The organism is Azonexus hydrophilus, assembly GCF_905120355.1.
Lineage (GTDB): Bacteria > Pseudomonadota > Gammaproteobacteria > Burkholderiales > Rhodocyclaceae > Azonexus.
In genome coordinates this window covers 56,938-230,282 of record NZ_CAJHOB010000003.1, presented here as the reverse complement: position 1 = coordinate 230,282, position 173,345 = coordinate 56,938, and the positions used below count along the sequence as shown (strand labels likewise).

General features: G+C 60.6%; 173 protein-coding genes, 1 tRNA gene and 1 riboswitch (1 of these 175 running past the window's edge). Of the genes, 94 read left to right on the top strand and 80 right to left on the bottom strand.

The annotated features are described in order from the left end of the window. Positions 1-216 precede the first annotated feature (216 nt). The 5 genes from folD to JYJ39_RS03785 all read left to right on the top strand — a co-directional run bounded on the left by folD (position 217) and on the right by JYJ39_RS03785 (position 3,853). A complete protein-coding gene (folD, locus tag JYJ39_RS03805) occupies positions 217-1,074 on the top strand; it encodes a bifunctional methylenetetrahydrofolate dehydrogenase/methenyltetrahydrofolate cyclohydrolase FolD (protein ID WP_205202178.1) in 858 nt (285 codons plus the stop codon). Beyond that, positions 1,074-1,571, top strand: a complete 498-nt coding sequence (gene purE, locus JYJ39_RS03800) for a 5-(carboxyamino)imidazole ribonucleotide mutase (RefSeq protein ID WP_205202177.1) — start codon at positions 1,074-1,076, stop codon at positions 1,569-1,571. Before folD ends, purE begins: the two co-directional genes overlap by 1 nt. A 5-nt stretch (positions 1,572-1,576) precedes the next feature. Then, entirely contained in the window at positions 1,577-2,725 is a 1,149-nt protein-coding gene (locus JYJ39_RS03795; RefSeq protein ID WP_205202200.1) for a 5-(carboxyamino)imidazole ribonucleotide synthase, read from the top strand. Then, on the top strand, positions 2,719-3,759 hold the full coding sequence (locus JYJ39_RS03790) for an L-threonylcarbamoyladenylate synthase (RefSeq protein WP_205202202.1): 1,041 nt from the start codon (positions 2,719-2,721) through the stop codon (positions 3,757-3,759). The genes JYJ39_RS03795 and JYJ39_RS03790 overlap by 7 nt, the downstream gene beginning before the upstream one ends. Before the next feature lie 18 nt (positions 3,760-3,777). Beyond that, positions 3,778-3,853: transfer RNA gene (locus JYJ39_RS03785), tRNA-Ala, on the top strand. 48 nt (positions 3,854-3,901) lie between these two features. On the opposite strand, the gene metG is transcribed toward JYJ39_RS03785, so the two are convergent. After that, complete coding sequence (gene metG, locus JYJ39_RS03780) at positions 3,902-5,980, bottom strand: methionine--tRNA ligase (RefSeq protein WP_205202176.1); 2,079 nt, start codon at positions 5,978-5,980, stop codon at positions 3,902-3,904. A gap of 228 nt (positions 5,981-6,208) precedes the next feature. Here metG and JYJ39_RS03775 point away from each other — a divergent pair, with 228 nt between their 5' ends. The 3 genes from JYJ39_RS03775 (at position 6,209) to JYJ39_RS03765 (ending at position 9,794) form a co-directional block, all read left to right on the top strand. Next, positions 6,209-6,892 (top strand): response regulator transcription factor, encoded by a 684-nt coding sequence (locus tag JYJ39_RS03775; RefSeq protein ID WP_205202170.1) that lies wholly within the window; start codon positions 6,209-6,211, stop codon positions 6,890-6,892. A 70-nt stretch (positions 6,893-6,962) separates the two neighbouring features. Further along, on the top strand, positions 6,963-8,054 hold the full coding sequence (apbC, locus tag JYJ39_RS03770) for an iron-sulfur cluster carrier protein ApbC (RefSeq protein ID WP_205202168.1): 1,092 nt from the start codon (positions 6,963-6,965) through the stop codon (positions 8,052-8,054). 84 nt (positions 8,055-8,138) lie between these two features. Continuing rightward, positions 8,139-9,794, top strand: a complete 1,656-nt coding sequence (locus JYJ39_RS03765; RefSeq protein WP_205202166.1) for a diguanylate cyclase — start codon at positions 8,139-8,141, stop codon at positions 9,792-9,794. Here the strand turns inward: JYJ39_RS03765 and hemA are convergent. Further along, positions 9,766-11,052 carry a glutamyl-tRNA reductase gene (gene hemA / locus JYJ39_RS03760; RefSeq protein WP_205202165.1) on the bottom strand — a complete coding sequence of 429 codons (1,287 nt, stop codon included), beginning with the start codon at positions 11,050-11,052 and terminating at the stop codon, positions 9,766-9,768. The two genes, JYJ39_RS03765 and hemA, sit on opposite strands and share 29 nt — an antisense overlap. A gap of 96 nt (positions 11,053-11,148) precedes the next feature. Further along, on the bottom strand, positions 11,149-12,273 hold the full coding sequence (locus tag JYJ39_RS03755) for an ISAs1 family transposase (RefSeq protein ID WP_205202164.1): 1,125 nt from the start codon (positions 12,271-12,273) through the stop codon (positions 11,149-11,151). A 184-nt stretch (positions 12,274-12,457) separates the two neighbouring features. Between JYJ39_RS03755 and JYJ39_RS03750 the strand changes: the two genes are divergently transcribed. Further along, the gene (locus JYJ39_RS03750; protein ID WP_205202162.1) at positions 12,458-13,021 is read left to right on the top strand and encodes an OmpA family protein; all 564 of its coding nucleotides are present in this window, start codon (positions 12,458-12,460) and stop codon (positions 13,019-13,021) included. Positions 13,022-13,111: 90 nt separating this feature from the next. Here the strand turns inward: JYJ39_RS03750 and thiC are convergent, their stop codons facing one another. Then, positions 13,112-15,028 (bottom strand): phosphomethylpyrimidine synthase ThiC, encoded by a 1,917-nt coding sequence (thiC, locus tag JYJ39_RS03745; RefSeq protein WP_205202160.1) that lies wholly within the window; start codon positions 15,026-15,028, stop codon positions 13,112-13,114. A gap of 53 nt (positions 15,029-15,081) precedes the next feature. Continuing rightward, a riboswitch (TPP riboswitch) is annotated at positions 15,082-15,174 on the bottom strand. A 120-nt stretch (positions 15,175-15,294) separates the two neighbouring features. Between thiC and JYJ39_RS03740 the strand changes: the two genes are divergently transcribed. The 3 genes from JYJ39_RS03740 to JYJ39_RS03730 all read left to right on the top strand — a co-directional run bounded on the left by JYJ39_RS03740 (position 15,295) and on the right by JYJ39_RS03730 (position 18,840). Next, positions 15,295-16,743 (top strand): carbonic anhydrase, encoded by a 1,449-nt coding sequence (locus tag JYJ39_RS03740; protein WP_205202158.1) that lies wholly within the window; start codon positions 15,295-15,297, stop codon positions 16,741-16,743. A 96-nt stretch (positions 16,744-16,839) separates the two neighbouring features. Beyond that, a complete protein-coding gene (locus JYJ39_RS03735; protein WP_205202157.1) occupies positions 16,840-17,493 on the top strand; it encodes a protein-L-isoaspartate O-methyltransferase family protein in 654 nt (217 codons plus the stop codon). Positions 17,494-17,511: 18 nt separating this feature from the next. Next, complete coding sequence (locus JYJ39_RS03730; protein ID WP_205202156.1) at positions 17,512-18,840, top strand: TolC family outer membrane protein; 1,329 nt, start codon at positions 17,512-17,514, stop codon at positions 18,838-18,840. Here JYJ39_RS03730 and waaA read toward each other — a convergent pair. From waaA to JYJ39_RS03710, 4 genes are read right to left on the bottom strand one after another with little or no spacing between them, the layout of a single operon-like run. Further along, on the bottom strand, positions 18,806-20,080 hold the full coding sequence (waaA, locus tag JYJ39_RS03725) for a lipid IV(A) 3-deoxy-D-manno-octulosonic acid transferase (protein ID WP_205202155.1): 1,275 nt from the start codon (positions 20,078-20,080) through the stop codon (positions 18,806-18,808). The genes JYJ39_RS03730 and waaA overlap by 35 nt on opposite strands. 9 nt (positions 20,081-20,089) lie before the next feature. Next, positions 20,090-20,566 carry a dihydrofolate reductase gene (locus JYJ39_RS03720; RefSeq protein WP_205202154.1) on the bottom strand — a complete coding sequence of 159 codons (477 nt, stop codon included), beginning with the start codon at positions 20,564-20,566 and terminating at the stop codon, positions 20,090-20,092. Positions 20,567-20,568: 2 nt separating this feature from the next. Continuing rightward, positions 20,569-22,158: a glucose-6-phosphate isomerase gene (pgi, locus tag JYJ39_RS03715; protein ID WP_205202153.1), complete on the bottom strand. Its 1,590-nt coding sequence runs from the start codon at positions 22,156-22,158 to the stop codon at positions 20,569-20,571. A 13-nt stretch (positions 22,159-22,171) separates the two neighbouring features. Then, on the bottom strand, positions 22,172-22,966 hold the full coding sequence (locus JYJ39_RS03710; protein WP_205202151.1) for a thymidylate synthase: 795 nt from the start codon (positions 22,964-22,966) through the stop codon (positions 22,172-22,174). A 123-nt stretch (positions 22,967-23,089) separates the two neighbouring features. Between JYJ39_RS03710 and JYJ39_RS03705 the strand changes: the two genes are divergently transcribed. Further along, entirely contained in the window at positions 23,090-24,613 is a 1,524-nt protein-coding gene (locus JYJ39_RS03705) for a hypothetical protein (RefSeq protein ID WP_240189527.1), read from the top strand. Positions 24,614-24,640: 27 nt separating this feature from the next. Here JYJ39_RS03705 and yjgA read toward each other — a convergent pair whose 3' ends face one another. Beyond that, positions 24,641-25,204 (bottom strand): ribosome biogenesis factor YjgA, encoded by a 564-nt coding sequence (gene yjgA / locus JYJ39_RS03700; protein ID WP_205202149.1) that lies wholly within the window; start codon positions 25,202-25,204, stop codon positions 24,641-24,643. Positions 25,205-25,278: 74 nt separating this feature from the next. Between yjgA and pmbA the strand changes: the two genes are divergently transcribed. Genes pmbA through ribD form a run of 5 tightly spaced genes read left to right on the top strand, consistent with a single transcriptional unit; the run spans position 25,279 to position 30,101 of the window. Continuing rightward, entirely contained in the window at positions 25,279-26,622 is a 1,344-nt protein-coding gene (gene pmbA, locus JYJ39_RS03695; RefSeq protein WP_205202148.1) for a metalloprotease PmbA, read from the top strand. Next, positions 26,619-27,254 (top strand): histidine phosphatase family protein, encoded by a 636-nt coding sequence (locus JYJ39_RS03690; protein WP_205202147.1) that lies wholly within the window; start codon positions 26,619-26,621, stop codon positions 27,252-27,254. Before pmbA ends, JYJ39_RS03690 begins: the two co-directional genes overlap by 4 nt. 40 nt (positions 27,255-27,294) lie before the next feature. Further along, positions 27,295-28,545 carry a serine hydroxymethyltransferase gene (glyA, locus tag JYJ39_RS03685; protein ID WP_205202146.1) on the top strand — a complete coding sequence of 417 codons (1,251 nt, stop codon included), beginning with the start codon at positions 27,295-27,297 and terminating at the stop codon, positions 28,543-28,545. A 9-nt stretch (positions 28,546-28,554) separates the two neighbouring features. Further along, on the top strand, positions 28,555-29,019 hold the full coding sequence (gene nrdR, locus JYJ39_RS03680) for a transcriptional regulator NrdR (protein ID WP_205202145.1): 465 nt from the start codon (positions 28,555-28,557) through the stop codon (positions 29,017-29,019). Further along, positions 29,016-30,101, top strand: a complete 1,086-nt coding sequence (ribD, locus tag JYJ39_RS03675; protein ID WP_205202144.1) for a bifunctional diaminohydroxyphosphoribosylaminopyrimidine deaminase/5-amino-6-(5-phosphoribosylamino)uracil reductase RibD — start codon at positions 29,016-29,018, stop codon at positions 30,099-30,101. Before nrdR ends, ribD begins: the two co-directional genes overlap by 4 nt. Here ribD and JYJ39_RS03670 read toward each other — a convergent pair. The 3 genes from JYJ39_RS03670 to JYJ39_RS03660 are packed head-to-tail and all read right to left on the bottom strand — an operon-like array spanning position 30,098 to position 33,594. Next, on the bottom strand, positions 30,098-30,850 hold the full coding sequence (locus JYJ39_RS03670; protein ID WP_205202143.1) for a HesA/MoeB/ThiF family protein: 753 nt from the start codon (positions 30,848-30,850) through the stop codon (positions 30,098-30,100). The two genes, ribD and JYJ39_RS03670, sit on opposite strands and share 4 nt — an antisense overlap. 6 nt (positions 30,851-30,856) lie before the next feature. Next, positions 30,857-32,278: a S41 family peptidase gene (locus JYJ39_RS03665; protein ID WP_205202142.1), complete on the bottom strand. Its 1,422-nt coding sequence runs from the start codon at positions 32,276-32,278 to the stop codon at positions 30,857-30,859. Further along, on the bottom strand, positions 32,275-33,594 hold the full coding sequence (locus JYJ39_RS03660; RefSeq protein WP_240189526.1) for a murein hydrolase activator EnvC family protein: 1,320 nt from the start codon (positions 33,592-33,594) through the stop codon (positions 32,275-32,277). The genes JYJ39_RS03665 and JYJ39_RS03660 overlap by 4 nt, the downstream gene beginning before the upstream one ends. A 76-nt stretch (positions 33,595-33,670) precedes the next feature. Between JYJ39_RS03660 and JYJ39_RS03655 the strand changes: the two genes are divergently transcribed. From JYJ39_RS03655 to JYJ39_RS03630, 6 genes are read left to right on the top strand one after another with little or no spacing between them, the layout of a single operon-like run. Further along, on the top strand, positions 33,671-33,991 hold the full coding sequence (locus JYJ39_RS03655) for an ArsR/SmtB family transcription factor (protein ID WP_205202140.1): 321 nt from the start codon (positions 33,671-33,673) through the stop codon (positions 33,989-33,991). 3 nt (positions 33,992-33,994) lie between these two features. After that, on the top strand, positions 33,995-34,420 hold the full coding sequence (locus JYJ39_RS03650) for a rhodanese-like domain-containing protein (protein ID WP_205202139.1): 426 nt from the start codon (positions 33,995-33,997) through the stop codon (positions 34,418-34,420). Further along, complete coding sequence (gene grxC / locus JYJ39_RS03645; RefSeq protein WP_205202138.1) at positions 34,417-34,686, top strand: glutaredoxin 3; 270 nt, start codon at positions 34,417-34,419, stop codon at positions 34,684-34,686. Before JYJ39_RS03650 ends, grxC begins: the two co-directional genes overlap by 4 nt. Before the next feature lie 30 nt (positions 34,687-34,716). Next, positions 34,717-35,196: a protein-export chaperone SecB gene (secB, locus tag JYJ39_RS03640; protein ID WP_205202137.1), complete on the top strand. Its 480-nt coding sequence runs from the start codon at positions 34,717-34,719 to the stop codon at positions 35,194-35,196. Further along, entirely contained in the window at positions 35,193-35,639 is a 447-nt protein-coding gene (locus tag JYJ39_RS03635; protein ID WP_205202136.1) for an SH3 domain-containing protein, read from the top strand. The genes secB and JYJ39_RS03635 overlap by 4 nt, the downstream gene beginning before the upstream one ends. Further along, a complete protein-coding gene (locus JYJ39_RS03630; protein WP_205202135.1) occupies positions 35,636-36,625 on the top strand; it encodes an NAD(P)H-dependent glycerol-3-phosphate dehydrogenase in 990 nt (329 codons plus the stop codon). The genes JYJ39_RS03635 and JYJ39_RS03630 overlap by 4 nt, the downstream gene beginning before the upstream one ends. 26 nt (positions 36,626-36,651) lie before the next feature. Here the strand turns inward: JYJ39_RS03630 and trmL are convergent, their stop codons facing one another. Then, entirely contained in the window at positions 36,652-37,125 is a 474-nt protein-coding gene (gene trmL / locus JYJ39_RS03625) for a tRNA (uridine(34)/cytosine(34)/5-carboxymethylaminomethyluridine(34)-2'-O)-methyltransferase TrmL (RefSeq protein WP_205202134.1), read from the bottom strand. Positions 37,126-37,154: 29 nt separating this feature from the next. Further along, positions 37,155-37,820 (bottom strand): ComF family protein, encoded by a 666-nt coding sequence (locus tag JYJ39_RS03620; RefSeq protein WP_205202133.1) that lies wholly within the window; start codon positions 37,818-37,820, stop codon positions 37,155-37,157. 202 nt (positions 37,821-38,022) lie between these two features. Between JYJ39_RS03620 and bioB the strand changes: the two genes are divergently transcribed. Both bioB and JYJ39_RS03610 read left to right on the top strand, forming a co-directional pair. After that, positions 38,023-39,006, top strand: a complete 984-nt coding sequence (gene bioB, locus JYJ39_RS03615; RefSeq protein WP_205202132.1) for a biotin synthase BioB — start codon at positions 38,023-38,025, stop codon at positions 39,004-39,006. Further along, entirely contained in the window at positions 39,003-39,908 is a 906-nt protein-coding gene (locus tag JYJ39_RS03610) for a methyltransferase domain-containing protein (RefSeq protein WP_205202130.1), read from the top strand. Before bioB ends, JYJ39_RS03610 begins: the two co-directional genes overlap by 4 nt. A gap of 10 nt (positions 39,909-39,918) precedes the next feature. Here the strand turns inward: JYJ39_RS03610 and pbpC are convergent, their stop codons facing one another. From pbpC to rplM, 9 genes are all read right to left on the bottom strand, one after another. After that, entirely contained in the window at positions 39,919-42,228 is a 2,310-nt protein-coding gene (pbpC, locus tag JYJ39_RS03605) for a penicillin-binding protein 1C (protein WP_240189525.1), read from the bottom strand. Between the two features lie 48 nt (positions 42,229-42,276). Continuing rightward, positions 42,277-47,355: an alpha-2-macroglobulin family protein gene (locus tag JYJ39_RS03600; RefSeq protein ID WP_205202128.1), complete on the bottom strand. Its 5,079-nt coding sequence runs from the start codon at positions 47,353-47,355 to the stop codon at positions 42,277-42,279. 95 nt (positions 47,356-47,450) lie between these two features. Beyond that, positions 47,451-48,110 carry a sulfite oxidase heme-binding subunit YedZ gene (locus JYJ39_RS03595; protein ID WP_205202126.1) on the bottom strand — a complete coding sequence of 220 codons (660 nt, stop codon included), beginning with the start codon at positions 48,108-48,110 and terminating at the stop codon, positions 47,451-47,453. Beyond that, a complete protein-coding gene (locus tag JYJ39_RS03590) occupies positions 48,107-48,958 on the bottom strand; it encodes an HDOD domain-containing protein (protein WP_205202124.1) in 852 nt (283 codons plus the stop codon). Before JYJ39_RS03590 ends, JYJ39_RS03595 begins: the two co-directional genes overlap by 4 nt. A gap of 89 nt (positions 48,959-49,047) precedes the next feature. After that, the gene (gene erpA / locus JYJ39_RS03585; RefSeq protein ID WP_205202123.1) at positions 49,048-49,395 is read right to left on the bottom strand and encodes an iron-sulfur cluster insertion protein ErpA; all 348 of its coding nucleotides are present in this window, start codon (positions 49,393-49,395) and stop codon (positions 49,048-49,050) included. 38 nt (positions 49,396-49,433) lie between these two features. Then, positions 49,434-49,835, bottom strand: coding sequence for a bactofilin family protein (locus JYJ39_RS03580; RefSeq protein ID WP_205202122.1), 402 nt, complete (start codon positions 49,833-49,835; stop codon positions 49,434-49,436). Positions 49,836-49,851: 16 nt separating this feature from the next. Then, on the bottom strand, positions 49,852-50,586 hold the full coding sequence (locus tag JYJ39_RS03575; protein ID WP_205202121.1) for a DUF6776 family protein: 735 nt from the start codon (positions 50,584-50,586) through the stop codon (positions 49,852-49,854). Between the two features lie 99 nt (positions 50,587-50,685). Then, complete coding sequence (rpsI, locus tag JYJ39_RS03570) at positions 50,686-51,078, bottom strand: 30S ribosomal protein S9 (protein ID WP_205202120.1); 393 nt, start codon at positions 51,076-51,078, stop codon at positions 50,686-50,688. Between the two features lie 12 nt (positions 51,079-51,090). Beyond that, entirely contained in the window at positions 51,091-51,519 is a 429-nt protein-coding gene (rplM, locus tag JYJ39_RS03565) for a 50S ribosomal protein L13 (RefSeq protein ID WP_205202118.1), read from the bottom strand. A 571-nt stretch (positions 51,520-52,090) separates the two neighbouring features. Between rplM and JYJ39_RS03560 the strand changes: the two genes are divergently transcribed. Beyond that, positions 52,091-52,525: an OsmC family protein gene (locus JYJ39_RS03560; protein WP_205202116.1), complete on the top strand. Its 435-nt coding sequence runs from the start codon at positions 52,091-52,093 to the stop codon at positions 52,523-52,525. A gap of 4 nt (positions 52,526-52,529) precedes the next feature. Here JYJ39_RS03560 and coq7 read toward each other — a convergent pair whose 3' ends face one another. Genes coq7 through JYJ39_RS03545 form a run of 3 tightly spaced genes read right to left on the bottom strand, consistent with a single transcriptional unit; the run spans position 52,530 to position 54,181 of the window. Then, the gene (gene coq7 / locus JYJ39_RS03555; RefSeq protein ID WP_205202197.1) at positions 52,530-53,150 is read right to left on the bottom strand and encodes a 2-polyprenyl-3-methyl-6-methoxy-1,4-benzoquinone monooxygenase; all 621 of its coding nucleotides are present in this window, start codon (positions 53,148-53,150) and stop codon (positions 52,530-52,532) included. A gap of 6 nt (positions 53,151-53,156) precedes the next feature. Continuing rightward, the gene (locus JYJ39_RS03550; RefSeq protein WP_205202114.1) at positions 53,157-53,675 is read right to left on the bottom strand and encodes a CNP1-like family protein; all 519 of its coding nucleotides are present in this window, start codon (positions 53,673-53,675) and stop codon (positions 53,157-53,159) included. After that, on the bottom strand, positions 53,672-54,181 hold the full coding sequence (locus tag JYJ39_RS03545) for an RNA pyrophosphohydrolase (protein ID WP_205202112.1): 510 nt from the start codon (positions 54,179-54,181) through the stop codon (positions 53,672-53,674). The genes JYJ39_RS03550 and JYJ39_RS03545 overlap by 4 nt, the downstream gene beginning before the upstream one ends. Positions 54,182-54,311: 130 nt before the next feature. Between JYJ39_RS03545 and JYJ39_RS03540 the strand changes: the two genes are divergently transcribed. Both JYJ39_RS03540 and JYJ39_RS03535 read left to right on the top strand, forming a co-directional pair. Beyond that, positions 54,312-56,042 (top strand): proline--tRNA ligase, encoded by a 1,731-nt coding sequence (locus JYJ39_RS03540; protein WP_205202111.1) that lies wholly within the window; start codon positions 54,312-54,314, stop codon positions 56,040-56,042. Beyond that, entirely contained in the window at positions 56,030-56,635 is a 606-nt protein-coding gene (locus JYJ39_RS03535; RefSeq protein WP_205202195.1) for a lytic transglycosylase domain-containing protein, read from the top strand. Before JYJ39_RS03540 ends, JYJ39_RS03535 begins: the two co-directional genes overlap by 13 nt. A 19-nt stretch (positions 56,636-56,654) precedes the next feature. Here JYJ39_RS03535 and ffh read toward each other — a convergent pair whose 3' ends face one another. Beyond that, positions 56,655-58,031, bottom strand: coding sequence for a signal recognition particle protein (gene ffh, locus JYJ39_RS03530; protein ID WP_205202109.1), 1,377 nt, complete (start codon positions 58,029-58,031; stop codon positions 56,655-56,657). A gap of 29 nt (positions 58,032-58,060) precedes the next feature. On the opposite strand from ffh, the gene JYJ39_RS03525 reads away from it, so the two are divergent. Next, entirely contained in the window at positions 58,061-58,900 is an 840-nt protein-coding gene (locus tag JYJ39_RS03525) for a cytochrome C assembly family protein (RefSeq protein ID WP_205202107.1), read from the top strand. 10 nt (positions 58,901-58,910) lie between these two features. Here JYJ39_RS03525 and slmA read toward each other — a convergent pair whose 3' ends face one another. The 3 genes from slmA to argB are packed head-to-tail and all read right to left on the bottom strand — an operon-like array spanning position 58,911 to position 61,097. Further along, positions 58,911-59,516: a nucleoid occlusion factor SlmA gene (gene slmA / locus JYJ39_RS03520; protein ID WP_205202099.1), complete on the bottom strand. Its 606-nt coding sequence runs from the start codon at positions 59,514-59,516 to the stop codon at positions 58,911-58,913. 47 nt (positions 59,517-59,563) lie between these two features. Next, positions 59,564-60,205: a pyrimidine 5'-nucleotidase gene (locus JYJ39_RS03515; RefSeq protein WP_205202097.1), complete on the bottom strand. Its 642-nt coding sequence runs from the start codon at positions 60,203-60,205 to the stop codon at positions 59,564-59,566. A 4-nt stretch (positions 60,206-60,209) separates the two neighbouring features. Then, positions 60,210-61,097, bottom strand: coding sequence for an acetylglutamate kinase (gene argB, locus JYJ39_RS03510; protein WP_205202095.1), 888 nt, complete (start codon positions 61,095-61,097; stop codon positions 60,210-60,212). 93 nt (positions 61,098-61,190) lie between these two features. Here argB and glmS point away from each other — a divergent pair, with 93 nt between their 5' ends. Both glmS and JYJ39_RS03500 read left to right on the top strand, forming a co-directional pair. Beyond that, the gene (gene glmS, locus JYJ39_RS03505; RefSeq protein WP_205202193.1) at positions 61,191-63,014 is read left to right on the top strand and encodes a glutamine--fructose-6-phosphate transaminase (isomerizing); all 1,824 of its coding nucleotides are present in this window, start codon (positions 61,191-61,193) and stop codon (positions 63,012-63,014) included. Further along, positions 63,015-63,851 (top strand): symmetrical bis(5'-nucleosyl)-tetraphosphatase, encoded by an 837-nt coding sequence (locus tag JYJ39_RS03500; protein ID WP_205202093.1) that lies wholly within the window; start codon positions 63,015-63,017, stop codon positions 63,849-63,851. Between the two features lie 18 nt (positions 63,852-63,869). Here JYJ39_RS03500 and waaC read toward each other — a convergent pair whose 3' ends face one another. Beyond that, complete coding sequence (gene waaC, locus JYJ39_RS03495; RefSeq protein WP_205202092.1) at positions 63,870-64,835, bottom strand: lipopolysaccharide heptosyltransferase I; 966 nt, start codon at positions 64,833-64,835, stop codon at positions 63,870-63,872. 128 nt (positions 64,836-64,963) lie between these two features. Here waaC and dcd point away from each other — a divergent pair, with 128 nt between their 5' ends. Beyond that, complete coding sequence (gene dcd / locus JYJ39_RS03490; RefSeq protein WP_205202091.1) at positions 64,964-65,530, top strand: dCTP deaminase; 567 nt, start codon at positions 64,964-64,966, stop codon at positions 65,528-65,530. A gap of 70 nt (positions 65,531-65,600) precedes the next feature. Next, a complete protein-coding gene (locus tag JYJ39_RS03485) occupies positions 65,601-67,826 on the top strand; it encodes an arginine/lysine/ornithine decarboxylase (protein WP_205202090.1) in 2,226 nt (741 codons plus the stop codon). On the opposite strand, the gene nudB is transcribed toward JYJ39_RS03485, so the two are convergent. The 12 genes from nudB to JYJ39_RS03425 form a co-directional block, all read right to left on the bottom strand. Next, positions 67,805-68,269 carry a dihydroneopterin triphosphate diphosphatase gene (gene nudB, locus JYJ39_RS03480; protein WP_205202089.1) on the bottom strand — a complete coding sequence of 155 codons (465 nt, stop codon included), beginning with the start codon at positions 68,267-68,269 and terminating at the stop codon, positions 67,805-67,807. The two genes, JYJ39_RS03485 and nudB, sit on opposite strands and share 22 nt — an antisense overlap. Further along, complete coding sequence (locus tag JYJ39_RS03475; protein WP_205202088.1) at positions 68,269-68,634, bottom strand: barstar family protein; 366 nt, start codon at positions 68,632-68,634, stop codon at positions 68,269-68,271. The genes nudB and JYJ39_RS03475 overlap by 1 nt, the downstream gene beginning before the upstream one ends. 21 nt (positions 68,635-68,655) lie before the next feature. Beyond that, on the bottom strand, positions 68,656-69,012 hold the full coding sequence (locus tag JYJ39_RS03470) for a ribonuclease domain-containing protein (RefSeq protein ID WP_205202087.1): 357 nt from the start codon (positions 69,010-69,012) through the stop codon (positions 68,656-68,658). A gap of 26 nt (positions 69,013-69,038) precedes the next feature. Continuing rightward, positions 69,039-70,835, bottom strand: a complete 1,797-nt coding sequence (gene aspS, locus JYJ39_RS03465) for an aspartate--tRNA ligase (protein ID WP_205202086.1) — start codon at positions 70,833-70,835, stop codon at positions 69,039-69,041. Between the two features lie 15 nt (positions 70,836-70,850). Then, positions 70,851-71,471 (bottom strand): DUF502 domain-containing protein, encoded by a 621-nt coding sequence (locus JYJ39_RS03460; protein ID WP_205202084.1) that lies wholly within the window; start codon positions 71,469-71,471, stop codon positions 70,851-70,853. A gap of 4 nt (positions 71,472-71,475) precedes the next feature. Beyond that, on the bottom strand, positions 71,476-71,727 hold the full coding sequence (locus JYJ39_RS03455; RefSeq protein ID WP_205202082.1) for an FmdB family zinc ribbon protein: 252 nt from the start codon (positions 71,725-71,727) through the stop codon (positions 71,476-71,478). A 118-nt stretch (positions 71,728-71,845) separates the two neighbouring features. After that, the gene (locus JYJ39_RS03450; protein ID WP_205202080.1) at positions 71,846-73,243 is read right to left on the bottom strand and encodes an aspartate ammonia-lyase; all 1,398 of its coding nucleotides are present in this window, start codon (positions 73,241-73,243) and stop codon (positions 71,846-71,848) included. Positions 73,244-73,405: 162 nt separating this feature from the next. Next, positions 73,406-74,434, bottom strand: coding sequence for a type I glyceraldehyde-3-phosphate dehydrogenase (gene gap, locus JYJ39_RS03445; RefSeq protein WP_205202078.1), 1,029 nt, complete (start codon positions 74,432-74,434; stop codon positions 73,406-73,408). A gap of 35 nt (positions 74,435-74,469) precedes the next feature. Then, positions 74,470-76,473, bottom strand: a complete 2,004-nt coding sequence (tkt, locus tag JYJ39_RS03440; protein WP_205202076.1) for a transketolase — start codon at positions 76,471-76,473, stop codon at positions 74,470-74,472. A 138-nt stretch (positions 76,474-76,611) separates the two neighbouring features. Next, positions 76,612-77,631 carry a class 1 fructose-bisphosphatase gene (locus JYJ39_RS03435; protein ID WP_205202075.1) on the bottom strand — a complete coding sequence of 340 codons (1,020 nt, stop codon included), beginning with the start codon at positions 77,629-77,631 and terminating at the stop codon, positions 76,612-76,614. Positions 77,632-77,661: 30 nt separating this feature from the next. Continuing rightward, positions 77,662-80,139, bottom strand: a complete 2,478-nt coding sequence (locus JYJ39_RS03430; RefSeq protein WP_205202074.1) for an EAL domain-containing protein — start codon at positions 80,137-80,139, stop codon at positions 77,662-77,664. A 77-nt stretch (positions 80,140-80,216) separates the two neighbouring features. Continuing rightward, positions 80,217-80,774, bottom strand: coding sequence for a thioredoxin family protein (locus JYJ39_RS03425; RefSeq protein WP_205202073.1), 558 nt, complete (start codon positions 80,772-80,774; stop codon positions 80,217-80,219). A 76-nt stretch (positions 80,775-80,850) separates the two neighbouring features. Here JYJ39_RS03425 and JYJ39_RS03420 point away from each other — a divergent pair, with 76 nt between their 5' ends. From JYJ39_RS03420 to argA, 3 genes are read left to right on the top strand one after another with little or no spacing between them, the layout of a single operon-like run. Further along, positions 80,851-81,594 (top strand): 16S rRNA (uracil(1498)-N(3))-methyltransferase, encoded by a 744-nt coding sequence (locus JYJ39_RS03420; protein WP_205202072.1) that lies wholly within the window; start codon positions 80,851-80,853, stop codon positions 81,592-81,594. After that, positions 81,587-83,086 carry a polyphosphate:AMP phosphotransferase gene (gene pap / locus JYJ39_RS03415; RefSeq protein ID WP_205202071.1) on the top strand — a complete coding sequence of 500 codons (1,500 nt, stop codon included), beginning with the start codon at positions 81,587-81,589 and terminating at the stop codon, positions 83,084-83,086. The genes JYJ39_RS03420 and pap overlap by 8 nt, the downstream gene beginning before the upstream one ends. A gap of 10 nt (positions 83,087-83,096) precedes the next feature. Continuing rightward, a complete protein-coding gene (gene argA / locus JYJ39_RS03410; RefSeq protein WP_205202070.1) occupies positions 83,097-84,416 on the top strand; it encodes an amino-acid N-acetyltransferase in 1,320 nt (439 codons plus the stop codon). A gap of 22 nt (positions 84,417-84,438) precedes the next feature. On the opposite strand, the gene JYJ39_RS03405 is transcribed toward argA, so the two are convergent. Beyond that, positions 84,439-85,263 (bottom strand): ferredoxin--NADP reductase, encoded by an 825-nt coding sequence (locus JYJ39_RS03405; protein WP_205202069.1) that lies wholly within the window; start codon positions 85,261-85,263, stop codon positions 84,439-84,441. Between the two features lie 292 nt (positions 85,264-85,555). Between JYJ39_RS03405 and icd the strand changes: the two genes are divergently transcribed. The 3 genes from icd to murI all read left to right on the top strand — a co-directional run bounded on the left by icd (position 85,556) and on the right by murI (position 87,979). After that, the gene (gene icd, locus JYJ39_RS03400) at positions 85,556-86,797 is read left to right on the top strand and encodes an NADP-dependent isocitrate dehydrogenase (protein WP_205202068.1); all 1,242 of its coding nucleotides are present in this window, start codon (positions 85,556-85,558) and stop codon (positions 86,795-86,797) included. A 73-nt stretch (positions 86,798-86,870) separates the two neighbouring features. Next, on the top strand, positions 86,871-87,116 hold the full coding sequence (locus JYJ39_RS03395) for a hypothetical protein (RefSeq protein WP_205202067.1): 246 nt from the start codon (positions 86,871-86,873) through the stop codon (positions 87,114-87,116). Positions 87,117-87,151: 35 nt separating this feature from the next. Then, a complete protein-coding gene (murI, locus tag JYJ39_RS03390; RefSeq protein ID WP_205202066.1) occupies positions 87,152-87,979 on the top strand; it encodes a glutamate racemase in 828 nt (275 codons plus the stop codon). On the opposite strand, the gene JYJ39_RS03385 is transcribed toward murI, so the two are convergent. Further along, entirely contained in the window at positions 87,971-88,516 is a 546-nt protein-coding gene (locus JYJ39_RS03385; RefSeq protein WP_205202064.1) for an energy transducer TonB, read from the bottom strand. The two genes, murI and JYJ39_RS03385, sit on opposite strands and share 9 nt — an antisense overlap. A 61-nt stretch (positions 88,517-88,577) precedes the next feature. On the opposite strand from JYJ39_RS03385, the gene JYJ39_RS03380 reads away from it, so the two are divergent. Further along, complete coding sequence (locus tag JYJ39_RS03380; protein WP_205202062.1) at positions 88,578-89,618, top strand: ankyrin repeat domain-containing protein; 1,041 nt, start codon at positions 88,578-88,580, stop codon at positions 89,616-89,618. 79 nt (positions 89,619-89,697) lie between these two features. Continuing rightward, positions 89,698-90,054, top strand: a complete 357-nt coding sequence (locus tag JYJ39_RS03375; RefSeq protein WP_205202060.1) for a hypothetical protein — start codon at positions 89,698-89,700, stop codon at positions 90,052-90,054. Between the two features lie 9 nt (positions 90,055-90,063). On the opposite strand, the gene JYJ39_RS03370 is transcribed toward JYJ39_RS03375, so the two are convergent. The 3 genes from JYJ39_RS03370 to aceB form a co-directional block, all read right to left on the bottom strand. Then, on the bottom strand, positions 90,064-90,786 hold the full coding sequence (locus JYJ39_RS03370) for an LrgB family protein (protein WP_205202058.1): 723 nt from the start codon (positions 90,784-90,786) through the stop codon (positions 90,064-90,066). Beyond that, complete coding sequence (locus JYJ39_RS03365) at positions 90,783-91,133, bottom strand: CidA/LrgA family protein (protein ID WP_205202192.1); 351 nt, start codon at positions 91,131-91,133, stop codon at positions 90,783-90,785. The genes JYJ39_RS03370 and JYJ39_RS03365 overlap by 4 nt, the downstream gene beginning before the upstream one ends. A gap of 113 nt (positions 91,134-91,246) precedes the next feature. After that, a complete protein-coding gene (gene aceB / locus JYJ39_RS03360; protein ID WP_205202056.1) occupies positions 91,247-92,845 on the bottom strand; it encodes a malate synthase A in 1,599 nt (532 codons plus the stop codon). Between the two features lie 170 nt (positions 92,846-93,015). On the opposite strand from aceB, the gene JYJ39_RS03355 reads away from it, so the two are divergent. Both JYJ39_RS03355 and JYJ39_RS03350 read left to right on the top strand, forming a co-directional pair. Next, positions 93,016-93,918 carry a LysR family transcriptional regulator gene (locus tag JYJ39_RS03355; protein WP_205202055.1) on the top strand — a complete coding sequence of 301 codons (903 nt, stop codon included), beginning with the start codon at positions 93,016-93,018 and terminating at the stop codon, positions 93,916-93,918. A gap of 100 nt (positions 93,919-94,018) precedes the next feature. Next, positions 94,019-94,375 (top strand): YbaN family protein, encoded by a 357-nt coding sequence (locus tag JYJ39_RS03350; protein WP_240189524.1) that lies wholly within the window; start codon positions 94,019-94,021, stop codon positions 94,373-94,375. A 7-nt stretch (positions 94,376-94,382) separates the two neighbouring features. Here JYJ39_RS03350 and JYJ39_RS03345 read toward each other — a convergent pair whose 3' ends face one another. The 4 genes from JYJ39_RS03345 to JYJ39_RS03330 are packed head-to-tail and all read right to left on the bottom strand — an operon-like array spanning position 94,383 to position 97,497. Continuing rightward, complete coding sequence (locus tag JYJ39_RS03345) at positions 94,383-95,078, bottom strand: DUF599 domain-containing protein (RefSeq protein WP_205202054.1); 696 nt, start codon at positions 95,076-95,078, stop codon at positions 94,383-94,385. A 34-nt stretch (positions 95,079-95,112) separates the two neighbouring features. Then, the gene (locus JYJ39_RS03340) at positions 95,113-95,982 is read right to left on the bottom strand and encodes an HDOD domain-containing protein (protein WP_205202053.1); all 870 of its coding nucleotides are present in this window, start codon (positions 95,980-95,982) and stop codon (positions 95,113-95,115) included. 12 nt (positions 95,983-95,994) lie between these two features. Beyond that, positions 95,995-96,816: a response regulator gene (locus tag JYJ39_RS03335; RefSeq protein WP_205202052.1), complete on the bottom strand. Its 822-nt coding sequence runs from the start codon at positions 96,814-96,816 to the stop codon at positions 95,995-95,997. Positions 96,817-96,861: 45 nt separating this feature from the next. Next, a complete protein-coding gene (locus JYJ39_RS03330) occupies positions 96,862-97,497 on the bottom strand; it encodes a hypothetical protein (protein WP_205202051.1) in 636 nt (211 codons plus the stop codon). 58 nt (positions 97,498-97,555) lie between these two features. On the opposite strand from JYJ39_RS03330, the gene mpl reads away from it, so the two are divergent. Further along, complete coding sequence (gene mpl / locus JYJ39_RS03325; RefSeq protein ID WP_205202190.1) at positions 97,556-98,902, top strand: UDP-N-acetylmuramate:L-alanyl-gamma-D-glutamyl-meso-diaminopimelate ligase; 1,347 nt, start codon at positions 97,556-97,558, stop codon at positions 98,900-98,902. A gap of 449 nt (positions 98,903-99,351) precedes the next feature. After that, positions 99,352-100,719 (top strand): group II intron reverse transcriptase/maturase, encoded by a 1,368-nt coding sequence (ltrA, locus tag JYJ39_RS03320; RefSeq protein WP_240189523.1) that lies wholly within the window; start codon positions 99,352-99,354, stop codon positions 100,717-100,719. A gap of 107 nt (positions 100,720-100,826) precedes the next feature. Here the strand turns inward: ltrA and JYJ39_RS03315 are convergent, their stop codons facing one another. After that, positions 100,827-103,103, bottom strand: a complete 2,277-nt coding sequence (locus JYJ39_RS03315; protein WP_205202050.1) for an NADP-dependent malic enzyme — start codon at positions 103,101-103,103, stop codon at positions 100,827-100,829. 279 nt (positions 103,104-103,382) lie between these two features. Between JYJ39_RS03315 and JYJ39_RS03310 the strand changes: the two genes are divergently transcribed. The 10 genes from JYJ39_RS03310 to JYJ39_RS03265 all read left to right on the top strand — a co-directional run bounded on the left by JYJ39_RS03310 (position 103,383) and on the right by JYJ39_RS03265 (position 112,534). Next, positions 103,383-104,150, top strand: a complete 768-nt coding sequence (locus JYJ39_RS03310; RefSeq protein WP_205202048.1) for a 3-hydroxyacyl-CoA dehydrogenase — start codon at positions 103,383-103,385, stop codon at positions 104,148-104,150. A 57-nt stretch (positions 104,151-104,207) separates the two neighbouring features. Next, the gene (locus JYJ39_RS03305; protein WP_205202046.1) at positions 104,208-106,664 is read left to right on the top strand and encodes a heavy metal translocating P-type ATPase; all 2,457 of its coding nucleotides are present in this window, start codon (positions 104,208-104,210) and stop codon (positions 106,662-106,664) included. After that, positions 106,664-106,885, top strand: a complete 222-nt coding sequence (gene ccoS, locus JYJ39_RS03300) for a cbb3-type cytochrome oxidase assembly protein CcoS (protein WP_205202044.1) — start codon at positions 106,664-106,666, stop codon at positions 106,883-106,885. The genes JYJ39_RS03305 and ccoS overlap by 1 nt, the downstream gene beginning before the upstream one ends. Before the next feature lie 281 nt (positions 106,886-107,166). Next, positions 107,167-108,594 carry a cytochrome-c oxidase, cbb3-type subunit I gene (ccoN, locus tag JYJ39_RS03295; protein WP_205202043.1) on the top strand — a complete coding sequence of 476 codons (1,428 nt, stop codon included), beginning with the start codon at positions 107,167-107,169 and terminating at the stop codon, positions 108,592-108,594. Positions 108,595-108,603: 9 nt separating this feature from the next. Continuing rightward, positions 108,604-109,245: a cytochrome-c oxidase, cbb3-type subunit II gene (ccoO, locus tag JYJ39_RS03290; protein WP_240189530.1), complete on the top strand. Its 642-nt coding sequence runs from the start codon at positions 108,604-108,606 to the stop codon at positions 109,243-109,245. Positions 109,246-109,254: 9 nt separating this feature from the next. Next, a complete protein-coding gene (locus JYJ39_RS03285) occupies positions 109,255-109,449 on the top strand; it encodes a cbb3-type cytochrome oxidase subunit 3 (protein WP_205202041.1) in 195 nt (64 codons plus the stop codon). Next, positions 109,446-110,339: a cytochrome-c oxidase, cbb3-type subunit III gene (ccoP, locus tag JYJ39_RS03280; protein ID WP_205202040.1), complete on the top strand. Its 894-nt coding sequence runs from the start codon at positions 109,446-109,448 to the stop codon at positions 110,337-110,339. The genes JYJ39_RS03285 and ccoP overlap by 4 nt, the downstream gene beginning before the upstream one ends. Before the next feature lie 115 nt (positions 110,340-110,454). Further along, positions 110,455-111,858, top strand: a complete 1,404-nt coding sequence (gene ccoG, locus JYJ39_RS03275; RefSeq protein ID WP_205202039.1) for a cytochrome c oxidase accessory protein CcoG — start codon at positions 110,455-110,457, stop codon at positions 111,856-111,858. A gap of 11 nt (positions 111,859-111,869) precedes the next feature. Further along, positions 111,870-112,376: a FixH family protein gene (locus JYJ39_RS03270; protein ID WP_240189522.1), complete on the top strand. Its 507-nt coding sequence runs from the start codon at positions 111,870-111,872 to the stop codon at positions 112,374-112,376. Positions 112,377-112,399: 23 nt separating this feature from the next. After that, entirely contained in the window at positions 112,400-112,534 is a 135-nt protein-coding gene (locus JYJ39_RS03265) for a DUF3149 domain-containing protein (RefSeq protein WP_205202037.1), read from the top strand. A gap of 83 nt (positions 112,535-112,617) precedes the next feature. Here the strand turns inward: JYJ39_RS03265 and JYJ39_RS03260 are convergent, their stop codons facing one another. Then, complete coding sequence (locus tag JYJ39_RS03260) at positions 112,618-113,154, bottom strand: NUDIX hydrolase (protein WP_205202035.1); 537 nt, start codon at positions 113,152-113,154, stop codon at positions 112,618-112,620. A 177-nt stretch (positions 113,155-113,331) separates the two neighbouring features. Between JYJ39_RS03260 and motA the strand changes: the two genes are divergently transcribed. From motA to motD, 23 genes are all read left to right on the top strand, one after another. Then, positions 113,332-114,189 carry a flagellar motor stator protein MotA gene (motA, locus tag JYJ39_RS03255; RefSeq protein WP_205202033.1) on the top strand — a complete coding sequence of 286 codons (858 nt, stop codon included), beginning with the start codon at positions 113,332-113,334 and terminating at the stop codon, positions 114,187-114,189. Between the two features lie 26 nt (positions 114,190-114,215). Beyond that, positions 114,216-115,154, top strand: a complete 939-nt coding sequence (motB, locus tag JYJ39_RS03250; RefSeq protein WP_205202031.1) for a flagellar motor protein MotB — start codon at positions 114,216-114,218, stop codon at positions 115,152-115,154. Positions 115,155-115,234: 80 nt separating this feature from the next. Then, positions 115,235-115,600 (top strand): response regulator, encoded by a 366-nt coding sequence (locus JYJ39_RS03245; RefSeq protein ID WP_205202029.1) that lies wholly within the window; start codon positions 115,235-115,237, stop codon positions 115,598-115,600. Between the two features lie 75 nt (positions 115,601-115,675). Next, complete coding sequence (locus JYJ39_RS03240; protein ID WP_205202027.1) at positions 115,676-117,811, top strand: chemotaxis protein CheW; 2,136 nt, start codon at positions 115,676-115,678, stop codon at positions 117,809-117,811. Between the two features lie 10 nt (positions 117,812-117,821). Further along, positions 117,822-118,334: a chemotaxis protein CheW gene (locus JYJ39_RS03235; protein ID WP_205202025.1), complete on the top strand. Its 513-nt coding sequence runs from the start codon at positions 117,822-117,824 to the stop codon at positions 118,332-118,334. Position 118,335: 1 nt separating this feature from the next. Next, on the top strand, positions 118,336-120,768 hold the full coding sequence (locus JYJ39_RS14100) for a methyl-accepting chemotaxis protein (protein WP_205202024.1): 2,433 nt from the start codon (positions 118,336-118,338) through the stop codon (positions 120,766-120,768). A gap of 24 nt (positions 120,769-120,792) precedes the next feature. After that, complete coding sequence (locus JYJ39_RS03225; RefSeq protein WP_205202023.1) at positions 120,793-123,630, top strand: methyl-accepting chemotaxis protein; 2,838 nt, start codon at positions 120,793-120,795, stop codon at positions 123,628-123,630. Between the two features lie 96 nt (positions 123,631-123,726). Further along, the gene (locus JYJ39_RS03220; RefSeq protein ID WP_205202188.1) at positions 123,727-124,620 is read left to right on the top strand and encodes a CheR family methyltransferase; all 894 of its coding nucleotides are present in this window, start codon (positions 123,727-123,729) and stop codon (positions 124,618-124,620) included. Further along, entirely contained in the window at positions 124,601-125,206 is a 606-nt protein-coding gene (cheD, locus tag JYJ39_RS03215; protein ID WP_205202203.1) for a chemoreceptor glutamine deamidase CheD, read from the top strand. The genes JYJ39_RS03220 and cheD overlap by 20 nt, the downstream gene beginning before the upstream one ends. A 19-nt stretch (positions 125,207-125,225) precedes the next feature. Further along, on the top strand, positions 125,226-126,281 hold the full coding sequence (locus JYJ39_RS03210; RefSeq protein ID WP_205202022.1) for a protein-glutamate methylesterase/protein-glutamine glutaminase: 1,056 nt from the start codon (positions 125,226-125,228) through the stop codon (positions 126,279-126,281). 71 nt (positions 126,282-126,352) lie between these two features. Beyond that, positions 126,353-126,658: an STAS domain-containing protein gene (locus JYJ39_RS03205; protein WP_205202021.1), complete on the top strand. Its 306-nt coding sequence runs from the start codon at positions 126,353-126,355 to the stop codon at positions 126,656-126,658. A 114-nt stretch (positions 126,659-126,772) separates the two neighbouring features. Beyond that, complete coding sequence (locus tag JYJ39_RS03200) at positions 126,773-127,741, top strand: chemotaxis protein (protein ID WP_205202020.1); 969 nt, start codon at positions 126,773-126,775, stop codon at positions 127,739-127,741. Between the two features lie 14 nt (positions 127,742-127,755). Next, entirely contained in the window at positions 127,756-128,694 is a 939-nt protein-coding gene (locus JYJ39_RS03195) for a chemotaxis protein (protein ID WP_205202019.1), read from the top strand. A 22-nt stretch (positions 128,695-128,716) separates the two neighbouring features. Beyond that, complete coding sequence (cheY, locus tag JYJ39_RS03190) at positions 128,717-129,112, top strand: chemotaxis response regulator CheY (protein ID WP_205202018.1); 396 nt, start codon at positions 128,717-128,719, stop codon at positions 129,110-129,112. 9 nt (positions 129,113-129,121) lie between these two features. After that, positions 129,122-129,952 carry a protein phosphatase CheZ gene (gene cheZ, locus JYJ39_RS03185; protein WP_205202016.1) on the top strand — a complete coding sequence of 277 codons (831 nt, stop codon included), beginning with the start codon at positions 129,122-129,124 and terminating at the stop codon, positions 129,950-129,952. A 13-nt stretch (positions 129,953-129,965) separates the two neighbouring features. Then, positions 129,966-131,840: a chemotaxis protein CheA gene (locus JYJ39_RS03180; protein ID WP_205202015.1), complete on the top strand. Its 1,875-nt coding sequence runs from the start codon at positions 129,966-129,968 to the stop codon at positions 131,838-131,840. Between the two features lie 197 nt (positions 131,841-132,037). Continuing rightward, entirely contained in the window at positions 132,038-133,171 is a 1,134-nt protein-coding gene (flhB, locus tag JYJ39_RS03175; RefSeq protein ID WP_205202014.1) for a flagellar biosynthesis protein FlhB, read from the top strand. Continuing rightward, complete coding sequence (flhA, locus tag JYJ39_RS03170) at positions 133,172-135,256, top strand: flagellar biosynthesis protein FlhA (protein WP_205202013.1); 2,085 nt, start codon at positions 133,172-133,174, stop codon at positions 135,254-135,256. Beyond that, positions 135,253-136,722 (top strand): flagellar biosynthesis protein FlhF, encoded by a 1,470-nt coding sequence (gene flhF, locus JYJ39_RS03165; RefSeq protein WP_205202012.1) that lies wholly within the window; start codon positions 135,253-135,255, stop codon positions 136,720-136,722. Before flhA ends, flhF begins: the two co-directional genes overlap by 4 nt. After that, positions 136,715-137,599 (top strand): MinD/ParA family ATP-binding protein, encoded by an 885-nt coding sequence (locus tag JYJ39_RS03160; RefSeq protein ID WP_205202011.1) that lies wholly within the window; start codon positions 136,715-136,717, stop codon positions 137,597-137,599. The genes flhF and JYJ39_RS03160 overlap by 8 nt, the downstream gene beginning before the upstream one ends. After that, entirely contained in the window at positions 137,599-138,354 is a 756-nt protein-coding gene (locus tag JYJ39_RS03155; protein WP_205202010.1) for an RNA polymerase sigma factor FliA, read from the top strand. Before JYJ39_RS03160 ends, JYJ39_RS03155 begins: the two co-directional genes overlap by 1 nt. Next, positions 138,347-139,087: a flagellar motor protein gene (locus tag JYJ39_RS03150; RefSeq protein WP_205202009.1), complete on the top strand. Its 741-nt coding sequence runs from the start codon at positions 138,347-138,349 to the stop codon at positions 139,085-139,087. The genes JYJ39_RS03155 and JYJ39_RS03150 overlap by 8 nt, the downstream gene beginning before the upstream one ends. Further along, the gene (motD, locus tag JYJ39_RS03145; RefSeq protein WP_205202007.1) at positions 139,087-139,896 is read left to right on the top strand and encodes a flagellar motor protein MotD; all 810 of its coding nucleotides are present in this window, start codon (positions 139,087-139,089) and stop codon (positions 139,894-139,896) included. The genes JYJ39_RS03150 and motD overlap by 1 nt, the downstream gene beginning before the upstream one ends. On the opposite strand, the gene JYJ39_RS03140 is transcribed toward motD, so the two are convergent. The 3 genes from JYJ39_RS03140 to flgA form a co-directional block, all read right to left on the bottom strand. Beyond that, positions 139,893-140,363, bottom strand: a complete 471-nt coding sequence (locus tag JYJ39_RS03140) for a flagella synthesis protein FlgN (RefSeq protein WP_205202005.1) — start codon at positions 140,361-140,363, stop codon at positions 139,893-139,895. The two genes, motD and JYJ39_RS03140, sit on opposite strands and share 4 nt — an antisense overlap. Then, positions 140,363-140,641 (bottom strand): flagellar biosynthesis anti-sigma factor FlgM, encoded by a 279-nt coding sequence (gene flgM, locus JYJ39_RS03135; protein WP_205202003.1) that lies wholly within the window; start codon positions 140,639-140,641, stop codon positions 140,363-140,365. The genes JYJ39_RS03140 and flgM overlap by 1 nt, the downstream gene beginning before the upstream one ends. A 78-nt stretch (positions 140,642-140,719) precedes the next feature. After that, complete coding sequence (gene flgA, locus JYJ39_RS03130; RefSeq protein WP_205202001.1) at positions 140,720-141,415, bottom strand: flagellar basal body P-ring formation chaperone FlgA; 696 nt, start codon at positions 141,413-141,415, stop codon at positions 140,720-140,722. A gap of 148 nt (positions 141,416-141,563) precedes the next feature. Between flgA and flgB the strand changes: the two genes are divergently transcribed. From flgB to JYJ39_RS03070, 12 genes are read left to right on the top strand one after another with little or no spacing between them, the layout of a single operon-like run. Continuing rightward, a complete protein-coding gene (flgB, locus tag JYJ39_RS03125) occupies positions 141,564-141,974 on the top strand; it encodes a flagellar basal body rod protein FlgB (RefSeq protein ID WP_205202000.1) in 411 nt (136 codons plus the stop codon). 23 nt (positions 141,975-141,997) lie between these two features. Next, the gene (flgC, locus tag JYJ39_RS03120) at positions 141,998-142,414 is read left to right on the top strand and encodes a flagellar basal body rod protein FlgC (protein ID WP_205201999.1); all 417 of its coding nucleotides are present in this window, start codon (positions 141,998-142,000) and stop codon (positions 142,412-142,414) included. Positions 142,415-142,470: 56 nt separating this feature from the next. After that, positions 142,471-143,184 (top strand): flagellar hook assembly protein FlgD, encoded by a 714-nt coding sequence (locus JYJ39_RS03115; protein WP_205201998.1) that lies wholly within the window; start codon positions 142,471-142,473, stop codon positions 143,182-143,184. 11 nt (positions 143,185-143,195) lie between these two features. After that, a complete protein-coding gene (locus tag JYJ39_RS03110) occupies positions 143,196-144,782 on the top strand; it encodes a flagellar hook protein FlgE (protein ID WP_205201997.1) in 1,587 nt (528 codons plus the stop codon). Between the two features lie 19 nt (positions 144,783-144,801). Further along, the gene (locus tag JYJ39_RS03105) at positions 144,802-145,545 is read left to right on the top strand and encodes a flagellar basal body rod protein FlgF (protein WP_205201996.1); all 744 of its coding nucleotides are present in this window, start codon (positions 144,802-144,804) and stop codon (positions 145,543-145,545) included. A 12-nt stretch (positions 145,546-145,557) separates the two neighbouring features. Continuing rightward, entirely contained in the window at positions 145,558-146,340 is a 783-nt protein-coding gene (flgG, locus tag JYJ39_RS03100; protein WP_205201995.1) for a flagellar basal-body rod protein FlgG, read from the top strand. 25 nt (positions 146,341-146,365) lie between these two features. After that, on the top strand, positions 146,366-147,025 hold the full coding sequence (locus JYJ39_RS03095; RefSeq protein ID WP_205201993.1) for a flagellar basal body L-ring protein FlgH: 660 nt from the start codon (positions 146,366-146,368) through the stop codon (positions 147,023-147,025). Between the two features lie 23 nt (positions 147,026-147,048). Next, positions 147,049-148,137 (top strand): flagellar basal body P-ring protein FlgI, encoded by a 1,089-nt coding sequence (locus JYJ39_RS03090; RefSeq protein WP_205201992.1) that lies wholly within the window; start codon positions 147,049-147,051, stop codon positions 148,135-148,137. Positions 148,138-148,145: 8 nt separating this feature from the next. After that, complete coding sequence (flgJ, locus tag JYJ39_RS03085) at positions 148,146-149,186, top strand: flagellar assembly peptidoglycan hydrolase FlgJ (RefSeq protein ID WP_205201990.1); 1,041 nt, start codon at positions 148,146-148,148, stop codon at positions 149,184-149,186. 55 nt (positions 149,187-149,241) lie between these two features. After that, positions 149,242-151,230, top strand: coding sequence for a flagellar hook-associated protein FlgK (flgK, locus tag JYJ39_RS03080; protein ID WP_205201989.1), 1,989 nt, complete (start codon positions 149,242-149,244; stop codon positions 151,228-151,230). Between the two features lie 18 nt (positions 151,231-151,248). After that, positions 151,249-152,205, top strand: a complete 957-nt coding sequence (gene flgL, locus JYJ39_RS03075) for a flagellar hook-associated protein FlgL (protein ID WP_205201988.1) — start codon at positions 151,249-151,251, stop codon at positions 152,203-152,205. Next, positions 152,202-152,654, top strand: coding sequence for a hypothetical protein (locus tag JYJ39_RS03070; RefSeq protein ID WP_205201987.1), 453 nt, complete (start codon positions 152,202-152,204; stop codon positions 152,652-152,654). Before flgL ends, JYJ39_RS03070 begins: the two co-directional genes overlap by 4 nt. On the opposite strand, the gene fliR is transcribed toward JYJ39_RS03070, so the two are convergent. From fliR to fliF, 13 genes are all read right to left on the bottom strand, one after another. Further along, positions 152,644-153,438 (bottom strand): flagellar biosynthetic protein FliR, encoded by a 795-nt coding sequence (gene fliR, locus JYJ39_RS03065; RefSeq protein ID WP_205201986.1) that lies wholly within the window; start codon positions 153,436-153,438, stop codon positions 152,644-152,646. The genes JYJ39_RS03070 and fliR overlap by 11 nt on opposite strands. Before the next feature lies 1 nt (position 153,439). Beyond that, positions 153,440-153,709, bottom strand: coding sequence for a flagellar biosynthesis protein FliQ (gene fliQ / locus JYJ39_RS03060; protein WP_205201985.1), 270 nt, complete (start codon positions 153,707-153,709; stop codon positions 153,440-153,442). Then, positions 153,706-154,458 carry a flagellar type III secretion system pore protein FliP gene (gene fliP / locus JYJ39_RS03055; RefSeq protein WP_205201983.1) on the bottom strand — a complete coding sequence of 251 codons (753 nt, stop codon included), beginning with the start codon at positions 154,456-154,458 and terminating at the stop codon, positions 153,706-153,708. Before fliP ends, fliQ begins: the two co-directional genes overlap by 4 nt. Next, positions 154,451-154,879 carry a flagellar biosynthetic protein FliO gene (fliO, locus tag JYJ39_RS03050; protein ID WP_240189521.1) on the bottom strand — a complete coding sequence of 143 codons (429 nt, stop codon included), beginning with the start codon at positions 154,877-154,879 and terminating at the stop codon, positions 154,451-154,453. Before fliO ends, fliP begins: the two co-directional genes overlap by 8 nt. Positions 154,880-154,962: 83 nt before the next feature. Beyond that, entirely contained in the window at positions 154,963-155,397 is a 435-nt protein-coding gene (fliN, locus tag JYJ39_RS03045; RefSeq protein ID WP_345890782.1) for a flagellar motor switch protein FliN, read from the bottom strand. Beyond that, complete coding sequence (gene fliM, locus JYJ39_RS03040) at positions 155,387-156,403, bottom strand: flagellar motor switch protein FliM (protein WP_205201981.1); 1,017 nt, start codon at positions 156,401-156,403, stop codon at positions 155,387-155,389. Before fliM ends, fliN begins: the two co-directional genes overlap by 11 nt. A gap of 10 nt (positions 156,404-156,413) precedes the next feature. Continuing rightward, positions 156,414-156,974 (bottom strand): flagellar basal body-associated FliL family protein, encoded by a 561-nt coding sequence (locus JYJ39_RS03035; protein ID WP_205201980.1) that lies wholly within the window; start codon positions 156,972-156,974, stop codon positions 156,414-156,416. A 24-nt stretch (positions 156,975-156,998) separates the two neighbouring features. Further along, on the bottom strand, positions 156,999-158,033 hold the full coding sequence (locus tag JYJ39_RS03030) for a flagellar hook-length control protein FliK (protein ID WP_205201978.1): 1,035 nt from the start codon (positions 158,031-158,033) through the stop codon (positions 156,999-157,001). Positions 158,034-158,131: 98 nt separating this feature from the next. Beyond that, on the bottom strand, positions 158,132-158,581 hold the full coding sequence (fliJ, locus tag JYJ39_RS03025; protein WP_205201976.1) for a flagellar export protein FliJ: 450 nt from the start codon (positions 158,579-158,581) through the stop codon (positions 158,132-158,134). A gap of 9 nt (positions 158,582-158,590) precedes the next feature. Beyond that, a complete protein-coding gene (gene fliI, locus JYJ39_RS03020) occupies positions 158,591-160,003 on the bottom strand; it encodes a flagellar protein export ATPase FliI (RefSeq protein WP_205201974.1) in 1,413 nt (470 codons plus the stop codon). Beyond that, on the bottom strand, positions 159,988-160,710 hold the full coding sequence (locus JYJ39_RS03015; protein ID WP_205201972.1) for a flagellar assembly protein FliH: 723 nt from the start codon (positions 160,708-160,710) through the stop codon (positions 159,988-159,990). The genes fliI and JYJ39_RS03015 overlap by 16 nt, the downstream gene beginning before the upstream one ends. A 3-nt stretch (positions 160,711-160,713) precedes the next feature. Further along, the gene (gene fliG / locus JYJ39_RS03010; protein WP_205201971.1) at positions 160,714-161,718 is read right to left on the bottom strand and encodes a flagellar motor switch protein FliG; all 1,005 of its coding nucleotides are present in this window, start codon (positions 161,716-161,718) and stop codon (positions 160,714-160,716) included. Further along, a complete protein-coding gene (gene fliF, locus JYJ39_RS03005; protein ID WP_205201970.1) occupies positions 161,702-163,447 on the bottom strand; it encodes a flagellar basal-body MS-ring/collar protein FliF in 1,746 nt (581 codons plus the stop codon). The genes fliG and fliF overlap by 17 nt, the downstream gene beginning before the upstream one ends. 138 nt (positions 163,448-163,585) lie before the next feature. Here fliF and JYJ39_RS03000 point away from each other — a divergent pair, with 138 nt between their 5' ends. From JYJ39_RS03000 to fliE, 3 genes are all read left to right on the top strand, one after another. After that, entirely contained in the window at positions 163,586-164,800 is a 1,215-nt protein-coding gene (locus JYJ39_RS03000) for a sensor histidine kinase (RefSeq protein ID WP_205201969.1), read from the top strand. Positions 164,801-164,807: 7 nt separating this feature from the next. Beyond that, the gene (locus JYJ39_RS02995) at positions 164,808-166,187 is read left to right on the top strand and encodes a sigma-54-dependent transcriptional regulator (protein WP_205201968.1); all 1,380 of its coding nucleotides are present in this window, start codon (positions 164,808-164,810) and stop codon (positions 166,185-166,187) included. A gap of 69 nt (positions 166,188-166,256) precedes the next feature. Continuing rightward, positions 166,257-166,577, top strand: coding sequence for a flagellar hook-basal body complex protein FliE (gene fliE / locus JYJ39_RS02990; RefSeq protein WP_205201967.1), 321 nt, complete (start codon positions 166,257-166,259; stop codon positions 166,575-166,577). A 92-nt stretch (positions 166,578-166,669) separates the two neighbouring features. Here the strand turns inward: fliE and JYJ39_RS02985 are convergent, their stop codons facing one another. The 10 genes from JYJ39_RS02985 to JYJ39_RS02940 form a co-directional block, all read right to left on the bottom strand. Next, the gene (locus JYJ39_RS02985) at positions 166,670-166,963 is read right to left on the bottom strand and encodes a hypothetical protein (protein ID WP_205201966.1); all 294 of its coding nucleotides are present in this window, start codon (positions 166,961-166,963) and stop codon (positions 166,670-166,672) included. A 51-nt stretch (positions 166,964-167,014) separates the two neighbouring features. After that, positions 167,015-167,803, bottom strand: a complete 789-nt coding sequence (locus tag JYJ39_RS02980) for a flagellar brake protein (protein WP_205201965.1) — start codon at positions 167,801-167,803, stop codon at positions 167,015-167,017. Between the two features lie 12 nt (positions 167,804-167,815). After that, positions 167,816-168,109: an EscU/YscU/HrcU family type III secretion system export apparatus switch protein gene (locus JYJ39_RS02975; RefSeq protein WP_205201963.1), complete on the bottom strand. Its 294-nt coding sequence runs from the start codon at positions 168,107-168,109 to the stop codon at positions 167,816-167,818. Then, a complete protein-coding gene (locus JYJ39_RS02970; RefSeq protein ID WP_205201962.1) occupies positions 168,087-169,205 on the bottom strand; it encodes a flagellar hook-length control protein FliK in 1,119 nt (372 codons plus the stop codon). The genes JYJ39_RS02975 and JYJ39_RS02970 overlap by 23 nt, the downstream gene beginning before the upstream one ends. Before the next feature lie 42 nt (positions 169,206-169,247). Next, positions 169,248-169,514 carry a hypothetical protein gene (locus JYJ39_RS02965; RefSeq protein WP_205201961.1) on the bottom strand — a complete coding sequence of 89 codons (267 nt, stop codon included), beginning with the start codon at positions 169,512-169,514 and terminating at the stop codon, positions 169,248-169,250. After that, positions 169,511-169,921, bottom strand: coding sequence for a flagellar export chaperone FliS (gene fliS / locus JYJ39_RS02960; protein WP_205201960.1), 411 nt, complete (start codon positions 169,919-169,921; stop codon positions 169,511-169,513). Before fliS ends, JYJ39_RS02965 begins: the two co-directional genes overlap by 4 nt. An 8-nt stretch (positions 169,922-169,929) precedes the next feature. Beyond that, the gene (fliD, locus tag JYJ39_RS02955) at positions 169,930-171,273 is read right to left on the bottom strand and encodes a flagellar filament capping protein FliD (RefSeq protein ID WP_205201959.1); all 1,344 of its coding nucleotides are present in this window, start codon (positions 171,271-171,273) and stop codon (positions 169,930-169,932) included. Positions 171,274-171,329: 56 nt separating this feature from the next. Further along, positions 171,330-171,758: a flagellar protein FlaG gene (locus JYJ39_RS02950; protein WP_240189520.1), complete on the bottom strand. Its 429-nt coding sequence runs from the start codon at positions 171,756-171,758 to the stop codon at positions 171,330-171,332. A 135-nt stretch (positions 171,759-171,893) separates the two neighbouring features. Beyond that, a complete protein-coding gene (locus JYJ39_RS02945; RefSeq protein WP_205201958.1) occupies positions 171,894-172,709 on the bottom strand; it encodes a flagellin in 816 nt (271 codons plus the stop codon). Between the two features lie 192 nt (positions 172,710-172,901). Further along, positions 172,902-173,345, bottom strand: the 3' portion of a protein-coding gene (locus tag JYJ39_RS02940) for a flagellin (protein WP_205201957.1). 372 nt of this gene lie beyond the right edge of the window; the window shows 444 of its 816 coding nt (coding positions 373-816); the start codon falls outside the window, past its right edge — the gene reads right to left on this strand; its stop codon occupies positions 172,902-172,904.

Genomic DNA, 173,345 nt, shown 5'->3' with positions numbered 1-173,345 from the left:
CGCCAATGATAGTGAGCATCTCGCTCGCGAAAGTAGGTCACCGCCAGGCAACACACAAAACAAAAGCCCCTAGTTACCAAAGTAACTAGGGGCTTTTGCATTAGGGAAAGAAAAAGGACTGAAAACCCTGTCCTATCAATCTGTTAAAATCCGTCGCGAATAAAGGCGACACGCTGAATTGGCTGTGCCTTCTCTGCTAATTTTTCAGGTAACCCGATGACAGCACAAATCATTGATGGCAAGGCCATCGCCGCAACCATGCGTCAGACTTTCAAGGCCCGCGTTGACCTCTTGGCGCAACGTGGGGAGCGCCCCGGTCTGGTGGTGATTCTGGTTGGCGCAGACCCTGCGTCACAGGTGTATGTCCGGAACAAGGTCAATGGCTGCCTAGCTATTGGCATGCATTCAGAAAAGCTTGAGTATCCTGCAGACGTGGCCCCACAGGTCGTGCTAAAAAAAATTGCCGAATTGAACTCGGACGCCAGCGTGCATGGGATTCTGGTGCAATTGCCGCTGCCGCCGCAGTTCAATGAGCAGGAAATTCTGGAAGCGATCGCGCCAGAAAAGGACGTTGATGGATTCCATGCGGAAAATGTCGGGGCCTTGCTGCAAGGCAAACCGCGATTTATCCCGTGCACGCCCTACGGTGTGATCAAAATGCTGGAAGCGTCGGGTGTCGATCTGGTTGGCATGGATGCCGTCGTGATTGGTCGCTCCAACATTGTTGGTAAACCCATGGCCGCCTTGCTGATCAATGCCGGGGCGACCGTCACGGTTTGCCATTCCAAGACGAAGAACCTGGCTGAACACGTCGCACGAGCTGACCTGGTGGTTGCTGCAGTCGGTCGCGCCAAATTTGTGACCCCAGAGATGCTGAAACCAGGAGCGGTCGTGATTGACGTCGGTATTAACCGACTGCCGGATGGCACGCTGTGCGGTGATGTTGATTTTGCAGCCTGTGCCGCTGTCGCCGGGCAGATTACGCCAGTGCCGGGCGGTGTCGGGCCGATGACGATTACCATGTTGCTTGCAAATACGATTGAAGCCGCGGAGCGAAAGGCAGGGCTGCGTTGATGACTCAAGAAAAGGTATTGATTGGCGTGGTGATGGGGTCGGATTCCGACTGGCCCACAATGCAGGCTGCCGCGTTGCTGTTGAAGGAATTTTCGGTGCCATTTGAGGCCAAGGTGGTGTCCGCACATCGCACACCGGACCTTTTGTTCGAATACGCAGAAACGGCGGCGGCTCGCGGACTGCAAGCGATTATTGCAGGCGCCGGTGGCGCAGCACATTTGCCGGGGATGCTCGCAGCTAAAACCACGATTCCTGTGCTGGGTGTTCCGGTGCAGTCGCGTGCCTTGTCCGGCGTGGATTCTCTGCATTCCATCGTCCAGATGCCGAAGGGCATTCCGGTGGCTACTTTTGCGATCGGTGAGGCCGGTGCTGCCAATGCGGCGCTTTTTGCGGTGGCGATGCTGGCAAATCAAGATCCGACGCTGAATGCAAAATTGCAGGCGTTCCGTCAGGCACAAACCGACAAAGTACTCTCCTTGGTTCTCCCGACGCCATGAATAGGGTGATTTATCCTCCTGCGACCCTGGGAATGCTCGGTGGTGGCCAATTGGGCCGCTTTTTTGTCGCTGCTGCGCATGAGATGGGATACCAGGTCTGGGTGCTTGATCCCGACCCGAAGAGTCCCGCTGGCAAGATTGCCGACCGGCACCTTTGTGTCTCCTACGATGACCATGCGGCGCTGGACGAGTTTTTATCCGCTTGCGCTGCGGTGACTACCGAATTTGAAAATGTGCCGGCAGCGACGCTTGAGTATCTGGCCAAATTCATACCAGTGCGCCCCAATGCGGCTGCGGTTGCAATCTGTCAGCAGCGGGTTAGTGAAAAGAACTTTTTGCGCGACAATGGTTTTCCCCACGGCCCTTATCGTGAAATCAAGGTTGCTGAGGATCTGTTGTCGGTCCCGCCAACCTTGTTCCCGGCAATTCTCAAGATTGCTCGCTTCGGCTATGACGGCAAGGGCCAGGCGGTAGTCGAGAATGTCACGGAAGCACAGCAGGCTTTTGCGCAGTTCAAGGGAGAAACCTGCGTTCTGGAACAGCGCTTGCAGCTCGACTACGAGATTTCGGTTGTGCTGGCGCGGGATGCCGATGGCCATGTGCGCACTTTCCCTGTCGCGGAGAACCGTCATCAACGCGGCATTCTTGACCTATCCATCGCAGCTCCTGGTGCATCTGCCGCGACAGCAGAGTTGACGCAGCTGGCTGAGCGAGTGGCTGTCGAGATATCTGCCAAGCTCGGTTATATCGGCACGATGGGCGTGGAGTTTTTCGTTTCACAGGGGCAGTTGTTCGTGAACGAGATGGCCCCGCGTCCGCATAACAGCGGGCACTATACGATTGATGCATGTGTCAGCAATCAGTTCGAGCAGCAGGTGCGTGCGCTGTGCGGACTTCCCCTTGGTGACTCGCAGGCACATTCGGCGGCAGTCATGGTCAATCTGCTAGGTGATCTCTGGTACCACGGCGAGACTTACCGGGAACCTGATTGGTCGGCCTTGCTTGCTGTCCCAAATCTGAAATTGCATTTGTACGGCAAGCATCACGCCAGACCGGGGCGGAAGATGGGGCATTTCACGGTGATCGATAATGACCCGGAGCGGGCACTAGCCCTTGCGCTGCAGGCCCGTGCTGCAATCGGTATCGCATCGTGAACTCACCTGCGCCGGCAGATTTTGCGCATGCCCTTGATTTGCTCAATGCCGGCGCTCTTGTCGCGCTGCCCACTGAAACGGTATATGGGCTGGGTGCTGATGCCAGCAATCCCGATGCGGTGGCAAAGATATTTGCCGCCAAAGGGCGCCCGGCTGATCATCCACTGATCGTGCATCTGGCCAATGCGGAGGCAATGCAGGACTGGGCACGGGATGTGCCGGAGTACGCACGGCAGCTTGCTGCTGCATTCTGGCCGGGACCGCTGACCCTGATTCTGAAAAAACAATCATGGGTTCTTGATGCCGTCACTGGCGGACAGGATACTGTCGGCTTGCGGGTACCCGCGCATCCTGTCGCGCTGGAGTTGCTCAGATGTTTTGCCGCCTCACGCCATGACTCTCCCGCCGGGATAGCCGCTCCGTCTGCAAATCGTTTCGGACGTATCAGTCCGACCACGGCAGAGCATGTTCGTGACGAATTTGCCGATGCTACGCCGTTTATTCTCGACGGCGGGCCGTGTGCGGTCGGAATTGAGTCGACCATTGTCGATTGTTCGCGCCATCAGCCAGTAGTTTTGCGACCGGGGCACATCACTGCGGCGCAGATTGCGGCAGTTCTGTCGGGCGAGCAAGCCCAGTCACCGGCGAATGACATGCATGCAGCGCGAAAGGCTGCGCCACGTGTTTCTGGTTCATTGGCGGCACATTACGCACCAGCCACGCCGCTCCGTATCGTCAAGAGTCAAGATATTCCCGAGGTTTTAGCCGTCTGGCAACACGCGGGTAAGCGTTGCGGCGTCGTGGCCTACAGCGTTGACCCAAGGGATGCGTCATTTCATGAACTCGTCAGGATGCCTGCGACCAGTATGGAATATGCCCAGGGCTTGTATGCTGCACTACGCAAACTCGATGCTGAAGGGCTGGATCAAATCATCGTTGAGGCGCTGCCGGACAGTCAGGACTGGGCTGCCATTGCCGATCGTTTGCAGCGTGCAACAGCCGCGCATGCACTTGCAGATAGCAGTGGGCGATAAGCTATAATTTCGCACGTAGGGCCGATAGCTCAGCTGGGAGAGCGCCGCGTTCGCAATGCGGAGGTCGTGAGTTCGATCCTCATTCGGTCCACCAAAATTCAGCGCCCAACTGTTTTCAGTTGGGCGTTTCTATTTTGCCCCCTTACTTGACCCGCATACCTGGTTGTGCGCCGCTGTCCGGGCTGAGAATGTAGATGCCGGGGTTGTTGCCGCTGCTATCCGAGGCGGCCAGTACCATACCTTCGGACAGGCCAAATTTCATTTTGCGTGGAGCGAGGTTGGAGACCATGACGGTCAGGCGGCCAATGAGCTGGTTGGGGTCGTAGGCGGATTTGATGCCGGCAAAGACGTTGCGCGGTTTTTCTTCGCCGATGTCGAGTGTCAGGCGTACCAGTTTGTCCGCGCCTTCGACATGCTCGGCGTTCGCGATGCGCGCGATGCGCAGGTCGACTTTCATGAAATCGTCAATGGAGCATAGGGTGGCATCTGTTGCCGGTATAGCCTTGGCTGTCTGGATGTTTGCGCTGGTTGTCATGGTCTTGTTCTCGGTGGGTGCCAGGGATGTTTTATTGGCGGCAATCAGGGCGTCGATCTGTTTTGGGTCGACGCGGGTCAGCAGATGGCGGTAACTATTGATGGTGTGACCTTGATCAAGGCAGGACATGCTGTCGCTCCAGGTCAGCGGGGGCAGGTTCATGAAAGTTTCGACCTGTGCCGCCAGGCCCGGCAAAACAGGCTTGAGTAGAACGGTCAGTAGACGGAACAGGTTGAGGGCGTTGCTGCAGGCGGCATGCAACGCCTCGTCCTTGCCGTCCTGTTTGGCGAGCTCCCACGGTTTGACGCTATCCACGTACTGGTTTGCGCCATCGGTGAGGGCCATGATTTCGCGGATGGCCTTGCTGAATTCGCGGTGCTCGTAAAGCTCTGCGATCCGCGGGGCAGCCTGGTGAATGGCCTGCAGGGCGGGCAAATCGGCGTCGGCGGCAGCTAATTTGCCAGCAAAACGCTTTTCAATGAAACCGGCCGCGCGGCTGGCGATGTTGACGTACTTGCCCACCAGATCGGCGTTGACCCGGGCCACGAAATCATCGAAGTTGAGGTCGATATCTTCCATGGTGCTGGATAGTTTCGCCGCAAAGTAGTAGCGCAGCCACTCCGGGTTCAGCCCGCCAGCAAGATAGCTTTCGGCCGTGATGAAGGTGCCGCGCGATTTCGACATCTTGGCGCCGTCAACCGTCAGGAAGCCATGCGCGAAAATTTTGCTCGGGGTGCGGTAGCCGGCGTGTTCCAGCTCGGCGGGCCAGAACAGGGCGTGGAAATAGAGAATGTCCTTGCCGATGAAGTGGTAAAGCTCGGTACTGGAGTCACGAGAGAAGAACTCATCGAAATCGAGTCCTTTCTGGTCGCAAAGATTCTTGAACGCGCCCATGTAGCCGATCGGGGCATCGAGCCAGACATAGAAATACTTGCCTGGGGCATCGGGGATTTCAAAACCGAAGTAGGGGGCGTCGCGCGAAATGTCCCAGTCAGAGAGCTTGTTTTCGCCGACTTCACCCAACCATTCCTGCATTTTGTTGGCGGCTTCAGGTTGTAAGACGCCGCTGGCGGTGTAGCGGCGCAGGAAGCTTTCGCAGCGGGGGTCGGAGAGTTTGAAGAAGTAGTGGTCCGAGTGGCGCAGCTCCGGCTTGGCGCCAGAAACGGCAGAATAAGGTTCGATTAGCTCAGTCGGCGCATAGGCTGCACCGCAGGCTTCGCAGTTGTCACCGTACTGGTCTTTGGCGTGGCATTTGGGGCACTCGCCCTTGATGAAGCGATCAGGCAGGAACATTGCCTTCTGTGGATCGTAATACTGCTCGATGCTGCGGACCTCAATCAGGCCGGCCGCCTTGAGTTTGCCAAAGATGTCGTTGGCGAAGTGGCGGGTTTCCGGTGAATGGGTGGTGTAATAGTTGTCGAAGCCAATCAGAAAGCCAGCAAAGTCACGAGAATGTTCGCCGTGTACGCGCGCAATCAGTTGTTCCGGCGAGATGCCTTCCTTCTCTGCGCGCAGCATGATTGGTGTGCCATGCGTGTCATCGGCGCACACGTACCAGCACTCTTGCCCGGACATCTTCTGGAAACGAACCCAGATGTCGGTTTGAATGTATTCCACCAGGTGGCCGAGATGGATGGCACCGTTGGCGTAGGGGAGGGCGGAGGTGACGAGGATTTTGCGCGGCATGGAGATGGATCGGTAGGTGTTGGAGATCAATCTTCCGATTCTACCGCGCTTACGGAAGATGTGATTTTTGAAAGAGTCGCATCCTGGCGGTAGGGGGCATGTGTTCACACGTTGGTAATGACGTCGCCGTAACACTGTGGTGTAAAGTTAAGGATTGTAAAATCAGTTATTTATCGCTTGGCAGAATACTGTGTTCTAGGTAAAAATTGCTGTTCTCTGGGAGGTTTTATGATTTTTGCCGTAGTCGAGGATAGCCGAAGTCAGGCCGAGGTTTTGAAGGCTTTGCTGAAGAGTGAGGGCTATCAGGTCGAGGTTTTTGCCAATGGTGAAAGCTTTCTCGCTGCCTTGCACGGTGGGGGATTCGATTTTTATGTGATTGATTGGGCTTTGCCTGACATCAGCGGCGACATTCTGGTCGGGAAGATCCGTGAACAATGTGGCTGGGATGTGCCGGTTGTGGTGTGTACCGCCCGGACCGAAGAAGATTTTGCCTCTGACATCTTGCGTCAGGGTGCGGATGACTATATTCCCAAGCCGGTGCGCTACATGGAGTTTCTGGCACGGGTAAATGTCCTGCTGCGCCGGGTACAGGGCAAAACGCCCTCACTGCTGCGCTTTGGCAGGATCGAACTGGATGTGGAGGGGCGCCGTATCCGCCTCAATGGGCAGGAAGTCGAACTGACCCAGCGTGAATTCGACCTGGCGGTGGTTCTACTCAACAACATTGGCCGGGTGCTCGGGCGCGACGAGTTACTCTCTTCGGTGTGGGTACGCGAAGCTGATGTGGATACTCGCACAGTGGATACCCATGCCAGCCGCTTGCGCAAAAAGCTCGGGCTGGCGGGCGAAAGCGGTTTGATGCTGATGTCGGTCTATGGTCAGGGTTATCGGTTGGATGCAGTAAACCGCTGATTTGGCTTTGCGCTATACTCTACGGAATTGGTCGGGTATTTCCCCGTCGCTTTTTTTTCCAGGAGTAGACATGAGCCTCGTTGCACAAGACATCACGTACGCTTTGAGTGAGGCTGTCGACCCTAATACCGGGAAGAGTTACGTTGCGGGCAAGGCGGTGAAAAATATCCGCATCGAGGGTTCTGATGTCGCTTTTGACATCGAGTTGGGTTATCCCGCCAACAGCCAGATTGATCTGATTCGCAGGCAGGTGATTGCTGCCGTCAAAGCCTTGCCCGGAGTCGGAAATGTGTCAGTCAACGTTTACAGCAAAATCCTGGCGCATGCCGTGCAACTCGGGGTCAAGCTACTTCCGGGCGTGAAAAACGTCATTGCCGTCGCCTCCGGCAAGGGTGGAGTCGGCAAGAGCACGACGGCGGTGAATCTGGCTCTTGCGCTGGCACAGGAAGGGGCGACCGTGGGTATTCTGGATGCCGACATCTACGGTCCTTCGCAGCCGCAGATGCTTGGTCTGGCTGGCAAGCAGCCGGAGTCGAGCGATGGTGAAAGCATGGAGCCGCTGGTGGCGTATGGGGTGCAGGCGATGTCCATCGGCTTCCTGGTCGATGTCGAGACCCCGATGATCTGGCGTGGCCCCATGGTGGTGCAGGCGCTTGATCAGATGCTGAATCAGACGCGCTGGCACGATCTTGATTACCTTATTGTTGATATGCCGCCAGGGACCGGAGACACGCAGCTGTCGCTGGCGCAGAAAGTGCCTCTCACGGGCGTAGTGATCGTTACCACGCCACAGGACATTGCCTTGATCGATGCGCGCAAGGGGCTGAAAATGTTCGAGAAGGTGAATGTGCCCATTCTGGGGTTGGTGGAGAACATGAGCATCCACATCTGTTCCAGTTGCGGCCATGCCGAACATGTATTCGGTGAGGGCGGGGGTGAAAAAATGTGTGCTGACTACGCTGTCGAATTTCTTGGTGCGCTGCCCCTGGAGATGAGCATCCGGCAACTGGCAGATGGAGGCCAACCGACTGTGGTCGGTGCGCCAGACTCACAAGCGGCGACGATTTACCGCACCATTGCGCGACGGATTGCGGTGAAAGTTGCAGAAAAAGCCAAGGATATGTCATCAAAATTTCCGAATATCGTTGTGCAGAATGCCTGATAAAAATGGTGTCAAGTGGCAAATATGCGTTGCCATGCGAAGGCGGGACGCCGATAATCCCGGAGTAATCACCTCGCATCTGCCATGACCAACGCGCCACGTCCGATACATAAGCTTGCTGAAGCCCTGGAAAATGGGTGGGCGGCGTATCGTGCGCGCGGTGAATTTGATGTTTTTGTTGAGTTTGTTGTTTTGCTGAACGGTTTGGCTGAGCAGTTGCACAAACGTCATCTGCCGGGACTGGTTCGGCATTGCCAAGAGCTTGAAAATACGGCCCTGACGCTGTTTGCCGAGCCAGGCATGCATCCGGTGCCATTGGATCAGGCGTTGTCGATTGAGCGGAAGCTGGCGGTGATTCTGGATGGTTTGCGTCAGCAGGATGCGCCGCCCAGCCAGGGGGGGCGGCGCTGCGATGCGCGCCAGGGCACACCACCCAAGGTTCGAGGCCAAAGGCGTCTTCTGATGATTTCCCAGGCGGGTTCAGAGCCTGCGCGCGCGCTCGCTGAGCGACTGGAGTTTTTTGGTTTCCAGACGGAGCAGGCGGCATGGAACACCCTTTTTTCGCCAGAGGATGAAGCGCCGCTGGCGGCAGTCTTTATCCCCGATGTCGAAGGTAGGGCTTACCCGCCAGATGCGATCAAGGCCATCGTCAAGCTGCGCAGTGTTTTTCCGGGGACGTATATCTACTGTCTTGGCGTTCCGCTTAATCTGCAGAGCATCATTCTGCTGCAGCGGGCGGGAGCGGATACCTGTCTGGCGGCAGGGCGCAGCAGTTGTGACCTGATTTCTCATGTGCTGGACCTGATCGGACGCAACGAGCAAGACGCGTATCGCGTCCTGATCGTCGAAGATTCCGCAACGGCAACTGCGCACGTGCGACGGGCCCTCGAGCAGCACACCATTGACAGTCATGCCATCAATGACCCGCGGCAGTTGCTGGAAGCGGCTGCGCAATACCGCCCGGATGTCATTCTGATGGATATGTACATGCCGTTCTGCACCGGCGTCGAGGCAACCAGTGCCTTGCGCCAGGTGCCGGAATACCGGGCGTTGCCGGTGATTTATTTGTCGAGTGAAACAGACATTGCGCAACAGGTGGAAGCGCTGCGCCTGGGTGGGGACCAGTTCCTGACCAAACCAGCAAACCCGATCATCCTGGCGTCGGTGGTCAAAACCAAGATCGAACGCTACCGGGAAATGCTGTATACCAGCCAGCACGACAGTCTGACGGGCTTGCTCAACCATCTGGCTTCGAAAACCCAGGTTGAGCGCATGGCCCTTGATGCGCCAGGTACTGAGTTGCTGGCGGTGGCGATGCTGGATATTGACCGCTTCAAATCGATCAATGACACGTATGGTCATCCGGTGGGGGATCAGGTCATTCGCAGTTTGGGCTGGCTGCTGCGCGGTCGCTTGCGCAGCAGCGATCTGATCGGTCGCTATGGTGGCGAGGAATTCATTGTCGCCCTGCCCGGTGTGACGGCAGAGCAGGCGTTTCGGGTGCTTGACCAGGTTCGGGACGATTTTTCCCGGTTGCCGCACGCGCACGCGGCAGGAGTGCTGACGGCTACTTTCAGTTGCGGTGTCGCGGTCTGGGGGGCGCACGATACCGGCGCCAGTCTGATTGCGGCGGCCGATGATGCGCTGCTGGAAGCCAAGCGCAGCGGGCGCAACCGGGTGATGGTGAGTGGTCAGGTGGCCCGGGAGTTGCTCAGCGCCCCTGCTGACGCCGTCGCTTAATGTGCTGAACCGGCGCGTCGTGCAAATGAAATAGCCGCTCGGCACCTGCCTGCAGGAAAGCCCGCTCGCTGCCATCGGCTGAATTCAGGGTGCTGCTCGGTGCATGCAGCAGCTTGTTGCTCAGGCGCAACGACAATTGCCGGATGACATCTTCCGCTGCTTCACCGCGTGCCAGCAGTTTGAGTGCCCGTTCCACTTCCATTTGGCGACTGCGCTCGGCGGCATCGCGCAGGGCGCGGATGACCGGCACGGTGTCACGGGCCTGCAGCCAGCCAAGAAACTCATGCACCCGGTGACCGATGATGCCTTCGGCCTCAACCACTGCCGCCTGGCGGGATTCGACGCCGCTCTCGACGATCTGGGCCAGATCATCGACGGTGTAGAGAAAGACATCGTCCAGCTCGCCAACCTCCTGTTCCACATCGCGCGGCACGGCGAGGTCCACGATGAAGATCGGGCGGTGTCGGCGGGCCTTGATGGCGCGCTCAACCATGCCCAGTCCGATGATGGGCAAGGGGCTGGCCGTGCAGGAAACGACGATGTCGTGTTCCGGCAGGTATTCCGGCAGTTGATCGAGTCGAATGGCATTGCCGCCGAAGCGGTTCGACAGCTCCAGTCCGCGTTCGACTGTGCGGTTGGCGACGGTGACCTGACGCGGTTGCTCGGCGCAGAAATGTGCAGCGCATAATTCGATCATCTCGCCCGCGCCGATGAAGAGTATGCGCTGGTCGGTAACAGAGTCGAAAATGCGCTCCGCCAGATGTACGCCGGCGGCCGCCATGGAGACGATGTTGGCACCGATGGCGGTGGTGCTGCGGACTTCCTTGGCAACCGAGAAAGCGCGCTGAAACAGTTTGTGCAGGCGGGTGCCGAGTGTGCCGACTTCTTCCGCAGCGCGCACGGCATCCTTGACCTGGCCAAGAATCTGCGGCTCACCGATGACCATCGAGTCCAGCCCGCACGCGACCCGGAAAGCGTGGCGTATGGCGGCGGGTTGCTCATGTACGTAAAGATAGGGGGCGAGCTCTTCCTGGCTGATCTGATGGTAGCGTCCCAGCCAGTCGATCAGTGCGGCAGGGACTTCGGCTGCGCAGTAGATTTCGGTGCGGTTACAGGTGGACAGGATGGCGGCTTCGCTGACACCTTCCGTGGCAGCAAGAGATGCCAGGGCATGCTGTAGTTTGTCGGCACCGAAAGCGACCCGCTCACGAATGGCAAGCGGGGCTGAGTGATGGTTGATGCCGAGGGTGAAGAGCACGGAAGGTCAGTATCGGGAGCAAATGCGGTGCGCGATTATAGCATCGCCCAGGATGCGCCAATGGACAGGACGTACGCACGAACAGGGCAATCGCATTTACCCACGTGGTACGAGGCCGAGTAGTGCCGCGCGGTAATCGGGGAGTCGCTCTGCGGTTTTTCGCCGGGAGCGGAGGCTACGCTTGGGATACTGGGTGTCCTGACGCAACAAGGCCAGGGCGAACTTGCGCAAGGCGGCGAAGTTGTGGGGTGCGTGGTCTTTGCGCACCCGGCAGTCATCCTTACGGAAGATGACATCAAGCACCCAATGCAGGCTGTTCTCGATGCCCCAGTGACTGCGTGCTGCTTTGGCGAAGGATTCGGCGCTGGCAATGCCCTTGCTGCCGATGTAGAAGGCCCGCTCGTAAGATGTCTTGCCGTTGATTTCCCGCTGCCGTTCGATCATGCCGATACCGGCGAGCCTGGGCCAATGCTGCCGCGGTGGCTTGTCCAGCCACGACAGATCGGTGACCCACAACGCCTGGCGGGTTTCAATACGGCCATGATCCTTTTCGATGGACTGGTATCGGCTGACTGGCAGGCTGCCAAAGCCAGCGGCCTCCCCCTCGGCGAAGAATTCCCGCCAGGCATTGGCCAGTGTTTCCTGGTTGTCTTTGACGGCCAGGAGATAGTCTCCGCCTCGGTCGAGAATTTTCTGGGCGATCTCGGTCTGACAGCCGATGGCGTCAATCGTGACAATGCACCCCTTGAGCGCCAGCGTATCGAGCAGTGCCTTGATGGCGGGAATTTCGTTGCCCTTGCCGCGGGTATGCTCCTGCGCCAGGCACAGGCCACTGGCCGTGGCGTAGGCGCTGATCGTGTGCAGTGCCGTGTTGTGACCATCCTTGGAGCCACTGGCCGTTTTGCCGTCAATCGCCACCACGCCAGTCACGGCGCCGACCAGACTACCGATCCACTCGCGGAAACATGCCTCGAACACCTTGGCGTCCAGCAGGCGAAAAACCCGGCTGAAGGTGTCGTGCGACGGGGTGCCATGTTCAAGCACCAGATAGCGCTTGATCCACGCTTCATTGTCCTCGGCCCACTCTGCCACATCTACCCAACTGTCTGCACCGCACAACACGGCACATAGTGCCATCAGGATCATTTCCGTCAGGTCGTGCCGTTGCGCCGGCCCCGTGCGCGGGTCCGGCAAATCCGAGAAGGCTTCGGTCAGCGTCATTTCTACCCCCAACAAAAATCGAGAGTAGACCTGAATCGCGCAGGGTTCACAAGCCCCCATCATAACCGCTTGACCGTTAACGACTTTTGCTCAGCGTTTACGACATCTGCGTATGCGATGGCCCTGTACGCACGAACTGAAGCGGGGCGGCTATAATCGCGCCTTTCGTTCACCCGGTGACATCATGCGCGCCCTTTTCGTTATTGCCATTGCGGCCCTGCTCAGTGCCTGTGCATCGAAGGAGGATCCTTCCCGTATCCGCCAGATTGCCCAGGATGGCGCCTTGCGCGTGCATCCGGGTTTGCTGGGGCAGCCCGTGCCGCCTGAATTGCAGGCCTTGGCTGTCGTTTCTCCCGCATCAGGTACGGTGTCGGAGGCGTCGGCGATGCGTATGGACGAGCAGGGATTGCGAACCCAGCGTAGTGTTTACTTCGATCTGAACAAGGCGGATATCAAAGCGGATTACGCGAGCGTCCTGGCTGCGCATGGGCAATTTCTGGCGCGTAACCCGCAGCGGCGGGTACGTGTTGAAGGCCATGCCGACGAACGAGGTAGTCCGGCTTATAACCAGCGCCTGGGTCTGAAGCGGGCACAGAATGTGCGCGCCACCCTGTTGGGGCATGGCGTGCAGGCGGCACAGATCAGCGTCAAGAGCTGGGGGAAGAGCAAACCGAAGCTGACCGGGCGTAATGAAGAGGCTTGGGCAGAGAATCGCCGGGCCGATATTGTTTACGAGAAAGAGGACTGAAGTTCGCGCTTGGTTAGTCTGGCCGGCAACAGAACAAGAAGAATGAGAAATGGCCCCGTTTGGGGCCATTTCTCTATAGGGTTCTGCGTTTTACAGTTTGCGGTAAATCTCGGCGCCGGTTTTTACGAATTCCACCGCCTTGGCTTCCATTCCCTTGGTGAGTGCTTCCTCTTCCTGCAAGCCCTGTGCCGCCGCGAAGTCGCGCACATCCTGCGTGATCTTCATCGAACAGAAGTGCGGACCACACATCGAGCAAAAGTGGGCGACCTTGGCTGATTCCTTGGGCAGGGTCTCGTCGTGGAAGGACTTCGCCTTGTCCGGGTCGAGGCCGAGGTTAAACTGGTCGTCCCAGCGGAACTCGTAGCGCGCCTTGCTCAAGGCGTTGTCGCGGATTTGCGCGCCGGGGTGGCCCTTGGCTAGGTCGGCGGCGTGGGCGGCGAGCTTGTAGGTGATGATGCCTTCCTTGACGTCGTTCTTGTCCGGTAGACCCAGGTGTTCCTTCGGCGTCACGTAGCAGAGCATGGCCGTGCCGTACCAGCCGATCATTGCAGCGCCGATGCCGCTGGTGATGTGGTCGTAGCCGGGGGCGATATCGGTGGTCAAAGGGCCTAGGGTGTAGAACGGGGCCTCCTTGCAGTATTCGAGTTGCAGGTCCATGTTCTCCTTGATCAGGTGCATGGGCACGTGACCCGGGCCTTCGATGATGGTCTGCACGTCGTGCTTCCAGGCGATCTCGGTCAGTTCGCCGAGGGTCTTCAGTTCGCCCAGCTGCGCTTCGTCGTTGGCGTCGTAGATCGAGCCGGGACGCAGGCCGTCGCCGAGGCTGAAGGCGACGTCGTAGGCCTTCATGATTTCGCAGATTTCCTCGAAGTGGGTGTAGAGGAAGCTTTCCTTGTGGTGTGCCAGGCACCACTTGGCCATGATCGAGCCGCCGCGGCTGACGATGCCGGTCATGCGGTTGGCGGTCATCGGGATGTAGCGCAGCAACACGCCGGCGTGAATGGTGAAGTAGTCGACGCCCTGTTCGGCCTGTTCGATCAGCGTGTCGCGGAAGATTTCCCAGGTCAGGTCTTCGGCCTTGCCGTTGACCTTTTCCAGCGCCTGGTAGATCGGCACGGTACCGATCGGCACCGGCGAGTTGCGGATGATCCACTCGCGCGTTTCGTGGATATTCTTGCCGGTGGACAGGTCCATCACCGTGTCGCCGCCCCAGCGGATCGACCAGGTCATCTTCTCGACTTCTTCCTGGATCGACGAGCCAAGCGCCGAGTTGCCGATGTTGGCGTTGATCTTGGTGAGGAAGTTGCGGCCGATGATCATCGGCTCGCTTTCCGGGTGGTTGATGTTGTTCGGGATGATGGCGCGGCCGCGGGCGACCTCGCTGCGCACGAATTCCGGCGTGATTTCGGCCGGAATCGAAGCGCCGAAGCTCTGACCCGGATGCTGGCGGGTCAGCAGCTTGGCCATTTTTTCGCCTTGCGGGCCGGTCGACCGTAAGGATTCGATGTAGGCGGCGCGATTGAGGTTTTCGCGGATCGCCACGTATTCCATTTCCGGCGTGATGATGCCTTTACGGGCGTAATGCATCTGGCTGACGTTGGCGCCGGCCTTGGCGCGGCGCGGCTTGCGGTGCAGGCCGGGGAAGCGCAGTTCGTCCAGCGCCTTGTCGGCAGCACGCTGGCGGCCGAATTCGGAAGACAGGTCGGGCAGTTCCTCGGTGTCGCCGCGCTCGGCGATCCACTGCGCACGCATGGCCGGCAGACCGGAGCGGATGTCGATCTTCATCGCCGGGTCGGAGTAGGGACCGGAACAGTCATAAACGTAGATCGGTGGATTCTTCTCGCCGCCGAAGCCGGTCGGCGTGTCGGCTTGCGAGATTTCGCGCATCGGCACCCGGATGTCCGGCCGCGAGCCTTCGACATAGATTTTGCGGGAATTGGGCAGCGGCTGGATGGCAGCCTCGTCGACGTGGGCGTTGGCGGCGAGGAAGGTGTCTTTGGCGTTCATGTCGGCTCCGTGCGGAAAATCAGCGGGTTCAGACGCCAGCGGAGGCAACAGGTTCCAGGAGGGGGCCGTTTCCCTACGCCGGCATGACCCGGACAGGTTCGAAGGGACTCTCTCAGCCGGACGTTCCGGCACCCCTAACGTGTGACGGCAAGGTACTGGAAAGACTGGCAAAATGCAATGTGATCAAAGGCAACTCAAGAATTCTGTTTTCTGGCCGAAGTAGACTCTCCGCTGCGTATTTTGTGTCGATCGATAAAGGAATCCCCATGCGCCCGCTGTTTCTGGTATTCGCCCTGGCCGGGACTCTGGCAAGTTCGCTCAGCGCTGCGGCGCCAAGCTGGCAGAACATTTCCACCGATGCCGGACGGCGGATAGAGCTCGATCGCACAACGCTGAAACGTACTGGAAACGTGGTGGAGATTCTCAGTCGCGTGACGCTGGAGCGCGAATTGCTCGACGCCCAGACCGGCACGCCGTATCGCATCATCGAGGCGACGACGCGTTACGACTGTGCCACGCGCAACGCAAAAACCATCCGTCGGGTGTATCGCCAGAGTGACAAGGAAACACTGCGCGAGGAAATGGTGCCCGGGGTCGAGTTGCCCGTGCGTGGCGGCACGCTCGACGATCGTGTCTTGCGTGAAGTCTGTCGCCCACCCAAGGGCGATCCGCTGGCATTGGCCAAGGCCGCGAACGAGGCGGCGGGCGATTTGCAGGCGGCCAATGCGGCGATGATCAAAAATGCAGTGGCGGCGGACCAGCAGGCTGTGACGAAGAAAGTTGCCGATACGCCGGAGGCATCGATACGCCCGAATCTGAAAGCGCAGGTGGGCGCCTCTTCGGCGCCGCTTCCCATTTCTCCGCCGTCGCAACCTGCGTCTGCTGGTTCCCTGCCGGTGGTCAAGGCGCCGGCAGGTGCAACACAATATGCGCAGCGCAGCAGTGGGCAGACGAGGGGCGGTAAAGCGGCCACGCGCCCGGCGAATTCGGCAGGGTACATGCTGGAGGTGCTGCCGGCATCAGTCAGTGCGCTGTCGGGGCGGGTGGCCTGGGGTTATGAAGGAGCAGGTGCGCCCGCAAACTGGGCCCAGCTGGATGCGCGTAACGTCGTGTGTGCCAGCGGCAAACGGCAGTCGCCGATCGACATTCGCGATGGCATCAAGGTGGATCTCGAGCCGATCCGTTTTGACTACCGGCCGTCGACTTTTCGCATTGTTGACAATGGGCACACGATTTCGGTCAACGTGGGTGACAGCCGTTTTTCGCTGACCGGCAAGACCTACGAACTGGATGACATTCACTTCCACCGGCCAGCGGAAATGCTGATCAATGGCCAGCGCCACGAGATGTCGATCCACCTCGTGCATCGCTCGCTGGAGGGCGCTGTCGCCGTGGTCGCATTGCTCCTCGAGCGCGGCGCCGAACATCCGGAAATCCAGACGCTGTGGAATTATCTGCCGTTGGAGAAAAACACCCCGGTGCAGCCGCCCAAGGTTGTCATCAACCCAGGGCGGCTGCTGCCAGAGTCGGCCCAGTATTACACTTTCATGGGCTCGTTGACGACGCCGCCGTGTACAGAGGGCGTAACCTGGATTGTGATGAAACAGCCGGTGCAGGTGTCGGATGAACAGATCCGCATCTTCAGCCGCTTGTATCGCAACAATGCCCGCCCGGTGCAAGCCGCTAATGAGCGCTTGATCAAGGAAAGTCGTTAAAGCCGACCACGGGGTCACGCCCGGCGTCGGTTATAATCCGCCGGTTTTCAAGCACGACCCTCAGTGAGTTTTAACGCTGTGTATGCGGAGATTTTCATGAATATCGAACAAGCGCGCTTCAACATGATCGAGCAGCAGATCCGTCCCTGGGATGTGCTCGACCCCAAGGTTCTGACCCTGCTGGCCAAGGTGAAGCGGGAGGATTTCGTTCCGGCGGCCTACCGCGATCTGGCGTTTGCGGACCTGGAAATTCCCTTGGGCGAAGGCCAGGTGATGTTGCCGCCGCGTGTTGAAGCACGTTTGCTGCAGGAACTGGGGATCAAGAAAACCGACCGCGTGCTCGAAATTGGAGCCGGTAGTGGCTACATGGCAGCGTTGCTGGCCGCGAGTGCCGAGCACGTGACGACTCTGGAAAATCGCCCGTCTCTGGCCACGATTGCACGCGAGAATCTGCAGCGCAGTGGTGTCGATAACGTCACGGTGGAAGTTGCCAATGGGCTGTCCGGCTGGTCGCAGCGCGCCCCGTTCGACGCGATCCTGGTGTCCGGTGCCTTGCCGGAAGTGCCGGCGGCGCTGCTCAAGCAGCTGCGCGTCGGTGGTCGTCTGGCCGTCATCGTGGGCGAAGCACCGGTGATGGAGGCGCAACTCATCACCTGCACAGCAGAAGGTGTGTTCAATACGATCAATGTCTTTGAAACGGTGATGCCCAGCCTTGATGGCGCCTCGCCATCGGCAGGTTTCTCCTTTTAAGTTCGCCGGGGCGGCGGCGTGAAAAGAGTCCTCTGCAGCTTTCTGGTCCCTTTTTTCTGCACCTGTGTGCAGGCCGCAGACTTGCTGGAGGTGTATCGGGCCGCTGCAGAAAATGACCCGGTGTATGCTGCCGCCCGCGCCACGCTCGCCGCCGGCCAAGAAAAGGCTCCGCAAGGATTGGCCGGGTTGTTGCCCAGCCTGAGCGTGTCGGGTAATACCCAGTGGAACGACAATCAGACTGAGCCGCGGAATCAACCGGCGTTGAAAACGGATCGGCAGTACAACACTCATGCCTATCAGTTGAGTCTGACGCAGCCCCTGTTCCGCTGGCAGAACTGGATTGCTTACGATCAGGCGAAATTGCTGGTGGGGCAAGCCGAGGCTAATTTTGCGCTGGCGCGTCAGGACCTGATTCTGCGCGTGGCGCAAGCGTATTTTGATGCGCTGTACGCCAGCGAGAATCTGGCAGCAGTGCGCGCCAACAAGGATGCCATCAGTCAGCAGCTGGAGCTGGCGAAAAAAAGTTTCGAAGTCGGCACCAGCACCATCACCGATACGCATGAAGCACAGGCACGCTACGATCTGGTGCTGGCACAGGAAATAGCCGCCGAGAGCGAACTGGAGGTGCGCCAGGCTTCGCTGCAGGCGTTGGTGGGGAAGGCAGTAGGGCCTCTCGCGCCACCGCGTAGCGAATTGGTGCTGGACGCTCCCCAGCCCAACCGGTTGCAGGACTGGTTAAGCGCCGCTGAACAGGATGCGCTGACGGTGCAGGTGCAGCGCTTGCAGGCTGAAATTGCCAGCCGCGAGGTGGACAAGCAGCGTGTCGGCCACTATCCGACGCTGGATCTGGTTGCCAACCGGGGTAAGAGCAAGAGTTTTGCGGCCAGTGGCAGCATTGTCGATTCGGATATCGCCAATGTCGGGGTGCAGGTCAATATCCCTCTCTATCAGGGGGGGCTGGTCGTGTCGCGGCAACGAGAAGCAGTGGCCAACCGGCTGGCCGCCCAATCTTCCCTGGAGGCTGCGCGACGTAATGCTGCACTGGCGACGCGGCAGCATTACCTCGGCGTGACTAGCGGACTGGCGCAGATCAATGCCTTGCGGGCGGCGCTCAGGTCGTCGCAATCGGCACTGGAGTCAAACAAGCTGGGCTATGAGGTCGGCGTGCGAATCAACATTGATGTGTTGAATGCCGAGAATCAGGTGTATGTCACCCGCCGCGATCTGGCGAAGGCGACATTCGATACCTTCCTCGCCCAACTACGGTTGCGGGCAGCGGTAGGTGGCCTGGGCGAAGAGGATGTGCTGCGGATCAATGCTTTGCTTGATCCGGCGCAGGCGCGTTGAGCGCAAGCAGAAGTTGTAAGGTGCGTTCAGTGGCCCCTTGATGGGCGGTGGAAAAATCACGGCTGGCTTGGCGCATCGCTTGCATGGCCGCTTGATCGTTGAGTAGGGCGTTGGCCGTGACAAGCAAGTCCTCGGCGTTGGTAATGCGTCGTGCGGCGCCAGCGGCGATGGCATCCTTTGTGGCCTGCAGGAAATTGAAGGTGTGCGGGCCGATCAGCACCGGGCAGTTACAGGCCGCCGCTTCGATCAGATTCTGTCCGCCCAGCGGCAGCAGGCTGCCGCCGATGAAGGCAAACTCGGCGCAGGCGTAGTACGCGACCATTTCCCCCATGCTGTCACCCAGCCAGACTTGCGTACTGCTATCTGGCAAACCCTTGCTGCGGGCCTGCCAGCGAATGCCCCGGGCGGTAAGCAGGGCGCCGACTTCGGCAAAGCGCTGGGGGTGGCGCGGCACCAGGATGAGCAGGGCGGGGGTAGGGTGTTTCTGCCATGCGTCCAGCAACAGGGCTTCTTCGCCTTCCCGAGTGCTGGCGGCAAGCCAGGCAGGACGGTTGTTTCGCTGCTGACGCCAATGTTGCCCCAGTGTGAGCAGATCGGGCGGGGGGCGGACGTCGAATTTCAGATTGCCACACACGCTGACCTGAGCGGCTCCTGTCTGGCGCAGTCGTTCGGCATCGGCCGCAGTCTGTGCGGCAACTCCGGTGAGGCAGGCAAAGGCGGGGGTGGTCAGACCGGAAAACCGGCGATAGCCGCGAGCGGAGCGTGCTGACAGGCGGGCATTGACGAGGGTGACCGGGATGTTCCGGTGTTGCGCTGCGGCCAGCAGGTTCGGCCAGATCTCGGTTTCCATCAGAATGCCGAAGTGGGGCTGGAAGTGGTCGAAAAAGCGCGCCACCGCGTCGGGTAAATCGTAAGGCAGGTAGGCGTGCAGCACGCGTTCTCGGTAGAGTTGGCGCGCGGTTTCCCGGCCGGTTGGTGTCATGCCGGTGATGAGGAGGTGGTGGTGCGGCCAGCGTTCGAGCAGGGCGCGGATCAGCGGTTCGGCAGCTCGGGTTTCACCGACCGATACCGCATGCAGCCAGATCAAGGATGAAGGGGGGGCCGGCTGTGCTGGATAGAAGGCGAAACGTTCGTTCAGATGGGCACGATAGGCAGGTTGCTTGCGTGCCCGCCAGAACAGGCGCAGCAGGACCAAGGGAGTTGCCAGGTAAAGAATGAGGCTGTAAAGGCGACGCAGCATGCGCAGGCTTCAGCGCCGGAGGTAGGTGACGAAGGCGTAGCCTTCTTGCGGGTTACGCTGCGTTTCCTGCCAGTCGGTGGCGGTAATTTCTGGAAACCAGGCATCGGCGTCCGGCGTCTGGTGGACCTCGGTGATTTCAAGGCGCTGCGCCAGCGCCAGAGTCTGGCGGTAGATTTCCTCGCCGCCGATGACGAAGATTTTTTCAGCGTCCGTTGCCAGTGTCAGCGCGTTTTCAATCGAGGGGGCGAGTTCGGCGCCGGGGGCGCTGTAGTCTGCCTGCCGGCTGATGACCAGATTGCGCCGTCCGGGCAGGGGGCGAAAACGCGCTGGCAGCGATTCCCAGGTCTTACGTCCCATCAGTACGGTATGGCCGTTCGTCAGTGATTTGAAATGTGCCATGTCTGCCGGGATCTGCCAGAGCAGTCGGTTGTCCTTGCCGATGGCACGGTTGGCTGCGACGGCCGCAATGAGGATGAGTTCGGGCATGCTTATTTCTGTAGGAAACGCAGGTGAGCAATCAGGCCCTGGGTGGAAGTGTCCAGGGGCCCGGCTGACGCACCGCGCAGGGCGGGGGTCAGCTGGCCGGCAAGCTGCTTGCCCAGTTCGACGCCCCATTGATCAAAAGAGTTGAGGTGCCACAGGACGCCGAGACAGAAGGTCTTGTGCTCGTACAGGGCCAGTAATTGCCCGAGAGTGAAGGGCGTCAGCTCTGGCAGGATGAGCGTGGTCGATGCCTCATTGCCGGGAAAGGTGCGGTAGGGAATCAGCGTTTCGGCGATGCCTGCGGCCCGGGCTTCGTCGGCGGTCTGGCCGAAGGCCAGGGCGGCGCTTTGCGCCAGGCAATTGGCCAGCAGGCTGTCATGGTGACCGGGGAGAGGAAAATCGGCGCGGGCCAGCGCAATGAAATCGCAACTCAGGCGCATGCGGCCCTGATGCAGTAGCTGAAAAAATGAATGCTGGCAGTTGCTGCCGGCGCTGCCCCAGACGATCGGATTGCTCGCGTAATCGAGTGTCTGGCCGTGACGGTCGACGGACTTGCCGTTGCTTTCCATCTCCAGTTGTTGCAGATAGGCCGGCAATTGAGCAAGAGAATGGCTGTAGGGAAATACACCACGGCTGGTGGTGCCGAGAAAATTCGTGTTCCAGACGGCCAGTAGGGCGAGGGTCAAGGGCAGGTTGCCAGAATCGGGGGCTGAAAAAAAATGTTCATCCATCGCCCGGGCGCCGGCCAGGAACTGGCTGAAATGCTTGAAACCCACCGCCAGCGCCAGCGACAGGCCGACCGGGGACCACACCGAGAAGCGACCGCCGACGGAGTCGGCAAAGGAAAAGACGTTGCCTTCCGGGATGCCGAACTGTGCCGCCGCCGCTAGATTACTTGAGGTGGCGATGAAGTGTTTGCTTACCGCGCTGGCGTCGCCCAGGGTGGAGAGCAGCCAGTCGCGGGCGCTGCGGGCGTTGCGTAGCGTTTCCAGGGTGGTGAAGGTCTTGCTGGCGACGATGAACAGGGTGGTACGTGGATTCAGTCGGCTCAAGGTGCCGGCCAGGTCGGCGGCGTCCAGATTGGCGACGAAGTGCACCCGCAGGTCGGCTTGCTGGTAGGCCGCCAGTGCTTGTGTCGCCATGCGCGGTCCCAGATCGGAGCCGCCAATGCCGAGATTAACCACGTCGGTGATGCGTTCGCCGGTGTGGCCACGCCAGCTGCCGCTGTGGATACGCTCGCAAAAATCTGCCATGCGTGCGAGGCTGGCCTGGACGTCGGCGGGGGCCTCTGCGCCAGCACGCAAGGTGGTGTGGCTGACGGCGCGTTGCTCGGTGTGGTTGATGGCCTCACCGGCGCGCATGCGTTCCAGCCACTCGCGCCAGTTGCAGGCGGCGGCGAGATTGCGCAAGAGGGAGAGTGTTTCCGTCGTCAGCCGCTGTTTGGAGAAATCAAGCAACCAGTCGCCGTGGCGCAGGGAGAGGGTGGCAAAACGCTGCGGGTCGCCGGCAAACAGTTCTCGCAGGTGAGACGGGGTCATGGTCGCGGCATGGGCCTCGAGCGCCTGCCAGGCGGGGAGATGGGTGCGTTCGCTCATCCTGCAGTGGTCATTACACAGCGACCGGTGCGGCAATGTGTGGCGCCGGGTCGTAGTTTTCGAGGCGGAAATCATCAAAGCGGAAGGCGAACAGGTCGCGTACCTCCGGGTTGATCCACATGCGGGGCAGGGGGCGTGGTTGACGCGTCAGTTGCAGCCGGGCTTGTTCGAAATGATTGCTGTACAGGTGAGCATCGCCCAGGGTGTGCACGAATTCGCCCGGCTGGTAGCCGCAGACTTGCGCCAGCATCAGGGTCAGCAAGGCGTAGGAGGCGATGTTGAAGGGTACGCCGAGGAAGATGTCGGCACTACGCTGATAGAGCTGGCAGGAGAGCTTGTTGTCGGCGACGTAAAACTGGAACAGGCAGTGGCAGGGCGGCAAGGCCATGCGCTCGACGTCACCGGGGTTCCAGGCGGAAACGATGTGCCGGCGGGAATCTGGGTTGTTTTTCAGACTGTGCAGCAGTTGGCTGATCTGGTCCACGCAGCGGCCGTCGGTCGTTTGCCAGCTGCGCCATTGTTTGCCATAGACCGGGCCGAGGTCGCCGCTGGCGTCGGCCCATTCGTCCCAGATGCGCACGCCGTTAGCCTGCAGGTAGCCAATGTTGGTGTCCCCCTGGAGGAACCATAGCAGTTCGTGGATGATGGAACGCAGGTGCAGCTTCTTGGTGGTCAGCGCCGGGAATCCAGCCTGCAGGTCGAAGCGCATTTGCCAACCGAAGATGGAGCGCGTGCCGGTGCCGGTGCGGTCGGCCTTGTCGTGGCCGCGCTCCAGGACGTGGCGCATTAGATCAAGATAGGGCTGCATGACGGATTAAAGTTTAGAAACGGGAGCATTCTAATCGAAGCCATGTAAAATCATCAGCCTCATGCTGGCGGCGTGATCTGCATGCCGGGCCGGCAAATAATTCAAGAGGAGTCGCGGAAAAGCATGGGTGGGTTGTTTGACAAGCAGAGCGGGCATCCCTTGGCGGATAAGCGGGAGCTGCAGCGCATCATTGGCGAGCTGCCCGCCGATAATGCCTTCAAGGCGCTTGACGAAATCGGCATCTGGCTTGACTCCTTGCTGGCCGGTGGTGATCTGCCGCCAGACCGCAGCTTTGACGCTGCATGCCAGCTGGCAGATGCGGCGGCGCCGCATCTGCGCCGCCTGGCCCATGAGTATCTGCATACACCGCGTCTGTCGCGGGCAGAGGAAAGCCGGCTGTGGTCCATTCATAGTGGTTTCTGGTCGTCGTTTGCGGATGTGCTTGAGCGGGCGCTGATCACCTTCATCTCCCGCAAGCCGACGGCTGAACAGGCGCGCCAGATGTTACCGGCGTTGTGCACTTATCTGATCGGCGCCTTGCGCACCCTCGTCAAGTGGGAGCAGTTCCGCTACGGGCCGCCGCCCAAGGAGGTCTGGCGTCGCCTGGGGCAGGCGTTGCTGGCGACAGAGGCGGTCGGTGTGAGTGCGCAGCCGGTGGCGACCGGCGTGTTGCTGGGCAATACCTCGGCGCTGACGGAATACCGCAAGGCGGTGATTTTTCAGGCGGCCTCCATGGATAGCCTGCTACCGATGGAAATCGAGCTGGCGGAATGCTTCGTCAGCCATTTTCTGGCTTCCTTTGATTTTCTCGATACAGCCGAACACGATTGTGTCTACTGGCTTGACTTACGGGTGGGGCAACCACCGCAGCGTTTGGCCAAAATGCCCGAACAGCTGACCCCGACGCAGCGCTTTTATCGCCCCGGGGCTGGGCATGGCAAGATTCTGGCGGTATTGCGCGACCTCGAACGGGGCGGGGATGTGCCGCCGGAAATCAATCTGGGCGGACAGTATCCGGTCAAAACCTTGTTGCCGGTGCTGCGTCATCTGTGCGCCTATCTGGCGCCAGTGCCACCGCAGCGCCGGCATGACCGGCACCGGGTCAGGCATCAGATGCAGGTGCTGCATGGTCTGGTTAACTCGTTTGTCGTTTTTTCCAAGGAGTTTGGCGGCCAGTCGCTGGGACTGCAGCCGGATGCCTGGCAGGTCGATAACGTCAGCCGTGGCGGTTTCGGGGTGGTTCTCAATGAGCCTCCCAAGGACTGGCTTCGTGTCGGGGCGCTGCTGGCGCTGCAGCCTGCTGGCGGCGAGAACTGGCTGCTGGGCTGTGTGCGGCGTTTCTACCGGGGTGTCAATAGTGAATCGCGGATTGGGATTCAGACCTTGTCGCGGCAGGTCGAGGCGGCAGAACTCACGCCACTGCGTCAGGGTGAAACGACGGGTGCTGGTGCCGTGCCCATCCTGATCCTGCTGGAGGGAAATCTGCCGGGCGAAGTGCGGCTGGTGATGCCGCCGCATACCTTCGACAGCCGTGAGCGGTTTGAATACATGCTGCAGGGGCAGGCGGTGATTTTTGAATCCCTGCTTTTGCTTGAGCACAACAGCGATTATGAGATCGCACGTTATCGTTTGCTGCCGGCTGCCTGAAGCTTGCCCGGCTTGACTCGTGCAGGCCTATTCGCTGTTGCCGGAATCTTCCGGCTGATTGGCGGTGGCAGCAGGGGGGGCGCCGTCCAGTTCCTTCAGATATTGAAAGATGGCCCGATAGTTCTTGGGCGGCTTGTTGTTTTCCTGCTCTTTCAGGGCGTTGCGGCGTAATTGACGCAGATGCTGCAGATCGGTCGCCGGCCATTGGCGGGTGATCTCGCTCAAGGTGTTCTCGTCGCTCAGAAGTTGTGTGCGCAGTCGCTCGATGCGGTGCAGGCGTGCCGTTTCGGCGCTCGATTCGCCACGCACAAGGGCTAGCCCGGCATGGATGGGGGCTTCGTCGACGTGGCGCATGAGTTTGCCGATGTATTGCAACTGGCGGCGGCGCGCACCGTGAGCGGTGATTTTCTGGGCGTCACGGACGGCTGCGTACAACGCCTCCGGCAGGTCCATCCGCTTGAGCTGGCCGGGAGAGAGTTCAACCAGTTCGGAACCCAGGTCACGCAGGGCGTGCATGGCGGCTTTTTGCTGGGTTTTTGAGGGGCGATCCAGGCTGTCGCTGTAATCTTCGTTGTAATCGTGGTCTGGCATGGCGGGTCCGGTGGGCCGTGGTGAGGCTGCTATGATAGCGTTTTTCCCTCTGGCGCTTCTTTCGCTCACCGTTCATGGCTAATCACACCGGCTTTTCCTACGCTTTTACCGACCTGCAACAATTGAGCACGGACGTGCTCGCCTATGCCCGCAAGCAGGGTGCCAGCGCCTGCGAGGTTGATGTATCGGAGGGGTTTGGGCAGGCGGTGACGGTGCGTTGCGATGCGGTCGACACCATAGAGTACAACCGTGACAAGGGGGTTGGGGTGACGGTGTATGCCGGTCAACGCAAGGGCTACGCCAGTACCTCGGATTTCTCGCCGCAGGCGTTGCGTGACACCGTGGATGCGGCACTCGCCATTGCCCGCTTCACGGCAGAAGATGACTGCGCCGGTCTGGCCGATGCGGCGTTGATGGCCCGGGAATGTCCGGATCTCGATCTGTACCATCCGTGGGCGCTGGATGTGGAGGAGGCAATTGCTTTGGCCAAGCGCTGTGAACAGGCAGCGTTTGCCGCCGACAAGCGGGTCGGTAATTCGGAAGGCGCCAGCGTGTCCACCCAGCAGGCGCATTTCGTTTCGGCCAATAGTCACGGCTTCATGGGCGGCTACCCAACGTCGCGCCACTACATTTCTGCTTCGTTGATTGCTGGTGAGCGCGACGAGATGCAACGCGACGACTGGTACAGCACACACCGCGATGCCCGTTGCCTGCAGGAGCCGGAAGAAATCGGCCGTATTGCAGCGACGCGGGCGGTGGCGCGGCTGAACAGCCGGCGGATCAAGACCGGGGACTATCCGGTCTTGTTCGAAGCGCCGCTTGCCGCGGGGTTGCTCGCCAGCCTGGTGCATGCGGCCAGTGGCGGGGCCTTGTACCGCAAATCGTCGTTTCTGCTGGATCAGCTGGGGTGCCGCATCATGCCGGAGTTTGTACGCGTGAGTGAGCGGCCGCTTCTTCCAGGGGGATTGGCAAGTGCGGCTTTTGATAGTGACGGCGTGGCGACGCGCGACAGTGAGGTCATTGTCGATGGGGTGTTGCAGCGCTATTTCCTCTCGGCGTACACGGCACGTAAACTGGGCTTGCAGACAACGGCTAATGCCGGCGGTAGTCACAACCTCATCATCGCGCCCGGTGAGCTTGACCGGGCGGGGCTGCTCCAACGCATGGGGCGGGGATTGTTGCTGACCGAGGTGCTCGGGCATGGCATCAATTACGTGACCGGCGATTATTCGCGCGGCGCGGCCGGTTTCTGGGTGGAGAACGGCGAAATTGCCTATCCGGTCGAAGAGATCACCATTGCTGGCAACCTGCGCGACATGTTCGCGGGGATTGTCGCCGTCGGGAATGATGTGGAAATTCGTGGCAGCAAGCAGACCGGTTCCATTCTCATCAACCGCATGACGGTGGCCGGTGCATGAAGACGCGCCTGTGCCTGATCCGTCACGGGGAAACGGAATGGAACGCCGGGCGGCGTATTCAGGGGCAGATTGATATCGCCCTGAATGCCCTGGGGCGGCAGCAGGCACGGGCGGCCGGGCGAAGTCTGCAGGGCTGCGGTCTGACGGCGCTGTATGCGAGTGATCTGCGCCGGGCTTGGGAAACGGCCGAGCTGATTGGCGCGGCGTTGCATTTGCAGCCGCAGCCTGAGCCCAGCTTGCGCGAGCGCGATTACGGTATTTTTTCCGGCTTGACCTATGCTGAGGCGGAAGAACGTCACCCCGAGGCTTATGCGGCCTTTGTCGGGCGCAATGTCGATTATGCGTTTGAGAATGGTGAAAGCTTGCAGACACTCCATGTCCGGGTGACGCAGACGCTGCAGCGTCTGGCGCAGCGCCATGCCGGCGAAGCGGTGGCACTGGTCCTGCATGGCGGGGTGCTTGATGTGATCAATCGTTTCGTGCGCGCAACCGGGCTTGACCAGCCGCGAGACTTCCTCATACCCAACGCCGGGTTGAACTGGCTGAGTGTCAGCGGGGGCGTCTGGCAGATCGATTCCTGGGGTGAGACGGCGCACCTGGCGCCAGGTGCGCTGGACGAGTTGCCTGCATGATAGAATCTGCGCCTTTCCCTTCACTGGCTTGAGGCACTCCATGTTCTCCGCGAAAAACACCCTGGCAACCGTTGATCCTGAACTCTGGCAGGCCGTGCAGGCCGAAAATCGCCGGCAGGAAGAGCACATCGAACTTATTGCGTCGGAAAACTATGTCAGTCCGGCGGTGATGGAAGCGCAGGGTTCGCAGCTGACCAATAAGTACGCCGAGGGTTATCCCGGCAAGCGTTACTACGGTGGCTGCGAGCATGTGGATGTGGCCGAACAGATCGCTATCGATCGTATCAAGGCCTTGTTTGGTGCAGATGCCGCCAACGTGCAGCCGAATTCCGGTTCGCAGGCCAACCAGGCTGTCCTGATGGCCTTTGCCAAGCCGGGCGACACCATCATGGGCATGAGCCTGGCTGAAGGCGGCCACCTGACCCACGGCATGCCGCTCAACATGTCGGGCAAATGGTTCAACGTCGTGGCCTATGGTCTGGACGCCAATGAAGCCATCGACTACGAAAAAATGGAGGCGATGGCGCGCGAGCACAAGCCGAAGATCATCATTGCCGGTGCCTCGGCATACGCCCTGCGCATTGATTTCGAGCGTTTTGCCAAAATTGCCCGCGAAGTCGGCGCCATCCTCTGGGTGGATATGGCGCATTACGCCGGTCTCATTGCTGCCGGCCTGTATCCGAATCCGGTACCGCACGCCGATGTCGTGACCACCACCACCCATAAAACCCTGCGCGGACCGCGTGGTGGTGTGGTGCTGATGAAGGCCGAGCACGAAAAAGCCATCAACTCGGCCATTTTCCCTGGCCTGCAGGGTGGGCCGTTGATGCATGTCATCGCAGCCAAGGCCGTGGCCTTCAAGGAAGCCGCCGCGCCCGAATTCAAGCGCTACCAAGAACAGGTCATCAAGAATGCGGCCGCCATGGCCCGGGTGCTGGGTGAGGATCGCGGTCTGCGTATCGTCTCCGGCCGCACCGAGAGCCATCTGTTCCTGGTTGACCTGCGGCCGAAGAATCTGACCGGCAAGGAAGCGGAAGCTGCTTTGGGGCGCGCCCATATTACGGTTAACAAGAACGGCATCCCGAACGATCCGCAGAAGCCTTTCGTGACGTCCGGTATCCGCATCGGTTCGCCCGCCATGACGACGCGCGGTTTCGGAGAAACAGAAGCGGTGCAAATCGCCCATCTGATCGCCGATGTGCTGGATGCGCCGAATGATGAAGCGGTGGCCGCCCGTGTGCGTGAACAGGTTGCGGCGCTGTGCCAGCGCTTCCCGGTGTACGGCGCCTGATACTGTCGCATGAAGTGCCCTTTCTGTGGCCATGAGGAAACCGGGGTAGTCGATACCCGGGTTTCCGATGAAGGCGACATCGTGCGCCGGCGGCGCAAATGCACCGCCTGTGAGAAGCGCTTTACCACCTACGAGCGGCCGGAAATCCAGTTGCCGCAGGTGGTCAAGAAAAATGGTTCGCGGATCGAGTTTTCCCGGGCCAAGCTGCGCGCCAGCCTCGATCTGGCGTTGCGCAAGCGGCCCGTATCTACGGAGCTGGTTGATGCGGCGGTGACCGCCATTGAAGAGAAGTTGCTGTCGGCGGGATTGCGCGAGGTGCTGTCACAGCAACTGGGTGAGCTGGTCATGGCCGAGTTGAAGAAGCTCGATAAAGTTGCCTATATCCGTTTTGCCTCGGTGTACCGGAATTTCGAGGATGTCGATGCCTTTTCCCGGGCGATCAAGGAAGTGTCTCCCGCTGCGCGCAAGAAATGAGCTTTACGGCGTTTGATCACGCCATGATGGCGCGGGCGCTGCAGCTGGCAGAGCGTGGCCTGTGGACAACATCGCCGAATCCCCGGGTGGGCTGTGTCATTGCGCAACAGGGGCAGGTGGTTGGCGAGGGCTGGCATGTGCGGGCCGGTGAGCCGCATGCCGAGGTGCATGCCCTGCGCCAGGCAGGCGCCGCCGCGCGCGGTGCAACTGCCTATGTTTCGCTGGAACCCTGCAGCCATCACGGGCGCACGCCGCCCTGTGCCGAGGCGCTGATCGCAGCCGGAGTGGCGCGGGTGATCGCGGCCATGCCGGATCCCAACCCGCAGGTTGCCGGTCGTGGTCTGGCACGGTTGCAGGCGGCCGGCGTGCACGTAGCCAGCGGCTTGCTGGCTGCGGAGGCGGAAGAGCTCAATATCGGTTTTGTGTCGCGCATGCGGCGGGGGCGGCCCTGGCTGCGAGTGAAAATGGCCGCCAGTCTGGATGGCAAGACCGCGCTGCTGAATGGTGCCAGTCAGTGGATCACCGGGCCGGCGGCGCGTGCCGACGGGCATCGTTGGCGTGCCCGGGCCTGCGCCATCCTTACCGGCAGTGGCACAGTGCTGGCGGATGATCCCAGTTTGACCGTGCGTGCCGTCGATACGGAACGGCAGCCGTTGCGGGTCGTGCTCGATGCACGTCTGGAAACGCCGCCGTCGGCCAAGCTGCTGCGAGGGGGGGCTCTGCTGGTGGCGGCGCAGGCCGACGCCGTGCGCGCGGAACGGTTGCGCGCCGCGGGGGGCGAAATTCTGCAGTTGCCGGGCGACCCGGGTCGTGTCGATCTGCCTGCACTGCTGCAGGCACTGGCTGCGCGCGGTTGTAACGAAGTGCATGTGGAAGCCGGGGCAGGGCTCAATGGCGCCTTGCTGCAGGCCGGCCTGGTGGACGAAGTGCTGATCTATCTCGCCCCCACGTTGCTCGGCGATCAGGCGCTGGGCTTGTGCCGCCTGCCGGAGCTCAGTGAACTCGCCGGGCAGCGCCGGCTCGATGTGATTGACCTGCGCAAGATCGGGCCAGATATTTTCCTGCGCGCCCGCCCGCTTTAACCGGGTTTGCCGCAGACCGCACAGGATGGATCGCGGTTGAAGCGGCTGCTGCGCCACTGCATGTCGAGACTGTCGATCAGCAGCAGGCGGCCATTCAGGGGCCGGCCGATACCCGCCAGCAGTTTCAGGGCTTCGGCCGCCTGCATGCTGCCGACGATGCCGGTGAGCGGTGCAAACACGCCCGTTACAGCACAACGGGTTTCTTCCACGTCGTCGGCTTCCGGAAACAGGCAGTGATAGCAGGGTGCTTCGGCCCGATCCAGGGTGTAGACGCTGACCTGGCCGTCAAAGCGGATGGCCGCGCCGGACACCAGGGGGCGTTTCAGGCGTACGCAAGCGCGGTTGATGGCATGCCGGGTGGCAAAGTTGTCGCTGCAATCCAGCACGATATCGACCGCGGCTGTCAGTTCCTCGAGTCGAGCGGTATCGAGGCGTTCCGGCAGGGGGATGACGCTGACCTCCGGGTTGATTTCGGCCAGGGTGATTTGCCCCGACAAGGCCTTGTTCATGCCGATGCGGTTGTCGCGATGCAGGATCTGGCGTTGCAGATTGGTCAGGTCGACCGTGTCGTGGTCCGCCAGTACGATCTGCCCGACACCGGCGGCCGCCAGATAAAGCGCCGCCGGTGAGCCGAGGCCGCCGGCGCCGACGATGAGCACTCGCCCGGCCAGGATGCGCTGCTGGCCTTCGACGCCCAGCGCATCGAGCAGGATGTGCCGGCTGTAGCGCAGCAGCTGCGGGTCATCCATCCCGGCTTATGGTTGCCGCTTGCCCTGCATGATCTGCGTGGCCTTGAGGATGTTGAGTGCCTGCTGGAACTGGTAGTCGTCCTTGCTGGCATATTCCAGGCGGGCGCTCGGCAGGTCATCTTCATCCTTGGTTGAATTCTTGGCGGCGTCCTTGTTGTCTTTTTCACCTTTAGCGGCGGGTTTCGCTGCGGCGGCGGGCTTGCTGTCCTTGCCCGGCTCGGCCTTGTCTTCCAGGTGCCGCTCCAGATCCGCTTCACGAATACGAGGACCATTGGTGCCGTTGGGGGTTTCTTCAACGACGATGTCCGGGGTGATGCCTTTGGCCTGAATGGAGCGGCCGGATGGGGTGAAGTAGCGGGCCGTGGTGAGTTTGATGGCGGTGTTGTTCGGCAGCGGCAGTACGGATTGCACCGAGCCTTTGCCAAAGGTCTGGGTGCCGACGATGGCGGCGCGGTTGTGATCTTGCAGGGCGCCGGCCACGATTTCCGATGCGGAGGCTGAACCGCCATTGACCAGAACCACCATTGGCACTTTCTTGATGCCGACCGGCAACTTGCTGAGCGGGTCTTCGCGCGTGCCACGCAGGTAGTCGCTGGGGCGGGAGAGGAATTCCTGTTTGGCGTCGGGCGTGCGGCCGTCAGTGGAAACGACTTTCACGTCCGGCGGCAGGAACGCCGCCGAAACGCCGATGGCGCCGTTGAGCAGACCGCCCGGATCGTTGCGTAGATCCAGTACCAGGCCCTTCAGGTCGCCTTCCTTGTACAGGGAGTTGAGGTGCTTGGCCAGGTCGGCAATGGTGGTTTCCTGGAACTGGGTGATGCGGACCCAGCCGTAACCGGGTTCGACGATTTTCGATTTGACGCTTTGAACCTTGATGATTTCGCGCGTCAGGGTGAGTTCGATCGGCTTGCTCTCGCCTTTGCGCAGAATGCTCAGGCGGATCGAGGTTTTGGGTTTGCCGCGCATTTTCTTGACGGCATCGGACAGGCTCATGCCTTTGACCAGGGTGTCGTCGAGCTTGAAAATCAGGTCGCCGGATTTGACGCCGGCGCGATAAGCCGGCGTATCCTCGATTGGCGAAACCACCTTGACCAAGCCGTCTTCCATGCCGACCTCGATGCCCAGCCCGCCGAATTCGCCTTGCGTGCCCACCTGCAGGTCCTTGAAGGAGTCGGCGTCGAGGTACGAGGAGTGGGGGTCAAGATTGGAGAGCAGGCCGGAAATCGCGTTGGCGATCATCTTTTTGTCTTCAACCGGTTCGACATAGCCCTGCTTGATGGCGCTATAGACCTCAGCGAAGGTGCGCAGGTCGTCAATCGGCAGTCTGCTGGTGGCGTCCTTCTGGGCGAAAGCCGGTATTTGCAGGGTGATCAGGGCACCGGCGATAAAGCCGCCCAGGGCGAGGCTCCAGGTTTTCAATTTGCTCATTTCAACGTAGCCCAGGATAGGGGGTCGATAGGTTGGCCTTGACGGCGGATTTCAAAGTATAAACCCGATTCCGGGTTGCCCCCGGTATTGCCGACGGTGGCGACGGTATCGCCGCCTTGCACGGCTTGTCCGACCTGTTTCAATAGTGCTTCATTATTGCCGTAGATCGACAGATAGGCGTCGCCGTGATCGATGATGAGGAGATTGCCGAAACCACGCATCCACTCGGCGAAAACCACGCGGCCTTTGGCGATGGCCCTGACCGGGCTGCCGTTGCCTGCACGGATGAATACGCCTCGCCATTGTCCGCCGCCTTCGCGGGCGCCACCAAAGCGGCCGCTGACCGTGCCCTGAACGGGGAGGCGCAGCTTACCCTTGAGCTTGGCGAAACTTCCATCGCTGGGTGCCGGCACATATTGGTTTTCCGGTTCGCGGCCCGGTTTTTCACTGCTGGGTGCAGGGGGCTTTCCTGCCGCCGCCCTGCGTGCTGCTTCCTCCATCTGCTTGCGGCGCTGCGCCTCGGCAGCGCGGGCCGCAGCGGCTTGTTGCGCCAGGATACGGGACAGGCGTTCAACCAGTTGGCTCATGCGTTTTTCGTCCCGCTGCAGAGCGCCAATTTCGCGCCGTTGGCTGCGTACTTTGTCAGAAATTTCGGCATACAAGGCTTTGTGAGCCTGACGCTCCTTGTCGAGCTCGCTGTGCTGCTTACGTTGCTCACTTTCCACTTCAGCCAGTTCGCTGCTGCGCTCCCGGGTTTGTGCCGCGAGCGTTTTTTTCTGCTGGATGGTCTGCCGGATTTCTCCCATCAGCTCGCTGCGGGCGGTGGCAATGGCTGACAGGTAGTGCAGGTCGCGCGCCATTTGGTTGGGGTCGTCGCCGTTGAGCAGAAGTTGCAGGGAGTCTGGATCGCCGCGCAGATACTGACGGTAGAGCAATTGCTCGAGCTGGGTCTGCTGCTGGGCCAGCGTGCCTGCCAGGGTGCGCGATTGTGTTTCCAGTGCGGTCAGCTGGCTTTGCAGGTGGCTGCGCTGACTGCCGAGATCGTGCAGCTGGCGCTGCAGACGGGAAATCTGTCGTTCGGATTCGCGCAGGCGGTCAGCGGCATCGGCGCGTGTGCCTTCGTTGCTGCTCAATTCTTTGCGCAGGCTGTCGATACGTTGGCGCAAGCCGTCGAGATCGGCGCGTTTTTCCGCAATTTCCGGGGCACTGGTCGATTTCTGTGCGCTGGCAGGAGAAACGGTCAGTGCGAAAAAAATCAGCAGCGCGAGCGACTGCACCCAGGGCCGGGCGGGCATGCGCTGATAAAAAAACGACATGGGGAAGGTCCACATTGGGTTCTTGTTCTGGCAAGGCTTATTCTATAATCAACCGTTCAACTGAAACGAGGTTTTCATGGGCGTTATTTCTTCCGTCAACCTGATCGACAAGCAGGAGCACATTGAGACTGCAGCGCGTGCGCTCAAGGCGATCGCGCATCCCCTGCGCTTGAAGATACTGTGCGTGATCGGAGACCAGGAAGCCTGCGTGCAGGATATCGTCGATACCGTGGGTACGTCGCAAAGCAATATTTCCCAGCATCTGGCCATTCTGCGCGAAAAAGGGGTGTTGCTGACGCGCAAGGATGCCAACCGGGTTTTTTATCGGGTGGGCGACCAGCGCACCCTGCAGCTCATCGGCATGATGCGCGAAGTCTTTTGTGGAGTGGAGTCGTAACGCATGCCAATGGATTTTGTTAACCAGAATATCTTGCTCATCGGGATTGTCGTCGTCAGTGGCCTCGGTTTGTTGTGGCCGCTTTTTTTCCGTTCGGTAGGCCAGGCGGTCAATCCCGGCGAAGCAACCTTGCTCATCAATCGCGAAGATGCGCGGATCCTCGATGTGCGTGAAAGCAGCGAACTGGCCAGCGGCAGCTTGCCCAATGCGCTGCACATCCCGGTCAGTCAGCTGGCTGAGCGCTTGCCGGAACTGGAAAGCGGTAAAGGGAAACCCCTGATCGTCTGCTGTACCTCAGGCATGCGTTCGGGACGGGCCTGCTCGATTCTGAAAAAAGCAGGTTTCGAACAGCTGTACAACCTCAGCGGTGGTGTCGATGCCTGGGCTGCGGCCAATTATCCGCTGGTCAAGGGAGGTAAAAAGAAATGACACAGGCAGTCCTGATGTACACCACGGCCGTGTGCCCTTATTGCATTCGTGCCAAACAACTGCTGGCAGCGCGCGGCGTGACCCAGATCGAAGAGGTGCGCGTCGATCTCGAGCCCGAGCGCCGCGAGGAAATGATGCAGCGTACCGGGCGGCGTACCGTGCCGCAGATTTATATCGGCGATACCCATGTCGGGGGCTGCGATGATCTGATTGCCCTGGATGGTGCAGGCAAGTTGCGCCCACTGCTGGCGGGTGAGGCTGAATAATTTAACGTACGGAATCTAGGAAAGAGTCACATGGAAAACAACGAACAGAACACCACCGCTCAGGAAACGCCGGTTTTCGGGATTGAAAAACTTTATGTGCGCGACCTGTCGGTAGAAGTGCCGAACGCACCGGAAATTTTTCTCGAACAGGATAGCCCGCAGGTGGAAATTGGCCTGAATACCAGCGGCCGCGGTGTGGCTGACGGGGTGTTCGAGGTCGTGCTGACGGTGACTGTCACCGCCAAGCTCGGCGATAAGACGGTGTTCCTGGTGGAAGTGGGCCAGGCGGGCATTTTCCGCATTCAAAATGTGCCGGAAGAGCAGCTGGAAGCGCTCATCATGGTGGCCTGCGCCAACATCCTCTTTCCTTACGCCCGCGAAGCGGTGGCCGATTCGGTGACGCGCGCCGGCTTCCAGCCGATCGTGCTGCAACCGGTGAATTTCGAGGCAATGTATATGCAGCGCCTGCAGGAAAGCCAGACGGCAGAAGGCAGCGATTCGCTGCAATGAGTACGCTACGCCTGCGTGCCCTGGCCCTGAGCCTGTGCTTCTTTGCGCCCTGGGCGGGGGCGGTGGATTACCGCTCGGTCGGAGTGCCGGCGGCGATTCTCTACGACGCGCCTTCGCTGCAGGCGAAGAAGCTTTACCTGATCAAGGCACAAACCCCCGTGGAGGCGGTGGTCAAGCTGGATGGCTGGATCAAGGTGCGCGATGCGGAAGGTACGCTGGCCTGGATCGAAGCCGGGCAGCTTGCCCCTCGCCGGACGGTGATCGTTACCGCAGCTCAGACGCCCTTGCGCAGCGAGGCACGCGAGGAGGCGCCGGTGCTGATCGAATGTGGCAAGTGGGTGGTACTCGATTTTGTTGCCGCCGCTGCGCCTGGCTGGGTGCAGGTCAAACATCGCGACGGAGCCACGGGTTTCGTGCGTGCTCATCAGATCTGGGGCTTATGAAACTTGCCATCCTTGGTGCCGGCGCCTGGGGAACCGCGCTGGCGATCGCTTTTGCCGAGCACAATGCGGTCACCCTGTGGTCGCGTGAAACCGATGTGGCGGCGGATCTGCTGCTGCAGCGGGAGAATCGTCGTTTCTTTCCGGGCTATTTCCTGCCGTCGTCGGTGCAGGTTGCAACCGAGTTTGCGAGCGCGCTGGCCGGGGCGGAAGTGGTCCTGGTGGCCACGCCCATGGCAGGGTTGCGGCCAACGTTGGAACATCTGCGGGCGGTGGGGTGCCAATTGCCCGTGCTCTGGGTCTGCAAGGGGTTCGAGGCAGGTAGTGGCTTGCTGGCGCATCAGGTGGTGCGCGAGGTGCTGGGCCCGGAACGTGTCTGTGGCGCACTCTCTGGTCCAAGTTTTGCCGAGGAAGTCGCAGCCGGGCAGCCGACGGCCGTGGCCCTGGCTGCCAATCAGCCGGATTTTGCCCGGCAGACCGCACTGGCCTTGCATGGCAAACGTCTGCGCATCTACGCCAATGACGATTTGGTGGGTGTTGAGGTGGGTGGGGCGGTCAAGAACGTACTGGCCATTGCGACCGGGGTCTGTGATGGTCTGGGCCTGGGGTTGAATGCCCGCGCTGCGTTACTGACCCGCGGGCTGGCGGAAATCGCCCGTCTCGGTGTGGCACTGGGGGCGCAGCGCGAAACCTTTCTCGGACTGGCGGGCATGGGCGACCTGGTGCTGACGTGTACCGGCGACCTGTCGCGCAATCGGCGCGTTGGCTTGGCTTTGGCTGAAGGCAAGTCACTGACGACGATACTCGATGAACTCGGGCACGTCGCTGAAGGCGTCTATACCGCGCGCGAAACGGCGCGACTGGCGAGCGAGCACGGTGTGGACATGCCCATCAGCAGCGCTGTCGCGGCCGTGCTGGCGGGGGAGTTGACCGCTGGACAGGCACTCGAACAATTGATGGCACGCCAGGCCAGGGAAGAAATGGCATAGCGTGTCAGAGGCTGGCGCGTGCGAGGTCACGCGCCAGGGGCGGCGCCAGTGAAATCGCACTGCCGCCAAGCCTCAAAAATACTGACTGCGGCGGCATTGGACAGGTTCAGACTGCGTTGGCCAGCGCGCATGGGTAGGCGCAGGCGCTGCTCCAGCGGAAACTGTTCGCGGATGGAAGGCGGCAGGCCCGCCGTTTCCTGGCCGAAAACGAATACGTCTCCCGGCTGGAAGGCCACCGAAAAAAGTGAGCGACTGCCCTGGGTGGTCAGTGCAAACATGCGCCGACCAGCCAGTGCCTGGCAGCAGGTCTGCCAGTCGGCGTGGCGGGTGAGACGGGTGTATTCGTGATAGTCGAGGCCGGCGCGGCGCAGGTGCTTGTCATCGAGGTCGAAACCCAGGGGCTCGACCAGATGCAGTTCAGCCCCGGTGTTGGCGCACATGCGGATGATATTGCCGGTGTTGGGGGGTATTTCCGGCTGGTAAAGGACGACGGCAAACATGGCGGAAAAGGCGCGATTAAAGCACGGAATCAGTGGCGCAAGGCACGTGCGATCACCGCGACATGCACGCTCTCGGCGCCGTGCAGCTTGAGTACGCGAGCACACTCGCTGGTGGTGCTGCCGCTGGTGAGTACATCGTCCAGCAGCAGGACGCGCTGTTGCCGGTAATCCTGCCGGCAGGAAAAGGCGCCATGCAAGTGGCGCAAGCGTTCCTGTAGTGGCAGTGAGGCCTGCGGGGCGCCGCCCCGGATACGGCTCAGGCCGCGGCTGTCGCACGGGATGGCCAGTGCTTTGGCCAGCGGGCGGGCAATTTCCAGCGTCTGGTTGAAACCGCGTTCGCGCAGGCGCTCACGGTGTAAGGGTACCGGCATGATGCGGTTCCAGTCGTATTCGCGGTGCCAAGGTCTGAGCAGGCGGGTGAGTTGGGCGGCAAACCAGCCGGAGAGGGCAAGCTGCTGGCCATATTTGAAGGAATGAATCAGTTTATCGACCGGAAAATCATAAGCGTAGGCAGCGAATACGCCATCAAAGAAAGGCGGGTGGGCCAGACAGCGCCCGCAGCGCTCGCCGAAAGTGGTATTTTCCAGGCACTGTGGGCAGTGCGGCGCTGGTAGCGGCGGCAGATCACTGCTGCAGGCGGGGCAGATGATTTGTGCCCGACTGCGGGTGTGGCATAGAAGACAGTGGCTGGGCAATAGCTCAGCGCAGTTCGACAGTCTCTGCCTGAGCCAGGAAAGCGTGCGTTGCCAGTGGTCATGATGCCATCTCTTGTTCGGCACATGGCTCGCTGTGACCCGGGTGGAGGCTGCTAAAATTGACTTGTCGCCGGTGGCTTCGGATAATCCATAATTACTGCCGCCCGTCTGCGGCTTTTTTGTATTTTCTTCAGGATATTCCATGTCTAACCCCGCCCTTGCCACGACTGATTCACCAGCCGCTCCCTTGCCTGTCCATCGCTGGACAGTGTCCGAGGTGCTGGCCCTGTACGATCTGCCGCTGATGGACCTGCTGTTTCGTGCGCAGCAAGTGCATCGCGCGCATTTTAATGCCAATGACATCCAGCGTTCAACGCTGTTGTCGGTGAAGACGGGGGGGTGTTCGGAGGATTGCAGCTATTGCTCACAATCGGCCCGATACGATACCGAGCTGGGCCGCGAACGCCTGATGCCGGTTGATGAAGTGGTGGCCGCAGCGCGCCAGGCCAAGGAGAAAGGCGCCTCGCGCTTCTGCATGGGAGCTGCCTGGCGAGGGCCGAAGGAGCAGGATCTGGAGCGCGTCATGGAGATGGTGCGCGAAGTGAAGGCGCTGGGTATGCAGACCTGCGTCACTCTGGGCATGCTCAAGGACGGGCAGGCGCAGAAGCTGAAAGAAGCCGGTCTCGACTACTACAATCACAATCTGGATACCGACAAGGAGTTCTACGGTCAGGTGATCAAGTCGCACAGCCACGACGATCGACTGGATACACTCGACCAGGTCCGCGATGCCGGAATCAACGTCTGCTCCGGCGGCATCATCGGCATGGGGGAAACGCGCAAGAACCGCGCTGCCCTGATCGTCCAGCTGGCAAACCTGCCGACACCGCCGGAATCGGTACCAATCAACAATCTGGTGCCGATTCCTGGGACGCCGCTGGCCGACGTACCGGCGCTCGATCCGTTCGAATTCGTGCGCACGATTGCCGCTGCCCGCATCTGCATGCCGACTTCCTGGGTACGCTTGTCGGCTGGGCGTCAGGCCATGAGCGATGAATTGCAGGCGCTGTGTTTCCTGGCGGGCGCCAATTCGATGTTCTATGGCGACCATCTGCTGACGACCGGTAATCCGGAAGCCGACCGCGACGACGCGCTGTTCGCCCGCCTGGGCTTGCGCGCAGTGTGAACACCGGGCCTGCAGCGACACCGTTTGTTGACCGTCGCCAGGTAGCACGGCGGTTTGCGCGGGCGGCCGCGAATTACCCGGCGGGGGATTTTCTAGCCCGCGAAATCGATCGGCGCATGGCCGAGCGGCTCGATTATGTGCGGCTGACCCCGCAGCGCATTCTTGATCTGGGCTGTAGTCGCGGCGGCAGCTTTGCCGCACTGCAGGCGCGTTATCCCACCGCACGGCTGCACGCCCTGGATCTGGTCGCACCCATGCTGCAGGGCATGGCACAAGAACCCGCTGGCTGGCGGCGCTGGCTGGGGCGAACCGCACCGGGGCCGGTGCCGGTGCAGGCGGATGCGCAAATGCTGCCATTCCGGGAGGCGAGTTTCGACTTGATCTGGTCCAACCTGCTGTTGCACTGGCTGGATCATCCCCTGCCGGCATTTCGCGAAGCACAGCGCAGCCTGTCCAGTGGGGGGCTGTTCATGTTTTCGACCTTGGGGCCGGATACCTTGCGCGAACTGCGGGCTGCCTTTGCCGATGGCGATGCGCACACCCAGCGATTTACCGACATGCATGATCTGGGCGATATGTTGCTTGAGGCCGGTTTTGCCGATCCGGTGGTGGACATGGAAACCATCACCCTGACCTACGACACGCTTGATGCGCTGTTTGCCGATCTGCGTGCTGCCGGTTCGTCCTGTGCCATGCTGGCCCGCCGGCAAGGGATTCTGACGCCACGGCGTCTGAGCGAAGTGAGGGCGGCCTACGACAGCTTGCGTAAGGACGGCAAACTGCCGGCGACTTTCGAAGTGGTCTACGGTCATGCCTGGAAAGGTGAAGGGAAGGCAGTCGCCAGTCGCGGCACGCAGGGCTCAGACAAGGTCATCCGTTTCATGCCCAGGGAAGCACGCTGACCACTTGGACTCATTGCACACTGATGTCCACGCTGTCGTAGTGGCCGGATTCGTCGAGGACGGTGACACGGTAACGTCCCGGGCTGGAAAATGTGTGCAGAAAGCTTTTGCCGGCGGCGCTGTGCCCGATCTGTGTGCCATTGACCAGCCAGAACTTCTCCCCTTGTCCTCCACGCGCCTCCAGGCGCAGGCGAGGTGGGCTGCCAGCAGAACTGCGGTGCAGAATTTCTCCAGGGGTGAGGCCGAAGATTTTCAGTTGATTACTGCTGCTCCGGTCGTGCCCGCAGGTCGGCGACCAGGCGGGAGGCAGGGCGCGCTGGCGTGTTGCTGAATTCAGCCAGGGTTCGAGAGCGGTTGGCCAACGCGCGATAAGCTGCGGCCGCGCCGCGCCGGTGTGGCAGTCCGGCCGAATACGCAAGCCGCTCCGGGCGTCGATGTAGATGCTCTGGCGCGCCGGCCCAGGACGCAGACGGTCAGGGAAGGTTGGTGGCGCCACGGCATTGAGCAGCCAGGCTGTGCGTTCCTGGTGGCATAGTGCGGGCGGCGTGTCGCTGCTGCGGAGGCCGAGCGGCCAGCAGATGCGGGCGGCAGTGACGGATGCGGGGGGGCGGCGCTCAACGGCGGCAGGCAGGTCGAGTGCGGTAAAAATATCCACGAGGAGCGGGGCCGCGATGTTCGCGCCGAAGAATCCGGGATTGGGGGTGCCATCCGGGCGTCCGACCCAGACGCCAATACTGTAGCGATCATTCACACCAATGGCCCAGGCGTCGCGGAAACCGAAGCTGGTGCCGGTTTTCCAGGCAAGACCACGGCGGGACGCGACGCTGCTATCAACGTGTCGTCCCAGTGGTCCCCCGGTTTCAAGCAGGTCACGGATGATGAAGGCGGCACCGGGGCTGAGCAGGCGCGTTTCCTGCAGCGGCTCACTGGCATGATAACGGGGGCGGGCCGCGAGTCCTTGTGCCGCCAGGGCACGATAGGCGCCGACCAGATCTTCCAGGCTGGTGGCTGCGCCGCCCAGGATGACCGAGAGATTGGCTTCCGCGCCTTGGGGTAGATCGAGCTTCAAGCCGCCAGCACGTAGTGCTGTGGTGAAATTGTGCGCACCGAGTTGGGAGAGCACTTCGACGGCGGGCACATTCAGTGATTGGCGCAAGGCTTCGGTGACGCTCACCGGGCCGGAAAAATCCGCCTGGAAGTTGCCTGGCTGGTAGCCGTCGAAGGATTGCGGGACATCAGCAAGTAGCGACTCGGAATGGATCAGGCCAGCATCGAGCGCCATGCCGTAGAGGAAAGGTTTAAGCGTGGAGCCCGGTGAGCGCCGCGCCTGCACCATGTCGACATGGGCAAAGCGGGCATTGTCGGAGAAGTCTGCGGAGCCGGCGTAGGCGCGCACTTCCATGCTGCTGTTATCAACGATCAGCGCTGCCAGGGATACGCGCGGAGGCAGGACGGCCAGTCGACCGGCAAGCAGTTGTTCGAGCAGGTTTTGTGTTGTGGCATCAAGCGTGCTCTCGATGCGTGGCGTGCCGGGGTGGCGCCGCCGCATGCGCTCGGCGAACAGCGGCGCCAGCAGCGGTTCGCGGACGGCCTGTGCGATGACCGGCTCCATCCGGGCATCGGCAATGACGCGCTCGCCCCAGTGCGAGGCCAGACGCTGCAGTACTTTATCCCGGGCCGCTTGGGCCGCCCGCGGGTAGCGGTCAGGGCGCAGCCGCGACGGTGCTTGCGGCAGCACCGCGAGCAGGGCCGCCTCGCCGTGCGAGAGGGACAGCGAGGGTTTGCCGAGATAGGCGCGGCTGGCCGCTTCAACCCCTTCCAGCACCCCGCCCATGGGGGCGTGTGCCAGGTAAAGCTCGAGAATTTCTCTTTTGGAGAGATGGAGTTCCAGTTGCACAGCGCGGAAAATCTGCAGCAGCTTGCCGCTGACGCTACGCGGAATGGGGGTGAGCATGCGCGCCACCTGCATGCTCAGGGTCGAACCGCCGGACACGATTTCTCCATGCCGCAGCCACTGGCCGCTGGCACGGAGCAGGGCCACCGGGTTGATGCCGAAGTGCCAGTAGAAGAAGCGATCCTCGTAGGCGAGTACGGCGTCGATATAGCGTGGGGACACCTCTTCCAGTCGCACCGGATGCCGCCAGACGTGGCGGGCGTCCGGAAAAGCACGTAACGGCGTGCCATCACGGGCCAGGACCAGCTGTACGCCGCGCTGTTCCAGTTGGGCCTGCGGCAGGGGGAACAGTAGGTCAGCGCACAGCAGGCCTGCCAGCAAGGCCGCCAGCAGCCAGCGTGCGTAGGTCAGTGTGCGGGGTCGCACGGTAATCGCCCCTTGTCTTGGCTGTCTGGCGCAACGCCTGCTAACGCATCAATGTTTCTCGCCATCGCTGATGCGGATGCTTTCCTTCTCCATGCTCAGGCCATAGATTGCCGGTTGGTACATGTCCTCGGCGTAGGAGGGGGGGACGATGAAACGCCCTGGCGTCACCACCCGTGCCCGATAGAAGAAATGGGTCGTGCCGGGGGGCAGGCGTGCGGCAACTACGAAGCGGTCATCACGGAACTCGACGTGCTTGATTCGGGCGTCCTGCATCGCGTGGCTCACGGAGATGTTGTCGATGCGCAGTTCATTCTGCTCGCTCTGGATGATGTTCGTATTCTCGATCTCGATACCGGCAGGAATGTAGTCCACGATCATGGCGTTGGCGTAGTCACCATGGGTTGTCACTTCCAGTCGGAGCAGGAGGCTTTCCCCAACGCGCAGGGGGCGCTCGCCAAGCGGCTTGCCGTCAGCGGTGTACCAGCTGCGCTTGAGGGCGAAAGCATCGCTGCGCATTGGGGGCGGCTTGGCTGGATTGCCGGTTAATTCGAGTGAAACGAACAGGCGTGAGGTGTCGCTATTGGTGAGTTTGATGCCGCGCGTCAGGGCCGTATTTTCGATGGCCATGAATTGCATGCCTTTGCCACTCAGGGTCTGGCTGCTCTTGCCCTGCATCAGGCTGGCTTGCCAGCCATTGCCGTCGCTACGGGCAAAGTCCTGTCCCAGCAGGAAAGCGGCCATCCTTTCCTGGGTGCTGAGGTAACGGTTTTTTTCCAGCTCGCCTGCGGCAACGTCGATCAGGGCGTTGAGTCCTTCCGGTGCCAGTTTGTGCTTCTTGAGCAGGACGTACATCAGTGCCGAGTCACGCAGGGTGCTGCCGTAATCTCCCCACCAGTAGCGGTTGTCGCGTGGTTTCTTCAAAGCGGCGTCGATGCTGGCTTGGCTGCGGGGCTCGTCCCCCATCAGTTTCAGGGCTAATCCCAGGTGAACCAGGGCTAGTCCTGAGTGTGACTGCTCACTTGATTCAGCCAGTTGGCGCAGAGTGGCGAGCGGGGCGCGGCCATGCAGTGCCAGCACGTAGGCGCCATAAGCGAGCACACCGAAGCGGCCGGAGCCGGCATAGCGCCAGTCGCTCCAGGTACGGTTGCGGTTATAGCGGAGAGGGCCACGCGGCAGAGTGGCGACGCCTTCCTGCAGACCCTTGAGCAGAAATTCGAGCGCTTTTTTCTCCATCTCCGCGGGTACGGCGAAGCCCTGTTCGCGCGCGTCGTTCAGGAAATGGGTGACGTAGGCGGAGAGCCAGTATTCGTACTCGCCATGGTTGCCCCACAGGCTGAAGCCGCCGTTAGGCGCCTGCATGCCGGCCAGGCGGGCAATCGAGGTGTCGAGCATGGCTGCCCGCTGGGCCGGACTATAGACTTTGAGGTCGAATTTCCGGGCGGCCTCTTCATCAATGAAGAGGTGCGGATAGGCCGTGCTGGTGGTTTGCTCGACGCAGCCATAAGGATAGGTGAGCAGGCCACGGACGGCGCTACGGACATCAATGGGTGGTTTGTCGGAAAGCGTCAGATTGGCGTTGGCAGTCTGCGGCAGGAAGCCACCCAGGTCACTTTCCCTGATGTCAAGGCTGGCGCCGGGTTCAATGATGTAGCGACGGCTCAGGGTTTGCCGGGGCGTCGGCGCTTGCACCTGCAGCGGGAACGTGCGTGTCAGCGTGCTGCGTGGGCTGTCGATGCGGACCTGAACCTCGGTCAGGCCGTGTGCTGAACCGGCTTCCAGCGGGATGCGGAGAATGCGTTTTTCCTGATCCTGCAGCGTGACCTTTTGCGTCGGGTTGCGGAGCAGCAGGCCGTCCGTGTTGCTGACCTGGATGCTGATCTCCTGCGCGCTTCCTGCCAGATTGTGCACGTCGAGCGCCAGCAGGGCAGCGTCACCGATCGAAAGGAAACGCGGTGTGGCGAGTTCCACGACCAGCGGTGCGGCGATGGTGACCTCGGTTTCCTGCATGCCGAAGCGTCCGGCGCTGCTGGCGACGGCCATCAGGCGCAGCTTGCCGTTGAAATCGGGAACGGGCAGGCTGATTTCGGCCTCGCCATTGGCATCGAGGGCGACCGGACCGCTGAACAGGTCCACCAGGCGGACTTTCTTCGGCAGGCTGCGGGTGGCGCTCGGTGCTGCGTCTCCACCCCACTTCAGCTTGCCTTTCCGGCCGGCCATCTTTTCGATCAAGCGACCGTAGACATCGTACAGATCCTGACCGTAGCGCAACTTGGCAAAAAAGAAGGCGAAGGGGTCCGGGCTTTTGAACCCGGTAATGCCGAGAATGCCGGAGTCGACCGCGGAGAGAGTCACCATGGCCGGATGGCCTTTTGCTTCCGGGACTTTGATCTTCACCTTGAGCGGGCGGTCCGGTTCCATTTTTTTCGGTGCATCGAGGCTGACCGTCAGCCTGCGCTCATCACGGCTCAGGGGCAGATAAGCGATGCCCAGGGCGCGGGCTGGGGTGATTTTGCTGCCGCTGTTGCCCGGGCGCAGGACCATGGCGGTGACGTAGAGGTCATGCCGTTTCCAGTCCGGAGCGATCGGCAGATCGATGCGTGTATCGCCGCTACCGACCTGGATGCGTTTCGACCACAGCAGCCGGTCGCCTTCAACTGTAATCAGGGCTTCGCCGGCATGTGGCGGGGTCAGTGTCAGGCGCGCGGTTTCGCCTTCCCGGTAGTTGGCTTTGTCGAATTTCAGCGCAACCCGGTCCGGGCGCACGCCCTGTGATTCGTCATCCTTGGCAAACCAGCCGGCGTAGAAACGGTAACGGCTGACGAGTTGTGTTTCCGGATTCAGGACTTCCACCCGGTAGCGGCCGTGTTTTACGGGGAACAGTAGTTTGCCGCGGCCGCCCGCGGGAATGTCCACCGTGCTGCTGGCCACCAGTTCGTCTGTTTCAGTAAAACCGGAGTGCCAGCCCCGTTGATCGTCGAAACGCCAGTACCAGTCGCGGTTTTCTCGGAAAATGCGGACGGGTAGGGCTTTTGCTGCGTGCAGCCTGCCTTGTGCGTCGGCCAGTACGGCTTCAAATTCAACGCTGGAGTTTTCCCGTGCATATTCGCCCTTGAACAGTGGGCGCAGGCCGACCAGTGCCGGAGCCGGCCACCAGGTGCGCTCGACGCTGCGGATGACCGGGCGGCCACCGCTTTCAAGCAAACTGAGTGTGGCGCGGACGGTGAATGGTGAGCGGCGGTTGTCCAGGGAGGACAGGTCAACCTCCAGTTGTGCCTTGCCTTGCGCGTCAAGGGCGATTTCTTCCAGTTCCTGGCGCTGGCGCACGGTGGCTTCGTCAGCGTCGCCAAAAATGAAACCGGGAAGTTTGCCGGGGAGTGCCTGCGGATTGGGGGTGGTGTTGACGACGCCGAGCAGGCGGTTGCCGGCGGTGGGGGCGCCGTACAGGTAAGTGCCCTGAACCGCCAGCTGCCAGTTGGCCCCAGCAGTCAGGGTGCCGCTGCTGGGGCCGGGATCAAGCTTCATGCGCTCAGGAAGGAATTCCTCGACATTGAAATTCAGGCTGCTGCTGGCGTGTCTGGCAGCGGGGTCGCCGCGCAGTTCCAGGCGCCAGGTGCCGGTGGCGGCATCGGCGGGCAGATCGATCTGCTGCTGGTAGTGGCCAGAGAATGCCTTGCTGGGCGACCAGTTGGTGGTCCATTGGGCCTTGCCATCCGGTCGGCGCAGCAGGGCCTGGATCGGTTGCGCCGGAACCGGGTGGCCATCGGTGTCGCGAGCCAATACAGAAACGGCGAAGCTTTCGCCAGGGCGATAGAGATCACGGCCGCTGTAGGCGAAGAGGCGAATGGGAGAAGAGACCAGCCCGGCTGTATCGAATTCAGAGAGATCGAGTGCGGGTTCCTTGAGGGCGATCAGCGAAAGTTGTTCGCCCTTGCGGGCGATAACGATGCGAGCGTTGTGCGGACGTTCAGCAAATGCCGCCCGGCCATCGCCATCGGTTCTGGCCTGCCCCAGAACCTTGCCGTCGGCGTCCAGCCAGGAAACGTCCACATCTCGTACGGCTTTGCCGTCAACGAGTGAGCTGACAAAGGCGTCGGCACTGCCCGCCGCATGATCGCGTAGATGCAGGCCCAGATCGCTGATGTAGAAGTAGGTGGTTTGCTGCTCGCTGCGGAAACGGTTGGGTTGTGTCATGACGGCGATGTACACGCCCGGTTCACGTAGTTCCGGAATGTCTTCGACCGGGATGAAGGTGACGCTACGACGGTTGGCTTTGGGTTCCGTGTTGAAGCGGCCGGCGTACACACTGGTTGTCATTGTGTGCAGGCGGTCCAGCGTCCAGGAGTTGATTGCACCTTTGAGATCGGTACGGTCATAGTCGTCGTAATACTCTTCCTCATCCGCAGTGCGTGGCGTTGATTTCCCTTGTGTGACCTTGTCGAGGAAGGCGGGGAGTGAATCAGGCTTGACCTTCAGGAACTGGATATCCACTTCCGGGACATTCACCGTAGTTACCGGCAACCCCCCATTTTGTCCGGCGGGGAGGACCATGCCGCGACTGGCAAAGTAAAACGCCGGGGTGACCGCAGCGGTACGGATCGCGTAACGTTGTTCAGCACCCAGGGTTTTCCCGTTGCGCGCGGCCAGGTTGCCCTGGATGCGGATCAGATAACGTGTCTGCGGCTTGATGCCCGGGAAGAACAGCAGGCGAGGGTTTTCGCCGACGACCCAGGCCCCGGGCACCGTTTTGCCGCCGTCAAGCTGGGTGTCCTTGGCATCGCTGCTGACTTCGCTGGCGGCAGGTGCCTGCGCTTCATCGTGCCACGGCGCGTCATCATTCGTGTTTTTGAGGTCTTCGGGCCGTGCCGGCATTTCCAGCACCTGAATGAATTCACCGGGGCGGGCGCGGGCATCAAGGGGCAGGCTGAATGACAGCGCCAGGGCCGGAGCGCCGTCAAATTCCCGATGTGCGGCTTCCAGAATGGTAAATGCTGCGTTTCTGTCTTCTTCCTGCTCGGGTGGGCCGTCAGTCCTATCGCCGGACTGGAGAAAGAGGCTCAACGCTACGGCGACGCCAACAAGCAAAAGGGCGAGAAGGTTGCGTGGGGAAAAGAGGGTGCGTGCTTGCATTGTGTGATCCGGTTCGCTGGGCCACCACGAAGTCGGGGGCGGCTTAATCCCCTAGCATAATACACGCCCAAGCCAGGTGGCAGCCGAGCTTGGCCCTATTTGCGCTCTTGCCGATAGAAGTGAACCGGCTTGGTTACGCTTTGCGCCGGGGGCTGTGCTTTGCGCCGCCGCTCCTGGATGCGCCACCACAAGAGGATGCCGAGGAAAACGCTGTAGGACAGAGGTAGGGGCAGCTCAGCAAGTTCGCGCATGCCCAGGAAATGCTGACAGGCAAGCAAGGCGGCGGGGTAGATGGCACGGTGTAATTCCTGCCAGCGGCGGCCTCCCAGGCGAGCTATGGCGTAGTGATTGGAGGTCGCGGCCAGCGGCAGCAGGAGAACGAGGGCTACCAGGCCGGCAATGATCAACGGTTGCCGGTCGATGGCGCGCAGCATGTCGTAGGCGCGAAAGGCATGGTCCAGTCCGGCGAATGTCCAGAGGTGCAAGGCGGCATAGAAAAAGGCAAACAAGCCGAGCATGCGGCGCAGGCGCAGTAGCCAATGCAGCTGGGTCAGAGTACGCAGCGGCGAAACGCAGAGGGTGAGGAGCAGGAAATTGAGTGCCCAGCGGCCGCTCTCCTGTTGTGCGGTGGCGATGGGGTCGGCCCCGAGGAGGTCATGGCGGAAATTCCACCACAGGAGTAGCGCAGGAATCAGGCCGAAAATGAAAACGAGCGATTTGGCCAGTGCAACCGGCGGTGTGGCGGCAGCGTTCATTCGTGGAAATGCAGCGAGGCACGCACAGCGGCGATATCCTCCTCTGCTTCGGCGATCAGATCCTTGAAGCGTTCACGGTCGGCGCTACGTTGCGCCTGGCTTTTTTCATCGTTTTGCTCGGGAGTGCGCCATTGATTGTCGTCGCCGCCAAGAAGATTGGCGAAATAGAGTACGTCGCGGACGGTGCATGGGGTGTCTACTTGGCGTAGATGCTCATGATCGCGCACGGCGTCGCAGATACGCTCGGGAATGCCGAGGGCGTGCAGCAGACTTTCGCCGATGCCTTCATGCCAGCCTTGCAGCATTTCGATGACAGCAGGGCGGTTTTCAATGTATTCCGGATACTCTGAAGCCCGGTAGAGAAGGTAAAAAATGCCGATATCGTGCACCAATCCAGCCATCATGGCGTCGTCGGGGCTGACCCGTCCGAGGCGGCGCGCGAGCACGCGGGCAATTGCGGCGGTGTGAATCGAGTGGGCCCAGACCTGATGCGCCAGATCCTGGAACTTGGCCAGGTTGCGCGATTTCAGCATCTGGTCCATGGCCACGGCGAGAGAGACCGTACGTACAGTATCGAAACCGAGGCGATGTACGGCAGTTCCGAGATCGGAAATGATCTTGCCTGACGGGTTGTAGGTGACCGAGTTGGCCAGTTGCAGCAATTTACTGGCAATCAGGGGCTCCATGCTGACGGCGAGAACGACTTTGTCGAGCGTGACGTTATGGTCCTTCAGCGTGTTGCGCACCATCATCGCCGCGTCCATGCTGGTCGGGAAGTTGACTTCCCCTGACAGCTCCCGGGCAATGTCTTCAAGAAGTCTGAAGTGAATGTTGTTCTGTGCGTACATGCCCGGAGAGTGTGCTGGATGGAGGTTGATGCACCAGTGGCCCGTTTGCGCGGGTCACCTTGGTGGCGTGGGGTGCGGCCTGCTGCCTGTCAGACCGAGAAGGACGAACCGCAGCCGCAGGTTGAAGAGGCGTTGGGGTTGCGGATGACGAACTGGGAGCCTTCCAGACCATCCGTGTAATCAATCTCGGCGCCGACCAGATATTGGTAGCTCATCGGGTCGATCAGCAGTTGGACACCATTCTTTTCCATGGTGGTGTCGTCTTCCGCCACTTCTTCGTCGAAGGTGAACCCATACTGAAAACCGGAGCAGCCGCCGCCGGTGACGAAGACGCGTAATTTCAGCGCCGGGTTACCTTCTTCTTCGATCAGTTCCTTGACCTTGTTGGCGGCATTGTCGGTAAAGACGAAGGGGTCAATGTTTTCAGCAGTGCTCATGAGTGATCTCCTTGGGGTATGTCGGATTATCGCAAAAACTAGTCTTGGTCTGTTGTCGCGCTATTTGGTTCCGCTTGGGGCTTGGTATGGATCAGGCGTCCTTCGATCACAGCCCCCTGGTGGATTTCGATACTGGCATAGGAGACGTCGCCAATGATGCGTGCCTTGGGCTGCATTTCCAGGGTCTGGTCAACATTGACCGGGCCGCAGATGGTGCCGTTGAGGACGAGGTGTGACACGTGAACAGCCCCTTCGATGCGCGCCAGATCGCTGACGACAAGGGTGGCCGCATTTCCGGGAACTGCTTCAACCGCCCCTTTGATTTCGCCGTCAACACGCAGGCCGCCGCTGAAGCGGACCGTCCCCTCAATGCTGGTGCCTGCACCAATCAGGCTGTCTATGCGGCCCGGAGCGGGGGCTTTACTCTTGTTTCCAAACATCTGATTCCCTTTTGTGTTAACTGTCTTTCTCGAACGGGATTTCCTGTTCGGCCTCCAGCTTGCCGGCACGGGTGATGCGCGCGCGAGCGTGCAGTAGGGTGCTATCGGCAGGAAGTTCGATAACGCCTTCCTGGCGCAGGAAATTGCGCACTTCGAAGATGTTGTTCTGCTCGGAGGGGTGGCGGATTTCTGCGCGTTCTCCGGATGGCTTGCGGTAGACGAGTGTAACCTGATACCGGCCGCGGAAAAAATCGCCGCGCTGGGCAGGTTGGAATGCGATCAGCAGTCGGAAGCGGTAACGGTTCGGGCCTGCACTGTCCTGGGTAACGCGGAAATTCTCGACGCGCACCTGTGCAGCTTGGCCAACCACGGGAATCAGGCGTTCAAAGATCAGCATGTCTTCACGCAGCGCAGCGTTTTCGGCCTCCAGGGCGGCAATGCGGGCAACTAGTTGTTGCTGTGCGGCGCGTTCGATATTGACGGCGTTCTTGCCGGTGCCGACCGATCCGCGCAATAAATCCAGCTCTTCTTGTTGTTGAGCCAGGCGCTGCTGCAGTTCGCCGATCTGGCCGCTGCCGGTGGTGTATTCGTTGAGCGACCAGACAACGGCGGCCAGGAGCAGTGCCGCCAGAATGCCTAAACCCAGGATGATATGGCGGGGGTAGGCGGTGCGTACGACGACGCGCGGTGCAGTGATGCCAAAGCGATGGCGGAAGCGTTTCAGGCGCAGGCTGATGGCGGGATAGGGCATGCGTTCGATGAGAGCAGCGGTGGGGCTCCGATCATAACGCGATGCGGAAAAACAAAAAACCGCCCAAAGGCGGTTTTTCTGGCAAATTGCTGCGGCGAATCAACGCTTCGAGAACTGCTTGCGGCGACGGGCCTTGTGGAAACCGACTTTTTTCCGTTCCACTTCGCGTGCGTCGCGGGTAACGAAACCGGCCTTCGACAGCGCCGGCTTCAGTGCCGCATCAAATTCGATCAGGGCGCGGGTGATGCCGTGGCGCACCGCGCCAGCTTGCCCGGATTCACCGCCACCGGTGACGTTAACCTTGATGTCGAAGCCTTCCAGCTGTTCCACCAAGGCCAGCGGCTGGCGCACGATCATGCGACCGGTTTCACGGGAGAAGAACTCGTCAACCGGCTTGCCGTTGACGGTGATGGCACCGGAACCGCGTTTCATGAAAACCCGTGCCACCGCGCTCTTGCGGCGGCCGGTACCGTAGAAGTAACTTTCAGCCATGATGAAAACCCCTTAGATTTCCAGAGCCTTCGGCTGCTGGGCGGTGTGCGGATGCTGGTCGCCGGCGTAGCACTTAAGCTTTTTCAGCATGGCGTAGCCCAGCGGACCTTTCGGCAGCATGCCCTTGACGGCGGCTTCCAGCGTACGGGCCGGGAAGCGCTGCTGCAATTTCTTGAAGTTGGTTTCGTAGATACCGCCGGGATAGCCGGAGTGGCGGTAGTACTTCTTGTCTTCGGCTTTGTTGCCGGTAACGGTGATCTTGTCGACGTTGGTGACGACGATGTAATCGCCGGTATCAACGTGCGGAGTGTAAATGGCCTTGTGCTTGCCACGCAGGCGGCGGGCAATTTCGGTGGCGAGGCGGCCGAGCACTTTGTCTGTGGCGTCTACCACAAACCACTCGCGCTTCACCTCATGTGGCTTCGCGGAAAACGTTTTCATGTGTGCCGTCCTGAAAAATGGGCGCAGATTTGAGAAAGCCGTGAATTTTACTGACGGCGTCGGGGTATGTCAATCGTGCCGGGTAAAAAAGTTGTGCTGGCTAGAGGCGTGTGCTGTTGACTGCTGGGGGCGAGCTCAGGGCAAAAAAAACGCGGCTCGTGAGCCGCGTTAAATCCACACCAAAAGAGGAGGGTGGAGGAGACAATCTGCGAGTCGGTTGCGTTGCTGCCTGTGTGCTTCCGTCTCGAACGGTTCCCATTGTGCAGGAAAAGAGCGTGCTGGGCAAGAAATATTGTGCGACGCACAATATTGTCGTTGATGTATGAATATGTTTGATATATGGATCAAAAGTTGTTGATAAAAAAGGAATTATGTTTGTTTCGATAAATCATTATTGGATAGATCAATAAGTTGGGTGGGCGCCAGGGGGGCTGTGCTTTGGGGAGTGTTTGTTGCGCTGCAGCAGTGATTGTCCAGTCCGTCAGTTACTTGGCCGCCGTTGTGGTGACGTGCCTGCTCGCGTGGTGGTGTTCCTCATTTAGAATCATGCATTTTGTGGCGAGGAGGCGAGATGGATTGTGTGGTGCGCTGGGTGGGGGTAGATGCTGGCATGTCCTTCATGGCGGAAACCGGGAGTGGTCATGCGCTGGTGATGGATGGTGCGCCGGAAGCGGGTGGGCGTAATCTGGGGCCGCGGCCGATGGAATTGCTGCTGGCGGGGGCTGGCGGCTGCAGTGCTTTTGATGTGGTGATGATTCTGAAAAAGAGCCGCCAGAGGGTCACGGGTTGCGTGGTGAGTCTGTCATCCGAGCGGGCGACGGAAGACCCCAAGGTGTTTACCAAGATCCACTTTCACTATCGCGTGACGGGGCACAAGCTCAAGCCGGAGGCGGTGGCGCGTGCCGTGGAATTGTCGAAAACAAAATACTGCTCGGCTTCCATCATGCTGGGAGAGACCGCGGCCATTACCGCTGACTTCTCCATTGTCGAGGAAGGCGAAGTCTGAAGCGCTAAATGTGGTGGGCGAGCCGGGTCATGATGCCGGCCATGGCGCGCATTGCCACTTGGACTGGGGCGGGCAGTGAGGCCGCGCCGTAAGCGTCTGCCATGTCGGCGTGGCGTGCTTCATCCTCGCGCATTTGTTCCACAATAGCGCGGGAGCGCTGGTCTTCCCGAGGCAGGCGCTCAAGGTGGCTGCGTAAATGGGCCTCGACCTGGCGCTCGGTGGCCGAGAGAAAGCCAAGATTCCAGCGGTCACCGAGGATGCCGGCGCCAACGCCGAGACTGAGTGAGCCCAGGTACCACAACGGGTTGAGGAGGCTGGTGCGGCCCCCGAGTTCGCGCAGGCGTTGCTCGGTCCAGGCCAGGTGCTCGGTTTCTTCGTCTGCGGCTTGCTGCAGGGCGGCGCGGACAGCCGGTTGGCGTGAGGTCAGTGCCTGGCCTTGGTAGAGCGCCTGGGCGCAGACCTCGCCGCAGTGATTGACCCGCATCAGTCCGATTGCTTCTTGGCGCTGACTGTCATCGAGCGCGGCTTCCGGTAATTCGTGGCCTGGTGTGGCGCGTGTGCTGCGTGCCGGAGCGGCAAGGGTGCGCAGGGCGCGGTCGAATTCGATGATCAGACGGTCGGTCAGCATGGTTCAGTAAATGATCCGGTCCAGGTTGCGCGGGCCGCGCCGTAGGCTGTCCAGCACGATCTCACGATTGCGGGCGATGATACCGCCCGGACAAAAATGGTCGAGGAATAGTGCCGCATGCTGACGGTTGGGCGGAATGTCGCGAATTTTCTCCCAACTGTCGTTACGTGACTTGGTCCACTCACCATTGTGCCGGCCGGTAGCATAGATGCGTTTTTCGCGGCTCTCGCAGCGCATCCCTTCATAGGTGGTGTTGCGCGCACCGCCCGCTGTTTCCACCACCAGGATGTAACGCACGACGCCGTCTTCATCCACCGTCAGGCTGGCGGTGTCGACAAAGAAGGTATTGCTGGTGGCGGCGCTGACGTAAAAGGATTGCAAGGCGCCGCTGGCCGGCATGCTGGGCAGGGTGACGGTCTTCTCCTGCCAGGGGCCGGTGTCTTCGTCTTCATCGTAGGCGTGGGTTGCGCCGGTCAGGCAAAGCAATGTGGCCAGACCTGCCAGTGCAGCGCGCGTGCTCATTTTTCTTCCTTGATTTTGGGCGCACGTTGACGACCCGGTTCGAGAAAACGCACCAGCTCGCTGAGCGCCTGCTCATAGACGCCGCGTTTGAACTCGATCACGGAGTCCAGTGGAATCCAGTAATCGTGCCAGCGCCAGGCGTCGAACTCGGGCTTGCTGGTGGCGCGCAGGCAGATGTCACTGTCGCGCCCGGTCAGGCGCAAGAGGAACCAGATCTGCTTCTGGCCTTTGTAGGAGCCGCGCCATTCGCGCTTGATCCAGTGTGTGGGCACTTCGTAGCGCAGCCAGCCGCGGGTTCGTCCGAGGACGCGGACGTGTTCCGGTAGCAGTCCGACCTCTTCATGCAGTTCCCGGAACATCGCGGCTTCGGGGGATTCCCCGCGCTTGATGCCGCCTTGTGGAAACTGCCAGGAATGTTCGCGGACGCGTTTACCCCAGAAAACCTCGTTTTTGGCGTTGCATAGAATGATGCCGACGTTCGGGCGGAAGCCTTCGCGATCGAGCATAGAAAACCTGCTGAAAATATTGGGTTGCCCCGATTCTTTCACAAAGGGCCGGAGCATGCAAAGCGGGGGGCAGTGTTCCGGCCTGATGGCGGTGTAAAATCACTGTTTTCAAGTTTTCAGGGTTTTCTTCATGCGTACCTCGCAGTTTTTTTTCACCACCCTCAAGGAAGCGCCGGCTGACGCCGAAGTGGTCAGCCAGAAACTGATGCTGCGCGCTGGCTACATCAAGCGCGCCGCAGCCGGGATTTACACCTGGATGCCCCTCGGCTTGCGGGTTCTGCGCAAGGTGGAAAATATCGTGCGCGAAGAAATGAACGCGGCGGGTGCGCTGGAATTGTTGATGCCGGCGGTGCAGCCGTTTGAATTGTGGGAAGAATCCGGGCGTGGTCCGGCCTATGGTCCGGAGTTGCTGCGCTTCAAAGACAGGCACCAGCGTGATTTCGTGATCGGGCCGACGCACGAGGAAGTCATCACCGATGTGGTGCGCCGTGACGTGAAAAGTTACCGCCAGCTGCCACTTCACCTGTATCAGATCCAGAGCAAGTTCCGTGACGAAATCCGGCCGCGCTTTGGCGTCATGCGCGGGCGCGAATTCCTGATGAAGGATGGCTACTCCTTTCATGCCTCGTACGACGATCTGGTGCGCGAATACGGCAACATGTACGCCACCTACAGCCGTATCTTCTCCCGCATGGGCTTGAAGTTCCGTGCGGTGGCGGCCGATACCGGCTCGATCGGCGGTGATGGCTCGCATGAATTTCATGTGCTGGCAGATTCAGGCGAGGATGCCATCGCCTTCTGTCCAGACTCGGATTACGCCGCTAACGTCGAGCTGGCCGAGGCTGTTGCGCCGGCAACTCCGCGACCGGCGCCGCAGCAGGCGCTGCAAAAAGTGGCGACACCCGGCAAAACGAGCTGCCCGGACGTGGCGCAACTGCTTGCAGTCGACTTGTCACGTATCGTCAAGGCGATTGCCGTGGTGAATGAAGCGGACGGCGGCGAGAAAACCTTCGTGCTGCTGTTGCTGCGCGGCGACCATGTGCTCAATGAAATCAAGGCGGGCAAGTTGCCCGGACTGGGAGCGTTCCGCTTTGCCAGCGATGAGGAAGTCAGTTCTGCCTTGGGCTGCGTGCCCGGGTATATCGGCCCGGTTGGCGTCGATGCCGGCAAGGTGAAGGTGATTGCCGATCGCGCCGTGGTGGCGATGAGTGATTTCGTGTGTGGTGCCAACGAGGCAGGATTTCATCTTGCTGGCGTCAATTTCGGACGTGATCTGCCGGAGCCGGAAGTTGCGGACCTGCGCAACGTGGTGGCCGGCGATCCGTCGCCGGACGGCAAGGGGCATCTGGAAATCTGTCGCGGGATCGAAGTCGGGCATATTTTCCAGCTGCGTAGTAAGTACGCCAAAGCGCTCAACTGTGCCTTTCTCGACGAAAACGGCAAATCACAGATCATGGAAATGGGCTGCTACGGCATCGGCGTCTCACGCATTGTCGGCGCGGCGATCGAGCAGGGTAATGATGAGCGCGGGATCGTTTTGCCGCCGGCAATTGCTCCGTTTGCGGTAGCTGTCGTGCCGATGGGCTATCACAAGAGTGATGCGGTCAAGGCGGCGGCAGACCGGTTGTATGCCGATTTGCGCAGCGCCGGGATCGATGTGGTGCTCGATGACCGCAACGAACGCCCGGGGGTGATGTTCGCCGACATGGAGTTGATCGGTGTGCCGCATCGCGTGGTCATCGGTGAGCGCGGTCTGGCCAGCGGGCAGGTGGAATACAAGGGGCGTAGTGATGCCGAAGCCACCATGCTGGCAGCGGCTGATTGCGTCAATTGGCTGAAGGGCAGGCTGTGCGCCGCCTGAGCGGCCTGCTGCTCTTTTTCTGCGCGGCGACGGTCTGGGCCGGGGCGCAACAGTATGAGCCACTGGCCGCCAGCGTACGGGCTGCCCTGCACAAGGCGGTATCGGATGCCCGGCCGGCGGTAAGCTCATTCAAGTCGCCGCTGGAGGCCGCCGACTGGCTGGCTGCCATGTCGCCACGCCTGGAAAAGCGCATCCCTGACCGGGAGTACCGGCTCGATTTGCTGCGTAGCGTGCATTACGAGGCCACTCGCGCCGGCCTCGATCCGCAGCTGGTGCTCGGATTGATTCAGGTGGAGTCAGGCTTTCGTAAGTACGCCGTGTCCTCGGCCGGGGCACGCGGCTACATGCAGGTGATGCCGTTCTGGGTGAAGGTGATCGGTCAGCCGGACGACTCCTTGTTCGATATGCGCACCAATCTGCGCTATGGCTGCACCATCCTGCGCCATTATCTGGATATCGAAAAAGGCGATCTGTACCGCGCGTTGGGACGTTACAACGGCAGCCTGGGGCGGCCGGAATATCCCAATCTGGTCCGTGGCGCCTGGGAGCGACACTGGGCGTACAGTTCGCCGCCCGCACTGGCCCGTAAATGACAGGGGCTGCGGCGCGGCGTTAACGCCCGAAGCCGCCCATGCCCCCCATGCCGGGCAGCATCCCCTTCATACCGCGCATGAGCTTGCCCATGCCGCCCTTGGAGAACTGCTTCATCATTTTTTGTGTCTGCTCGAACTGATTGAGCAGACGATTGACTTCCTGTACCGGAACGCCAGCCCCGGTGGCGATGCGCCGCTTGCGGCTGGCCTTGATCAATTCCGGTTTGGCGCGTTCGGCCGGGGTCATCGAGTTGATGATGCCTTCAACGCGGCCGATCATTTTGTTTTCGGCCCCGGCGGGCAGTTGCCCGGCGGCTTGTGCAAATTGCGCCGGCAATTTGTCCATGAGCGAACTCAGGCCGCCCATGGCGCGCATCTGGCCGATCTGTGCCTTGAAGTCGTTGAGATCGAAACTTTTGCCGGATTTCAGCTTTTTGGCGAACGCCAGGGCCTTTTCTTCATCGATGCCCTTTCTGGCTTCTTCGATCAGCGACAGGACGTCGCCCATGCCAAGAATGCGCGAGGCCATGCGCTCGGGGTGGAAGGCTTCCAGGCCGGAGAGCTTTTCGCCAACGCCGGCAAACTTGATCGGCTTGCCGGTGATGTGGCGCACCGATAGGGCGGCACCGCCGCGCGCATCGCCATCCAGTTTGGTCAGGACGATGCCGGTCAGCGGCAGCGCTTCGTTGAAGGCCTTGGCCGTGTTGACCGCATCCTGGCCGAGCATGGCGTCGACTACGAACAGGGTTTCGATCGGACGGGTGGCGGCATGCAGACGCTTGATCTCGTCCATCATCGCTTCGTCGATGGCCAGTCGCCCGGCGGTATCGATCAGCAAGACATCGTGGTAATGCCGTTTGGCCCAGTCGATGGCCGCGGCGGCAATCGTTTCCGGCTTTTCGCCGGTGTTGGACGGGAAGAAATCCACGCCGGCCTGGCTGGCGACGGATTTCAGCTGTTCGATGGCGGCCGGGCGATAAACGTCGCAGGATACGACCAGCACTTTTTTCTTGTGGTTTTCCTTGAGGAACTTGCCCAGTTTGCCGACGGTGGTCGTCTTGCCAGCCCCTTGTAAGCCGGCCATGAGGACGATGGCCGGAGGTTGGGTGTTGAAGTCGATGCCCTCGTGTGCATCGCCCATCAGGCGGGTCAGTTCGCCGTGCACGACGCCGATCAGCGCTTGCCCCGGATTGAGCGAACCAATGACTTCCTGGCCGACAGCCTTGTCCTTGACGGCGGCGATGAAATCCTTGACCACCGGCAAGGCGACGTCGGCCTCAAGCAGCGCCATGCGCACTTCGCGCAGGGCATCGGCGATGTTGGATTCAGTCAGTCGGGCTTCGCCCTTGAGCGTCTTCATGACGCGGGCCAGGCGCGTGGTCAGGTTGTCGAGCATGTCAGATGGGCTTCGAGTAGAATTGCGGAATGGTCGATATTGTAATTCAGCTTTCCCCGCATATCCTTGCTGCCTTGCTTTACGCCGTCCTCGGCTTCCATTTCTGGAACAGCCGCTGGCGCGATCGGCAGGAGCAGTGTGTCGCCTGCCCGATGCATGTCTGGGAGCGGGCTGTCATTGGCGGCGCGATCGTCGTCCATGCCTACGCCGTACTCTCCAGCCTGCTCGGGGCGGGCGGCATGTATTTTTCCTTTGCGCTCGCCTTGTCGCTGATGATGTGGCTGGCGGTGCTGATTTACTGGCTGGAAAGCTTCATGGCGCGCATGGAAGGCATGCAGCCCATGGTGCTGCCGTTGGCGGCGGTCTGTGCCGTGCTGCCAGCGCTGTTCCGGCAGGGGCATCTGGTGGCGCATGCGGAGGCGATCGGTTTCCAGTTCCATTTCCTTGCCGCCATGCTCGCCTACAGCCTGCTCACCCTGGCGGCGCTGCACGCCATTTTCATGGGTTTCACGGAAAAAATGCTGCACCGCCGGGTAGTGCGGCGCAGCCTGGGCAGTTTGCCGTCGCTCATGGCGATGGAGACCTTGCTCTTCCGCATGCTGATGCTGGGCTTCCTGCTGCTGACGCTGGCCGTGGGCAGCGGGCTGTTCTTCTCCGAACAGATTTTTGGCAAGCCCCTGACCCTGGATCACAAGACCTTTTTTGCCATCGCTTCCTGGCTGATCTTTGCGGTGCTGCTGTGTGGTCGCCATATCTGGGGCTGGCGCGGCAAACGTGCCCTGCGCCTGACCCTGACAGGTTTTTCGCTGCTGATACTGGCTTATTTTGGCAGCCGCTTCGTGGTCGAGGTGCTGCTCGGGCGGATGTGAGTCCCAGCCGTCAGTTTGCTCGCGCCATTTGTGACAGGCAGGCGTAATACAGCATCGGCCATTGCTGCGGCCACTGCGCGGCGGGTTCGCGCGTGAAGGCGGAGCGGGCGTACTGCTCCCAGCGACCAACGGCGTAACAGCGTAACAAATTGGCCAGAGCGCTGACATCGGCATCAGGCCGGAACTGCTCCTGAGTGGCGGCGATGCGCAAGGCCTGCTTGAGCGCCGCTTCGATCTTGTCGAGGAGTGTGTTGATACGCGTCTGCAGGCGTTCGTTTTCATTGACCAGGGCATCGCCGATCAGCACCCGGGTCATGCCGCGGTTTTTCTGGGCAAAGCTCAGGAGCAGGCCGAGGATCAGTTCGAGCTGGCGAAAGCCGTTTTCTTCCTGGGCAGTGACCTGATTGATGACGCCGAACAGGCTGTGCTCGATGAACTCGATCAGCCCTTCGAACATTTGCGCCTTGCTGGCGAAGTGGCGATAGAGCGCAGCCTCGGAACAGTCCAGGCGGCCAGCCAGGGCGGCAGTGGTGATTTTTTCCCCTTTCGGGGTTTCCAGCATTTCAGCCAGGGTGTGCAGAATCTGCAGGCGGCGTTCGCCCGGTTTGCTAGCCATGAATCGTGTCCCTCGAGTTTTTGTTGTGCGCTGTAGAGCAGCCGCGATTATAGCCGGTTGAGGTGACGCGGCAATTCGCGTACCGAGCGGACCTTGACGTCCACACTGGGAGAATCGCGTAAGCCAGTACTCACCCAGACGGTTTTCATGCCGAGTGTTTTGGCGGTGACCAGGTTGGCGAGGCTGTCTTCGACCATGATGCAGCGTCTGGGGGAGAGACGCTCGACGCGCAGTAGGCTGCGGTAAGCAGCCAGCATGGGTTTGGGTTGGAAGTTGAGGCTTTCAACGCTATAGACGGCGGCGAACAGGCTGTCCAGGCCGGTCAGCCCGAGCACGGTTTCGGTGTAGGCGAGCGGGGCGTTGGTGAAGAGCAGTTTGCGCCCGGGTAAGCGCTGCAGGGCGTGGCGAACTGGTTTTTCGAAGGCAATCAGGCGTTCGAGGTCGGGAAAGCGATGTGTTTCGCGCAGGAAATGCGCCGGGTCGATGGCGTGATGCCGGGTCAGGCCGAGCAGGGTGGCGCCGTAACGGTGCCAGTAATCCTGACGCAAGCGGTCGGCGCTGGCGCTGTCGAGTGCCAGGTGGTGCGCGATGTAGTCGCGCATGGCCTGGTTGATGCGGGGAAAGATGTGCGGCGAGGCGTCGTGCAGGGTGTTGTCCAGGTCGAACAACCAGACGCGCTCGCCATACATCGGTTTAGTGCGATTTGATCATGGTGCCGACGCCGTGGTCGGTGAGGATTTCCAGTAGCAACGCGTGCTCGACCCGGCCGTCGATGATGTGCACGCCGTTGACGCCGTTACGGGCAGCATCCAGCGCCGAACCGATTTTTGGCAGCATGCCGCCGGAGAGGGTGCCGTCGGCAACCATGGCGTCGATTTCGCGCGGTGTGATGCCGGTGATCAACTCACCTGCCTTGTCCAGCACGCCGGGGGTATTGGTAAGTAGCACCAGTTTTTCGGCCTTGAGAACCTCGGCGATCTTGCCCGCCACAACATCGGCGTTGATGTTGTAGGTCTCACCGTCCGGGCCGACGCCGATGGGCGCAATGACCGGGATGAAGGCGCCGGTTTCGAGCAGCGCGATCAGCGACGGGTCGATCTTGGTGATGTCGCCCACCTGGCCGACGTCGATCAGGTCGCCCGGGTTGTCCTTGTTTTCCAGCAGCAGTTTCTTGGCGCGGATGAAGCGGCCGTCCTTGCCGGTCAGGCCGACCGCCTTGCCGCCGGCCTGGTTGATGAGATTGACGACGTCCTTGTTGACCTGGCCGCCGAGCACCATTTCCACGACTTCCATGGTTTCGGCGTCGGTGACACGCATGCCCTGGATGAATTCCCCCTTCTTGCCGACCCGGCCGAGCAGGTGCTCGATCTGTGGTCCGCCGCCATGCACCACTACGATGTTGAAGCCGACCAGCTTGAGTAGCACCACGTCGCGTGCGAAACAACGTTTCAGGTGCTCGTCGGTCATGGCGTTGCCGCCGTATTTCACGACGATGGTCTTGCCGTGGAAGCGCTGGATGTAGGGCAGTGCTTCGGCAAGCACGGCGGCTTTGAGGCTGGGGTCTAGGCTGGCAAGCGGCATGGCAGGCTCCGGATAATGAAGTGGCGCGATTGTACCGCGCCGTGCCGCAGCAGCTGGGCTAAAATGGCGCCCTTTCAAGAGCAGGAGCGCCCTATGTGTGGCATCGTCGCCGCTGCGGCCGGCAGCAACATCGTTTCAGTCCTGATCGAGGGCCTGAAGAAGTTGGAATATCGTGGTTACGATTCTGCTGGGCTGGCCTTGCTGGCGGCGGGGGGCATCGAGCGGGTGCGGGCGGTCGGGCGGGTGGCCGAGTTGCAAACTGCCGCGAGCGGTTGTTCGGCCCACACCGGGATCGCCCACACCCGCTGGGCAACGCACGGGGCGCCGGCGGAACACAATGCCCATCCGCATGTCTCGGGCAGTATCGCCGTGGTGCATAACGGCATCATCGAGAATTACGAAAGCCTGCGCACCGAATTGAGCGCGCAAGGTTATGTCTTCACTTCCGAAACCGACACGGAAAGCATCGCGCACTTGATCGACGCCACCCTGAAGGGCGAGCCGGACCTGTTTGCCGCCGTACGCAGTGTCTGTCGGCGTCTGGTCGGGGCTTACGCCATCGCGGTGATCGATCACCAGCAGCCGGGTCGTATCGTGGTGGCTCGTGAAGGTTCGCCCCTTTTGCTCGGGCTGGGTGAGGACGGCAATTACGCGGCGTCCGATGCGTCTGCCCTGCTGCAGGTGACGCGCAACATGGTGTATCTGGAAAACGGCGATATTGCCGAACTGACGGCGAGTCAGGTGCGTATCGAGCGGCTGGATGGCACGCCGGTGGAGCGGCCGGTGCATGTTTCCGAGCTTTCCGCGGCTGCAGTCGAGCTGGGCGAGTTCCGTCACTACATGCAGAAGGAAATCTTCGAACAGCCGGAGGCGCTGGCGAACACGCTGGAGATCATTGGCGGCGCGCACAGCATCCAGGCCGGAATTTTTGGCGCGCAGGCGGCGCAGTTGCTGGCCGATGTCGATCACATCCTGATCCTGGCCTGCGGTACCAGCAGCCATTCCGGCATGACTGCCCGCTACTGGATCGAACGCATTGCCGGGGTTGCCTGCACGGTGGAAATCGCCAGTGAATACCGTTACCGCGTGTCGGTGCCGAATCCACGGCAGCTGGTCGTTGCCATTTCACAGTCCGGCGAAACAGCGGATACCCTCGCGGCGCTGCGTCACGCCAAGGCGCTGGGGCAAAACAAGACGCTGGCCATCTGCAACGTGCCGGAATCAGCGATTGTGCGTGAGTCGATGTTGCGCTTCATTACCCGCGCCGGCCCGGAAATCGGTGTCGCATCGACCAAGGCCTTCACCACCCAGCTGGCGGCCTTGTTCCTGCTGGCGCTGGTGGTGGCCAAGCAGCGCGGCCAGTTGTCGCCAGTTGATGAAGCGGCCTATCTCGACCAGCTGCGCCATCTGCCGGTGGCGGTGCACAAGGTGCTGACGCTGGAACCGGAAATTGCCATCTGGGCCCGACGTTTTGCCGACAAGAAGCACGCACTTTTTCTTGGCCGTGGCCGGCACTACCCGATCGCGCTGGAAGGTGCCCTGAAGCTGAAGGAAATCTCTTACATCCACGCCGAGGCTTATCCGGCGGGTGAATTGAAACACGGTCCGTTGGCGCTGGTGGATACCGACATGCCAGTGATTTCGGTGGCGCCCAACGACGAGTTGCTGGAAAAGCTCAAGTCGAACCTGCAGGAAGTGCGTGCCCGCGGCGGCGAGCTCTATGTGTTTGCCGACGCCGATTCGGAGCTGACGGCCAGCGATGGCGTGCATGTGCTGCGCCTGCCGGAACACTACGGTTTGCTGTCGCCCATTCTGCATGTGATTCCCTTGCAACTGCTGTCCTACCACGCGGCCCTGGTCAAAGGCACGGACGTGGATAAGCCGCGTAATCTTGCCAAGTCAGTGACGGTGGAGTAAGTGAGCACTTACGCAATTGGCGATCTCCAGGGCTGTTACGACAGCCTGCGCCGGTTGCTCGATGTCTGCGCTTTTGATCCACAGTACGACCGCCTGTGGTTGACCGGGGACCTGGTCAATCGTGGCCCGCAGTCTCTGGCGACCCTGCGCTTTGTCCGTGGGCTGGGTAATGCAGCGGTGACGGTGCTGGGCAACCATGACCTTTATCTGCTGATGCTCGCCTACGGTGCCATGCAGGGGCAGGCGGCGCCGCGCCGCAGCGAGCATACCCTGGATGAAATTCTCACAGCAGATGATCGTGAGGACTTACTCACCTGGTTGCGCGCGCAGCCCCTGTGCCATGTCGAAGGGCGGGATTGTCTGGTGCATGCCGGCCTGCTGCCGCAATGGTCGGTTGCACAGGCGCGGGCGTTGGCGGCGGAAGTGGAAACCGGGCTGCGCGGGGCGGATTTTCGTGAGCTGCTGGCGCATCTGTGGGGCAGCGAGCCGGCGGCGTGGTCGGAGGATTTGCAGGGCTGGGCGCGGGTGCGCTGCATCGTCAATGCCATGACGCGGATGCGTTTCTGCTCGGCGCAAGGGGTGATGGAGTTTCGCAGCAAGGGCGAAACCGCCAGTGCGCCGGCGGGTTACCTGCCCTGGTTTGCCGTGCCCGGGCGCCGTAGCGCCGATCACCGCCTGGTGACCGGCCACTGGTCAGCCCTGGGGCTGCGCCAGACGGAAAATCATCTGGCGCTTGATACCGGCTGCCTGTGGGGGCGGCAACTGACGGCGGTTTGTCTGGAGGACGGCCGCCTGTTCCAGGTCGATTGCGCGCCAGGCGAATCGGCCTGCGCTTAGGTGCTGTTCAGGCGCTGTTCAGGCGCCCGACTCCAGGGCGGCCTGAACGGCGGCAAGGATGGTCGGGTAATCCGGCGGCATGCCTTTGCGGCCGAAGCTCTTGCAGTAGGCATCGCCATAAACGGCGGCCTGGGCGCCATCGGAATCGCAGAAAATTCCGACCGTAGGACGCGCCAGGGCGGCGGCGAAGTGGGTGAATCCGGTATCCAGTCCCACCACCAGCTGGGCGCCGACGAGAAAACGGGCGGCGACATCCAGCCCCATCAACGGCGGTACGACCGCCCCCGGTAATTGTGCCGCGAGGTGTTCGGCGCGCTGTTTTTCCTCGGCGTTGCCCCAGGGCAGGGCGGCAGCGATGCCCTGCCCGGCCAGATACTGACCGAGGGCCAGCCAGTGTGCCTGCGGCCATAATTTTTCTGGGCGGCTGGCCGCCTGCATCAGCACGGCGTAGGGTTGCTTTGGCAGCCAGTCGGCCTGTAGCGGTTCGGCCCGGATGTTGAAGCGGGGCGGGCTATCGATGGCATAGCCGAGCGCGCCGGCGCCGACAGCGCGGCAGCGGTCGATGACGTGGCGTGACCAGGCAATTGGCAGTGTCTGATCGTAAAAGCGCGCCACACCGCCTTCCTTGATGCTGTGCCGATCGCCGCCGACGATGCGGCCGTGTGCCAGTCGGGCGACGGCCAGGCTCTTCCACAGCCCCTGCGTGTCGAGGATGAGGTCGTACTGCTCGGCTTGAACCGCCGTCTTGAATGCATGCATTTCCCGCCAGGTGCGGGCTTGCGTCAGCTGCTTGCGCCAGCGCCGCCAGGCGACCGGGATGACCCGGCGGACGCCGGGGTGCAGGCTGGGAATCGGTACATAGGCTTCTTCCGCCACCCAGTCGATCTGGGCGTCAGGGTCATGCGCCAGAATGTCGCTGACCAGCGGCAGGTTGTGCACCAGATCGCCCATCGAGGACATCTTGACCAGCAGGATTTTGCGCATGAGAAGCTGTTGTGCGGAATGTTCGACAAGCGGCCGATTATACCGATGCGGCCGCTTTTGCCCCGCGCACCGGCTGCATTTATCGTAGAATCCCCGCTTTCTTTGCAGGTGTGGGATGGGCTTCGGGCATGGCGATTAAATCGGACAAATGGATCCGCCGCATGGCGGCAGAGCACGGCATGATCGAGCCGTTCGAGCCGGAGTTGGTGCGCACGGTCGATGGCCAGAAAATCGTGTCCTACGGTACTTCCAGTTATGGTTACGACATTCGCTGTGCCCGCGAATTCAAGGTGTTTACCAACATCAATTCGACCGTGGTGGACCCCAAGGCTTTTGATCCCAAGTCTTTTGTCGAAATCGAGTCCGATGTCTGCATCATTCCGCCCAACTCCTTCGCGCTGGCGCGGACCGTCGAATATTTCCGCATTCCGCGTTCGGTGTTAACGGTCTGCCTTGGCAAATCGACCTACGCGCGCTGCGGCATCATTGTTAACGTCACCCCGTTCGAGCCAGAGTGGGAGGGCTATGTCACGCTCGAGTTCTCCAACACGACGCCGCTGCCGGCCAAGATCTATGCCGGGGAAGGCTGTGCTCAGGTGCTGTTCTTCGAGTCCGATGAAATCTGCGAAACCTCGTACAAGGATCGCGGTGGTAAATATCAGGGGCAGGTAGGCGTGACACTGCCTAAAATCTGACCTGTTCCGGTAACTTTCTTCATCCATATTCGACCCGCCGCGGCGGGTCGCCGCCTTTCAGGGGTATCGCATGCGCTTTCACTTTCCTGTCATCATCATTGATGAAGATTTTCGCTCCGAGAATGCTTCCGGGCTTGGCATCCGTGCCCTGGCGGAAGCGATTCAGAAAGAAGGGCTGGAAGTGCTGGGGGTGACCAGCTATGGTGATCTGACTTCGTTTGCCCAGCAGCAGAGTCGGGCCTCCGCCTTCATCCTGTCGATCGACGACGAGGAGCTGGCGCTCGAGCCGGAAGAAACCCTGGCCGAACTGCGTGCTTTCGTAATGGAAATTCGCCGCAAGAATGCGGAGATTCCGATTTTCCTGCACGGCGAGACGCGCACCTCGCGCCACATTCCGAACGACATCCTGCGCGAACTGCACGGTTTCATCCACATGCACGAGGATACGCCGGAGTTCATCGCCCGCAGCATCAAGCGCGAAGCGACGGCCTACGTCGATTCGCTGCCGCCTCCCTTCTTCCGGGCGTTGACCCAGTATGCGGCGGACGGCTCCTACTCCTGGCACTGTCCCGGCCACTCCGGCGGCGTCGCGTTCCTGAAGTCGCCTGTCGGCCAGATGTTCCATCAGTTCTTCGGCGAGAACATGTTGCGCGCCGATGTCTGCAATGCGGTGGAAGAGCTGGGGCAGTTGCTCGATCACACCGGGCCGGTTGCGGCTTCCGAGCGCAATGCGGCGCGCATCTTCAATTGTGACCACCTCTACTTCGTCACCAACGGCACCTCGACCTCGAACAAGATCGTCTGGCATTCGACCGTGGCGCCAGGTGATATCGTGGTGGTGGATCGTAACTGCCACAAATCGATCCTGCACTCGATCATCATGACCGGGGCGATTCCCGTTTTTCTGATGCCGACGCGCAACAACTTCGGCATCATCGGCCCGATTCCGAAAAGCGAGTTCGCCTGGGAAAGCATCCAGAAGAAAATCGACGCCAATCCCTTCATCGAAGACAAATCGGCCAAGCCGCGCGTGCTGACGATCACCCAGTCCACCTACGACGGCGTGCTCTACAACGTCGAGGACATCAAGGAAATGCTCGATGGCCGCATCGACACCCTGCACTTCGACGAAGCGTGGCTGCCGCACGCGGCTTTCCACGACTTTTATGGCGATTACCACGCCATTGGCGCCGACCGGCAGCGCTGCAAGGAATCAATGATCTTCGCCACCCAGTCCACGCACAAATTGCTGGCCGGACTGTCGCAGGCGTCGCAGATTCTGGTGCAGGATTGCGAGGGGCGACAGCTTGACCGCGATGCGTTCAATGAAGCCTACCTGATGCATACGTCCACTTCGCCGCAGTATTCCATCATCGCCTCGTGCGATGTGGCGGCGGCGATGATGGAGGCGCCGGGCGGCACCGCACTGGTCGAGGAATCGATTGCCGAAGCACTGGATTTCCGCCGCGCCATGCGCAAGGTGGATGAGGAGTGGGGCACCGACTGGTGGTTCAAGGTCTGGGGGCCGGATGATCTGTCGGAAGAAGGGATCGAGGAACGCGATGCCTGGATGCTCAAGCCCGGCCACCGCTGGCACGGCTTCGGCAAGCTGGCCGATGGCTTCAACATGCTCGACCCGATCAAGGCCACCATCATCACCCCGGGGCTGGATGTCGATGGCGATTTCGGCGAGCGCGGCATTCCGGCGGCGATCGTCACCAAGTATCTGGCCGAGCACGGGGTCATCGTCGAGAAGTGCGGCCTGTACAGCTTCTTCATCATGTTCACCATCGGCATCACCAAGGGGCGCTGGAACACGCTGGTCACCGCACTGCAGCAGTTCAAGGACGACTACGACAAGAATCAGCCGCTGTGGAAGGTGCTGCCCGAGTTCGTGCAAAAAAACCCGCGCTACGAGCGCATGGGCCTGAAAGACCTGTGCAAGCAGATTCACGCGGTGTACAAGGAAAACGACGTGGCCCGGCTGACTACCGAGATGTACCTGTCGGACATGGTGCCGGCGATGCGTCCGGCGGATGCCTTTGCCCGCATGGCACACCGCGAAATCGAGCGGGTGCGCCTGGACGAACTGGAAGGACGCATTACCTCGGTGCTGCTGACGCCCTATCCGCCGGGTATCCCGCTGCTGATTCCGGGCGAGCGTTTCAATGCCACGATTGTTCGCTACCTCAAGTTCGCGCGTGATTTCAACGCCCGTTTCCCCGGCTTCGAGACCGACATCCACGGGCTCGTCAAGCGCGAAGACGGCGAGTATTACGTCGACTGCGTGCGTTGAGTCTGAAGCTGTTTCTCCAGAAGCAGGATCGCGTCGCGATTGCTCCAGGAGAAACAGCGTGCCGCAGCCTCCTGCCAGGAAAGCCAGGCGTAGGCACGGTGTTCTTCCGGGGCGAGACGCACGGGAAGACGTTCAGGCAGGGGCAGGGCAAAGACCCGTTCGCAGTTGTGCGTGACGTCCGGTGCGTAACGATGGCGCCAGGCCGGGTGCAGGCTGAAGGTGTTTTCAATGTGCCAGTCCTGCAAGGCCATGGGCGGAAAGTCCAGCCCGGTTTCCTCGCGTACTTCGCGCCAGGCGGTGGTGCGGGCGCTTTCGCCGTTTTCCCGGCTACCGGTGACCGATTGCCAGAAACCTGGGTGGCGGGCGCGTTCCAGGAGTAGCACTTCGCCCGCCAGGGTGTGGATGACGACCAGAACCGAGCGAGGCTGTTTGTAGGCCGGCATCATCCACCGGCATGTGTGCGGCCTTCACTCAGGCCGGCAAGATAGAAACAGACCGGTTGCCCGAGTTCGCCGCGTACGTCGCAGACGGCGGCCAGGACCAGATGCAGCGTGCTAAATGCCTCGGCCTGCGCGGCAGCGAAAGCTTCAAGTCCGGTCAAGGCAAGGCAGTCGATGTTTGCCGCATCGATCAGACAGTCGAACAAGGCATCGAAATTGGCGTCGTACCACTCCGGGAAGCCGAGGGCGGTACCGATGCGCTGCAGGAGTTCGCTTGGTGTGTGGCTGCCGCTGAGGTCAAGGCAGTGGCACTCTGCCGGCAGGGTGGCCGGGAGGGGGAAAACGCCATTACGGAGAAGATCAGACATGGTGCGCTCGCGAGCCTCCCTTTATTCGCGGATGCGGCGAAAGGAAGCGTAGTGGTCTTCCGTGTAGTAATACTCGGCGGCCTTGCCGGCAATGATGCGGCGTGGGCCGCGATCCCGGCGGCCGGGCGTTTTTACGGTGTATTCACGGTAATAGCCGCGCGGTTGCAGCGGTAGCCGCTTTTCAAAATTGTTGAAGATGATGCCGTCGCGCGAGTAAGGAAAAGGCCCGCCCTGTTTGATCAGGGCGAGGGTATGGCGTGCTTCCGCCGGCAGTTGGCTGACGTGAACGCCGTCGCGGTCGTTGCCCGTGCTCCAGAAGGCCAGCGCACTGCCTATCGTCAGCAGGACGATAAACAGCAGGCGTGACCACTGGCGCATTTGCGGACCGGAGCCGGCGGGTGGGTTCAGACGGGCTTGCCGGCGGCCGGGTCAGCCTTCTGGCGCAGACGGATATGCAGTTCGCGCAACTGCTTTTCATCGACCGGCGAGGGGGCGTCGGTGAGCAGACACTGGGCGCGCTGCGTCTTCGGGAAGGCGATCACGTCGCGGATCGACTCGGCGCCGGTCATCATGGTGACGATGCGGTCCAGACCGAAGGCCAGGCCACCGTGCGGCGGGGCGCCGTACTTGAGCGCGTCGAGCAGGAAGCCGAACTTGGCCTGTTGCTCTTCCGGGCCGATGTTGAGCGCGGCGAAGACCTTTTCCTGCACGTCGGCGCGGTGGATACGCACCGAGCCACCGCCTAGCTCCCAGCCGTTCAACGCCAGGTCGTAGGCCTTGGCCAGGCACTTGCCCGGATCGGTCGCCAGGAATTCGAGATGCTCGTCCTTCGGGCTGGTGAAGGGGTGGTGGCAGGCGGTCCAGCGCTTGGACTCGTCGTCGTATTCGAACATCGGGAAGTCGATGACCCACAGCGGCGCCCACTTGGCGCCGGTGACGTAGCCCTTTTCGTGGCCGATCTTGATGCGCAGCGCGCCCAAGGCATCGCTGACGATCTTGGCCTTGTCGGCGCCGAAGAAGATCAGGTCGCCGGACTGGGCGCCGGTGCGTTCGAGTACGGTCTTGAGCGAAGCTTCCGACAGATTCTTGACGATGGGCGACTGCAGGCCGGTCTCGTTGATCTGGGTGACGTCATTGACCTTGATGTAGGCCAGGCCCTTGGCGCCGTAGATGCCGACAAACTTGGTGTATTCGTCGATTTCGCCGCGGGTCAGCGAGGCGCCGCCGGGGATGCGCATGGCGGCGATACGGCCGCCTTCGCTGTTGGCGATGCTGGCGAAGACCTTGAAGGCGACGTCCTTGAAGGCGTCGGCGACATCGACCAGCTCCAGGGTGACGCGCAGGTCCGGCTTGTCGGAGCCGAAGCGGCGCATGGCTTCGGCGTAGGTCATGCGCGGGAATTCCGGCAGCTCGACGTCGATCGCTTCCTTGAACACGCGGCGGATCAGTTGTTCCATCAGGGCCGTGATCTCGGCTTCACTCATGAACGAGGTTTCGATATCGACCTGGGTGAATTCCGGCTGGCGGTCGGCGCGCAGGTCTTCATCGCGGAAACACTTGGTGATCTGGTAGTAGCGATCGAAGCCGGCCACCATCAGCAGCTGCTTGAACAGCTGCGGCGATTGCGGCAGGGCGAAGAACTGGCCGTCATGCACGCGCGACGGCACCAGGTAATCGCGGGCGCCTTCCGGCGTCGATTTGGTCAGCATCGGCGTTTCGATGTCGATGAAGCCGTTGTCGTCGAGGAAGCGGCGGAAGGCCCGCGCCGTCTTGTAGCGCAGCATCAGGTTGTTCTGCATCTGCGGCCGGCGCAGGTCGATGACGCGGTGCGTCAGGCGGACGTTTTCCGACAGGTTTTCGTCATCGAGCTGGAACGGAGGCGTGACCGACGGGTTGAGCACTTCGATCTCATGGCAGAGCACTTCGATCTCGCCGGATGCCAGGTTGGCGTTGGTGGTGCCGGCTGGGCGCGGGCGCACCTTGCCGGTGATCTTCAGGCAGAACTCGTTGCGCACTGATTCGGCAATGGTGAAGGCGTCGGCGCGGTCCGGGTCGCAGACGATCTGGGCCAGGCCGTCGCGGTCACGCAGGTCGATGAAGATGACGCCGCCGTGGTCGCGACGACGGTGGGCCCAGCCACACAGGGTGACCATCTGGCCGTCGAGGGAAGCGTTGAGTTGTCCGCAGTAATGGGTGCGCATGGGAATTCCGTGGGTTCAGGAAGGAGTTTTGAGTTCGGGGCGCGGCGGTGGAGCCACAACACCCATGGAGATGATGTATTTCAGCGCCTCATCGACACTCATGTCGAGCTCGACTACGTCGGCACGCGGCAGCATGAGGAAGAAGCCGGAGGTCGGGTTGGGGGTGGTCGGCACGTACACGCTGAGAAACTCGCCGCGCAGATGGTTGCCGATGTCGCCACCCGGCGGGCCGCCAGTAAGGAAGGCGATGGTCCATGCATCGCGGCGGGGATATTCAATCAGCAGCGCCTTGCGAAAGGCATTGCCGTTGGGGGCCAGCAGCGTGTCGGAAACCTGCTTGATGGCCTTGTACAGCGAATTGACCACGGGGATGCGCGAGAGCAGCTTGTCCCACCAGTCCACCAGTTTCTGGCCGATGAAATTGGTTGCCAGCAGCCCGGTAAGAAAAATCATCGCCAGGGTCAAGAGCGCGCCGACACCGGGCAGGGCAAAGCCCAGCATGTTTTTGGGATGCACTGCGTTGGGCAACAGGCGCAACGATTGATCCAGGGTGTCGATGATGAGCGACAGCACCCAGAAAGTGATGACCAGAGGAACCCAGATCAGCAGCCCGGTGAGGAAGTAGCGCTTGAACATGGCCTCAGGAGGCCGGGCAGGAAGAGCAGCTACCTTCGCCGGTCTGGCAGGGCGGGGCAGCGGGCGGTTTGCTGCCACCCTTGAAATCGGTGGCGTACCAGCCATTGCCTTTCAGCTGGAAACCGGCAGCAGAAAGCTGTTTGCTATAAGCCTCCGCGCCGCATTGCGGGCAGATGGTGAGGGCGGCGTCGCTCATTTTCTGCAGGTGTTCCTGGTGAGCACCGCAGGCCGCGCAGCGATATTCGTAAATCGGCATGGGATTCTCCAAAACCTTGTATTGTAAATGAAAGCAGGCCATTTCTGCGGTCTGCCGGGTGATGGCGGTCACAAAAAAGGCCTTCATTATGAAGGCCTCGTTCAGCGTGTGGGGTGGGTCAGTTGCCCAGGGCACCCGGCACGGTGAGTTTGTCGGCCACCAGAAGCGCCTTCAACTTGCTTTGCTCCATGATGCCCAGTTCTTCGGCGACGATGGCGATCGGCTTGCCACTGGCGATGGCAGTCTTCACGATCTGGGCCGATTTTTCGTAACCAATCAGCGGGTTGAGGGCGGTGACCAGGGTCACTGATTCGGCGATGCGGTTTTCCAGCAGATCCGTGTTGGCTTCGATGCCTTCGACGCAATTGACCTGCAGGGTGTGACAGGCGTTGGCCAGGTGCTTGAGGCTCTTGTGCAGGGACCAGGCCATCAGCGGTTCGAAGGCGTTCAGTTGCAACTGACCCGCTTCGGCGCACATGGTGATGGCGACGTCGTTGCCGATCACCTCAAAGCAGACCTGGTTCATGACTTCCGGGATCACCGGATTGACCTTGCCCGGCATGATCGAGGAGCCTGCCTGGCGGGCGGGTAGCTTGATATCGCCGACACCGGCTTGCGGGCCGGAAGAGAGCAGGCGCAGGTCGTTGCTGATCTTCGATAGCTTGACGGCGATGCGCTTGAGGATGCCGGAAATGTCGGCAAAGGCACCTGTGTCGCTGGTGGCAGCGATCATGTCGGCCGCCTTGACGACGGGCACACCGGAGAATTCGGCGAGCTTGGCGGTGACCGTATCGGCGTAGCCGACCGGGGCGTTGATGCCGGTACCGATGGCCGTGCCGCCCATGTTGATTTCGCACATCAGTGAGGCAGATTCACGCAGACGTTTTTCGTCGTCGGCAATCATCGAGACAAAGGAAGCGAATTCTTGGCCCAGCGTCATGGGAACGGCATCCTGCAACTGGGTACGGCCGATCTTGAGAATATCCTTGAACGCGTCAGCCTTGACCTGGAAGGCGCCGCGCAGTGCGGCCAGTGCCTTGAGCAGGTCCTGGATGCCGTACCAGGTCGCCATTTTGACGGCGGTCGGGTAGGAATCGTTGGTGCTCTGCGAGGCATTGACGTGGTCGTTCGGGTGGATCACGTCGTAGCGGCCTTTTTCCAGGCCGAGAATTTCCAGGGCGCGGTTGGCGATGACCTCGTTGGCGTTCATGTTGGTCGAAGTGCCAGCGCCGCCCTGGATGACGTCCGTGACGAAATGGGCATCGTAGTGACCGGCGGCGACATCGTCGCAGGCGCGGGAAATGGCATCACACTGGCGGGCATCGATCATGCCCATGGCCAGATTGGCGTGGGCGGCAGCCTTTTTAACGTAGGCGTAGGCGCGGATCAGGTTGGGCATTTCGGCCACGGTCTGGCCGCTGATGGGGAAGTTTTCGACGGCGCGGGCGGCATGGACGCCCCAGTAGGCTTCGTCGGGCAGGTTCTTGGAACCCAGAAAATCACTTTCTTGACGCATGGAGGTTTCTTTCAATAGATAAAAAAATGGAGGGAGTCGGGCGGACGGCAGGGTAAACAGGCTTTGGCCATGATCGTTTCCTGTGAGAAGCGGCGGAGGTACGCCGGAGATGGTAAAACGCCCCGTCTGCACGGGGCGTGTGTGCGGAGTGGATGCTGTGGTTTAGCGGGCGACCATCCAGGCGCGGGCGGCGTCGAGCATGCGGCAGGAGTAGCCCCACTCGTTGTCGTACCAGGCCAGCACCTTGACCAGGGTCGAGCCGTCTGCGGCCTTCAGTACACGCGTTTGCGTTGCGTCGAAGGTCGACGAGACGGTGGTGTGGTTGAAGTCCGACGACACCAGCGGCTCGGTGTTGACCGCCATGATGCCCTTGAGCGGGCCGTTGGCCGCGGCGGTCATCAGTTCGTTGATCTCTTCCTTGGTCGTGGCGCGCTCGGCGGTGAAGGTCAGGTCGACCAGCGAGACGTTGATGGTCGGCACGCGCAGCGCGAAGCCGTCGAACTTGCCGACCAGCTGCGGCAGCACCAGGCCGACGGCCTTGGCGGCGCCGGTCTTGGTCGGGATGATGTTGGCGGCGGCGGCGCGGGCGCGGCGCAGATCCTTGTGGCGGACGTCGACGGTGACCTGGTCGTTGGTGTAGGCGTGCACCGTGGTCATCAGGCCGGACTTGATGCCGATGGCGTCGGACAGCACCTTGGCCACCGGGGCCAGGCAGTTGGTCGTGCACGAGGCGTTGGAAACAACCGTCATCGCCTGGGTCAGGATGCTTTCGTTGACGCCCATGACGATGGTGCCGTCGACGTCGTCACCGCCCGGGGCAGAGATCAGCACGCGCTTGGCGCCCTGTTCCAGCAGGGCCTGGGCCTTGGCCTTGGAGGTGTAGGCGCCGGTGCATTCGAGCAGGACGTCGACACTGTGGTCGGCCCAGTTGATGTCCTTGGGGTTTTTGGTCGAGTAGAAGGGGATTTTCTTGCCGTCGATGATGATGCAGTTCTCACCTTCAGTTTCGACGCTGGTGGTGAAGCGGCCATGCGTCGTGTCGTACTTCAGCAGGTGGGCGTTGGTCGCCAGGTCGCCGGAGGCGTTGATGGCGACGACGTCGAATTCGTTCTGCAGCCCCTGCTCGTAAATGGCGCGCAGCGTGCAGCGACCGATACGACCGAAACCGTTGATTGCAACCTTGATAGCCATGGATCTAGTTCCTCTCTGCGTTGGATGGATTGAAATCAGGACAACAGGCTTTTCGCCGTGGCGACGACGTTGCCGACGGTGAAGCCGAATAGGTCGAACAACTGGCCGGCCGGTGCCGATTCGCCGAAGCGGTCGATGCCGATCACGGCGCCATGCAGGCCGACGTATTTGCGCCAGAAATCCGGATGCGCCGCTTCGATGGCGATGCGCTTCTTGCAGGCGCCGAGTACTGCCGCCTTGTAGTCGTCGCTCTGGCGGTCGAAGACATTGGTGCAGGGCATCGAGACGACGCGCGCGGCAATGCCTTCGCCGGCCAGTGCGGCCTGGGCGTCGAGCGCCAGCTTGACTTCGGAACCAGTGGCGATCAGCGTGATCTGCGCATCGGCGTTTTCGGCCAGCACGTAGCCGCCCTTGGCGATGTCGCTGTCGGTGACGTTTTGCGTCACGGTCGGCAGGTTCTGGCGCGACAGGGCGAGCAGGCTTGGGCCGTTTTTACGGTCGACCGCCGAAATCCAGGCGATGGCGGTTTCCGTCGCGTCGGCCGGGCGCCAGACATCCAGATTCGGGATGATGCGCATCGATGGGATGTGCTCGACCGGCTGGTGCGTCGGGCCGTCTTCGCCGAGGCCGATGGAGTCATGGGTATAGACCATGATCTGGCGCTGCTTCATCAGCGCCGCCATGCGGATGCCGTTGCGGGCGTAATCGGAGAAGACGAGGAAGGTGGCGGTGTAGGGAATCAGGCCGCCGTGCAGCGCGATGCCGTTGGCGATCGCGGTCATGCCGAACTCGCGCACGCCGTAGTAGCAGTAGTTGCCGCCTTCGGTGCGGGTGACGCCCTTGCTGCCCTTGACGAAGGTCAGGTTGGAGCCGGCCAGGTCAGCCGAGCCACCGAAGATTTCCGGCACGGCCGGAACCAGCGCGGCGATGGCGTTTTGCGAGGCCTTGCGGGTGGCGATGTTCTCGGCCTTGTCGCGGCAGGCCTGCAGGTAGGCCGCCTTGGTGGCCTCCCAGGTGGCCGGCAGTTCGCCCTTGAGCACGCGGCGTTCGAATTCGGCGGCCAGTTCGGGGAATTCGGCCTGGTACTTGGCGAAACGGCGCTGCCAGTTTTCCTCGAAGGCGGCACCGCGGACCTTGCCGTTCCAGGCAGCATAGACATCGTCCGGGATTTCGAACGGTGGATGGTTCCAGCCGATGTAGGCGCGGGCGGCGGCGATTTCATCCTTGCCCAGCGGTGCGCCGTGGCAGTCGTGGCTGCCCTGTTTGCCTGGTGAGCCGGCACCGATGATGGTCTTGCAGCAGATCAGGCTGGGTTTGCCAGTTTCGGCACGGGCGGCGATCAGTGCCTTCTCGATGGCCTCGGCATCGTGCCCGTCTACATTGGCAATGACGTGCCAGCCGTAGGCTTCGAAGCGTTTCGGCGTGTCATCGGTGAACCAGCCTTCGACGTGGCCGTCGATGGAAATGCCGTTATCGTCCCAGAAGGCGATCAGCTTGCCCAGGCCGAGCGTGCCAGCGAGCGAGCAGGCTTCGTGGGAGACGCCTTCCATCAGGCAGCCGTCACCAAGGAAGGTGTAGGTGTAGTGGTCGACGATGCTGTGGCCGGGACGGTTGAACTCGGCGGCCAGCACCTTCTCGGCCAGCGCGAAGCCGACAGCGTTGGTGATGCCCTGACCGAGCGGCCCGGTGGTCGTCTCGACGCCCGGCGTGTAGCCGTATTCCGGGTGCCCCGGGGTCCTGGCGTGGAGCTGGCGGAAGTTCTTCAGGTCGTCGATGCTGACATCGTAGCCGGTCAGGTGCAGCAGTGCGTAGATCAGCATCGAGCCGTGGCCGTTCGACAGCACGAAGCGGTCGCGGTCGGGCCACGCCGGATTGGCCGGATTATGGCGCAGATGGCGACGCCACAGGACTTCGGCGATTTCCGCCATGCCCATCGGGGCGCCGGGGTGGCCGGAGTTGGCCTGCTGCACGGCATCCATGGCGAGTGCCCGGATGGCATTGGTCAGCGGGGTGAATTTTGGGGGAAGGCAAACGCTCATGATGCAAATCCGGCGTGTAAAAAGGCAAAATTATCCGTCAAAAGGCAGCGATTGGATAGGTTGGCAGCAAAACACAACGTATGTGTGGCTGCCAACTGACCTGGATCATTCGCAACGCCAGGCAAGCCAGGGTGTGGTTCAGGCTGCGCCCTGGTGATAGCCGGTCACGCGTTCGACTTCCTCGCGTGAGCCGAGGATGACCGGTACCCGCTGGTGCAGGTCCTGCGGTGCGATGTCGAGGATGCGCTGGCGGCCGGTGGTGGCAGCGCCGCCAGCCTGTTCGACGAGAAAGGCCATCGGGTTGGCTTCGTACATCAGGCGCAATTTGCCGCCCTGGGTGCGCACCTTTTCATCCATCGGATACATGAAGATGCCGCCGCGGGTCATGATGCGATGTACGTCCGACACCATCGATGCCACCCAGCGCATGTTGTAATCCTTGCCCAGCGGACCTTCCTTGCCGGCCAGCATTTCACTGACGTAGCGCTGCACCGGGGCTTCCCAGAAACGCTGATTGGACATGTTGATGGCGAATTCCTTGGTCTGCACCGGGATCTGCACATTTTCCTGGGTGAGCAGGAACTGGCCGTGTTCGCGATCCAGGGTGAACATGGCGACCCCACGGCCGACGCTCAGGACCAGCAGGGTGGTTGGGCCGTATAGCGCATAACCGGCGGCGACCTGTGCCGTGCCGGGCTGCAGGAATGCCTGGCGAGCGGCTTCCGGGGTGGATAGGTCGGCGTTGTCCGGGCATTTCAGAACCGAAAAGATGGTGCCGATCGAGACGTTGACGTCGATGTTCGACGAGCCGTCCAGCGGATCGAAGGTAAGCAGGTACTTGCCTTTGGGGAAACGGTTGGGCACCAGGTGCGGCAGTTCCATCTCTTCGGAGGCCATGGCGGCAAGATACCCCCCCCATTCGTTGGCTTCGAGCAGGATTTCATTGGACAGCACATCCAGTTTCTTCTGTGCTTCGCCTTGTACATTATCGCTGCCGGCCTCACCCAACACATCGCCCAGGCCCCCTTTGCCGATCGCGACCGAAATGTGCAGGCAGGCGCGGGCGACGATCTTGATCAGGAAGTTGAGGTCCGCCGGGACGCAACCGGCACAGCGATGTTCTTCGACGAGATAACGAGATAGGGTCGGGCGTGCCATGGCAGCCTCCAGAAACGGAAAGCGCGGATTTTACCCGCCTGGCCGGTGTGTGTGCAGGAAGCTGAAAGCAGCGGGGCCGTGCAGGGGTTTGCTGAACAGGTAGCCTTGTACTTCGTCGCAACCGTTGCTGCGCAGCAATTCCAGTTGGTCGTCGGTTTCCACGCCTTCGGCAATCACCTTGAGACCGAGTGAATGAGCAAGGGCAATGGTGCCGAATGCGATGGCACGGTCGTTCAGATCCTGCTCGATGTCGCGCACGAAGGAGCGGTCGATCTTCAGCCGGTCGATGGGGAACAGTTTGAGATAGGCGAGAGAAGAGTAGCCGGTACCGAAATCGTCGATCGCCAGATTGATGCCCATGCGGCCGAGGCGGGTGAGAATCAGGGTGGCCTCCTCGGGATTTTCCATCACCGAGCTTTCGGTGATTTCCAGTTCGAGGAGTTCGGGCGGCAGGCCGGATTCGGCAAGGACACCGGCGACGATTTCGCAGAAGTCGCGGCGCCGTAACTGGCGGGCGGATACGTTGATGGCGATGCGCAGCGGCGCCAGACCATGGTCGATCCAGCGTTTGACCTCGCGGCAGGCGGTGTGCAGTACCCAGTCGCCGATTTCGACGATCAAGCCGGTTTCCTCGGCAATTGGGATGAAACGGTCGGGGGCAATGACGCCGTCGACCGGATGGTGCCAGCGCAGCAAGGCTTCGACGCCGGTCGGCATGCCGCTGGTAGTGTCGAACTGGGGCTGAAACTGCAGGGCGAATTCCTGGTTGCTGATGGCGCGGCGCAGCTTGCGCTCGATATCCATGCGTTCCAGGGCGACCTGGTTCATGTTCGGGGCAAAGAACTGGTAATTGTTGCGGCCGGCCGATTTGGCGTGATACATCGCGGTATCGGCGTTCTTCAGCACATCATGGCTGTCGCCACCGTCATCGGGGAAGAGGCTGATGCCGATCGAGGGGCTGGTGTGCAGTTCGTGCTCTTCCGCCATGATCGGCGTGCTCAGGCTGTTGACCACCTTGCTGGCGACGAGGGCGGCATCGGCGGGGGACGTAATGCCGGGCAGGACGATGACGAACTCGTCACCGCCCAGGCGGGCGACGAAATCGGTTTCGCGGGTGACCGTGCTGAGTCGGGTGGCGACTTCGCGCAGCAACTGGTCTCCGACCTGATGCCCCAGGGTGTCGTTAATGGTCTTGAAGCGGTCCAGGTCGATAAACATGATGCCGATTCGCCAGCTATGCCGCCGTGCCTCCGGTAGCAACTGGCCAAGGCGGGTGAGCAGGGCCAGGCGGTTGGGCAGGCCGGTGAGCGGATCGTGCTGCGCGATGTGCTGCATCCGCGCTTCGCTTTCCTTGCGTTCGGTGATGTCGGCGAAAATCCAGATATAGCGGTGCGCCAGACCACTGATCTGGTCTTCCACCTGCTTGATGCGCAGGCTGGCCGGGAAGGTCGAGCCATTGTGTCGGCGGATGCTGATTTCGCCCCGCCAGGCACGGTGTAGCTTGAGCGCGGTATGCAACTCGTGCTGCTGCCAGGACGCGGTGCTGTCGATGAAATTGAATACCTGGGCGTTGGGCAACTGTTCCAGCGGATAGCCCGTCATGGCCGAGGCGGACGGGTTGGCGGAAATGATGGCGAAAGCTTCGTCGGTGACGAAAATCCCGGCCGGGGTGTGGTTGAAGACTACCTGGGCCAGCTTTTCCTTTTCCGCACTGGCGACGCGGTCGGAGATGTCGGTGTAGATGGTGACCAGCCCGCCATCGGCCATCGGGCGGCCACGGACATCGAGGGTCTGGCCATTGGGGCGGGTGCGTTCGAAATGGTGCGGTGCATGCTGCTGGGCGCGCTGGAGCATGTGGTGCACGATGGTTTGCGGATCGCCGGGGCCATATTCGCCACGTTCGGCATTGAAGCGATAGAAATCGCCCAGGGTCGGGGGCGAGCCGGTGAAGAATTCGTCCGGGATGTCGAGCAGCTGACGAAAGCGGGTGTTGGCAATCTGCAGGCGGAAATCCTTGTCGAACATCGAAATGCCGCAGGGGACCGATTCGATCACGGCTTCCAGCAATTCGTGTTGCGCCTGCAGCGCCACCGTGGCGGCCTTCTGTTCGCTGATGTCGGTGTAGGTGGTGATGAAGCCCGCGAGTTGTCCGTCGAGGACGAGTGGCTCACCGTGCACCAGGTGCGTGCGACCGCCGGGGCGGGCGCGTTCGAAACGGTGTGGCAGGAACTGGCGTGCCAGCGCACAGATTTCGCGGATGTAGTCTTCGGGGTCGCCGGGGCCATATTCGCCGCGCTCTGCCGGAACGCGGATCAAATCCGCAAAACTGACGCCCTCAACCACGATTTCTGGCGGCAGGTCGAGCACCTCGATGAACCGGCTGTTCCAGACCCGCAGGCGAAGATTCTGGTCGAACACGCTGATGCCCTGGGCCATGCTGGCGACGACCGCCTGCAGGTAAGCCAGATGCAGGCGGAGCGTATCGGGGCTGTGCAGCGGTGGTGTCATGGGTGCGGCGGTGGCGACAGGCGTGGCGGACAGGGGCGGATCATAGCGGAAAGTGGGGGGTGAAACATTGTGTCAGATCAGACTTTGCGCCATTTGATCGAGCAGCCGATCGAAGGCTGCTGCGTTTCGGGGCCGCGGCCGTGTGCGGCAATATCGCGCAGGGCAAGGAACAGATCGCGGCGGGCATCTGCGGCGGCGGGTTGCATCCCGGAAGCATCGAGGCGGCCACGGTATTGCAGTTTCAGGTCGGCGTTGTAGCCAAAGAAGTCCGGGGTGCACACGGCCCCATAGGCGCGGGCCACGCTCTGGTCGGCATCGAGCAGGTAGGGAAAGGGGAAGGCCAGTTCCTGCGACCAGCGTTGCATGTTGGCAAAGCTGTCGGCCGGGTAGGCCGCGCTGTCATTGCTCATGATGGCCACGCTGCCGATGCCCAGCTCGGCCAGTTCGCGGCAATCGCGGATGATGCGCGTGATCACGGCCTGCACATAGGGGCAGTGATTGCAGATGAACATCACCAGCAATCCCCTGGGGCCGCGGCAATCGGCCAGCGTCCAGTGTTTGCCGTCCACGCCGGGGAGCGAGAAATCGGAGGCGGCGGCGCCAAAATCACAGATCGGGGGATGCAGGGCGGCCATCTCGTGTCTCCTTTTGCCGGACGTGTTTGCGATGTTTTGCTGCGCGCTGTGCTGAGTGCTGCCGCATAATAGCAGGATGAATGCTCCCCGTTTCTACTGTCGAGAAGCCCTGGCGCCCGGGGCTCTGGTTGAATTGCCGGCACCGGTGGTGCGCCATGCCGTGCGCGTGCTGCGCCTGGGGCCGGGCGATCCCGTCGTGTTGTTTGATGGGCGAGGGGGCGAATATCCGGCGCTGCTGCAGCGGATCGAAAAAGAGCGGGCCTGGGCCGAGCTGGGGGCGTGGCAGGATGTCGAATGTGAATCGCCTCTGGCGATCACGCTGATTCAATCCCTGCAGGCCGGCGACAAAATGGATTTCACCATCCAGAAGGCGGTTGAACTCGGGGTGCGCGCTATCGTGCCGGTGGAGAGCCGGCGCAGCGTCCTGAAACTGGCCGGCGAGCGGGCCGGCAAGCGGGTGGCGCACTGGCAGGGGGTGGCCGCCGCCGCGTGCGAGCAGTGCGGGCGCAATCAGGTGCCGCTGGTGGCGCCGCTGTCGCGCCTCGATCAATGGCTGGCGCGACCGGCGCCGGAAGGTCTGCGCCTCCTGCTGGCACCGGATGCCGCCGTCAGCCTGCATGCCATCCCGCGCCAGACGAGCATTCAGTTGCTGATCGGCGCCGAAGGCGGGCTCGATCCGCAGGAGATCATTGCGGCAACGCAGGTGGGGTTCCAGGCCGTACGGCTGGGGCCGCGCGTGCTGCGTACGGAAACGGCGGGGCTGGCGGCGATTGCCGCCTTGCAGGCCTTATGGGGTGATTGGGGGGGGCAAGATGTTTGAATCGGCAGAACTCGGGCATCACATCGACAAGGATGTGTACAAGACGGAAGCGCCCCGTCTGCGCGCCGAATTGCTCGACATCCAGTACGAAGTGCTGGCGCAGAAGGCGTTTCCCGTGGTCATCCTGGTGTCGGGGGTGGATGGCAGCGGCAAGGGCGAGACCATCAATTTGCTGTATTCGTGGATGGACCCCCGGCACATCTCCACCCTGGCGTTTGCCGAGCCGAGCGACGAGGAACGCGAACGGCCCTACATGTGGCGCTACTGGCGGGCACTGCCGCCCAAGGGCAAGATCGGTATCTTTGCCGGTTCCTGGTATTCGCAACCGATTTCCGAGCGGATCAGCGGCGAGATGGGGCGGGCAGAACTGGCTGAGCGCCTGGAGGAAATCAACCGTTTTGAAGCGATGCTGGTGAATGAGGGGGCGCTGGTCCTCAAATTCTGGTTTCACCTGTCGCGCGAGGCACAGAAAAAACGCCTCAAACTCCTGGCCAGCAATCCGCAGACGGCCTGGCGCGTGAGCAAGAAAATCTACGCCCGGCAGAAAACCTACCAGCAGTTGCAGACGACGGCGAGCCATGTCCTGCGCGTGACCAATACGGCCAAGGCGCCTTGGATCATCGTCGAGGGCACGGATGATGCCTATCGCTCGCTCACGGTCGGGCGGGTGATCCGCGATGCCATGCAGCGGCGCTTGTCGCAGCCGGTCGCGCCGGTGCCGGTGGCGCCGCCGGTGCATCATGCGGTGGATAAACGCAGCGTACTGGGCGAACTCGACCTCAGCCAGAGTCTGGGCAAGAAAGAGTATGAGCGGCTGCTGGCACGCTATCAGGCGCGCCTGGCAGAATTGCTGCGGGCGCCGCGTTTCACCAGCCGTTATTCCCTGGTGCTGGTGTTCGAAGGTTCCGATGCGGCCGGCAAGGGAGGCAGCATCCGGCGCCTGGCGGCGGCGATGGATGCCCGTCACTACCAGATCGTGCCCATTGCCGCACCGACCGAGGAAGAGCGGGCGCAGCCCTATCTCTGGCGCTTCTGGCGGCATGTGCCGCGCACCGGGCGGGTCACCATCTTCGACCGCTCCTGGTATGGGCGGGTGCTGGTTGAGCGGGTCGAAGGCTATTGCCGGGAGGAAGACTGGCTGCGCGCCTATGCCGAGATCAACGATTTCGAGGATCAGCTGGAAGACGACGGCGCCCTGGTGGTCAAATTCTGGCTGCAGATTTCTGCCGACGAACAGCTGCGCCGCTTCAAGGAGCGTGAGCAGACCGATTTCAAGCGGTTCAAGATCACCGCCGAAGACTGGCGCAACCGCGACAAGTGGGACGACTATCTTACTGCGGCGTGTGACATGATTGACCGAACTTCCACCGACATCGCGCCTTGGACGCTGGTGGAAGCCAATGACAAGAACTTCGCCCGGATCAAGGTGCTGCGCACCGTGTGCGAGCGGATCGAGGCCGCCCTGGCCGACGCAGAAGACAGCAACAAGTGAGCAGCGAGAAATGAGCGACACGCCCTACGATCAACACTTCGTCACCTGGTTTCGCGAGGTGACGCCCTACATCAACGCTTTTCGCGGCAAGACCTTCGTCCTGGCCTTCGGCGGCAAGGCCATTGCCAGCGAGTTCATCAAGACACTGGCTTACGATGCCAACTTGCTGGTCAGCCTGGGCATCCGGCTGGTGCTGGTGCATGGTGCGCGGCCGCAGATCGAGGAGGCACTGCGCGAGAAAGGCATCGAATCGAATTACCATCGCGGCTACCGGGTGACCGACGCGGAAAGCCTGACCTGCGTGCTTGATGCGGTCGGCAGCGTGTTCCTCAAGATCGAGGCCCTGCTGTCGCAAGGCTTGCCGAATACGCCGATGGCCAACAGCCGGATCCGCGTCATCGGTGGCAACTTCATCAACGGCCAGCCGATTGGCGTGCTCGACGGCATCGACATGCAGTACGCCGGCAAGGTGCGCAAGGTGGACGCCGAGGGCATCATCGCCCAGCTGGGTCTGGGCAACATTGTGTTGCTCAACTGCGAAGGGCCGTCGCTGACAGGCGAAATCTTCAATCTGCAGATGGAAGAAGTGGCTGAGGCCGTGGCGGTTGCCCTCAAGGCTGACAAACTGGTCTATCTCACCGACAGCACCGGCGTGACCGACAAGAAGGGGGAACTGCTCGATGAGCTGACCGCCGACGAGGCCTCCCGGCTGCTGGCGGGGGCCGACTGGCTGACGCCCGACATGCGCCGTTACCTGCCGTGTACCGTACGCGCCAGCCGGGCCGGCGTGGGGCGGGTGCACCTGATCAGCTATGAGCAGGATGGGGCGCTGCTGCGCGAGTTGTTCACCCACGATGGTGTGGGCACCGTGGTCACCCGCGAATCGCTGGAAAACATGCGCGAGGCCAAGGCTGACGATATTCCTGCCCTGATCGCCCTGATCGAACCGATGGAGCAGGAAGGCATCCTGGTGCATCGGCCGCGCGAACTGCTGGAGCAGGAAATCGAACGTTTCTCCATCATGCTGCACGACGGCATCATTGTCGGCTGTGCCGCGCTTTACCAGCACTCCGAAGAAGAGGCCGAGCTCGCCTGTCTCGCCGTCAATCCGGATCACCGCGAATGGGGCTATGGCGAACAGCTGATGAAGCGTATCCTGCGCCGCGCCCGCCAGGCCGGCATCAAACGCCTGTTCGTGCTGACCACCCGCACCGAACACTGGTTCGTCGAACGTGGCTTCAAGCTGGGGACGGTCGATGAGCTGCCGGCGGCGAAGAAGGAAATGTACAACTGGCAGCGCCGCTCCAAGGTGTTGTGGCGCAACGTTTAGTTTGTCGTTTGCCGGGCTGTAGTTACCAATAATTCTCGCTGGCAAAGTGTCCCGGTGCGCGGCCGAGGTCGGGGCGCAGGCCGCGAGCGCTGAGGGCGGCGCGGACGTCGTCGAGCATTTGCGGATTACCGCAGAGCAGGATGCGGGAATCGTCGCCCAGCGCCAATTGGGCTGCGGTTTCCAGGCTGCCGTCGGTGATGGCGCGGTCCAGACGTTGCGACAACGCGCCCGGCAACTGTTCCCGCGTGATGATCGGAACGAAGCGCAGCTTGTGTCCCTGTTCCGCCCACAGCGGGTGCTGCGGCAGGGCGGCGATTTCATCGCGGTAGGCGAGGTCGGCGGCCTGGCGCACGCTGTAGGCGAGGACGATATGCTCGTACTGCACCCACACCGCCGGGTCGCGCAGAATGGAGAGGAAGGGCGCGATGCCGGTGCCGGTGGCGAGTAGCCACAAATTGCTGCCGCCGACGAAACGGCTGGTGGTGAGATAGCCGTAGGCCGTTTTCTCCACGTACACCGTGTCACCCACCTTGCAGGTGGCCAGGCGTGACGTGAAGGCGCCGTCCGGCACCTGGATGGAGAAGAAATCCAGGTGCTCGTCGTAGGCGGCAGAAACCATTGAGTAGGGGCGCCAGATGGTGCTGCCCAGCGGGCCGTCAAGCCCCAGGCGGGCGAATTGGCCGGGTTGGAAACGGAAGGCGGCCGGGCGGCTGAGGCGGAAGGAAAACAGGCGTTCCGTCCAGCGCTGCAGGTGCAGGATCTTCTCTGCCGTGCCTTTCAGCAAAGGCGACGGGGGCGGCTTGCGCCAGCTCGGCGTGGTTTTGGATTGAGGTGCGTCGTCATTCATTGGTGTGCCGTTCCAGCCAGTGTCATTGTCGGGTCCGGGGCAGTCTTCAGGCGTCGTGCCCGTTCATTGCTTGCGTGCAGCGAACTCGTGCCAGACCTGCCGCATGAATTCGAGATGGCAACGGGGAAAAGGTTCCTGCCGCTGTGCCGCTGCCGATTTGTGCTGGCGCATTTCCTTTGTTGCAATATTTCCCCATAATGTTTCACGTTGGCCGGCGGAGACAAACGGCCACAGGTTGGGGGGAGCGCTGCACGACCTCCTCCCTGCACAAAAAATCAACAAAGGAGTTGCCATGACTTCCCATATCAAGGTGCCGCAGGGCGGTGCAAAAATCGTTCCCGGCCAGCCGGTGCCGGACAATCCCATCATTCCCTTCATCGAGGGTGACGGCATCGGCATCGACATCACGCCGGTCATGATCGACGTGATCGATGCGGCGGTGGCCAAAGCCTATGGCGGCAAGAAGAAAATCCACTGGATGGAGGTGTATGCCGGAGAAAAATCGGTGCGCCTGTATGGTCCGGACGAATGGCTGCCGCAAGAAACCTTCGCCGCCCTGAAGGAGTACGCGGTATCGATCAAGGGACCGATGACCACGCCGGTGGGCGGCGGTATCCGTTCGCTCAACGTGGCGCTGCGTCAGGAGCTCGATCTCTACCAGTGCGTGCGTCCGGTCCGCTATTTCAAAGGGGTGCCGTCGCCGTTGAAGCAGCCGGAACTGACCGACATGGTGATCTTCCGCGAGAATACCGAGGATATCTATGCCGGCATCGAATGGGCGGCAGGTTCCGAGGGCGTGAAGAAGGTGGTGGCTTTCCTGCAGCAGGAGATGGGCGTGCGGAAAATCCGTTTCCCGGAAACTTCCGGCATCGGCATCAAGCCGGTCTCGGTGGAGGGCACGGCGCGTCTGGTGCGGGCGGCCATTCGGTACGCCATGGACAACGACCGCAAGTCGGTGACCCTGGTGCACAAGGGCAACATCATGAAGTTCACCGAGGGCCTGTTCCGCGATACCGGCTACCAGATCGCGCGTGAGGAATTCGGCGCCGAACCAATTGATGGCGGGCCGTGGTGTCGCCTGAAGAATCCGGCGACCGGGCGCGAAATCGTCATCAAGGACGCCATCGCCGATGCTTTCCTGCAGCAGATTCTGTTGCGACCGGCCGAATACGATGTGATCGCCACTACCAACCTCAACGGCGATTACATTTCCGACGCCCTGGCCGCGCAGGTCGGCGGCATCGGCATCGCGCCGGGAGCCAATATTTCTGACCAGTACGCCGTATTCGAAGCCACGCACGGCACGGCGCCGAAATATGCCGGCCTGGACAAGGTCAATCCGGGCTCGCTGATTCTTTCTGCCGAAATGATGCTGCGCCACCTGGGCTGGAAGGAAGCGGCCGATCGGGTCATTCAGGCCATGGAAGCCGCCATTGGCGACAAGCAGGTGACCTACGACTTCGCCCGCCTGATGGAGGGGGCGCAAGAATTGTCCTGTTCCGAATTCGGCGCCGCGATGATCGCGCGTATGTAAAACGGATGTGTCAGGCGTAGAATGGGGCCCCCACTCGGGGCCCTTTTTACCCGCAGATTGACGGAGAACGACCATGAAGAAAATTCTTGCCCTGCTTGCCGTAGCCCTGTTTGCCAATGGCTCCGTGCTGGCTGCCAATCAGTGTGCGGCGCAGGCCGTGGATAAAAATGGCAAGCCGCTGGCGGGTGCCGCCAAAAGCTCGTTCATGAAGAAATGTCAGCGCGAGGCCTGTGAGGCGCAGGCCATCGACAAGAACGGCAAGCCACTGGCCGGTGCGGCAAAAAACTCCTTCGTGAAGAAGTGTCAGGCCACGCAGTAAGCGGCGTGCCGCATCGGTTGCCGGGGAGGGTGTAGTTGAATTTTTCCAGCCATGCGCTGCACTCGCCGGTGGCCGTTTTCGATTCCGGTTTTGGCGGTCTGACGGTTTTGCGTGCCCTGCGCGCTCAACTGCCGGACGAGGATTTCTTTTATTTCGCGGATACGCGCTATTTTCCCTATGGCGAGCGGCCGGCGGAATTTCTGCGCGAGCGGTGTGTGGCGATTGCTCAGTCGCTGCAGCGGGCCGGCGCCAAGGCGTTGGTGATTGCCTGTAATACGGCCAGCGCGGTCGCTGCCGAGGCGATTCGCGCCGCTGTTTCGGTACCGGTGATCGCGCTCGAGCCGGGCGTCAAACCGGCGGCGGAGTCCAGCCGCAATGGGCGGATCGGCGTGCTCGCCACGCAGCGAACCCTGGAGAGTGAGCGCTTTCAGCGTTTGCTGGGCACCTACGGACAAGGCCGGGAGGTCTTTGGTCAGGCCTGTACCGGTCTGGCCGATGCGATCGAAAACGATGGGCCGGCCTCTGCCCGGGTGGCCGCCTTGCTTGATCGCTATGTCACGCCCCTGGCGGCATTGCAGGTCGATACCGTGGTGCTGGGGTGTACCCACTATCCCTGGGCCAGCGCGGAAATTGCCCGGCGCCTACCGCCGGAAACCCGTCTGGTCGATACCGGCGAAGCCGTGGCGCGGCAATTGACGCGCCGCCTGCAGGCCGAGCACTGCGCCGGCGGTGGCCACAGCCGCCTGCTGGCCGGGGCCAGCGTTGAGCCGGCGACGCTGGCAGAAAAAATCGAACGCCTGTGGGGGGCGCCGCTGCCGCTCATTTTCTGGTCGCCGCAGGCTTTGCCGGAATATTCAGCGTAAGCGGAAACGTACCGGCAGCAGCGCTTCCTGCGGTGCGTCGCCGGGCAGGCTGCGCAAGCGGCGCACGGCACGCACCGCGGCGTCGTCGAGCAGGGGCTGGCCGCTGCTTTCCTCGACCCGGGCGGCGGCAATGTTGCCCTGGGTGTCGACAATGAAATACACCAGAACCTCGCCCTCCAGTCCTTGCGCGATGGCTTCGGCGGGGTAGAACAGACCGCTGTTCTGCTGCTGCACCAGTTGGTCACGCACGCTCTGCGTCCAGGTTTTTGCGGCAGGAGGTGCAGCTTTCTTGGGTGGGGGGCTGGGTGCCGGGGTGGGCGGTGGCTCGGGCGGTAATTCCAGTTCGGGTACGCTGGGCGTTGCCACAACCTGTGGCCGCAACTGGGCGTGCAGTGGCGGCGCCTTGGCGGGAGCTGCCGGTGGCCGCAACAGACTAGGCGCGACGAGTGCCAGGGCGTGGGCCAGCAGGGAGAGCATCAGCGCCAGCGGTAGTCGGCTGCGTTGCGGCAAGTCAAAGCGGGGCAGCGGGTGCGGCATGAGAGAATGGGCGCGGTAGCAGGAGGAAGCGCACGTGAGGAATGAGCAAGAAAGGATGTCGATGAACGTACGGAGCAAAGCCGTCAAGGCCGTCATGATAATCGTGATGGCGCTCGTCTGCCCGGCCTGGGCCGCGCCCTGGGAGGGCGGCGTGGTGAAACTGCCCGACCCGGTCACCTTCAGCACGCAAATGGAACTGGGCGATGTCAAACTCGCGACCGCCTGGCTCGATGCCGGCCTGCCGCCCGATTTCCTCGGCAGCCGGATCGGCTCCGGTGTGATGATTGGTGCCTGGGAGGGAAATCTCGAACTGATGCGTCTGTTCATTTCGCGCGGTGCTGATCTTGATCTGCGCAACAGCAATGGTGAAACCGCCTTGACCCTGGCGGCCTGGCGCGGACAGATGGCTGCCGTGCGCTGGCTGGTGGAGCGCGGGGCGCGCATCAACAGCGCGCCGCGGCAGTGGTCGCCGCTGCATTACGCGGTGTTCGGTGGTCACAAGGAGGTGGTTGATTACCTGCTGGCACAAGGGGCGGATGTGAATGCCCAGAGTACCAATGGCTCCAGCGTGTTGATGATGGCGGTGTACGAAGGTCACGGGGAGCTGGCCAAGCGCCTGCTCGAGCGCGGAGCGCGGGTCGATGCCCGCAATGATTGGGGCGATGGGGCACTGGAATGGGCGATGCGCAACAACCGGATGGATATCGCGCGCGCTGTCAGTGACCCGGAAAGTTTTCAGGCGGCAGTCAATCAGCCCAAAGAGAAATGGGGGCAGCCGCAACGCTCGCTGAACATGAGTCCGGAGCTGGAAGCCTTGCTGGCGATGCGCAAGACCCTGAGCGAGCGACAGCATTCGACCGACGCGATCGACCGCCGTATCGCTGCCGAGCGGGTGCGGATCGTGCGTGAGCAGATGGACCGGCCAACACTGCAGCGGGCAACGACGCTGGAGATCACGGCGCAGCGGCAGCAGCCCAGCCAGCAGTCGGCCCGTATCGTTGGCCAGGAGGCCGGCAAACTCAAGGGCGGCGCGCCGGTGCCGCCGGCAACCTTCCACGGTCGGGCAAAAATGCCGGTCAAGGCGCCGGTGCGTAACTACTGACGCTGCTTTGCTACCGCCGGCCTGTCCTTCCGGGCAGTTGCGCGCTTGGTCGTGCTCCGGCAGACTGGCCGCGTCATTGATGCCAACTCACACGTACCAGGGGGAAAACATGCTGTATGCCGCACGCGATGCACAGGGAAATATCTGCGACTTACAACCCGCCCCGTGTGGTGCGGCGCAGGAGCGGGTCCAGGCGGACAACCCCGATGTGCTGCAGTTCATTCATGAGCGCTGGCGGCAGAATGAACTCAATGCCCTCGACCGCGAATTCGTGCGTGCCCTGGAAGACACCATCGAATTGCTGATCAAGAAGAACCTGATCCTGTTTACCGAGCTGCCGCCGCAGGTGCAGGAAAAGATGATGCGGCGCAAGGAAATCCGGCAGCAGGGCGGCTTTGAGACGGGGCTGCTGGATAACGACATCATCCGCCTTTAGTCCCGTTGTCTACAGCAGCCAGTGGGCGACCGCAGGCAGCAGGACGGCAGTGAACAAACCGTTCAGTCCCATGGCCAGGGCGGCGAAGGCGCCGCTCTGTTCGTTGAGCTGAAAGGCGCGGGCGGTGCCGACGCCGTGCGCCGCGATGCCCATCGCAAAACCGTTGCCAGCCGGATCCCTGAGGCCGGCACGCCGCAACAGGGCGGGGCCGAGCGCGGCCCCGAGAATGCCGGTAAAAATCACCAGAACCGCCGTCAGCGACGGCAGGCCGCCGATCTTTTCTGCAATGCCCATGGCAATGGGCGTGGTGACCGACTTGGGGGCCAGCGACGCCTGGATGACGGCACTGGCACCGAGCGCACGGGCAATCAGGACGGCGCTGACGATGGCGACACTGCTGCCGGCGAGCAGGGCCAGAGTGAGCGGGCCGAGCAGCCGGCGCACCTGGCGGAAGTGGGTGTATAGCGGCACAGCCAGGGCGACGGTGGCCGGGCCAAGCAGGAAATGTACGAACTGGGCGCCGGCAAAATAGGTTTCATACGCGGTATCGCTCAGCCACAGCAGACTGCCCAGAATGGCGACGGCAATGAGTACCGGGTTGGCGAGCGGATGCTGGCCGCTACGCTGATAGATATGGTGTGCCGCCTGGTAGGCCAGCAGGGTGAGGGTCAGACCGAGCAGCGGCGAGGTGGCGAGATAAACCCACAATTCGTTCAGGGGGGCGGGCGTCATGGGGTTTCCTCCTGCGGGCGCTGGGCCAGGCGCATGACTGCGGCGCTGACCAGCATGGCCAGCAGTGTGCTGACACACAGGGCGACGCTGATTGCCAGCCATTCTTCCTGAATCAGACGCAGGTAAAGCACGACCCCGGTGCCGGCGGGAACGAATAGCAGCGACAGGTGTTGCAGCAGGGCTTGCGCTGTCGTGCGCAATTCCGTGCTGGGGCCATCGCGTAGCAGCAAGAAAAGGAAGAGGAAAAACATGCCCAGCACCGGGCCGGGGACGGGCAGGCCCAAGGCACGGATGACGATTTCACCGAGCAGCTGGCAGACGAGCAGAAGAGTCAGGGCGGGGAGCATGGCGGGCAAGGAAGAAAAAGGCCTGGTTGCCGTGGCAGACCTGGCCTGAACAGTGTGCCGGGTCCGTTGTCGCACTTGTATGTGCAGCACCGGACCCGGAGTGGTTGGCCGGATCAGGCCATGGCTTCGTACAACGGCAGGGTCAGGAATTCCGGATAGTCCGGGGTCAGCGACATGCGGTCGAAGATTTCGGCGGCCTGGTCGTAGGTCGCGGTGTCTTCGCCTTGCGCCGCGACGGTGGCTTTCACCTTGGCCAGTTCTTCGGCGATCATCGGGCGGACCATTTCAACGGTGACCTTGCGGCCGTCGTCGAGGATGCCCTTGGGCGACACCACCCACTGCCACACTTGCGAGCGGGAGATTTCGGCGGTGGCGGCGTCTTCCATCAGGTTGTGGATGGGCACGCAGCCGTTGCCGGCCAGCCAGCTACCCAGATAGTGGATGCCGACGTTGATGTTGTTGCGCAGGCCGGCTTCGGTGATCGGGGTGGTCGGGCGGAAGTCGAGCCATTGTTCGGGGCCGAACTTGCCTTCCACCTGCTTCTCGAACTGGTTCGGCTTGTCGCCCAGCACCTTGACGAACTCTTCCATGGCGATCGGCACCAGGCCCGGGTGGGCCACCCAGCCGCCGTCGAAGCCGTCGTTGGCGTCGCGGGTCTTGTCGTGGCGGATGCCGGCCAGCGCCTTTTCGTTGGCGACCGGGTCGTTCTTGATCGGGATCAGGGCCGACATGCCGCCCATCGCCGGGGCGCCGCGCTTGTGGCAGGCCTGCACCAGCGCCAGGGCGTAGGAGCGCATGAAGGGCACTTCCATGGTGATGGCGCCGCGCTGGGCCAGGCAAAAATCCTTGTTCTTCTTGAACTTCTTGATGCACGAGAAGATGTAGTCCCAGCGACCGGCGTTCAGGCCGGCGGAGTGGTTGCGCAGCTCATACAGGATTTCTTCCATCTCGAAGGTGGCGAGGATGGTTTCGACCAGCACGGTGGCCTTGATGGTGCCTTGCGGCAGGCCGACGTGGTCCTGCGCCATCACGAAGATGTCGTTCCACAGGCGGGCTTCCAGATGGGATTCCATCTTCGGCAGGTAGTAGAAGGGGCCGGCGCCACGGGCGATCTGTTCTTTGGCGTTGTGGAAGAAGACCAGAGCAAAATCGAAAATGCCGCCGCCGACGCGTTGGCCGTCAACGGTCACGTGCTTCTCGTCGAGGTGCCAGCCGCGCGGACGGATCTGCAGCGTGGCGATCTTGTCATTCAGTTTGTATTCCTTGCCGGCTTCGTTCTTGAACGACAGTTCGCGGCGGATGGCCTTGTACAGGTTCACCTGGCCCTGGATTTGGTTGTCCCAGTTCGGGCTGTTGGAATCCTCGAAGTCGGTCATGTAGGAGTCAGCGCCCGAGTTGAAGGCGTTGATGATCATCTTGGCTTCGACCGGGCCGGTGATTTCGACGCGACGGCATTGCAGCGCGGCCGGCACTGGCGCAACCTTCCAGTCACCTTCGCGGATGTGCTTCGTTTCCGGCAGGAAGTCCGGCATTTCGCCGGCGTCGATGCGGGCCTGGCGCTCGATGCGGGCCTTCAGCAGTTCCTGACGGCGGGCTTCGAAGGCGCGGTGCAGTTTGGCGACGAATTCGAGCGCTTCGGTGCTCAGGATGGCTTCCCATTCAGGCTTGATCGGGGCGGTGATTTGCATGCCTTGTGGCAGGTTGAGACTCATGGTGTTCCTTTCAGATCGATGGGTGCGTTAAACGGGTTAGCGGTGAGGGCGGCGCCAGTAGTGCAGAGTGGCGGCTGCTTGACTCTTGTATAAGAGTATATTGTGTATCGAATAAGCTGATAAGCTGCGCTTTGTGCAATTTATCTTGTACCTAAAGTATCGAATCAGCCATGGATATTTTCAAACAGATGACCGCTTTCGTTGCCGCCGCCCAGCGCGGCAGCCTGTCGGCGGCGGCGCGCGGTGAAGGTGTGACGCCGGCGATGATCGGGCGGCGGCTTGATGCGCTGGAAAGCCGCCTAGGCGTCCGCCTCGTGCACCGCACGACGCGGCAATTGACGCTGACCTCCGAGGGGCAGGCTTTTTTTGAGGATTGCCAGCGTTTGCTGACCGAACTGGCCAATGCCGAGGCTGCGGTATCTCTGGGCGGTGCGCGGGCCAGCGGGCATCTGCGGGTGTCGGCGCCGGCCGGTTTCGGACTGCGTCATGTGGCGCCGCTGGTGGCTGATTTCATGCAGCAGCATCCGGAAGTGACGGTCAATCTCGATTTGTCGGATCGCCTGGTGGACCTCATCAACGAAAACATCGACTGCGCCATCCGCATTGGCGAACTGACCGATTCCAGCCTGGTCAGTGTGCGTCTGGGGGAAATGCGCCGAGTGGTGGTGGCCAGCCCGTCCTATCTGGTCGCGCATGGTGTGCCGCACACGCCGGAGGACCTGACAGCGCATAACTGCCTGGCGTTGGGGCCGCAGCGGGGCTGGATTTTTCGTGATCCGGAGCGGGGCGAATTGCAGACGCGCAAAGTCACCGGCAGCTTTTCCTGTAACGATGGTGCGGTCCTGCACGAATGGGCCCTGGCCGGGCGTGGCCTGGCCTGGCGCTCATTGTGGGAAGTCGGGGGGGATCTCGGCGAAGGCCGCCTGACGACCGTGCTCGATGCCTGGCAGGCGCCACCGATGGGGATTTATGCGGTTTTTCCACAACGCCGCCACCTGCCGTTGCGAGTACGCCTGTTTATCGACCTCTTGCGCGACAATTACGGCCGTGCCAGTTACTGGGAAATGCGCTGAGTCCGTCAGCGAGTGAACGAAATCGTCCGGGAGTGTTGATGCTGATGTGTCTGTCCGAACTGATCTGCCTCTCCGGCCACCCTGCGTGGCGGGGACGGCGATGATGAAGAAGCCGGTCTATCGTGCGCTCGGCGCCTTGTCCGTGGCGCTTGGGCTGGTCGGGGTGTTTCTGCCCATCATGCCGACCACCCCTTTTCTGATTCTCGCGGCGTATTTTTTCGGGCGCTCGCATCCGGAATGGGAAGAAAAGCTGCTGGCCCATCCGACCTTTGGCCCGCTGATCATCGCCTGGCGCGAACGTGGCGCCATTCCGTTGCTGGCCAAATGGCTGGCCACCGCGATGCTGGCCGTCAGCAGTGTCGGTAGTGGGTGGTATTTGTCCGACGGCTGGCGCTATCTGCCCGCCGTGATCAGCGTGGTGGTGCTCGCCTGGATGTGGTCGCGGCCAAGCCGCTGAAGGCGGCTTAGGTGCCGTCCTGACGCAGGGCGGCCAGCGCCGGTGAGCGGTAGTCGCGGCGGTAGAGGACGACCAGGATGGCCAGTGAGGCGAGCGCACAGATCAAGGGATTGAGCAGCCAGACTGCGGCCGCTAGACCGAAATAGTAGGCGCGGATGCCGCGGTTGAAATCGTCGCCGGCCAGACTGTTAGCGCCAGCCAGGCGGCGGGCGTAGCTGTCGATTTCCGGCGCCCCGGCGGTGCCTTGCGGTGCGGCGCCGACCAGGATGGACAGCAGGTTGAACTGGCGTAGCGACCAGGTGAATTTGAAATAGGCGAAGACAAAGGAACCCAGCACCAGCATCAGCTTGATTTCCAGCAGTTCCTTGTTGCCCAGCGCCGAAAAGGGCAGGTCGGCGGCCAGGCCGAGCAACTGATCAGCGGCGCCGAGTGCGGCGATCAGGCCGGCGATGATGTAGATGGTGGTGTTGGCGTAAAAGGAGACGCTGGTGACCAGATTCCCGATCAGGGTGGAATCGGCCACGCGGATGTCACGCTCCAGCAGACGATAGGCCCAGAGCAGGCGGTAGTGCTGGGTGGTGCTGTTGAGGCCATGGGCGCCGCCACGGCTGTGTTCGGAAAACCAGGCATAACCGCCCCAGCAGGCAAAGAAAGTCACCAGCGCCAGCCAGTCGAGCGGGGAAAGATGGGGGAGTGCGTGCATGGTAACGACGTGTGGGTGGTGCGAACGATGGATTTCAGGGCGTTTCAATTTCAGCCTGGCGGGCTGCCTGCACCATCTCTTCCGGCGCGCCCAGGCGCTCCAGCAGGTGGCTGCGGCCGAGGAAAAGCAGTTCCTGGATGGCGTGCAGATCGTCCGGCAGGGCAGGGTCGTTCCAGCCACTGGCGGTGTGCCGGGCAAGATTCAGCGCCAGGTTGACGTAGCGCGCGTTGGTGATTTCGGCATCTTTCGGGTCGAGTAGCGTCAGCAACAGTTCCGGCAGCCCCCAGCGTTCGACCAGGCCACTCATGATGTCGGCGAGCGGAGCGCCAAAAACACTTTCCTGTACCGCCCGGCTGCGTAATCCCGGCTGCGCCTGCAACCGTTCGCGGGCCTGGATGGCCAGATTGGGCGCGAAGCAGTACATCAGGATTTCGACAAATTCGTGCAGCAGGGCGGCGAGGGCGATTTCCTCGTAGCTCTTGTTCTGGCGCAGCAAGGCCCAGTCGCGTGCCCAGATGCTGGCCTGACGGCTGCGGGCGACGCTTTTGAGCAAACCGAGCATGGCTTTCGGATGGGCCTTCAATTGGTGCTCGATGATGGGCAGGTCCTGGCAGCTGCTGAAAAAACGCTCGGTACCTATCATCACCAGGATGCGCTCGACGGTGGTGATGTCCACGACTTGCCGTGCCGAGCGGTTGGCTTTCATGGTGCGGAACAGGCGCAACGTCATCAGCGGGTCGTGCACCACGATCTGTGCCAGGGCGCGGGTATTGATGTTGTTGGCGGTGTCGCGCAATTCCGCCAGGCGGTTGGCGGTCAGGCGCAGGATGGGGAGTTCGATACCGGCAAAATGGTCGACCCAGGCCGTGGCGCTGGGGAAGGGATAGTCGATCAGCAGGCTCATGGTGGTGCGGACTCAGCGCTTGAAAAGCTTGTTCAGGAAGTTCTGCACATACGCCGGTCGCACCGGCTTGACGACATAGCCACAGGCTCCTAGGCCGGCTGCCTGCTGCACCAGTTCGCGCGTGGCGTTGCCGGTGACCATGACGACAGCTGTGTGTGGGCTGGCGGCGCGAATCCGCGGCAGCGCTTCCAGGCCGGAGAGGATGGGCATGTTCACGTCGAGGAAAAGGACGCTGGGCTGATGCGCTTCGGCGGCATGAATGGCCTCTTCGCCGTTGGCGGCCTGGCCGACGACATCGAGACCATAGTCGACCAGAATACCCTTGAGCAGCAGGCGGATCGAGCTATTGTCGTCTACCAGTACGGCGGTACGGGAGGCTTTGCGGCCGCAGCTGGCGGCGGGTACTTGCTTTGCCGTTACGGCTGCTGTGGCGGCCGCGTTGCCGGCAGTGCTTTCGGTCGCCATGGCTTGCTGGCGCAGGGCGCTGATTTGTTGCAATTCATCGATGATCTGCTTTTGTCCGAAAGGCTTGCGCAGGAACCCTGCAGCACCGGCATCGGCGGCCAGCTTTTCGATCTCGCCGTCCTCGGACCCGGTCATGAAGACGACGTCGATATCCGGATAGTCAGTGCTTATTTCCTTGAGCAGCGCCAGACCGTTCTTTCCCGGCAGGTGGTAGTCCAGGCAGACTACCTGTGGCCGCAGGCGGTGGATGTCATCGAGCACGCTGTTGCCGTTGTCCAGTTCACCGACAACGGTATGGCCCTGACTCTTGAACAGCGTGGAGAGCAGTGAGCGCATCGAGGCGTTGTCTTCGACGATCAGGATCTTCATGGCGAACTCTGTTTTATCGGGATGTCTGTGCCGGAGGCAAGTGTATCAGGGGTCTTGCGCGGCGGAGTGCGCCGCTGCTGTGGTGTGCAGCAGGGCACGCAGTTCGTCGCTGCGAATGCGCGCGCGCGGGCGGCCGTCGCGTTGCTTGAAACTGACGCGTTCCAGCTGCGGGGCGAGTATGACCAGGTTGGCATCGGCGCTGTCGGTGGCGATCTGCAATACCGCTTCGACCTTGTCATGACGCGGGTTGGCGTGCTGGACGTCGATGCCGTGGTTGAGGAGAAAGATTTCCACTTCCTTGGCGCTGTCGGCAAACAGCAGCAGATCGATCTGGCTGTATTCGCCCGCCGTGCCATCGAGCACCGAGCCCGTCAGATAGGGCCTGAAGGCGGCGAGGAATTCCATCAGCTGCAGGGCGGAGCGCCGCATCGCGGCGAGGATGGCCGGATGCTCCGCCGCCTGGTAGAGGGCGCGGTAAGCGCGCAGTTCGTCGTCGATCTCGCTGTTGTCGGGCAGGGCCGTGTGTTCCGGCAGACCCAGCTGGCGCAGCGCCTTCTTCTTTGCCTGCTGGTAATCGGTGATGCCGTCTTCGGCCATCAGGCGTGCGGCAGCGGCAGCAATGCCGGTGCGTGTGCTGCCAGGGGCAAGGGACGGTTTGCGGGGGCTGTCGTGGCGGGCCATGGCGGAAGATGCGGGGAGCTCAGGTAGAATGCCGCCCATTCTAACCACAGCCAACGTCATGCACATTCACATCCTCGGCATCTGCGGCACTTTCATGGGCGGCCTGGCACAACTGGCCGTGGCAGCAGGGCACCGCGTCAGCGGCTGCGATGCCAATGTCTATCCGCCGATGAGCGAGCAGCTGCAGCAGGCGGGCATTGCTCTGACGCAAGGCTACGACGCTGGGCAAACTGCAGTGCAGCCGGATGTGTTCGTGATCGGCAATGCCATTTCGCGCGGCAATCCGTTGCTGGAGGCGATTCTGGATCAGGGGCTGCCCTATGTGTCCGGGCCGCAGTGGCTGGCCGAGAACGTCCTGCGCGGGCGCTGGGTGCTCGGGGTTGCCGGCACGCACGGCAAGACCACCACCAGCGCCATGCTCGCCTGGATACTCGAAGAGGCCGGCATGGCGCCCGGTTTCCTCATCGGCGGCGTGCCGAAAAACTTTGGTGTCTCGGCGCGTCTCGGCGACACCCCGTTCTTCGTCATCGAAGCTGACGAATACGACACGGCCTTCTGTGACAAGCGCTCCAAGTTCATCCACTACCATCCACGCACGCTGGTGCTGAACAATCTGGAGTTCGACCACGCCGACATCTTTGCTGACCTGGCGGCCATCGAAACGCAGTTCCATCATCTTGTGCGGACTTTGCCGGCCAGCGGCCTGATCGTCAGCAACGGCAACGAGGCGGCGCTGGAGCGGGTGCTGGCACGGGCCTGCTGGACGCCGGTGGAGCGCTTCAACCATGCGGGCGGTTACCGGGTGAGCGGCGACGATGCCAGCGGCGAGCTGGTCCTGCACGGGCCAGCGGGCGAGATTGGTCGCTGTCAGTGGGCGCTCACTGGCGAACATAACCGCGCCAATGCCTGTGCAGCACTGCTGGCGGCCCGCCACGTCGGGGTCGGTTTTACGCATGGCCTGGCGGCACTGTCGCGTTTCGCCAACGTCAAACGACGCCTGGAAACGCGCGGCGAAGCCGCTGGCGTGACGGTGTACGATGATTTCGCGCATCACCCGACGGCGCTCGCCACCACCCTGGCCGGGCTGCGGCGCAAGGTGGGCAGCGCGCGCATCCTGGCGGTGTTCGAGCCACGTTCCAACACCATGAAGCTGGGCACGATGAAGGCGCAACTGCCGGCCAGCCTGGCCGACGCCGATCTGGCCTTCTGCTACAGCGGCGGCCTCGACTGGGATGCCGCCGCCACCCTCGCCCCCCTCGGCGCCAAGGCGCAGGTGCATGCCGACCTGGATGCACTGGTTACCGCCATTGCTGCCCAGGCCCGTCCCGGCGACCATGTGCTGGTGATGAGCAACGGCGGTTTTGGCGGGGTGCATGAGAAATTGCTGGCGGCACTCAGCGCTTGATTTCAGTTTTACCGGCGCGCTACGCCGGGACGTAAAAAAACCGCCGTGGCCGGCGGTTTTTTTGTGCTCGTGCGCCCAGCATGGGCGCACTCCTGCGGGTGGAAGTCCCGTCGTAAGTTGATCACAGCGAACGAAGTGAAGCGCAACTGCATGAGGGTGACCGAGTGTGGGGAGGAAGCGTGGATCGTAATCTGCGAGCCGATGGACAAGAACCGGATAGAAGGCGCTACCGAGCAGGGCGAGCGGGCAAGTAAGCGCGAAGCTCTGGTGATCAAGGCGAAGTGGCGTAGATCCGGCGGTTGTGCAGAGAAGGAGTGCGTTCTTACCTGGGGAGATCTCGCCTTGTGCCTGAAAGGGCGACGCGGTGAAGCGGAGCGAGAAGTCAGCAGCGGCCGTAGTAGTTGCCGGTATGGGGCGAAGGGCCAAACGAGGAGGAGTGTTTTTGCGCCATGTTGATGCGTGAAGCTTTGCGTCAGATGCCTGGGCAACCGGGGCGGGTGCCGGTAGCGGACGGTGAAGCCGTGCGTGCAAGCACCAGCGACGAAGCGACACGCCCGCGATGTGAAACGGGAGACACAGGGTCAGCGTTGCTGTTGGCAGCGCTGACGAGGGAGAACCTGCAACAGGCGTGGAAACGGGTGCGGGCCAACAAAGGTGCGGCTGGCGTGGATGGCCGGGATATTCCCGAGACAGCCCGCTATCTGCAAACGGCGTGGCCGGCTATCCGTGAGCAGCTATTGCAGGGGACGTACCGACCGAGTCCGGTACGGCGGGTGACGATTCCGAAACCGGAGGGTGGTGAGCGTGAGCTGGGCATCCCGACGGTGACGGATCGACTGATCCAGCAAGCGCTGCTGCAAGTCTTGCAGCCGCTGCTGGACCCGACGTTCAGCGAGTACAGCTTCGGATTCCGACCGGGTCGTAGTGCGCAGGAAGCGGTGGTTCGTGCGCAAGCCTACGTCCAGTCGGGACGCCGAATCGTGGTCGATGTGGATCTGGAGAAATTCTTTGATCGGGTCAATCACGACATCCTGATGAGTCGCCTCCAGAAACGAATCGGAGACGCTGGAATCCTCCGGCTGATCCGGGCGTATCTGAACAGCGGGATCATGCAGGATGGCGTTGTCGTGTCGCGGTATCAGGGGACGCCGCAAGGCGGACCACTGTCGCCGTTACTGGCGAATGTCTTGCTGGATGAAGTGGACAAGGAACTGGAACGCCGGGGTCATTGCTTCGTGCGCTACGCGGATGATGCGAATGTGTATGTTCGCAGCAAGAAGGCTGGTGAGCGGGTGATGGCGCTGCTGCGGAGGATGTACGCCAAGCTGCACCTGACGGTCAATGAGGCCAAAAGTGCGGTAGCGAGTGCATTCGGACGCAAGTTTCTTGGCTTCAGTTTCTGGGTGGCGCCGAAAGGCGAGATCAAATGCAAGGTGGCGGCGAAGCCGATGGCGGCCTACAAGCAGCGGATCAGACAACTGACCCGACGCTCAGGCGGTCGCAGCATGGCGGAAGTCGTCGAAAATCTGCGCCCCTATGTGCTGGGGTGGAAAGCGTACTTTCGGTTATCGCAGACGCCCACGGTCTGGCGTACGCTGGACGAGTGGATGCGACACCGACTGCGGGCCATCCAACTCAAGCACTGGAAGCGTGGGACGACGATGTATCGGGAATTGAAAGCGCTGGGTGCGTCAGAAACTGTGGCGCGTCGGGTGGCTGGAAATGCCCGTAGCTATTGGCGTAATGCCGACCGGCTACTGAAAACGGTACTGACCATCGCCTACTTTGATCGACTCAGGGTGCAGCGTCTCTCATGACCTCAACTTCTCGAACCGCCCGGTGCGGACCCGCATGCCGGGTGGTGTGGCAGGGGCGCAGCCTATAATGGCTGCCCCCTATGCCGATCGTTGCTGCTGTGCGCTGTTCAGCGTTCCATCGATTCCACGACGGCCAGTGCCGTCATGTTGATCAGGCGGCGCACGGTGGCGGTGGAGGTCAGGACGTGCACCGGGCGGGCCATGCCAAGCAGGATGGGGCCGATGGTGACGCCTTCGCCGCTGGTCATCTTCAAGAGGTTGTAGGAGATGTTGGCGGCGTCGATGTTGGGCATGACCAGCAGGTTGGCTTCACCCTTGAGTGCGCAATCGGGATTGGCCTGGCGGCGGATGGCTTCGTTGAGTGCCGAATCGCCGTGCATTTCGCCATCGACCTCGAGTTCGCCGGCCGACATGGCGGAAATGAGGCCAGCGGCCATGCTCATCTTGCGTGCCGATTCCGAGCTGGCAGAGCCGAAGTTGGAATGCGAGAGCAGGGCGATTTTGGGTTGGCTGCCGAAGCGTTTGACCTGCTCTGCGGCCATCAGGGTCATTTCGGCGATTTCCTGGGCACTCGGGTTTTCATTGACATGGGTGTCGCAGAGGAACAGGGAGCGACCGGGCAGCATCAGGTAGTTCATCGCGGCAATGGTGTTGACGCCGGGACGCTTGCCGATCACCTGGCTGACGACGCCGAGGTGGTGACTGTACTGGCCGGTCATGCCGCAGATCATGCCGTCGGCGTAACCCAGTTTGAGCAGCATGGCACCGATCACCGTCGGCTTGCGGCGCAGGGCTTCCTTGGCCAGCGCCGGGGTGATGCCACGGCGCACCATGAGTTTGTGGTAGGCCGTCCAGCATTCGCGGTAGCGTTCGTCGCTTTCCGGGTTGACGATGTCGAAATCGATGTCCGGGCGGATGCGCAGGCCGGCTTTCTGGAGGCGACGTTCGATGATGTCGCGGCGGCCGATCAGGATGGGGCGGGCGAATTTTTCTTCAATCACCACCTGGATGCCACGCAGGACGCGTTCTTCTTCCCCTTCGGTGTAGATGATGCGTTTGCCTTGTGCCTGCCGGGCCGCCTGGAAGATGGCGCGCATGCCGACGCCGGTGTGATAGACGAATTCGGACAGCTTGGCGCGATAGGCCACCCAGTCGGTGATGGGGCGGGTGGCGACGCCAGAATCCATGGCTGCCTGGGCGACGGCGGGGGCGATCTTGACGATCAGGCGCGGGTCGAAGGGTTTCGGAATCAGGTATTCCGGGCCGAAGGAGAGGGTCTGGCCAGGGTAGGCCATGGCGACTTCGTCGGTGACTTCGACTTCGGCCATTTCGGCGATGGCACGTACGGAAGCGCGCTTCATTTCTTCCGTGATGCGGGTGGCGCCGACATCGAGGGCGCCACGGAAGATGAAGGGGAAGCAGAGCACGTTGTTGACCTGGTTCACGTAGTCGGAACGGCCGGTGGCGATGATGGCGTCCGGGCAGACTTCCTTGACCAGTTCCGGCATGATTTCCGGGGTCGGGTTGGCCAGCGCGAAGATCATCGGCTTGGCGGCCATGGTCTTGACCATGGCCTGGCTGACGACTCCGGCGGTGGACAGGCCAAGGAACACGTCGGCGCCGACCATGGCATCGGCCAGGGTGCGCTTGTCGGTGTCCTGGGCGTAACGGGCCTTGGTTTCGTCCATGCCGCCCGGACGGCCGACGTAAATGACGCCCTTGGAATCGCAGACGGTGATGTTTTCACGCTTGACGCCGAAATCGCACCACAGGTTGAGGCAGGAAATGGCGGCGGCGCCGGCGCCGGAGCAGACGACCTTGATTTCGTCGATTTTCTTGCCGACGACTTTCAGGCCATTGAGCATGGCGGCAGCGGAAATGATGGCGGTGCCGTGCTGGTCATCGTGGAAGACGGGGATGTTCATCCGCTCCTTCAGCTTCTGCTCGATGTAGAAGCATTCTGGCGCCTTGATGTCTTCCAGATTGATGCCGCCGAGTGTCGGTTCGAGCGCGGCGATCATGTCGATCAGCTTGTCCGGGTCGTTTTCGGCGAGTTCGATGTCGAACACGTCGATCCCGGCGAATTTCTTGAACAGGCAGCCCTTGCCTTCCATGACCGGCTTCGAGGCGAGCGGGCCGATGTTGCCGAGGCCGAGAACAGCGGTACCGTTGGTGATGACGCCGACCAGATTGCCACGCGAGGTGTAATCGGCAGCGCAGGCCGGATTGGCGACGATCGCTTCGCAAGGGGCGGCAACGCCGGGCGAGTAAGCGAGGGCCAGATCACGCTGGTTGGTGAGACCTTTGGTCGGTTGTACGGCAATTTTGCCGGGGTTGGGCAAGCGGTGATATTCAAGCGCGGCGTCGCGCAGATCCTTTTCCACGAAAATTCCTTGGCAGACAGGTTGGAAGGGCTGAAAACTGGCTGCGGCGATCGAAATCGGCATGCAGCGGGCCATAATTATAAGGGACTGCGCCACTTGCGCGGTACCTTACCCGCTGTCGCTATGTGACATTCTGTATCCGGCTGCAGCGCATGCTGGCGGGGCAATCGTTGTCTTGGTTTCAAATGCCGGGGCGGTTAAGATTGTGCTGGTGTCCATACGCTACCGTCTGGGGCGTGGGGCGTGCAAGTAGTTAAAAAACAACTCAGGAGAATAAGCATGCAGTTGAAAGACAAGGTTTTTGTGGTGACGGGTGGGGGTTCCGGCCTGGGCGCGGAAACGGCGCGCGGCCTGGTCGCTGCCGGGGCCAAGGTGTTGCTGGCCGATGTCAATCAGGCCGCCGGTGAGGCCATGGCGGCCGAACTGGGTGCGGCGGCAAAGTTTGTCGCCACGGACGTGACCAACGAGGCCTCGGCGACGCAGGCGATCCAGACCGCGATCAGCGCGCTGGGGGGAATTCATGGCCTGGTGAATTGCGCCGGTGTGGCGCCGGCCGAAAAAGTGGTGGGCAAGGAAGGCCCACATCGCTTGGATAGCTTCGCCAAGGTCATCAACATCAATCTGGTGGGCACCTTCAATATGCTGCGCCTGGCGGCTGCCGAGATGCAGAAGAACGAACCGGATGCCAATGGCGAGCGCGGCGTCATCATCAATACTGCGTCGGTTGCTGCTTATGAAGGGCAACTGGGTCAGGCCGCCTATGCCGCATCGAAGGGTGGCATCGTTGCCCTGACCCTGCCGGTGGCGCGCGAGTTGGCGCGCAGCGGCATCCGCTGCATGACGATTGCCCCGGGTATCATGGAAACCCCGATGCTGCTGGGCATGCCGCCGGAAGTGCAGGATTCGCTCAACAAGATGGTTCCCTTCCCGGTGCGCATGGGCAAGCCGGCTGAATATGCCGCGCTGGTGCGCCATATTGCGGAGAACGCTTACCTGAATGGCGAGGTGATCCGTCTGGACGGTGCCATCCGCATGGGGACCAAATAAACTATACTCGGACGCTGTCCTGGTTCTTGAAGGCACTTCGGTGCCTTTTTTATTTGCATGACTGACGCTACTTCCGACGCTTCCTGTTACCACTGCGGCTTGCCGATTCCTGCGGATGTCGATCTGGCGGTCACCATCAACGATGTGCCGCAGACGATGTGTTGCCTGGGCTGTCAGGCGGTGGCGCAGTCGATCGTCGACAACGGTCTGGCGGATTATTACCGCAGCCGCGATGCCCTGCCGGAGTCGCCGCGCGATGCGCTACCCGCCATCCTCGATCAGGTCGCCCTGTTCGATCATGCTGAATTCCAGAAGAGCTTTGTCAAGGCGCTCGGCGAGCATGAGCGCGAGGCTTCGCTGCTGCTTGAAGGCATCACCTGCTCGGCCTGTATCTGGCTGAACGAGCAGCACATCGGCAAGTTGCCGGGGGTGGTGGCGGTCGATATCAATTACACCACGCGGCGGGCGCGGGTGCGCTGGGATGAGCGGCAGATCAGGCTGTCGGCCATTCTGCAGGCGGTGGCGGCCATTGGTTACCGGGCCTATCCCTATGATGCGGCGCGTAACGAGGAGATCACCCGCAAGGAACGGCGGCAGGCCATGTGGCGCCTGTGGGTGGCCGGTTTCGGCATGATGCAGGTGATGATGTACGCCTACCCGGTGTATATCGCCAACGGCGAGATGAGCGTCGATATTGAAACCCTGATGCGCTGGGCTAGCCTAGTGCTGACCGTGCTGGTGGTGTTCTATTCATCGGCGCCGTTTTTCCGCAATGCCTGGCGTGACCTCAAGCTGTGGCGGGTGGGGATGGATGTGCCGGTGGCCTTGGGGGTGGGCGGTGCCTTTGTCGCCAGTTGCTGGGCAACCGTGCAGGGCGGCGGCGAAGTCTATTTCGATTCGGTCACCATGTTTGTGTTTTTCCTGCTTGGCGGGCGTTATCTAGAAATGACGGCACGCCAGAAAGCCCTGAGCGTGACCGAGGCGCTGACCAAACTGCTGCCCGCCTTTGCGCAAAAACTGGCGCAATTCCCGCAGGCGCGTGAAACGGAACAGGTGCTGGTGGCGGATCTGGCGGTGGGTAATCACGTTCTGGTGCGTCCCGGTGAAATCATTCCGGTGGATGGGGTGGTGGTCGAAGGCAGCAGCTCGGCCGATGAGTCGCTGCTGACGGGCGAAAGCCGCCCCGTGGCGAAGCTGCCCGGAGATGCCGTGACCGGCGGCACGATCAATGCCGAGAGTCCGCTGGTGGTGCGCGTCGAGCAGGTGGGCGAGGCGACGCGCTTGTCTGCCATCATCGCTCTGATGGAACGCGCGGCGATGGAGAAGCCGCGCATCGTCGAGCTGGCTGACCGCATTGCCGCTTATTTTGTTGCGGTTCTGCTGCTGGTGGCAGCCGGTACGGCGCTCGGCTGGTATCTGGTGGATCCGTCCAAGGCATTGTGGATTACCGTGTCGGTGCTGGTGGTGACCTGCCCCTGTGCCCTGTCGCTGGCGACGCCGATTGCCCTGACGGTTGCTGCGGGTTCTTTGGCGCGCGATGGTTTGCTGGTGACGCGTGGACATGCGATTGAGACCCTGGCGCGGGCCACTCACTTCGTGTTCGACAAAACCGGCACCTTGACCAGCGGCCAGATGCGGCTGATCGATGTGCTCTGTCTGCGCACCGATGTGTCGCGCGAACGCTGTCTGGCGCTGGCGGCAGCGTTGGAGCAGGCGTCTGAGCATCCGCTGGCGCAGGCCTTGCGCACGGCGCAGGCGGGAGTGGATCTGCCGCCGGTGAGTGAAGCGGTCAGTGTGCCGGGTCAGGGGATTGCCGGCGAGATTGCCGGCCAGATGTACCGCATCGGCCGTCCGGCCTACGCCCTTGCCGAATCAGGGCAACAGCTGCCGCCAGCGGCGGAGGCCTGGCTGGAAAGCGGTGATACGGTGGTGCTGCTGGCCGATGCGGCCGGGGCGCTGGCGTTGTTCCGCATCGGCGATGAGTTGCGGCCGGAAGCTCGTGGCTTGATCGATCGCTTGCGGGCGTACGGTAAGGAGGTCGTGCTGCTGACCGGCGATGCGCCGGCTGTGGCGGCCTGGGTGGCGGCAGCCCTTGGGATCAGAACCGTGCATGCCGGGGTGACGCCCGATGGCAAGCACGCCTGCGTCAGCGAGCTGCAGGCGGCAGGCGCGGTGGTGGCGATGGTCGGCGATGGCGTCAATGATGCGCCGGTGCTGGCGCTGGCTCAGGTGTCGATTGCCATGGGCGGTGGTGCGCAGCTGGCGCGGACACAGGCAGATTTCGTCCTGCTGTCGGAAAATCTGGCGCATCTGCAACACGGCCTGCAGCGGGCGGCGTTGACCCTGGTGGTGATCCGGCAGAATCTGTGGTGGTCATTTGCCTATAACATTGTGGCGTTGCCGGCAGCGATTGCCGGTTACGTCACCCCCTGGATGGCGGGCATAGGAATGTCCCTGAGCTCGCTTCTGGTGGTCTTGAATTCGCTGCGTATCCAGCGTCTGGAGGTGGATTGATGGAAGTGGTCTATCTATTGGTGCCGGTCTCGGTAGTGCTGGTGTTCGGGATTGCCGTGGCGTTCTGGTGGTCGGTGAAAAGCGGCCAGTTCGACGATCTCGAAGGGCCCGGCTTCAAAGTGTTGATGGACGATGACGAAGCTGCCCAGGGGCGAATTGCAGAATCGACGCCGGAAAAAAACAAGGAAAAAATGTTACCAGTTGACCCAGGTCAACCGTAGTTGCAGGGCAAGTGCGCATCATACGCACCCAGGCGAGACCGGGTGTCTCGCATTGATTCTCTGTTGGGGTTGGGGTGCGTTGCGACGCACCCTTTTTTTGCGCGCAAAAAGCTGTTTGTCGCAGAGGTGGTAGGAAAGCGCGAAGGGTTGCGACCAGATAAATGGTAGGTTGATCTAGGTCAAAACACCCCCTTTCAGCTAGAATACCATCCGCGTCTAGGTGCCGTCCCGGGGTTTTTGGATGGGCGGCATTCCGTTTTTCATTAACGAGAGGTGGGTTCATGTCTGGAACACAAACCACATACAATGACAAGGTTATCCGGCAGTTTTCCGTGATGACCGTCATTTGGGGTATCGTCGGCATGCTGGTCGGCGTCATCATTGCTGCACAACTGGTCTGGCCGGAGCTGAATTTTGGCCCTTGGCTGACCTTCGGGCGTCTGCGTCCGCTGCACACCAACGCGGTGATTTTTGCGTTCGGTGGCTGCGCTCTGTTCGCCACGTCGTACTGGTGCGTTCAACGCACCTGCCACACCCGCCTCTGGGGCGGTCCGCTGATCCCACTGACCTTTTGGGGCTGGCAACTGATCATCCTGCTCGCTGCCATCAGCTTCCCGCTGGGGATCACGACGGGTAAGGAATACGCGGAACTGGAATGGCCGATCGACATCCTGATCGCCGTCGTCTGGGTATCCTACGCTGTGGTCTTCTTCGGTACCATCGCCACGCGCAAGGTGTCGCATATCTACGTCGCCAACTGGTTCTTCGGCGCCTTCATCATTGCGGTGGCCCTGCTGCACATCGTCAACAGCGCTGAAGTGCCCATCACCCTGACCAAGTCCTACTCCGCCTACGCCGGCGTGCAGGATGCCATGGTGCAATGGTGGTACGGCCACAACGCCGTGGGCTTCTTCCTCACCGCCGGCTTCCTCGGCATGATGTACTACTTCGTGCCGAAGCAGGCCGGTCGTCCGGTGTATTCCTACCGCCTGTCGGTGGTGCACTTCTGGGCGCTGATCTTCACCTACATGTGGGCCGGTCCGCACCACCTGCACTACACCGCGCTGCCGGACTGGACGCAGTCGGTCGGCATGCTGTTCTCGCTGATCCTGCTGGCGCCGTCCTGGGGCGGCATGATCAACGGCATCATGACCCTGTCGGGTGCCTGGCACAAACTGCGCGACGACCCGGTTCTGAAGTTCCTGATCACCTCGCTGTCCTTCTATGGCATGTCTACCTTTGAAGGCCCGATGATGTCGATCAAGACCGTGAATGCCCTGTCGCACTACACCGACTGGACCGTCGGCCACGTGCACTCCGGCGCTCTGGGCTGGGTGGCCATGGTGTCGATCGGCTCCATCTACTACCTGCTGCCGCGTCTGTTCGGCAAGTCGGGCATGTACAGCACCGGTCTGGTGACCGCTCACTTCTGGATCGCCACCATCGGTACCGTGCTCTATATCGCTTCGATGTGGATTGCCGGCGTGATGCAGGGCCTGATGTGGCGTGCGGTCAATGCCGACGGCACCCTGGCTTACAGCTTTGTCGAATCGGTCAAGGGTTCCTATCCGTTCTGGGCGATCCGCTGGCTGGGTGGCGTGTTGTTCCTGGTTGGTATGATCATCATGGCCTACAACATGTTCAAGACGATGGCGGGCGGCAAGGTGCAGAACGTGCCGGTGATCGCTCCGGCTGCTCATCACGCCTGATTAGGGGGAATAACAATGCTTAAGCATGAACAAATCGAAAAGAGCGTCGGTCTGCTGATCGTGCTCACCTTGCTGGTGGTGAGCGTCGGCGGCCTGCTGGAAATCGTGCCGCTCTTCTTCCAGAAGTCGACCACGACGCCGGTCGAGGGCGTCAAGCCCTATAGCGCGGTGCAGGTCGCCGGGCGTGACGTTTATATCCGCGAAGGCTGCTATCTGTGCCACTCGCAGATGATCCGTCCGTTCCGCGGCGAAACCGAGCGTTATGGCCACTATTCGGTGGCTGGCGAGTACGTCTATGACCACCCCTTCCAGTGGGGTTCCAAGCGTACCGGGCCGGATCTGCATCGTGTCGGTGGCCGCTATTCGGATGAATGGCAGCGTGCCCACCTGATGAATCCGCGCGACGTGGTGCCGGAATCCAATATGCCCGCCTTTGCCTTCCTCGCTGATACCAAGGCGAAAGCTACGGTCGGTGCCGACATCGAGAAGAAGATGGAAGTTCTGCGCATGTATGCCAATCTGCGCAGCCTGCCGACTTACTCCGATGACGACATCAAGGGTGCCAAGGCTGCCATTGGTGAAATGAGCGAAATGGATGTTCTCATTGCCTACCTGCAAGGTATGGGTACGGCGCTGAGCACCATCAAGTAAAGACAACCAATGGACATCAACGATCTGCGTTCCATCGTCACGGTTGCGGGATTGCTCTGCTTTCTCGCCATCGTGGCCTGGGCTTACGGCAAAAGCAGCAAAAAGGGGTTTGAAGAAGCCGCCAACCTGCCGTTTGCAGAAGAAGATGATCACGGCCCGGCGGGCGACCGCCGTGCCATCGCTGAGACAAAGGAAAGCAAATGAGCGATTTCGTGAGCGAATTTTGGAACCTGTACGTCATCGTGATCGTACTGGTGAGTGTGGTTGGTTGCTGGGTGTTCCTGCTCCTGCAGAGCAAGGCAAAGTTCACCCCGGGAGTGCCGACCGGCCACGTTTGGGATGAAACCCTGGAGGAATACAACAACCCGATGCCGAAATGGTGGAGCTGGCTGTATGTTCTGACCGTGGTTTTCGCCTTGGTCTATCTGGCGCTCTATCCGGGCCTGGGTAACTTCAAGGGGATGCTGGGCTGGACTTCGGCCGGTCAGCACACCGCTGAAGTGGCCAAGATGGATGCAGCCGTCAAGCCGCTGTACGACAAGTACAAGGCAATGGATCTGCAAGCGGTCGCGGCCGACAAGCAGGCCATGGAAATGGGCAAACGCCTGTACCTGACCTACTGCATGCAGTGCCACGGTGCCGATGCACGCGGTGCCAAGGGTTTCCCGAACCTGGCCGATGCCGACTGGCAGTGGGGTGGCGAGCCGGCACAGATCGTGGAAACGATCACCAACGGCCGTATGGGTGTGATGCCGCCGCATGAGCAACTCGGCGCCGAAACGATCAAGGATCTGGCTAACTATGTCCGTTCCCTGTCGGGTCTGCCGAACGATTCCGTTCGTGCAAGCAAGGGCGCAACCGCGTTCAACGAGGCAGGTTGTTCGGGCTGTCACGGTCCTGACGGCAAGGGCATGCAAGCCTTGGGGGCACCGAATCTGACCGACAAGACCTGGCTCTACGGTTCTTCGGAAGCCGTCATCATCGACGGTATCTCCAAGGGTCACAGCAACAAGATGCCGGCCTGGGGCGAGTTCTTGGGTGAGTCGAAGGTGCATCTCCTGGCTGCCTACGTTCTGAGCGTGAGCGCTAAATAAGATGTCATGGTTTGGGAGAGGGTCTTGCGCCCTCTTCCTTTTTTCCATCGGTCTTATCAAAATGGCACGGTTCGGCCTCGTTCGCGCCGTGCCATTTTTATAAAAGCGATTGCCAATGAAACCTGAAAATACCCCACCCAGCAAGGATGAACCGCACGCGGTTGCCTTCTACGAGAAGCACAAGAAGATCTACATCCGTGAGGTCAAGGGCTGGTGGGCCAACTGGCGCTGGATTCTGGTCTGGTTGACGCAAGCTGTTTTCTACTTGGCGCCATGGCTGACCTGGAACGATCGGCAGGCAGTCCTGTTCCACATCGTCGAGCGCAAGTTCTATCTTTTTGGCCTGGTGCTATGGCCGCAGGATGTGTTCTATCTGGCGGTCCTGCTGATTGTGTCGGCCTACGCCCTCTTCCTGTTTACTGCCATAGCGGGACGCCTGTTCTGCGGTTATGCCTGCCCGCAAACGGTGTATAGCGAAATTTTCATGTGGCTGGAAAACAGGATCGAAGGTGACCGATCGGCGCGCATGAAGCTCGATCAGGGGCCATTGACTGCGCGCAAGATTCGTCTGAAAACCGTCAAGCATGCACTCTGGTTGATCATTTCGCTATGGAGCGGATTTACCCTAGTGGCGTACTTCACGCCGATGCAGGAATTGCTGGCGGCGTTGCCCTTTGGTTTGTCGGGTTGGGAGTTTTTCTGGGTCTTCTTCTATGCCGGCTTCATGTACATGCAGGCGGGTTTCCTGCGTGAGCAGGTGTGTAAATACATGTGCCCGTATGCCCGCTTCCAGGGGGTGATGTTTGATCCTGATACGCTGGTCATCACCTATGATCGGGAACGTGGTGAGCCACGTGGCGCTAGAAAGAAAGGGGCGTCTGGCGAGCAATTGGGGGACTGCGTGGATTGCGGCTTATGCGTCGCCGTCTGTCCGACTGGCATCGACATCCGGAATGGCATTCAGTACGAATGTATCGGTTGTGGCGCATGTATTGATGCCTGCGAGCCAGTGATGGACAAGATCGGCAAACCGCGGGGGCTGATTCGCTACACGACCGAGAATGCCCTGGCGCAACATTTCACCAAGAAGGATGTGCTCAGTCATCTGGCACGCCCCCGCATCGTGCTCTACTCCGCGGTTCTGGTGTTGATCTGTCTGGCGACAGCCTGGTCGATGGCGACACGTGTGCCGCTGATGGTGGATGTCATCCGGGATCGTTCCACCCTGTCGCGCGAGGCGGACGATGGTTCGATCGAAAACGTTTACAACCTGAAGCTCATGAACACCACCGAAAGCGCCCAGCGCTACCGGTTGACCGTGGACGGTCTGGCTGGCATTCGCCTGAGTGAGGAGGCGCCGATTGAAGTCCGGTCGGCCGAGAATCATGAAGTGACGGTAGTGGTGCAGGTGCCGCCAGAATCGGGCAAGAGCGGGGCTAACCCCATTTACTTCAACATCCAGGCAGAAAGCGACGCGAAAATTGCCGTGCGCGAAAAAGCCACTTTCCTGAAGCCATGAGAATGAACAGCATGACCTTGCAAGTACAAAATAAACCCTGGTACAAAGAGCCTTGGCCCTGGCTGCTTATGGCGGGACCAGGCTTGGTCATCGTTGCCGCCATCATTACCATTGTGCTGGCAGTCAAAAGTGCCGACGGTCTGGTTTCGGATGACTATTACAAGGAAGGCCTGGGGATCAACCAGCGCCTGCATCGCGACCAGCAGGCAGCGGCGCTTGGGTTGCAGGCGGATCTGATGCGGGCCGACAACAAGCTGCGCTTGCTGCTGTCGGCAGATCAGGCGCGCTTCTACCCTGAGGCGCTGACCCTGCATCTGACGCATCCGACCATTGATGGGCGGGATCAGCACATCGAAATGAAATCCGAAGGGGCGGGTTTCTATAACGGGGTTCTGGCCGCAGACGTGGCCGGGCGTTGGCACGTCAGCCTGGAGGATCCTGCGGGGCAATGGCGCCTTCAGGGAGACTGGCGTGCTGATCTTGATGAGCCGCTGCGCCTGCGCGCTAGAGCGGAATAACTTTTCAATAAGGGAGGTGTTAAATGGCTTGGACTGACTTGTTTTCCAGTGACTACGGCCTGATGAGCCTGGTTGTCATTGTGGGTGTCGTGGTAATTGGCGCAGTTATGGGAAAAATTTTCTCTGACAAGATCAAAGAGGATGCACAGGGTAAATAAATGCCCATCATTCTTGGCTGTTGATCAGACAGAATGAACCGCCCCGCCAGAGCAAGTGCACTGGCGGGGCTTTTGATTTCAGATCAGGATTCCGGTAAGAGTTCGTGCTCATAAAAACCGAATTCGCGGTGTCTCCGGTCGCGCAGATACACCTCCAGGCAGAAGCGCACGCTGCGAAATGAGAGTTCTTCCCACGGAATGGCTTCTGGCCGGAACAGGGCAACCTCAAGACTTTCCTCGCCGGCACTGTAGCTGGCAGAGGTGAGGTGACCACGGTAAAACAGGTGAATCTGGTTGATGTGGGCAATACTGATCATGGCAAAAGCAGCATCGATGGCAACCAGGGCGCCAGCTTCCTCATGCGTCTCCCGGCGTGCGGCCGCAGCGGCACTTTCGCCGTTTTCCATGAAGCCGGCAGGTAGTGTCCAAAAGCCGCGGCGTGGTTCAATGGCGCGCCGGCACAGAAGAATTTGTCCGTCCCATTCGGCAATACAGCCAACTACCATGCGGGGGTTTTCGTAATGAATATGTCCACAGCGTGAGCAGACCAGACGCGGCAGGTTGTCACCTGGAGGCACCAGACGCTGGCCAGCAGCGCCGCAAACGATACAGAACGACATGTCAGGGTGGGGTAAAGGCGGGTTTGCAGGCATGAAACGCCATGAGTCTAACATTTCCCGGCAATATCCCCGTTTCCCTGCAAGTTCTTTTGCGCGTTTGGAAAGGCTGTGGCTACAATAGCGCCGACCAAGAAAAATTATCCGGGCCGGCTATGTCGGTGACCTGAGAGGTTCTGCATGATTTTGTTCGTTGGCTACATCATCGTATTGCTTGCATCGGTGGGGACCTATGCGGTGCACGGCAGTCTGCTGGCATTGTGGGTGCCGATGGAGTATCTCGCCATTGTCGGCCTGACCATTGGCGGCTTCGTCGCGGGTAATAACGTCAAGGTCATCAAGTCCACGCTGGCAGCCATCCCCGGGGTGCTCAAAAGTTCGCCTTACAACAAGGCGTACTACGTCGATGTGCTTGCCTTGCTGTTCGAGATTCTGAGCAAAGTGCGCAAAGAAGGCTTGATGTCGATCGAAAACGACGTGGAAAATCCGGATGCCAGTCCGATCTTCACCAAATACCCGAACATCGTTGCTGATCACCACGTGCTGGAGTTCATGACGGATTACCTGCGCATGATGGTCGGCGGTAATTTGAATACTGTCGAAATCGAGAGCCTGATGGATGTCGAACTGGAGACGCATCATCACGAGGCGGCGGAACCCGGACATGTCATGTCCAAGCTGGGCGATGCGACGCCCGCGTTCGGTATTGTCGTGGCGGTGATGGGGGTGGTCAATGTGATGGGTTCGGTGGGCGAGCCGCCCGCAGTGCTTGGCAAGATGATTGGTGGGGCGCTGGTCGGTACCTTTCTCGGTATTCTTGTTTCCTACGGCTTCATCTCGCCACTGGCGGGGATCATGACGCAGCGGGCGGAAGAGTCCGGCACGATCTTCAAGACCATCAAGATGGTCCTGCTCGCGTCCATGTCTGGCTATGCGCCGCAGGTGGCGATCGAATTCGGACGTAAAACCCTCGGAGCGCACGACCGGCCGACATTCAGCGAGCTTGAGGAAGAGCTCAAGGCACGCAAGGGCAAGTAATTGCCGTTGCAGACCTGAGACTCAATATGGCAGACGATACCCGCCCCATAGTCATTAAGCGCAAAAAAGTGGTCGCCGGCGGTGGCCATGGCGGCGCCTGGAAAATTGCCTATGCCGATTTCGTGACGGCGATGATGGCTTTCTTCCTGCTGATGTGGCTGCTGGGGTCCACTTCCAAGGGAGACTTGCAGGGGATTGCCGATTATTTCCAGAACCCGCTGAAGGTGTCGATGCAAGGAGGGGATGGTAGTGGTGATGCAACCAGTATCCTCAAGGGCGGCGGCGAGGATCTGACGCGGCAGGCCGGGCAGGTAAAAAAGGGAGAAAAGGGAGATGTGGAAGCCAAGCGCACGACCTTTTCAAAGGAAGCACAAGCGGAATTCCTGCGCCAGGAGCGCGCTCGACTGGAAAAGCTGAAGGCCGATATCGAGAAGATGATCGAGGAAACGCCGCAACTGTTGCAGTTCAAGAAACAGTTGCTGCTCGATATCACCTCGGAAGGCCTGCGCATCCAGATCGTGGACGAGCAGAATCGTCCGATGTTCGACCTTGGCGGGGATCAGATCAAACCGTATGCCCGCGACTTGCTGCGGCAGATCGGCAGATTGCTCAATGGGGTTTCCAACCGCGTCAGCCTGGCCGGGCATACCGATGCCGCTCCGTTCAGCGGCGGCATTCAGGGGTTTTCGAACTGGGAACTTTCAGCCAATCGCGCCAATGCCTCGCGGCGTGAGCTGGTGGCCGGTAGTCTGGAGGCGCACAAGGTGATCCGGGTGGTTGGGCTGGGGGCGACGGTGTTGTTCGACAAGAATGATCCACTGAATCCGGTTAACCGGCGGATCAGTATTGTCGTGCTCAATCAGCGTACGGAGCGGGCAATTCTTAATGAAGAAGGCCCGACCAGCGATACTGATGGTGACGAGATACCCTATGTGCCGGGGTTGCCAGCGCCCGAGTTACGCTAATTTTGATGGCAGGACTGGATGAACGGCCGTATTGACGGATAATGCAACGTTTGTCCTGATGAGTAAAAGGAAAGAAGGTAATGGCCAAAGTCATTCTTGCGGTCGACGATTCGGCCTCCATCCGGCAAATGGTGTCGTTTACCCTGAAAAGCGCCGGCTACGAAGTTCTCGATGCCGTCGATGGGCAAGATGGGCTGGAGAAGGCGAATGCCCATGCAGTCGATCTGATCCTGACCGACCAGAACATGCCACGCATGGATGGTCTGAGCTTGATCAAGACCCTGCGGGCGATGCCGCAATACGCAAAAACCCCGATTCTGATGCTCACTACCGAGTCCTCCGACGCCATGAAAACGCAGGGTCGGGCGGCCGGGGCAACGGGCTGGCTGGTCAAGCCGTTTGATCCGCAGCGTCTAATTGATGTGGTGCGCAAGGTCATCGGCTGATACAGATGACGGACGGGAGGCGGAAGCTGCAGGGGCCGCATCGAACACTACGCAGTGGCGCCTAAGGGAGCGGGCATGGCCATCGACATGAGTCAGTTTTTCCAGATCTTTTTCGAGGAATCGGAAGAGCATCTGGCGACCATGGAATCCCTGTTGCTGGAGCTGGATGTCGCGCAGCCGGATCCGGAACAGCTCAACGCCATTTTTCGAGCAGCCCACTCAATCAAGGGGAGTGCGGGCACCTTTGGCTTTGCTGATCTGGCGGAAACCACGCACGTGCTTGAAAATGTGCTGGATCGCATCCGCAAGGGGCAACTTGCCCTGCGCGCCGATATGGTGGATGTGTTTCTCAAAGCAGGGGATGTTTTGCGCGGCATGCTGGCGGCGCATCAAGGGCATGGCAGCAGTGATCCAGTAGCAGTGGCTGCGTTGTGTACAACCTTGCAGCAGCTGGAGAGCGGTCCGCCCGCTACTGTTGCGCCAGCGGCAGACACGCCCGCAGCGGCTTCGCCGTCTGAGGATTCCGTTGCGACGATGGGGCGCTATCTGCTGCGCTTTGTGCCGACGGCGCATGCTGTGACATCGAATGCCATTCCGCAGTTGCTGGATGAATGGCGCGAACAAGGTACGGTGGAGGTCTTGCGCCAGCCGCTGGCGACGGATGACGATCTGACCTGGGAGGTGCGGGTCAGCACCAGCCAGGCGCGCTCGGCACTATCGGAAGTGCTCGAATTCGTTGCCGAAAGCGGCCGCTGGCAGTTGCTGGACGAGGGTGCGGTTGAACAGGCCGCCGGTTTCGGACTCTTCGACGCAGGGGAGCAGATCACCGCAGTGGAGAGTGTGGTACCTGACGCTGCGGGCGGGATAGAGGAAGGTGATGGCTTCGGGTTTTTTTCTCCCTTGCCGGAACTGACACCGCCCACACTGCTTCCTTCCTCTCCGGCCAGCCCGCCCGCAGCGGCGGCAGGTAGAACACCGACGCCGCCCGTGCCCCGCCGGAGCAAGCAGGGCGGCAGTGCCGATTCCTCGATCCGCGTCAGCGTGGAAAAGGTCGACCAGCTCATCAATCTGGTTGGCGAACTGGTCATTACGCAGGCCATGCTGCTGCAGTCGTCCCTGCAGTTTGCCGAGACCCTGCCCGAAACCCTGCACACCGGACTGATTCAGTTGGAGCGCAATACGCGTGATCTGCAGGAGTCAGTTATGTCGATCCGCATGCTGCCAATTTCGTCGGTGTTCTCGCGCTTTCCCCGGGTGGTGCGTGATGTTTCGGGCAAACTCGGCAAGCAGGTCGAACTGAAAACCGTAGGGGAAGCCACGGAGCTCGACAAGGGCTTGATCGAGCAGATCGCCGACCCACTGACCCACCTGATACGCAACAGTCTCGATCACGGCATCGAAATGCCCGAGGCCCGCCTGGCGGCCGGCAAGCCGGCGCAAGGCACCATCTTCCTGCGGGCTTTCCATCAAGGCGGCAACATCGTGATCGAAGTTGAAGATGACGGCGCCGGCTTGCCACGCGAGCGAATCCTCCAGAAAGCACGCGAGCGGGGTCTGCCCGTGTCGGATGCGATGAGCGACAACGAGGTGTATCACCTTATTTTTGAACCGGGGTTTTCCACTGCCGATGTCGTCAGCGATGTATCGGGCCGCGGTGTCGGCATGGATGTCGTGCGGCGCAATATCCAGGGCCTGGGCGGGCGGGTCGATATCGAGTCGGAACCCGGCGTCGGTACTTGCATGCGGGTACGCCTGCCACTGACGCTGGCTATTCTTGATGGCATGTCGGTGGCCGTTGGCGACCAGTTGTACATCCTGCCCTTGGCCTGCGTACTGGAATCCCTGCAGGCAACGGCGCAGGATATCCGCACCATGGGTAACCAGACGCATCTGGTGCAGGTGCGGGGGGAGTATCTGCCGGTTGTGGCGCTGCACGAAATGTTCAATTTGCAGTCGGCCTGGCAGGATTTTTCACAAGGCATCATGGTTGTGCTCGATGCTGACGGCGTCCGCGTGGCCTTGTTTGTCGATGCGCTGGTGGGGCAGCACCAGGTGGTGATCAAGAGCCTGGAAGCCAATTACCGCAAGGTCAATGGTGTGGCCGGCGCGACCATCATGGGAGATGGGCGGGTTGCTCTGATTCTCGACGTGACGGCGATAGCCAGCATGGCGCGCAAGGAAATCAAGAAAAGCCGGATGGGCGGCGGATGAGGAGTAGGCAATGAACCGTGTGCAGCAACGGGAATCCGAGGCGGTCCGGAACGATTCGCGAGAGTATCTGACTTTCACTCTGGGCGAGGAGGAGTACGCCATCGATATTCTCAAGGTACAGGAAATCCGGGGCTACGATCAGCCGACCCTGATCGCCAACACGCCGCCTTTCATCAAGGGGGTCATCAATTTGCGCGGCATCATCGTGCCGATTGTTGATCTGCGCCTTAAGCTCAACCTGCCCCGGGTCGAGTACACGCCGTTTACCGTGGTGATCATCCTCAATGTCGCCGGGCGGGTGGTGGGCGCGGTGGTGGATAGCGTGTCCGACGTACTGCGCCTGACACCGGACGAAATCCGCACTGCGCCGGAGTTTTCCGGAGCATTTGATACGCGTTACATCGTGGGGCTGGCGACTGTGGATGACCGCATGTTGATCGTCACCGACATCGAGCGCCTGATGCGCAGCAGCGAAATGGCCTTGCTTGACGAGGCGGTAGAACAAGAAGAGGGAGGCGCTTGAGATGCTGAATGTACGTAACTTCAAGATCGGTAGTCGGTTGATTTCCACTACGATCGGTGCGTTCGGTTTGATGATCGCTTTTGTCATCATCGCTTTGATCGGCTTGAGCAAGGTGGGAGAAAAAGCGCAGGTGATTGCGGTGGAAAATGCGGCGACTGCCGACATCATTGGCGAAATGCGTGCCGCCGTCGAGGAAGCGAACATTCGCGCCCGCAATGCCATCCTGTACGAAGAAACGGCTCGGCAGAACGCCGAAGAAAAGGAAATGCTCGCGGCACTGACTCGTTACCGGGCAAGCGAACAGCGCATGCTGGGGCGAGAACTCAATGCCGAGATGCGCGCCGCCATGAGTACACTGCCAGCAGTGCAAAGCCGCTCCGAGCGTGCCTTGCAGCGCCTGTTCATGCTGGTGGCTGCGGGTAGTCGCCCGGCGATAGAAACACATTTTGAAAGTTATCTTGCCCCGGCACTCGATGAGTGGGAAAAACGTCTCGATGCCCTGGTGGTGCTGCAGCGTCAGGCCAATGATGTGGCTCTGGAGGAAATTGCTGCGATTCGTGAGGAGGCGCGCATCATTTTGTTCGGGCTCATCATCTTTGCCGTGTTGGTGATGATTCCTTCCGGGATCTGGGTGACGCGTGGCATTACCCGGCCGCTGGGGCAGGCGGTGAGTATTGCCGGTGCGGTTGCCGGTGGAAAGTTTGACAATTCGATTGAAACCGGTGGGCGTGACGAACCGGCTCACCTGCTGCAGTCGCTGGCACGCATGCAGAGCGATCTGGCTGCGCGGACAGCCAGTGAACGGCGGGTTGCGGCAGAAATACTGCGGATCAAGGTGGCGCTTGATGTGGGTTCGAATTGTGTGACCCTGGTCGACGATCAGGGGCTGGTGATTTATGCCAATGCAGCGATGCTCGAGATGCTGCGGGTGGCGGAAGTTGATTTGCGCGCGGTCGTGCCGGAATTCCAGGCCAATCTGCTCGATGCTGGCAATTTCGCGGTCGCACGCCTGCACCAGGAATTGGGCGTGGAGCGCCTGCGACAACTGGAACATCCCTGGCGTACCGAGGTTGAGATTGGCCGACGGGTATTTGCCCTGGTGATCACGCCGGTGATCGATGCCAGCGGGCAGCGCCTGAGCACGGTGATCGAGTGGCTGGACCGGACCGGTGAGATAGCCATCGAGCGGGAGGTTGCGGCGATCGTCGAGGCGGCAGCCAATGGCAATTTTTCCTTGCGCGTGGCCTTGGCGGACAAGCGTGGCTTCTTCTTGCAGTTGTCCACCGCCATCAACCATATGCTGGAAACCAACAGTCAGGCGCTGCAGGCGGTCGGCGAGATGCTGGCGCGTCTGGCAGAAGGCGATCTGACCGAGAAAATCGAGACGGCGTATCAGGGCGACCTGGAGCGCGTACGCAACGATGCCAACGGCACCATCGATCATTTGCGTGAAATCGTCATTTCCATCAAACAGGCGAGCGATGCGATCAATACCGCCGCCCTGGAAATTGCCCAGGGCAACCAGGATCTCTCCGCACGCACCGAGCACCAGGCCTCCAGCCTGGAAGAAACTGCTTCCAGCATGGAACAGTTGACCAGTACCGTGCTGCAGAATGCCAGTACCGCGCAGCGTGCGCACAGTCTGGCTGAAGATGCGCGCAATGTGGCCGAGGTGGGGGGCGAGGTGGTCGGGCAGGTGGTGGCGACGATGAGTGCCATTCAGCAGTCGAGCAACCGTATTGCCGACATCATCGGCGTGATTGACGGCATTGCCTTCCAGACCAACATCCTGGCACTGAATGCGGCCGTGGAAGCGGCGCGTGCCGGCGAGCAGGGGCGCGGGTTTGCCGTGGTGGCGAGCGAAGTGCGTAATCTGGCGCAGCGAAGCGCCGCGGCCGCCAAGGAAATCAAGGGCTTGATCGACGATTCGGTGAGCAAGGTGGCGGCCGGTAACAAGCTGGTCGAACAGGCGGGCGGTACCATGCAGAATGTGGTGAGCAGTGTGCAGACGCTGGCCCGCCTGATGGCCGATATCTCGCACGCGAGCAGGGAGCAGAGCAGTGGCATCGAGCAGGTGGGGCAGGCTATCACGCAGATGGACGAGGTCACGCAGCAAAATGCAGCGCTGGTCGAAGAGGCCGCTGCAGCAGCGGAAAGCCTGCAGGAACAGGCCGAGTCGCTGGTCAGTCTGGTGTCGGTGTTCCGCCTGGCAAACACCGGGCAGGCAGGCTGGGGCGTGGCGTCCGAGCATCTGCCGGCAACCGGGGCTCTGGCAGCGAGCCGTCTTGGTATTGACGTTGCGGTATCCCGACATGCGCCGGAATGGAATGCGCCGCCCGCGCTCAGTGGAGAGATCGAGCCGCGTTCGGACGCCTTACTTTCCGCACCATCTGCTCTGGCGTCTGCTGAAGACGACGATTGGGCCGAGTTCTAACCTGCGAACGACAAGGACTACCGTATGCGTAACAACCAGCCGGTCAACGATAATGAAGTGCTGCTGACGAGTGAGCATCTGATCGTTTCGAAAACCGATCTCAAGGGCATCATCACCTACGTTAACCGCGACTTTGTCGAAATCAGCGGCTACGGCGAAGAGGAATTGATTGGTCAGCCGCACAACCTGATCCGTCATCCGGACATGCCCAGCGAGGCGTTTGCCGATCTGTGGCGGGACCTGCAGGCACGGCGCCCCTGGGTTGGGCTGGTAAAAAACAGGCGCAAGGATGGTGGGTTTTACTGGGTGACTGCTGCGGTTGCGCCGCTCTATGAGAACGGCAAGGTGACCGGTTACATGTCGGTGCGCCGACAGGCCAGCCGGGAACAGATCATGGCTGCCGACAGTGCTTACCAGCGCATCCGCGAAGGTCGTGCCGGACGTCTGCGTATCCGGCACGGGGCGGCGGTCGAGGGAGGGCCGGGCTGGTTCGCAGGCTGGTCCTTGCGGCACAAGGTCCGTACTGGATTTTCCGTCCTGCTGCTGGGGATGGTGCTGGTGGCGTCTCTGGGCTTGTGGGGGATTCACCGCGTGCACGAAAGTGCCGTGGCGCTCAACGAAAACAGCGTCAAGCCGGCGCAATCCCTGGCTGTCGTCAGTCGTCTGATGGCGGAAAACCGGGCCCAGATCCTGTTGTCGCTGCAGCATGATCCGGCCGGCGATTACTACGCTGCGCACGATCACGAACTGAATTTTCATCTGCGCCAGCTGGACAGCAATATTGCGGAAATTTCCCGCCAGTGGGAACTGTTCGCCGAGCGGATCGATACATCGGCAGAACGAGAGTTGGCGGATAGTTTCGCTGCAGCCCGCCTGAATTATGTCAGCAACGGTTTGTTGCCTGCCAAAGCTGCCTTGCAGGCCGGCGAATATGCAGAAGCCAACCGGATCTTGCTGGAGCAGGTTAACCCCGCCTATCTGGAAGCGGTCGGGAGCGTCGAAATGTTGACCCGGGCGCAGGCAGAGACAGCGCAAAAGCTGGCTGACCAGGGCGATGCGATCTATCACGATAACCTGCTGTGGGGACTGGCGATTCTCGCGATTGCGCTGGGCATGGGGATCGGGATTGCCGCAGCGATCATGGCGGCGATCGGGCGGCCGATTGCTGAAATACTCGCGGTATTCCGGGCGCTGGCCAACGGCGATTTCAGCCGCAATGCCGATGTCTCGCGCAACGACGAAATGGGTAGAGTGCTGCAGGGGTTGCAGACCATGCAGATGCACCAGAGCTTCAATCTGGCGGAAGTGCATCGCGTAGCCAACGACAATCTGCGGGTACGTATCGCATTCGACTGCGTCAATGCCAATTTGCGCATTGCCGACATGAATGGCACCGTGCTTTACGCCAACAAAGGACTACTCGATCTGTTGCGGCGGATCGAACCGAATTTGCGCGAACAGCAGCCCGGTTTCTCGGTTGACCATTTCGTGGGCAGCAATATCGGTAATTTTTATGCTGATCCACAATCTGCCTTGCGTGGTTTACGTGAATTGTCCGGGTTGCGTACCATCGAGATGGAAATTGGCGGACGTATCTTCAATGTCGTCACCAACCCCATCATCAATGAACGGGGTGAGCGCCTGGGCACCGTGGGTGAGTGGGTGGACCGGACAGCGGAAGTGCTGGCGCAGCGGGAAATGGCGAAGCTGATCCAGCGGGCCGCTGCCGGGGATCTCGACGCACGGCTCGACCCTTCGGCCATGGAAGGTTTTTATGCCGAACTGGGGGTGGGTATCAATACCCTGCTCGAGACCACGGCCTCGGCTATCAGGCAGATTGCCGAACTGCTGTCGCGAATCGCAGCGGGTGATTTGTTGCAGACAGTTGATGGCGAATTCAAGGGGCTGTTTGGCCAATTGCGTAATGATGCCAATCAGACGCTCAATCGTTTGCGCGAACTGGTCGGAGAAATCCAGGGGGCGGCAGAGATGATCACCGTTGCTTCCAAAGAGATCGCGCTGGGTAACCAGGATTTGTCAGCACGCACCGAGGAGCAGGCGAGCAGCCTGGAAGAAACTGCGTCGAGCATGGAAGAGCTCGCCGCGACCGTGAAGCAGAATGCGGAAAATGCCCGCCAGGCCAGCCAGCTTGGTGCCAATGCCCAATCTGTCGTGGTGACCGGGAGCGAGGTGGTGGGTCGGGTGGTGGCCACTATGGAATCCATTCAGCAGGCCAGCGCACGGATCGCCGACATTATTGGGGTGATCGACGGCATCGCGTTTCAGACCAATATTCTGGCGCTGAATGCGGCGGTTGAAGCGGCGCGAGCCGGCGAGCAGGGGCGTGGTTTTGCTGTGGTTGCGAGCGAAGTGCGCAGCCTGGCGCAGCGTAGCGCGACTGCGGCCAAGGAAATCAAGAACCTGATTTCTGATTCGGTGGCGCGGGTCGATGCCGGTAGCAAGCTGGTCGGACAGGCCGGGGTGACAATGGAGGAAATCTCACAGAGCATTGGCCGCGTTGCGGCGATCGTCAATGACATTGCCGTTGCCAGTCGCGAGCAGAGCATGGGCATCGAGCAGGTCAGTGAGGCCGTGATGCAGATGGACAAGGCGACACAACAGAATGCTGCGCTGGTCGAGCAGGCCGCTGCTGCTGCGGAGAGTTTGAAAGAACAGGCGATTTCCATGCATGGTGCGGCAGCAGTTTTCCGTTTGCCCGCCCGGGCACCGCAGCTTTCCGTTGGCAGGAAACGTCCGCCAGCGTTGGCGGCGCCGCAAAAAAAGCGGCCGAAGGAGCCTATCGATATGCAGAAAAAGGCGCGTTTGCCCGCCCGGCTGGACGACGAATGGGAGGAGTTCTGAGTGGCGCTGCCCCCAAAACCTCCGTTTCCCGGGCGCGCTCCGGTTGTGCCGCGTACCTCGCTGGCGGATACACCAGCCAGGGCGTCGACAGCGAGATTGCAGGGCGATCTGGGGCGTATTCTGCCCCTGCGTGAGGGCGCGGCGCGTGAGTTCGTGTTTTCCACTGCGGATTTCGAACGCGTGCGCAAGCTGATTCACCAATACGCGGGGATTTCGCTGTCGCCCGTCAAGAAGGACATGGTCTATTCGCGTCTGGCGCGCCGCCTGCGGGCATTGGGCAAGACCAACTTCAGTGAGTATCTGGATCTGCTGACGCCGGGGAGTGGGGATGAGTGGGAAAAATTCGTCAACTCCCTGACCACCAATCTGACCTCCTTCTTTCGCGAGCCGCACCATTTTCCGATTCTGGCCGAGCATTTGCGCAAACTCGGCAGCCAGCGACCGATCCGCATCTGGTGCTCGGCTGCGTCTACGGGCGAAGAGCCGTATTCGATTGCGATGACCGTGATAGAAACCTTCGGCACGGAGGTGAACAACGTCAGCATTCTTGCGACCGACCTGGACACCAACGTGCTGGTGACGGCGCGTAAAGGGGTCTATGGCATGGAGCGACTGGAGCGTCTGTCGCCTGAGCGCCTGCGCCGGTTTTTCCTGCGCGGCACGGGATCGCAGGAGGGGTTTGCTGCCGTGCGGCCGGAGGTCAAGCGTCTGGTGGAGTTTCGCCAGATCAACCTGCTTGACAATAGCTACGCAGTGCCGACGCCGGTGGATGTGATGTTTTGCCGTAACGTCATGATTTATTTCGACAAGCCGACGCAGTACAAGATTCTTTCCCGCTTTGCGCCGATGCTGCAACCTGATGGGTTGCTGTTTGCCGGTCATTCGGAAAGTTTCTTGCACGCGGCCAACCTCTTCCGCTCGCAGGGGAAGACGGTTTACGTTCTGGCAACTCAGCCGGAGAAGGACGCCAGTGCAACACGCCTACGATGAACATCTGGCGGCGAACCGCTATTTCGACCGGCATTTTGGTGCGGAAGCGGCCAAGATACTGCCGGGCGAGTATTACGTGTCCGACGCGGGCATGCTGCTCGTCACCGTTTTGGGCTCGTGTGTGGCCGCCTGTGTGCGTGATGTCAAAGCCGGTATTGGCGGCATGAATCACTTCATGCTGCCCGACGATGGGGGACGTGAAACCGTGGCGGCCTCGGCGCGCTATGGCTCGTTCGCGATGGAAGTCCTGATCAACCACCTGATGAAACTGGGTGCCCGCCGCAATCGCCTGGAGGCCAAGGTATTTGGTGGCGGCGCGGTGATGGCCAGCTTGACGAGCAGCAACGTCGGGCAGCGTAATGCCGAATTCGTGCTCAACTATCTCAAGACGGAAAAAATTCCTGTGGTGGCGAAGGATCTGCTCGATTCTTATCCACGCAAGGTGTACTACTTTCCGCAAACAGGGCGGGTGCTGGTCAAGAAACTGCATCGTGTGCATAACGAAACCCTGTTCAGCCGCGAACGCGACTACAAGGCACGTCTGTCGCAGGCGCCGGTGGCGGGCGATGTCGAATTGTTCATCTGATTAAGGACGTTCAGATTCCATGGCTTTTTCCAAAATTCGTGTGCTGGTCGTAGATGATTCGCCGCTGATGCGAAGCGTGCTGGCGACCATGATCAACAGTTTTCCCGATATGGAAGTGGTTGGTGAGGCGCCGGATGCGCCCAGTGCCCGCGAAGCGATCAAACAGCTCAATCCTGATGTGTTGACGCTGGATGTGCACATGCCTGGCATGGATGGCCTGGAGTTTCTCGAACGGCTGATGCGCTTGCGCCCGATGCCGGTCGTGATGGTGTCGTCTTATACCGAGGGTGCATCCGAAGTCACGCTCAAGGCACTGGAGTTGGGTGCCGTAGATTTCATCGGTAAACCGCGCTCGGATGCTGAACATACAATGGAGTCCTATGCAGAAGAATTGGCAGAAAAAATTCGCACCAGCAGGTGGGCTCGCATTCGCACGCGCTCACTGGCACCTGCCGTGCATCAGCCAGCGATGGGGCGAGCGATGCCGATGACGGGCGCGACCAGCGTTGGCAAGACGATTTGCCTGGGCGCTTCTACCGGAGGTACCGAGGCGATCAAGGATTTTCTCCAGAGCATGCCGGCCAACTGTCCTCCCATCCTGATCGTGCAACACATGCCGGAAAGCTTCACGGGTTCATTTGCCAAACGTCTGGATGGCTTGTGTTTGCCCCGCGTGGTGGAGGCGGGGAATGGCGAGCGGATCGAGGCCGGAACGGTATATATTGCGCCAGGGCATTCGCATTTGCGGATCAAGCGGACCGGCTCGGGCTTGCAGACTGAACTGCTGCGCAGCGAGCCGGTGAACCGGCATCGGCCGTCGGTCGATGTCCTGTTCGATTCTGCGGCAGAGGTACTGGGACGGCAAGCCGTAGGGGTTATCCTGACCGGAATGGGAAAAGACGGTGCCCGCGGCATGTTGCGCATGCGTCAGGCGGGGGCGCGCACTTTTGGTCAGGATGAGGCAAGCTGTGTGGTTTATGGCATGCCGCGCGAAGCTTTTCTGATCGGTGCGGTGGAAGAGCAGGCTTCTCTCGATGATATCGCCCGCCGTGTGCTGGCCGCCAGCGTGAGCTGAAATCTGTTTCTTCTTTATGAAACTAAAGTTTAAACTGCACCGGAGGATGTCTGGAATGAGGTGGTGGCGCAATGCAAATCAGGCTTGAGCGAGATAAAACGACGACTACCCTGCACCTGGCTGGGCGCTTCGATTTCAATACACTATCCGTTTTTCATGAAGCGTGCGACGATTTGCCTGTGCAAGCGGATATCCTTGGGGTGGAAATCAATTTCCTCAATGTGGATTATCTCGACAGTTCAGCACTGAGCGTGTTGCTCATGCTGCGCGAGAAGTTGCTTGCAGCGGGGAAGGAAATCACCCTGAGCGGAGCACGGGGCAATGTTCGACAAGTCTTCGATATTGCGAATTTCAATCGTCTTTTCCGGATTGTCTGATATTTTTCGGAATTCGGGTTTGGGCGATTGCGCGTTACGTGGTAATTTTGCCGCCAATCCAGCTTCTGGAGCGGCGTTTCGCCGTCAGATCAGGCGGGTGGCGAGGAATTGGAAATGTCAGAACTTTTAAAAAATATTGATGCGCGAACCAAGCTGGCAGGGACCAACAAGCTGGAAATCCTGCTGTTTTTCCTCGGCGTGGATCAACGGACTGGGCGCCGTGAAACCTACGGCATCAATGTCTTCAAAGTGCGCGAGGTGATGCGTACGCCGCAGATTACCGCTGCTCCGGAAATGCCGCCTTCGGTTGAGGGAATGGTGAGTCTGCGTGGGGCGCTGGTGCCGGTGATCGATCTGGCGAAGTACACGGGAATTGCAGCCGAAACGCCGCGTGAAATCATGATCGTTACGGAATATAACGGTCATACGCAGGGTTTTCTGGTCGAAGGGGTGGATACGATCCTGCGCCTGGACTGGAGCAAGATGCGTGTTCCCCCGGAAATGCTGATGGCGCAGACGGGCGGTTTGGTGACTGCGGTGACCGAGCTGGAGGATAACCGTCTGGTGATGATGATGGACGTTGAGAAGGTACTCGCGGAAACCACCAGCATCGACAACGAAATCATGTTCCGTAGCGTGGTCCAGATTGATCGTCCGGACATGACGGTCTTTTACTGTGATGATTCCAGTGTGGCCCGCAAGCAGATCGAGCGTACCCTTGAAACCATGGGGGTCAAGGGGATGTCTGCGGTGAATGGGCGGCAGTTGTGGGATGAAATGGAAAAAGTGGCGGCTTATGCCAAAACCCAGAACCGGGCACCATCCGATTTCATCAATTTGATCCTGACAGATATTGAAATGCCGGAAATGGATGGCTACATCCTGACCAAAAAGATCAAATCCGATCCGCGTTTCTCCAATATTCCGGTGATCATGCATTCCTCTTTGTCCGGAATGTCGAACCAGAAGCTGGGGCAATCGGTCGGGGTGGATGAATATGTGCCCAAATTCGAACCGCAGCGCTTGTCGGAAACCTTGATGCGACGCTTGGGCGTTGACCAGGACGCGGCGGTTGGCGGCTAAGCGGGGAGAATCTAATGAATCTGGTCGAAAACAAGAATTTGCTGGACAGTGTGGATGCCCGTACGCGCCTGGCAGGGTCCAACAAGATGGAAATTCTCCTGTTCAATCTGGGAACACGGGAAGTTTTTGGCATCAACGTTTTCAAGGTGCGCGAAGTCGGGCGCACCCCGCACATCACCAGAACGCCCAACATGCCGCGCGGTGTCGAAGGCCTGATTTCCCTGCGCGGTAATGTGATACCGGTCCTGTCGTTGGCTTCCTTCCTGCAACTCGACGATGTGCCGGCGGGTTTGGGGAAGTCCATGATGGTGGCGGAGTACTCCAAACGTACCCTGGGTTTTCTGGTGCATGAGGTGGACCGCATCATCCGCGTGGACTGGGATCGGGTGAAGGCGCCGGAAAGTGTGCTGACTGCCAATCAGGGGCTGATCACTGCGGTGATTGAGCTTGAGAACGGTGGTTTGGTGTCGATCCTTGATGTCGAGCAGATCCTGGCCAATGCCTTCGGCGAGGCGATGATTGTCGATATTCCGCCAGCGCAGGTGGATGAAGATACCAATGTGTTTTTTGTCGATGATTCCGTCGTTGCCCGGCGCAAAATTGCCGAAGTCCTGGACAAGCTCGGGGTGCGGCACAAACATGCGACCAATGGCATGGAGGCCTGGACCCGACTGCAGGGCATCGCTGCGCATACCCAGCAGATCAAGGGTAATTTGCGCGACGAAATCCGCCTCATTCTGGTCGACGCAGAAATGCCGGAGATGGATGGCTATGTCCTGACCAAGAACATCAAGGCGGACCCGCGATTTGAAGGGGTGCCCGTGGTGATGCACTCTTCGCTTTCTTCGGAAGCCAACCGGGCGATGGGGAAAGCGGTCGGGGTTGATGCCTACGTGGCAAAATTCGACGCGGAAGCCCTGGCGGACACGCTGCGGCCGCTGATTGAACGATAAAACTGATTCTCTGGAGAGCTGAATGGCTGCCGATCCCAAAACCAGATTTCTGGTGGTGGATGATTTTTCCACCATGCGCCGAATTGTGCGCAATTTGCTGAAGGAACTTGGCTTTACCAACGTCGATGAAGCTGAAGATGGCGCTATTGCCCTGCAGAAACTGCAAGGCGGTGGTTTTGAATTTGTGGTGACGGACTGGAACATGCCCAACATGGATGGTCTGACCCTGCTGCAGACCATACGCGCCACGCCGGCACTGAAACATTTGCCGGTGCTGATGATTACGGCCGAGGCCAAGAAGGAAAACATCATTGCAGCGGCGCAGGCCGGTGCAAGTGGTTATATCGTCAAGCCATTCACCGCCGGTACCCTGTCGGAGAAGCTGGGCAAGATTTTTGAAAAGTACGGACAGGCCTGAGGACCAGCCATGTCAGCAAGTAACGATTCTGCCGATCTCGAAGCGCTGTTTGATTCCATTGCTACGGATTACCACGTGCCGCCAGAGCCCGCGCCGGCACCTCCTGCACCGACTGCCAGCATACCCAGCATCGGTGACAGCGATGAATTGCAGGCGCTGTTCGACAGTGTTGCTGCCGAGGCGCCGCAGCCGGCTGACGACCCCGTCGCCGCAGCGGAAGCAACCTGGCCACAGCAGGAGGACGTGTTCAAGCGCGTGGGCCATATGGCGCGGTCGCTGCATGACACCTTGTCGCAGCTTGGCTACGACAAGCTGATCGAAAAGACGGTGTCGACGTTGCCGGATGCCCAGGACCGCCTGGCCTATGTGGCCAACCTGACGGAGCAGGCTGCCTGTCGCGTCCTCAATGCGACAGACATAGCCTTGCCGCTCGTGGATCAGGTCGAGGCGCAAGCCAGACAAATTGCCGAGCGCTGGGACAAGGTGTTTGCGAACCAGTTGCCGGTGGCGGAATTTCGGCAGCTGGCCATTGATTCACGGCAATTTCTCGGCCAGGATCTGCCGGCAAAAACCAGCGCGACCCATGCCCAGCTGACTGAAATCATGATGGCGCAGGATTTTCAGGACCTTACCGGCCAGGTGATCAAGAAAATCGTCGCGCTGGCGCAGGAGCTTGAGAGCGGTTTGATGGGCCTGCTGCTCGATGTTGTACCGGAAGAGCGCAAGACGGAGCAGGTCACTTCGCTGATGAATGGCCCTGTGGTGAACGCTGATGGACGCACCGATGTTGTCGTAAACCAGGCGCAGGTGGACGATCTGCTGGATAGCCTGGGGTTCTGATAAGGAGCAGAAAATGAGTGACTTTGCTGGAATGGAAGACCTCCTGCAGGATTTTCTGCAGGAAGCCCACGATCTGCTGTCCGATGTCGACAACAAACTCGTTGAGTTGGAGAAAACCCCCGAGGACACCGGGTTGCTCAATGACATTTTTCGCGGTTTTCACACCGTCAAGGGGGGCGCGGGTTTTCTCAACGCCAGCGAACTGGTGACCCTGTGCCACCTGACGGAGAATCTGTTTGATCGCCTGCGCAATGGCGAGCTGGAACTGACTTCCGAATTGATGGATGTCATCATGGACGCCACCCGCGGGGTGCGTGACATGTTTGGCGAATTGGGGCAGGGCGTGCAACCGCAGCCCGCCGATGCGCACATCATCAATGCCCTGAAGGCCGCCCTGTCCGGTGAAGTAGTGGCAGCAGCGCCGGCGCCTGAGCCCGCAACAGTAGCGGCAGCGCATGTCGGCGAGCCGGACTGGAATCAACTGCAGGCGGCGGTCAATGGTGAGGTCGTGCCGGCCGAGCTGGTGGTCAAGGAGAGCGCGCCGGCTCCGGCGTCTGCGCCAGTGGGAGGTGTGACGCCGGTTCCGGCAACGCCGCCTTCGCCGTTCGGTCGTCGTACCAGTGACCGGCCCGCGAACAAGACTGCAGCGCAGGCGCGCCGGGTGGAAGATCGCAACCGTGAGAACACCATCCGGGTTGATACCTCGCGCCTTGACCAAGTACTGAATCTGTCCGGTGAAATTGGCTTGACCAAGAATCGCCTGACCAGCTTGCGAGCGGACATCATTGCCGGCAAGAACGATTCGGAAACCTTGCACGCGCTGGATCAGGCCGTCAGCCAGCTCGACTTGCTGGTCTCCGATCTGCAGAACTCGGTCATGAAGACCCGCATGCAGCCGATTGGCCGTCTGTTCCAGAAATATCCGCGCATTGCTCGCGACCTTGCCCGCCAGTTGGGCAAGGATGTCGAGCTGGTGCTCGCTGGTGAGGAAACCGAAGTCGATAAGACGATGATCGAGGATCTGGCCGATCCATTGATTCACTTGATTCGCAACGCAGTCGATCACGGCGTGGAAATGCCCGAGGAGCGCGCTGCGGTGGGTAAGCCGACCAAGAGTCTGGTGCGCCTGGAGGCCCGGCAGGAGGGCGATCACATCGTCCTGATCATCGCTGACGATGGCAAGGGAATGAGCGCCGAACGTATCCGCGCCAAGGCAGTGGAGAAAGGTCTGATCAGCGAGGAAGAAGCCAATACGCTGGATGAGCGGCAAAGTCTGAGCCTGATCCTGCTGCCGGGTTTCTCGACCAAAACGGATATTTCCGATGTATCCGGGCGCGGCGTCGGCATGGATGTGGTCAAGACCAACATCCAGAAGCTCAACGGTTCTGTCGAAATCCGCTCGGAGCCGGGCAAGGGGTCTGTGTTCCTGATCTCGCTGCCGCTGACCCTGGCGATTCTGCCGGTACTGCTGGTGCTGCTTGGCGATCAGCCGTTTGCCCTGCCCTTGTCGCTGGTGCGTGAAATCCTGCCGATCGATCAGGACAAGATTCAGGAGGTTGGTGGTCGGCATACCCTGGTGGTTCGGGGTGAAGTGCTGCCGGTGATTTCCCTGGCCAAACTGCTTGGCTGGCCACAGAACCGCAAGCCGGAATACGGGGTGTTCATGCAGACTGCAGAACGCAGTTTCATCCTCGGAGTGGACAGTTTTGCCGGCCGTGACGATGCGGTGATCAAATCCCTGGAAGATTTCCGTCCGAAGGGCGTGGCCGGGGTGACGACCCTTTCCAATGGTCAGATCGTGCTCATCCTGGACATGAAGGAATTGCTTTCCGACATGGGCCAGCATGGAGATTCCGGTTTGGTCGTCCGGCATTTCGATTTTGCCTGAGGCTGCAGTCGAAAACTGTCTGACTGAAAATTTCGGGTTATTGATTCATGGTGGGGGCGTCAGCCCCCATTCCTTTGTCGTGCCTGACCTTGTTTCTGCAGTGTGCATCAACCTAGAATCCGCCTAAAAAAGTGACGCTACCTGTTTAATTTTCTTGGTTTTTTTCTATAATACGGCCACCGGTATAGAAAAACACCATGGCAGAAGACAGCGACCTCGAAAAAACCGAAGAGCCTACAGGCAGGCGACTCGAACAGGCACGGGAAAAGGGGCAGGTTCCCCAGTCTCGTGAGTTGGGGACGTTTGTCATCCTGATTACCGCTGCCGCCATGCTGTGGATGATGGGGGGCTGGTTCATGGCCCGGATTCTGGAGTTGATGCGGCAGTCCCTGATCGTCGATCCGAAGTATTTTCTCGAGCCAAATCTGATGGTGACGCGCTTTGCCAGCCTGTTTGGTGACTCGCTGCTGGTGTTGGCGCCACTCTTCGTGGGCTTGGTGGTGGCATCGTTGCTGCCGCCGTTCTTCCTCAATGCCTGGGTGTTTGCGCCCAAGAAGCTGATGCCGGAATTGAACCGGATGAATCCGATCGCCGGCATCGGCCGCATGTTTTCGTGGAACAGCTTGATGGAGCTGGGCAAGGCCGTGCTCAAGGCGACTCTGGTCGGCGGTGTGGCGGTGCTGCTGATCAGCCATCAGCGTGACGAAATTTTTGGCCTGCTGGCCGAGCCTCTGGAAAAAGGGCTGGCGCACGCCGGGCAGATGATCCTCTTTTCTTTCATGATGCTGGTGCTGACCTTGTTCCTTGTCGTTGCCGCCGATGTTCCCTTCCAGCTCTGGCAACATTTCAAACAGCTCAAAATGAGCAAGGAAGAAGTCAAGCAGGAAATGAAGGAAATGATGGGTGACCCGCACGTCAAGGGTCGGATTCGCAGCCTGCAGATGCAGGCTGCGCGCAAGCGCATGATGCAGGCGGTACCGCAAGCGGATGTGATCGTGACCAACCCGACGCACTATGCCGTAGCGCTGGCTTACAAGGCGGGTATGGGAGCCCCCAAGGTGCTGGCCAAAGGCGTGGGCGAGGTGGCGCTGAAAATTCGTGAACTGGGTGCTGCGCATGCCGTGCCGATGCTTGAGGCGCCGCCGCTGGCGCGTGCTCTGTACAAGCACGCCGAGCTTGATCAGGAAATTCCGGCGGCGCTGTACAACGCTGTGGCCGAGGTCCTGGCCTACGTCTATCAGCTGGCAAACTGGCGAGCGCAGGGGGGCGACTATCCCAGCATGCCGCGCAATTTGCCCGTGCCGCCGGAACTGGTGCCGGAGGGTGCGTAAATGGCGGCGGGATCCATGAACCTTCAGGGTATCGTCGGCCGACTCGGGGCCAGCCAGTTGGCCGCGCCAATTCTGATCATCATGGTCCTGGCCATGATGGTGCTGCCGCTGCCGCCGTTCCTGCTGGACATCCTGTTCACCTTCAATATTGCGGTTGCGGTGCTGGTGTTGATGGTGGCGGTGGATACCAAAAAAACGCTGGATTTTTCGGTGTTTCCGACCGTGCTGCTGGTCACCACGCTGCTGCGTCTGGCACTCAACGTGGCTTCGACGCGGGTGGTGCTGATGCATGGTCATAACGGGCCTGATGCAGCGGGCAAGGTGATCGAGGCCTTTGGCGAGTTTCTGGTGGGCGGCAGTTTTGCCATCGGGATCATCGTGTTCCTGATCCTGGTGGTGATCAATTTCATGGTGATTACCAAGGGTGCGGGACGGGTCGCCGAAGTGTCGGCCCGTTTCACTCTGGATGCCATGCCGGGCAAGCAGATGGCAATTGACGCCGACCTGAATGCCGGTCTGATCGGTGAGGACGAGGCGCGACAACGGCGTCAGGATGTGGCGCGCGAATCCGAATTTTTCGGTTCGATGGACGGTGCTTCGAAATTCGTACGGGGTGATGCCATTGCCGGGATCATCATCACCTTGATCAATATTTTTGGCGGCTTGGTCATTGGTGTGGCTCAGCATGACATGGCGGTCGGCGAAGCCGCGCAGGTCTATGTGCTGTTGGCAATCGGTGATGGTCTGGTGGCGCAGATTCCAGGTCTGGTGATTTCCATCGCCGCGGGTCTGGTCGTGACGCGTGTCAGCGATGAGCGCGAAATGGGCGAGCAGTTCAGTGACCAGATGTTCAATGACCGCAAGGTCATGGCAATCACTGCCGGTATCATTGCCCTGCTCGGCATCATTCCGGGTATGCCTAACCTGGTGTTCCTGCTGATTGCGGGCGGCCTGGCCTGGATGGCCTGGAAGGTGGCGCAGAAACAACAGGCACTCACTGAAACACCGGTACAGGTGGCGCCGCCACCGGCGCCGGAGCAGGTGGATGCGAGCTGGAATGATGTGGCGCCGTTGGATGTGCTGGGCCTGGAAGTGGGGTACCGGCTCATTCCATTGGTGGACAAGACGCAGGATGGTGAGTTGTTGCGCCGCATTCGCGGCATTCGCAAGAAATTTGCCCAGGAAGTGGGCTTTCTTGTTTCTCCGGTTCACATTCGTGACAACCTGGAATTGAAGCCCAATGCGTACCGGATTCTGCTCAAGGGAGTTGAGCTGGGAACAGGTGAGTCCTACGCCGGCCACTTCCTGGCGATCAACCCGGGGAGGGTGGCTGGAACACTGAATGGCACGGCGACCACCGATCCGGCATTCGGTTTGCCAGCAATCTGGATTGACATTGCGCAGCGTGATCAGGCGCAGGCGTTTGGCTACACCGTGGTCGATGCGTCGACAGTGGTCGCAACGCATCTGAACCACCTGATACTGACGCACGCTGGCGAGTTGCTCGGACGCCAGGAAGTGCAGCAGCTACTTGACCATCTGGCCAAGGAAATGCCCAAGCTGGTCGAAGATCTGGTGCCGAAAATCCTGCCGCTGGGGGTGCTGCAGAAAGTGCTGCAGGGCCTGCTGGAAGAAGGCGTCGCCATCCGCGATATGCGCACCATCATCGAAACCGTTGCCGATCATGCGCCGCGCACGCAGAGCCCGGATGATCTCATCAGCCAGGTGCGTCTGGCGCTCGGGCGGGCTATCGCGCAGCAGTTGTTCCCCGGAAACAGTGACATGCAAGTCATGTCGCTCGACCCGACCCTCGAGCGTCTACTGGCACAAGCGGTTGCCGGCGGTTCGGAAAATACCAGTTTTGAGCCCGGGCTTGCGGATACATTGGTGCGCGAGGCAGCCACTGCCAGCAGCCGGCAGGAAAGCCTGGGGTTGCCTCCCGTTCTCCTGGTGCCCGGCAGCCTGCGCCTGTTGCTCTCCCGTTTCCTGCGACGCAGCATTCCGCAACTGAAGGTGCTGGCGCACAACGAAATTCCAGAAAATCGCATCATCAAGGTGACCTCGATCATCGGAGGTAAAGCATGAACGTCAGAAAATTTATCGCAGCCAATGCCCGTGACGCATTCCGTAAAGTGAAGGAAAGTCTGGGCAACGATGCCATCATCCTGTCCAATCGGGGTGTGCCCGGTGGGGTGGAAATCATGGCAGTAGCGGCACGCGACATGGCGATGATCGTACCCAATGGAGGTGTGGGTGACACCCTGGCGGTGCGCAACGAGCGTAACGACTATGCGGCGGCTGCACCGCAGGTGCCGGATGAAGATTACCGGGTGCTGCTGAGTACCGCGCGGGCACGGGTCAGCGGGGCGGCGGGTGCGGTGCCGAGCAAACCGGCGATGCATGCAGCTCTGTACCAGGCGCAGGCGGAACAGGCGGCCCCGGCCCGCCGGCCAGCGGTAACGCCGCCAGCCCGCCCGGCGGCACCGGTCAACGCCAGTATTCCACGCACAGGCGCCCTGCGGCAGCCGGAAACGGCGCGTCCGAATCCGCCGGCGGCGCCCGCCCGACCAGCGGCAGCGCCACGCAAGAACGAGGCAGAGGTCGTGCCGCAAGCCGTGATGGATGAAATCCGCTCGCTGCGGCGTATCGTCGAACAGCACCTGGCAGGTTTTGCCTGGGGGGAGACAGCGCGCTCCGAACCGGTAAAGACCGAGGTGCTGCGGCAGATGCTCGATGCAGGCTTTTCTCCGCAATTGTCGCGGGAATTGTTGCAGGACCTGCCGCCGGAAATGGATGTTGGCCAGGCGCTGGCCTGGGTGAAGGGCGTCGCGGATCGGGTGTTGCTGACCATGCATGCTGAAAATGACATTGTTGATCGAGGCGGCGTCTATGCGCTGGTTGGTCCGACTGGCGTAGGCAAGACCACGACCACCGCCAAACTCGCTGCCCGCTGCGTGCTGCGCCATGGGCCGAGCAAAGTGGCGCTGGTGACGACCGATGGCTATCGTATTGGTGCGCATGAGCAACTGAAGATTTATGGCCGCATCCTGGGGGTGCCGGTGTATCTGGTGAAGGATGCGCTGGAGTTGCGGCAGACTTTGAACGAGTTGCAACATAAGCATATGGTGTTGATCGACACCATGGGCATGAGCCAGAAAGACAAACTGGTGCCGGAAATGACCGACATGCTGGCGGGTTGCGATGTGCAGCGCCTCCTGGTGCTGGCCTCGACTTCGCGCGGCGACACTCTGGACGATGTGCTGCGTGCCTACGCCGGTGACTTGCTGGCGGGGTGCATCCTGAGCAAGATCGACGAGGCAGCGAGTCTGGCGACGCCGCTCGATGTCATCATGCGGCATGCCCTGCCGCTGTTCTATGTGTCCAATGGCCAGCGGGTGCCGGAAGACCTGCACCTGCCCAATCGCAGCTATCTTCTGCACCGCGCGTTCAAGGATGTGCCGGAGAATTCGCCGCACAAATTCACCGGTGTCGAACCCGGGTTGCTGATGGCCAATGCCGGCCTGGTTGCCGCAGGAGGTCGCCGTGGCTGATTTCCGTGTGGATCAGGCGGCGGGTCTGCGCCGCATGCTGGGCGGGGGCGGGCTACAGGTGATCACCTTCGTCGCTGGCTGCGAAGGTGTCGGGCGCAGTTCGGCCATTGCCAATCTGGGCGTGGCGCTGGCGCGTCTGGGGCGGGAAGTGCTGATCATCGACGAACACGGCCCTGGTGATGATGTGGCCAGCGCACTTGGTGTCCAGGCAAGCTACGACCTCCTGCATGTACTGCAACGCGAGCTGCCACTGGCCCGGGTGTTGCTCAAACCAATGCAAGGCCTGTCCATTCTTCCGGCTGCGCGCGCAGTGCACAAACTAGGGCGGCTGTCACTCAAGCAGCAACAGATTTTGCTCGATGCGATGTCCGATCAGGCGCGTCCGGTCGATGTCATCCTGGTTGACGCCAGCATGAGCCATCCCACCGGCTTTTCGCCCTTCGGCCTGGCCTCACGTGAAACCGTGGTGGTTCTCTCGGGCAGCAGTGCCTCGATTACCGAGGCCTATTCCCTGATCAAGAAAGTCAGCCAGCTATATTCGCGCCGGCACTTCCGGATACTGGTCAACAAGGTGCGTCAGCCTGAAGACGCACGCTCCATCTATGAAAATATTGCGCAGGTCGCTCGCCAGCGCGGGGTGGCCAGCCTGGATTTCGCCGGTGCCATTCCTTACGACGATGCACTGAAGATGGCGGGCCAGATGGCGCGTCCGGTGCTGTTGCAGGCGCCGGATTCGACTGCCGCGCTGGCGTTCCGTGATCTCGCCGCAGATATTCAGTACTGGCAGCAGACACCCGGTGGAGACGGGGTCCAGCATTTCATGCAGCAACTGTTACACTTGAGCCAACGTTTAACACCAAGTCTTTTGCGAGCCTGATGTACACCCCTGCCGGGCAACCTAACCGAGATGAACTCGTCCAGCGCTTCACGCCGCTGGTCAAGCGCGTGGCCTTTCACCTGATGGGGCGTCTGCCCGCCAATGTGCTGGTCGATGATCTGGTGCAGAACGGCATGCTCGGCTTGCTGGATGCACTGGACCGTTTTGAGGAAGGGTTCGGTGCCCAGTTCGAAACCTATGCGACACAACGCATCCGTGGGGCGATGCTGGATGGCTTGCGGGCCAATGACTGGTTGCCGCGGACTTTGCGCCGCGAAATGCGGCGGGTTGAGGATGTGCTCAACCGACTCGAACACGAACATGGTCGCGTGCCCTCGGAGCAGGAGCTGGCCGATGCCATGGCGATGCCACTCGCCGATTACCAGCGCCTGCTGCAGGATGCTCGCGGCCACCAGATCCTTTACTACGAGGATTTTGGTGGCGATGACGGTGAGGATTTCTTCGAACGCCATCTGGTCGACCGTTCAGGTGACCCGTCCGCTCTCCTGGAGGACAAGAACCTGCGGGAAAATCTGGCGCGGGCCATTGGCCGTCTGCCCGAGCGTGAGCAACTGATGATGGCGCTCTATTACGAGCAGGACCTCAATTTGCGCGAAATTGGCGAAGTGATGGGGGTGTCAGAATCCCGCGTCTGTCAGATTCACAGTCAGGCAGTGGCGCGTTTGCGCGCTCAACTGCTGGGTGATGTGCAGTCAGTGGCAAAGAAACGGAACAAGGAGAAGACGCTTGGATAAGCTCAGTTTTGCCGGCTTGGTCATTGGCCTGGTCGCAATTCTCGGCGGCCAGGTGCTGGAAGGCGGGCATGTTTCTTCCCTGCTGCAGCCGACGGCATTTTTGATTGTGGTGGGCGGCACCCTCGGTGCGGTTCTGCTGCAAACTCCTTTTGTGGTCTTCAAACAAGGTGTGAGTATGGCGACATGGGCCTTCAAGCCGCCTGTGATCGAACAGAAGCGCATCATCGATCAGGTCATGCAGTGGAGTCAGTTGTCGCGCCGTGAGGGGTTGCTGGCCTTGGAGAATTTTGTGCCCGCCATCAAGGATCCATTTACCCGGAAAGGTCTGCAGTTGCTGGTTGATGGGGCCGATCCGGAGCGTATTCGATCGCTGCTGGAAGTGGATGTCGATTGTTTTGAAGAGGCGCATAAGCAAGCCGCCAAGATATGGGAGTCCGCGGGTGGTTATTCACCGACCATCGGCATTCTCGGTGCGGTGATGGGGTTGATCCACGTGATGGAAAACCTGTCCGATCCGAGCAAGCTGGGGGCAGGGATTGCGGTGGCCTTCGTGGCCACCATTTATGGGGTGGGGCTGGCCAATCTGATCTATCTGCCCATTGCCGGTAAGCTGAAATACTATGTCTCACGCATGGTTGCGGCCAGGGAAATGGTGATCGACGGACTAGTCGGTATTGCTGTCGGAGATAACCCACGCATCATCGAGAGCAGGTTGCGAGGGTATCTGCGCTGATGGGCCGGCGCAGGAAACAGGAAGAAGAACACGAGAACCACGAGCGCTGGCTGGTTTCCTACGCCGATTTCATTACCCTCCTGTTTGCTTTTTTTGTCGTCATGTATGCCTTGTCATCAATCAATGAAGGCAAGTACAAGGTGCTTTCCGATTCCTTGGTCAACGCCTTCAAGAATTCCACGGCGCAAGATGGGGGGCAGCCGATCGTTGTCATGCAGGGAGCGCCCATTGTGCTACCCAAGCCAATCGTGAAAGCGGATGCGGCGCCGGAAAACAGGGCGAAAGAGGCTGCTCGCGGGGTGCAACGGGAAAAAATGCGCAATGTCGCGAGTGATATCATGCGCGCGCTGCAGCCCCTGGTGGCGCAAGGCAAGGTGCGCCTGCTTGAAACCAGTCGGGGGGTGACCATCGAAATCAACGATAGCGTGTTGTTCGCGCCGGGGCAGGCGCGTTTGCAGACTCAGTCGAATCAGGCCCTGGGGGCCGTAGCCGAGGTGCTGGCAGATTCCGATTTTCCCATCACCATCGAAGGCCATACCGATAACGTACCGATTGCGACCGTACAGTTTCCGTCGAATTGGGAATTGTCGGCAGTACGCGCCACGACGGTGCTGCGGCTGTTCAATGAGCGTGGGGTGGGCGCCGAGCGTTTGACAGCAATTGGTTACGGTGAGACGCGGCCGGTGGAAACGAACATCACGGCTGAAGGCCGGGCGCGCAACCGCCGGGTAAGTATCCTGATCGATTCCGAGCGGCCGGAAGAACCGATGGAGTTGGGAGCAAAAGCGATCTCCGGGGGAGCGCCTTAGGCAGAGTCAACGATGCGGCTGCCGGAAAAGCACGAGGTCTGACCGTCGCTGCCATATACGGCGGTGCTTTGCTGACGTTGCATGAGGATGTCGAGCGCTGCTTCCGTCCTTGCCAGGTGTTTGTTCAGCAGATCCTGGTTTTCCAGATGCAGTGCCTTGGCTTGCTGTGCTATGTGAAGCGTGGTTTGCCAGAGTGCGGCAAGTTCCGTCGCGTGCGGCTGAGGTTGTTGTTCCAGCCAGTGTTGCATGTCGGTACGAGAGGTTTTGCCCGCGGCGCAGCCAATCAACACCGTACGTTCATTTTCGATTCGATTCAGTTCATCAATCAACGGTTGCTTGCGCGCTACGATTGAGCCTAGCTCGTCAGCAGCGGCGGACAGCAACACGCTCTGCTCTTCCTTGAGCAGATCAAGAAACCGGGTGATCAGGTCGGTTTCCCTGAGCAGGAGCGATTTTGCCGGGTGCATCAGGCCTGACGGTGCTTGCTGATCATTTCGCGGGCGGTATCAAGCAACCGGTCAGCAATGGCTTCCGGATTGATCTTGAAGCGGCCTTGGGCGATGGCTTCCTTGATTTCGGCAATTTTTGCGTTATTCGTTGGCGCCGGTGCCGAGCCGACGGCCACTGATTCACGCGAACTCAGGCTGACGGATTCCTGACGGTTTTCCGGTTTGTCGGTGGTTTTTGCCGGTGTGGCATTGGGGCGAACCAGGTTCGCCGCGTAAGGGGTGGATTCGATTTTCATGATATTGCTCGCTTAACTTTTCAGCACGAGCGTATTTACGGCCTGTGGCAGGGAAACTTTAATCACGACGAGAAGATTTTAATTGCTGAGGAGGATGCTGCCATCTTCCTGCGCAATACCGGCGACCGTGCGGCCGCCGGTCCGGCCGGTGCCCATGCGGGCGCGGGCTGTGTCGCCTGGTGCAGCGTCGTTCAGCGCTTTGCCTTCACCACGAATGGCAAAACCGTTGCCTTGAAAAACAACCTGCACGCTTTGTCCCTGACGAATGACCGGGGTGGCGAGTAGTTGATGGTGCCGCAAGGCTTGTCCCGCGCCCAGCGAGCTGCGCAGGGTTTTTCCGAGGGCATCCTCGAGACGTAGCAGGGTGCCGCTGGGGAGGCTGCCCAGATCGCCGGTATTCAGGTGGACATCGTCGGCCTGCACAGTGCTGCCCGCTTGCAGGCTGCGCAGGGTTTCGACGTAGGTGGACAGAATGGCAATCTGCACCGGCACCAGAATGCTCCAGTCGCTGCCCGCAACGCAGCGTACACCGACATGTGTGCGGCCGAGACTGCGGCTATTCGGCAGGCTGTACGCCTCGGCCTGCTGGCAGGCGGGTAGCCGGCTGCTATCGACAGGGCCAGCCTTGATGCGGATGTCGCCGCCGTGCTGAGCGGCCAGCCGCCGTGCCTGTTGTTCCGCCAGGGCGATGATTTGCGTGTCGCTGAGAGCCAGGGTGCTGCCGGCCGAGATCAGACCGAGGCAGAGAAGGAAGAGGCGAAGTGGGAAAAGCATGCGCTGATTTTGCCTCAGTACGTTGCCGGAGACCAGTTTCCAGCCGAAATCAAGGTGCAATGCGTGGTGCTGAAGTTGCTTTGATGTTGTCTTGCGTCTGTGGCACATAAATTGCTTTGATTGCTGTGAATATTTCTGGGAGTGCAGCATGAATGCCATTCAACGTCACGTCGAGGTCTATAGCCAGGCACTTAACCTGCGGGCACAACGGCACCAGATTCTGGCATCGAATATTGCCAACGCCGATACGCCAAACTACAAGGCACGCGATTTCGATTTCTCCAGTGCCATGCAGCAAGCCCTGGGTGGCCGCGCCGGCGAATTCGATCTGAATCTGGCACGTACGGCCAGAGGTCATCTGACGGGAAATGGCGGCGGTACCGGGGTACATCTGCAATACCGCACGGAAACTCAGTCTGCGGTCGATGGCAACACGGTGAACATGGATGTTGAGCGCAATCAGATTGCAGACAACGCCATCCAGTACCAGATTCTTACCCAGCTGATCGGGGACAAGTTCAAGGGCCTGCGGACGGCCATGAGCGGCACCCAGGGTTAAGCGGGACGTGAAGGAGAACTAAGGTGAGTTTATTCAACGTATTTCAGGTTTCAGCCAGCGCCATGAGCGCACAGTCCATGCGCCTGAACGCCGTGGCCTCCAACATGGCCAATGCCGATAGCGTGGTCTCTGCCGATGGCAGGCCTTATCGTGCCAAACAGGTGGTGTTCGAGGCGACCCCCATGGGCGGCGCCGGTGAGTTATCGAAGGGGGTGCGTGTCACCCAGGTAGTGGAAAGCGCCGCGCCGGCACGGATGGTCTATGACCCGAAAAATCCGGCGGCCGATGAAAAGGGTTACGTGGCCTTTTCCAACGTCAATGTGGTCGAGGAAATGACCAACATGATTTCGGCCTCGCGTGCCTACCAGACCAACGTCGAAGTCATGAATACCGCCAAAAGCCTGCTTTTGCGTACCCTGCAGATCGGTCAGCAAGGGTAGGCATGAGCACTGAACGAGACACGCGCAACAAGTAACCGGATATCCAGGAGAGCATCATGGCCAGCGTCAGCAATACCACCACCAACGGCGCCGAAGCGCTGTATCAGACCCTGAATGGCAACAGCCAGAAGACGGAAACAAAAAAGAGCGCGGGCGAGGAAATGCAGGATCGTTTCCTGACCCTGCTCATGGCACAGATTCGCAGCCAGGACCCACTCAATCCGATGGAAAATGCCGAGTTCACCTCGCAGCTGGCGCAGATGAATACCGTCAACGGTATTGAAAAACTCAATAGTTCGTTGAATACCTTGCTTGCCGGTTACGGCGAAGCACAGGCGATGCAGGCGGCGGTGATGATCGGCAAAAATGTCATGGTGGCCGGGAACAATTTGCCGCTCTCGGCCAAGCCGGAGGGCGAGGATGCCTCCCGCCCGCCGGCATTGGGTGGTCTGATGCTGAGCAGTGCGGCCGATGAGGTGACCGTCACCATCAAGGATGCGAGTGGCAAGACGGTGCAGACCCAGAGCCTGGGTTCTCAGTCGGCAGGCAGCATGTATTTTGCCTGGGATGGCAAGGACGATGCGGGTAATGAAATGGCGGCCGGCAACTACAGCTTCACGGTGGAGGCGAAGGTGGGCGGTGAAAAAGTCGAAGCCAAAGCCATGCAGATTGGCATGGTTAATGCTGTGGTTAGGAACAACAATGGATTTTCCCTCGACCTGGGCAGCATGGGCGAGGTGTCCTTCAGCGATGTGCATAAGATTATCTGACGGAGTAGATCATGGCATTCCAACAAGCATTGAGCGGTCTGAACACCGCCGGCAAGGCGATCGACGTCACCAGCCACAATATCGCCAACTCGAGCACGGTCGGCTACAAGGCGTCCGTGGCGCACTTTTCTGATGTCTATGCCCGCTCGCTGAATGGCTCGGGCGCCAATCAGGTCGGGATTGGTGTGAACCTGTCGGGTATTGCCCAGCAATTCACCCAGGGCAACATCACCACGACCAACAACCCGCTTGATATCGCGATTAACGGCAACGGCTTCTATCGCATGGAAAAAGGCGGCGAACTGACGTATACCCGTAGTGGCCAGTTCCATCTTGATAAAAATGGTTTCATCGTTAACGACCAAGGGATGCGTCTGACTGGCTATCCTTCAGAGAACGGCGTAATTGTTCCGGCAACGCCGAGAGCAATCGAGGTGTCTGCCTCGGATATCCCGCCAGTTGCCACTGGCACAAATCCTTCGGCGAGCTTTCAAGGAATACGCGCCAACCTGTCGCTTGATTCACGCGAAACACAGCCCGATCAGCCGTGGGTCGATGGTGGGTCACAACTTGAAATCGCCGCCTCCGGCGCACGTGAAGCTGTTAGAGCAGCGATACTCACAGGATCAACTGCTACACCGGCTGCTGCGAATGCGGCAGCAACCGCTGCCTATGCTGCAGTTTTAGCGGCAGCCGACCCAGCGGCTGAAGTAACAAGCCAAATTGCAGCAGCAGTGGCGGCAGCTGTGGCAGATGGTGCAGCTGCGACGACTGCCCAGGAACGTGCTGATGCGGCTCAAACACAGGGTATTCGTCAAGCATCAGTCATGACTGTTAATCCTGAGGCGTATAACTGGTCTACCGGGCTGGATGTTTATGACACGCTTGGAAATCCTCACCGACTGACACTCTATTTCATCAAGGGAGATAACCCGAGAGAGTGGGGGGTTGTGACAAGTGTGGATGGGACAAGTAATGCCTTGGTAGGCGTAACCGGCGGCGCCAGTGTCACAGTTGGTGGGGTTCCGATGCCTGGCATAACCTTTGATACCAACGGTAAACTGACCAACGGTTCTGGTACAACGGCAATGAATCTGTCCATTGACCTGGATGGTGTCATGGCAGGACTGGGGTCGGTTAATAGCGCAGCCCCCACCCTTGATTTTGCGCTCGATTTTCTCGGTACCACGCAAACGGGTAAACAATTTGGTAACAACCGCCTGGAGCAGGATGGCTACGCCGCGGGCAGTCTGACGAGTCTGGGAGTTGGTACGGACGGCACCATTCTGGGTAACTACAGCAATGGCGAAGCGTTCGCTCTGGGGCAGATCGTGCTGGCGAATTTCACCAATCCCAATGGCTTGCGCTCGCAAGGTAATAACCAGTGGATTGTCACCTCGGACTCCGGGCCAGCGCTGCTGGGGGCGCCGGAAAGTGGCAACTTCGGGTTGATCTCTGCATCCACGGTTGAAGAGTCCAACGTCGATCTGACGATGGAACTGGTGAATCTGATCACCAATCAGCGCAACTACCAGGCCAATGCTCAGTCGATAAAGACCCAGGACCAGATCATGCAGACGCTGGTCAACCTGCGCTAACCGGACTTGAGATAAGACCATGGATCGCCTGATCTACACCGCGATGACCGGCGCCAAGCATGTCTTCATGCAGCAGGCCGGTACCGCCAACAATCTGGCCAATGCCAGCACGGTCGGCTTCAAGGCGCAGGAGCACCGCTTCCGCGCCGTGCCGATCCAGAGCGAGGCGATGCCGACGCGGGCGTTCGTGGTCGATGCGTCGGTGGCCGATGTGTTCGATGAAGGTCCGCTGATGTTTACCGGGCGCAATCTCGATGTCGCGGTGCAGGGGCGAGGCTGGCTGGCCGTGCGTCTGCCCGATGGCAGCGAGGCGTATACCCGCGCCGGCAGTTTGGACGTCAATGTCAATGGTGAACTGGAAACCAAGTCGGGTTACACCGTGCAGGGCGATGGTGGGGCGATCACCATTCCACCGGACAATCACATCGAAATCGGCCCGGATGGCACCGTCTCCATCATCCAGAACTATGGCACGCCGAACAACGTCAATCCGGTCGGCCGCTTGAAACTGGTGAATCCGCCGGAGGGCGATCTGGTGCGCGGTGCGGATGGTCTGTTCCGCCTGCGTAACGGTCAGGCCGCCCCGGTCGATGAAAACGTCAAGGTGGCTTCCGGGGCGCTGGAAGGCAGCAACGTCAACGTGACCGACGCCATGGTCAATCTGATCAGCCTGTCGCGCCAGTTCGAAATGCAGATCAAGCTGCTGCAGACCGCCGACCAGAACGCGCAGCGTGCCAATCAGCTGCTGTCGCTCTCCTCCTGATAGGAAAAAATCATGATTCGCTCACTCTGGATTGCCCGCACCGGACTCGATGCCCAGCAAACCCAGCTCGACGTCATTTCCAACAATCTGGCCAACGTCAGCACTAATGGTTTCAAACGTGCCCGGGCGGTGTTCGAGGATCTGCTCTACCAGACCATGCGCCAGCCGGGCGCCCAGTCGTCGCAGCAGAACCAGCTGCCGGTCGGGTTGCAACTGGGGAGCGGCGCGCGCCCGGTGTCGACCGCGCGCATCTTCACGCAAGGCAACCTGCAAAAAACGGACAACGCCCTCGATGTGGCAGTCAATGGCAATGGCTTCTTCCAGATCCAGCTGCCGGACGGTTCCACCGCCTATACCCGCGACGGTTCCTTCCACAAGGACAGCCAGGGGCAGATCGTGACAGGTGACGGCTATTTTCTGCAGCCCAACATCGTCATTCCTGCCGATGCGCTGGAAATCTCCATTGGCCAGGACGGTACGGTGACGGTGACGCAGCCGGGCAATCCGGTGCCGACGGAAATCGGGGCGATCCAGCTGGCCACCTTTGTCAATCCGGCGGGTTTGTCCAGCATCGGACAGAACCTGTTTCTGGAAACCGCGGCGAGCGGTGCGCCGACGCCGAATCAACCGGGCACCAACGGTGCCGGCATCGTCACGCATCAGTATGTGGAAACGTCCAACGTCAATGTGGCGGAAGAACTGGTGACGATGATCCAGACGCAGCGCGCCTACGAATTGAATTCCAAGGTGATTACCACCTCCGATCAGATGCTGGGTCGTCTGACGCAGCTGTAAGTCGCAATGGCAAGGGGTTGATAGCATGAAAAATAGCCTGCTCGCTTTCGTGGTCTTGACGCTTGGTGCCTGCACGACGGTGCCGCCCACCAATGTGCATCAACCGATGACGGTCCGCCCCGAACCCCGGCCCGTGGCTCAGGTGGCCAATGGCGCCATTTTTCAAGCCGGTGGTAGTCGCCCCCTGTTCGAAGACCGGCGCGCCCGCTTCATGGGTGACACAATCACCGTGCGCATCAAGGAAAACCCGTCGGCGACCAAGAATGCCAGCAACAACCTGAGCCGCTCCGGCAGCCTGACGGCTGCCGTCAATGCCTTTACCGGCATGCCGGTCAGCGGGCTGGACGGCCTGAGCATGGACATGAGCAGCAAGACCGAGAGCAAGGGCAGCGGTCAGGCGGCAAGCCGTGCAACCTTCACGGGCGACCTGACGGTGACCGTGATTGATGTGCTGCCCAACGGCAATTTGCTTGTTTCCGGCGAGAAGCAGATCGCGATTGGCAAGGAACAGGAGTTCATCCGGATTTCCGGGGTGGTCAATCCGTCCTTTGTCGATTTCACCAATACGGTGGATTCGAGCAAGATTGCCGATGCCCGCATCGAATATAAATCGTCCGGCCAGATTGCCGAAGGGCAGGTTATGGGCTGGTTGGCACGATTCTTTCTAAGTGTTATGCCGTTCTAGTTCGTTTCACGGAAGGCAGCACCATGACCGCACCTCTTTTTCCCGGAAAAATCCTCACTGCCTGTGCGCTGGCGCTGAGCTTGCTGCTGCCTGCTGCGGCCAGTGCCGAGCGGATCAAGGATCTGGCAACCCTGCAGGGCGTGCGCAACAACCAGTTGATTGGTTACGGTCTGGTCGTGGGGCTGGACGGCACGGGTGACCAGACGACGCAGACGCCGTTTACGACGCAGGCCATCGGCAACATGCTGTCGCAGATGGGGGTCAACCTGACGCCGGAGCAGGCCAGTAAATTGCAATTGAAAAACGTTGCTGCCGTGATGGTGACGGCCAACTTGGGCGCCTTTGCCAAGCCGGGGCAGCAGATCGATGTGACCGTTTCTTCCATGGGCAACGCCAAGAGCCTGCGCGGCGGAACCTTGCTGCTGACACCGCTGAAAGGTGCGGACGGACAGATTTACGGTATGGCGCAGGGTAATGTGATGGTCGGTGGTGTCGGCGCCAGTGGTGCCGGCAACAGCGTCACGGTCAATCACTTGTCGGCGGGACGTATCGCCGGCGGTGCCACGGTCGAGCGTAGTGTGCCGACGACGGTCGGGCAGGATGGTTTCGTCTATTACGAGCTGGCGCAGTCCGATTTCGGTACGGCCACCAACATGGTCAAGGCCATCAACAAGGCCATGGGCGAAGGTACTGCCCAGGCTCTGGACGGGCGGCGCATCGCCTTGCGCGCACCGGATACGAATGATGCCCGCGTCGCCTTTCTCGGCCGTGTCGAAAATCTCGAAATCAATGCCGCTGCGGCGCAGGCCAAGGTGGTGGTGAATCCGCGAACCGGGTCAGTGGTGATGAATCAGCGGGTGGCCTTGCAGCCGTGCGCGGTCGCACACGGTAATTTGTCGGTGGTGGTCGATGGGGGCCAGGGTGGCATGCCCGGGGCCGGCGTACAGGTTACCCAGGCCGGCGGGGCGATGGTCGATGTCAAGACCGGGGCAAATCTTGCCGAGGTGGTGAAGGCGCTGAATTCGCTGGGAGCCAACCCGATGGACCTGCTGGCGATCCTGCAGGCGATGAAGGCTGCCGGCGCGTTGCGCGCCGAGCTGGAAGTGATCTGAGGCCCGTCATGTCGATCAAGATCCAGAACGCTCCGAACCGTGCGGCCTTTGATGTGCAGGCGTCGCAGGACTTGCGCGAGACCATGCGCAAGGACCCGAAAGAAGGGCTCAAGGCCGCCGCGCAACAGTTCGAGACCATGTTCCTGCAGATGGTCATGAAGAGCATGCGCGACACGGTGCCGGATGACGGTTTACTCAGTTCCGACCAGACCCGCTTCTACAACGGCCTGCTGGATCAGCAGATGGCGCAGAACATGGCGACCTCCGGCAAGGGGGTGGGCTTTGCCCAGTTGATCGAGAAACAGCTGGGCGCCTCGCTTGGCAACATCTCGCCGGAGGCCGCAGCAGCGCCGGGGACGGCCGCCTTGGGCGCGTTATTGACGCAGGCGGCAAGTTTTGCCGGCCAGGCCGCAGCGCCGGCTGGCCCGCAGGCGAGTGGACAGAATGCTACCCCGCCGGCCAGCGGCTTGCGCTACCAGGAAGTGCTGTCGTCCCTGCCGACCTCGGCAGCCTATGCCGCAGCGGCAGATAAAGCCCAGCAGGCGACTGCAGCGAATGCGGTGGCAGGTGCTGATACGAGTGATGCGCGCGGCTTTGTCGAACGCTTGTGGCCGGACGCGGTCAATGCCTCGCGCACGACGGGCATTCCGCCGCAATTCCTGATCGCGCACGCGGCGCTGGAAAGCGGCTGGGGAAAAAGCGAGATTCGTAAAGCCGATGGCAGCAGCAGCCATAACCTCTTCGGCATCAAGGCCGGCAAGAGCTGGAATGGCGACAGCGTACTCAGTCGTACCACCGAGTATGTCGATGGACAGGCGCAGGGCAGCATCGAGCGCTTCCGTTCCTATGGCTCCTACGCAGAAGCTTTTCAGGATTACGCCCGGCTGTTGCGCGACAACCCGCGCTACAGCACGGTGATTGGCTCTCAGAATGGCACGGAATTCGCTAGTAGGCTGCAGCAGGCTGGTTATGCCACCGATCCGAATTACGCCAACAAGCTGTCCCGGATCATCGACGGACCAACGCTGCGTCAGGCCTTGATCGGCTGAGAATTCAACTTCTGCGGCTATTTGCCGTAGTCAGCGTGCATGTTAGAGGTGAATCATGGGTACAGGTATTCTGAGCATTGGCGTTTCCGGCATTCGCGCCGCCCAATACGGTCTGATGGTGACCGAGCACAACGTGGTCAACGCCAGCACCCCGGGTTATACCCGCCAGAGCACCATGCAGGCGACCAACATGTCGGTGTATACCGGCGCCGGCGCCTTTGGTCAGGGCGTCAATGTGGTGACCGTCAGCCGCATGTACGACCGCTTCCTGACCGGGCAGGTCAATAGCGCACAGACCCAGGTCAGCTATCTCGACACCATGTACAAGCAGCTGAGCCAGATCGACAATATGCTGGCGGACAGCAAGGCCGGCTTGTCGCCTGCCTTGCAGAGTTTCTTCTCCGGTGTGCAGCAGGTGGCTGCCAATCCTTCCCTGATCGAAGGCCGGCAGGCCATGCTGACGACGTCGGAAAGCCTGATCGGTCAGTTCAAGAACATGGATACCCGCCTGACTGAAATGGGCGCCGAGATAGAAGGCCGCATTACCGACACGGTCGAGATGATCAACGGGTTTGCCGAGCAGATTGCGCATGTCAATCAGCGCATCATGGTGGCAGAGTCCGGCTATGGCCAGCCCGCCAACGATCTGCGCGATCAGCGCGATCAGATGATTGCCGAGCTGAACAAGCTGATTAGTGTTGAGGCCGTGACCGATTCGCAAGGCAATTTCAGTGTCTTCATCGGTAGTGGTCAGCAATTGGTGGTGGGTGGCACTTCTTCCGAACTGGTGGCTGCGCCTTCGCGTGCGGATAGCGGGCGTTTGGCGCTGAGCATCGCCACTGCCGGTACGCCGATCGAATTGCCCGAAAAACTGATCACGGGCGGTGAGTTGGGTGGCCTGATCGAGTTCCGTAGCAAGTCGCTCGACAGCGCCAAGAACGAACTCGGGCGGATTGCCGTGTCGCTCAGTCTGACCTTCAATGCCCAGCACTCCCTGGGGCAGAACATGCTCGGCCAGATCGAGGGTGAAGCGGGTTTTATCGGGAATTTCTTCAGCGTGCCCGATCCACGCATTCTGACCAACTCGGAAAACAGCGGTAGCGGCAGCATGAGCGCAACGTTTACTGCTGCGCAGCATAACGGCAACTTCTACACCGATCTGACCGGTAGCGATTACCAGCTGACCTTTGCTGCCGGTGGCGCTTATTCGATCATGCGTCTGTCGGACAAGCAGGTGGTGAGTACCGGCACCGGCCCGGGGACGGCGACTTTTGATGGCATCGAATTGGCAATTACAGCCACGGGTGACAACGGCGACCGTTTCCTGATCAAGCCGACAGATGAAGCGGCGCGCAACATTGCCATGAATGCCACTCTGGCCAGCGATCCGCGTCTGATCAATGCGGCGGCACCCATGCGCACGGTGCCGAACCAGGCCAATTCGGGGGCGATGACGATTTCCCAAGGTGAGGTCAGCACCGGTTACAGCACGGCAGTCCTGCCGCTGACGCTGACGGCGAATGCCGGCAATCTCAGCGGTTTGCCAGTCACCTGGTCCTGGTCCGTCGTCTATTCGGATGGCACGCCGCAAACGGGCACGGGCGCTATTCCGCTGACCTTCGGCGCGGCAACCCTGAGCAAGATCGAATATCAGGGCATGAGTTTCAGCGTGGCCGGCACGCCGGCCAACAACGACAGCTTCAAAATCGAGCGCAACGAGGGCGGGGTGCAGGACGGACGCAATGCGGTTCTGCTGGGGAAATTGCAAACTGCGACGACCATGGTGGGCGGCCAGGCGACTTTCCAGAGTGTTTACTCCAGCCTGGTGTCAGCCAATGGCGTCAAGACACGCTCGGCCAAGCTGGGTCTGGAGTCGCAGGAGGCTGTGCTGAAACAGGCAACCGCCAATCGCGATGCATTTTCGGCGGTCAATCTTGATGAAGAGGCCGCAAATTTGCTTAAGTTTCAGCAGGCGTATCAGGCATCGGCAAAATCTTTACAGGTGGGCAGCCAGTTGTTTGATACCTTGTTGAGCATATTCTGATTGATGAGGAGTTGAATCATGCGCGTCAGTACTTCCATGATTTTCAATTCCGGTGTGGGTGGCATGCGCGACCTGCAGTCCGGTTTGTACAAGCTGCAAAACCAGTTGGCGACCGGGCGGCGCATTCTGACGCCGGCGGATGACCCGATTGGGGCGGCCGAAGCCCTCAAAGTGACGCAGGGCAAAAACGTCAACGAGCGTTTCATTGAGAACCAGGGGCAGGCAAGCAGCAAGCTGGCGTTTGCCGAAACCAAGTTGCAGGGGGTGCAGGAAGAGCTCAAGGCAATTTACGAGCGTGGGTTGCAGGCTGGTAACGGCTCCTACAGCGACGAGCAGAAGGCGATGATCGCCACCGAACTGAAGCAGCGCATGGAGAGCTTGATCGGGTTGGCCAACACGCGTGACGGGGCCGGTGAGTACATTTTTGCCGGCTATAAATCGACGACCGAACCGTTTACGCGTAATACAGCCGCGACCCCGCCTTATTCGCTGGCTGGAAGCAGCATGGAGTATCACGGTGATGCCGGCAAACCGGCGTTGTCGGTGAGTGCTTCGCGCGACATGGCGGTCGGGGAGAACGGGCTGGATGTGTTCATGCAGGTGCGCGATGCCAGCGGCAATGTCACCGGCGAAAGCGTGTTCGACAGCGTGCAGAACATGATCGACATTCTTGATCCGGCCAGCGGCGTGCCTTATACACAGGCAGCCTACAATCAGGCGCTGGGCGGCATCATGGACAGCCTGGATCACATGAACACGGTGCGCGCCTCGATCGGTTCACGTCTGAAGGCACTGGATGATCTGAAGACATCGGCAGAAGACGTCAATCTCAACTACGAGATGCGTCTGTCCGAATTGCAGGATCTGGATTGGTTGTCGGCGATTTCCAGTTTCACCCAGCACAAAATGCAGCTTGATGCCGCCCAGACGACCTTCCAGCAGACAAGCCAGATGAGCTTGTTCAGCATGCTATGAAAACCACTGGCCTGCTTTGTGCTGCCGTACTGGCGCTGGGATTGGGTGGGTGTTCTTCTGGCGGTACGAATGCCTTCACCCTGGCGGCCAATACGACACTCAAGGCGAACGTCCTGATTCCCGCGGCGCTGGCGATCTACATTATTTACGATCCGCTGGCGCCGAACTGGGAAATCAAGGAAAGCCGCTTGTCTGACGACAGCTACCATCTCGCGCTGAAGATGAAGCGCTTTCATACGGGTGGCGCCGGTGAGGCAATCCAGGTTTTCAAGCGGCGAGCGCAGCAGTTGCAGCGTGAGCAGGGGTTGGGTGATTACCAGATCCTGGGCTATAGCGAAGGCATCGATTCGCAGACGCTCAGTACGCGTCGGGTTGCCGAGGGCACCATCCGCTTCGTGCGACCGGCTGCTGATTCATTTGCCTTGAACGACCCCGCACTCAGCCGTTGACCGGGGTGGCAGGTACGGCGAAGCGCAGCATGGCTTCGATGGCTTCGCTGAATACGGCTTGCAGGGGCTCGGCCAGGTAGTTCAGGCTGATGGCAATCACGACGAAGCCGCCCATCAGGGTGATTGGAAAACCCAAAGCAAAAAGATTCAGCTGCGGCGCCGCTTTGGTGAGGATGCCGAGGGCCACGTTGGTAATCATCAAGGCCACCATCACCGGCAAACTGAGCAGCAGACCAATCGAAAAGATGCGCCCACCGAGTTCGGCCAGGTTACGCCAGCTGTTGGGCGAGAGGGCTTCCGGGGCGACCGGGATGACCTGGAAACTTTTGGCCAGCGTACCGACGTAGAGCAGGTGCCCGTCCAGTGCCATGAACAGCAGCAGCGCCAGCAGGCCGATCAGTTCCACCAGAACCGGTGTCTGTGCGCCGCGCAACGGGTCGTAAAAGACGGCGAAGCTCAGACCCATCTGGAAGCCCATGTAGGTGCCGGCAAAATCGATGGCGGCAAAGACGATGCGCGCGGCGTAGCCCATGGCAAAGCCGATCAGGATCTGCTGGGCGAGTATCCACAAGCCGGCAAAAGATGCCGGTGATACATCGGGCATGGGCGGCAAGGCCGGAGCAATGCCGATGGTGATCGCCAGGCCGAGAATCAGGCGGGTACGGCGGGGAATGCCGGCGGTGCTCCACAGGGGGGCGGTAGCGATCATGGCCAGGATGCGCGCCATGGGAAAGGCGTAGAAGGCAATCCAGGCGTCGATCTGGGCAGTGCTGAGCGTCAGCATTTCAGCCAACGATTTGCGGAATGCTGCCGTAGAGCCGCTGGATGAAGTCAACCATGTACTGCAGCATCCATGGCCCGAACAGAATCAGGACGAGAAAAACCGCCACCAGCTTGGGAACGAACTGCAGCGTGGCCTCATTGATCGAGGTCGCGGCCTGAAAAATGCTCACGATCAGACCGACGGCCAGCGCCGCAATCAGTAGCGGCCCGGCCAGCACCAAGGCGGCTTCGATGGCCTGGCGGCCAATGTCCATGACGATGCCGGGGGTCATACGTTGAAGGTCTGGATGAGTGAGCCGATCACCAGATGCCACCCGTCAACCAGGACAAACAGCATCAGCTTGAAAGGTAGTGCCACCATGATGGGCGACATCATCATCATGCCCATCGACATCAGAATGCTGGCAACGACCATGTCGATGATGAGGAAGGGGATGAAGATCACGAAGCCGATCTGGAAAGCGGTTTTCAGCTCACTGATGACGAAGGAGGGGATCAGTATGCGCAGCGGGATTTCTTCGGGTCCGGCAATTTTTTCGATGCGGGCGATACTGGCAAAGAGTGCGATGTCCGATTCGCGCGTGTGCTTGAGCATGAAGGCGCGCAGCGGCACGACAGCCCGTTCGCCGGCCTGCATTACATTGATGCGGTTCTCGGCAAGCGGCACGTAGGCTTCGGTGTATATCCGTTCGAAAGTCGGGGCCATGACGAAAAAAGTCAGGAACAGCGACAGCCCGATGATGATCTGGTTCGACGGTGCGGTCTGCGTCCCCATGGCGTGGCGTAACAGCGAGAGCACGATGGCGATGCGGGTGAAGCTGGTCATCATCAGCATGGTCGCCGGGATGAAGCCCAGCGCCGTGATGAGCAGCAGGGTCTGAATGCTCAGGCTGTACGAGGTGCCGCCGCCGTTGGTCGGCGTGGCGGTGAGCGCCGGCAGAATCGGCGTTTGCGCCAGTAGGCTGCCGCTCACTGTCAGCAGCAAGGTGAAGATGAGAGGGCGGAGGAAAGTCTTAGACATCTTGGCGGCGTTCTCGCAAAGCTTGCAACCACTGGGCGAATGGCGGAATGGCCTGGCCGTCGTCACCAGGGGCGCTGCCACGCGGCAGGCGATGCAGGGTGCGGATCTGGCCCGGGACGATCCCGATGACCAGCCATTGATCTTCCACCTCCACCAGCACGATCCGCTCCTTGGGGCCGAGGGCAATGCCGCTGACCACTTTCAGGTTGCCCTGGCCGAAGGCCTTGCCGCCAGCCACCTTGCGGGCAGCCCAAGCGGCGGCGAGGAGCAGGCCGACGATCAGCAACAAGCCGAGGGTGGCTTGCAGGTAGGTGGCGGTCGACAACCCCGGGGCGGCATTTTCTGCCGCCTGGGCCAGCATGGGAAACAGCAGGAAAAGACCGGCGCCAACAGGCGCGGGATTCGGTACGGGATTCGGCACGGCGGCACGTCGGAAAAGAGTGGCCGCTATCTTAGCGTGAAATGTGCCGCCCGGGCCTCTGCCCGGGTGCCCGGCAGCGAATCTTAGCGGTTGATTTTGCGCATGCGTTCCGACGGGGTGATGATGTCCGTCAGGCGGATGCCGAATTTGTCGTTGACGACGACGACCTCGCCCTGGGCGATCAAGGTGCCATTGACCAGTACGTCCATCGGTTCGCCGGCCATGGCGTCGAGCTCGACGACCGAGCCGTGCGCGAGTTGCAGCAGGTTCTTGATGGTGATCTTGGTGCGGCCGAGTTCGACCGTGATCTGGACTGGAATGTCGAGGATCATGTCGAGTTCGTTCAGCACTCCGCCTGCGGCTGCCGGACTGTCGAAGGCGGGGAAGATGTGCGCCGGTTGTGCCGCCGGCGGTTCGCTGACCTGCTCGGCCATGGCGGCGGCCCAGTCGTCTTCGCTGATCTGTTCTTCTTCGACGGGGTTTTCGCTGGCGTCCATATTGTCCATGTCATCCGACATTCTTGTCTCCCGGTGCTGTTTCGCCGGCGCCACCTTCAGGGCTGGCGATGAATTTTTCGATACGTAGGGCGTACTGGCCATTCTGCTGGCCGTATGAACATTCCAGCAGGGCGATGCCATCTACCGTGGCTTCAACGCGTGGCGGGATGTCAATGGGGATGACGTCGCCCGGTTGCAGCTTCAGGATGTCGCGTAGCGACACCTCGCCAGAGCCGAGATTGGCCACCACTTCGACCTCAGCCCCCTGCAGCTGGCGGCGCAGGGTGCCGATCCAGCGTTTGTCGGTGGACAGCTGGTCGCTCTGCATGGTGCTGTAGAGCAGATCGCGGATCGGCTCGAGCATGGAATAGGGGAAACAGATGTGCATGTCCGCCGTGGCGCCGCCGAATTCGACGGTGAACGATGTCGATACGACAATTTCAGACGGCGTGGCAATGTTGGCGAACTGCGAATTCATTTCCGAGCGGATGTACTCGAACTGAATGTCGTGGACCGGTTTCCACGATTTTGAATATTCGGAAAAGACGACGCCCAGCAGGCCTTGAATGATGCGCTGCTCGGTCGCGGTGAAGTCGCGGCCTTCGACCCGGGTGTGGAAACGCCCGTCACCGCCGAACATGTTGTCGACGACGAGGAAAACCAGGTTCGGGTCGAACACGAACAGGGCCGTACCGCGCAAGGGTTTGGCGGCGACCAGGTTGAGGTTGGTGGGGACCACCAGATTACGGATGAATTCGCTGTACTTCTGAACGCGGATCGGGCCGACCGAAATCTCCGCGTTGCGGTGCATGTAGTTGAACAGGCCAATACGCAGATAGCGGGCAAAACGCTCGTTGATGAGTTCGAGCGTGGGCATGCGCCCACGCACGATGCGTTCCTGGGTGCCTAGGTTATAAGCACGGATGCTGGCATCTTCGCCCGCCTCGCGCTCCGGGTCGTCAGTCTCCCCGGTGACGCCTTTCAGGAGGGCATCAACTTCGTCCTGGGAGAGAAAATCGCCGGCCATGGCGCTCTGGTTACTGGATGATGAAGGAAGTGAAGAGTACGGACATCACCGGGCCCTCAGGGGCCACCATTTCGCCACGTTTGTTGCGTACCGGGGGATTGATGGCGGAATTGATTTCGGCGGCAATTTCTTTGGCAAGATTTTCCTTGCCTTCCTTCGGTTGCAGTTCGGAGGCTTTCTTGCTCGACAGCAGCAAGGTCACGTTGTTGCGGATGCGCGGCATCATGGCGGTCAATTGTGCCTGCGAGTCGGCGCTGTCCAGTTCGACGGAAATGATGACCTGCAGGTACTGCTCGCCATTCTCCGGCGCCAGATTGACCGTGAAGGTGTCGAGGCTGACGAAAACGGGCGGCTCGCCCTTGTCTTTTTTCTTCGCTGACTTCTTGACGCTTTCTTCGGCGACCTCTTCGTCAGCTTCCTCGTCATCTGACGGACTGCTTTTCAATAGCAGTACGGCGGCAACAGCCAGGGCGGCCAGTAGCAGCACGACGGCGGCGATGATGATCAGCAGTTTCTTGCTTTTTTTGGGTGGCGCATCAGTGAGTTCAGCTGGATTGGCATCCTTGGCCATATTTTTCCCCTGGTTTCTGGTTTATCAGGCAAACAGATCGACGAGTCCCTGGCCGCGCTGGATGGGGCGGGCGGACGCCGTGTCTATGCCGTGCTGGTCGGCCGGAAGTATAGCCCCATCGCTGGATTGCCGCGAATTTTCACCTTTGGCAGCGAATTGCTCTGCCTGCGCTTGCTGCTGCTGTTGCGAGCCGACATTCGCCTGACCCAGGTTGATGCCGGCACCGGCGAGCATTTCGCGCAGGCGGGGCAGGGCGTCTTCCAGGGCCTGGCGTACTTCCTGGCTGGCGCTGACGAAATGCGCCGTCATCTGCTCGCCGCTGAGGCTCAGGCTGATCTGGATCGGACCGAGGTGCGCGGGAGTGATATTGATCTGGGCGTTCTGCACATCACCGCGCGCCAGCCACAGAACGCGGTCGGAAAGCTGCTGCGACCATTTGTTGTCATGCAGGTGAGCGGTGATGCTGGGGGCGTTCTGCGGCGTGGAGGCGGCCGTTTCGTGCGATCGGCCGGCGGTATGTGTGGCTGTCGCGGAGTGGGTGGATAACGAGGTGGATAACGACGGAGTCTCGGCGCCAGCGGCATCCGGTTCAGCCTGCGGCGTCAGCTGACTGGTCATGGCGTCTGCGCGTGGCGCGCGCGTGTGCGCGAGCAAGGCAAACAGGTCGCTGCTGTTGCCCTTGCTGTTTCCGCCGCCGGAACCGAGCAGGACGTCATTGGCAGCATCCTCGTCCTGAGCATAGGCTGTGTCTGGTGCGAGTGGAATGGCGGTCGGTAGAGTGGTGGTCGGTAGAGTGGTGGCCAGCAGATTGGTGGCATTCTCTTCGCTGTGCTGCAGCAGGCTGTCGGGATCGAGCAGTTTTTTGGCCGTGCCGGAGAGAAGTGCTGCGAGTGCTGGATCGATCAAGGGGGTGTTCGCGGGGAAAAACGTTTCCAGCCCGCTGAGTTGCCCTGCCAGCAGTGCAGCAAAACCGCCGCCCATGGCGTCTGTGCCGGCGTCTGTTGTGGCCGAAGCGGTAGAGGCAGGTAGTGTGGCGAGCGGGGTAATGGAGAGTTCCATGGCGTTTTCTCTGGCAAGGTTATCAGCGGCTGCGTGCTATTTAAGCAAAAAGTGTGCCGATTTGCTGCTTGAAGAGGCCTTGGTCGCCGTGTGGACGTTCAGCTGTCGTCCTTGGGCGTGGAGAATTTCCGGGTGGTGAATTCGTCGAGCAACTTCTGTGCCTTTTTGTCTTCGTGCTTGCGCAGTTTTTCTTCGTGCCGGATGGCCAGGGTATCGATGGCTTTGAGCCGGGTATTTTGTGTGCGCCAGTGCTGCTGGCCGCGCAGGGTATTGTTTTCCGATTGGCGGACCTGCTTGGTCTGTTGCTCGATGGCTTCTTCGATGCGCCGCAGGAATTCCTGATAGTTGGCGATGATTTGCCTTGTCGTTCCGGCCTGTGTGGCCTGGCGCAGGCGTTCGACATATTCGTTACGGTATTCTTCAAGCATGCTGAGTTGCTGCCGTGAATTCTGTTCGGCAGCAATCAACTGACCCAAGCGGCGGCTGGCCTCGTCGGTGCGTTCCTGCATCAGTTCCAGCAAGGGTTGCAGAGCAAAGTTATGTGCCATGGTCTAGTGCTAGCTGAACAAGCTGGCCAGGTGTGCGGTACTGGCTGCGAAATCGGACTTTTCACTGATCTTTTGTTGCAGGAAAGCCTCCATGACCGGGTACATGGCCACGGCCTGGTCAAGTACCGGATCGGAGCCCGGGACGTAAGCGCCGACAGCAATCAGGTCACGTGAGCGCTGGTAGCGGGAAAACAGTACCTTGAAGCGGCGGATGTGGTCCAGGTGTTCCGGTGTGATCAGGCTGACCATGGCGCGACTGATCGATTGTTCGATATCGATGGCCGGATAGTGCCCGGCGTCCGCCAGGTTGCGGTTGAGCACGATGTGGCCGTCGAGGATGGCGCGTGCCGAGTCGGCGATGGGGTCTTGCTGGTCGTCGCCTTCAGCCAGGACCGTATAAAAGGCAGTGATCGAGCCGCCGCCAACCGGGCCATTACCTGTGCGTTCCACTAGTTGCGGCAGACGGGCAAAGACCGACGGCGGGTAACCTCGCGTGGCAGGCGGCTCTCCGATGGCCAGGGCGATTTCCCGTTGTGCCATGGCGTAGCGCGTGAGCGAATCCATGATGAGGAGAACATGCTTGCCCTGGTCGCGGAAATACTCGGCGATGGTGGTGGCGTAGGCCGCGCCCTGCAGACGCATCAATGGTCCGGTGTCAGCCGGGGCGGCGACGACGACAGAACGACGCCGGCCTTCCTCACCAAGAATTTGCTCGATGAATTCCTTGACTTCACGACCGCGCTCGCCGATCAGTCCGACGACGATGATCTCGGCTTCCGTGTAGCGCGCCATCATGCCTAGCAATACGGATTTGCCGACCCCGGAACCGGCAAACAAGCCCATGCGCTGGCCTCGGCCGACGGTAAGCATGCCATTGATGGCGCGGATGCCGACATCCAGCGGGTGTTCGATGTTGGCGCGCAACATCGGGTTGAACGGTCTGCTCTGCAGGGAGCGGGCTTGCGAGACTCGCAGCGGGCCGGCGTCATCGAGTGGGCGGCCGACCCCGTCGACCACGCGGCCGAGAAGTTCCTCGCCAACGGGAACTTGCTTGGTGCGGTCGATGGCCCGGCGTTTGTGGTGTGCCGGGTGTTCGATCTGCGGTGAAGGGCAGGGCGCGTCGAAAGGGACGACGCGGGCGCCGGGTGCCAGGCCGAATACTTCGTCCGAAGGCATCAGGTAGAGTTTTTCTCCGGCAAAGCCGACCACCTCGGCTTCCACCGGTGCGCCCGTGCCGGGATGGATGTGGCAGGTGCTGCCAAGTGGCAGCTTCAAGCCCGAAGCTTCCATGACCAGTCCGTTGATGCGAGTCAGGCGGCCCGAGGGCCACAGCGGTGCCGCAGTACTGGCGGCAATGCGGCAGCCTTCAAGAAAATCGTGCCAGCGTTTTGCGTGCGGGATAGGGTCTAGCGTAGCAGCCATTGCTCGGCATCAATCCCCATGTTTTCCAGGACGCGCCGCCAGCGGGTGTCCAGGCTGGCGTCAATTTCGCTGTGTCCGGCGCGCAGTATGCAGCTGCCGGGCGCAAGGTTCGGGTCGGCAACGCATTTGATCGGATCAGTGGTGCCCAGCTGGCCCACGCCTTCCTGCAGGGTGGCAAGGTCGTCCGGGTGTACATGTGCGCTGATGTGGCCGTGGTGTAACGGCAGCGCTTGCAGGGCTTCGCGGACGATGGGCAGGATCCGGTCGCGCTGGACTTTAACGGTACTGCCGATGACCTGTGCGGCGACCTCCAGGGCAACATCCAGCGTCTGTTCGGCAACGGTCTGGTCGAGAGCAGCCAGCGCTTCACGCCAGGCGGCGGTCAGGGTGGCGATGCCGGCCAGGGCTTCCTGGCGTGCCGCCGCCGCTTCGCTCTGTGCAGCCTCTTCCCCTTCGCGGCGGCCGATCTCCAGACCGGCGGCGTAACCTTCCTGTTGCGCCTGGTTATAGATGCCCTCGATTTCCTCTTGCGTGGGCAGTGTGATGACTGGCTCGCTGACCTCTTCCGGTGGGCCGGAGGGTTCTGCAGCGGGAGCCTCCGGGGAAGCTTCTGTCGGTGTGGGCCTGGGGCCGGCGCTGGCGGCGGAAAAATCGCCAATCTGCCAGCGCTGGACATCGGCTAGTTGTTCTTTGCGAATGACGGCCATGGCTTAGATCATCTGCTCGCCGCCGGCGCCGCCGAGAACGATCTGTCCTTCGTCGGCCAGGCGGCGTACCACCTTGAGGATTTCCTTCTGTTCGGCTTCCACCTCGGAAAGACGGACCGGGCCTTTCGATTCCAGGTCTTCGCGCAGCATTTCGGCGGCACGCTGCGACATGTTCTTGAAGATTTTTTCGCGCAACTCCGGCGATGCCCCTTTGAGGGCGAGGATGAGCGAATCCGATTGCACTTCGCGCAAAATCATCTGGATCGAGCGATCGTCAATGTCCATCAGGTTCTCGAAGACGAACATTTCGTCGAGAATCTTCTGCGCCAGTTCGGGATCGTATTCGCGGATGGCATCCACCACGGAAGTCTCGTTGGTGGTGCCGATGAAGTTGAGGATTTCGGCCACCGTACGGACGCCGCCCATCGCGGTGCGCTTGATGCTGGCCGAGCCGGACAGGATGCGCAGCATGGCTTCGTTCAATTCCCTCAGCGCGGCAGGCTGGATGCCTTCCAGCGTGGCGATGCGCAGCACGACATCATTACGCAGGCGCTCGGAAAAGTGGTTGAGGATTTCGCTGGCGTGGTCGTGTTCGAGGTGCACCAGGATGGTGGCAACGATCTGAGGGTGTTCGTTCTTGATCAGGTCGGCCACGGTTTGCGCGTCCATCCACTTCAGGCCTTCGATGCCGGAAGTTTCACCGCCCTGCAGGATGCGTGAGATGAGGTTGGACGCCTTGTCGTCGCCGAGTGCCTTGGTCAGTACCGAACGGATGTAATTGTCGGTATCCACGTGCATGGAGGCTTTTTCTTCCGCATGCTTGTGAAATTCGTCAAGCACGGTCTCCACCGTGGTTCGCGGCACGGTACGCAGGCCCGCCATGGCGTGGCCGAGTTTTTGCACTTCGCGCGGGCCGAGCAGCTTGAGCACCTCGGCGGCATGATCTTCACCCAGCGCAATGAGCAGGGTGGCGCTTTTCTCCAGACCTTCTTCAGGACCCGCCGGCATTCATCCACTCCCTGATGATGTTGGCGACCGCCTTCGGGTCGCTTTGCGCCAGATCGCGCGCTTTTTGTACCTTGGCCGCGTAATGGTCGATCTGGACGCTGCCCTCGTAGTCTTCGTCGTCCTCGCCAATTTGCGCTGCACCAGCGGCCCCCGCCACGCCCGCCACGTCGCTGGCCTCCTTCTCCGGTTCCGGGAACATGGTTTTAAGCGAGGGTTGAATCACCTTGAAGTAAAGGAAGGCGATGATGGCCGCAATCAGCAGGTACTTGACCAGATCCCTGGCGTAATCGATGTTGTCCGGATCCTTCCACAGCGGCACACTGATGTCTTCCTTGCCGCTGGCAGTAAAGGGCGCGTTGGCGACGGACAGGGAGTCGCCGCGTGCCTGACTGAAGCCCATGGCTTCGCGGACCAGATCGTTGATCTGTTTCATTTCTTCATCACTCAAGGGTTTGGTGATTTCCTTGCCTGTTTTGGCATCGGTACCCGGTCGGTGATTGACGACGACAGCAGCGGTCAGGCGGCGGATGGCGCCCATGCCTTGCTTGGTGTGGCGGATGGTGCGATCCAGCTCGTAATTGATGGTGGCATTTTTGCTGGTATTAAGCGGTTGCCCAGCGGCCTCCAAGGGTGCGGTGATCCCCGCAGCATCGATCTTGCCGGGTTCGCCGGCAGCCGGTTGCCCGGGGCGAGGAGGCTGGCCCCCGGTGGCCGGTGCAGTGAGAGGCGCGGTGGCCGGCACCGGCGGCTGATTGGTCAGTGCGCCCGGGACGCCGCCGGCTGGCTGGCTGATGCTGGCAGTTTCGTTGTTCTGCTGACTACGGATGGCGCTCGCTTCGGGCGAGTTGTTGGGGCGGAAGGTTTCGGCAGTCTGTTCGCTTTGCGTGAAATCGATGTCGGCAGCGACTTGTACCTTGAAATTGTCCGAGCCCAGTAGCGGTTTCAGGATTTGCTCGATGCGGGAACTGATCCCGTTTTCGATCTCGCGGACATACTTGATCTGGGTGGCGTCGAGACCGGCTTCGGTGAGCCTGTTCTTCAGCGTGGACAGGAGGCTGCCGCTCTGGTCGAGGATGCTGACGTTGCTGGCCTGCAGTTGCGGCACGCTGGAGGACACCAGATGGGTGATGCCGGCGATCTGCGCGGCATCCAGCGCTCGGCCGGGATGGAGACTGAGCAGGACCGAAGCCGTGGGCTTCAGTTCCTCGCGGACAAAAACGCTTGGTTTGGGGATGGCCAGGTGGACGCGAGCGGCCTGTACGGCACCGATCGACATGATGGTGCGCGCCAGTTCGCCTTCAAGGCCGCGCTGATAGTTCACCTGTTCAGCAAACTGGCTGATACCGAATTTCTGGTTTTCCATCAATTCGAAACCGACCATGCCACCATGCGGCAAGCCTTGTGCTGCAAGTTTCAGGCGCACCTGGTGTACCTGTTCGGCAGGCACCATGATGGCCCCGGTAGGGGAGAGTTTGAACGGGGTATTCTGTTTCTCCAGAACGGCGATGATGCTGCCGCCATCCTTTTCGCCCAGATTGGAGAACAGTACCTTGAAGTCTGGTTGCCGGCTCCAGAGCACCGAACCGACGATGACCGCGACAATGGCGGCAATGGCAACACCCAGCCCGATTTTCTGCTGCCCGCTCAGGCGGTCGAAAGCCTCCCGCAGGCGGGCCACCGGATTATCCGGGGGGGCGGTTCCTGCGGTGGTCTCAGTGCTGACAGCCATGCGTGCTCATCGTGGGGTTGCTGGGGAGAAAATCAGAAGAATCAATTGCGAAGCCAAACTTTCCTAGAATTATTCTACTATTACCGCCGCCCATTTCACTAATCGACATCCTGCTTTCAGCTGTTTGGCTTATTTTAAATGACAGAACTGCCCCCCCAGATGTTTGATCCGCAGCACCCGGACAAGGCTGCCGAATTGCAGCGGGCCTTCGCCATGTTCAATCAGGTTTCGGCCGATCTGACCCGCGCGTATGAGGCTTTGCAGGGCAAGGTCGCGTCGTTGACAGAAGAGCTGGCGGTCGCTAATGGCGAATTGCGGCGGCAGTACCAGGAGAAGGAAGCCTTGTCCGAGCGCCTTTCTTCTTTGCTTGACGCCATGCCTGCCGGCGTCGTGCTGCTGGATGCGCTGGCGCATGTCACTGCGCTCAATCCGGTGGCGCTGACGATGTTTGGTCCGGAGGTGGTCGGGGCGCACTGGGGGGACGTGGTGGCGCGTTTTCTCGAGCCGACTCTGACCGCCGGTGAATGGCGCCTGGGGGAGCGCTGTCTGTCGATGGCAGAAAGTATTCTTCCCTCGGGTGACGGCAAGATTCTGGTTCTGCACGACATTACCTCGGCGCAGCGGATGAAGGAGGAGCTGGGGCGTAGTCAGCGCCTTGCCGCGATGGGTGAAATGGCGGCTTCGCTGGCGCACCAGCTACGGACGCCCCTGGCTGCAGCACTCTTATACACGGCGAATCTTGGTCAGCCGGGCGTGAACGAGGCTGCGCGACTGAAATTCTCGGAAAAAGCGGCTAGTCAATTGAAACGCCTGGAGCGTTTGATTCAGGATGTGCTGCTCTACGCCCGTGGTGAGAGCATCGGGCGGGACGTCTTGCCCGCAGGAGATTTGCTGGCAGAGGTGCGGCAGACGATGGAACCCTTGGCGCGTGCGCAAGGGGTCGAGTTTGTGGTCGACGATGCCTGTTCGGCGGTCGAAATCGTGGGGAGTCGCAAGGCGTTGGCGGGCGCGCTGGTTAATCTGCTGGAAAATGCCCTGCAGGCAACGCCGGCAGGGGGAAAGATTTACCTGGGCGGCAAAATTTGCCCGGCAGGGGTGGTGTTCACAGTGCGTGACGGTGGCCCGGGGGTACCGCATGAAAAGCGGGAGCGCATCTTTGAGCCTTTTTTTACCACCAAAGGGCAGGGAACCGGTCTCGGGCTGGCGATTGCCCGCGGTGTGGCCCGGGCGCACGGTGGTACGATCGAGTTGTCGTCGGCGCCCAGGTCAGCCGTGGTGGCGGACGGGGACGCATCGGGGGCGGAATTTGTGATGACTCTGCCGGTTGGCGTAGGGTCAGGTGAGGGAAAGTGAAGGAAACATGAGCGAACACGCACTACCTGTTCTCGTTGTGGAAGATGATCCCTGCTTGCGCGAGGCGATCGGCGATACGCTGGAACTGGCTGGTCGCGCCTATGTGGCCGTCGATGGGGGCGAAGCGGCGCTGGCGGCGCTGACCAAGCAGGCGTTCTCCATCGTGGTAAGCGACGTGCGCATGATGCCGATGGATGGCATCACTTTGTTGAAGGAAATCCGTCAACGCTTGCCGCATTTGCCCGTGGTGTTGATGACCGCCTTTGCTGAAGTCGAAAAGGCTGTTGATGCCATGCGCAGCGGTGCCTGTGATTTTTTGCTCAAGCCATTCGAACCGCAGGCCTTGCTCGGTTATATCGGCAAATATGAACTGGCGGCACGCGCCGAAGATCAGGGGGTGATTGCCGAAGATGTGGCCAGCCGCGACATGTTTGCCATGGCGCGTCGGGTGGCGCAGACCGATGCTACGGTGCTGCTGACAGGTGAATCTGGGGTTGGCAAAGAAGTGGTCGCTCGCTTCATCCATCAGAATTCGGCCCGCAGCAAGGGACCGTTCGTGGCCATCAACTGTGCGGCGATTCCAGATAGCCTGCTGGAGGCGACCTTGTTCGGTTACGAGAAAGGCGCGTTTACCGGCGCCCAGCAGGCTCAGCCGGGAAAATTCGAACAGGCCCAGAATGGCACCCTGTTGCTCGACGAGGTCACCGAAATGCCGCTCGGATTGCAGGCCAAACTTTTGCGCGTATTGCAGGAGCGGGAGGTTGAGCGGGTAGGAGGTAAGAAGCCGGTAGCGCTCGATATCCGCATCATTGCCACCTCCAACCGCGAGATGCAGGAAGCGGTGGCGCGCGGCGTGTTCCGTGAGGATCTTTATTACCGACTGAATGTGTTCCCGGTGGCCATTCCGGCGTTGCGCGAACGGCCGTTGGATATTCTGCCAATTGCCCGCCATTTCATGGTTGAACATGGTGCGCGTTTCGGGCGCAACGGCATGGTGCTGAGCAAGCAGGCTGAATGTGCGCTGACTGGTTATCACTGGCCCGGTAATGTGCGAGAGCTGGAAAATGTCATGCAGCGGGCCTTGATTCTGGCGCCCGGAGAGCAAATTGAGGCTGGGCACCTGAACTTGCCTGTGTCTACGGTAGCTGCAGATGTTCAGGCGCCGGGAGAAACTGTGGCTGTGCCGGCAGCGCAGGCCGAGGAAGTCGTGGCGGTATCTGCAGTAGAGGCTGGCAACGTCAAAGACATCGAGCGCGAGCACATCCTGAAGGTGCTGGCCGAGGTCGGCGGCTCACGCAAGCTGGCTGTTGAACGCCTGGGGATTTCAGTGCGCAAATTAAGGTATAAACTGCAAGAGTATCGAGAGGCGGGGTTTTACCGCGATTGAATCTTGCGTCTAGGTTGATTTGAACTGGCCTGGTTGTTGCTAGTCTTGGGTCAGTTGAAGGAGTTTGCGATGGACACCAAAGGAATCGAACAAATGCTGAGCGTGCTGCGCACGACGGCAGCACAGGCTTCGGGAAAGACCCCGGAAACCCCCGCTGTTGACGGGGCGGTGGATTTTGCCAGCGTGCTCAAGGGCTCGATCGACAAGGTCAATTCCACGCAGCAGTCAGCCACACAGATGGCAGAAAAGATGGTGGCGGGTGATACCAGCCAGAATCTGCATGAGGTGATGGTGGCGTTGCAGACAGCCAGTGTTTCCTTCCAGGAAATGGTGCAGGTGCGCAACAAACTGGTGACGGCGTATCAGGAAATGATGAACATGCAGGTCTGATACGGATCTGTTTGTTCGCAGGTGGGGGTGCCTTGCCTGCCTGTCCTGCCGTGTCTGCTGAGTGCGCAAACACATTTTCCGGTTTCCAGCGGTTATAGATATTTTCTTGAGGCTTCTTCCTGTGCCCGGCGCAGTGCCTCTTGCTTGGCCAGGATGGCAGCCCGGCGCGCTGCCTCGGCCTCTTCCTTGCGCAGGCGTGCTTCGGCACGACGCAGGCTGGCACGTCGGCTGCGCTGTATCGCTCGGCTGAAGAAGACGAGCGAGGCCACAACTGCGATGCCAACCAAGGCCTGCTCGAGGGGAGTGTCGATCAGGATGTAAATCATGATCAGGCCAAGTATGAGGTCGATCCAGAAATGCTGGAATTGGATACTGCTTTCTTGCATGTGGATATCGCCCAGTCCTGGAATGGGCTCTGTGTGTGCTTGTGATGGGGATCAGATCAGGTCGGTTTGAGCTTTGCGTGCTCTTTCCAGACGGGTAATGTAGCGTTCGATCAGGTTCTGTCTGGCACTGGGCAGGTTGACGTATTCGCAGCCCAGTCTGAGCTGCATCTGTCCGTTGGCTGTTTCCAGGCGCGATATTTCGCGGACCCTCAAGTTGACGGATATCACACTTTCGTCCGGTATTTCCAGGCGACAGTCGGTGAACAGTTCGCCTAGCGAAAAATGCTCTGCTGCCTCGACTGGGCCGCTCAGGCACAGTCCTCCCCCGCTGATGTCGAGTAGCGGGAAGTCGAATACTTCACTTTCCGTCTCTCCATGGTGCTTGACCAATTTGCAGCGTAAGGGATTGATGCGCGGTGTGTCGATGCGGAAGAATTCGCGCCGCTGCAGGCGGAGCATGGCTTGTGGCAGACGGGTCAGGAGTGCCGGACTGTTTTCGTGCTGCGTTTGTTGCAAGGGGCCGAGACGAATTTGCACCTTGACCTTGTCCATGCTGGTCGTCAGCGTGGAACTGGTCGATTTCAGGGCGCTTTCCAGCAATTCCGGCAAGCCAGGGGCGTCAAGGATCAGTTCCCCCGTTTTTTCATTGATGCTGATGATGGAGGTCAGGAAAAACTGGTCAAGGTGATTCGGATAGAGCGTAATGAAGTTACGCTGGTCCTTGAGAAGCTTCAGATGCCAGATGATTTCGCGTGGATTACTGATGATGTACCGGCCATAGCGGTTGGGCTGGTCGATTTCAAAGACAGGGTGCAAGGTTGTTTCGGACAAATCGGACATGGCACTCGTGATTCAGATTGGGGCCTCGGTGACGTCCCCTTGTTCCAGGCGGTAAAGCCAGGCAAGAAGCTCGGCAACGGCCATGTATAACTGGGGAGGGATGTGTTCGTCAATATCTACCTGGCTGAGCAGGGCGACCAGTTCAGGTGATTCATGTACGTAAACGCCGTGTTCCTTGGCTTTGGCTATGATCTGTTCGGCAATCTGGCCGCGCCCCTTGGCCACCACGCGGGGGGCGGCGTCGGTTTGCTGGTAGGTGAGCGCAATGGCTTGGCGCGCTGTCTCATTCGAATTCGGTGGGGGCATGTTCGATCAGGACGTGCTGGATTTTCAGGCCGGCTGCTTCCATCTGTGACTGTAGACCGGGGATGGCCTGGCGCAGGTGGTTTTCGCCGAAATCAGAGTCTGCCTCGATACGCAGCGCGATGCTGCCATCGGGTTGCAGATGGATTTGAGCGTCGACGCCGCCGAGGCGCGGCAGTGCCAGTTTCAGGCGGGTACGCCAGTGTTTTTGCTCGCCATCGTCATTAGGGCTGGCGTTTTCATTCTGTTCGCCGATCTCCCACCACATTTGCTGCCCTGGCCATACTTGCCCTTGCCAGGCGTAGTTCTGGTTAGCCAGTCCGTCGAGTTGCTGTTGCACCAGGGGAGTGATTTCACGCGGAATACCGGCTTGTGCAGTGGTTTGAGCTGCGGGCTGAGCGTTTTGCTGGGGTTGTGGTGCTTGCTGTGCGCTAGCCTCACGTCCACTCTGTGCCGCTGTGCTTGCCTGTTGGGGATTTTGCCCCTGTGCGGGGGCGGGCAGTTGGCCTTGCGGCTCTTGCCGCAGGGCTTCGGTGGGGAGCTTGCCGGCCACCCAGCGCGCCTGGTGGGCTTCGTAGAACATACCACTCTGGGTCAGGGCTTGTTTGAGCAACGGTGCAAAATCAGCGCCACTTTTCGGCCCTTGTTCGAGTAGCGCCTGGTTGCCATTGAGCGCAGCCGGCGGCGGCCGGCGGTCACCTTCACCGTCGACGCCTTTCATCAGGTCGCCGATCAGTTTGCCTGTATTACTGAAGGTGGTGGGGACAGAGGGATCCTTGGCCTGCGCTTCGCCACGATTGGTGACGATAGCGAGCGTCAGTTTGCCGTTGGTTTCAGTGACTTCTAGTTCCAGGCTGTCGCCGGCTTTGGCAGCAAAAGGGAGTGAGAGTGTGACCTCACGCTGTGCAACCAGCGCGCGATAGCTGCCATTGGGCAGCATGGCCTGGACTTCGGCGAGTACCCGTTGGCCGGGAACAAGGTTGCTGAGTACATCAGCAACGCGTGAGGCAGGCGCGACAGGCTGTGTCGGCTGCGGCTGGGCAGGTTTCTGCTCCGGGATCACCGCCCGCAGCGTGCTGGCAAGGTCGGCGGGGATCATAAAATAACGAAGATGTGGTGGGTAAAAAGTGAAATGCGGAGGTTAAGGCGTGTCGCCAAAAGCGGCGAGGAGGCGAGCGATATCTTCTTTCAGTGGCCCGGCCCGTTCTGTCAGTGCGGCAATGTCTGTAAGCACGGCAGCAATCGCTTCTCGATCTGCGGCCTGAGGCGCCGGCAGTTTGCCGCTACGGAGCAATGTATCCATCTGCGCGGCAATTTCGGCAGATTTTTCCCAGTTGCCCGCTTCGCCGTACTTGCGCATTTCGCTGGCAATGATGGCGAAGGATTGATAAGGCGTGCGTCCACTCATCGCGTTTGCTGTTTGCCGGGTTCGATCTGATTCCAGGCATCGTGAATTTCGGAAAGCAGGCCGTGGACTTCATCCATGGTCGGGATGTCGTTCTTTATGTTGGCCCAGAGCAGGCGCGACACCATGTAGTCGTAGAGTGCGGCCAGGCGCTCGGCCAGCTCGCCGCCTTGCTGTATGTCCAGGCTAGCTTTGAGGCCGTTGGAGATGATGTCAATGGCTTTTGAGATGTGCGTACCCCGCTCTCCGTGGTTACCTTGCTCGGCGTGCACACGAGCGATGGCAATGGCGCTCTCGGCACCTTCGAACAACAAAACGATCAGCCGATGTGGGTCGGCTGATCGAACGTCGGAATCGCGGCCCAACTCGGCGTAGACGCCGGCTGGGCTGTAGTTGCGGCTGGAAAACATCGTGGTGCTTAGCTCGTGGTTAATCGCGACAGGTTTTGCGCCAGATAACTGCTGACCGAGTTCATGTTGCTCATCAGGGTATCCAGCGCGCTGAACTGGGCGCGGTAGCGTTTTTCGACCGTTTCAAGGCGCATGGTAAGCGCTTCCTGGCGGCTTTCCAAGCTTTTTACGGTGAGGCGCAAACCTTCCGTGCTGGCCTGAATTTGCCCGCCGGTGCCGGTGATGCGGTCCATGCCGGTGTCGAAAGCACTGCCGACAGCGGCGGCAAGATTGGCGACCGCCTCCGGGTTCTTGTCGATGGCGGCGGCAAATTTGTCTGCATCGAGCGTCAGTTTGCCGTCGGTGGTCTTGAACGAAATGCCGATATCGCTCAAACGCTGGGTCGCACCGTCGGTCGTGGCGGTCGTGTCGAATACGAGGCGGCTCAAGGTTTGCTGGGCGTTACGCAAAATATCGTTGCCTTGCAGCTCGCCGGCAACCTTGCTGTCTTTGTTGTAGCTGCCCATGCTCGACATGCTGGAAACGGCATCGTTGTAGGCGGTGACAAAGCCTTCCAGCGCTTTTTTGAGGTTGCTGTTGTTGTCTTGCTTGATAGACAGCGTCGCCTGGCCTTCGCCGGTGAGATTCAGGGTGACGCCGCTGATCACATCGGTGACCTTGTTCGATCCACTGCTGGCGGCGATGCCATCGACAGTGAATGCGGCATCGCGCGCCGCCTGGCTGCGCGTGAAATCGCCCGCGTTGCTGGCGGCGTTGTAATTCAGGCCGGCGATGCCACTCAGGGAAAACGCTTTGCCGGCACCGTCTTCGCCGGAAAGCATCAGCGTCGGCCCGCTCGTGCCATTGACGACGGTAGCGGTAACGCCGGTTTTGGCCTGATTGATGGCATTGCGGATGCCCTCGGCCGACGTGTCGGTAATGTTGATATCGGTTTCTGTGCTGCCGACGGTGATCTTCAAGGTACCGGCAGTTACCCCCCCCAGGGAGCCGGCACTGATTTTCTGGCCTTGCGCGAGCTGGGTTACGTCGAGTTTGTAGGTGCCTGCTACCGCGCCGGTACCGGCAGTTACTGTGCCGATTTCGCCGCCGCTCGGGGTTTTTGAGAGGCTGGCCTCAAATTTGGCAAATTTTTCCAGCGCACTTTGCAAGACATTGGGTTTCATGTCCTTGGCGGCTGTTTGCAGGGCGCTGAGTTTGCTGCTCAATTTTCCCAAGGAGGAAATTTTTGCGTTGTAGGCGCTCGCTTGGTTTTGTAACTGGGTCAGCGGGCGTTTTTCAACCGACATCAGGCTTTTGACCAGCCCTTCCAGGTCCATGCCGGAACCGGCGCCGAGTGAAGAAATGGTGGCCATGATGTTTCTCCTTTACTGAAAACAATATTTGTCCGGGTGCTCTGGACGTGTGTGGCTCAGGCTTTTTGCTGCACCAGCAGCCCTTTTAGTTTATCCAGCGCTTTCGCGAGTTCAAGGGCTTCTTCCGAGGGGAACTGCTTGATGACTTCCTTGGTTTCCTTGTCCATCACCTTGACTACGACGGTGCCGCTGTCGTCGTCGATGGAAAACTCCAGGGAGGTGTTTTGCGGTTTGATGAATTCGTTTAACGCGTCAATGCTGCTCTGCAAATTTTGCCGCTGGTCTTGCGCGCTGTCTTTGCCTTGCTCGGCATTGCTACCGCGAGCTGCGCTGTTGACCGCAGTCGGCGGGGTATTCGGCGCGTGGGGTGCTGCGGCAGAATTTTCCCGTACGGCCGCCTGGGTGTTGCCGGGGTTGGGAGTTTGTGCAGGCGTAGGCGTGACTGCGGTTAAACGTGTCATTGAGCCGATGCTGTTGATATCCATCTCTTTCTCCTGTGCGTTCAGGGCGGCGCGGGGGTGCCGCACAAGCGGCAAAGGGTGGAGTGACTTTCGCCACCCCACCCAGACCAGTTTCAAGCGAAGCTGGCGTTATGCCGTATCAAGCTTTGGCGCGAAACCTTAGCCACGCAACAGCGAGAGCACGTTCTGCGGCAGGGCGTTGGCCTGGGCCAGCATGGCCGTACCGGCTTGTTGCAGAATCTGCGAACGGGCCAGCTTGGCAGTTTCAGAGGCGTAGTCGGTATCCATGATGCGGCTACGGGCACCTTCGGTGTTTTCCTGGGCGGCAGACAACTGGCTCAGCACGCCTTCGAAGCGGTTCTGGATGGCACCCAGGTCAGCACGTGCAGTGTTGATGTTGGTGATTGCCGTATCCAGAGCGCCCATGGCGGTGGTGGCTGCTGCAACGTCGGAGATGCTGCCCAGGCCCGACGAGCTGACCGAGCTGATGGTGACAGAAATCTGCGATTCGGAGGTCGTGGTGGCACCGATCTGGAAATTGATGGAGGAGAAAGTGCCGTCAAGCAATTTTTTGCCGTTGAACTCGGTTGCGCTGACTGCACGGGTAATTTCGCTTGCCAGTTGCTGGAATTCCTTGTCCAAGGCACCACGGTTGACCGAGTCATATTGACCGGAAGCCGCCTGCACAGCCAATTCACGCATGCGCTGCAGGTGACCAGAAACGACCGAGATACCGGCTTCGGCGGTTTGTGCTGCAGAGATGCCGTCATTGGCGTTACGCATGGCGACCGTCATGCCGCGCGACTGGGCGCTCATTTTTTCAGCAATAGCCAGACCAGCGGCGTCGTCCTTGGCGCTGTTGATGCGCAGGCCGGAAGACAGGCGTTGCAGGGCGTTGTTCAGGGAGCCTTGCGAAGTGGTCAGGTTACGCTGGGCGTTGAGCGACGGGATGTTGGTGTTGATAACGGAGGCCATTTTTCTACTCCTTGGATAACAAAATTGTTCGGAAAGTCAGACCTAGTGTTTGTGTTGCTACGTCCGCTTGAGATGATTAACGGCGGGTGGCGGAATTACTTTAGCGTGCAGGAGAGATTTTTTGGCGGCCTACTGTCGTCATTCATCAAATGAAAAAGGCCGCGAGAGGCGGCCTGGATTGAGCGGTCAAATTTAGCCCTGGAGCAGGCTTAGCACATTCTGCGGCAGTGCATTGGCTTGCGCCAGCATGGCCGTGCCGGCTTGTTGCAGAATTTGAGCACGGGCCAGCTTTGCTGTTTCAGAGGCATAGTCGGCATCCATGATGCGGCTGCGGGAGGCTTCGGTGCTTTCCTGTGCTGCGGAAAGTTGGGTGAGCACGCCTTCAAAGCGGTTCTGGATGGCACCGAGGTCGGCGCGTGCGGTATTGATGTCGGTGATGGCAGTATCCAGTGCGGCCATCGCGGTGGTGGCGCCGGCAACGTCAGTGATGGCGCCGAGGCTGGCGGTGCTGACTGAATTGATGGTGACGGAAATCTGCGATTCGCTGGTGGTGGTGGCGCCCACCTGGAAAATGACGCTGGTGAAGGAGCCGTCAAGCAGTGCTTTGCCATTGAATTGGGTGGCGTCGATGGCACG

What these genes read in the sequence shown, in the direction of transcription:
- JYJ39_RS02970 (WP_205201962.1), bottom strand. Translation starts at nt 169,205, where the DNA reads ATGATCCCCGCCGACCTTGCCAGCACGCTGCGGGCGGTGATCCCGGAG.
- yjgA (WP_205202149.1), bottom strand. Translation starts at nt 25,204, where the DNA reads ATGCCAGACCACGATTACAACGAAGATTACAGCGACAGCCTGGATCGC.
- JYJ39_RS03765 (WP_205202166.1), top strand. Translation starts at nt 8,139, where the DNA reads ATGACCAACGCGCCACGTCCGATACATAAGCTTGCTGAAGCCCTGGAA.
- JYJ39_RS02985 (WP_205201966.1), bottom strand. Translation starts at nt 166,963, where the DNA reads ATGCAAGAAAGCAGTATCCAATTCCAGCATTTCTGGATCGACCTCATA.
- apbC (WP_205202168.1), top strand. Translation starts at nt 6,963, where the DNA reads ATGAGCCTCGTTGCACAAGACATCACGTACGCTTTGAGTGAGGCTGTC.
- argA (WP_205202070.1), top strand. Translation starts at nt 83,097, where the DNA reads ATGAGCGACACGCCCTACGATCAACACTTCGTCACCTGGTTTCGCGAG.
- bioB (WP_205202132.1), top strand. Translation starts at nt 38,023, where the DNA reads ATGTCTAACCCCGCCCTTGCCACGACTGATTCACCAGCCGCTCCCTTG.
- JYJ39_RS03600 (WP_205202128.1), bottom strand. Translation starts at nt 47,355, where the DNA reads ATGCAAGCACGCACCCTCTTTTCCCCACGCAACCTTCTCGCCCTTTTG.
- pgi (WP_205202153.1), bottom strand. Translation starts at nt 22,158, where the DNA reads ATGAGCGAACGCACCCATCTCCCCGCCTGGCAGGCGCTCGAGGCCCAT.
- argB (WP_205202095.1), bottom strand. Translation starts at nt 61,097, where the DNA reads ATGCCGCTTGCCAGCCTAGACCCCAGCCTCAAAGCCGCCGTGCTTGCC.
- JYJ39_RS03210 (WP_205202022.1), top strand. Translation starts at nt 125,226, where the DNA reads ATGGCTTTTTCCAAAATTCGTGTGCTGGTCGTAGATGATTCGCCGCTG.
- JYJ39_RS03460 (WP_205202084.1), bottom strand. Translation starts at nt 71,471, where the DNA reads ATGTTCAAGCGCTACTTCCTCACCGGGCTGCTGATCTGGGTTCCTCTG.
- JYJ39_RS03405 (WP_205202069.1), bottom strand. Translation starts at nt 85,263, where the DNA reads ATGAATGACGACGCACCTCAATCCAAAACCACGCCGAGCTGGCGCAAG.
- JYJ39_RS03485 (WP_205202090.1), top strand. Translation starts at nt 65,601, where the DNA reads ATGCGCTTTCACTTTCCTGTCATCATCATTGATGAAGATTTTCGCTCC.
- JYJ39_RS03720 (WP_205202154.1), bottom strand. Translation starts at nt 20,566, where the DNA reads ATGCCCGAACTCATCCTCATTGCGGCCGTCGCAGCCAACCGTGCCATC.
- JYJ39_RS03205 (WP_205202021.1), top strand. Translation starts at nt 126,353, where the DNA reads ATGCAAATCAGGCTTGAGCGAGATAAAACGACGACTACCCTGCACCTG.
- JYJ39_RS03310 (WP_205202048.1), top strand. Translation starts at nt 103,383, where the DNA reads ATGCAGTTGAAAGACAAGGTTTTTGTGGTGACGGGTGGGGGTTCCGGC.
- JYJ39_RS03580 (WP_205202122.1), bottom strand. Translation starts at nt 49,835, where the DNA reads ATGTTTGGAAACAAGAGTAAAGCCCCCGCTCCGGGCCGCATAGACAGC.
- JYJ39_RS03590 (WP_205202124.1), bottom strand. Translation starts at nt 48,958, where the DNA reads ATGTACGCACAGAACAACATTCACTTCAGACTTCTTGAAGACATTGCC.
- waaA (WP_205202155.1), bottom strand. Translation starts at nt 20,080, where the DNA reads ATGCTGCGTCGCCTTTACAGCCTCATTCTTTACCTGGCAACTCCCTTG.
- fliQ (WP_205201985.1), bottom strand. Translation starts at nt 153,709, where the DNA reads ATGACCCCCGGCATCGTCATGGACATTGGCCGCCAGGCCATCGAAGCC.
- JYJ39_RS02950 (WP_240189520.1), bottom strand. Translation starts at nt 171,758, where the DNA reads ATGGATATCAACAGCATCGGCTCAATGACACGTTTAACCGCAGTCACG.
- JYJ39_RS03435 (WP_205202075.1), bottom strand. Translation starts at nt 77,631, where the DNA reads ATGGCACGCCCGACCCTATCTCGTTATCTCGTCGAAGAACATCGCTGT.
- flhF (WP_205202012.1), top strand. Translation starts at nt 135,253, where the DNA reads ATGAACGTCAGAAAATTTATCGCAGCCAATGCCCGTGACGCATTCCGT.
- JYJ39_RS03690 (WP_205202147.1), top strand. Translation starts at nt 26,619, where the DNA reads ATGAAGACGCGCCTGTGCCTGATCCGTCACGGGGAAACGGAATGGAAC.
- tkt (WP_205202076.1), bottom strand. Translation starts at nt 76,473, where the DNA reads ATGAGCGTTTGCCTTCCCCCAAAATTCACCCCGCTGACCAATGCCATC.
- JYJ39_RS03395 (WP_205202067.1), top strand. Translation starts at nt 86,871, where the DNA reads ATGAAGAAAATTCTTGCCCTGCTTGCCGTAGCCCTGTTTGCCAATGGC.
- JYJ39_RS03545 (WP_205202112.1), bottom strand. Translation starts at nt 54,181, where the DNA reads ATGCTCGATCGCGAAGGCTTCCGCCCGAACGTCGGCATCATTCTATGC.
- flgA (WP_205202001.1), bottom strand. Translation starts at nt 141,415, where the DNA reads ATGCTTTTCCCACTTCGCCTCTTCCTTCTCTGCCTCGGTCTGATCTCG.
- fliN (WP_345890782.1), bottom strand. Translation starts at nt 155,397, where the DNA reads ATGTCGGATGACATGGACAATATGGACGCCAGCGAAAACCCCGTCGAA.
- JYJ39_RS03095 (WP_205201993.1), top strand. Translation starts at nt 146,366, where the DNA reads ATGAAAAATAGCCTGCTCGCTTTCGTGGTCTTGACGCTTGGTGCCTGC.
- JYJ39_RS03030 (WP_205201978.1), bottom strand. Translation starts at nt 158,033, where the DNA reads ATGGAACTCTCCATTACCCCGCTCGCCACACTACCTGCCTCTACCGCT.
- flgG (WP_205201995.1), top strand. Translation starts at nt 145,558, where the DNA reads ATGATTCGCTCACTCTGGATTGCCCGCACCGGACTCGATGCCCAGCAA.
- JYJ39_RS03630 (WP_205202135.1), top strand. Translation starts at nt 35,636, where the DNA reads ATGAAACTTGCCATCCTTGGTGCCGGCGCCTGGGGAACCGCGCTGGCG.
- JYJ39_RS03740 (WP_205202158.1), top strand. Translation starts at nt 15,295, where the DNA reads ATGCGCCCGCTGTTTCTGGTATTCGCCCTGGCCGGGACTCTGGCAAGT.
- JYJ39_RS03245 (WP_205202029.1), top strand. Translation starts at nt 115,235, where the DNA reads ATGGCCAAAGTCATTCTTGCGGTCGACGATTCGGCCTCCATCCGGCAA.
- JYJ39_RS03155 (WP_205202010.1), top strand. Translation starts at nt 137,599, where the DNA reads ATGTACACCCCTGCCGGGCAACCTAACCGAGATGAACTCGTCCAGCGC.
- JYJ39_RS03735 (WP_205202157.1), top strand. Translation starts at nt 16,840, where the DNA reads ATGAATATCGAACAAGCGCGCTTCAACATGATCGAGCAGCAGATCCGT.
- fliI (WP_205201974.1), bottom strand. Translation starts at nt 160,003, where the DNA reads ATGGCTGCTACGCTAGACCCTATCCCGCACGCAAAACGCTGGCACGAT.
- nudB (WP_205202089.1), bottom strand. Translation starts at nt 68,269, where the DNA reads ATGCCGGCCTACAAACAGCCTCGCTCGGTTCTGGTCGTCATCCACACC.
- fliE (WP_205201967.1), top strand. Translation starts at nt 166,257, where the DNA reads ATGGACACCAAAGGAATCGAACAAATGCTGAGCGTGCTGCGCACGACG.
- JYJ39_RS03350 (WP_240189524.1), top strand. Translation starts at nt 94,019, where the DNA reads ATGATGAAGAAGCCGGTCTATCGTGCGCTCGGCGCCTTGTCCGTGGCG.
- ccoN (WP_205202043.1), top strand. Translation starts at nt 107,167, where the DNA reads ATGTCTGGAACACAAACCACATACAATGACAAGGTTATCCGGCAGTTT.
- JYJ39_RS03235 (WP_205202025.1), top strand. Translation starts at nt 117,822, where the DNA reads ATGAACCGTGTGCAGCAACGGGAATCCGAGGCGGTCCGGAACGATTCG.
- JYJ39_RS03665 (WP_205202142.1), bottom strand. Translation starts at nt 32,278, where the DNA reads ATGAGCAAATTGAAAACCTGGAGCCTCGCCCTGGGCGGCTTTATCGCC.
- cheZ (WP_205202016.1), top strand. Translation starts at nt 129,122, where the DNA reads ATGTCAGCAAGTAACGATTCTGCCGATCTCGAAGCGCTGTTTGATTCC.
- JYJ39_RS03270 (WP_240189522.1), top strand. Translation starts at nt 111,870, where the DNA reads ATGACCTTGCAAGTACAAAATAAACCCTGGTACAAAGAGCCTTGGCCC.
- ribD (WP_205202144.1), top strand. Translation starts at nt 29,016, where the DNA reads ATGAGCTTTACGGCGTTTGATCACGCCATGATGGCGCGGGCGCTGCAG.
- JYJ39_RS03420 (WP_205202072.1), top strand. Translation starts at nt 80,851, where the DNA reads ATGAATGCTCCCCGTTTCTACTGTCGAGAAGCCCTGGCGCCCGGGGCT.
- glyA (WP_205202146.1), top strand. Translation starts at nt 27,295, where the DNA reads ATGTTCTCCGCGAAAAACACCCTGGCAACCGTTGATCCTGAACTCTGG.
- JYJ39_RS03515 (WP_205202097.1), bottom strand. Translation starts at nt 60,205, where the DNA reads ATGTATGGCGAGCGCGTCTGGTTGTTCGACCTGGACAACACCCTGCAC.
- mpl (WP_205202190.1), top strand. Translation starts at nt 97,556, where the DNA reads ATGCACATTCACATCCTCGGCATCTGCGGCACTTTCATGGGCGGCCTG.
- JYJ39_RS02995 (WP_205201968.1), top strand. Translation starts at nt 164,808, where the DNA reads ATGAGCGAACACGCACTACCTGTTCTCGTTGTGGAAGATGATCCCTGC.
- fliG (WP_205201971.1), bottom strand. Translation starts at nt 161,718, where the DNA reads ATGCCGGCGGGTCCTGAAGAAGGTCTGGAGAAAAGCGCCACCCTGCTC.
- metG (WP_205202176.1), bottom strand. Translation starts at nt 5,980, where the DNA reads ATGCCGCGCAAAATCCTCGTCACCTCCGCCCTCCCCTACGCCAACGGT.
- JYJ39_RS03090 (WP_205201992.1), top strand. Translation starts at nt 147,049, where the DNA reads ATGACCGCACCTCTTTTTCCCGGAAAAATCCTCACTGCCTGTGCGCTG.
- nrdR (WP_205202145.1), top strand. Translation starts at nt 28,555, where the DNA reads ATGAAGTGCCCTTTCTGTGGCCATGAGGAAACCGGGGTAGTCGATACC.
- JYJ39_RS03335 (WP_205202052.1), bottom strand. Translation starts at nt 96,816, where the DNA reads ATGAAGATCCTGATCGTCGAAGACAACGCCTCGATGCGCTCACTGCTC.
- JYJ39_RS03345 (WP_205202054.1), bottom strand. Translation starts at nt 95,078, where the DNA reads ATGCACGCACTCCCCCATCTTTCCCCGCTCGACTGGCTGGCGCTGGTG.
- JYJ39_RS03595 (WP_205202126.1), bottom strand. Translation starts at nt 48,110, where the DNA reads ATGAACGCTGCCGCCACACCGCCGGTTGCACTGGCCAAATCGCTCGTT.
- glmS (WP_205202193.1), top strand. Translation starts at nt 61,191, where the DNA reads ATGTGTGGCATCGTCGCCGCTGCGGCCGGCAGCAACATCGTTTCAGTC.
- JYJ39_RS03635 (WP_205202136.1), top strand. Translation starts at nt 35,193, where the DNA reads ATGAGTACGCTACGCCTGCGTGCCCTGGCCCTGAGCCTGTGCTTCTTT.
- JYJ39_RS03705 (WP_240189527.1), top strand. Translation starts at nt 23,090, where the DNA reads ATGGGTGGGTTGTTTGACAAGCAGAGCGGGCATCCCTTGGCGGATAAG.
- JYJ39_RS03455 (WP_205202082.1), bottom strand. Translation starts at nt 71,727, where the DNA reads ATGCCGATTTACGAATATCGCTGCGCGGCCTGCGGTGCTCACCAGGAA.
- JYJ39_RS02975 (WP_205201963.1), bottom strand. Translation starts at nt 168,109, where the DNA reads ATGCCCCCACCGAATTCGAATGAGACAGCGCGCCAAGCCATTGCGCTC.
- JYJ39_RS03525 (WP_205202107.1), top strand. Translation starts at nt 58,061, where the DNA reads ATGGTCGATATTGTAATTCAGCTTTCCCCGCATATCCTTGCTGCCTTG.
- flgB (WP_205202000.1), top strand. Translation starts at nt 141,564, where the DNA reads ATGAATGCCATTCAACGTCACGTCGAGGTCTATAGCCAGGCACTTAAC.
- JYJ39_RS03380 (WP_205202062.1), top strand. Translation starts at nt 88,578, where the DNA reads ATGAACGTACGGAGCAAAGCCGTCAAGGCCGTCATGATAATCGTGATG.
- purE (WP_205202177.1), top strand. Translation starts at nt 1,074, where the DNA reads ATGACTCAAGAAAAGGTATTGATTGGCGTGGTGATGGGGTCGGATTCC.
- thiC (WP_205202160.1), bottom strand. Translation starts at nt 15,028, where the DNA reads ATGAACGCCAAAGACACCTTCCTCGCCGCCAACGCCCACGTCGACGAG.
- JYJ39_RS03115 (WP_205201998.1), top strand. Translation starts at nt 142,471, where the DNA reads ATGGCCAGCGTCAGCAATACCACCACCAACGGCGCCGAAGCGCTGTAT.
- JYJ39_RS03070 (WP_205201987.1), top strand. Translation starts at nt 152,202, where the DNA reads ATGAAAACCACTGGCCTGCTTTGTGCTGCCGTACTGGCGCTGGGATTG.
- JYJ39_RS03285 (WP_205202041.1), top strand. Translation starts at nt 109,255, where the DNA reads ATGGACATCAACGATCTGCGTTCCATCGTCACGGTTGCGGGATTGCTC.
- JYJ39_RS03425 (WP_205202073.1), bottom strand. Translation starts at nt 80,774, where the DNA reads ATGGCCGCCCTGCATCCCCCGATCTGTGATTTTGGCGCCGCCGCCTCC.
- gap (WP_205202078.1), bottom strand. Translation starts at nt 74,434, where the DNA reads ATGGCTATCAAGGTTGCAATCAACGGTTTCGGTCGTATCGGTCGCTGC.
- JYJ39_RS03015 (WP_205201972.1), bottom strand. Translation starts at nt 160,710, where the DNA reads ATGGCCGTCATTCGCAAAGAACAACTAGCCGATGTCCAGCGCTGGCAG.
- JYJ39_RS03450 (WP_205202080.1), bottom strand. Translation starts at nt 73,243, where the DNA reads ATGCGTCAAGAAAGTGATTTTCTGGGTTCCAAGAACCTGCCCGACGAA.
- grxC (WP_205202138.1), top strand. Translation starts at nt 34,417, where the DNA reads ATGACACAGGCAGTCCTGATGTACACCACGGCCGTGTGCCCTTATTGC.
- folD (WP_205202178.1), top strand. Translation starts at nt 217, where the DNA reads ATGACAGCACAAATCATTGATGGCAAGGCCATCGCCGCAACCATGCGT.
- JYJ39_RS02980 (WP_205201965.1), bottom strand. Translation starts at nt 167,803, where the DNA reads ATGTCCGATTTGTCCGAAACAACCTTGCACCCTGTCTTTGAAATCGAC.
- fliD (WP_205201959.1), bottom strand. Translation starts at nt 171,273, where the DNA reads ATGGCCACCATTTCTTCACTCGGCGCCGGTTCCGGCATGGACCTGGAA.
- fliS (WP_205201960.1), bottom strand. Translation starts at nt 169,921, where the DNA reads ATGTTTTCCAGCCGCAACTACAGCCCAGCCGGCGTCTACGCCGAGTTG.
- JYJ39_RS14100 (WP_205202024.1), top strand. Translation starts at nt 118,336, where the DNA reads ATGCTGAATGTACGTAACTTCAAGATCGGTAGTCGGTTGATTTCCACT.
- aceB (WP_205202056.1), bottom strand. Translation starts at nt 92,845, where the DNA reads ATGAGTCTCAACCTGCCACAAGGCATGCAAATCACCGCCCCGATCAAG.
- icd (WP_205202068.1), top strand. Translation starts at nt 85,556, where the DNA reads ATGACTTCCCATATCAAGGTGCCGCAGGGCGGTGCAAAAATCGTTCCC.
- JYJ39_RS03660 (WP_240189526.1), bottom strand. Translation starts at nt 33,594, where the DNA reads ATGTCGTTTTTTTATCAGCGCATGCCCGCCCGGCCCTGGGTGCAGTCG.
- JYJ39_RS03385 (WP_205202064.1), bottom strand. Translation starts at nt 88,516, where the DNA reads ATGCCGCACCCGCTGCCCCGCTTTGACTTGCCGCAACGCAGCCGACTA.
- ccoG (WP_205202039.1), top strand. Translation starts at nt 110,455, where the DNA reads ATGAAACCTGAAAATACCCCACCCAGCAAGGATGAACCGCACGCGGTT.
- JYJ39_RS02965 (WP_205201961.1), bottom strand. Translation starts at nt 169,514, where the DNA reads ATGAGTGGACGCACGCCTTATCAATCCTTCGCCATCATTGCCAGCGAA.
- ltrA (WP_240189523.1), top strand. Translation starts at nt 99,352, where the DNA reads ATGTTGATGCGTGAAGCTTTGCGTCAGATGCCTGGGCAACCGGGGCGG.
- JYJ39_RS03105 (WP_205201996.1), top strand. Translation starts at nt 144,802, where the DNA reads ATGGATCGCCTGATCTACACCGCGATGACCGGCGCCAAGCATGTCTTC.
- flgM (WP_205202003.1), bottom strand. Translation starts at nt 140,641, where the DNA reads ATGAAAATCGAATCCACCCCTTACGCGGCGAACCTGGTTCGCCCCAAT.
- JYJ39_RS03265 (WP_205202037.1), top strand. Translation starts at nt 112,400, where the DNA reads ATGGCTTGGACTGACTTGTTTTCCAGTGACTACGGCCTGATGAGCCTG.
- dcd (WP_205202091.1), top strand. Translation starts at nt 64,964, where the DNA reads ATGGCGATTAAATCGGACAAATGGATCCGCCGCATGGCGGCAGAGCAC.
- JYJ39_RS03370 (WP_205202058.1), bottom strand. Translation starts at nt 90,786, where the DNA reads ATGACGCCCGCCCCCCTGAACGAATTGTGGGTTTATCTCGCCACCTCG.
- motA (WP_205202033.1), top strand. Translation starts at nt 113,332, where the DNA reads ATGATTTTGTTCGTTGGCTACATCATCGTATTGCTTGCATCGGTGGGG.
- JYJ39_RS03225 (WP_205202023.1), top strand. Translation starts at nt 120,793, where the DNA reads ATGCGTAACAACCAGCCGGTCAACGATAATGAAGTGCTGCTGACGAGT.
- JYJ39_RS02945 (WP_205201958.1), bottom strand. Translation starts at nt 172,709, where the DNA reads ATGGCCTCCGTTATCAACACCAACATCCCGTCGCTCAACGCCCAGCGT.
- rpsI (WP_205202120.1), bottom strand. Translation starts at nt 51,078, where the DNA reads ATGGCTGAAAGTTACTTCTACGGTACCGGCCGCCGCAAGAGCGCGGTG.
- flhA (WP_205202013.1), top strand. Translation starts at nt 133,172, where the DNA reads ATGGCGGCGGGATCCATGAACCTTCAGGGTATCGTCGGCCGACTCGGG.
- waaC (WP_205202092.1), bottom strand. Translation starts at nt 64,835, where the DNA reads ATGCGCAAAATCCTGCTGGTCAAGATGTCCTCGATGGGCGATCTGGTG.
- ffh (WP_205202109.1), bottom strand. Translation starts at nt 58,031, where the DNA reads ATGCTCGACAACCTGACCACGCGCCTGGCCCGCGTCATGAAGACGCTC.
- JYJ39_RS03140 (WP_205202005.1), bottom strand. Translation starts at nt 140,363, where the DNA reads ATGCACCCGGCAAAATCGCTCCTGCTCAGGGAAACCGACCTGATCACC.
- JYJ39_RS03330 (WP_205202051.1), bottom strand. Translation starts at nt 97,497, where the DNA reads ATGGCCCGCCACGACAGCCCCCGCAAACCGTCCCTTGCCCCTGGCAGC.
- erpA (WP_205202123.1), bottom strand. Translation starts at nt 49,395, where the DNA reads ATGAGCACTGCTGAAAACATTGACCCCTTCGTCTTTACCGACAATGCC.
- JYJ39_RS03710 (WP_205202151.1), bottom strand. Translation starts at nt 22,966, where the DNA reads ATGCAGCCCTATCTTGATCTAATGCGCCACGTCCTGGAGCGCGGCCAC.
- JYJ39_RS03775 (WP_205202170.1), top strand. Translation starts at nt 6,209, where the DNA reads ATGATTTTTGCCGTAGTCGAGGATAGCCGAAGTCAGGCCGAGGTTTTG.
- JYJ39_RS03475 (WP_205202088.1), bottom strand. Translation starts at nt 68,634, where the DNA reads ATGTCTGATCTTCTCCGTAATGGCGTTTTCCCCCTCCCGGCCACCCTG.
- fliF (WP_205201970.1), bottom strand. Translation starts at nt 163,447, where the DNA reads ATGGCTGTCAGCACTGAGACCACCGCAGGAACCGCCCCCCCGGATAAT.
- JYJ39_RS03470 (WP_205202087.1), bottom strand. Translation starts at nt 69,012, where the DNA reads ATGCGCCAGTGGTCACGCCTGCTGTTTATCGTCCTGCTGACGATAGGC.
- JYJ39_RS03375 (WP_205202060.1), top strand. Translation starts at nt 89,698, where the DNA reads ATGCCAACTCACACGTACCAGGGGGAAAACATGCTGTATGCCGCACGC.
- JYJ39_RS03655 (WP_205202140.1), top strand. Translation starts at nt 33,671, where the DNA reads ATGGGCGTTATTTCTTCCGTCAACCTGATCGACAAGCAGGAGCACATT.
- flgK (WP_205201989.1), top strand. Translation starts at nt 149,242, where the DNA reads ATGGGTACAGGTATTCTGAGCATTGGCGTTTCCGGCATTCGCGCCGCC.
- JYJ39_RS03260 (WP_205202035.1), bottom strand. Translation starts at nt 113,154, where the DNA reads ATGTCGTTCTGTATCGTTTGCGGCGCTGCTGGCCAGCGTCTGGTGCCT.
- aspS (WP_205202086.1), bottom strand. Translation starts at nt 70,835, where the DNA reads ATGCGCACCCATTACTGCGGACAACTCAACGCTTCCCTCGACGGCCAG.
- JYJ39_RS03575 (WP_205202121.1), bottom strand. Translation starts at nt 50,586, where the DNA reads ATGCCCTATCCCGCCATCAGCCTGCGCCTGAAACGCTTCCGCCATCGC.
- rplM (WP_205202118.1), bottom strand. Translation starts at nt 51,519, where the DNA reads ATGAAAACGTTTTCCGCGAAGCCACATGAGGTGAAGCGCGAGTGGTTT.
- fliP (WP_205201983.1), bottom strand. Translation starts at nt 154,458, where the DNA reads ATGTCTAAGACTTTCCTCCGCCCTCTCATCTTCACCTTGCTGCTGACA.
- flgL (WP_205201988.1), top strand. Translation starts at nt 151,249, where the DNA reads ATGCGCGTCAGTACTTCCATGATTTTCAATTCCGGTGTGGGTGGCATG.
- JYJ39_RS03430 (WP_205202074.1), bottom strand. Translation starts at nt 80,139, where the DNA reads ATGACACCACCGCTGCACAGCCCCGATACGCTCCGCCTGCATCTGGCT.
- ccoS (WP_205202044.1), top strand. Translation starts at nt 106,664, where the DNA reads ATGGAAGTGGTCTATCTATTGGTGCCGGTCTCGGTAGTGCTGGTGTTC.
- cheY (WP_205202018.1), top strand. Translation starts at nt 128,717, where the DNA reads ATGGCTGCCGATCCCAAAACCAGATTTCTGGTGGTGGATGATTTTTCC.
- ccoP (WP_205202040.1), top strand. Translation starts at nt 109,446, where the DNA reads ATGAGCGATTTCGTGAGCGAATTTTGGAACCTGTACGTCATCGTGATC.
- JYJ39_RS03750 (WP_205202162.1), top strand. Translation starts at nt 12,458, where the DNA reads ATGCGCGCCCTTTTCGTTATTGCCATTGCGGCCCTGCTCAGTGCCTGT.
- pmbA (WP_205202148.1), top strand. Translation starts at nt 25,279, where the DNA reads ATGGCTAATCACACCGGCTTTTCCTACGCTTTTACCGACCTGCAACAA.
- JYJ39_RS03340 (WP_205202053.1), bottom strand. Translation starts at nt 95,982, where the DNA reads ATGAGCCTGCTGATCGACTATCCCTTCCCCAGCGCCACGGCCTGGGTC.
- secB (WP_205202137.1), top strand. Translation starts at nt 34,717, where the DNA reads ATGGAAAACAACGAACAGAACACCACCGCTCAGGAAACGCCGGTTTTC.
- JYJ39_RS03195 (WP_205202019.1), top strand. Translation starts at nt 127,756, where the DNA reads ATGAATCTGGTCGAAAACAAGAATTTGCTGGACAGTGTGGATGCCCGT.
- JYJ39_RS03000 (WP_205201969.1), top strand. Translation starts at nt 163,586, where the DNA reads ATGACAGAACTGCCCCCCCAGATGTTTGATCCGCAGCACCCGGACAAG.
- JYJ39_RS03180 (WP_205202015.1), top strand. Translation starts at nt 129,966, where the DNA reads ATGAGTGACTTTGCTGGAATGGAAGACCTCCTGCAGGATTTTCTGCAG.
- JYJ39_RS03650 (WP_205202139.1), top strand. Translation starts at nt 33,995, where the DNA reads ATGCCAATGGATTTTGTTAACCAGAATATCTTGCTCATCGGGATTGTC.
- JYJ39_RS03365 (WP_205202192.1), bottom strand. Translation starts at nt 91,133, where the DNA reads ATGCTCCCCGCCCTGACTCTTCTGCTCGTCTGCCAGCTGCTCGGTGAA.
- JYJ39_RS03240 (WP_205202027.1), top strand. Translation starts at nt 115,676, where the DNA reads ATGGCCATCGACATGAGTCAGTTTTTCCAGATCTTTTTCGAGGAATCG.
- JYJ39_RS03550 (WP_205202114.1), bottom strand. Translation starts at nt 53,675, where the DNA reads ATGAGCACGCGCGCTGCACTGGCAGGTCTGGCCACATTGCTTTGCCTG.
- JYJ39_RS03305 (WP_205202046.1), top strand. Translation starts at nt 104,208, where the DNA reads ATGACTGACGCTACTTCCGACGCTTCCTGTTACCACTGCGGCTTGCCG.
- JYJ39_RS03540 (WP_205202111.1), top strand. Translation starts at nt 54,312, where the DNA reads ATGCGTACCTCGCAGTTTTTTTTCACCACCCTCAAGGAAGCGCCGGCT.
- JYJ39_RS03755 (WP_205202164.1), bottom strand. Translation starts at nt 12,273, where the DNA reads ATGACGCTGACCGAAGCCTTCTCGGATTTGCCGGACCCGCGCACGGGG.
- JYJ39_RS03200 (WP_205202020.1), top strand. Translation starts at nt 126,773, where the DNA reads ATGTCAGAACTTTTAAAAAATATTGATGCGCGAACCAAGCTGGCAGGG.
- flhB (WP_205202014.1), top strand. Translation starts at nt 132,038, where the DNA reads ATGGCAGAAGACAGCGACCTCGAAAAAACCGAAGAGCCTACAGGCAGG.
- slmA (WP_205202099.1), bottom strand. Translation starts at nt 59,516, where the DNA reads ATGGCTAGCAAACCGGGCGAACGCCGCCTGCAGATTCTGCACACCCTG.
- motB (WP_205202031.1), top strand. Translation starts at nt 114,216, where the DNA reads ATGGCAGACGATACCCGCCCCATAGTCATTAAGCGCAAAAAAGTGGTC.
- JYJ39_RS03110 (WP_205201997.1), top strand. Translation starts at nt 143,196, where the DNA reads ATGGCATTCCAACAAGCATTGAGCGGTCTGAACACCGCCGGCAAGGCG.
- fliJ (WP_205201976.1), bottom strand. Translation starts at nt 158,581, where the DNA reads ATGGCACATAACTTTGCTCTGCAACCCTTGCTGGAACTGATGCAGGAA.
- JYJ39_RS03035 (WP_205201980.1), bottom strand. Translation starts at nt 156,974, where the DNA reads ATGGCCAAGGATGCCAATCCAGCTGAACTCACTGATGCGCCACCCAAA.
- fliR (WP_205201986.1), bottom strand. Translation starts at nt 153,438, where the DNA reads ATGCTGACGCTCAGCACTGCCCAGATCGACGCCTGGATTGCCTTCTAC.
- JYJ39_RS03670 (WP_205202143.1), bottom strand. Translation starts at nt 30,850, where the DNA reads ATGGATGACCCGCAGCTGCTGCGCTACAGCCGGCACATCCTGCTCGAT.
- fliM (WP_205201981.1), bottom strand. Translation starts at nt 156,403, where the DNA reads ATGGCCGGCGATTTTCTCTCCCAGGACGAAGTTGATGCCCTCCTGAAA.
- JYJ39_RS03560 (WP_205202116.1), top strand. Translation starts at nt 52,091, where the DNA reads ATGGATTGTGTGGTGCGCTGGGTGGGGGTAGATGCTGGCATGTCCTTC.
- flgJ (WP_205201990.1), top strand. Translation starts at nt 148,146, where the DNA reads ATGTCGATCAAGATCCAGAACGCTCCGAACCGTGCGGCCTTTGATGTG.
- pap (WP_205202071.1), top strand. Translation starts at nt 81,587, where the DNA reads ATGTTTGAATCGGCAGAACTCGGGCATCACATCGACAAGGATGTGTAC.
- JYJ39_RS03355 (WP_205202055.1), top strand. Translation starts at nt 93,016, where the DNA reads ATGGATATTTTCAAACAGATGACCGCTTTCGTTGCCGCCGCCCAGCGC.
- motD (WP_205202007.1), top strand. Translation starts at nt 139,087, where the DNA reads ATGGGCCGGCGCAGGAAACAGGAAGAAGAACACGAGAACCACGAGCGC.
- trmL (WP_205202134.1), bottom strand. Translation starts at nt 37,125, where the DNA reads ATGTTTGCCGTCGTCCTTTACCAGCCGGAAATACCCCCCAACACCGGC.